The sequence below is a fragment of the Mycobacterium sp. NGS19 genome, from assembly GCF_059813155.1.
In genome coordinates this window covers 166,503-379,409 of the sequence record NZ_JCALEB010000006.1, presented here as the reverse complement: position 1 = coordinate 379,409, position 212,907 = coordinate 166,503, and the positions used below count along the sequence as shown (strand labels likewise).

The following is a 212,907-nucleotide window of genomic DNA, read 5'->3' as shown; positions in this document are numbered from 1 at the left end:
CATTAAGAAATGCCCCCCGACACATTCGGGGGGCATTTCTCTATCCGAACCGTTTCATTCCAACTATTAATAGGCTCATTGGCACTGCCGTGTGCAAAAACGCCCACCCGGTTGAGTGTTGGCTGTAACGCACTCCCGTCACTGCTCGCGCCGGACCGTATCCTGACACGGGTTACTGCGAAAGGTTTCAGTGGTCGACAACAGAGCAGGCGGCGAACGTCGTCACATCCGCGGCAACGGTCCCGACGTCAACGGCACCGGCGGAGGCGGTCCGCGGAGCACGCAGCGGCGGGACAAGCGTTCGCAACCGCCGATGCGCTCGGGGCCGAATCGAGCCCGCCGGGCGCAGCCGCAACCGGACGACGCCGGCACTCAGGACGCGCGGTCGGCGGCACCACCACTGCCCGCCGACGTCGACGCCAGGCAGCTGTCGCCCGAAATCCGGCGCGAATTAACCACTTTGGACCGCGTCAACGCGGACATGGTGGCCAAGCACCTCGTCGCCGCGGGGGAGCTTCTCGACGACGATCCCGAAGCGGCGCTGGCCCACGCCCGCGCCGCCCGGGCGCGTTCGGGACGGATCGCTGCGGTCCGCGAAGCGGTCGGTATCGCGGCCTACCGCTGCGGTGACTGGGCTCAGGCGCTCGCGGAACTGCGTGCGGCCCGACGCCTTGGCAGCAAGTCGACGCTGCTGCCGTTGATCGCCGACTGCGAGCGCGGTGTCGGCCGTCCCGAGCGCGCGATCGAGCTGGCCCGCAGCCCGGAGGCCGCCCAACTCACCGGTGACGACGCCGACGAGATGCGGATCGTCGCCGCCGGCGCCCGCGCTGATCTGGGTCAACTCGAGCAGGCGCTGGCCACGCTGTCGTCACCGCCGATCGACCCGGCCCGCCAGGGGCAGACCGCCGCCCGACTCTGCTACGCCTACGCGGACACGCTCCTCGCACTCGGCCGCGGGGAAGAGGCATTGCAGTGGTTTCTGCATGCGGCGGCCGCCGACGTCGACGGTGTCACCGACGCCGAGGATCGCGTTGCGGAGCTGGCCTGATACATGACATCCCTTGCGCGGCAACATGATTGCCTGCTTCTCGACCTCGACGGCACTCTGTTTCGGGGAGCGTCACCCACCGTCGGTGCCGTCGCAACTCTCGCAGCCGTCGATGCGCGGGTCTTGTTCGTCACGAACAACGCTTCGCGGTCAGCGGCCGAAGTCGCCGACCATCTCCGCGACATCGGGTTCACCGCAAAACCCGACGACGTCGTCACCAGCGCTCAGACAGCCGCGCGACTGCTCGCCGCAGAACTGGCGGCCGACGCGGCGGTGCTGATCGTCGGCACCGAGGCGCTCGCCGCAGAGGTCGCTGCGGTCGGTCTGCGGCCGGTCCGGCAGTGGGCCGACGCACCGGTCGCGGTTGTGCAGGGACACTCGCCGCACACCTGCTGGCCCAACCTCGCCGAAGCGGCGCTGGCAATTCGCGGTGGCGCACTATGGCTCGCGGCGAACGTCGATCTCACGCTTCCGACTGAATTTGGACTGCTGCCCGGCAACGGCGCAATGGTCGCCGCACTTCGCGCTGCCACCGAGCAGGAGCCCAGAGTTGCGGGCAAACCTCAGCCGACCCTGTTCCGAGATGCCTTGAGCCGCGGTAGTTTTCGTAGTCCCCTCGTGGTCGGCGACAGGCTGGACACCGACATCGCAGGCGCCAACGCAGCACAGTTACCCAGCATGATGGTGCTCACAGGGGTGAGCACGGCCGAGCAGGCAGTGTTTGCCGCGGAGCATGAGCGCCCGACGTACATCGCCAACGATCTTCGCGGACTGACGGATTCAGCCAAGCGGCTTCGCGTCGTCACCCAACCGGCGTGGCACGTCGAAAGCGGTTCTGACGGCATCACGGTCACCGCCCGGGACGACCCGGCCGACGACGACGGACTCTCGGTCATTCGTGCGGTCGCCGATGCGGTGTGGCGGGAAGCCGACTACCCCCGCGCGCGGCCGATCGTCGCCGGGGACCAACGAGCGCATCAGGCGCTGCGCCGCGCCGTCGCCGCCGGGGTCCTGGCATCGGATAGCGTGAAGGCGTCATGACTGCAGACCCAGACCGAATCCGCGCGGACATCGCTGCGCTACTTGCCGACCTGCCCGACGTTGCGGCCGAAAGCGCCGACCTGAGTGCTTTGGATATCGAGGGCATCGCGGCACGGCTCGAACAGGCGCACGACGTGCTGGTCCGCGCCTTGGAATCGGTGGAAAAGGGTTGACCACCGGTGGCCCGGCGTGCACGCGTTGACGTCGAACTGGTGAGGCGCGGGCTGGCGCGCTCGCGGCAGCAGGCGGCCGAACTCATCGGCGCCGGCCGAGTCACCATCGACGGAATGCCGGCCGCCAAGCCGGCTACCGCCGTCGCCACCACTGCTCGCCTGGCTGTCGCAGACGACGGCGCCCGAAGTTGGGTGTCACGTGGTGCGCACAAGCTGATCGGCGCCCTCGATGCGTTCTCGATATCGGTAACGGCTCGGCGCTGCCTCGATGCCGGCGCCTCCACGGGTGGGTTCACCGAAGTGTTGCTCGACCGCGGGGCACGCGAGGTGATTGCCGTCGACGTGGGGTATGGGCAGTTGGCCTGGTCGCTGCGGTCGGATCCTCGAGTGCGGGTGCTGGACCGCACGAATGTGCGCGAGCTTTCCGTGCAAGACATCGGCGGCCCAGCGGATCTGGTGGTCGCCGATCTGTCGTTCATTTCGCTGACCACGGTGCTCGCATCGCTGACGTCATGTGCGACCGCGGAGGCGGATATCGTTCCGATGGTGAAGCCTCAGTTCGAGGTGGGGAAGGACCATGTAAGCCGGGGCGGTGTGGTCAGCGACCCGGCTCTGCGCAGCCGCGCCGTGCTGGCCGTCGCGCGCCGCGCAGCGGAACTCGGCTGGAAGCCCGTCGACGTCGTCGCAAGCCCGCTGCCGGGACCGTCGGGCAACGTCGAGTACTTCTTGCATCTGCGGTCCCGCACCGACCATGGCCTTACAGGTGACGAGTTGGCGCAAGCGGTGGCGCGCGCGGTCGCGGAGGGTCCGCAGTGACCAGCGAACGCGCGGTACTTCTGGTGGTTCACACCGGCCGTGACGAAGCCACCGACACCGCCCGCCGTGTCCATAAAGTGTTGGGCGACAACGGAATCAGTCTGCGCGTCTTGTCCGCCGAGGCCGTCGACCGCGGCAGGCTGCACCTGTCACCGGACGACATACGTGCGCTGGGCGTCGACATCGAGGTCGTCGAGCCGACGCACGACGCGGCCGTCGGCTGCGAGCTCGTCCTCGTGCTGGGCGGCGACGGCACCTTCCTGCGTGCCGCTGAGCTGGCCCGAAACGCGGCCGTACCGGTGCTCGGCGTGAACCTCGGCCGCATCGGGTTCCTGGCCGAAGCCGAGGCAGAGGCGATCGACCGCGTGCTGCACCACATCATCGACCGGGACTACCGCGTCGAGGATCGCATGACGCTCGATGTTTCGGTGCGTGCCGACGGCGAAGTCGTCGGCCAGGGTTGGGCGATCAACGAGGCCAGCCTGGAGAAAGGAACGCACCTGGGCGTGCTGGGCGTGGTGCTGGAAGTCGACGGACGGCCGGTGTCGTCGTTCGGCTGCGACGGCGTGCTGGTCTCCACGCCGACCGGCTCCACGGCGTACGCGTTTTCGGCCGGCGGCCCGATCTTGTGGCCGGACCTCGAGGCCATTCTCGTGGTGCCCAACAACGCCCATGCGTTGTTCGCGCGTCCCATGGTCACCAGCCCGGCGGCGTGCATCGCGATCGAAGTGGAGAACGACGGCAATGACGCCGTCGTGGTGTGCGACGGCCGCCGTCAAATGCTGGTGCCCGCCGGCGCACGACTGGAAGTGACCAGGTGCGCCACGCCCGTGCGCTGGGTGCGCCTCGACAGCGCGCCGTTCACCGACCGGCTGGTGCGCAAGTTCCGGTTGCCGGTCACCGGGTGGCGCGGCCCGACGACGGCGGGGCACTGATGAGCGCTTGCGCGAAGAAGAGAATGAACTGATGAGCGCTTGCGCGAAGAAGAAAAGGCACTGATGAGCGCTTGCGCGAAGAAGAAAAGGCACTGATGAGCGCTTGCGCGAAGAACAGAAGGCACTGATGAGCGCTTGCGCGAAGAACAGAAGGAACTGAGTGCTCTGCGAAATCCGGATCGAATCGCTGGGCGCGATCGGCTCGGCGGTGGCCGAGTTCGACCGCGGGTTCACGGTGCTCACCGGCGAGACCGGCGCCGGCAAGACGATGGTGGTGACCGGCCTGCATCTGCTCGGTGGCGCCCGCGCCGACGCTACCCGCGTCCGCTCCGGAGCCGAACGCGCTGTGGTCGAAGGCCGTTTTACCACAAGCGATCTCGACGAAACCGCGGCGACTGACATCGTCGGGATACTCGACTCCTGCGGCGCCGAGCGTGACGACGACGGCAGCGTCATCGCCAGTCGGTCGGTCACCAGCGACGGCCGGTCCCGCGCCTATCTGGGCGGCCGCAGCGTGCCGGCGAAGTCGCTGAGCGCCTTCACCACCGAATTGCTGACGTTGCACGGCCAAAACGACCAACTGCGGCTGATGCGGCCCGACGAGCAACGCGCCGCCCTCGACCGGTACGCCGGAGTGGGGCCGAAGCTCGACCGCTACCGCAAGCTGCGCAATGACTGGCTGCAAGCGCGCCGCGATCTCGCCGAGCGGACCGAGCATGCGCGTGAATTGGTGCAGGAGGCCGATCGGCTCAAGTTCGCGATCGACGAGATCAACTCGATCGACCCGTTGCCCGGGGAAGACGAGTCGATTGTCGCCGACATCCGCCGTCTGTCCGAACTCGATGCGCTGCGAGAAGCCGCGCAGACCGCCCGCGCCGCGTTGGCGGGCACCCGCGACGAAATCGGTGATAACGACGGTTCGGCGACCGACCTCATCGGTCGAGCCATGTCAGCGTTGGAAACCGGCGACAGCGCGTTGGCAGCACTGTCCACTCAGCTAGGGGAGGCGCTGACACTGGTCACCGACGTGGCCAGTGAATTGGCGGCTTATCTCGACGAATTACCAACGGACGCAAGCGCTTTGGAAACCAAGCTGGCACGCCAGGCCCAGCTTCGCACGTTGACCAGAAAGTACGCGGCAGACATCGACGGCGTGCTGGCCTGGGCGGGGCAGGCGCGAGAGCGGCTGGCTCAGATCGACGTTTCGGAGGAGGCGCTGACGGCGCTGTCCCGTACCGTTGAGGACCTCGCGGGCCAGGTGGCCGCCGCGGCCGCCGACCTGACGAAGGCGCGGACCAAGGCGGCGAAGGGTCTGGCCAAGGCCGTCACCGCGGAGTTGTCGGGACTTGCGATGGGCGCCGCGGAGTTCACGGTCGAGGTGCAGCCGTTGCCGGCCCGTCCCGACGACTCCGCGCCGCTGATCGTGCCACCGGGGACCACCGTGCACGCGGGATCGTCGGGCACCGACCTCGTCGAGTTCGGCTTCAGCGCGCACAAGGGCGGCGCAGTGCTGCCGGTCCACAAGAGCGCGTCGGGAGGTGAGCTGTCCCGGCTGATGCTCGCCCTCGAGGTTGTGCTTGCGGCATCGGCCGAGGGCACGACGATGGTGTTCGACGAGGTCGACGCCGGCGTCGGCGGGCGGGCCGCGGTTCAGATCGGGCGACGGCTGGCACGGCTGGCGCGGACTCATCAGGTGATCGTCGTGACGCACCTGCCTCAGGTCGCGGCGTATGCGGATGTGCATCTGGTGGTCGACGCGGGGGGCCGCAACGGCACCAGCGTGGTACGTCGCCTCGACGACGACGGTCGCGTGGCCGAGCTGGCCCGCATGCTGGCGGGTCTGGGCGAGTCCGATACCGCCAGGGCGCACGCCCGCGAGCTGCTGGAAACGGCCGCTGCTGAGCGCGCGTCCATCTAGCCGTGAGCGTGCGCTGCCGTACACCAACACGCGGCGTGTCGTGTATGGACACGCTCGCTCGCGGGGCAACCGGGATGTGACAAAAGTTAACTTGTGTGGCTGTTGTTACGGCGCGCCTCCCGGGCCTCGGCGGCATCCGTGGCCAGAATCGCCGCATGAAGATGTCTTCGCTGCTGTCCCGAAATACGTCCTCGCGCCCCGGAATCGTCGGCACCGCTGTGGTGGACAAAGACATCGACCGGCTGTTGCGGCGCGTCGGGCCCGGAGACATCGTCGTGCTCGACGCCCGAGACTTGGACCGCGTGACCGCCGACGCGCTGGTGGACTCCGGAGTCGCAGCGGTGATCAATGCGTCGCCGTCGATCACCGGCCGCTATCCCAATCTTGGCCCCGAGGTGCTGGTGGCCAACGGCGTGACGCTGATCGACGACACCGGCCCGGACGTCTTCAAGAAGGTGAAAGACGGCGCCCGGGTGCGCGTGCACAACGGCGCGGTGTACTCCGGCGACCGTCGACTGGTTGTCGGATCGCAACGCAGCGACGAAGAAATCGCCGACCTGATGCACGAAGCCAAGAGTGGGCTCGTCGCACACCTGGAGGCGTTCGCCGGCAACACGATTGAATTCATCCGCAGCGAAAGCCCGTTGCTCATCGACGGAATCGGTATCCCGGACATCGACGTGGACCTCAACCGTCGCCACGTCGTGGTCGTCGGCGAAGAAGACTCTGCCGCAGACGATCTGAAGAGTCTCAAGCCGTTCATCAAGGAGTACCAGCCGGTGCTCGTCGGTGTCGGAGCCGGTGCGGATGTGCTACGCAAGGCCGGTTATCGGCCGCAGCTGATCGTCGGCGACCCGGAGAAGATGACCGCCGACGTGTTGCGCTGCGGTGCGCAGGTGGTCCTGCCGGCCGATGCCGACGGCCACGCGCCCGGCCTGGACCGAATCCAGGATCTTGGCGTGGGCGCCATGACGTTCCCGGCGGCCGGCTCGGCGATGGACCTTGCGCTGCTGCTGACCGACCACCACGGCGCGGCGCTGATCGTCACCGCCGGCCACAGCGCGACCATCGAGGAGTTCTTCGATCGCAGTCGCGCGCAAAGTAATCCGTCGACGTTCCTCACGCGGCTGAAGGTCGGGCAGAAGCTGGTCGACGCCAAGGCCGTCGCCACCCTGTACCGCAACCGGATTTCCGGCGGCGCGATCGCCATGCTGGTGTTGGCGATGCTCGTCGCGATCATTGTGGCGTTGTGGGTGTCGCGCAGCGAGCATGCGGTGCTGGATTGGGTTCTCGTGTATTGGAACCGATTCTCGTTGTGGGTCCAGGGACTGGTCGCCTAGGACGCTGCCCGTGATTTCGCTTCGTCAGCACGCGATTTCGCTTGCCGCCGTGTTCCTTGCACTGGCTGTCGGCGTGGTGTTGGGTTCCGGGCTGTTGTCGGACACGCTGGTGTCGGGATTGCGTGACGACAAGAAGCAGCTGCAGGACAAGATCAGCGAGCTCGAACGACACAACAATGCGCTCAACGAAAAGCTGAATGCGGCAGGCGAATTCGATGCAGCGATGGCCGGGCGGATGGTCAACGGTGCGTTGGGCGGCAAGTCGGTGGTCATCTTCCGCACCCCGGACGCCTCCGACGACACCGTCACCTCGCTGTCCAGACTCGTGGGGGATGCGGGCGGCACGCTGAGCGGGACCGTCACGCTCACCCAACAATTCGTCGGCGGCAACGCCGCGGACAAACTGCTCTCGGTGGTGAACTCGTCGATATTGCCGGCGGGGTCACAGTTGAACACCGCATCGGTGGACCAGGGTGCCCAAGCCGGAGACCTGCTGGGCATTGTGCTTCAACTCAACAAGAACCCAGCCACGCCGCCCGTCGACGACACCCAGCGCGAAACCGTCCTGGCGGCCTTGCGCCAGACCGGCTTCATCACCTATCAGGGCAAAGTCGGTGCGGCCAATACCGCGATCGTGGTAACCGGCGGCGCGCTCAAAGAGGACGCCGGCAACAGCGGCCCCACCGTTGCACGGTTTGCCGCGGCGCTGGCGCCGCACGGCGCGGGGACCGTGCTGGCAGGAGCTGACGGTTCGGCGTCGGGGACGGCCGCGGTGGCTGTGGTGCGGGCCGATTCGGGCATGGCGGGTGCCGTCACCACCGTCGACAACGTCGACATGGAATCGGGTCGTATCACGACCATCTTGGCCTTGCATGACCTGCTCAGCGGAGCCCGCGCCACGCAATACGGCAGCGGCGAAGGGGCCCAAGCACTCACCGTGCCGCAGTAGACGCTTCCTGCGGGCCGGGCGTGTTAGCGCCGCGTTGTCGGCGGCGGTGTTAAGGTGAAATTCCGTGGGTCGGCAGGCCCCAGCTAGGTGAAACTGCCTGGAAAAGACAAAGCCCTGCGCCGTCGTCACGGGAGTCGCTCTTGCCAGCGTTACGCAAGCACCCGCAAACCGCTACCAAGCATCTGTTCGTCAGCGGCGGGGTGGCGTCGTCGCTCGGCAAGGGCTTGACCGCTTCGAGCCTGGGTCAGCTCCTCACCGCGCGCGGGTTGCAGGTGACCATGCAAAAGCTGGACCCGTATCTCAACGTGGATCCGGGCACCATGAACCCGTTTCAGCACGGGGAGGTGTTCGTCACCGAGGACGGCGCCGAAACCGACCTCGACGTCGGCCACTACGAGCGGTTCCTGGACCGCAACTTGTCGGCGCAAGCGAATGTGACCACCGGCCAAGTGTATTCGTCGGTCATCGCCAAAGAGCGCCGCGGCGAATACCTGGGTGACACCGTGCAGGTGATTCCGCACATCACCGACGAGATCAAGAGCCGCATCCTCGCGATGGCCGAACCGGATGCCGACGGCAACCGGCCAGACGTGGTGATCACAGAGATCGGCGGTACCGTCGGCGACATCGAATCGCAGCCCTTCCTCGAGGCGGCCCGGCAGGTCCGTCACGACGTCGGGCGGGAAAACGTGTTCTTCCTGCACGTGTCGCTGGTGCCATACCTGGCGCCGTCAGGCGAGCTGAAAACCAAGCCCACCCAGCATTCGGTGGCCGCGTTGCGCAGCATCGGTATTCAGCCGGACGCATTGATCCTGCGCTGTGACCGCGATGTCCCCGAGCCGCTCAAGAACAAAATCGCGCTGATGTGCGACGTGGACATCGACGGCGTGATCTCCACACCCGATGCGCCGTCGATCTACGACATCCCCAAGGTGCTGCACCGCGAAGAACTCGACGCGTTCGTGGTCCGCCGGCTGAACCTGCCGTTCCGCGACGTCGACTGGACCGAATGGGACGACTTGCTGCGGCGGGTACATGAACCGCGCGAAACCGTGCGGATTGCGCTGGTAGGCAAGTACGTTGACCTGTCCGACGCGTATCTGTCGGTGGCCGAGGCACTGCGGGCGGGGGGATTCAAGCATCGCGCCCGGGTCGAAATGCGTTGGGTCGCTTCCGATGACTGTCAGACGACGAGCGGGGCGGCCGCTGCGCTTGGCGACGTGCACGGGGTGCTGATCCCGGGTGGCTTCGGCATCCGCGGCATCGAGGGCAAGATCGGCGCGATACGTTACGCGCGCACCCATGGTTTACCGGTGCTGGGGTTGTGCTTGGGGTTGCAGTGCATCGTGATAGAGGCAGCGCGCTCCGTCGGACTGACCCAGGCCAATTCGGCCGAGTTCGATCCGGATACCCCCGACCCGGTGATATCCACGATGGCCGATCAACAGCATGTGGTCGCCGGGCAAGCGGACATGGGCGGCACGATGCGGCTGGGCGCGTACCCCGCCGTGCTGGAGCCGGGATCCATTGTGGCAGAGGCTTATGAGGCCACCGAGGTGTCGGAGCGGCACCGGCACCGCTACGAGGTGAACAACGAGTACCGCGATCGCATCGCGGCCAGCGGTCTGCGGTTCTCCGGGACATCGCCCGACGGCCGGCTGGTCGAGTTCGTCGAGTATCCGCGGGACGTGCACCCGTTCATCGTCGGCACCCAAGCGCATCCGGAGTTGAAGAGCCGGCCCACCCGACCGCACCCGCTGTTCGTCTCGTTCGTCGGCGCGGCACTGGAATACAAAGCGGCAGAACGGCTTCCGGTGGAGATCCCGGAAGCGCCGCCGAACGGCAGCGAACACCCGACAGGAGTGACGGGGCTGCTGCACCAGCCAGTGGCGCGTCCATGACGGCTTGCGCGAAGAGCACCCGACATGGCTGAGCACGTCTTCGAGACCGTCTCGTCGGAAACGGTCTACCAGGGCAGCATTGTGGCGCTGCGCGTCGATCAGGTCAGCATGCCCGGCGGTGGCACCGCGAAGCGCGAGGTGGTCGAGCACTACGGTGCGGTGGCGATCGCCGCGGTGGACGACCGTCGACAAATCGCAATGGTCTACCAGTATCGGCACCCGCTGGGGCGCCGGCTGTGGGAACTGCCCGCGGGTCTACTGGACACCGCCCATGAAGAACCACTCGCGACCGCCAAACGCGAACTGCAGGAAGAAGCCGGGCTCGCCGCCGACCAGTGGCGGGTGCTGCTGGACACCGCATCCTCGCCCGGGTTCTCCGACGAATCGGTACGCACGTACCTGGCCACTGGTCTTTCCCACGTGGGGCGGCCGAAGGCAGAGGACGAGGAGGCGGACCTGAGCGTGCACTGGTTTCCGCTGGAGACCGCGGCCGACATGGTGCTCGCCGGCGAGATCGTCAACGCATCCGCGGCCGCGGGGGTATTGGCCGCTTACGCGGTCGTGGTCGACGGTAAGCCGAGCCGTCCGGTCGACGCCCCGTGGCCCGACCGGCCCACTGCGTTCGCCCGCCGGCTGGGTCGCGAATGACCGCGGTCGCGCCCGCGCTCACTGGCCAGCTGCAGGATTACCTCGATTACCTGACCATCGAACGCGGCGTCGCGGCCAACACGTTGAGCTCCTATCGGCGGGACCTGCGCCGCTACCTGGACCACTTGGTGCTGCGCGGCGTGCACGACCTCGCTGACGTCACCGAGAACGACGTCAGCGAATTCTTGGTGGCGTTGCGCCGAGGTGACCCGGACACCGGCGTCCCCGCATTGTCGGCCGTATCGGCCGCGCGGGCGTTGATCGCAGTGCGCGGTTGGCACCGATTCGCCACCGCGGAAGGGCTGACCGACATCGACGTCGCGAGGGCGGTCAAGCCGCCGACGCCGACTCGGCGATTGCCGAAGAGTCTTACAGTCGACGAGGTGTTGGCGCTACTCACGGGCGCCGGGGGCGACAGCCCGTCCGATGGCCCGCTGGCCTTGCGCAACCGAGCGCTGCTGGAACTGCTGTATTCGACCGGCGCGCGGATTTCCGAGGCAGTCGGGCTCGACGTCGACGACGTCGACACCCACGCCCGCTCGGTGCTGCTGCGGGGCAAGGGCGGCAAGCATCGGCTCGTGCCGGTAGGCCGACCGGCGATCGAAGCGCTCGACACCTACTTCGTGCGGGGTCGGCCGGATCTGGCACGGCGCGGACGCGGCACCCCGGCGATCTTTCTCAACGCGCGCGGCGGCCGGCTCTCGCGGCAGAGCGCATGGCAGGTGCTGCAGGACGCGGCCGAGCGCGCCGGGATCAGTTCCGGGGTGTCGCCGCACACGCTGCGGCACTCATTCGCCACCCATTTGCTCGACGGCGGCGCCGACGTGCGTGTCGTGCAGGAGCTGCTGGGGCACGCGTCGGTGACCACCACGCAGATCTACACGCTGGTGACGGTGAACGCGCTGCGCGAGGTCTGGGCAGGAGCACACCCGCGGGCGCACTAGCCCGCTATCCGACGTATTCGGATTCCAGCACGAGGTCCGGGACCAGGCTCTGGTATTCAGCGTGCGTCTTGTGCTCGACCGTGGCGAACCGCTTGCCCTGTTGCTCAGCCATGTACTTGCGGTATTTGGGCGCACCGGGGACCAGCACGTTGTCGGCCACTACGATCGACCCGGGATGCAACCAGCCGCGGGCCAGGATGCTCTGCAAGTCGTCGAGGTACACGCTTTTGTCGTGGTCGATGAACAGGAAATCCATCTTGCCGGCGTCAAATCCGTAGGCGGCAAGCGTATCGAGGGTGCGGCCGCCGTCACCGATCATGCCGACGACGCAGGTGATGCGGTCGGCGACGCCCGCATGCGCCCAGACTCGCCGCGCGATCGCAGCGTTTGCCGCCGATGCCTCGACCGAATAGACCTTCGCCTGCGGCGCCGCCCGGGCGATTCGCAACGAGCCGTATCCGACGTAGGTGCCGAGCTCCAGGCACAGACGGGGCTGCGCCCGCGTCACAGCCGCGTCGAGCAGCAGTCCTTTCTCGTCGCCGATGTTGATGAGGAATGACTGGTCGTAGGCGAACCTGTCGATGGTGTTCAGGACGTCGTCGATGTCGCCTCGTCGGGCGTGGCTTTCGACGTAGTCGGCGACGGCCGATTCACGTCCGTCACCCCACTGCCCAGTCCGCGAGAAATGGCGGGCACCGAGTCCCATGCGGATCACCGACCACCGCAACATTCCCAGCCGTCGCTTCACACTCATGCTTCACAGCCTATGGAGCGTGTTGCCGCAGCGGGGGCCTACGCAGACCGCGGGTCTGCCCGTTTCGGGGTCGCCACGTCGCTAAACTTGCCCGGATGTCCGCCACCCCTACAGTGAACGGCCCGGCGTGACCGACGAGCCGGAAGGCTCCGGCGTCGGCCTCACCGGCCGTCCGCCGCGGGCCATCCCAGAGCCCCAGCCCAAGACCGCTCACGGTCCGGCGAAGGTCATCGCGATGTGCAACCAGAAGGGCGGCGTCGGCAAGACCACGTCGACCATCAACCTCGGTGCAGCGCTGGCCGAGTACGGCCGGCGGGTGCTGCTGGTCGACCTCGACCCGCAGGGGGCGTTATCCGCCGGACTGGGCGTGCCGCACTACGAGCTGGACGCGACGATTCACAACGTGCTGATCGAGTCGCGGGTATCGATCGACGACGTGATGGTGCACACCAAGGTCAAGCATCTGGATCTGGTGCCCAGCAACATCGACCTGTCGGCCGCCGAGATCCAGCTCGTCAACGAAGTCGGCCGCGAGCAGACGCTAGGCCGCGCCCTGTACCCGGTGCTCGACCGCTACGACTATGTGCTCGTCGACTGTCAGCCGTCGCTGGGACTGCTGACAGTGAATGCGCTGGCATGCGCCGACGGTGTGGTGATTCCCACCGAATGCGAATACTTCTCGCTGCGCGGGCTCGCGTTGTTGACCGACACCGTGGACAAGGTGCACGACCGGTTGAATCCGAAGCTGCACATCACCGGAATTCTGATCACACGGTTCGACACCCGCACCATCAACGCCCGCGAAGTCATGGCGCGGGTGGTCGAGCGGTTCGGCGACCTGGTGTTCGACACCGTGATCACCCGCACGGTTCGATTCCCGGAGACCAGCGTGGCCGGTGAGCCGATAACCACGTGGGCACCGAAATCTGCTGGCGCAGAAGCATATCGGTCACTGGCCCGAGAGGTGATCGACCGGTTCGGCGGCGCGTGACGTCGACGGAGTCCGCGCCGGCCTTTCACGTTCGGCTCAGCAATTTCGAGGGGCCGTTCGACCTTCTCCTGCAACTGATCTTCGCGCATCGCCTCGACGTCACCGAGGTAGCGCTGCACCAAGTCACCGACGAATTCATCGCCTACACGAAAGCCATTGGCGCGCAACTCGAATTGGAGGAGACGACGGCGTTTCTGGTGGTGGCTGCGACACTGCTGGACCTGAAGGCAGCTCGGTTGTTGCCGGCCGGCGAGGTGGAAGACGCGGAGGATCTCGCGCTGCTGGAAGTGCGCGACCTGCTGTTCGCGCGGCTGCTGCAGTATCGGGCGTTCAAGCACGTCGCCGAGATGTTCGCCGAGCTGGAGGCCGCAGCGTTGCGCAGCTACCCGCGATCGGTATCGCTGGAGGACCGCTTCGCCGACCTCCTGCCCGAAGTGATGCTGGGCGTCGACGCAACCGCGTTCGCCCAGATCGCCGCGACCGCGTTGACGCCGCGGCCGGTGCCTACGGTGGCCACCGAGCATCTGCACCAGACGATCGTGTCGATACCCGAGCAGGCCGGCCGCGTCCTCGACGAGCTGGCGCGTCGCGGGGTGGGGCGGTGGACGACGTTCACCGAGCTGGTGGCGGACTGCGGCGAAGCGATCGAGATCGTGGGGCGGTTCCTGGCGCTGCTCGAGCTGTACCGGCTGCGAGCGGTAGCATTCGACCAGTCAGAACCACTTGGTGTGCTGCAGGTTTCATGGACCGGAGACCGGCCGACCGACGACGACTTGGTGAAAGCCACTGCGGACGCGAGGAGCGAAACGGCCTCTGATGAGTGAACAGGTCCCAGACCTCGATCTGGGGGTCGAGCTGCAGCCTCAAAGCGAGCTCGACGACGCCGAGCTGACGGCCGTGCTGGAGGCACTGCTGTTGGTAGTCGACACTCCCGTGCCGGTGGAGACGTTGGCGACGGTGACGCAGCAGACCACCGATCGGGTGGCGGGCGCGTTGGAGCGGATGGCCGCCGAGCTGGCCGACCGCGGCAGCGGGATCGACCTGCGAGAAGCCGGCGGCGGGTGGCGGATGTACACGCGGGCGCGGTTCGCGCCGTATGTGGAGAAGCTGCTGCTCGACGGAGCCCGCTCGAAGCTGACCCGCGCCGCGCTGGAGACGCTCGCGGTCGTGGCATACCGCCAGCCGGTCACCCGGGCGCGGGTGAGCGCGGTGCGTGGCGTGAACGTCGACGCCGTGATGCGAACGCTATTGGCCCGGGGGCTGATCACTGAGGCCGGCACAGATCCCGACACCGGCGCCGTGACATTCGCGACCACGGAATTGTTCCTGGAGCGGCTCGGGCTTTCGTCGCTAGCGGACCTGCCCGACATTGCACCGCTGCTACCGGACATCGACGTCATCGACGACATCACCGAAACCCTCGACAGCGAGCCGCGATTCGCCCGTTTGAATCGCGTTTCCGCTGACGATCCGGTGCCGGAGATCAACGTGGATCAGGACTGACGTGTCGTCTTCTGAAGGTGTCCGGCTGCAAAAAGTGTTGTCACAGGCCGGTATCGCGTCTAGGCGGGTCGCGGAGCGGATGATCCTCGACGGCCGTGTCGAGATCGACGGACACGTGGTCACCGAGTTGGGCACCAGGGTGGACCCGAGTGTGTCGGTGATTCGAGTGGACGGTGCACGGGTGATGCTGGACGACACATTGGTGCACCTGGCCTTGAACAAGCCGCGCGGAGTGCATTCGACGATGTCCGACGAGCGTGGGCGCCCGTGTATCGGCGACTTGATCGAGCACCGGGTTCGGGGCAACAAGAAGCTATTTCACGTCGGGCGCCTGGACGCGGACACCGAAGGCCTGATCCTGTTGACCAACGACGGCGAATTGGCGCACCGGCTGATGCACCCGTCGTATGAAGTGCCGAAAACCTATGTGGCCACGGTGAACGGGACGGTGCCTCGCGGCCTCGGCAAGACACTGCGCGACGGTGTGGAACTGGAGGACGGTCCGGTGGCTGTCGACGACTTCGCTGTGGTGGATTCAGTTCCGGGCAAGACGATGGTGCGGGTGACGCTGCACGAGGGCCGCAAACGGATTGTCCGCCGGTTGCTGGCGGCGGTCGGCTATCCGGTGCAGTCACTTGTGCGCACCGACATCGGCGCGGTGTCGCTGGGCAATCAGCGGCCGGGGAGTTTGCGACCACTCAGACGGGACGAGATCGGGCTACTGTACAAGGCGGTGGGGTTGTGAGCGGGTCGCTCGCAATCGCGATCGACGGTCCCGCTGGTACCGGAAAGTCCTCTGTATCAAAGGGAGTGGCCCGTGCTCTCGGCGCTCGGTATCTCGATACGGGCGCTATGTACCGAATCATGACACTGCACATGCTCCGCTCCGGCGTCGACGTGACTGACCCCGACGCCGTCGGCGCAGCGGCGGCCGACGTGCCCCTGTCGGTGGGATATGACCCAGACGAGGAGCGGTGTTTTCTTGCGGGTGAGGATGTCTCGCGGATGATCCGCACGGACGAGGTGACACGTGCGGTGTCGGCAGTCTCGGCGGTGCCCGCCGTGCGGCAACAGTTGGTGCGACTACAGCGCGAGCTTGCGACTGGAGAGGGCAGCGTGGTGGTGGAGGGCCGCGACATCGGCACAGTGGTGCTTCCCGACGCCGACGTCAAGTTCTTCCTGACGGCATCGCCAGAGACGCGGGCGCGTCGGCGCAACGATCAGAACATCGCCAACGGGCTGGGGGATGACTATGACAGCGTGCTCGCGGACGTGCGCCGCCGCGATCATCTGGATTCGACGCGGGCGGTGTCGCCGCTGCGGCCGGCCGACGACGCGATCGTCGTCGACACAAGCAACATGACCGAGGCCGAGGTGGTTGCGCATCTGGTCGACGTCGTCGAGCAACGGGCGCGGGCGCGGCGATGAGCGACGGTACCTGGGTCGACGAAAGTGACTGGAACATAGGCGAAGCCGGTGCCGAGGAGGCCTCGGTGCAGTCGGTTTCGCCGCCGGTCGTGGCGGTGGTCGGCCGGCCGAATGTCGGAAAGTCGACGCTGGTCAACAGGATCCTGGGTCGTCGCGAGGCGGTGGTGCAGGACGTGCCGGGCGTGACCCGCGATCGGGTGTCCTATGACGCGCTGTGGACCGGCCGCCGGTTCGTCGTTCAAGACACTGGCGGCTGGGAGCCGGACGCAAAAGGATTGCAGCAGTTGGTCGCCGAACAGGCATCGGTGGCCATGCGGACCGCGGATGCCGTCATTCTGGTGGTCGACGCCGTCGTCGGCGCCACCGCGGGTGACGAAGCAGCCGCCAAAACGCTGCGACGATCCGGGAAGCCAGTCTTTCTGGCGGCCAACAAAGTCGACACCGAACGCGGCGAGGCCGACACCGCCCAGCTGTGGTCACTAGGGCTCGGCCGGCCGTATCCAATCAGCGCGATGCACGGGCGAGGCGTGGCGGATCTGCTCGACGACGTGGTGGGCGCGCTTCCTGAAGTCTCGGAAACCGTTGCGGCAGTCGGAGGTCCGCGCCGCGTGGCGCTGGTGGGTAAGCCGAATGTGGGAAAGAGTTCGCTGCTGAACAAGCTGTCGGGGGACCAGCGCTCGGTGGTGCATGAGGTGGCCGGCACCACCGTCGACCCAGTGGATTCGCTGATCGAGCTCGGCGGAAAGGTGTGGCGGTTCGTCGACACGGCGGGCTTGCGGCGCAAGGTCGGCCAGGCCAGAGGTCACGAGTTCTATGCGTCGGTACGCACCCACGGCGCGATCGACGCCGCAGAGGTGGTGATCGTGCTCATCGACGCGTCACAGCCGCTGACCGAACAAGACCAACGTGTGCTGTCGATGGTGATCGAGGCTGGGCGTGCGTTGGTGCTGGCGTTCAACAAGTGGGATCTGGTGGACGAAGACCGCCGCGAGGTGTTGGAGCGCGAAATCGACCGCGAACTCGTGCAGGTGCAGTGGGCTCCGCGGGTGAACATTTCGGCGAGGACGGGCCGCGCGGTGCAGAGGCTGGTGCCCGCTCTGGAGACCGCGCTGGCGTCCTGGGACACGCGCATTTCGACCGGACGGCTGAACACGTGGCTCAAGGAGGTGGTGGCGGCGACGCCGCCGCCGGTGCGCGGCGGTAAACAGCCGAGAATTCTGTTCGCTACTCAGGCCACGGCTCGGCCGCCGACGTTCGTGTTGTTCACCACGGGTTTCCTCGAAGCCGGATACCGGCGGTTCCTGGAGCGGCGGTTGCGTGAGACGTTCGGCTTCGAGGGCAGCCCGATCCGGATCAACGTGCGCGTGCGCGAGAAACGCAAGGCGCGGTCGCGGTAAGCGGTGTCCGTTTTTCACATGAGCTTGATCGCGCTCGCGGGTGTCGCGGCGGGCGCGATCAACGCAATTGTGGGGTCGGGCACGTTGGTCACATTCCCCACGCTCGTCACGCTCGGAATTCCGCCGGTGACGTCGACGATGTCCAACGCCGTCGGATTGGTCGCCGGCAGCGTGTCGGGGACCTGGGGCTACCGACGCGAGCTGCATGGTCAGTGGCTGCGACTCCGGTGGCAGCTGCTCGCGTCCCTGACGGGGGCCGCACTGGGGTCGTGGCTGTTGCTGCATCTGCCTGCGAAGGTGTTCGAGCAGGTGGTGCCGGTGCTGTTGGTGGCCGCACTGGTGCTCGTTGTGGTGGGGCCGCGAATACAAAACTGGGCACGCCGGCGAGCGGAGGAGGCGGGCCGGGCGCCGGACCAACTGCCGACGGGACGCCTTGCAGCGTTGGTGACTCTCACGTTCGCCGTCGGCGTGTACGGCGGCTACTTCACCGCCGCGCAGGGGATCCTGCTGATGGGGGTGATGGGCGCGCTCCTGCCCGAGGACGTGCAGCGGATGAATGCCGCCAAGAACCTGCTGGCGTTGGTGGTCAATGTTGTTGCCGCCCTTGCTTATACGGTGGTCGCGTTCGACCGGATCAACTGGCTGGCGGCAGCGCTGATCGCGGTCGGCTCACTGGTGGGCGGTTTCGTCGGCGCGCACTTCGGGCGCCGGCTGCCGCCGAATGCGCTGCGGGCGGCGATCGTTGTCGTGGGCCTGATCGGGCTGTACCGGCTGGTGACCCTGTGACGCTGTGATTGGTAGGCTTTGCTGCTGCTGCCGAGCATTCTCGGCGACAACGGGCTGTGGCGCAGTTTGGTAGCGCACTACACTGGGGGTGTAGGGGTCGCAGGTTCAAATCCTGTCAGCCCGACTCTTCTTCTGCAGGTCAACAACCTGTTTTCGTCTCACCGGCCTAAGCCATGGAATCGTGCGCGGCAAACGCGACCATCGATAGCAATACGATCGCCACTGATTGCTTATACGAGTGCCAGAAGTCCCCCTCGATCGATCGTTTCCTGCGCTACTGAGCAACGGCAGAGTCGGCGCGCCATACCGGCGATGAATGGGGCATTTCGTCCCTTCAAACTCCCGACGCGGCATGTCAGAGTGGAGCGAAGCCATGTCGGCTAACCACACCAGCCATCAAGGAGGAGCCGGTCATGGACTCGACAGCAAATCCGTGTCAGGAGTCGCCGGCGGAGCGGTTCGACTACGGGTTGACGTTGCGGGCTCCGGTGCACCCGCAACGTCGCGACGACGGCAGGGCGCTTCGATCAGCCACGGCGCGCTCTCACGTGCGTCCCGCTGGGTCGGCACACCGTCCGCCACTGCAATACGCCCGCTACATCGCCCGTGTGGGCTTGCTGGCCGCTGCCCTGGGAATCGGCGCGGCCATCGCGTGCCCACCGGGCATCGCTTGGGCCAAGCCCACCGACACCGACTCTTCCACCTCGGGTTCCGACAAGACCTCGTCCAATGGCCAACCCGACTCGTCAAGCCAACGCGGCACAGCCACACCGCCGTCGACATCGGGCACCACCGGCGGCCCGTCGGTGTCGGGCAGCGACTCGGGACAATCAAAGACCTCGGACTCCGTCTCGGGTTCCAACAGCACCGGCCCGTCCGTGGTCGTGCGCAGCCCCGGCGGAATGCGCAACCCTGCTCCCGCCCGCGTGCCGAGCCTCAGCGACATCGCCGACCGACTGTCTGCCATCGGCCGCCCTCGTGCCCCAACCCCCGACGAATCGGCCGGCCGAGCCTCCGAGCCCGCTGACTCCAGTACGTCTGCCAGCTGGGACCAGAAGCCGGCAGTGACGACGCGACCGCACCGCAACAACAACTTCGAGCCGACGGGTCCGGCCCGCACGCTGGCGACCGCGGGAACCGACAAGCCGACCTCCCTCTCGGCCGATACCGCCCGCATCGCCGCCCGAAATGACGCAGTCGCCAGCGCGGGCACCCTTGCGTCCGCGGAGCGCCAGATCACCTTCGCAGCGACGTCGCCGATGCGCTCTTGGGTTGACGACGCCGCCGCGGCCTTGCGCCAGCCCGGCGAAGCTCTGGTGCGCAAGCCGCTGACCGTGACCGCGGTGCCGCCTGCGAACCCGATCGCCAAGGTGGTCTCGAGTCTGCTCGCCGCGGTCGGCATCACGTCGTCGGGCGTGGGCACCGGCGATGTTCCGGTCGCCCCTGCGCCCGTTGTTCTGGGCGCGCTGCAGCTGATTCGCCGTGAGATCGAACAGATCTCCCTCACTCAAGCTTCGACTGCGGCGCCGAGCACCGTGGCGCCGCGCAGTCTTGTCGCCGCCGCCGCGGAAACGGCGAACCCACAACCCGGCGATGTGGCCTCAACTCCATTCGGAAGCCTCGGTAAATGGATGCTGAAATCCGATGGGCAGGTGTCGAATTGGGGCGGGCAGGTCCCTGCAGAGCCGATCAACGTCGTCATCGTCGACCCGACGTCGACCAGCGAAGCGGAATCCGCCGCGAAACTGAACCGGGCCATGAAAGTGGCCGGCTTCCCGGCTCAGGGCTTGCACAGCACCGGCTATCAGGCCGAAATCAACGGCACCACCTACAGTCAACAGCCCATCGGCTTATTGCAGGCCTTCGCCGACGGGAGCGATCACGGCCGGATGTTCGGGCCCGCGTTCGTGGAAGGCCAAGGTTATGTGTGGACCGGCGCGTTCAGCACCGAAGGATCCGTGCACCAATACGTCTCCTTCAACACGGCGCGTAATGACCTGGCACAGCAGCTCGTCGAGAACCGCGTCGCCGAGCGGCTCGACGACGTTGATCTGGCCAACGGTGGCACCGGCGATCACAACGGTCAGGCTGTCGTCCTCCGGCTGAAACCGGGGATGCCCGACACGGCGCCCAAAATCACCAACGTCAGCCAGAGCAAGCCGAGCACGACGACCGGCAAGGTCGCGGGCAAGGTGACGGCGTCCGACGCCGAGGGCGACAAGCTCACCTACTCCGCCACGTACTCAGACAAGGGCACCGTCACGGTGACGCCGACGGGTTCGTACACATACACGCCGACCCCGGCCGCCCGCCACGCCGCCGCCGCGACCACCGCGACCGAGGCGGCGAAGAAAGACACCTTCACGATCGCGGTCTACGACGGCTTCCTGGGCACAGACACGCAGGAGATAACCGTCGACGTCGTACCGAAGAACGCCGCGCCCTCGGCCAAGGCAACGGTGAAAAAGCCGGACCCTGTCGGTGGAACGGTCACCGGCTCCGTCGCGGTCGCCGACGCCGACAACGACGCGGTCACTTACAGCAAGACAGATCCTGCCTCCGGGTCGGTGACGCTGAATTCGGACGGAACATTCACCTACACCCCGACGGACGAAGCGCGCCAAAAGGCCCGCGATACGTGGAGCACAGACACCGACAAGTTCACCGTCGCCGTCGACGACGGGCACGGCGGAGTAAAGACAGTGAGCGTGACAGCCACGATTGCACCGTCGGATCAGGCGCCCACCGCAGGGACGGCCATCAAAGGTGACCCCGCGGCGAGTGGGGCCATCAAGGGCTCGGTGCCCGCCTCTGATCCGGACCAGGACCCTTACTCATTCTCCGTGTCGAAGAAGCCGACGTCCGGCACCGTGTCCTTGTCGTCGAGCAAGGGCACGTTCACGTACACCCCGACTTCTGCCGCGCGCCGCGCCGCGGCCTCGGGTGGACCGACGACGGACACCTTCGACATCACGGTCACCGACAAGTACGGTGCCACCACAACACAATCGGTGGAAGTGGACATCCTTCCTCAGCCCTGAGGTCGCCGGGCGCAACGTGAAGCGCAGAAGTCAGCAGTGCGATCCGGCTCGACGGTCAGAAGAACGGATTGCTGTTGGCCTGCCACTTCGCGTCTTCCGGGCGCGGTCCAAAGCGCCGGATGTAGTCCTCGTGTTTTTGTGCTTCCCGTTCACGCTTGAGCACGTCGACCAAATTCGGATCCAACCCGTGCTGGGCCAGCCGGTGCCGTCTCCACACTTTGTTCAGGGCAAGTGAAATCAAAAGCGCCCAGATGTAGATCGGCAGCGTCATCTCGATGTGCACGTACAGCGAGGCAGGCAACAACCAGAACGGCGCGAGAACGACGAACGGCGGTATCGCCGCCAGAATCATGAACCGGCGCACGGCTCCCTTGCCGGCGAGATCACGCGCGACCCACTCCCGCATCGACTCGGGCAAGCGCATCAGCCCATACGAGTACGCGATGTACTGCAGAACATTAGGTCGTGCGGTTGCCATAGCGCTCCGTTGCTGTGTCGTTAGTGACGAATACCCGCCGCGGCGGCCGCCTACCCCATTGTCACCGAAATGGGAGGGACGTCGACACGTCACCGTTCGGTCACGGTCCGGAGACGATCTTCGTCCGAAAGCCGTTCGGCCAGAAGGCTGCTGGCACTATTGCGTTAAAGAAGTGGCTGCAGTGACTGCTGCGCAAATGCATGCAGCGCTCGATCAGAAAGGGTGTAGTTCCCATGAGGCGCATCTGGGCCGTTGCGGCCAGCCTGGCCATGCTGCTGGCGCTGCCCGGTACCGCGACCGCCGATACGTTGGCCGGACCCGTAACTCACCAACAACTGATCAACAATGTCATCGCGCGCGCCCTCTCACAGCGCGGCGTGCCCTTCGTCTACGGCGGCGGCAATGTCTCCGGTCCTAGCCGCGGTACCGACCCGGCCGTCCCGACAGTCGGATTCGACGCCTCCGGCCTGATCCAGTATGCCTTCGCCGGCGCGGGCCTGAAGATGCCGCGGTCGTCCGGTCAGCAGTACCTGGTCGGCCGTAAGATCCTGCCCACTCAGGCACTGCCCGGCGACCTCCTCTTCTACGGTCCGGAAGGCACCCAGAGTGTGGCGCTGTTCATCGGCAACGGCCAGATGATCGAGGCCACCGATCCCGTCGTCACGGTGTCTCCGGTACGTACGGCAGGCATGACGCCATACCTCGTCCGCGTGATCGAGTGGTGACTGTAGGCGCGAGTCACCCCCGCCAACAGCGCTTCAGTCCTCCTTGCGGATCAACCGCTGCAGCGCCTTCCGATCGGAAGCCAGCAGTTCTTCAATGCGAGGTTTGTTCACCTCGGCCACGATGATCTCGCCCACATCCTGATGGACGTCGCGGAAGATGCCGTGCGACTTCATCTTCTGCGTCTGATACTTGTTGTCCTCCGTAGGCGTCACGTAGTACACCGCCTCAGCCTTGAAGCGGTGCACCAGCCACAGGTGAACCAATGTCATCAACCGCTTCTGGCGTAGCTTCTCCGCGAACGTGTTCTGGTCGCGCACCGTCAGGATGCTGCGGCCGTAGCGGTCCTTGATCGGGTCGACGATCACGTTGGCCAGCTTTTCTTCCTCGCCGCCCTCGCGCTCGCCAAAGATGCCCAATTCCAACAGTTCTCCGCCTGCACGAAGAGGCCGCAGCTGCACCCGGAACTTCTCGCCGAGCTGATAATGCTCGCCCCAGATCGCGAGCCATTCCTCCAGCAGCTTCTTCGGCACCTCCGTCTGGACCAGGTGCTGGTGCTGCGTCGAGCCCTTACCCATCGCTTTGGTGGTCGCGGTGCGACCCGACGACGCCAGCAGCGCCGCATCACTGCGCGGGCCGCCGACGAGCGTTTGCGGTGTGCGATACGGGGATTCGATCAACCGCAGCTTCCGCTGCACCCGGGCCAGCGCCAGCATGCCGTCCTGGCGCAAGGCGGTGGCGAATTCCTCAGCCGCCACGCCGTCGATCTGATGCCCGCCGTAGGTGATGAAGTTGAAGACGAAGCCCATCTTGCCGAGTTCCTCAGGGAACGCCCGCATCTCGTCATCGGTCATGCCCGTGGTGTCCCAGTTGAACGACGGCGACAGGTTGTAAGCGAGCATCTTGTCCGGATACTGCTCGTGAATCGCCTCGGCGAACTGCCGCGCATCGGCCAGATCGGCGGTCTTGGTCTCCATCCACAACAGATCGGCGAACGGAGCAGCTGCCAATTGCTTGGCAATCGCATACGGAATGCCGCCCCGCAGTTGGTAATAACCTTCCGGGGTCTTGGCCAGTTCGCAGTCCCAGGCCACGCTGATGCCCAGTTCCTTTGCCTTCTGGCTCGCGGTATACAGCGAGGCCCGCTTGGCGAATTCCCGCCACTCGGCAGCGCTCATGCTCAGCGGTTCACCGTCGTTCTCGCCGAATGCGATGAGGTCTTCGACCGCCTCGCTGTAGGTCTTCAGGCCCGCGTCGTCCTCCCACGTCGCGACGAACTCCGACTCGACCTTGTCGTAAAGCGCGTCATTGGAGGGATCGCCGTCATGCCGCCACGCAGCGGCCGCCTCGGCGATGACATCCGAGATGCCATGGCTGTCAAGCCAAGCCTGCGCCGCGGCGTACTCGCCTTCGGGAAGCCAGTACAACAGGTGCCCGTTGAGCTCCCTGACTCCCAACTCGTAGAAATGCCGCATCATCGCGAGGAAACACGACTTGTACGAAGGGATTCGGAGGTTGGTGGCCCCGAGAATGAACGGCTGGTCACGCTCGTCGGCGCGGCTGTCGATCAGGTTGGCCGCCTCGGCGTCGGTTCGCGCGACGATGATGCCCGGCACGCGCATGATGTCAAGCTGGAAGCGGGCGGCGTTGAGCCGCTTGATCTGCTCGTCGGAGGGAACCAGCACCTTGCCGCCCTGATGGCCACACTTCTTCGTGCCGGGACGCTGGTCTTCGATGTGGTACCCGGGCACCCCGGCTTCCACGAAGCGGCGAATCAGGTTGCGCACGTGGGGATCTCCGCCGTGACCGGTGTCAGCGTCGGCGATGATGAACGGGCGATAGTCGTACGTCGTTGCCGCTGCACGTTGCTCCTCGCTCATGCGCAGCCTGAGGTACTCCTGGTTGCGATCGGCGGTCAGAAGCGCACGCACCAGTCCCGCGGCCTCGTCGGGCACCTGACTCAGCGGGTAGCTCGCGAGGTCTGGTCCGGGATCTTCGGTGGTGGAACCCTTGGCGGATGTCGCCCAGCCGCCGAGGTAAATGCCCTCGATGCCCATGCGTTTCATGGTCACGGCCTGCCCCGGCGAGTAGGGGCCGAAAGTGGTGATGCATTTGCGCTCGGCGAACAGTTCGCGGAGCCGGTCATAGAAGGCAGCCGCCGCCTCGCGGGCCACGGTGTAGTCGACGGGAATCGTGCCCCGCTGCTCGACCACTTGGCGCGCGGTGTAAAGCCGGGTGATGCCGTCGAAGCGAGGGCTCTCGAAGTACCGCTGCGTGGCGGCGACGTCCTGCTCGAACGGTGTGGGGGCCGACAGATCGGCCTCGATGATCGCCATAGTTCTACACACTCCTCGTTGAGCCCGGACTTCCCCCGACGACGCCATGCAGCGCGGCGGCCCCATGATTATCGCGAGCAAACGGCCGGCTGGGCCCCGGTTTGGACCCTTTCGGCGCCAACGCTACGCCGCGCTCGGGACGCCCGTGTGACCACGGTCACGGTGCGCCTGGGATTTATATAGGATACCAATGTAGTTACGTCCCCGAAACAAACGGAGGTAACGGCATGTGCGGCATCACCGGGTGGGTGGACATTTCCCGAGACCTCTCGCGCGAGCGCGCGACCATCGACGCGATGACGCAGACCATGGCCTGCCGCGGGCCGGACGCCTCCGGCGTGTGGTCGGACCACAACGCCGCCCTCGGGCACCGGCGCCTTGCCGTGATCGACATCCCTGGTGGCGCGCAACCCATGTCGGTGACCACCCCGCAGGGTGACGTCGTCATGGTCTATTCAGGGGAGGCCTACAACTTCACCGAACTGCGCGACGAGCTGATCGCCAAGGGGGAGACGTTCCACACCTCCAGTGATACCGAGGTTGTGCTGCGCGGCTACCTTCAGTGGGGCGAAGCCGTGGCCGACCGACTCAACGGCATGTACGCGTTCGCGATCTGGGACTCCCGCGACCGCAAGCTCGTGATGATCCGCGACCGGATGGGCATCAAGCCGTTCTACTTCTATCCCACGCCGCACGGCGTGCTGTTCGGCAGCGAGCCGAAGGCGATCTTGGCGAACCCCCTTGCCAAACGGGTCGTCGACATCGACGGTCTGCGTGAGATCCTCGTCCCGGTCAAGACCCCCAAACACGCAGTGTGGAAAGGGATGCAGGAGGTCGAGCCCGGCAGCATCGTCACTGTGGACGAGCGCGGCGTGCGCGAACGCACCTACTGGCGCCTCGAATCCAAGGTTCACACCGACGACCGCGACACCACCGTTGGCAAGGTGCGCGAGCTGCTCGACGACATCGTCCGTCGCCAGCTCGTCGCCGACGTTCCGGAATGCGTCCTGCTGTCCGGCGGCTTGGATTCCAGCGCCATCACGGCACTGTCGGCACGCGAGCTCAGCGAGCCGGTGCGTACCTTCGCCGTCGACTTCGTCAACCAGGCCGAGAACTTCACGCCCACCGCGATGCGGCAGACCATGGATACGCCGTACGTGCACGACGTGGCCAAGCATGTCGGCTCTGACCACACCGACATCGTCCTCGATCACAACCAGCTCGCCGACATGGATCTCCGCCGCAAAGTTGTCGGCGCTCGGGACATGCCGCTCGGACTCGGCGACATGGACGCGTCACTTTACTTGCTGTTCAAGGCAATTCGTCAGAAGTCGACGGTGGCGCTGTCGGGGGAGTCGGCAGACGAGATCTTCGGCGGCTACCGGCAGTTCCACGATCCGCAGGTCCAGCAGACGGATGCTTTCCCGTGGATCGCGATCGGCGACGGCCCGATCGACACCAGCGGCGAGATCCTCACGCCGGCAGTGCGATCCGCCGTCGATCTCGACACGTTCATGCGCGACCGCTACACCCAAGCTGTCGGCGAAGTCCAGCGCCTCGACGAGGAGGACGATTTCACGCACCGGATGCGGGTGATGAGCTACCTGCACCTCACCCGGTTCGTGCGAATCCTGTTGGACCGCAAGGACCGGATGAGCATGGCCGTCGGGCTGGAGGTGCGGGTGCCGTTCTGCGACCACCGCCTCGTCGAATACGTGTACAACACACCATGGTCGTTGAAGACCTATGACGGCCGGGAGAAGAGCCTGCTGCGGGGCGCAACACGCGACGTGCTGCCCGAGTCGGTGGTGAACCGCGTGAAGAGCCCGTACCCGTCGACCTCCGATCCGCAATATGGCGCCGCCATTCAGGCACACGCCAAGGACCTTCTGGGTTCCGGGGACGACGGGCTGTTCAACCTGATCGACCGCGAGGCACTGGAGAACATCACCCGGTTGGATCCCGCGACGCTGCAGCCGGTGGACCGGACACGCATCGAACGGGTCCTGGACCTGGCGGTGTGGCTGGACCTGTACCGCCCGGAGATCGTGTTCTGATGCGTCAGCCGAGGAAGTTAAGCGTCACGTTGAACAGGTAGACCGCGGTGTCGCTGGGCAGGATCTCCATCAGCGTGCTGTCGGGATAGTCGCCGGTGGCGATGATGTGCTCGGGATTGGTCGGCGAGCACGGCACTCCGCTGCATCGCAGCCAAAAGCCTGGAGCTTTGAAGATTCCCGGCGCCGGGTCGACGCGGTAATGCCCGGGCGGGATCGACGCGGTGAGGCCCTCGACCGTCCGCCCGCCGACAGCGTAGATTCCGCTGCTGCCGTAGCGCGGGGGATAGATGACCGGGTCAGCTGACGCCGGTGCTGCTGCGGCACACAGCAGCACCACGCCGGCCGCCATCAGCGCGAGCTTGCGCATGACTTGCCCTCCAACATTTCGCCGCGTCGAACCGAGCGTATCCGTCTGACCGGTGTGCCGCGGCGGAAAACTGGTCGAGACGAAGCGTGCACTCTCACGCAGAAGCGAAGGCGTTGCGCGGAAGTGTCAGCGGCAGATCGAGCGAGCTGAGCAATCCCGGGGGCGCCTCGACCACGTGTGGAATTGCATTCACGACGCGCATCGCGGTGGCGACCATTGCCCCCGCGCCGGCGGCCATGCCCGAAATACCGGCGCGTTCACGATCCCGGAGGCTCACTGCCATCGTGCAGTCGATGTCCGGCTGGCCCTGGATCACCACTCGGTAGGACATGTCGCCGATGCCCTGCGGCCATTCCGGTGCGACATCGTGCGCCAGCCGAGTCACGTGTTCGATCACGATCGCTTCGCGCCCGTCGACGACGCCGATCGCCTGCATGCGCAGCGCGGCGCAGGTTCCGGCTTCCACGGTGCCGAACGCTACGTCGAAAGTCCGATCTGTCGTCCTACGGTCGAAGTTCTCGCGGATTTCCTCGACCTCGACACCCAATGCCTCAGCCACGAGCCGGATCTGGCCCTGCCACTCTCCGGCAATGGCACCGGGGAAGCTGACCCACGGCGTGTAGTCGAGTGGCTGCCCGAAGCCCATGCCGTTGATCATGATGTCCGCGACCCCGTAGTCGTCGTACATTCCGATCTCGTATGCGTGAACCTTCTCGATCGAGGCCGACTGAGTCATCAGTACCAGCGGCAGATAGTCGGCTGCGAACCCCGGTTCGATTCCCGAGGCGTAGAGGGACGCCTGGCCCGTCTTCGCGGCGGCCGCCATCTGGTCTCGCCATTCCGCCGGCTCGTATGCCGACGGATTGACCAAGCGCGTCGTGCTCGTCGTGACGACATTGATGCCGGACTCGAGCAGCCGTACATAGTCCGGGATAGCGATGGCGTCGCGCTCCGGTCCGCTTGCGGCATACACGACGCAGTCGGGCTTGAGCGCAATCAACGCATCGGCGTCGTTGGTCGCGGCCACCCCGATAGATTCACCGCCGGCCAGTTCCCCGGCGTCCTTGCCGACCTTCTCGTCCGAGTGCACCCAGACCCCGATCAGCTCGAGATCAGGTCGGCGCGAAATGGCGCGGATCGCGATGGACCCGATGCCGCCCGTGGACCACACGACTACTCGCTTCGCGGCTGACGCCATAGCTCTCCTTCGATAGATCGCTGGACCGGTCCGGACTCGCCGACTGGTGGAGCGGCGCCGATCACTGGGTGCTCACACTAGACCAAACATCTGTTCCGGCGTAGAGTCGCGGCCCGGATGATCACGCTGCGGTTCGACATGCGCGCGCCGGCCATCGGCGCCTCGGCCCCCGAGCTCTACAGCGCCGCCATCGAGATGTGCGCGTGGGCCGAGACGAGGGGCGCAGTCGTGGCGGTGCTGTCCGAGCACCATGGCGCCGAGGACGGCCATCTACCCGCGCCGACGATCCTGGCATCCGCGATCGCCGCGCGCACCGAACGCTTGGCGATTCTGCTGGCCGCCGTGGTGATTCCGTTATGGGACCCGGTGCGCCTCGCCGAAGAGATCAGTGTGCTGGACAACATCAGCAAGGGGCGGGTCCTCTACGCGTTTGGCATCGGGCACCGCGCGCAGGAGTATGAACACTTCGGCGTCGACATGCCCCGACGCGGCATGCTCGCCGACGAGAAATTGGGACTGCTGCTGGCGCTGCTCAAAGGTCAGCCGGTCGACCACGATGGCCGCCGCATCCACGTAACCCCGCCGTGCGCGACCCCCGGTGGTCCGCTGATCATGATCGCAGGCGGCAGTGCTGCGGCTGCGAAACGGGCGGCCCGCTATGGGCTTGGGTTCATCTCCCAAGTGCATTCGCCTGCGCTCAAGGACTTTTACGAAGCGCAGTGCCGCGCCAACGGCCGCCAACCGGGTATGGTCCAGTTCCCCGATAGCAATGCCCCCACGGCGGTGTTCGTCGCCGACGACGTCGATCGCGCGTGGGACGAACTCGGCCAATATCTGCTCCACGACGCGGTGACCGCCGCCGCGTACCGGCACGGCGACGAGACAGTGGCCAGCATTTCGCGTGCCCGAAGCGTCGACGAACTTCGGGCGGGCCCGAGTCCGTACCGCATTTTCACGGTCGACGAAGCGAGCGCCTACGTGGCCGGCGGGCGGGGGTTGCAGCTGCTGCCACTGTGCGGCGGACTACCGCCACAGCTGGCATGGCCCTACCTCGAACGTGCTGCGAGCGCTGTCGAGCGCGCTCAGGTATCCAGAACCGGCTGAGGAGAACTGTTCGTGACCAAGCCAATTCGCGTCGTCGTCTGGTCGACCGGTGGTGTGGGTTCTATCGCTGTCGATGCGGTCCGGCACCGGCCGGACCTCGAATTGGTGGGCGTGTGGGTGCATTCACCGGACAAGGTCGGCCGCGATGCCGGCGAGCTCGCGGGTGGGGAACCCGTCGGGATCGCGGCGAGCAACGACGCCGAGGCGCTGATCGCGCTGCAGCCCGACTGCGTCGTGTATGCCGCGAGCGGCCCGGAGCGTGACGCCGCCGCGGTTCCCGACTATCTGCGGTTGCTCGAGGCCGGCATCAACGTGGTGTCGACGACGTCCACCAGCCTGGTCTACCCGCCCGCCTACTTCGCGAAGGAATGGCACGATCAACTCGAGGCCGCATCGAAGTCTGCCAACGTCTCGTTCTACGTCTCAGGCATCTTTCCGGGCTTTGCGTCAGATCACCTCGCGCTGCTGCTGTCGACACAGTCCAAGACCATCCGGACATTGACCGTCACCGAAGTCGCGCTCAACGACCACTATCCCGTCGCCGAGGTGATGATGGACGGGATGGGGTTCGGCCGGCCGCTGACTTTCGAGCCGATGCTCAAGACACCCGGATTCATGCAATTGGCTTGGGGCGCACCAATTTACCTTATTGCGGACGGTCTCGGCGTCGACATTTGCGAGGTCACGGGCTCGCTGGACCGTCGGGTCACAGACAGAGACATCGAAGTCGCATTCGGCACGATCAAAGCGGGCACATGCGGAGCAGTACGCACGCGAGTCGCCGGAGTCGTCGACGGAAAGGACGCGATCGTCGTCGAGCACATCATCCGGATGGCCCGCGATGTCGCCCCGGACTGGCCCAATTCGGAATACGACGCGACCTATCGCGTGGACATCGAGGGCGATCCCGACATCCACTGTTCGATGACCATGGGCGCCGCGGAGGGCCGCGCTGCGGGCCGGGCCGCAATGACCGGCACCGCCATGCGCGTCGTCAACGCCATCCCTTATGTCGTGAAAGCGCCTGCGGGACTTCTGAGTTCACTTGACCTGCCGATGACGCTGCCCCGGCACGCTTTCGGATGAATTAGCCCGCCGCGGTCAGCCGAGCGAGACCTTGCCCATGATCAAGTCGAGGATCGGCTTGCCGGGGGCGTAGGAGCCGGTGATCGACGCCATCGCGTGCCCGTTGTCCACGAGAAGATTGATGCCGCTGACGGCCCTGGCCGCGTCGCTGTTGAGGAAGATCATCGCGCTGGCCATCTCGTCGGGGGTGTGCACCTTGCATCCGGTGGCGTCACGGTAATCCTGAGCGAACGAAAGCCACAGATCTGCGTTGGCCTGCGCCAGCGGAGTATCGGTGGGACCCGGGCAGATCGCGTTGATCCGAACGCCCCGCTTGATGAACGGGTAGGACTGAATCGCCACGTACGCGTTGATCACCTGCTTGGAAAAGCCGTAGTGCAGGAAACCTTCGGATTCGTGCGCGGCCACCCACTGCTGCGCCGCCTCGTAATCGGGTGTCGCCAAGAACTCCTGGATGCGCGGAAGGTCGTTCTCCCAGCCCAGCCCCGCCAGCGACGAGATGAAACAGATGGCCGAGCCGCGGGGGAGTTGGTCATTGGCGAAGAGCTGGTCGATCAGGTGGCGATGGCCGATGAAGTTGATGCGCATGAGGTCCGGTCCGTCGGCCACACCGGCGGCAGAGAAGACCGCATGCACCGGGCCACCTACTTCCCTGAGCGCGGCGTCGATCGATGCCGGGTCGCGGAGGTCGACGGAAATCGCTTTGTCGACCGGATAGCTGATCGGGGCGTAATCCATCACGACCACTTCTGCGCCGAGCTCCTTGGCCTGCTTGGCGGCCGCGGCTCCCATACCGGTGGCACCACCCACCACGAGTGCCCGCTTGTTGTCGTAGCGGAATTGCTCGATTCCAGTCATGTCATCCTCTCCAAGAGCCCGCCGCTGCAGGGGAACATCGTTACCATACGAGGAACATATCTTTGGTTCCAGATGTGGTCGACCCGAGGATTCAGTGTGGCAGGTTCCAGCCGGCAACGCGGCGAAAGCGCACACCGCAAGCGTCCGAGGGTGGGCCCGGCTGCCCGTCAAACTGTCCTAACTGCGCTCGGCAACCCCGCGCACGACGGTGTCGCGCGCCAGGATGAGCGCCGCCCGCGTTCCCAGACCACGCACGATGTTCTCGGGCATCCACAAGACGTCCATCACGCAACGCGACAGCAGCTCTATGGATGGGCAGTCGACACGTATCTCCTTGGACTTGATCCCTTGTGACAGAAGCGATTTCAGTTGACGCATCCGCTCGGTGAACAACAGCCCCGGATTAGGAGTGTCGGGCGGCGACTGGCGCATCCACGCCAGTTGGATCTTCCACTCGTCGGGAAATTGGTCCAGCGCGTTGATGAAGACCCAGCTCAGCGCGTCGAGTTTCTCGATCGGAGACGAATCCGAACCCAGCACAGCCGCAAATCCGCCGCCGACTTTGGTGCCGAACGACAACATGATGCTGGCCAGAAGCTGGTCTTTGGAGCCGATCAACCGATAGACCGTGCCGGTGCCCAGTCCCGCCGCCGAAGCGATGTCGCGGATCGTCGTCACCTCGTAACCCTTGCGGCCGAACTCGGCGCGCGCCACCGCACGCACGTGGGCGCCTTTGTCGTCAGCCTCGGCAGCCGTCTCCTCGATCCAGGTCTTGATGGCCTCCTCGGCAGCGGTGAAGGCGTTGGAGCGGTCCAGTTCGGCATCGCTGGGCGGGCGAGCTGCCAGACCCTGCAACATAATTCGGCACAGAACGGTAGCAACCCGGTCGGGTGAGAAGTTGTGGCGAATGACGTCGAGGCCGGCGTGCATGGTGCTCTGACAAATGCGATCGGCAAGCGTGGGAAGGTCCATCTCGGGTCGGATGTAGCCGCTCCACCTGCCGGCTCGCAGCGTCTGCAGCATCGCCTGCTGCACAGCAGTGGGTGGCTCGTCAAGCAGTTTGACGAGCTCCTGGTTGGAGCTGGGAGCCTCATAAAACGACATCTGCAGCGCTGCCCGGTGCTTGACCGCGCAACGTGCGATCGCCGAGCCCAATTCCACGATCTTTTCCGACGCGGAGCGCGAGTCCGGTTCGTCCAGTTTGTCGAGGGCTTGTCTGCCGATGCGATCCAAGTCGGCGTGGTACCGCCGAATGAGCTCGACGAGGATGGCTTCCTTGGATTCGAAGTGGTGGTACAAACTGCCGGGCAGGATTCCCGCGGCGTCAGCGATTTCCTGGAGGGAGGTGCGCAGACCGGAGGACGCGATCAGCGACGCCGCCGTTTCGAGCACCTCGGTGCGCCGGCTACCCTGGGCGTCGTCAGCGCCAGACGGATGTTCAAGCGCCACAACACCTCCCGGGACTTCGTTGGCTCCATTCCCGCGAGGAACCAAGAGTTTGGTACAGATTACCAGGTGGATGGCCCTTTCGGCGCGGGCACGACCAGGGCTGTGGACTGCGATAGATACGCCGCACGTTCGCGGCGGTGTCCCGGGCTACGTGGCGATGCCCAGCCGCTCGGACACCGCGAACACCTCTTCGTAGATCGACTCGGGGACCGTGAACGGCTCCGTCGCCGAAACTTCCGCCAGATGTGCTTCGATGTCGTCAGCTGTCGGATCGCTGCCGGGTTCGCTGAGCCATCCCTCGGCGAGGCCGACGAATACGCGGGCAAAAAAAGCGGCCGCCGAAAGCAGAATAATTACGATGACTGCATTCACAGGCTCGACTAGCGAGATAGACGACGATCGGCGTGACGAGCTCGGGATTGATTGCCTTCAGGAATCCCGACTCCTCAAGGGCTTTCGGATCGCCGAGCGTTTCCGTCACCATTCTGGAGAAGCCGAACGGTAGCACCGTGTTGGCGAGAATCCCGTGTGGTGCGCCATCGAGGGCGATGACGTTGGCCAGCCCCACGAGACCTGCCTTGGCGGCGGCGTGGTGAGCCTCCAAGTGCTGACCGAACATTCCGGCCGACGACGAAATGAAGACGAAGCGGCCGTAGCCCTGCGACTTCATCACCCGGTACGCAGGCTGGCTCAGGTAGAACGCGCCGTCGAGATGAACGCCCAACATGCGCCACCAGTCATTGTGCGAAAGATCCTCGAATGCAACGCAGTTGAAAATCCCTGCGTTGCTCACCACTGCGTCTAACCGCCCGAAGCGGTCTACGGCGGTGTCGACGATCGCTTCTGCGCCGGCGGGGCCGTCCACCGAATCGTGCGATGCAACCGCGACGCCACCCGCACGTGCGATCTCGTCGACGACCTGCTCGGCGACACTGGGGTCTGACCCTTCGCCGTGCATGGTTGCACCGAGGTCGTTGACTACAACGCAAGCCCCGCGCCGCGCGAACTCGAGGGCATACAGTCGCCCGAGGCCGCGTCCCGCGCCGGTGACGATCGCAACCTGTCCGGTGAAGTCGATCATGTGTCCCTCGAATCACTGCGATTGACTGTGCCGTCATCGGACCCTACGGTGGAACAGATATTTGGTCAATGCGAGGAATGTCTTGACGAGCAACGACGCCGGCGACGACGGCTACGCGCGGTTGAACATGCTGGCGTCCGCGCTGTCCGGCCGTCCGCTGCAGGTTGCCTCCGCCGAGCACGGCGAACTGTCGTGGACGGACGGCACCACAGTGTTCATCGACCCGGGAATTGCGCCGCGCGATCAGCGCAATGCGCTCGCCGTGCAGGCCTCGTTGCTCGCGGCGGGCAGCCTCGAACCGGACATCGTCCGAAGGTTCAAGCGGCGGCCAGGTCTGGCACGACGGTATCTGGCCGTGGAAGGCCATCGGGCGCTGGCGGCCAACGACGATCTCTTGCCCCCTTTTGCCCGCTCGCTGGTTGCTCGGGACGCAGCGGCCCGCAGCGATTCACCTGCGGGGTCGCTCGCCGTGGCGCAAAGCCGAGAACCGATCGCCGACCCGCCCGAGATCTTCGGCGCGATCCAGACACGAAAGCTGTTGGCCAGCAAGGGACATACTGAGAATCTGCAGCCAGGCGGCGAGTATTCCCCGCACCGCCAGCGCGAGAATCCGCTACCCGAACTCGACGAAGAGGCCGACGACCGCCACGGCAAAGACACCATCGACCTCTTCTCGAGTCCGGTCGGCGGTGGCGGCGCGATCGGCCGGCTGCTGCAGAAGATGCTCGGCGTGGTCCGCCAACTCGGCGAGGGCGGTTCACCCGGCGCCGATGCGCCGACTCACCGCACCCGCTCCGGCACGCTCGGCAGCGTCACCGCGGTGCTCTCGACCGGTCAAACAGATGTCGCCGACGACGGGAACGACGATCACGAAGGCACGAAGTATCACGAATGGGACGTACATCGACGGCGTTACCGCCCGAGGTGGTGCACGGTCGAGGAGGTCGAACCCCACCCGAAGGCCGACGACACGTCGCTGGGATCAGCGGAGGCGTACGGATTACGCCGGCCGCTCGCGCGCCTGGGCATGGGCCTGGATCACTGTCACCGGCAGTCCCAGGGTGACGACATCGACATCGACGCGGCGGTGGAAGCACGCGTCGAGGTAATGGCCGGGTCGGCACCCGACGAAGCGGTCTACCTCGACAGCCTTCGGCTTCGGCGTGAGCTTTCCGTGATGATTCTGCTCGACATCTCCGGTTCGGTCGCCGAGCCCGGCGCCGTCGGTCAGACCGTCGACGAACAACAACGATCCGCGGCCGCCGCGCTGACCGTCGCACTCCACGACCTCGGAGACCGCGTGGCGCTGTATGCCTTTCACTCGCAGGGCCGCTCCGCCGTCCAAGTCATGCCGGTCAAACGCTTCGATGACGATGTCGACACGCTGATGATGCGGCGCCTGCGTGCCTTGACACCCGGGGCGTACTCACGGCTCGGCGCGGCGATCCGGCATGGCACGGCCGTGCTCGAGCAACAGGGCGGCACAGCGCGGCGGTTACTGGTCGTGCTGTCGGACGGGCTGGCATACGACCATGGCTACGAGCGCACATACGGCGCGGCTGATGCGCGCCGCGCCCTTGCCGAAGCCCGCCACAACGGCACGGGTTGTGTCTGCTTGACCATCGGAGCCGGCACAGACGCAGAGGAACTCAAGCGGGTTTTCGGCAGCGCCGCCCACGCGACCATCCATCGGCTCGACCAGCTCAACCGAATGGTCGGGCCGCTGTTCCGGATGGCATTGCAATCCGCCGACGTCCGACGACGAGTCTCCTAGCAGCAGAAGGGAAATGATGCCTGACAATGCCGTTCGCCCCTACTACGTGCCGGTAGGCAACGAGGAGCCTGTCTTCAAGGCGGCCTATCGGCAAGGACTGTCGATTCTTCTGAAAGGGCCGACGGGATGCGGTAAGACGCGTTTCGTCGAGGCCATGGCGCACGACCTCGGGCGTCCGCTGATCACCGTTGCCTGCCACGACGATCTCACCACGGCCGATCTGGTCGGCAGGTTTCTGTTGCGCGGCGGTGAGACCGATTGGGTGGACGGCCCGTTGACGCGAGCCGTCAGAGAAGGTGCGATCTGCTATCTCGACGAGGTGGTCGAGGCACGGCAGGACACCACGGTGGTGCTTCATCCCCTGGCCGACCATCGCCGCCAGCTGCCGATCGAGCGCCTGGGCGTCACGCTGGACGCTGCGCCGGAATTCTGCTTGGTGGTGTCGTACAACCCTGGCTATCAGAGTGTTCTGAAGGATCTCAAGGACTCGACCCGGCAACGGATGGTCGCCATCGAATTGGGATTCCCGGCATCGGACATCGAGGAGAAGATCGTCGCGTGTGAGGCCGGCGTCGACCACGAAAAGGCGGCACAACTCGTGCGATTCGGGCATGCAATTCGTCGGCTCGACACTGCCGGACTGCGGGAAGTGGCCTCTACCAGAGTCTTGATCGCGGCGGGTCGGCTCATTGCCGAAGGGGTGAGCCCTCGAGAAGCCGCCCGGGCGGCGATCATCGGCCCGTTGACGGACGACTCGCTGGTGACCCGCGGACTAGTGGAGATGATCGACGCATACCTTTCCGACGAGCCGGCGTGATGACCGTGGCGCCCGCGAAAGCAACGTTCTACAGGGAACGTTCGAGTGGGAACCTGCAAAACGTCGCTCTGGGCGACGCATCCGACGCGTGCCGACGATTGACGGTGCCGATCGCTGCCGCTAGGGTCTGAACAAATATTAGGTTTGCATCGCCGATCGGCGCTCGTGCGTCGCATACACGGAGGTTCCATGTCCTACGAGAGCACGGCCTTGCCGGTCAAGATCGGGTATCTCATGGACTTCAAACTGCCAGAAGGCTTTCCAGAGACCTACTTCCAAGACCTGACTCAACCGTTCGATCTGGTGTTCAAGCAGGGCGTCGAGCAAGGACTGATCGACCGGCCGATCGAGATCATCTACCGGGAGGTCGAGGGACTGCCGAAGGGTTCGGTCAAGGCCGTGATCGACGCCTACGGCGAACTGTGCGACGAGGGCTGCCTGGCCGTCTTCGGTCCGCACATCACCGACAACTGCGTCCCCACGGTCGAAGCAATCAACGAACGTTTCAAAGTGCCGTGCATCAGCGTCACGGGGTCCGACGAGGCGCTGGGCGAGTGGTTCTTCTCGTTCCCGCAAGGATCGATGACTGACGAACCGATTTTCTGGACAGACCTCCTGGCCAAAGGCGGCCACAGGGAAGTCGGCGTGCTCTACGAGCGATCCTTGGTCGGCGAGACTTATCTGGGCTACTTCCGGAAAGCCTGTAAGCACAAAGGCATTCGCATCGTCGCCGAAGCGTCGATTGCGCAGACAGGTCAAGACGTCACCGATGCGGTCCGCGCGCTCTACGAAGCCAAGGCGCCCGCGATCGTGCACTGCGGCTTCGGGTTCGGCATCGTCTTCGTCAACCCTGCACTCGAAGCGCTCGACTGGGATCCGCCGCGGTTCTGCGGCACCGCCTTCCAGAACGCCTGGCTGAACCCGATCATGTGGAATGCGTTCATGGGGTGGGTCGGCGTCGACCAGTACGACGAAGGCAACCAAGTAGGGCAGAAGTTCCTCGACGACTACAACGAGGCATACGGCCGGCGCCCCGAGTGGTGTGTGACGGTGGTGAACCGTGACGTCGCGATGACGCTGCTTCGAGCGCTCAGTGACGCACATCCGTTGAGCCCGCGCGGCGTGAAGGAAGCCCTCGAAAGGGTGAAGATGATGCCGGCCGCATCCGGTGCGCCGGGAACCCGAGTCACGTTCGGAAATTGGATCCGCAGGGCATGGATGGGAGCGGGCTACCTCGTCGCACGCAAGCTCGACGCCGACGGCGTGAACTCACATCTGGTCGACCGATTCGGTGAGGAATAAGCAGATGACGACGACCCAAGCCACACCACCGCCCGAAACTCCGCCGGCCGAATCGAAGAAGACATCATGGATCGGCGCCGTGTGGATCGCCGTTGCCCTGATCCTGCTCGCGCTCATTGCCGTCAACGCACGAAAAGGCGCGGTATCACCGCGGATTCGCAACCCGGAGGTAGCGGGCGCGCCGCGCCCGGTGGAACCGCTGTTCGGCTTCCACCATTGGCTGGATCTCTTCCAGATCTTCACGATCGTCTCGATGTCGATCATCGTGATCGTGTACGTGGTGGCGTGGCGCCGACACGGAGCTCACCCGGTGCTGCTGATGGGCATCGTGACCACGTTGATCGTCTGGCAAGACCCGATCATGAACTGGTCACCGTACGCGGTGTACAACCCGGAACTGTGGCACTGGCCCGAAGATTGGCCGCTGGTGTCTTTGTCGCCGACGGTGGAACCGTTCCTGGTGATCGGCTACATCATGTTCTATCTGGGTCCGTACTTCCCCGCGATCTGGATTCTGCGCAAGATCCAGGCGCGCCGGCCCGTCGACTCGTTCGTGTGGCGCCATCCGCTGATCAGCCTGGCATTGATCATCTTGCCGATCGGCATCCTGATCGACGCCATGCTCGAGATCACGCTGGTACGGACCGGCTTCTACATCTACTCGCAAGTCATTCCGTTCGGCTCCGTTTTCGCCGGAGAGACATACCAATTCCCGTTCATCTGGGAAACCGTGATGGTGACGTTCGTGATGATCCCGGCCGGCGTGCTGCTGTACCGCGACGACACCGGCCGTACCGTGGCGGAGAAGCTTGCCCGGCGGGCCCGCATATTCCCGAATCGCCCGACGCTCGGGATGTTCGTGGTCATGTTCGTGATCGTCAACATCGCCTACTTCGCGTATGGAACCGGTTTCGCAATCATCAAGTGGACCCGCACCGCGACGTCCGTTGCCTGCCCATGGCCGTATCCGGAAGCCAAAGTCTATGACCCTCAAGGCTTTTACGAGGAGAACGGTCAACCGGGCCCCTATTCGGTGGGCATCTGGTCCACCTGGATGAGCGCGCAGCCCAACGGGCGGCCGGACGTGGAGCTGGGCGCCAAGAGCAATAGGTGTGCGCCCACACCATGACCCAACCGCGCAGCGTCGTCATCACCGGTGCCTCACGAGGACTCGGGCTCGCGTCGGCAACCCGCCTGTACAGGAGCGGATGGCAAGTGGTGGCGGCGATGCGCTCGGCCGAGGCCGGCTGGCAGCGGCTTCGGGACGCCACGGGTGCCGCCTCTGACGATCCACGGTTGATCTGCGTACCGCTCGACCTGACCGACCCCACGTCAGTGACCGCAGCGGCCAAAATGATCGAAGAGGCGGTCGGTGCCCCGCATGCGCTTGTCCACAATGCCGGGATCTCTGCCGCCGGGATGGTCGAGGAAACCCCAATCGGCCTGTGGGAGAAGATGTTTCAGACCACGATCTTCGGTCCGGTGGCGTTGACAACCGCCCTGCTGCCTGCCATGCGCAGAGCAGGCCGGGGCCGAATCGTGCTGGTTTCCAGCCAGGGCGGTGTCCGCGGAATGCCGGCAATCGCGCCGTATTCGGCGGCGAAAGGTGCACTCGAGCGGTGGGGAGAGTCCCTGGCTGCTGAGATAGCACCATTCGGCCTCGGCGTGACCGTTCTGGTGACCGGCACCTACGACACCGACATCATCACCGATGCCGGCACCTCGGATTGCCGCGACTTCGACGGACCGTACGCGCGTCATCACGCCACCATGGACCGCCGCGGCCGATTCGCGATGAAGATCACCGCACGCTCGCCCGAGCGTTTCGCCGCCGGACTGGAGAAGGCCCTGGGCGCCACCGCACCATTCGTCCGGCGGCCGGTGGGACCGGATGCCCGAATGTTGTTGGCTGCCAATCGGTTACTGCCTCCGGCGGCGATGCACCACATGATTCGGCTGATGATGGGTCTTCCGAGAACCGGCGGATTGAGAACCGACGAAAGTGAGCTGAGATGACGGTGCGCTTCGAATCGCGGATGATGATCGACGGCAAGCTCGTCGACGGACAAGCGGGCGCGTTCCCCAACATCAACCCGGCCACCGAAGAAGTCATCGGAGAAGTGGCCGACGCGTCGAAAGCCGACATGCATCGCGCCATCGATGCCGCACGGCGCGCTTTCGACGAGACCGACTGGTCGACGAACCGCGAACTGCGTAAGCGCTGCCTGCTGCAACTGCACGACGCGCTGGAGAAGGAAAAAGAAGAGCTGCGCGAGGAGCTGATCCAAGAGGTCGGATGCCCACGCGCGATCACGTTCGGTCCTCAGCTCGACGCTCCGCTGGAAGACGCCCTCAAATATCCCGCCCAGCTGATCGACGAATACCACTGGGAGACCGACCTCGGTGACAGGTTCGTGGCCCTCACCGGGCAAAACACCCGGCGCAAGGTGTGGCGGGAGCCCGTGGGCGTGGTCGGCGCGATCGTGCCGTGGAACTTCCCGTTCGAAGTCACTATTCACAAGCTGGCTCAGGCGCTGGCCACCGGCAACACGGTGGTGCTCAAACCGGCACCGAATACGCCGTTCAACGCGACACGAATCGGCCGGCTGATCGCCGAATCCACCGACATCCCAGCAGGAGTCGTCAACGTCGTCACCGCCTCGGATCACTTCGTGGGGGAGGAGCTGACACTCTCGCGCAAGGTCGACCTGATTTCGTTTACCGGCTCCACGGTCGTCGGGAAGCGCATCATGGAAAAGGGCGCCGCCACCATGAAGCGGCTGTTCTTGGAGCTCGGCGGCAAGTCGGCGACCATCGTGCTGGAAGATGCCGACCTCGGCATGGGGTGCGCAATCGGCATCGCTCCGTGCATGCACGCCGGCCAGGGCTGCGCCAATCCGACCCGACTGCTCCTGCCTCGCTCCCGCTACGACGAGGGGGTGGCGATGCTCAAGGCGATGTACGAGGGCGTGATGCCCGGCGATCCGCAGGACCCCGGCACGTTGTGCGGGCCGGTCATCTCGGACAAGCAGCGCCAGCGCGTGCTCGGCTACATCCAGAAGGGCATCGAGGAAGGCGCGACGTGCCTGGTGGGCGGACCCGATGCGCCCACCGGCTTCGACAAGGGATTCTTCGTCAGACCAACGCTTTTCACCGACGTCGACAACAAGATGACCATCGCCCAGGAGGAGATCTTCGGGCCGGTGCTCTGTGTGATCCCGTTCGACGACGAGGACGATGCGGTCCGCATCGCCAACGACAGCATGTACGGGTTGGCCGGCAACGTCATGTCCGGCTCGGTCGAGCACTCGATCGCGGTCGCACGGCGGATCCGCGCGGGCTTCATCGGCTTGAACGGCACGGCGGCCTATGGCGCCGACTCACCATTCGGCGGCTACAAGGAAAGCGGCGTCGGCCGCCAGAACGGCGTCGCCGGGTTCGACCAGTACACCGAAATCAAGACGGTCGCCTACCCGGCCAGCTAAGGGAGTCACCATGCAGCTTTTCGACGATCTCGAGGATTTTGGATCATTCGACGACTTCGTGTCGGGCGCGGTTCGTGACCCGTACACCGAGCTCGCGCGGTTGCGTCGCGAAGAACCGGTGCAGCGCATCGAGATCCCGGGAATGCCAGGCCAAGAAGGCAAGCCGATCTTCATGGTGTATCGCTACGAAGACGCCCAGCAGATGTTGCGCGACAACGAGACGTTCTCGTCGTCGATCATCATCCAAGCCTTCGGCGACGTGTTCGGCAAGCACGTCATGCTCGGAATGGACGAACCGGAGCACGGTCGGCACCGTGCGCTCGTCGCAAAGGCGTTCTCGCAGAAGGCATTGGCGCACTGGGAAGACGAATTGATCGCCAAGGTCGCTAACGAGTTGATCGACCGATTCGTCGGCCGGGGCAGCGCAGACCTGGTGAAGGAGTTCAACTTTCCCTATCCGACGCGAATCATCGCGGCGCTACTCGGTCTTCCCCAGGAGGACTATCCGCAGTTTCAGCGCTGGTCGATCTCGTTGCTGGCGTTCACCGTCAACGCCGAGCGTGGACGTCAAGCCTCGCAGGCGCTGGCCGAGTATTTCAGGCCAATCCTGGCCGCCCGCCGCGAGAAGCCCCGCGAAGACCTCATCAGTCGGTTGGCCGCAGCGGAGATCGACGGCGAGCGTCTCTCTGACGACGAGATCTTCTCGTTCCTGCGGTTGCTGCTTCCCGCCGGGGTCGAAACCACTTATCGCGCACTGGGAAACCTGCTGTTCGGTTTGTTGTCCAATCCCGACCAGCTCGACGCGGTGCGCAACGACCGCTCCTTGTTGCCGCAGGCGATTGAGGAGGGCGTGCGGTGGGAGCCGCCACTGATCATGATCACGCGGGTGGCGAGTCGCGATACTGAACTCGGTGGTGTGAAGATCCCGGCCGGCTGCTCGGTGATGCCCGTGCTGGGCGCGGCGAATCGGCAGGAGGAGCGATTCCCGGATCCCGACCGCTTCGACATCTTCCGCGAACCCAAGCCGAACATCGGATGGGGGCACGGCGTCCACGTTTGTCTCGGCATGCATCTCGCCCGCCTGGAGATGCGCGTGGCGTTGAACCTGCTGCTCGACCGCCTGCCGAACCTGCGGCTCGACCCTGCGGCCGACGATCCGCATATCCGTGGCCAAGCGTTTCGATCGCCGACGTCTGTGCCGATCCTCTTCGACGTCCCGCATGGCTGAACTGCGGGTCGACGGTCGGGTCGTGGCCGCGCGGAAGGAGTTTAAGTGAGCGATTTCGACTCGGTCGACTTTTTCTCGGACCAATCGTTGGTACCCAACCCGTATCCGTACTTCGACTACCTGCGGTCCAAATGCCCCGTGTCGCGCGAATCCCGTTACGGCGTCATGGCTGTCACCGGTCACAAGGAAGCGTGCACGGTGTATAGGGAGGATGCGTTCTCGGCCTGCGTATCGGTCGCCGGTCCGTTCGCCGGAGTCTCGTTCGAATCCGACAGCGACGACATCGGCGAATTGATCGCCAAGTATCGCGACAAGATCCCGATGAGCGAGCACATCGTCACTCAAGACCCGCCGGAACACACCCGCACTCGGGCACTGCTGAGCCGACTGCTGACCCCCAAGCGGCTCAAGGAGAACGAAGACTTCATGTGGCGGCTGGCCGATCAGCAGCTCGACACATTCGTCGATCGCGGATCATGCGAGTTCCTCGAGGACTACGCCAGGCCGTTCTCCACCCTGGTCATCGCCGACCTGCTCGGTGTCCCGGAGAAGGACCACGAGGAATTCCGGGAAGCCATGATGGGCGAGATCGTCGGTGCGCTCGATGATGATTCGCCGGCGCACAACCCGCTGGTGTGGCTCGACGACACCTTCACCAAGCTGGTGGTCGACCGTCGGCGCGAACCGCGTGACGACGTGCTGACCGCTCTGGCGCTGGCCAAATACCCCGACGGATCGACACCCGAGGTGATCGATGTCGTTCACCTGGCCACGTTCGTCTTCTCCGCCGGCCAGGAAACCACGACGAAACTGCTGAGCGCGGCACTACGGATACTCGGCGAGCGGCGCGATCTCCAAGACCTGCTCCGCACAGACAGAAGCCTGATTCCTACGTTCCTCGAGGAGACGCTGCGGCTGGAAAGCCCCGTCAAGAGCCACTTCCGGCTGGCGCGTCATTCCACGACGGTCGGTGACGTACCGGTCGCCGCAGGCACCACGATGATGCTGTTGCCCGGCGCGTGCAACCGTGATCCGTCGAAATTCGAAGAGCCCCATGAGTTTCGGATCGACCGGCCGAACGTACGTGAGCACGTGGCGTTCGGTCGCGGCAGCCACTCGTGCCCAGGTGCACCGCTCGCCCGTGCCGAAGGCCGCATCTCGCTGAACCGCATCCTCGACCGAATGGCCGACATCACGATCGACGAGGCAGCGCATGGTCCGGCTGGAGCCCGCCGCTACGAATACGAGCCGACTTTCATTCTGCGCGGTATGACCGCACTGCACCTGGAGTTCACGCCTGTGCTGTGAAGTAGCCAAACTGCTCGTCGCCTCCGACTACCTTTTCGTTGCATGGTGCGTTTGAGGCGGGACCGCGGACTCGGCCGCACCGGCACGGTGCTGGCGGCGCAATACGCAGGCCGTCTCGCGCTGACGTACCTGATTTCCACGACGTTGGCCTTCCTGATCCTGGTACCGCTGCGAGGCTTGAACGTCAGCGCACCTGTCGCCTCGTGGACCGAGAAGAACTTGGTCACCATGGCGGTGAGCGTCGCTGTCGGAACCGCGGTGGTGTGCCTGGCCGGCGTGGCGAACATCGCGCCGGCACTGCGTTGGTTCGTGCCGGGCCAGACGCCCGATTCCGCACAACGCCGGACGGCGGTGCGGCTGATCAGCCGCCAGTCGGCGATTCTCGCGGCGACGTGGGGGGTCAGCGGAACCATCTTCTTCGTGGTCAATCTCGACGGCGGCGCCGCCGTCATGGTGCCCACAGTCTTGGGGGTGTTGTTCGGGGCGGCCGCGGCGGTAGCGACGGGTCTGTTGCTCACCCGGCCTGCCATTCAGCCGATCCTCATCGCCGCGACCCAAGGATCCGAAGGCGGTGTGACGGCACCGGGCGTACTGGCGCGGCTGATCAGCATGTGGGCGTTGTGCAGCGCACTTCCGTCCGGCGTGATCGTCGCAATCATCATGATCAGGGCCAACGGCTGGGTGATTTCGAAGAACGCGGCCATCGAGATACCGGTGGTGGTGGTGACCACTGCGGCGGTGCTCATCGGCCTGCCCGTGATGATTCTGACGTCGCGGTCGATCTCAGACCCGCTGCGCGAAGTGGTCGATGCGATGGCCGAGGTCGAACGTGGCCGGCTCGACACCTTCGTCGGGGTCTACGAGCGCTCCGAAATCGGCCAGCTGCAAAGGGGATTCAACCGAATGGTGACCGGCCTCGCTGAACGTGAACGGCTGCGCGACCTGTTCGGCCGGCACGTCGGGAGCAATGTGGCGCGCCGTGCGATGGATGAAGGCGTGTCCCTATCGGGAGACGTCCGGGAAGCGGCGATCCTGTTCATCGACCTCGTCGGGTCCACGCGGCTGGCGGCCACTCACCCGCCACAAGAGGTGGCCCACGTGCTCAACGAGTTCTTCCGGATCGTCGTCGACGCGGTCGACAAGCGCCAGGGGCTGATCAACAAGTTCGAAGGCGACGCAGCACTTGCCGTGTTCGGGGCACCGCTGAAGACGGACCTGCCGGCCTCGGCAGCCCTGGCTACCGCGCGTGAACTCAGGGCTGAATTACATGATCTGCCATTGGATTTCGGTATCGGCGTGTCGGCGGGCCAAGTCTTCGCTGGCAACATCGGTGCCGAGAACCGCTACGAGTACACCGTGATCGGCGACCCGGTCAACGAGGCCGCTCGGCTCGCCGATCTCGCCAAGACATCGGATCAGCGCATCCTGTGCTCGGCACGCGCACTCGACGGTGCCGACGACGACGAGCGCCACCACTGGGTCTCGCGGGGAAATGTCGTGCTGCGCGGACGCGCCGAACCGACCCACATCTTCGCCCCGGTGTCCCACAATGAGGTGCGGCCGCGCACCTGAACGGCGAGGGGGATCGAGGTGGCGAAGGGAAGACGCACTGCTGTTGCGATCTTGGCGTTCCTGGTCGCTGGTACCACCGGTTGTGCACAACATGAGATACGCAGCCAGACGAACGCCTCCGTGTCGATCGACGGCCGCGACCAAGGAAGAACCGACGACGTCAGATGCAACCAGTTCGAGTCGTCGTGGTTCATCGACATCCGCCAGGTAGCGGCCACGGCGAGCGCGATCGTCGACATCGAGGGCGACCGGGCGGCCGTCCAGAACGTCGACATCAAAGACTTCGGCGGTTTCACCGGGACGTATTGGAAAGGCGGCAACACCACCGCCGACGCCAGCTACATGAATCGGACCTTCACGATCACCGGAACAGCGTCGGGCGTCAGGACCGGCAGCACCAAGCCGGTGAACGCACCATTCAAGATTGTCGTTCGGTGCTGATCGTCGCGGCTCACGCGGTTGAATGCGCATCAAGCGGGGTAGTCCGTCCAAGATCTGACAGGCAGGAGTGAGTGGGCGAGATGACGGCAATCGACAGCTGCCCCGGTTGCGGCTACCCGAAGTTCGGTCCCGGCCTGTGCGCCTATTGCAGCCCCGCTGTAGCGCAAGACCAGCTGCCACCAGCCACCCTGGATGTCGGCCGGTTCCGGCGCGCGGAGTGGTCGGATTCCGCACCGGCCGCCACAGCGGGCTGAAAAGGCGCCTCCGCTGCCGGCATGCACCGCTGGCTGCTTTACATTAGTTGCGAAAAACGTCACGCTCGAGCCAGCGGGGCGCGGGCGGCGGAACGGAGCAGCGAGTGGATTTTTCCCGGGTCGAGTTGTCCGACGACGACCAGGCTTTCCTCGACGACGTTCGAGCTTTCCTGGATAAACATGTGACCGACGAGGTACGCCGACGCGACCGCGAGACCGGCGAGAACTTCGACGAAACCGTTCATGTGGCCGCGGGTGCGGCCGGATTCCTGGCAGGCGAGGTCAAACCGGCCTCCGACGGCGGATTCAGCGCCGTGCGTCGGCGCATTTGGGAACTCGAGCGGTGCCGGGCGCGGATGCCGTGGTGGCACACCGGCACCACCGCGATGATCGCGCGGACGATCGAGCCGTTCGCCTCGCCGCAGATCACGGAGGAGATCCTGTCCGGGGTGCTTTCCGGCGAGGTCCGCTTATGCCTGGGCTTCACGGAACCCGACGGCGGCTCCGACGTCGCGACCTGCAAAACCCGCTCGGTGCGCGACGGCGACGGCTGGGTGATCAACGGGTCGAAGATGTTCACGTCCAACGCGCAGAACAGCCAGTACGTCTTCCTGCTCACCAACTCTGATCCCGAGGCGCCCAAACACAAGAACCTCACGATGTTTCTGGTTCCGACGGACACTCCAGGCATCGAGATCCAGCCCATCCGCACCGTCGACGGCGACCGCACCAACATCACCTACTACAGCGACGTGCGCGTCGACGACAAGTATCGGGTAGGCGAGGTGAACGGCGGCTGGACCGTGCTGCGGGCCGCACTCAACGTCGAACACGGAATCGTCGACGCGGACGATGCGGGATTACAGAAGATCGCGGCCATGTCGGAGCACGGCTGCTTGATGGCCGAGGCCGTCGACCGCGTCGCAACGATCGCCGGGCAACCAGATGCCGGCGGGCACCGCCTGCTCGACGACCAGTCCGTCGCGTACCGGCTGGGCCGCAGTGTCGCGCGGATGGAAGCCGCGTTGAGCACACCGGAGATGTTCGGCCGCGTCGCGATCGCACAGACCATGCGCGACATCAGCCCGGATCTGATGGACATCCTCGGTACCGCATCGTGCTTGCCCCGCGACGCCGACGGCTCGCCTGACGACGGAGAAGTGGAATACCTTTTCCGACTGGCGTTGCCAACCGGAATCTACGGCGGCACGCTGGAGGTCTTCCGCAACATGATCGCCGAGCATGCGCTCGGTCTCGGCCGCCCGGCCTACGCTGCACCCAAGCGCTGAAGCCGTTGCGGCGCTAGGCTTCCGGACCGACCTGGTCCTTGACCGCGGGCTGTACCGGAGGAGCGGTCCGCCAGTTCAGTCCGTCCTCCTCCAAGCCGACCGGGAACCTGTTCTCATGGGCCCACGCCCAGTGCGCGTGGTTGAGCTCGTGCAGCGTGAAGCAGGCGTTGAGAGCGTTGTAGAAGCCCATGTTGTCGACGGTCTGGTTGACCGCCTCCTTCATCAGCAGCGCCGCCATTGTGGGCACCTGGGCGATCCGCCGTGCGAATTCCACTGTCTTGTCGGCTAATTCGCTCGCCGGGAAGATCTTCGACACCATGCCCATCTGGTAGGCATCCTCGACGGTCAGGGAATCGCCGGTCAGCATCAGTTCTTTGGTCTTTCGCGGCCCGAATTCCCATGGATGCGCGAAGTATTCGACGCCGCACATGCCCAACCGGGTCCCGACGACATCGGCGAACCTGGTGCCCTCCGCCGCGACGATGAGGTCGCAGGCCCACATCAACATCAGTGCGGCGGCATAGACTTCGCCGTGCACCTGCGCGATCGTGATCTTGCGCAGGTTGCGCCAACGACGCGTGTTGTCGAAGAAGTGGTGCCACTCCTGCAGCATCAGCATCTCGGCGGCCTTACGGGTGCCCCCGTTCACCCGGTAGCTGGGATGCTGATCGGGTCCGGGGGTGTATTCCGACTGCAGCACCTTCGATCCGAGGTCGTGACCGGACGAGAACATCGGGCCGTGCCCGCCGAGGATGACGACCCGCACCTCGTCGTCGGCTTCGGCGCGCAGAAACGCCTCGTGCAACTCGACGAGCATTCCGCGGTTCTGCGCGTTGCGGGCGTCCGGTCGGTTCAGCATGATGCGGGCGATGCGCCCGTCGTCGAGCAACTCATAGGTGATGAAGCGGTAGTCCTCTGCCATGCCCGCATCCTATGCGGGCGAGAATCACGTACTCGAAAAAGGAGCATCCCGTTCACCCGACCGAGCGCCGCGGCGCTACCGTCTAGCTGTGACTACTTCAGCGCTGGCAATCACCGATGAGCATCGCGACCTGGCCGATTCCGTCCACGGACAGCTGAACAGGGCAGGCAGTCGCGCGGCGGCCCGGGCGACACTTGACGGTGCCCCGGCGCAGTCAGCCGAGATCTGGGAGGCGGCGGGCCGGCTCGGCTGGCTCGGCTTGGCGCTGCCCGAAGAATACGGCGGATCGGGGTTCGGGCTCGCGGAGCTGGCGATCGTGCTCGAGGCCCAGGGCCGCGAGCTGAGTCCCGGCCCGTTCCTGCCCACGGCCGCGGCAGCGCTGGTCATCGACCGGTGCGGCCCGGACTCCCTTCGCGCACAACTGCTTTCAGGCCTAGCCAGCGGCCAGACGGTGGCCGCGCTGGGGTTGGCAGGCAACGTCACGCTGGATTCGGACACGACAGCGAGTGGCGAGAGCCCGGCCGTTCTCGGCGCCCCCGACGCGGCCGTGCTGGTCCTCGCCGCGGGCGACGACGTGGTCGTGGTCGACGCCGACGCCGACGGTGTCACCGTCACCGCGCTCGACGGGCTCGACACCACGCGGTCCATCGGCACCGTCGCATTACACGGCGTCGCGCTGGCTGATGGCCGCATCATTCGCGGCGCGGCGCAGCGGGCGCGCACGGTGCTGCGGCTTTTGGCGTCCGCCGAGGCCGTCGGCGTCAGTTGGGCCGCGCTGGAGATGGCACGCGATTACGCGAAAGTGCGCGAGCAGTTCGGCCGAACCATCGGCACCTTCCAGGCCGTCAAGCATCATCTGGCCGACATGCTGGTGAACGCCGAGGTGGCGACGGCCGCCGCATGGGATGCCGCCCGCGGCGACGACCTCGACAGCCTGTCGTTCGCCGCGGCGGTGGCCGCCGCTCAGGCAATCCGTGCACAAGTCTTCAACGCGGAGAAGAACATTCAGCTGCACGGCGGCATCGCGTTCACTTGGGAGCACGATGCGCACTTGTATCTGCGCCGGGCCCGGACGCTGGCCGCGGTGATGGCCGACGGCGCCGATCCGCTCTTCGACATCGTCGCCGCGCAGCGCAGCGGCCAGGCGCGCGGTGCGTCGTTCACCTTGCCGCCCGAGGCTGAGGAGTACCGCAAGCAAGCCCGCGAGGCCGCCGCGAAGATCCGCGCACTGCCGGCTGACCAGCAGCGCGACGCACTCGTCGACTCCGGTTATCTGGTTCCGCACTGGCCCAAGCCGTGGGGCAGAGGTGCCGACGTGGTGGAACAGCTGGTGATCGAGGAGGAGTTCCGCGGCATCGACATCCCTGACCTGGGCATCACCGGCTGGGTGACGCTGACGATCGCACAGGCCGGCACCGACGACCAACGCGAGCGCTGGGTAGAACCCGTACTGCGGGGCAAGGAGATGTGGTGCCAGCTGTTCTCCGAGCCGGGTGCCGGCTCGGACGCGGCAGCCGTGCGCACGTCCGCCAAGCGGGTCGAGGGCGGCTGGAAAGTAACCGGCCAGAAGGTGTGGACCAGCCTCGCGCGCCAATGTCAGTGGGGGCTGGCCACCGTGCGTACCGACCCTGATGCGCCCAAGCACGCCGGCGTCACCATGATGGCGATCGACATGACCGCGCCTGGCGTCGAGGTGAGGCCGCTACGTGAGATCACCGGCGAGTCGCATTTCAACGAGGTGTTCTTCGACGAGGTGTTCGTGCCGGACAGTGACGTGGTAGGCGACGTGAATCGCGGCTGGTTGGTGGCACGCGCGACGCTGGGCAACGAGCGCATCTCGATCGGCGGAGGCTCGTCGGGCACGCTGGCGTTCACAGTCGACGACTTGGTCAAGCTGCTCGACAGTGTGCCGAGGGACACCGCGACGGCCCATGTGCGACAGGCGGGTTCGGTGATCGCCGACTTCCACGCCCTCCGGCTGCTCAATCTGCGCCGGGCCAGCCGCGCCATCGCCGGCGCCGAGCCCGGGCCTGAGGGCAACGTGACCAAGCTGGTGCTGGCCGAGCAGTCGCAACGCCTCACCGAACTGGGCATGGAGCTGGCCGGGACCGCGGCCGTCGTCGGGCAAGCGCCCCTGCTGTTGCGGTCGTATCTGGGTGGTCGCGCGATCACGATCGCGGGCGGCACGTCGGAGATCTCCCGCAACACGATCGCCGAACGCATCCTCGGGCTGCCGCGAGACCCCTTGCTCAAGTAGGGATTTCGGACGCAGGCAACTCGGCGACGACCTCGACGCGGGCAGGGTCGAAGCTGAGAAAGCCCTTGATCGGCACGGTCTCCGGCGGCGGATCGTCGTAGCTCCAGGCCGCATCTTCGACGATCGTGTCGCCTACGACGGCTGAGTAGTAGGTCGCATACCCCTTGTAGTTGCAGTAGGTCGACGTGTCGGTGCGCCGAAGCAAGTCCGTGCGCACCAACGCGGGATCAACGTACAGCCTTGGCTCGAGAGCGGTTTCGAAGACGATCGTCGTGGCGCCGGTGTCCACCAGCGTCGTGCCGTTCACCGCGACGCGTAAGCGGCGTTGCGTCGGGCGGCAGTCCACCCGGTGGTACGGGTTGGGCGGATAGTGGACGAGCTTGCGACCCTCTTCGAGCCACGTGTCGACCGCGTCCCACGGAACCTGGACATACCCAGGTGCTTCGGGTTCGGGCTGATTGGGCAGCTCGCCGACGTCATCGAGCGGGAAGGCGTAGCTCAGTGGGTGACCCCGACGGTGCACCAGCAGTGCACGCTCGGTGTCGATAACGTTGTGCCCGTTGACGATTGCCTGGACGCGGCGGGGATGCGGCTCGACGTACACCACGCCCGCAGGGATCGGGGGAGCGAACCACCCCGCGGGATCGCTGCTCAGCGGTCCCCGTCCGGCGGCGAGGCTCATGTCGCGTTCGCCTCCACGCCGGCGCGGCGACGTGCCGGCGACGGCTCATGCAGCCACTGCAGCATGGGCGTCATGGTACGGCGGCCCACAAAGCTACTGCCAGTCGCAACGCTGAGAGCCACGCTTTACATCAATAGTGCTATCTGTAACGCTGGTTCCGGCCGAGCAGAGATTAGGAGAGAGTTGGCACGGACCCTGCCTTTCATGCGGCTGGCCGGACATGTCGGTCACGGCGTGCAGCGCCTCGTCACGGATGCGGCACTGGCCGGCGCACGACGGTTTCCCCGCAAGATCAGCGACCTCACCGCCGCGTCGTTGTCGACGATCATGAGGCGGCGCGTCTCGTCGGTGTCGCGTATCGACGGCGCGGCCGGCACGTCGTCAAGAGCCCGCTTGGCGCTCACTGGCGACGAGATACCCACATCGGTGTTCGTCAAGATGTCCGCAGCCAGCGCCGCGATCCGGATGCTGGGGGAACTGGCGCGGCTCGGTGAAACAGAGGTGCGGTTCTACAGTCAGCTGGCTGTCGAACTCGCAGACGACGTGCCGCAGTGCTACGGAACCGCTTTCGACGCGCTGACCGGACGCTACGTCGTCGTCCTGGAAGACATGGCCACAAGCCCGTGCGAGTTTCCCGACACGCTGCATCCGCTCGACAACGACAAGATGGCACTACTGGTCGAAGTCCTCGGCCACGTGCACGGCAGGTTTTGGGGACGGCTGTCCGAAAGCGATGGTGGCTCAGGGCGATTCGGGTGGCTGTGGCCGCCGTCCGGCGATCCGACCATTCCGTTGACGCCTCATCTCATGCGACTTTCGGCTCGACGGCTGGCCGAGCGCACGTCGATTCCCGTCGAGACAGCGCGGTTCCTTTGGGAGAACTTCGCTGCGGCGACGGCGGTCGTGGACGAGGGGCCGCACACCGTTCTGCACGGTGACCCCCATCCAGGCAACACGTTCTTCCGCGAGGGCCGCGCCGGCTTGCTGGACTGGCAGGTGGTACGCCGCGGCCATGGTGCCAGGGACCTGGCTTATATGTTGGTGCTGGGCATGGACACCGAAGACCGCCGGGCCAACGAGCGCCAACTGCTCGACGTGTACCGCCGAGTGGTGTCGGCTGCTGGCGGCCCCGGCCTCGGCCGTGACGAATTGTGGATGCGTTACCGGCAGGCCGTCACCTATGCGTTCGTGTCGCCGCTCATCACCGCGGGCCTCGGCGGCATGCAATCTGACGCTGTCGCGCTGGAGGGCTTCAAGCGTGCCGTCGCGGCCCTGGACGATCTCGAAACCGTTGCGGCTCTTCGGCGCTCACTCTTAGGTGTCACATCTCGTCGGCGGAGTGCTTGATGCCCACGGCGTGCCGGAGCTGTGCAAGGAACTGGTCGGCGTCGTCGCTGGGTACCAGGTAGTGCGACACGGCGACGCGGATCGCCGTGGCCGCGGCGACCGCGCTGTTAGGCCCGGTGATCAGCCGTTGCAGCCGCTCCCGCATCGCTGGAATGACGCCCGACAGCTGCCGAATGACGTGAGCCGGTTCGATGTCGGCCATCCGGTACCCCGAGTAGGAGTGCTGGTATTGCACGATGAACCTCAGCGCCGCGTCCAGCTTCTCCTTGCCCTTCAGTCCCGCGGTCGCTTTCGCGATGCCGCGATCGAACATCTGCCGCTCCCAGGCGCTGAAGGCGTCGAGCAGCTCCTCCTTCGAGGCGAACCAGCGGTAGAGAGTCGGCCGGGACACACCGGCCTGCAGCGCGACCTCCGAGAGGCTCAGCTTGGTCATGCCTTTGCGCGCGAGGACTTCAGCGGTGGCCATCAGCAGCCGCTGACTTGTGGAGGATTCGTCGACGACGTGATCCTCGTGCGGCTGGGCGGGTGCTGACGGTGTCATCCGTATAGCTTTACAAAGGGTGGGCACAGTGTCACCCTCATTCGATGTCCGACTGGCGTGGCGGTAGAAATCAGGCATGCCAGGACCGCTAGAGCGCATCCGCGTCGTCGAACTCGGGGTATGGGTCGCCGGTCCGGCCGCCGGCGGAATCCTCGCCGACTGGGGCGCGGACGTAGTCAAGATCGAACCGCCCAGCGGTGATCCGGCCAGGATGTTCGGCCGGATGCTGGGATGTGACCTCGGGGTCAATCCGCCGTTCGAGATGGACAACCGCTCCAAGCGCAGCGTTGTCATCGACCTGGCTACCGATGACGGCCGCTCGACGGCATACGAAATGCTCAGCGCTGCGGACGTTTTCATCACCAATGTGCGTCCGGCCGGACTGCGCCGCCTCGGCTTGGATTTCCCGACGCTCACCACACGCAATCCTCGGCTGATCTATGGCTTGATCACCGGCTACGGCGAAACCGGGCCCGACGCCGACCGGCCCGCCTACGACGTCGCGGCGTTCTGGTCGCGCGCAGGCATCGCGGCGTTATTGACCAGCCCCGGCGACACACCGCCGTTCCAGCGCGGCGGCATGGGCGACCACATGGCCGGTATGACGCTGGCCGGGGCCGTGTGTGCGGCGCTGGTGTCGCGGAACCGCACCGGGACCGGACAGCTGGTGAGTACGTCGCTGTACCGGCAGGGCGCGTACACAATCAGCTTCGACCTCAACACTTATCTGCTAACGGGCCAGCCCATCGCGATCGGACAGCGCGAAACCATGGGCAATCCATGCATGAACAATTACGCGGCCGCCGACGGACGACGGTTCTGGATCGTCGGGTTGGAGGCCGGCCGGCACTGGCCCGCGCTGTGCAGAGTCGTCGGCCGCCCAGACTGGCTCAGCGAGCCGCGGTACGCCGACGCGCGCAGCCGGGCGGCCAACGCGGTGGAGCTGATCGCCGAGCTGGACGCCATCTTCGCGACGAAGCCGCTGCACGAATGGGCGACGATCTTCGCGTCCGAGCCGGAGTTCTTCTGGTCGCCGGTCAACTCGATCGAGGATGTTGTGGCGGACGAACAGTTCCACGCTGCCGGCGGGATCGTCGACGTCCCTGACGGCGAGTCGAGCGTGCCTATGATCGCCACTCCGGCCGACTTCCACGGGACGCCCTGGGCGCCGCGCGCGCCTGCGCCAGCACTGGGCGAGCACACGAAAGAGATTCTGGCAGAACTTGATTCGCGCCGGAAGCGCTAACTCGCCCAAGCTTTGAGGCCGACCGCGTGCCGAAGCTGCGCCAAAAACTGGTCGGCGTCGTCGCTGCGTACCAGGTAGTGCGCCACCGCAACTCGCACCGCCGTCGCCGCAGCTTGGGCTCCGGCCTGGCCGGGTAGTAGCCGCTCGAGTCGCTCGCGCATCACCGGAATGATCTGCGACAGCCGGCGGATCACCAGGGCCGGCTCGACGTCGACCATGCGCAATCCGGGATACGACTGCTGATACTCGACGATGAACCTCAGTGCAGCATCGAGTCTTTCACGCGCCGGCAGGCCAGCCATGGCGTCGACGACGCCGCGCTCGTACATCTGTCTTTCCCAGACGGTGAACGCACTGATCAGCTCCTCCTTGGAGGCAAACCAGCGGTACAGCGTCGGACGGGATACGCCGGCCTGCAGCGCGACCTCCGACAGGCTGAGCTTGATCAGGCCGCGACGGCCCAGCACTTCCGCGGTGGCGGACAGGATCCGCTGGCGGGTGGCGCGGTCCGGGTCGGCAGATTGCTGCACACCGATAGCTTTACAAATTATCGACGTACTGTCACGCTGATCCCCGACGCCAGAACTGTCGCGAACCGTCGGAAGGGAGCCGGAGTGACCGTCGCCAGTTCGCCAACGGCGCGCGAATACAGTCCGTTCGACATCACGTCTGACGCCTTCTGGAGGCAGCCCTTCGAGGTTCGCGACCACACCTTCGCCGAACTCCGCGCTGCCGACGGACTCAGTTGGCACCCGCCGATGTCCTCGTTGTTTCCCATGGAAGAGGACGGATTTTGGGCGCTGACCCGCCGCGCCGACATCATGTTCGCCAGCCAGCACCCTGAGCTGTTCACCTCTGCCCAAGGCGTCGCGCTGGATCCGATGCCGGCAGAGGTTCAACGCATCGCGACGTTCTTTTTGACCATGGACCCCCCACAGCACACGCTCTATCGCCGACTGATCAGCGCGGCGTTTACCCCCCGCAACGTGCGCCGCATCGAGGAACAGATCCACCGCAACGCGGTCGCCGTGGTGGACAACCTGGTGGGCGCCGGCGAAGTGGACTTCGTCGAAGCATGCTCGGCTCGGCTGCCGATGATGACGATCTCCGAGATGCTCGGTGTGCCGCCCCAGGACCGGGAAGCCGTAGCCCATGCCGCCGAGAAACTGTTCAGCATGAGCGACGACGAGTACAGCTCGCTCGAGGATCGCGCGCAGAACACCATCAACGAGATCATGCTGTTGAGCAACACCGGGATCGAACTGGCCAGATTTCGGCGCCGCAACCCGGCCGACGACCTGATGACAAGCATCGTCAACGCCGAAGTCGACGGTCACCGGTTGACCGACGAGGAAATCGGTGCGTTTCTGATCCTGCTGGCGTCGGCGGGCAACGACACCACGAAACAGACGACATCGCACGTGATGTTGGCGCTGGCGAACCACCCGGCGCAGCGGCAGTGGTTGACCGACGACTTCGACGGTCGAATCGGCGTTGCGCTGGAGGAATTCGTGCGCTGGGCCACGCCGGTGCTGCAATTCGCTCGGTTCGCGGTGCGAGACACCGAAATCGCCGGGCAGCCCGTCAGCGCCGGCGACAAGGTGGCGCTGTTCTACTGCTCGGCCAACCGCGACGAAGCCGTGTTCACCGCACCGCACACGTTCGACCTCGTGCGCTCACCGAACCCGCATTTGGGCTTCGGCGGCGGTGGGCCGCATTTCTGCCTGGGCAACCAGCTGGCGAAGTGCGAGTTGCGAAACCTGTTCCGGGAGTTGCTGACTCGGCTTCGGCGCATCGAGTTCGGAGAACCGGATTTCCTGTTGAGCAGCTTCGTCCACGGCATCAAACGCCTTCCGGCGTACATCGAGTGACGGGGACGCTCAGCCCTGCGGACGCCGGCGCACCAGCACCGACTGTGCAATAGCGCCCACCGCACCCTGCTCGTCGAACAGGGTGCCGATTGTGGCGCCGACGCCATCGGGGCCGTACCTGGTTTCCGCGCGAATGCCGGTCCACTCGCCGTCAGGGATCCGAAACACGTGCACGGACAGATCCGTGTTCAGAAACGTCCACTTGGTGATGTCGAGTTTGGAGCCGATGCCGTTCGCGCAGTCGGCCACCGCGAAGAGCCGCTGCAGCGGAGTCATGGTTTCGCCGTTCAGCAGGTCCACAGTCGGTCTGATCCACGACTCACCCGGCCCGTCGTTCAGCGGTTTGGTCAGCCACAGCCACTCCAGGCTGTGGAGGTAGTTGCGGTCCCACTTCTCGGCCAGGTTCCGGTTGCGGCCCTGCGTGACGGGGCGCAGCTCGGGCGGACCCATTCGCACCGTCTCGCGAGTATCGAGGCACTGGAACCGCCAACCGCTGGCCTTTGCAACCGGTCGCAGTGTTCCTTGCGGGCCGGCTGCCAGCATCTCGGCGGTGACCAGTTCGATCTGCTTGCCCTGCCGGTCCAACGACGCATGCACTTCGAATTCGCCCTCGGTGGGTACGGGACCCAACAGGTCGACGACAACCCTGCTGAGTCGGGCGTCGTCGCGGCGAGCACAGCGCTCCAGTGCACGAACCAACAGTGACGACACCGGTCCCGCGTGCTGGATCGCGGCGGTCCAGGTGCTACGCACCAAGTCGGTGGCGACGAACCTTTCAGTGTCCGAGGCGGATTCGTCGACAAGCTGGTAATACGCGTCGCTCATGGCAGGCCTGCTCCTGGGATGTCGACGGTCACCGCGTCGAGGCGTGACGACCTGGTGCCGATCAGCCGCTCGGGATATGCGTCGGTGCTGGACAGCAGAAACAGCGTGCGTCGCTCCGGTCCGCCGAGCGTGCAGGCGATCGCGGTGCGCTCACCGATGTCGAGGCGGTCAGTGACCTTGCCGCCCTGCACAATTCGCTGAAACTGGTGGGCCAGCGTCATCGAGGTCCAGATGCCACCACCGGCGTCCAGCGTGATCCCGTCGGGCGGTCCGTCGAGGCCGTCTGCGAAGATCCGGCGATCCGACAGCCCGCCGTCTTCGTCGATGGTGTAGGCGCTCAACCGCCGAGCGACCGACTCGGCCACGATCAGTGTCGCCCCGTCGGGTGTGATCACCATGCCGTTGGGGAAGTCCAGGTCGTCGGCGACGATTGCCGCGCTGGCGTCGCTGTCGATCCGCACGATCACGCCACCGCGTCGGGCCTGTGACCCGACGTAGGCGCGGCCGGTGTCGTCGACCACCATGTCGCCGAGGTCGGCCGGCACCATCGCGCTGAGATCGGCTATGCAGTCCACGTTTTCGCCGTCGTAGCGAAGAATCTGCCGATGTTGCGTGGAGGCGATCAGCAGTGAACCGTCGGGCCGGAAGCCCAATCCGGAGGGAGCATGACCGGCCAGCGGCAGCGTGCTCATCTCACCGGCCAGGGTGACAGTGTGGACTGCCTCGCCGAGCATGTCGGAGAACCACAGCAGGCCCTCGAACCAGCGTGGAGCCTCGCCGAAACAGAAACCGTTGGCCAGCGGGGACAGCGTCATCCGGCAGGGGTCATTCGACGTCCCGTGCCGCCTTTACAAAACACGGCATAAGTGTCACGCTCGCTAGGTGCGACTGTCAACTTTCGGCGAGCGGTGATGCGCAAGTACTACAGCCACACGCTGCTCTATCTGCACGAGACCATCGCGTTGGGCTCCGCTGGAACCGACCGGTTCACGCAGCTGTTCGCCGACGTGTACCAGCCGATGATGGAGGAACTCGGCGCGCGGTTGTTTGCGATCTGGGAGACGACGCCTTACAACGGCCACTGGCCACAAGCCACTGTCATCTGGGAGATCGACGGGTTCTCCGACTATGCGCGAATCGGTAGTGCACAAGCCCGCGGGGGCAGCCACGAGGCGGCCGCGGCCAAGTGGACGGCGTTGTTGTCCGAAGCCGGCGCGTCGGGGGAGGGGCGGATCATGTACCCCGCTCCGAGCAACCGCACGCTCGCTCAACTCAAAGAAGCCGATGTCAAAGCCGGACTGGTGATCCAGGAGATCATGCAGACCAAGCCCGGCCGGCAAGACGACTACATCCGCGAGCTGGAGCGCCTCTACGTCCCGTGGTCTGAGCGGACAGGCAAGCGCTGGCTTGGTTCGTTCACCACCACCTTCCGCTTCAACGAAGTCATCCATTACTGGGCGCTAGAAGGCGACTGGGACTGCTTCGCCAACCACTACCCGTCCTGGAAGGACGACCCTCCCGCCGAGATCGTCACGTGGATGAGCGTCGCGCCCGCACTGCGCGACGGGTGGGAGGACTCCGTCCTCGCGGCCCTACCGCCGTCACCACTGCAATGAAAAGTGCGGTGATGCAGAAGTTTTCGTACGACCCGTTCGATCCTGCCGTCATGGCCGATCCGCTGTCGTTCTACCGCGTGCTACGGGACAAGTATCCGGTGTACTACATCGAGAAGTGGGACACCTTCGCGCTGTCGCGGTTCGACGACATCTGGCGGATGCTCGAGCTCATGGACGGCACCTTCGTGGCGTCCGAGGGAACCTTGCCCGCCGCAGCGGTTCTGGCACACCACAACGACGGACCCGTGCCCGATCCGCCGCTGCACCCCATGCCGTTTCACGCCAATTTCGACGCACCGATCTACGACGGTGTACGCAAGTGCACGTCGGCGCCGTTCCGGCCGAGATCGGTATCCGCTCTCGCCAATCGGATTCGCAGCTTGGCCAACGAGCGCCTCGACGAGTTGACTGCGCGCGGACAATTCGATCTGACACAGGAATACGGCGGCATCGTCGCCGCCACGGTGGTGTGCGATCTGGTGGGTCTGCCCGCCGAGCTGGCGCCGGAGGTGCTGGCGACGGTCAATGCCGGAAGCCTCGCGCAGCCCGGCAGCGGGGTTGAGGTGGCCGACGCGCGGCCCGGATACCTCGAGTACCTGATCCCGGTGGTGCAGCGCCGTCGCGCCGGCGTCGGCGAAAAGTTGCCGATCGTCGACAAGCTGTTGGCGTACCGGCTGCCCGACGGATCAGCGCTATCCGACGTGGAGGTCGCGACGCAGATGTTGGGCGTGTTCATCGGCGGCACCGAGACTGTGCCCAAGATCGTCGCGCACGGCTTGTGGGAACTGGCACGCCGGCCGCAGCAGATGGCGGAGGTGCGTTCCGACATCGAGGCCAACGTGCCCGTCGCGCGCGACGAGATCATCCGCTATTGCGCACCGGCGCAATGGTTTGCGCGCACGGTGCGCAAGCCGTTCACCCTCCACGACATCACGGTGAGGCCGGGCCAGCGCGTGATCACGCTGATCGCCTCGGCCAACCGCGACGAACGCCAGTATCCCGACCCCGACGAATTCATCTGGGACCGGCGCATCGAGCGGTCCCTGGCCTTCGGCCGCGGCCAGCACTTCTGCCTCGGCTATCACCTCGCGCGGCTGGAGATCGCGATCTTGGTGGCCGAGTGGCTCAAGCGCGTACCGGAGTTCAATGTCGTCAGCGAAGCAGCGTCGCGCCCGCCGTCGAGCTTTCAGTGGGGCTGGAACAGCATCCCGGTGCAGGTGTGAGGATGTGGTCGTACCGGCTCGTCGCGCCCTATGCCTTCGAACGGAACTCCCTGCCGGACAAGACATCTCATGATCTCGTCGACGGCCAGGTGTTGCTGCGCTTCCTGGCCGCCGGCATCTGCGGCAGTGACATTCCGCCGTTTCGCGGTGTGCGAGGCAAGATCGCGGGCGACCGTGGTCTGTTCGCCGCCGAGAAGGACGGTTTTCCCGTCCACGAGGTCGTGGGTGAGGTGATCGCGACGCGCCATCCCGACCACCGCGTCGGCGACCGCGTGGTGGGCTGGGCGTCGGGGTTCGACGGCCTGATGGAGCGAGTGGCCACCGACGGCAACGGCGTGGCGGGCTACGACCCGGGCCTCGATCCGGGGCACGCAATCGCACTGCAACCACTGGCGTGCGTGCTGTACGCGGTCGAGCAACTGCGCGAGCTGAACGGACGCCACGTCGCGGTCATCGGTCAGGGCTCGATCGGGTTGTTGTTCTCGTACGTGGCCAAGGTGAAAGGGGCCCGGCACGTCACCGGCGTCGACCCGGTCGATCGGGAAGTCGTCAGCAAGGAATTCGGTGTCGACACGGTGGTGCGCGCCACCAGCGACCGCTGGGTAAGCCATCTCTCACCGAATGACAAGCCCGACATAGTGATCGAAGCCGTCGGCCATCAAGTCGCGACGCTGGGCCACGCCATCGACGCAGCCGCCTTCGGCGGCACCGTGCTCTACTTCGGCGTGGCCGACGACGACTGCTACCCGATCAGCATGCGCACGATGCTGCGCAACAATCTGACGCTGCAATCCGGCGTGACACTCGAGCGCAGCCGGATGCTGCGGTGTGCCGACGCGTTCGCGCGCGAACACCCCGAACTCCTGCCGAAATACGTTACGCACGTGTTCGGCATCGGCGACGTCCAGCCGGCGTTCGAACTCGCCTGCCGTCCCGTACCAGAACGCGTAAAGATTGCGATCGTCGCGTGAGCAGACTGCAGCAAGCTCTCGACACGAAATCACCGCTGTGGGGCGGATGGGTGGTCGGCCCGACGATCATGGGCCCCGAGGAATTCGCCCGCGCCGGATACGACTACGTCGGTTTCGACGTTCAGCACAGTTATCTCAGCGACGCCGACGTCGCGTTACTGCTGCGCCGGCTCGAACACGTCCCGATCGCCACCGCAGTGCGGCTGCCTTCGGCGAATGCCGCCCCGATCGGGCGGGTGCTGGACGCGGGCGCCGACGCGGTGATCATCGCGGCGGTCGAGTCGGCCGAGCAGGCCGCCGCGGCGGTGTCCGCCACCCGGTACCCACCGTCAGGAGTGCGCAGCTTCGGCCCCCTGGCACCGTGCCTGGGCCGCGACACTGCCACGCTGGAGTCGCGGGCCAACGTCTTCGCGATGGTGGAGACCGCGCGCGGACTCGCTGCGATAGCCGAGATATGCGCTGTCCCAGGGCTTTTCGGGATCTATGTCGGTCCGGTTGATCTTTGGCTGTCGATGGGCCACGGCGTCGCTGACGCATTCACTGAGCCGGCTGTCTGTGACGCCATCAGGCGGATCCATTCCACCGCCGCGGCGGCCGGCCTGGTGACAGGTGTGCACGCTGGAGACGGCAAAGCCGGCAATGTCATGGCGAGGCTGGGCTTCCAGATGATCACACTGGCCTCCGAATCGCAGGCATTGCGTCGCGGAGTGGCAGCGCACCTGCGGGAAGCCACGGGCCAGTGACCGGCGTGGCCATTGTGACCGGCGCCGCCCGCGGGCAGGGCGCCGCGATCACGCGGCGGTTGCGTGCAAACGGATTCGGCGTCGCAGCATGCGATCTCATGGTCGACGAACTGACCGCCACAGTCGACGCGCTCGAGGATCCCGACGTCATCGCGATCGAGTTGGACGTGACAGCCGAACATCAATGGGACGCCGCGGTCAAGACGGTGGTCGAGCGGTTCGGAACCCTGACCGCACTGGTCAACAATGCAGGCGTGCTGCACCGAGCAGCGCTGGACGAAGAAACGCCAGCGGGTTTCGAGCGCAGCTGGCGGGTCAACTGCCTGGGTCCGTTCTTGGGCATCCGAGCCGCGCTGCAGCAGTTGCGGCGCGCGCAGGGTGCCGCGATCGTGAACACGTGCAGCACCGGTGCGCTTCGGCCGTTTACGCATCACGCCGCGTACGGCTCGGCCAAGTGGGCGCTGCGCGGCCTCACTCAGATCACAGCGGCCGAATTAGCGCCGTCCGGTATCCGTGTGAACGCGGTGTTTCCCGGACCGATCCAGACACCGATGCTCGACGACGTTACCCAGGCCCGTCTGACCGCGCGGGCCGTCATCGGGCGACTGGGCCGGCCCGCCGAGGTCGCTGATGCGGTCGCCTTCCTGCTCTCCGAGCAGGCGTCGTTCATCACCGGCGCTGAACTCGTCGTCGACGGCGGCCAATGCCTGCAGATCGGATGAGTACGACGAGCGGGCACACTTTGTCGGTGGGGATCATCGGTGCCGGCCCGGGTGGACTGGCGCTCGGGATTCTCCTGCAAGAGGCCGGTTTTCGCGATTTCACGCTATTCGACCGCGAGGACGGTGTCGGCGGCACCTGGCGGATCAACACGTATCCGGGCCTTGCGTGCGATGTGAAGTCGCACCTGTACTCGTACTCGTTTCAGCTCAACCCGCATTGGTCGCGACTGTGGTCGGCCCAGCCCGAAATCTTAAAGTACTTCGAGCAGTGTGCTCGGCGCTACCGACTGGAGTCGCACCTGCGGCTCAACACGGAAATCGTTTCAGCGCAATGGGATCCCGTCGCCAACCGCTGGCGGCTGACCACCTCCACCGGTGAGCGGCACGACTTCGACGTCGTGGTATCGGCTGTCGGGATCTTCACTCAACCGGTGATGCCCACGCTGGTCGAGGAAGAGCCGTTCACCGGCGTCGTGATGCATTCGGCACGCTGGGACCATTCGGTCGACCTGACAGATGCGCGAGTTGCGTTGCTGGGCACCGGTTCGACGGCGTCGCAACTGCTGCCGGAACTGGCGAAGGTGGCCAACAGGGTGTATTCAGTGCAGCGTTCGGCGACGTGGATCCTGCCGAAGCCGGACCGCCCGTACACCAAGCGCGAGCGATGGATCCTCGCGCACGTCCCATTCGCCAAGAGGCTGTACCGCACGCGGTTGTGGCTGCGCAGCGAGGCCAACATCTCGGTGATCGAGAACGGCAGCGACAAGACGCAGGAATTCAAGGCGCTCGCCGAGAAGATGCTCGACGAAGTCGTGGACGACGAGGAGCTGCGCCGCAAGCTGACTCCGGATCATCCGCTCGGGTGCAAGCGGTTGGTGTTCTCGTCCGATTTCATACCCGCGCTGACTCGACCGAACGTCGAGGTGGTGGCGAGCCCGGCTCGGGCGTTGCGCAGCCGCTCACTGGTCACGGAGGACGGCACCGAACTCGAGGTGGACGTCGTGGTGTGCGCGACCGGTTACGCCGCGGCCGACTACCTGGGCCAGATCGACGTGGTGGGCGAAGGCGCGACGTCGTTGCGTCAGACGTGGCGGGATGGCGCGTACGCCTATTTGGGCATGGCGGTTCCGGGTTACCCGAATTTCTTCATGCTGTACGGCCCGAACACCAACGTCGGGTCCAACAGCGTGATCTTCATGCTCGAAGCGCAGGCTCGCTACGTCGTGGCGGCGCTGAAATACCTTCGCCGCAAACGCAAATCGTACATCGCCGTGCGACCGGAAACCATGGCTGCGTTCGTCGCCAAAATCGACCGGTGGATGGCGGGCACCGTGTGGACCACCAGGTGCAGCAACTACTTTCGGGCGCCCAACGGCCGCGTGGTCACCCAGTGGCCGCGAAGCGCCCGCGCGTTCTGGGCGATGACGCGCAGATTCAAGCCGGGGGATTACGCATTCGAGCCTCCGCCCGACAGGCAGGAAAGCGCCTGTGCGTCAGATCAGCCTCCCGGCGCGTTGACAAACCACACGTTCTCTTCGCGCAGTTCGGCGCTGCGCCATCCGTCGGAGGTCCGCACCAACCGGTGGTGGTAGTAGCCACCGCAATAGCTCAGCTCGGTCATGTCGGGCAACTGCATCGGGTTGTAGAACATCGCCCGCACCGTCGCCGTGTCGCCGTCCAGCTCGGCTTCCACGTTGGTGATGTAGTGCATGCTCATCTGAATCGACGCGAATCCTCGGCTGAGCCACTCGGCGACCTCGTCACGGCCGCCGGCGACCGCGCCCGCCGACGAGTAGTCGATACGGGCGTCCGCGGTGAAGACCGACCGGTACAGAGTCCAGTCCTTGGTGTCGACCGCACGGGCATACCTGTTGAGTAGCGCAGTGATCTCGAGTTCGTCGCTGATTCTCTGGACATCCATGGGTTAGCCCCTTCGACGGTTGAATCCAAGCTTTACAGATGACATCGAAACTGTCACGCTGTTGGTGTGCGCCGAGACGACGCGACAATCCAGTTCGAGCTCCCTTACGCCGCCCCGCGACGGACGCCTCAACGCGGCCCCGAAACCGCAGGGACGTCGACCCGGTACCGGCTCGATGTGATCGCCGTCGACGTCAACGACGTCGTGCAGTCGGCCGGCGGCTGGCTATTCGATCGCGCGATGGCGGGGTGGGATGTCACCCTGCTTCTCGACGAACCCGCTGACGCGCGGGCGCTTCGCATTCTCGGAATTCGAACGGCTCCGGCTGCAGCGCTCGACGCGATCGGGGATTTGGCTGCGCCTCAAGCACTTGCGGTCGCCGCCGACGTCTTCAACCGCGACTCACGTATACGCAAGGCCGTGGTTGCGGCCCTGGATCGAGGTCTCACCGAGGTCATTTTGTGGGGCGATTTCTGGCCGACCGGAGTCCATCGCCGCGCCGAACCTGTCCAGCACCGGCTCAGTAGCGCGGCGTGTGTCTTCAAGGCTTGTGCGCTCGCAGCTGTACGACTTCCCGCCGGTCCGGACTTGGCTACCGAATCATTCCGTGGCGGCACCCGCTGTCGGCAGGCCTATGAGCCGGATCTGGTGCCGGTTGGGTAGCACCCGCAATCGGCCTTGCGCCAGCCCGCGCGGCTACGCCGGTCCGAGGCGATCGAGCGCGCAGGGAACACCGCGGCCGACCAAGGCCGACGTGGTGCCGCCCGGCCAACGTGTCGACCGCGACCGTCAGTTATGTGCTGAATAATGTTGGCCGCGTCATCAAGGCGCTCGTCGATCACGTCACGTTCAGCGGAAATTCTCAAGCGCTTCCCCGAGTGGGAGGTCGACATCGAAAACGCCCGTCTCTCAACGACGTCCACGATGCGTGGGTGGGAGCACGATGCCCGCGGTCCTGCGTGACCGCCGCGGAGCTTCTGGTACCCAGGGACTGAGATGAGAACCCCGGAGACGCTCAGAACTGAGAGCGGACGAATTCGAGCACTTCGTCGGCGCTGGCGAAGCCGCCGAGGTGGCTTTCTTCGGCGCGCAAAATCAGCTCGGCCTTGGGCAGTCGTTCGATGCACGCCTGAGCTCCCACCAGGTGCACTATTGGGTCGGCGTCACCATGCCACCACCGCACCGGCGCTCTCACATCGGCTAGTCGAAATCCCCAGTCGCGCCCGAATAATCGGGCATCGTCGACGATCGCCTGCAGCCGTCCCCGTGTCGACAAGATGAGGTCGTCGACGAACATGCCTTCCATGTCCGGATCGTGCAGTACCCGGCGGTCGCCCTCCGGCGTGATGCTCGCATAGGCGCGACATGCGTAGTGCGCGAACGGGATGATCGGCAGTACCAGTCCGGATACGGTCAGCGCCAACGGCTGACGCAGCACAGAGAGCGGCAGCGCGAAGCGACGAGCCAGCACAATGGCCCCGGTGGCAGCCGCGTCCGGACCCACCGAGGGCACCACGCCGCCCAAGATCCCTACCGCCACAACGCGACTGGCGACCGGCTCCACCGCAGCGCACGCCAACGCGTAAGGGCCGCCGCCGGAAAGCCCGACGACGGCCAGGCGGCCGGCGCCCACTGCGTCGGCAACGTGCGCCACGTCGGTGGCCCAGTCGGCCACCGTGTCGTATCGATACGGATCCGAAAGCCCCGCGCCGGGACGCTCTACGAGGATTACGCGGAGCCCGAGCTTTTCGGCAGCGCGCCGGCCCAGCAGCGGGAACTGCCGACGGCCGCCCGGTGTGCCGTGGAACCACAGCACGATGTCACCCGACGGATCCCCGAACTCCGCGAAACCCAGCCGGCGACCGTCGGGCAGGTGGACGCGACCTTCTGCCCGAGGCTTTTCGGTGGGCGGCACCCGCACCGGATGACGCCACAGGTTCTTTGGTCTCATGGGCACCGTGATTTTAGGTCGTGATCGCGCGCCGCCGGCCGATTTTCGAGGATCGCGCGGTGGGCGTCAACTGCGGCTGTATGTCCGGTCGTCTTCGATGTCGGCCCGCGACCGGTCGGGCAGGGCCACCACGCACCCAGCCGAAACGATCACTGCGACAAGGATGTACAGCGAGATCGAATACGGTGTGCCGGTCTGATGCAGCAGCCAGGTGGCCAGCAGGGGAGCGGGACCACCGGCGAAGACGGACGCCAGCTGGTAACCCAAACCTGCGCCGCCGTAGCGCAGATGCGTCGGGAAACTCTCGCCGATCATCGCCGCCTGCGGGCCGTACTGCATCGCATGCAGGATCAGCGACAGCACGATCGTGACGAAGATCAGCACGTGACCGCCATGGGTGAGCACTGCGAAGTACGGAAACGCGAACGCGCCGACCAGAATCACGCCGGCGAGGTACACCCGTTTGCGGCCGACACGATCCGACAGATGCGAGAAGAACGGGATCGCCGCGAGCGCGCAGACGGCGCCGACGAGCACCGAGTTGAGCACGAAGGTCCCGCTGAACCCGCCGCGGTCTTTGACGTACTTGAGGACATATGCCGTGAACAGATAGAACGGCAACTGCTCACTGAACCGAGCGCCGGCCGACAGTAGAATCTCGCGCCAATGGTGGCGGATCGCGTGCTCGACCGGTGTCTGCACCACCTTGCGCTCGATCACGGTTCTCGCAAACATTGGTGTCTCAAGGATTTTCAGCCGGATCGCAAGCCCGATAGCCACCAGCACGAGGCTGGCCAAGAACGGCACTCGCCACCCCCACGCATTGAACGCGTCGGGCGGCAGCGCCGCCGACAACAAAGTCATGCCTCCGGTCCCGAGCACCAGCCCGACCGGGACACCGACCTGGGCGGAACTCGCCAGCAGGCCGCGTCTTTCCTGCGCGCCCCATTCCATGGCGAGCAACACCGAACCGCTCCACTCGCCGCCGATCGCGATGCCCTGGACCAGCCGCATGACCACCAGCAGCAGCGGCGCGACGATACCGACCGACGCAGTCCCGGGCAGGATGCCGACGATCGCCGATGAAATGCCCATGACCAGAAGCGTGGTGATCAATGTGGCCTTGCGACCGATCCGGTCGCCCCAATGCCCGAAGATCGCCGCGCCGACGGGGCGTGCGGCGAAGCCGACGGCGTAAGTCGCGAACGACTGCATGGCGCCGGCGTACGCGCTGGACGCGGGGAAGAACAAGTGCGGGAAAACAAGTGCGGCCGCAGTGTTGTAGAGGAAGAAGTCGTACCACTCGATCGTGGTGCCCACCGTGCTGGCCAGTGCGGCCCGCCGGACCTGCGCGCGGTGGGACTGCTCGTCCAGTCGCGCCGCCTTGGTGACTTCGTCGTCGCCGATGACCATCGTGTCGTCCCTCCGCCGACCGCGTTCATCCACAGTGTGATGCCTCGGAAGCGGTTGTACGGTAACTCCGGCACCATTTGTGCGTTTATCCACGCGGTCGTCGTCAATACTTGCCAGGTCGGGGCGTGGCGACCAGGAAGGATTCTCCCGATGCGACAGCTCATGCGGTTCAGCGCCGTCGTGGCAACGGCGATCATGGTGACGACCTGCGCAGCGGTGCTGCCATCCGGTACGCCACGCGCAGCGGCCGACGACGGCACGCGGTACATGCCGTTGAGCTCGATTCTGCGGCGGTGTGATTGGACCAACGAGCCCTATGTGCCCTCAGACAGCAAGGGCTCGGCGTACGCGCTGCTGTCTCGAAGCGGCAACACGGTGTCAGCTGAGGTGCACCTGCTCGCGGTGAATCCTGACATCTGGTACGGCGTGCGTCTGGTCGAGGTGCCGCGTCCGGGCATCAGCTGCGGTGCCGGCGAACCCGGGGTCGGCGTGGGCCGCATCTACACCGACGGAGCCGGTAACGGCACCGCGACCGTCTCGGCACCGGTCATGGACGGCGCAACAGGCGCATGGGTGTCGGTGGAGGGACCGCTGGGCATCTCGACTCAGCTGAGCGGCGACTTCCGGACGTCGGACTACATCGCACCGATCTAACTCGGCCGAGCAAACCCGTTGCGGCGCAGGCTGTTCGAGCTCAGTGCGCCGCTACACCCATTGCTGCCAGCCGAACTGGGCGGTGCACACGAGCGCGATCCCGTCGGGTGACTGTGCCGCTGCGCCACGCGGGTTTTCGCACGGCTCGCCGATGTTGTGCACGCCGTACAGCGGGTAGGAGATCACCCAGAAGCCCGTGTCGACAGGCGGCCACTGGTTGGGAATCCAGTGGCACTGCATCGCCTCGCCGCCGCGGCCCCGCCCGAAGATGTAACGCTCCCAGCTGTAGCACGGGGCATTGAGAGCGGCGTCATACGACATGCCGGGCACGTCGCCGTCATAGCGTCCGGATGGGTCGTCGGCGGCGGCAGCGGGCGCCGTGGCGATGACGGCGGCCGTGACCGCGATGGCGGCAAGTAACTGACGATTCATTTCCCCACCCTCCCGTCGTTTCGGGGCAAAGCCTAACCGGTGGCGTCGGCGCCACAAGGGCTTCTTGCAAGACCGATGTGCGCTCAGCGGTAGAGGCCGTCGATCAGCTCCCGGTTGTGCTCGGCCACCACGGTGCGCTTGACCTTCAGCGACGGGGTGAGTTCACCGCGCTCCACCGACAGGTCGTGGTCCAGCAGCGCCCACTTCTTGATCGTCTCCCAGCGGTTGAGCTCGGCGTTGAGCTTCTTCACGTACTCGTCGACCAGCGCGTGCACTTCGGGCGTCTTCACCAGTTCGGCGTACGACTTGCCAGTCATCCCGCGGTCGGCCGCCCACCCGGAGAGGCTGTCCGGGTCCAAGGAGATCAGCGCGACACAGTAGTTGCGGGCTTCCCCGAAGACCAGGAACTGGCTGGCGTAGGGGCACATCGCGATGAACTTCGCTTCGATCGCCGGCGGCACGATGTACTTACCGCCGGAGGTCTTGAACATCTCCTTGATCCGACCCGTGATCCGCAGGAACCCGTCGGAGTCCAACTCACCCTTGTCTCCGCTGCGTAGCCAGCCGTCTTCGGTGAACGCGCCGGCGCTCGCGTCGGGCAGGTTGTGGTAGCCGGCCATCACTTCCGGACCGTTGATCTGCACTTCCCCCTCGTCGCTGATGCGCACCTGGGTGCCGTCGAACGGCAACCCGACGGTACCGAGCTTGTAGTTGTCGGGGCGGTTGATGAAACCGCCGCCGGCGGTCTCGGTGAGGCCGTAGCCCTCGAGGATCAGTAAGCCCGCGGCATGAAACCATTCGGCGATCTCACGGTTGAGCGGTGCGGAACCGGACACGAAGAACCGGATCCGGCCGCCGAATGCCTGCCGCACCTTGCTGAACACCAATCGGTCGAACAGCTTGTGCTGCAGAGCCATTGGCATCGGAACAGACGTGTTCTGGCGACGCCGGCGGTCGACCTCGACACCGACGGCGAAGGCCGTTTTGAACAGCTTCTCTTTCAGCCCGCCCTGGTCCTGCTGGGCGGTGACGATGCGAGCGTGCGCCTTCTCGAAAATCCTGGGCGCAGCAGCCATGAAGGTGGGCTTGACGGCGGCGGTGTTCTCCATGATCTTGTCGACGCGTCCGTCGACGGCGCTGACGAAGCCGCACGCCAATTGCGCGGACACCAGCACCTTGCCGAACGAGTGGGCCAGCGGTAGCCACAGCAGCTGTATGTCGTCTTCGCCCAGCAGGCCCATCTCCGCGACGGCCATCCCGTGGTACACCCACGCTTTGTGTTGCAGCCGAACACCTTTCGGCTTGCCCGTGGTTCCGGACGTGTAGATCAATGTCGCGAGCCGGTCGGGCGTGATCGCGTCGACGGAGTCGCGGACTGACTGGGGATGCTCGGCCAGATGCTTGGCGCCCACTTCGGCCAGCTCGTCGAGAGTGATCACCCAATCGTCGTCGCCTCGGTCCTGTTCCCCGGCTTCTGATGCGTCGAACAGCACCACCTTGGTGACGCCGGGCAGATCGGCACGACGTTCCGTCAGCTTGGCCAGTTGCTCGGCATTCTCTGCGAAGACCACCTTCGATTCGGAGTCGGACAAGATGTAGGCGGTGTCCGTGGCGTTGGTGTTCGCATACACGGTCGTGGTGGCTGCGCCTGTACACATGACCGCGAGATCGGCGAGTATCCATTCGTATCTGGTGCTGGAAGCGATGCCCACGCGCTGCTCGGGTTCCACCCCGAGTGCCAGCAGCCCCGCCGCCAGCGATTCCACCCGGTCGGCCGCCTGCCGCCAACTGATCGACACCCAATTGCCGGCCTCGAGGTAGCGGAACGCCTCCTTGTCGGGCGAACGTTCGACGCGCTGAAGAAACAGCGCCGCGAGACTGGATGCGGTCTGAACGGGGGATGTGGTGGTCGCCATCGTTTCCTCGCCTCGTTGCATACGGAGGGTGGGACGGACTCCACCCTCTCCGGTCATCATTGTGGTCGTATCTCGCCGGTCAGCGTCGGCGGTTGAGCATCCAAATCCGCGTGGACAGCAGCGTCGCAAAGGCACACCACAACGGATAGGCGGCCAGTGCCAGCCCACGGGGGCCAAGTGTTCCGACGGTGCGTCGCGTCAGATCCGCGCTGCTGGCGGTCAGCGCCGCGGCCGCCACAGCCGATGCGCCGAGCTGGCGGCGGTTGAAGAAGAGCCAGCTCCAGCTGCCGTTCAGCACGAGGTTGGCGGCCAACGCGGCGACATATCCGCGTGCCTCCTCGGAACGTCCCTGATCGCGCAGGCCGTCGATGGTCGACGCCGACGCCACTGCGATGTCGGCGTAGAGAACCGGCCACACCACGGGGAAGACCTGCCGCGGCGGCTGGAAGCCAGGCTTCTTCAACCGCCGGTACCAGAAGGACTCCGCGGGCCGGCTGGCCAAGCCGCCCAGTGTTGCGGTCGCGGCGACCGCCGCCGATGTCGCGGCCAGTGTCATCGCGCGCATAGTGCAACCTTCCCAGTCCCAGATCCGCCAGATGTTCTAGTTTGCGCGGGAGTTCCCTGCGCCCGCGGTTGCTAATCCAGGTGCGGCTGCGGCCGACGTCTGTCACCGAATCGCCCAGCGGCACAACGCGTCACGATGCGTGGGTCAATTACGCCAGCGCGGCGGGGCGAGCACGATCGAAATCCCGCCGTCGTCGCACAGCCAGTCCTCTTCGCAGGGATACGGGTAATACGGACCTGCCGAGGGCGCCGGCGCTCCCGACGGGCCGGTGACCGTGCCCTGCGCGCACACCGTGACGCCGCCGCTGGTGGTGCAGTCGGCTGCCGCCGGCGGCGCACACACCACCGCGGCCGCTGCGGCAGCGGCCAGCGTTCCGGTCGTGAGGTGGCGCCTCAGTGTGAACACAGCGGATCCAGCGTAGTCCTCGTGGGACTATGTGCGGGCGGCTTCCAGTAGTCGGCGAGAATGGACCACGATGGCAACACTGCGCTTTGGTACGGCGTGATGAGCAACCGACGCGACGTCGTGGTCGTGGGCTCGGGTCCAAATGGTCTGGCCGCAGCGGCGATCTGCGCCGCAGCCGGACTATCGGTCGAGGTCTTGGAGGCCCAGATGCAGCCCGGTGGCGGCTGCCGGACGGTCGAGCTCGATCTCGAGGTGCCGCTGCGTCACGACCTGTGCTCGGCAGTGCACCCGCTCGCCGCTGCATCGGAATTCTTCCAGCGGTTCGACCTTGCCGGCCGGGGCGTCACGTTGGCCCAGCCGGAGGCGGCGTATGCCCACCCGATGGACGGCGGTCGCGCGGCGATCGCATATCGCAGCATCGATCGCACCGTCGAGGAACTAGGCGGAGAAGACGGCCGATTGTTCAGGCGGGTGATGGCCCCGCTCGTCGATGCAGTGCAGGCGGTTCGGGACATCGCACTGTCGGACTTTCGAAGCGTGCCGGCTGCGGCCCTGACGCCGCGCGGATTGCTTGCGGCCGGTTCGCTGGCGGCGCGGGCGCTGCAACTCGGGACGCCGCTGTGGGAGCGGATGACCCACGCCGAACTCTGCGGCGCCCTGGTGACAGGGGTTGAGGCACACGCCAATACGTTGATCCCGTCAATCGCCGGCGGTGGCGCGGCGATGCTGCTGGGAGCGCTCGCCCACACCCACGGTTGGCCGATTCCGGTAGGCGGAAGCCAATCGATCGCCGACGCGCTGATCGCAGACATCTCGGCGCGAGGCGGTGTGGTCAGCTGCGGTCGTCGTATCCGGCGCGCCGATGATCTGCCGGACGCCAGGGTGTACCTGTTCGACACGTCGCCGTGGACCCTCGTCGACGTGTTCGGAGAGCGCCTGGGGTCGCGGTACCGGGCGGCCGTGCAGAAGTTCCGCCCGGGAAGCGGCGTGGCGAAGGTGGATTTCGTTGTGTCGGAAGAGATTCCATGGGCTGACCCGCGGGTGGGTTCGGCCGGGACGGTGCACATCGGCGGAAGCCGCGCGCAGATGGCGCAGGCCGAGTGCGATACCGCCGCGGGCCGGCACAGCGAAACTCCGATGGTGCTGCTGAGCCATCCGACGGTGGCCGACCCGACGCGGCGGGCGCAGGGCGGTCAGTCGCCGCTGTGGACCTACGCGCATGTGCCGAACGGCTCGACGCGTGACATGACCGAGACTGTGACCGCGCAGATCGAACGTTTCGCACCGGGGTTCCGCGACATCGTCGTGGCATCGCGCTGCATCCCGGCCAGCGACATGTCGCGGCACAACGAAAACTACGTCGGCGGCGACATCGCGGTCGGTCAGGTCTCGATGTACCGGATGATGGCCCGGCCGGTGTTGCGTTGGGACCCCTACCGAACCCCGATCGACAACGTCTATTTGTGCTCGGCGGCGACACCACCAGGTCCCGGAGTGCACGGGATGTGCGGCATGAACGCCGCCCGTCGAGTCCTGAGACGCCACTTCGGCATTCGGAACCTAAGGGATCTTCACCTCGGGCCAACGACACCGCGGCACCCCGGAAGCGGTTCGACGGCGCCATGAATTGGTGCGGCGCGCGGTGGGTACATGAGTCCCCATGGCAAATCACACGGGGACGACGCAGCTTGATTCCGTCCCGCAGATGAAGTCGGTCGTGGTCGTCGGCAGTGGATTCACGGGTTTCGAATGTGCCCGGCGACTCGCCCGCCAGATGCGCAGGCGAAATGCCCCCGTGACGGTGACGCTGATCTCGCCGATCGACTACATGCTGTACACCCCCCTGCTGCCTGACGTGGCGGGCGGCGTGGTGGACGCACGCTTCGTGACGATCCCGCTGGCCGGCATGCTCAAAGGGGCCCGGGCTGTGCGTGGCCGCGTCGACGAGGTGGACCTCAAGAACCACACGCTGACTTTCACCGATCCCGAGCAGCGGTCGCGCAGCATGTCGTGGGACCGCCTTGTGCTGGCACCCGGATCGGTGACTCGCCTGTTCGACATCCCCGGACTGGCCACCCACGCCAGAGGCCTGAAGTCCACCGCGGAGGCCCTGTACCTGCGCGACCATGTGCTCGAGCAATTCGAGCTGGCGTGCCTCGACGAGGACAAGGACCTGGCTCAGTCGCGCCGCACCATCGTGGTGGTCGGCGCCTCGTATTCGGGGACGGAACTTGTCGCGCAATTGCGGGCGCTCGCTGACGCCGCCGCCAAGCAGATGGGATTCGACCCTGCGTCGGTGAAGTTCCTGTTGCTCGACCTCGCCGAGCAGGTGATGCCCGAGGTGGGTGAACGGCTTGGCCAAGCCGCCATGGACGTGCTGCGCAGTCGCGGCATCGACATTCAACTGGGCAGGACATTGAAGGAAGTGCATGCCGATCACGTCGTGTTGAGCGACGGTTCGGTAGTGGGCACCCGCACGGTGGCCTGGCTGACCGGCGTGACGGCCGCGCCGCTGATCGAGCAGCTCGGCTTGCCCACCGAGAAGGGCAGGCTCAAAGTGCAGGCCGACCTGCAGGTCCCCGGCCATCCGGACGTCTTCGCCGGCGGCGACGCCGCTGCGGTGCCGGATCTCACGCAACCCGGAAAGATCACCCCGCCCACCGCGCAGCACGCCATTCGTCAGGGAAAGACGTTGGCGCGCAACGTCGCCGCCAGCCTCGGCTACGGAACGAAGAAGGATTACCGGCACCGCAACATGGGTCTGGTCGTCGACCTGGGCCCCCGCTACGCCGTCGCCAATCCGCTCAACGTCCACATCTCCGGATATCCGGCGAAGCTGGTCACCCGCGGCTATCACCTGTATGCCATGCCGCGGTTCGTCAATCGGTGGGCGGTGGCGCTGGCGTATCTCACCGACGCGATGTTCCCGCGAACGATCGTCTCGATCGGGCTCGCGTCGGAGGCGGATGCGGAATTCTCGGCCAGTCAAGGCATTCCGCTGCCCAAGGCCAACTGAGCGGAATGGAACCGTCCGGCGACGAGTTGCTTGCCGCCGTCGAAGCATCGCCGCGGGCAGCGCGCGCACATGATCGGGCTCAGTGGGTTGGGCTATTCACCGCCGACGGGCGCGTCGAGGACCCGGTCGGAACACAACCGCACGTCGGGCACCGCCAGATTGGCCGCTTCTACGACACGTTCATCGGACCACGGCAGATCACTTTCCACCCTGATGTCGACATCGTCTGCCGCACCACGGTGGTCCGTGATCTCACGCTCGAAGTGGTGATGGGTCACGGAGTGCGGCTGATGGTGCCCACGGTCATCCGCTACGACCTGCGGGCCGGTGAATTCGGTTGGCGGATTGCCAGTTTGCGGGCGTACTGGGAATTGTCGGCGATGCTCGGCCAGTTCCTGCGCCAAGGCGTGAACGCAGTGCCGATCGGCCTGCGGCTCGCTGGGGCGCTGCTGCGCAACCAAGGGGTGGCTGGCACGGCGCGTTACGCGGGGGGACTTCGCAGTGTGGGCGCTGAGGGCAAGCGACTCGTCGAACAAGCGCTGACCGACGGCAGGCTGCGACCAGATCTGCGTAAGTGCCACGTGCACAGGCTGATTGCCTCCGGTTCGACGGTCGTGGCGTCGGTGGACACCCCGGCCGGACGTGCCGTCGTGTTCGCCGACGTTGATCCGCGCACGGCCGCGATCGGCTCCGTCGAGTACTTCACGCCCCCTACAACTCGAGCGTGAGCAGTTCTCCTTTGGGCGCGCGAGACACGCAGACGAGCATCGCGCCGGCCTGCCGCTCAGGTTCGGTCAGCAGCGTGTCGCGGTGATCCACCCGACCGGCGAGGACCCGGGTGCGACAGGTTCCGCAGAATCCCTGCTGACACGAGTATGGCGCGGCCACCCCGGAGCGCTGCAGCGCCGACAACAGCGTCTCCTGCGCGCCGACGTCCACGACCGCGCCGGTGGATGGGATGCGCACCGAGAATTCCTCGCCGTCGGCTACGGGAGGCGCGGCGAATCGCTCGAAATGCAGTTCGACACCGTCGCGGCTGGCCAGCCGACTGCGAATCGCGGTGAGCAACGGGGCCGGCCCGCACGCGTAAACCGCTGTCCGGTCTGGACATTCGCCCAAGAGTTCGTCGGCGGCCGGCAGCCCGTGGACGTCGTCGGTGCGGATCCGCACCCGGTCGCCGTATTGCGACACCTCGTCGACGAAGGGCAGACTGTCAGCGCTTCGGCCCACGTAGATCATCGACCACTCGACGTCGAGGCGCTGCACTTGCCGCAACATCGACAGGATCGGCGTGATGCCGATACCGCCGGCAACGAACCGTAACCGGGTTGCGGGCGAGCCACGACCGGGAATGACCAGCGGGAAGGCGTTGCGGGGCCCGGCTGTGGTCACAGTGGATCCGATCACGAGTGCGTCGTGCACCTCGATGGAGCCGCCACCGCCGTCAGGGATGCGACGCACGGCGATGCGGTAGGTCTGACGGTCGCCTGGATCGCCGCACAGCGAGTACTGACGGACCCGGCCGCTCGGCAGGTGGATGTCGATGTGCGCGCCCGGGTACCACCGGGGCAGCGGCGCGTCGTCCGCCGCGGCCAGTGTCAGTGCCACCACGTTCTCGTCGTGGGCTACCACTTGCCGGTCCACTATTCGCAGGGTGCGCGTACGGTCGCGCTCCGGCGGCGCCGGAGGCCGGCGGAGCGCGCCGGTGAGCCCCCACACCCCGGACACGATCACGCTGGCCAATCCGAGCAGCGGATCGTGTCTGGTACGGCCGGAGGCGCTTGCCGGCACGTCGGCGACGCGAAAACCGAAGCGCGCCATCAGAGGTGGGCAGCCCGCGCGGCCGGCGAACTCGCCAGGTAGGCGACCGCTTGCGCGGTGGACCCCATCTTCTCGGGCGTGAAGCCCGGTCGCAGATAGTCAAAAGTGTTACTGCCGAAGAGCTTTCGGTAGCGAGGCAGCAGGCCGTGTTTGGAGTCGAGATAGCGCAGCTTCTGCATCCGCAGCCATCCGAAGTCCACCTGCGGGTCCGTCTTGACGAGATACCACGAGACCCGCTGGAACATCACGAACATGAATGTCGACGCCATGAGCATCGCGCCGACGCGGTCGAGGTAGCTGTCGCTGAAGTAGGTGGCGACGTCGTGGGCGACGTTGCGGTGCTCCACCTCCTCGGCGCCGTGCCAGCGGAACAAGTCGACGAACGTGGGGTGCGCGCCGAAGTCTTCCCACGCGTTGTTCAGGGCGAAGTCGCCGAGCACCGCGGTGTAGTGCTCGAGCGCCGCGATGAACCACAACCGGTCGCACAGCTGGTTGTGCCGGCGCTTCGGTGCGGTGGCGGTCGAGGCACCGAGCACTTTGGAGAACGCGTATTCGACTTGATCGAGCACTGGCTTGGGGTCGAAGCCGCGTGCCTCCATGAACTCGTGCAGGGCCTGCTCGTGGATGTCGGCGTGAATGGCCTCCTGGCCGATGAAGCCGCGCATGTCGTCGGCGAGCTTGGGGTCTTTGACCAGCGGGAGCGCCTCGTTGTACGTCGCGACGAACCATCGTTCCGCCGCCGGCAGCACCACGTTGAGGATGCCGATCATGTCCGATGCGACCGGATGTCCCGGTATCCAATGCAGCGGAATGTCGGAGAAGTCGAAGTGCACCTTTCGGGGCTGAATCTGCACCGGCCCCGGATCGACCTCGCGCTCGCATCGTTGCGGTCGCAGCATGACGGAATTCTACGGCCGTGCGCACATCGATGTTTCGTTTGCCCGGCCGATGTCAATATGTCGGGCATGCCCGGAGTTGGCGATGTCTTGGAGTGGGCGCGGCAGCAGGTCGCGTCACGCGTTCCGAAAGCTGACCTGGACCAGCGCGACCCCGACTACATCCGCGACCAATTGCCTGGCTTGTGGTTGTTGGCGTCGGTGTACTTCCGGGCCGACGTGCGGGGGCTGGACCGGATCCCGGCGGAGGGGCCGGTGCTGCTGGTGGGCAACCACAGCGGCGGCAACCTGCCACCTGACACGTTCGTCTTCACCCTTGCTTTTTCGTCGTACTTCGGCGTCGAGCGGCCGTTCTACCAGCTCGCGCACAACCTCGTCGTGTCCATGCCCGGACTGGGCGCGCTGCGTAAGTTCGGCACCGTCGCCGCAAACCACGACAATGCGCTGCTGGCCTTGCAGTCGGGCGCCGCGCTGCTGGTCTATCCCGGCGGTGACTACGAGGTGTTCAGACCGTCGTGGGAGCGCCATCGCGTCGACTTCGGCGGCCGCAAAGGCTATGTGCGCCTGGCCCGGGAGGCCGGCGTCCCGATCGTGCCGATCGCCAGTGTCGGCGGTCAGGAGGCGGCGCTGTTTCTCGACCGCGGGCAGTGGCTGGCCAAGTTGCTGATGGTCGACAAGATGGCGCGGCTGAAAAGCGTGCCGATCTTGCTGGCACCGCCATGGGGTCTGGTGGTCAGCGACATGATCCCGCGGCTGCCGCTGCCGACGAAGATCGTCATCGAGGTGCAGGACCCGATCGACGCCGCCGACATCCAGTCCGCCGACGACGACACGATCAACGACAAAGTCCTGGGCAGCCTGCAGGCCGGTGTGGATCGGTTGGCTGCCGAACGACGCTTCCCGCTGATCGGCTGACAGGTGAGAGTGCACGAATGAGGGTTCAACGCCGCTGCGTCATCGACGCGAACCGCGACGACGTCTGGAAGGTCGTCAGCGATCCGGACTGCTATCCGACGTTCATGGCGAATCTCGCCCGCTGGGAGACCGTCACCGACGGTCCGGTGCGGGTGGGCGCTCGCTACACCGTCCATTGGAAGATCGGTTCGGTACCGGTCGGTGGGCTGATCGAGGTGGTGGAGTTCGACGAGTCGCGCGATCTGGCGTTCATCGGCATCACCGGTATCAACCTGCGGGGCCGAATCCGGTTGCGCGACACCGCAGATGGCCGCACGAAGGTGATCTTCCGGCTGTCCTACCAGGCGCCCGGCGGACTTCTCGGCCTGATCGCGGACCACCTCGCCACCCGGCAAGTCGGCCGGACGCTGTCGGCCACACTGAAGAACCTGAAGGAGCTCGTCGAGTCCTAGGTGGTTTCAGCGGCTGGTTTTAGGGCTTTTGCAGGCTGGGTAAACGACGTCGAGGTGTACATCACCGAAGGAGTCTGACGATGCCCAAGACCAGCAAAAGCGGAAGCGCAAAGAAAAGCGAACTGCCGAGCACGCTGCAGAAGTCGCCGGCCAAGGCACAGCGGACGTTCGCCAAAGCGCACGACGCCGCGGTCAAGGAATATGGGGAAGGCGAGCGGGCACATCGCGTCGCGTACAGCGCCCTCAAGCACAGCTTCGAAAAGGTCGGCGACCACTGGGAGCCCAAGAGCAAGAAGGGGCCGTCGGATCAGCGCGCGAAGAGCGGCGGACCGAACGCGAAAGGCGAGACGGCCGAAGGCGTCAATGCGAATGCCAGCAAGAAGCATTTGATGGAGGTCGCCCGCCGGCTGGATGTCTCTGGGCGTTCGTCGATGAGCAAAGAAGAATTGGTTGCGGCGATCAAGAAGGCCAATCGGCGTGAGTCGGCGCGCAAGCGTTAACCGCGGGTTTCGACTGTCGGTTCGCCCTGCGGCGGCCCGGTCGGCGGCGGATCGGCGTGCGGCGGTTCGAATCCCTCGATCAGATAGCGCCACTGGTCCGGCGTAAGAGCGCGACGAGCCTTGCGCCGGGTGATCAAGATGCCGACGACCGCCAGCGTCCACACGCCGTACTGAACCGTCCAGGCCAGGCGGAACGACGCGAACGAGTAGCCACCCGCCGCACCGATGATGAGGCCCATGATCTGCATCACCACCAGCGATGCCAAGAAGCCGCCCATGTTGACCATCCCCTGAGCGGTGCCCAGCGTCGCCCGGGGATTGAACGTGCGCGCAAAGTCGAAGCCCACCATCGAACCTGGGCCACCAACCGAGATCACGACTACCAACAAAGTCAGCAGCCATAGTGGTGCGCGGTGTGGAAATGCAAGCACCACAGTCCATATCGCCACGTTGCTGGCAATGATCGTCAGCACCATCCATGACCTGCGCAGCGGGTAGCGCGCCGTCAACACCCCGAGCACAACACCGGCGACGATGGCGGTCACCACCGACAGCGACAACAGTGCACCCGCTGTCTCCGTCGAAACGCCCTGCGCCGCGGTCAAATACGGGACACCCCACATCAACGCGAACACGGTGACCGAAAACTGCGTACCCATGTGGGTGAAGAAGCCCAGTCGAGTGCCGGGCCGCAGCCACACCGTTTTGACGCTGGCAAGGGTGGCGCGGAAGTCGGTCTTGTCGTCCCGAACGATTGCGCCTTCGGGGGTGTCGCGCACCAGCGCGAGCGTCAGCGCAAGCGACAGCAGCCCGAACGCCGCGACGGCAACGTATGCAGCGGTCCAGCCGGAGTGCAGCATCAGCGCGAGGAACGGCAGCGCCGACAGCACCTGTCCCAGCTGCCCGCAGATGCCGGTCAATTGCGTGACGAGCGGAACCCGCCGCGGGGCGAACCAGTGGGGCACCAGTCGCAGCACCGAGATGAACGTCAACGCGTCGCCCAGACCGAGCACGGCGCGCGCAGCGATCGCCGCCGGCAGCGCGGTGGAGAAGGCGAGCGTGAGCTGTCCAGCCGCCATCAGCCCGGCGCCAGTGGCGATCAGCGTCTTGGAGCCGAGCTTGTCCAACAACACACCGGCGGGAACCTGCGCCGTCGCATAGACCACCACCTGAAGCACCACGAACGTCGACAGCACTCCCGGGGTGGCGCCGAACCGGTCGGCGGCTTGCAGCCCAGACACTCCCAACGTGGTGCGGTCGAGAACCGCGACGATGTAGCCCAGTAGTCCCACAGACCAGACAATCCAGGCGCGCATCGTCATGTCCCCTTCGGCCGCAACCGCCGGACCGGCCGCGTCTCGATTGCATCGATCGTCAGCGTGCGGCTGCGAAATCGCCATTCAGCGTCGGTTCGAACGTACTCGTCGTCGTACTGCAGATACCACACGGCGTCTGAGAGCTCGTCGCCGACTCTGGTGAAGTGGTGTGCGATGCATGCGATGCGACCGTGTGCGTTGTTCATTGCCGCCGTGTAGATTTCGCCGACGATCGCGTGCATGGTCCGCTCGACCTGCTCGACTGCTCTGACCGCTGTGTCGATCGCCGCATAGCCCCGATGGACGACCACCGGTTCCAGCACGTTCGGCGGATCGGGCACTGCGAACGTTGCGTCCTCAGCGAACAGTGCGGCGACGTCGTCGAACCGGCGGTCGTCGATGCCGGCGGCGTACCGGTGCACCAGCTGGGAGAGCGCGAGCCGGTCGGCTGGGTTCACGGCGCCAGCCCGAGGCGCTGCGCGCATGCCGACACTCGGTCTTTGGCGTCGTCGACTTCGCGAACCGGCGGCATCGCGAGCACAACGCGATCCGCGCCGAGTTCGGCCAGCTTGTCCGCTCGCTCGCGGTCGATTTTCTCAACGAGATGGCCGAGGGACAGCTCGAGCGCCGACCCGTCGCGTCCGGCATCCGCCGCCGCCTGATGCATGACGTCCATCAGTTCCTGCAGCGCCGGCCCGGTCACACCGAGCGGCTGCAAACCTTCGCCGAGCCGGCCCGCGCGCCTGGCCGCTGCACTGCTGTGACCGCCAACGTGGATAGGAAAGTGTTCGCCCCGCAGCGGTTTCGGGTAGCAGGCAATGTCGCGGAATCGGAAGAATTCGCCGCTGTGCGTGGCACCCGCAGGGCGATCGGCCCACAGCAACCGCATCACCTCGATCTGTTCGTCGGCGCGCCGGCCCCGATCACCGAACGGCGCACCGCACGCCTCGACCTCTTCGCGCAACCAACCCACCCCGACGCAGAGCCGCAGCCGGCCGCCAGAAAGCGCATCGACCGTCGCAACCCGTTTGGCCAGCACGACGGGATGGTGATTGGGCAGCACCAGCACACCGGTGGCCAAACCCAGCGTCGTGGTGTGACCGGCGATGAACCCAAGGAGTTCAAGGGGATCCGGGACCGGGCAGTCTGCAGCCAGTGCCACCCTTCCCGACGGATCGTAGGGGTAGCGGCTGTCGTAGCAGGTCGCGAGAACCGTGTGCTCGACGGCCACGATCTCGTCGAAACCGCATGCTTCGACATGACGGGCGAAGTCTGCGATCCATACCGGGTCGGCGGTCACCCCGGCGTCGACCGGAGCAATGACGGCGTATTTCATGTGCCGTCAGCCTCCACCGCGACGCGCATGGCAGCGGCCAGCGTCGCGGCACGCTGATCACGAAACACGTCCTCCAGCAACATCTTTCGGCCTTTCGGGCCGGCGAGCGGCACGCGCCAGTTCGGGTATTCGTCTGTGGTGCCGGGCTGGTTCTGGGTGCGCCGGTCCCCGACGGCGTCGCTGAGCGATAGCGCCAGCAGTTTCGACGGGGTGCGAGCTAGATAGCGGTGCAAGGCCAATACGGTGTCGTCGACATCGGCGTCGTCGTGGAGCAACCCCGTGCGGCGCAGCTCTTCCAACCAGGCCTGCTGTTCGGCGCGATCGCTTTGCAGCTCCTCCTCGAACGACCGGGTGAGCAGACCGAGCCGATCGCGCAGCCGGACATGTTCGCCGGCAAGATATCCAGCCGTTGGCGGCAGGTCGTGGGTGGTGACCGAGGACAGGCAGTATTCTCGCCACCGCTCGGCCGGAAGCGGACCGCCGTCGCCGTCATGGTCCATCTCGAACCACAAGATCGACGTGCCGAAGATTCCCCGCTCGCGCAGGTAGTCGCGCACCCACGGTTCCACTGTGCCAAGGTCCTCGCCAACCACCAGCGCTTCGGCGCGATGCGCCTCCAGCGCCAGCACGCCGACCATCGCTTCGTGGTCGTAGTAGACGTATGTGCCGTCAGTTGGCTTGGCGCCCTGGGGAATCCACCACATTCTGAACAGGCCGATGATGTGGTCGATGCGCACTCCGCCCGCGTGCCGCAGCACCGCATTGACCATGGATCGGAACGGCTGATACTCATGCGCGGCCAACGCGTCCGGTCGCCACGGCGGCTGAGACCAATCTTGGCCCTGCTGGTTGAACGCATCCGGCGGCGCCCCGGCGGTGACACCGAGCGCCAGCACATCCTGCAGCGCCCACGAGTCGGCCCCGCTCGGATGCACGCCGACCGCGAGGTCATGCATGATGCCCAGCGCCATCCCGGCTTGGCGAGTGTGGGCCTGGGCGATCATCAGCTGATCGTCGAGTTGCCATTGCAACCAACGGTGAAAGTCGACGTCGGCGGCGTGCTCCTCGGCGAAGACCGCAACACCTGACGCGCCGGGATGCTGCAGATCGTGAGGCCATTGTCGCCAGTCACTTCCGTACGTCTCGGCAAGTGCACACCAGGTGGCGAAGTCGTCCAGCGCGCGACCCTCCCGTTGGCGGTACGCGGCATAGGCGAGGTCGCGTCCCGCGGAGCGCGGCACTCGGTAGATCTCTTCGAGCGCTGCGCGCTTCGCGGCCCAGGCCGCGTCACGATCGATCGAGTCGATCCGTTTGGCGCCGCTTTGGACGTCGTCGTGCAGCTTGCGGATCCGACGCCGACGGCGGATGTACGCGAACTCCGGAATTGCTTCGACGCGCAGGTAGATGGGGTTGACGAAGCGACGCGACGTCGGCAGATACGGTGAAGGCTCCATAGGCGCGGTGGGTGCGGCGGCGTGCAAGGGATTGACCAGCACGTAGCCCGCATGGTGCTGCGAAGCTGCCCACACGGCGAGATCCGTCAGATCGGTCAGATCGCCTATGCCCCAGGATCTTTTGGAGCGGACGCTGTACAGCTGCGTGGCCAACCCCCAGGTGCGCCGTGAACCCAGCCGTTCCGGGACGGTCAGGCTGGCCGGCGTGACGATCACCGCGGAGCCGTCGGACGAACCGGCGTCGTCGAGGTGCAGCCGGTGGTATCCCAGCGGCAGGTCAGCAGGCAGCTCGAAGCTGGCCTCGCCGACAAGCCGGCCGTCCAGGTCGTACGGCGAGGTGAAGTTGTCGAGTTGGCGCAACCCGGCACGTACTGTGCCGTCCTCCAGACGAATCCACGGCCGGGCCGGTGCTCCGTGGCTGACGTGCACCCAGAACGGCGTCGGCGTTCCGGCCCGCATGACGATCACCGGCGGCAGTGGGCGCGACCAGTAGCGGCGGTCGTGGTCGCGAAGCGCGGCGCGGCGCTGCTCTTCGGTGTCGGCGACCACATCGAGTGCGGCGAGGACTGCCACGACCGTCTGATCCGGCACCACCACGCGGCGGCCGCTGGCGTCCTCGTACTCGGTGGCAACGCGGTAGCGTGCGGCCAGCTCGGCCAGTGATGACTGCTGCGAGGTCATGGTGGCCATCTTTGCCGACGCGCTGGCGGGTAGTCTCCGCAGATGCGGACCGGGCGGCTCGCAGCGTCGCAGGATCGGCGCGCGCGGGTCGCGGTCGCTGCACTGTTTCTGACCAACGGCGCGCTGTTCGCGAATCTGCTGCCGCGGTATCCCGAGATCAAGGCTGACCTTGGTTTGTCCAACGCGCTATACGGCGTCGCGGTCGCGGCCTTCTCGATTGGCGCGCTGATAACCGGGCCAGCAGCGGCCTCGCTCATCCGGCGGTTCCGCTCGGCGAGGGTGGCGGTGTGCGGGTCGGCGATGATCGCGTTGTTCGCCTGGCTGGCCGGAGTGGCGCCCACGGTGTGGACGTTCGCGGGCGCGCTGTTTGTCGCCGGCGGCGCCGACGCAGTGACTGACGTCGCTCAGAACGCGCATGGTTTGCGGGTGCAACGACGTTATGGCCGTTCCATCATCAATTCGTTCCACGCGGTGTGGTCGGCCGGCGCGATACTCGGGGGCGCGATGGGCGCGGCGGCGATCGCGTTGCACGTGCCGCGCGGCACCCATCTGGCGGTATCGGCGGTGGTGTTTTCCGGAATCTGTGTCATCGCCTACCGATATCTACTGCCGGGACCGGACGATGCCACTGCCGAACCTCGGTCGGGGCCGGGAGTGCGCGCGGGGACACGGGCGGCGACGTACGCCGCGCTGGCGGCATTGGTTCTGATCGCGATCGCGGCCGCGGCAGTGGAGGACGCCGGCAGTTCGTGGGCCACGCTGTTCATGCGGGAGTTGGGTGCGCCCGGTGCGCTGGCCGTGTCGGGCTACATCGCTGCGGTGGGATCGCAGCTTGTCGGCCGGTTGCTCGGTGATCGGCTGGTCGACCGGTTCGGGCAGCGCACGGTCGCCCGCGCCGGCGGAGCGATCGCGGCGTTGGGCATGGGGGCTGCGCTGGCATACCCGAGCCTGCCGGCCGTAATCGGGGGGTTCGCCGCTGCGGGGTTCGGTGTGGCGACATTGATCCCTGCGGCGATGCAGCGTGCCGACGAGCTTCCCGGCCTTCGGCATGGCACTGGCCTGACAGCAGTGACCTGGCTGATGCGGGTGGGATTTGTCTGCGCCCCGATGGTGGTCGGCGGTATTGCGGACGTCTTCAGCTTGCGCGCCGGCTTGCTGACTGTTCCGGTGGCCGGCATCGTCGTGATCGGGCTGGCCGGGGTACTTTCCGACGGCCGCCGGCGTTAGCCGGAATCGTTCGCTTCTCCGCACCCGCGGGCGGAAAGTTAGGCCTGCTTAATACCCGCGGGTAACATGGGGGCCAACCCCTCGTGAACAGGACTCATCAAGCATGACCACCAGCACAGTCGTCGAGACGACGTATGGCCCGGTGCGCGGCGTCGATCTAGGCGACGTCACAGCCTGGAAGGGCATCCGCTACGCGGCACCGCCAACTGGCGATCTGCGCTGGCAGGCGCCGCAGCCGCCGGCGAAATGGACTGACGTGGCCGACGCCAGCCGATTCGGGCCGGTATGCCCTCAGCCGCCCGTGCCGATCCTGCCATTCGATCTCGGCGCACCGGAGGGCGAAGATTGTTTGTCGCTGAATATCTGGGCTCCCAACCAGCCGGGTGACAACAAGCCGGTCATGGTGTGGGTGCACGGCGGGGCGTACATCCTCGGCTCCAGCAGCCAGCCGATGTACGACGGAAGCGTGCTCGCCTCGAGCGGCGACACGATCGTCGTCACCGCCAACTATCGCCTCGGCGCGTTCGGTTTCCTCGACCCGTCCACCTTCCGAAGCGCGCGCCGCCGGTACGACACCAATGTCGGTCTGCGCGACGTCATTTTCGCGTTGCAGTGGGTGCGCGACAACATCGCCGCATTCGGCGGCGACCCGAACCGAGTCACGCTCTTCGGCGAATCTGCCGGCGGGGGAGTGGTGACCACGCTGATGACCAGTCCCCGCACGGAGGGCTTGTTCGCCGGCGCGATCGCCCAAAGTTCGCCTGCCACAACGGTTTACGACACTGATCGGGCTGGGCGGGTAGCCGGCATGCTGTTGGATCGGCTCGGCATCGCGCACGCCGACATCGACCGCCTGGTCGACGTTCCGGCCCGTGCTCTGGTCAGAGCGTCCCAAGAGGTGTTCGACGCCGTTCCCGCGCAGACGCCAGGCACGGTGGCCTTCGCGCCGATCGTCGACGGCGACGTCGTCCCCGACTATCCGGTGAAGCTCGCCCGCGAGGGACGCTCCCACCCCGTACCGCTGATCATCGGCACCAACAAGCATGAGGCCGCGTTGTTCAAGTGGATGAAGTCGCCGTTGATGCCGATCACCCCTCCGGCAATCAAGGCCATGTTCGCCGAAATCGCCGCAGAACAGCCGGATGTGGTGCTGCCCACCGAAGAGCAGATCGGCACAACCTACGCCGGACTGCGCGTGAAAGCGCGCGGGATGGGACTCGCCAGCGACATCGGCTTCCGGATGCCGTCCGTCTGGTTCGCAGAAGGGCACAGCGCTGTTGCCCCGGCCTATCTGTATCGCTTCGACTTCGCCACGCCCATGATGCGGCTGCTGCGCATGGGCGCCGCGCACGCCACCGAATTGCCTTATGTCTGGGGCAATCTCGTGCAGGGCCCGACGGACCCCACCTTCAAGCTGGGCGGCCTGAAAGCCGGTAAGGCGGTGTCAGAACGCATGCGGACACGCTGGCTCAACTTCGCCGACCAGGGCAAGCCGGTTGGACTGCCCGGCGACCCGGCATGGGCTCCCTACCAGGAGCCTGACCGCGCCTGCTTGGTCATCGACCGCGTCGACACCGTCGTCCACGACATCGACCGCGACGTCCGCGAGATGTGGGGCGACAGAGTGCTCAACTTCCGGTAGCCCGGACCCGCATCCGGCGCGGGTGTGCACCGTTAAGCTGGCTGCGGAGGTGCCAGAAGTGGAGCGTATTGCGGCGATTCTCGACATGCTGCCGCCTCAGATGCGCGATCCTGTGCTGTTCGCGATCCCGTTCTTCTTGTTGCTGCTGATTCTCGAATGGACCGCGGCCCGCAAGCTCGAACACATCGAGGACCGGCCGGCTGTCGGTGCGTTTCACAGCCGTGACTCATGGGCCAGCATCTCGATGGGGCTGGTGTCCGTCGCCACCACAGCGGCTTGGAAGTCGGTCGCGCTGCTGGGCTACGCGGCGATCTACGCCTACCTCGCGCCGTGGCATCTCTCGCCGCGTCAGTGGTACACCTGGGTGATCGCTCTGGTGGGCGTGGACCTGCTGTATTACACCTATCACCGCATCGCCCACCGGGTCCGGCTGATCTGGGCCACCCATCAGGCGCACCACTCCAGCGAGTACTTCAACTTCGCCACCGCACTGCGGCAGAAGTGGAACAACAGCGGCGAGATTCTGATGTGGATTCCCTTGCCGCTGTTGGGGATTCCGCCGTGGATGGTGTTCGCCAGTTTCTCGGTGAGCCTGATCTACCAGTTCTGGATCCACACTGAGCGCATCGGCAAGCTCTGGCGGCCCATAGAATTCGTGTTCAACACCCCGTCGCATCACCGCGTGCACCACGGCATGGACCCGCAGTATCTGGACAAGAACTACGGCGGCATCTTGATCGTGTGGGATCGGCTGTTCGGTTCCTTTCAGCCTGAGTTGTTCCGCCCTCACTACGGACTGACCAAGCCCGTCAACACCTTCAACATCTGGACGCTGCAGACGCGCGAGTACGTAGCGATGGCCCGCGACGTGCGCTCGGCCGCCCGCTGGCGCGACCGACTCGGCTACATCTTCGGCCCGCCGGGATGGCAGCCGCGTACCGAGCGGCCGCGCAGCGTCGCCGCGTCCACCGTGGCGGCCTGAAGACCCGTGCGACACCGCGAACTCGTCAAGGATTGACCGCATGGACGTCAAAGAAGTGCTTCTGCCCGGCGTGGGCTTGCGATACGAGTTCGACATCCGCGACGGTGACCGCATCGGCGTGATCGCCCGGCGGTCCGGCGGCTTCGAGGTCGTGGTGTACGGCCGCGACGACCCCGACGAGGCCCGCCCGGTGTTCCGGCTCACCGAGGACGAAGCCGAGGCGCTGGCCCAGATCCTCGGCGCGCCTCGGATCACCGAACGGTTCGCCGACCTGACCCGCGAAGTGCCGGGCCTCAATGCGGGCCAGGTCGTGATCAGTGCCCACAGCCCGTTCGTCGACCACCCGCTCGGCGACACCAAGGCCCGCACCCGCACAGGCGCCTCGATCGTGGCCATCGTGCGTGACGACGAGGTGCTGGCTTCACCGGGACCCGCGGAGACGCTGCGCAGCGGTGACGTGCTCGTGGTGATCGGCACCGAGGAGGGCATCGCCGGCGTCGAGAACATCGTCGACCAAGGTCACGCGACCGGTGGCGACGCTGCGGCCCCACCGACCGGCCTTGGCCCAGCCGGCCCGCCGGCCGAAGGCTGACGCGTGCAGGTTTCGGCGACGCTGCTGCTCGAGCTCGGCGTCATCCTCGCCGTGCTCACGATTCTCGGCGCGGCCGCCCGGCGCTACGCGCTGTCGCCGATCCCGCTCTACCTGGTCGCCGGGCTCGCGCTGGGCAACGGCGGCATCGTGCCCCTCCCGGCGGCGGGTGAATTCGTCACCGCCAGCGCGTCGATCGGTGTGGTGCTGCTGCTGTTGACCCTGGGGCTGGAATTCTCGATCACCGAATTCGCCAGCAGCCTGCGCCGCCATCTGCCGTCGGCGTGGGTCGACGTGGTGCTCAACGCGGCGCCCGGCGCGGTAGCCGGCTGGCTGCTGGGGCTCAACGGTGTCGGCATCATCGCGATGGCCGGCATCACCTACATCTCGTCGTCGGGGGTGATCGCGCGGCTGCTCAACGATCTGCGCCGACTCGGTAACCGCGAGACGCCGGCGGTGCTGTCTGTGCTTGTCCTGGAGGACTTCGCGATGGCCGCGTACCTGCCGCTGTTGGCGGTGTTGGCGGCGGGCGGCTCGTGGTGGGCGGCGCTGCTGGGCATGGCGATCGCCATCGCCGTCGTGAGCGCGGCTTTCGCGGTGTCGTACTTCTGGGGCCACCATGTGGGTCGCCTGGTGGCCCACCCCGATTCTGAGCAGCTACTACTGCGAATCCTTGGCCTCACGTTGATAGTCGCCGGGTTGGCGGAGTTCGTTCATGCGTCGGCGCCGGTCGGTGCGTTCCTGGTGGGGCTGACGTTGACGGGCCATACGGCCGACCGCGCCCGCGAGGTACTCAGCCCGCTTCGCGATTTGTTCGCCGCGATCTTTTTTCTTGCCATCGGCATCTCGATCGATCCGCAGGACCTGCTGCCGATGCTGCCGGTGGCGCTGGCCCTCGGCCTTGTGAGCGCCGTCACCAAGGTGGCAACCGGGATCTATGCGGCGCGACGGGAGGGCGTCGCGCGTCGCGGCCAGTTGCGGGCGGGCACGGCCCTGATCGCCCGTGGCGAGTTCTCGCTGGTCATCATCGGCCTGGTCAGCCAGACCATCGAAGCGGTGGCTTATGTGGCCACGACGTACGTGTTCGTCCTGGCGATCGTGGGGCCGATGCTGGCGCGCTTCGCCGGGCCGCGGACCGTGCCGGCGACATGACGGGCTGCCGGGCATCTACGGAGTGTGAGAAGGCTAACGATGCAGCGGCCGACTGCGATATGCGGGGAGTACAGGCCGGAATCAGCGGGTAGCCGACCTCGTGCCCGGCGGTTCGCAAGAGCCGCCGGTAGTGTCCTCACGTGGCCGGACAGCTCGGCCGCCTCGATTGATCGGAGTTGGCGGGTGCAACAGATCATCGTGCGTGTTCTCAGTGTGCTCGCCACCGTGGCCGCCGCGATCGCGGCGCCCGTGGCGCCGGCGCATGCGAGTCCCGTTCCGGTGTATCCGGGCATGGAGATCCGGCAGGACACCAACCTGTGCACGCTCGGATATGTCGAACCGACCCTTCGGATTGCGGTGACCGCCGGCCACTGCCGCGGCAGCGGCACCGTCACCGACAAGAGCGGCAACGTGATCGGGTCCTTGTCGATGTACCGCGACAACACGCCCAACGGCGCGACGGTGTCCACCAACGATTCGATCAACGACTACGAAGGCATCATTCTGGCCGGCGATGTCTCGCCCAACAATGTGCTGCCGGGAGGACGCGCGCTGGTCACCGATCCCGGCTTCGCCATTCATCCCGGCCAGGCCGTCTGCCACTTCGGCGTCGCCACCGGCGAGAGCTGCGGCAGCGTCGAGGGGGTGTACAACGGCTGGTTCACGATGGGCCACGGCGTCGTCAGCCAGAAGGGCGACTCCGGGGGTCCTGTGTACGTTCTCGCCGACGACGGCCGCGCGGTGCTGGTCGGCCTGTTCAACAGCACGTGGGGCGACTATCCAGCGGCGGTGTTGTGGAACTCGATCCGCCAGCAGATCGCCGAGGACGTCAACGCGCCGTCGGCAACCGTCCAGCGGACGGCGTGGCAGCTGCAGCACTGACGAACTAGAACGTGTTCCACTTCGTCTCGCGGAGCACTATCCTGGCGAGACAATGAGTCTCGCTGTCCGAACACCTGTCCAGGTTGCGTGGGTCACCACCGACCTCGACGCCACTGAGAATGCGCTGAACAGCCTATTGGGCACCAAGAAATGGGCGCGGATACCCGGAGTGCGATTCGGCCCGGACACCGGCACGTACCGGGGCGAACCTGCGAATTTCGTCGCCGACATCTCGTTGAGCTACGCCGGCGACCTCCAACTAGAGCTCATCGCACCGGTCTCTGGCGAGAGCATCTACACCGAATTCCTCCGCGACAGCGGCGCGGGCCTGCACCACATCTGCATCGAAGCCGCCGACGAAGCTGCGTTCGCCGCGGCGATCGAGGACGCTGAGCGGGACGGCGCGCCGGTGGTGATGCGTGGCGAGATGCCCGGCGGCATGCGCTTCGCCTACGTGTCGGCGGTCGCGGCCGGCGTGCCATATCTGGAAATCGCATTGATCCCCGCGGCAATCCGCGCGTTCTTCGACCAACTCAAGCAGGAGCACCAGTGACCACAGAGATCCCGCCCACCGTTGCCGCCGCCGACGTAACGGAGTGGTCCGACGACGTCGACGTCGTGGTCGTCGGATTCGGTATCGCCGGGGGAAGCGCAGCGGTGAGCGCCGCGGCCGACGGCGCGCGGGTGCTGGTTCTCGAGAAGGCGTCGGCAGCCGGCGGAACGTCCGCCATGGCCGGCGGCCACTTCTATCTCGGTGGTGGGACCGCCGTGCAGAAAGCGACGGGCCACGACGATTCACCCGAGGAGATGTACAAGTATCTGGTCGCGGTATCGCGAGATCCTGAGCACGACAAGATCCGCGCGTACTGCGAGGGCAGTGTCGAGCACTTCAACTGGCTGGAAGACTTGGGCTTTCAGTTCGAACGCAGCTTCTATCCCGGCAAGATCATCGTCCCGCCGAACACCGAAGGGCTGTCGTACACCGGCAACGAAAAGGTGTGGCCGTTCATCGAGCAAGCGAAGCCGGCTCCGCGTGGGCACTCTGTGCCGGTTCCCGGCGAACTGGGCGGCGCCGCGATGGTCATCGACCTGCTGGTGAAACGCGCCGACGAACTGGGCGTCGAGATCCGCTACGAGACCGGGGCGACCAACCTGATCGTCGACGACGACGGTGCGGTGGTCGGGGTGCGATGGAAGCACTTCGGCGAAACCGGTGCGGTGAAGGCGAATTCAGTGATCATCGCCGCCGGCGGATTCGCGATGAACCATGACATGGTGGCGCAGTACACGCCCGCGCTGGGGCAGAAGCGACGCACCAAGCATCACGGGGAGGTCGAGCCCTACATTCTGGGCAACCCGAACGACGACGGGCTCGGCATCCGGCTGGGCGTGTCGGCCGGCGGAGTCGCCAAGAACATGGACCAGATGTTCATCACCGCGGCGGCCTACCCACCCGAGATCCTGCTGACCGGGATCATCGTCAACAAGCTCGGCCAGCGGTTCGTCGCCGAGGACTCATACCATTCGCGCACGTCGGCTTTCGTGATGGAGCAACCCGACGCCGAGGCGTACCTGATCGTCGACGAGGCCCATACCGAGATGCCGCCCATGCCGCTGATTCGGTTCATCGACGGTTGGGAGACCGTCGATGAGATGGAAAAGGCGCTGGGCATTCCGGAAGGCAATCTGGTGGCCACGCTGAACCGCTACAACGAGAACGCCGCCCGCGGCGAAGACCCCGATTTCCACAAACAGCCGGAATACGTTGCGCCGCAAGACAAAGGACCCTGGGCAGCGTTCGACCTGTCGCTCGGCCGGGCCATGTATTCGGGCTTCACCATGGGCGGGCTGGCGGTTTCGATCGACGGCGAGGTGCTGCGTGACGACGGCAGCGTCATCCGTGGGTTGTATGCGGCCGGCGCGTGCGCGTCGAACATCGCACAAGACGGCAAGGGCTATGCCAGCGGCACGCAGCTGGGTGAGGGGTCGTTCTTCGGGCGCCGCGCCGGTGCGCATGCTGCACAGCAGCGCAAGCGGTAGGCGCGATGCGGCACGGCGCACCGCGCGTTAGACCGGCTGCTTTTCCTTTTCCACCGGGCCGAGTCGCCATTCGCCTTCGCCGAGCAGGTGCAACTGCTGGTCGTGGTACTGGTTGACGGCAGGCCGGTGGCTGACGCTCACCACGATGCACTGCGGCAACTCGCGCCGAAGCAGTTGATACAGCGTCATTTCCAGGCCCTCGTCTAGCGCCGAGGTCGCCTCGTCGAGGAACACCGCCTTGGGCTTGTTCAGCAGAATGCGCGCGAAGGCCACCCGCTGCTGCTCGCCTGGCGACAGCACCTTGGCCCAGTCGTCGGATTCGTCGAGCCGCCCGACAAGGTGGGGAAGGGCCACTTTGACGAGCACTTCCTGCAGTTGCTTGTCCGTGAACTCACCCGGCTCGGCGGGATATGACACCACCGCGCGCAGGTCACCCAGGGGAACGTACGGCAGCTGCGACAGGAACATCGTCTCGTTGGTGCCGCCACCCGGGCAGCGCAGCACGCCGGACGTGTACGGCCACAATTCGCCCAGGCTGCGCAGAAGCGTGGTCTTGCCGGTGCCGGATTTGCCGACGATCACCAGCCCGTCGCCGGGAGCCAGCCGCAGTGTCAGCGGCTCGACCAGCTGAGTGCCGGTCGGCGTGCGCACCTCGACAGCACGCAATTCAACCGAGCCAGCGCTGTCTTCCGTTGTGAGACTGGGCAATTCGCGCCCCTCCTCGTTGGCCACCACGAGGCCGTGCAAGCGAAGGATGGCGGCGCGGTAGCCAGCGAAGTAGTCGTAGACGTTGCGGAAGAACGACAGCGAGTCGTGGATGTTGCCGAACGCCGTGGCCGTCTGCGTGACGTCGCCGAGCTTGATCTCACCGGAGAACAGACGCGGCGCCTGCAACAGGTAGGGCAGCGGGACGATCGTCTGGCTCAGCGACAGGTTCCACCCGTTGAACCCGACGCTGCGGTTCACATACTTCTTGTAATTGGAGACGATCGGGTCGAACTGGCGTCTCAGTTGCACGCGCTCTGCTCGCTCGCCGCGATAGAACGCCACTGCCTCGGCAGCGTCCCGTAGCCGTACGAGCCCATATCGGAAGGCGGCATTGAAGCTCTCATTGAGAAAGCTCAATCGGATGAGGGGACGGCCGATCCAGATCGCGACCACGGTCGCGAACAACACATAGACGAACACGGTCCAAAACATCGCCCGGGGGATGCTGATACCGAAGAGCGTCAGCGTGCCCGACAGGTTCCACAGGATCGGGATGAACGACACCACCGACGCGATCGACGACACCGAGCCGAACAACAGCGTGCTACCGGTCGAGTTGGTTGGGGTGTTGGGCAGCGGGCCGACGCCGGTGGTGAAGATGTCGATGTCGGATTGGATGCGCTGATCCGGGTTGTCGATGGTGTCGTCGATGAACCGGCTGCGGTAATAGGCCTTGCCGTCCAGCCAGTCGCCGGTGAGCTCCTCGGTCAGCCAGATCCGCCAGGCCAGGATGAAGCGCTGCATCAGGAACAGGTCGAGCATGGTGCGGGCCACATGCAGCGCCGCCATGATGCAAAAGATCCCGAGTGACACCCAAAAGCCATGTACCCCTGAGTCTTTGACTGCCGTGTTGTCGGCTGCGATGCCTTGGACCGCGGTCTGGATCGCGGTCATCATGTCCTTGCTCTGATAGCTGAACAGCACGTTGAGCCGCACGCCGAGGATCACCAGCAGCAGCAACACAGCAAGCCACAGCCATACCCGCACGCTTGGAGCGCCGGTGAAGTAGCCCTTGGTGACGCGCCAGAACTGTCTTCCCCAGGTGGTCAGCGTCAGCAGCAGAACCACTCCCAGCAGCGTGCAGACGGCACTGATCGCCCACGCCTTGCTGACCCACCACAACGAAGTCCAAATCTCCTGACCCCAGTTGATCGAGGTTTCGAACGGAGTCAACTCATCCAACGGCGTATCTCCTGTGCGGCTGTGTCCTGCGGACGCAGCGACGGCGACCTTGCGGCGAAGCTACCGCAGTGGCGACTCGTCAGCGCGGCAGCGGCATCTAGGCTCACCGTCATGAGCATCGACGCTCCCGCCACCGTGCACGCCGGCCGCTTGATTGCCCGCCGCCTGAAGGCCAGCGGTATCGACACCGTGTTCACGCTGTCGGGCGGCCACTTGTTCTCGTTATACGACGGCTGCCGCAGCGAGGGCATCCGCTTGGTGGACACCCGCCACGAGCAGACTGCGGCGTTCGCCGCCGAGGGCTGGTCGAAGGTGACGCGCATCCCCGGCGTCGCAGCGTTGACCGCCGGGCCTGGGGTGACCAACGGCATGAGTGCGATGGCGGCGGCGCAGCAGAACCAGTCGCCGCTGGTGGTGCTCGGCGGCCGCGCACCCGCGTTGCGGTGGGGGCAGGGCTCGCTGCAGGAAATCGACCACGTCCCGTTCGTCGCGCCGCTTGCCCGGTTCGCGGCCACGGCCACGTCGCCACAGGCGGCGTCGACGCTGGTCGACGAGGCTTTGCGGGCTGCGGTGACGGCGCCGTCCGGCGTGGCGTTCGTCGATTTCCCGATGGACCACGTGTTCTCGGAGGCGCCTGACGAGGGCCTGCGGGGCGCGCTTGCCGACGTGTCGCGCGGGCCTTCACCGGACGGCGACGCGCTGCAGCGGGCCGCGGACCTGCTGGCCACAGCCGAGCGGCCCGTGATCATGGCCGGCACCAACGTGTGGTGGGGACATGCCGAGGCGGCACTGCTGCGCCTGGCCGAGGTGGCTCGCGTCCCGGTGCTGATGAACGGCATGGCTCGCGGCGTGGTGCCCGCCGACCACGAGTTGGCGTTCTCGCGGGCACGCTCGCGGGCGTTGAAGGAGGCCGACGTCGCGCTCGTCGTCGGCGTTCCGATGGACTTCCGGCTTGGCTTCGGCGGGGTGTTCGGTGCCGACACCCAGCTGGTCGTCGTCGACCGCGCCGAACCGGGCCGACCGCATCCGAGGGCAGCGGCGGCCGAGCTCTACGGCGACCTGACCCAGGCTTTGTCGGCGCTGGCCGAAGCCCGTTCGCCCGGGCGCGAGGCGTGGATCGCCGACCTGCGCGCCGCTGAGACGGCTGCCCGGTCCGCTGAGCAGGCCGAACTGTCCGACGATCGGGCGCCGCTGCACCCGATGCGCGTCTACGCGGAACTGATTCCGATGCTCGACCGCGACGCGATCGTCGTCATCGACGCTGGCGACTTCGGCTCCTACGCCGGGCGGATGATCGACAGCTACGTACCCGGCGCATGGCTGGACAGCGGACCCTTCGGCTGCCTGGGCTCCGGCCCGGGATACGCGCTGGCAGCCAAGCTCGCGCGGCCGGACCGCCAAGTGGTGCTGGTTCAGGGCGACGGCGCGTTCGGGTTCTCCGGCATGGAGTGGGACACGTTGGTGCGCCACGACATTCAGGTTGTGTCGGTGATCGGCAACAACGGCATCTGGGCGCTGGAGAAACACCCGATGGAGATGCTCTACGGATATTCGGTGGTCGCCGAGTTGCGGCCCGGCACACGTTACGACGAGGTGGTGCGAGCGCTCGGCGGACACGGCGAGCTGGTGTCGACGCCGGCGGAGCTTCGACCGGCGCTTCAGCGGGCGTTCGAAGCTGGGCTGCCGGCCGTGGTCAACGTGCTGACCGACCCTGCGGTCGCCTATCCGCGGCGCTCAGTTCTGGCCTAGGCGCTACGCCACGGGGCGCGAGGGTGCGTGGTTGTACGGCTGGTACCGCGTGTCGCCGGGCAGACACGCACGCTCGGCAGAGAAACGTAGGGTTGGAGCGTGGCGAAATCGAGCAGCACCAAGCCGGGCCGCCTGAGCAGCAAATTCTGGAAGCTGCTGGGGGCCAGCACCGAGAAGAACCAGAACCGCTCACTAGCGCAGGTCGAGCAGTCGGCGGAGTTCGACAAGAAAGCAGCCGATCTCGACGACGATCAGCTGCGCAAGGCCGCAAGACTGCTGGACCTCGAAGACCTTGCCGAGTCGCGCGACATACCGCAGTTCCTGGCGATCGCCCGTGAGGCAGCTGAGCGCGCCACCAATCTGCGACCGTTCGACGTGCAGCTTCTGGGCGCGCTGCGGATGCTGGCCGGAGACGTCATCGAGATGGCCACCGGTGAAGGCAAGACGCTATCCGGGGCGATCGCTGCCGCGGGGTACGCCTTGGCGGGCCGCCACGTGCACGTCATCACCATCAACGACTACCTGGCCCGCCGCGATGCGGAATGGATGGGGCCGCTGCTGGAGGCGATGGGCCTGACCGTCGGCTGGGTGGCCGCCGAATCGACGCCCGCCGAACGGCGCGCCGCCTACAAATGCGACGTCACCTACGCCTCGGTGAACGAGATCGGCTTCGACGTGCTGCGCGACCAGTTGGTCACTGACGTCGAGGATTTGGTGTCTCCGAATCCGGACGTCGCTTTGATCGACGAGGCCGACTCTGTGCTCGTCGACGAGGCGCTGGTGCCGCTGGTGTTGGCCGGCACCACCCACCGCGAGACACCGAAGCTGGAGATCATCCGGCTCGTCGGCGAACTGATCCCAGGCAAGGATTACGACACCGACGCCGACAGCCGCAACGTGCACCTCACCGAGGCGGGCGCGCAGAAGGTCGAGGCGAAACTCGGTGGGATCGACCTGTATTCGGAGGAGCACGTCGGCACCACGCTCACCGAGGTGAACGTGGCCCTGCACGCGCATGTGCTGCTGCAGCGCGATGTGCACTACATCGTGCGCGACGACGCGGTGCACCTGATCAATGCGTCGCGGGGGCGGATCGCGCAGCTGCAACGCTGGCCGGACGGGCTGCAGGCGGCGGTCGAGGCCAAAGAGGGCATCGAGACCACGGAGACCGGTGAGGTGCTGGACACCATCACGGTGCAGGCGCTGATCAACCGGTATCCCACCGTGTGCGGGATGACCGGCACCGCGCTGGCCGCCGGCGAACAGCTGCGCCAGTTCTACCGGCTCGGGGTGTCGCCGATACCGCCGAACCGGCCCAACATCCGCGAGGACGAGGCGGACCGGGTGTACATCACGGCCGCCGCGAAGAACGACGCGATCGTCGAACACATCAAAGAGGTGCACGCGACCGGGCAGCCAGTGCTGATCGGTACCCGAGACGTCGCCGAATCAGAAGAGCTGCATGAAAAGTTGGTCAAGGCCGGCGTGCCGGCCGTGGTGCTCAATGCCAAGAACGACGCGGAGGAGGCGGCGATCATCGCCGAGGCGGGCAAGCTCGGCGCGGTGACGGTGTCGACCCAGATGGCCGGCCGGGGCACCGACATCCGGCTGGGCGGGTCCGATGAAGCCGACCATGATCAAGTCGCCGAGCTGGGTGGCCTGCACGTCATCGGCACTGGCCGCCACCACACCGAGCGGCTGGACAACCAATTGCGCGGGCGGGCCGGGCGTCAGGGCGATCCGGGGTCGTCGGTGTTCTTCTCGAGCTGGGAGGACGACGTCGTCACCGCGAACCTCGATCCGTCCAAGCTGCCCACCGAGACAGACGAGGACGGCCGCATCGTCAGCCCCAAGGCGGCGGGGCTGCTGGACCACGCCCAACGGGTAGCCGAAGGCAAGCTTCTCGACGTGCACGCCAACACCTGGCGCTACAACGAACTGATCGCCCAGCAGCGCGCGATCATCGTCGAGCGCCGTAACACGCTGCTGCGCACCCCGACCGCGCGCGAGGAGCTCGAGGAGCGCTCGCCGAAGCGCTACGGCGAACTCTCGCAGCAGCTTTCCGATGAGCAGTTGGAGCGGATCTGCCGGCTGATCATGCTGTATCACCTGGACCGCGGCTGGGCAGACCATCTGGCGTACCTGGCCGACATCCGAGAAAGCATCCACCTGCGCGCGCTGGGTCGGCAGAACCCGCTCGACGAATTCCACCGGATGGCCGTCGACGCATTCGCGTCGCTGGCGGCCGACGCGATCGAGGCGGCCCAGCAGACCTTCGAGACGGCCAACGTCACCGAAGACGAGCCGGGGCTGGACTTGTCGAAGCTCGCGCGACCGACGTCGACGTGGACGTACATGGTGCACGACAATCCGCTGGCCGACGAGACTCTGTCCGCGCTGAGCCTGCCTGGGATATTCCGTTAAAGTTCGCGGCATGGAGCCGCAAGGCCGGCGACGTTCGACCGGGGAGCCGCAAGGCCGGCGACATTCGACCGGGGAGCCGCACGGCCGGGTGCTGACGGTGCCCAACGCGCTGAGCGTGCTGCGGCTGGCGCTGGTGCCGGTGTTCTTGTGGCTGCTGCTGGCCGAGCACGCCGACGCATGGGCCACCGGCATCCTGATGTTCTCCGGCGCATCGGATTGGCTGGACGGCAAGATCGCGCGGCTGGCGAACCAATCCTCTCGGCTCGGCGAGCTGCTCGACCCGACGGTGGACCGGATCTACATGCTCGCGGTCCCAATTGCGTTCGCGCTCAGGCATTTTGCGCCATGGTGGTTTGTCATCGCCCTGATTGCCCGCGACGCGCTGCTGGCCGCAACGCTGCCCGCCCTGCGCAGCCGCGGCCTGACCGGGCTGCCGGTGACCTACATCGGCAAGGGTGCGACGTTCGCGCTCATGTCCGGCTTTCCGCTGATTCTGTTGGGCCAGTTCGACGGGTTGTGGAGCCATGTCGTGCTGGCCATCGGGTGGGGATTCGCGATCTGGGGTTTTGCGCTGTATCTGTGGAGCTTCGTGCTCTACGCCGTGCAGTTCGTTCTGGTGCTGCGCCGGATGCCGAAAGTGACCGCGACGGACCGACGCCCAGTGACCGGAGGACAGTCGGCACATGACTGACCGGGCTCTCGGCGGCTACGACCCGCACGCCGGGCTCAGCGCACACGAAGCCGGCCAGCCCCAGTTCAACCCCGTGCCGTCGCTGCTGCGGTCGCTGCTGTCCGAGCACCTCGACCCGGGTTACGCTGCCGCGGCCGCCGAACGCCAGAAGCGCGAGACATCTCGGCAGCGCTGGACGGTATGGGTATGGCAGGCCGCGGCCGCTCTGCTGGTGGCGCTGGTGTTCGCCGCGGCCGTCGCGCAAGCGCGCTCCACGGCACCCGGCGTCAAGGAAACCCAGCAGGTGCTGGTGAAGAGTGTGCGGTCGTCGGAAGCAGGTGCCAACGCGCTGAGCGCACAACGCGGCCAGCTGTCTCGCGAGGTCGACAGCTTGCGGCGAAGCCGGCTGGAGGGTGACGCGGAAGGCCGCGAACTGCTGCGCCGGCTCGACGAACTCGTCGTCCCGGCCGGGTCGACGGCGGTAACGGGCCCGGGCCTGACCGTGACGATGAGCGACCCCGGGGTGACTCCTGATTTGTCCGACGTGTCGAAGCAGCGCATCCCCGGCAGCCGGCAGGCGGTCCTCGACCGCGACCTGCAGCTGGTGGTCAACTCGCTGTGGGCGGCCGGCGCCGAGGCGGTCGCCGTCGGCGGGGTGCGCATCGGTCCCAACGTCACCATCCGACAGGCGGGCGGGGCGATTCTGGTCGACAATCAGCCGATCAGCAGTCCATACACAATCGTGGCGATCGGACCGGCGCATGCGATGCAGGACGGATTCGAGCGCAGTGCAGGCTTTCAGCGCGTGCGACTGCTGCAGGTGTCCTACGGCGTCGGCGTCACGATCAGCACAGTCGAGTCGCTGACTGTCCCGCCGGCCGGGAGCCGAGAAGTCAAGTACGCCAAGCCAATCGGATGAGCGGGAAGACCCGATGAAAGCTTGGGCGAGAAGGAGGCGGCAGCAGTGATCGGTATTGCGGCATTGGCCGTCGGAATCGTGTTGGGGCTGGTGTTTCACCCCAGCGTGCCTGACGCGGTGCAGCCCTATCTGCCGATCGCCGTGGTGGCGGCACTCGATGCGGTCTTCGGCGGCCTGCGCGCGTACCTGGACCGCATCTTCGATTCCAAGGTGTTCGTCGTCTCGTTCGTGTTCAACGTGTTGGTCGCAGCGCTGATCGTGTACCTGGGCGATCAACTGGGCGTCGGCACACAGCTGTCCACCGCAATCATCGTGGTGCTGGGCATCCGCATTTTCGGCAATGCCGCGGCACTGCGGCGCAAACTGTTCGGGGCATGAGGCATGAGCGAGCACGAGGCCGAGCCATCTCATCACGGGCGTCATGAGCTTCCCGCCGACGCGAAGCCGCCGCGGAGGCGGCGTTTGACGGTGTTCGGGACGCTGGCTGTGCTGCTGTGTCTGATCCTGGGCGCCGCCATCGCTACACAGGTCCGCCAGACGGAGTCCGGTGACGCATTGGAATCCGCCCGGCCAGCGGATTTGGTGGTGCTCTTGGATTCGCTGCAGCAGCGAGAGGCGACGCTGAACAAAGAGGTGTCCGACTTGCAGCGCACGCTGACCGCGTTGAGGGCGTCGGGCAACAGCGACCAAGCCGCCGTCGCGGACGCGCAAGACCGGCTCGCGGCGCTGTCGATCTTGGTGGGAACGGTGGCGGCGACGGGACCAGGGGTAACGCTGACGATCGATGACCCGGTGAGCGGCGTGTCTCCCGAGGCGATGATCGACGTCATCAACGAACTTCGGGCCGCCGGGGCGGAGGCCATCGAGATCCGCGGGGCGTCAGGCGGCACGGCGGTGCGCGTGGGCGTCGACACCTGGGTGGGCGGCCGCGCGGGTGCGTTGTCGGTGGACGGACAAACCCTGACAGCCCCGTATTCGGTTGTGGCCATAGGGGATCCACCGACGTTGGCGGCTGCGGTGAACATCCCGGGTGGCGCCGTCGACAGCGTGGAGCGGGTGGGCGGCACCATGACGATGCAGCAGTCCGACCGCGTCGACGTGACCGCCTTGCGGCAACCGAAACCGCGCCAATACGCTCAGCCCGTCAAATGACCGCCGCCAAGTCACGCCAACATAACCAGAGTTGAGGAGCCCCGTGAGCGAAGTCCCGCCTGACCTGCACTACACCGCCGAACACGAGTGGGTGCGCCGCACGGGCTCCGACACCGTACGGGTGGGAATCACCGACTTCGCGCAGTCGTCGCTGGGCGACGTGGTGTTTGTCCAGCTGCCTGAGGTCGGTGCCACGGTGACGGCCGGTGAGCCCTTCGGCGAAGTGGAATCCACCAAATCGGTGTCCGACCTTTATGCGCCGGTCTCGGCGAAAGTCGTTGCCGTGAACGGGGATCTGGACGCCAATCCGCAGCTGGTGAATTCCGAGCCGTACGGCGGCGGCTGGCTGGTGGAGTTGCAGGCCGAATCGTCCGCACTTGACGAAGGCGTCTCCGGGCTGCTGGACGCCGAAGGCTACCGCAACACGATCACCGAATGAGGCGACTTGTTAGGGTTCACGGACGGAATTGACCTCGCGGACACCCCCGCCCTGGTACGAACAGGGCGGGCACAATAACCGAGGCCTCGGGGTACGGTTTGAGGAGCAGGGCGCAGGTCGGCTTGACGAAATCGCTGGAAACCGCGGCCACGAAAGCAGCCGCCAGAACAGCCAGGAGGAGCAGCGGGTGACCGACAAGGACTCGAATTCTGGGGCAGACCAGACGTCTGACGAAGTCACCGTGGAAACGACCTCCGTTTTTCGCGCGGACTTCCTCAACGAGCTCGACGCGCCCGCCAGCCCCGGCGCCGATACCGCGGTGGGCGGCGTCGAGGGCCTGCCCAGTGGGTCGGCACTGCTCGTCGTCAAGCGCGGACCCAACGCGGGGTCGCGCTTTCTGCTCGACCAGCCGGTGACGTCGGCGGGCCGGCATCCAGACAGTGACATCTTCCTCGACGACGTGACCGTGTCGCGCCGCCATGCCGAGTTTCGGCTGGAGAACGGCGAATTCCAGGTCGTGGACGTCGGCAGCCTCAACGGCACCTACGTCAACCGCGAGCCGGTGGACTCAGCAGTGCTGGCCAACGGCGACGAAGTGCAGATCGGCAAGTTCCGCCTCGTGTTCCTGACGGGTCCGAAGGGCGACGACGGCGAAACCGGATCCGGGTAAACCCGTGAGCGCCCCCGAGACGCCCGCCCTGGCCGGCATGTCCATCGGAGCGGTGCTCGACCTGCTCCGGCCGGAGTTTCCTGACGTGACGATCTCGAAGATCCGGTTCCTGGAGGCGGAGGGGCTGGTCACCCCGCAGCGCAGCGCATCGGGATACCGCAGGTTCACTGCATACGACTGCGCGCGGCTGCGCTACATCTTGTCCGCTCAGCGCGACCACTATCTTCCGCTGAAGGTGATCAAGGCACATCTGGATGCCCAGCCGGACGGCGAGTTGCCGCAGTCGGCCGGGTTCGCCTTCGCCGCACCGCGATTGACGACGGTCGCCGGCACGCTCGACAGCGCGGTGGCCGACGCTGACGGCGCGGTGGAAGCGGCGCAGGTCCGGCTGAGCCGAGAAGACCTCCTCGATCGGGCCGGCGTCGACGACGCCCTGCTTACTGCGCTGACGAAAGCCGGGGTGGTGATCGCGGGTCCCGCCGGATTCTTCGACGAGGACGACGTGGTGATCCTGCGGTGCGCGGCTGCGCTGAGCGAGTTCGGTGTCGAGCCCAGGCACTTACGGGCGTTCCGCTCGGCTGCAGACCGGCAGTCCGACCTGATCGCGCAGATCGCCGGACCGGTGGGCAAGGGCGGCAAGACCGGCGCGCGCGACCGGGCCGACGACTTGGCTCGTGAGGTTGCCGCACTGGCGATCACGTTACACACGGCGTTGGTGAAGTCGGCGGTGCGCGACGTTCTCGACCGCTGAGGATTAGACTGGCGGCGAAGTCTTTCAACTGGCTTCGTCACATGCGGAGGGCAGGCGCATATGGGTGAGGTTCGGGTCGTCGGCATACGCGTTGAGCAGCCGCAGAACCAGCCGGTCTTGTTGCTGAGGGAGGCCAACGGCGATCGCTACCTGCCTATTTGGATCGGTCAGTCCGAGGCGGCGGCGATCGCGCTCGAACAGCAGGGCGTCGAGCCGGCGCGTCCGCTGACCCACGACTTGATCCGAGATGTCATTGCCGCGCTTGGCCATTCGCTCAAAGAGGTGCGCATCGTCGACTTGCAGGAGGGCACCTTCTACGCCGACCTGATCTTCGACCGCAACATCAAGGTGTCCGCGCGGCCGTCAGACTCGGTGGCGATCGCGCTGCGCGTGGGCGTGCCCATCTACGTGGAGGAGGCGGTGCTCGCGGAGGCGGGCCTGCTGATTCCCGATGAGAACGACGAGGAGTCCACGGGCGCCGTGCGGGAAGAAGAGGTCGAGAAGTTCAAGGAGTTCCTCGACAGCGTCTCACCGGACGACTTCAAGGCGACCTGAGCGCGGAGCTGATCACGGAAGCGTCTCAACTTGTCCGAGCCGCTCCGACACGCGGGTGGCGGTCACATTGACCGGTCCTTTCAGCCGCCATAATTTTGGCGGTAACGGCAGGCGCAGCGGCCCGCCCGACGCGTATGCTCGAGCAACTCGAGCCGTAACGCGAACGATGGCCAGTCGATAGCCAACGCGACAGGCGGGAGGTAGGACAGTGGATGACCATCCACGTCAAGAGCAGCTGGACCTGAAAGCAAGTGACAGCGCACCCAGCGAGCCGGTGCAGCCCGGCCTGTTCCCGGATGATTCGATTCCCGACGAGCTCGTCGGTTACCGCGGCCCCAGCGCATGCCAGATCGCCGGCATCACCTACCGCCAACTGGACTATTGGGCCCGGACCTCATTGGTGGTGCCGTCGATTCGCAGTGCTGCCGGTTCCGGCAGCCAGCGGCTGTACTCGTTCAAAGACATTCTCGTGCTGAAGATCGTCAAGCGGCTGCTGGACACCGGCATCTCGCTGCAGAACATCCGCGTCGCGGTCGACCATCTGCGTCGGCGCGGCGTACAGGACCTGGCCAACATCACGCTGTTCTCCGACGGCACCACGGTGTACGAATGCACGTCGGCCGAAGAGGTGGTGGACCTGTTGCAGGGCGGCCAAGGAGTGTTCGGCATCGCGGTCAGCGGTGCGATGCGTGAACTCACCGGCGCAATCGCCGACTTCCCGGGCGAGCGCGCCGACGGTGGCGAGTCGATCGCCGCACCCGAAGACGAATTGGCCACCCGGCGCAAGCACCGCGACCGCAAGATCGGCTGACAGTCCCGCGCGAGCGAGCGCGGTTGTCCGCATTTCGCGGCGTGTCGAGGTGCAGACGCGCGCGCTCGCGGTAGGTGGGTAGACTGGCACCCGCATCGCCCGGAAGCGGGAGAGTTTCGTGGCCGCCAGTCACGAACGCCGAAGGAGCAACACCTCTCCGTCAACCTCTCAGGCCCCCGGACCGCGACGGGACACGATGCCTCTGGAAAGCGGTGATGACGGGCGTCATCACCCGCCGATGGGGAAAGGCGCAGGCCGAATCTCTCAGGCGCCCGGTGACTGGGTCGAAGACAGAGGGAGAGGGCACCAGTCGTCTATCGTCAGGAGCCCGCCCGTGTCCACCAGTTTCGCCGACCGCCACATCGGCCCGAACCCCGACGACATCGCGACAATGCTGAACGTCATCGGCGTGAATTCCCTGGAGGAGCTGGCAGAAAAAGCCATTCCCACCACGATCTTCGATGGTCTCGACGGCGAAGCGGCGCCCGGCCTGGAGATCTTGCCGCCTCCGGCCACCGAGGAGGAGGCGCTCACGGAGCTGCGCCGTCTCGCCGACACCAACACCGTCGCGGTTTCGATGATCGGGCAGGGCTATTTCGACACGCTGACCCCAGCGGTGTTGCGCCGCAATCTCATTGAGAACCCGGCCTGGTACACGGCATATACGCCGTATCAGCCGGAGATCAGCCAAGGCCGGCTGGAGGCGCTGCTGAATTTCCAGACGATGATCGCCGACCTGACGGGCTTGGAGATCGCCAACGCGTCGATGCTCGACGAAGGTACGGCTGCCGCCGAGGCGATGACGCTGATGCACCGCGCGACCCGCGGTAGCTCGCATCGGCTGGCCGTGGACGTCGACATCTATCGCCAGACAGCCGCTGTGCTAGCTACCCGGGCAGCGCCGCTGGGCATCGAAATCGTCACGGCCGACTTGACGGACGGCCTGCCCGACGGCGAGTTCTTCGGCGTGATCGCGCAGCTTCCCGGCGCCAGCGGCGCGGTGGTCGACTGGAGTGACCTAGTGGCGCAGGCCCATGAGCGCGGCGCGATGGTGGCAATCGGTGCCGACCTGCTGGCGCTGACGCTCGTCACCCCGCCGGGGGAAATCGGCGCCGACGTCGCGTTCGGTAGCGCCCAAAGATTCGGCGTGCCAATGGGTTTCGGCGGCCCGCACGCCGGATACCTTGCCGTGCACAGCAAGCACGCGCGCCAGCTGCCGGGCCGGCTGGTCGGGGTGTCGTTAGACGCCGACGGTGCGCCTGCATACCGCCTGTCGCTGCAGACCCGCGAACAGCACATCCGCCGCGACAGGGCGACCAGCAACATCTGCACGGCTCAGGTGCTGCTGGCGGTGCTGGCCGCGATGTATGCCAGTTACCACGGCGCCGAGGGGCTCACGGCGATCGCCCGCCGCGTCCACGGGCACGCGCGCCGGCTGGCCGGTGGACTCGCAGCTGCGGGCGTGGAGGTCGTGCACCGGTCGTTCTTCGACACCGTGCTGGCCCGCGTCCCCGGCCGCGCCGCCCAGATCCGTGATGCGGCAAAAGCCAGGGGCATCAACATCTGGGTGGTCGACGACGACCACGTTTCCGTGTCGTGCGACGAGGCGACCACCGACAGCCACGTCGACCAGGTGCTCGATGCATTCGGCGCCGAGCCGGTCGACGAGCCGTTCGCTGGACCCGAAATCACTTCGCGCACAAGCGAATTCCTGACTCATCCGGCGTTCACCCGGTATCGCACCGAAACCGAGATGATGCGTTACCTGCGGATGCTGGCGGACAAAGACATTGCGTTGGACCGCAGCATGATCCCGCTGGGATCGTGCACGATGAAGCTCAATGCCGCGGCCGAGATGGAACCCATCACGTGGCCTGAGTTCGCCCGTCAGCACCCGTTCGCGCCGGCGTCGGATACCCCGGGCCTGCGGCGGCTGATCGCCGATCTGGAAACCTGGCTGGCCCGGATGACCGGCTACGACGCGGTGTCGCTGCAGCCCAACGCGGGCTCGCAGGGCGAGTACGCCGGGCTGCTCGCCATCCACGCCTACCACGCCGCGCGCGGCGAGCCGCACCGCGACGTGTGCCTGATCCCGTCCAGCGCGCACGGCACCAACGCCGCGTCGGCCGCGCTGGCGGGTATGCGGGTGGCGGTGGTCGCGTGCCGCCCGAACGGGGATGTGGACCTCGACGATCTGCGGGCCAAGGTGGCCGAGCGCGCGAATGACCTTGCGGCACTGATGATCACCTATCCATCGACGCACGGGGTCTACGAGCACGACATCGCGGAGATCTGCGCTGCGGTGCACGACGCGGGCGGCCAGGTCTACGTCGACGGTGCGAACCTCAACGCACTGGTGGGCCTGGCCCGCCCGGGCCGGTTCGGCGGCGACGTCAGCCATCTCAACCTGCACAAGACGTTCTGCATCCCGCACGGCGGCGGTGGCCCCGGTGTGGGCCCGGTCGCGGTGCGCGAGCACCTGCGGCCGTATCTGCCCGGGCACCCGCTCGCCGACGAGCTCTCCGACGCGCCGCCGGTGTCGTCGGCACCCTACGGCTCAGCGTCGATACTGCCGATCACGTGGGCCTACATCCGCATGATGGGCGCGCCCGGCCTGCGCGCGGCGTCGCTGACGGCGATTGCGTCGGCGAACTACATCGCACGCCGGCTCGACGAGTACTACCCGGTGCTGTACACCGGCGAGAACGGCATGGTGGCCCACGAGTGCATCCTCGATCTGCGTGGCATCACCAAGGCCACCGGCGTCACCGTGGACGATGTCGCAAAGCGGTTGGCAGACTACGGTTTTCACGCGCCAACCATGAGCTTCCCGGTAGCCGGCACGCTGATGGTGGAGCCCACGGAAAGTGAAAGCCTGGCTGAGGTCGACGCATTCTGCGACGCGATGATCGCGATCCGCGCAGAGATCGACAAGGTCGGCGCGGGGGAGTGGCCGGCAGAGGACAACCCGCTGCGCGCCGCACCGCACACCGCGGCCTGCTTGATGGTGGACAAGTGGGGGCATCCGTACACCCGCGAGCAGGCTGCGTATCCGCTGGGCAAGGGGTTCCGGCCGAAAGTGTGGCCGCCGGTGCGCCGCATCGACGGGGCGTATGGGGACCGCAATCTGGTGTGCTCCTGCCCGCCGGTGGAGGCGTTCGGCTGAAACATCGCCGAGTGTGGAGTTGATCCACGCGCTGCGGTGAAAAGCGTGGAATAAGCCAACGTTCGGGGGCTAGTGTCCCGAAGGTGCTTCCACCAAGCGTGGCCGAGTGGCGCGACGGCGGGCGCTTCATCCAAACGAGCGCAGGCCAGGTGTTCGTCCGCTTTAAGGAGGGCGCCGGCCCGACCATCCTGCTGTTGCACGGCTTTCCGTCCAGCTCCTATGACTTCCGCCAAGTCGTTCCGCACCTGGCCGGCCGGGCGTGGCTGACGCTGGACTTTCTGGGCTTCGGCCTGTCGGACAAGCCCAGGCCGCACCACTACAGTCTGCTCGAGCAAGCCGATCTGGTGCAGGCGGTTGTCGACGAGGTCACCGACGGGCCGGTCGTGGTGCTCGCCCACGACATGGGTACCTCGGTGACCACCGAGCTGCTCTCACGAGATCTTCGCGGCCGCTTGCCTTTTGAGTTGCAACGCGCGGTGCTTTCCAACGGCAGCGTGATTCTGGCGCGGGCCAGCCTGCGGCCGAGTCAGAAGATCCTGCGCAGCCGGCTGGGGCCGGTGTTCGCGCGACTGGTCAACCGCCGGGGCTTCACCCGTGGCTTCGGCAGGCTGTTCAGCAACGACCATCCGCTGTCGGCGCAAGAAGCCGCGGCGCAGTGGGCGCTGTTGTCGCACAACGACGGTCACCGCATCGCCCACCTGTTGATTTCCTACCTCGACGAGCGTGTGCGTTACGCGCAGCGCTGGCACGGCGCGGTCCGCGACTGGCCCAAACCGCTGGGGTTCCTCTGGGCATTGCGGGACCCGGTCGCCACGACGAACGTGCTCGACGGGCTTTGCGAGCTGCGGCCGACCGCCCCGGTGATCGAGCTGCCGCAGTTGGGCCACTATCCGCAGCTCGAAGGTCCCGATGCGTTCGCAGCCGGGGCGCTCACGCTGCTCACCGACGCGTGACGCTCAGCCGAACACGTCGTTGAGCGTCACCGTCTGAAGGTTGCGGCTGGCGATGATGTCGAGCAGTTGCGGATACGTGTGCGTGACCGGCGGCAGGTTGGCGTGTCCGAGCACGATCTGCTGGCCTGTGAACGCCTGCTTGGCGTAGTTGATCAGCTGCTGCTCGTTGACCACTCTGGAGTCGCCGATCGTCGCACTCCACAACGTGATCGTCGGGTAGCCCAGATCGGCCGCGATCTTGTCGGTCGCCGCGTTGTGTACACCGTAGGGCGGCCGGAAGTACGGGGTGCCATCGACGCCGTAGGTGTTCTGCAGGAAGTCCTTGTTCCGCTGGATCTGGTCGGTGAGCGCCCCCGGACTGACTCGCGTGACGTAGGGGTGCGACCAGGTGTGGTTGCCCAGCTGGATTTGGCCGGAGTCGACCATCGGCCGCAACTGAGGAGCGTTGACCGACCATGAGGCGTTGGCGCCGTTGACGAAGAACGTCATCCGGGTGCCGCTGTCGCGACAGAACTGGGCGAACGCCGAGACAACCGCGATGCTCGCGCCGTCGTCGAAGGTGAGCGCCAAGAGGTTTCCGTCACCCGGCAACCGGGTGAGCACCCCATCGGGCGGCGGTATGCGCCCAGCGGGTGCGGCGTGCGCTGGCGCCGGCCGGGTCGTCGCCGCCAACACTCCGACCGCAATGGCTTTCAGTAATGTGCGTCGATCGACGCTCGGCACATTGTCACGGTAACGATCCATTCGCGCCCGTGGGGGCCGCTTCACCTGTCAGTGCACTGTGAGTGCGGCCGATATCGGGGGTCGCCAAGCCCGCCCGGAAAATCTTCGCCTCGACGGGGTACAGGCATAGGATCGGCACACAGGACCGGATGACAAGGGATGTCCATGACCGCAGAAGCGACCGCCCTGCCACGACTGCAGCCACGTCGACCCTTCCCGGCCAGGCTGGGCCCCAAGGGCAACTTGGTGTACAAGCTGATCACCACCACCGATCACAAGCTGATCGGCATCATGTACATGGTCGCCTGCTTCGTGTTCTTCTTCGTCGGCGGGCTGATGGCGTTGTTGATCAGGGCAGAGCTGGCCGTACCCGGGCTGCAGTTCTTGTCCAACGAGCAGTACAACCAGCTGTTCACCATGCACGGCACGGCAATGCTGCTCTTCTACGCAACCCCGATCGTGTTCGGGTTCGCCAACATCGTGCTGCCGTTGCAGATCGGCGCGCCCGACGTCGCGTTCCCGCGCCTCAACGCATTGTCGTTCTGGCTCTTCGTCTTCGGGGCGCTGATAGCGCTCAGCGGCTTCATCACGCCAGGTGGTGCGGCGGACTTCGGCTGGACGGCCTACAGCCCGCTCACCGACGCCATTCACAGCCCCGGCGCCGGTGGCGATCTGTGGATCCTTGGTCTGGGCGTCGGCGGCCTCGGCACCATCTTGGGTGCGGTCAACATGATCACCACGATCGTCTGCATGCGCGCCCCGGGCATGACGATGTTCCGGATGCCGATCTTCACCTGGAACATCCTCGTGACGAGCATCCTTGTGCTGCTGGTCTTCCCGCTGCTGACGGCGGCGCTGTTCGGTCTGGCCGCCGACCGCCACCTCGGCGCGCACATCTACGACCCGTCCAACGGCGGCGCGATTCTGTGGCAGCACCTGTTCTGGTTCTTCGGGCATCCCGAGGTGTACATCATCGCGTTGCCGTTCTTCGGGATCATCACCGAAGTGATCCCGGTGTTCAGCCGCAAGCCGCTGTTCGGCTACACCACTTTGGTGTACGCCACGTTCAGCATCGCCGCGTTGTCGATGGCGGTGTGGGCGCACCACATGTTCGCCACCGGTGCGGTGCTGTTGCCGTTCTTCTCGTTCATGACGTTTTTGATCGCGGTGCCCACCGGCATCAAGTTCTTCAACTGGATCGGCACGATGTGGAAGGGGCAGCTGACCTTCGAGACGCCGATGCTGTTCGCCGTCGGCTTCGTCGTGACGTTCCTGCTGGGTGGGCTGTCAGGGGTGCTCTTGGCCAGCCCGCCGCTGGACTTCCATGTCACCGACAGCTACTTCGTCGTCGCGCACTTCCACTACGTGCTGTTCGGCACCATCGTGTTCGCGACGTTCGCGGGGGTGTACTTCTGGTTCCCGAAGATGACCGGCCGGCTGCTCGACGAGCGGCTGGGCAAGCTGCACTTCTGGACCACGTTCATCGGCTTCCACACCACGTTCCTGGTGCAGCACTGGGTCGGCAACCAGGGCATGCCCCGGCGCTACGCCGACTACCTGCCCAGCGACGGGTTCGAAGCGCTGAACATCGTGTCGACCATCGGGGCGTTCATCCTCGGCGTCTCGATGATCACGTTCACCTGGAACGTGTTCCGCAGCTGGCGCTACGGCGAGCCGGTGACCGTCGACGACCCGTGGGGTTACGGCAACTCGCTGGAGTGGGCCACCAGCTGCCCGCCGCCGCGGCACAACTTCTACGAGCTGCCCCGAATCCGTTCGGAGCGACCGGCTTTCGAGCTGCACTACCCGTGGATGGTCGAGCGCATGCGGGCCGAATCTCACATCGGCGGCCACCGCGAGAAGAAACTCGAGACCGACGCGCCGACACCGCTGCGCACCGCGCCGGACCGCGACTGACCTCAGCCCATCATCGCCGACACCGCGGCCGCGAGGTCCGGGCTGTCTGACGTGGGCAGGTTCCGGTAGCTGCCGCCCGTGGCCTGGGCAACGGATTCCCATGTGCTGCGGTCGGAGTCGGCACCGAAATCGATGACGTTGACGGCCACCGGTCGGGCGGGATCGAACGTCTTACGGATGTAGTCCTGCAGGCCGGCGCCGTCGAGAGACTGATCGGTGTGCGGACCGGCGGTGAGCACCAGCACGGAGTTCTTCGCGTTGGGCCGGAAGTTCGCCAGCGCGCCGTCGTAGATCATCCGCAGCGTGGTGAACGACACGGCACCGCCGTTCGACGAGTACTGCCGGTCCAGCGCGGCCGTCAGCGCTGCCGAGCGCGGCTGCCCGTTGAGGTCGTCGGACAGCGGTCCGGTCGGCACTTCACTGCGGCCCTCGACCCCGTCGAACGTCCACAACCCGACCGCCGCAGTGGGAGGCAGCGCCCCCAGCTTGTTCTTCAGCGCCGCAACCACATTCGCCAGTCGGCTCTGGCCACCCTCCTGCTCGGGCATCGACTGGTCGAGCATGATCGTGACCGCGCCTCCGGACGAGGGCGTGGTGACCGCGTCGGCCAATGTGACCCGCGCCGATTCATCGCCGACCGACAGCGTTGCCGACAGCGGCGAAAAGCTGGTGACGTCGCTCTTGGGCAGTGCCTGATCTCCGGCACGGAATCCGACTTTGGCCAATTCGGCTTGCTGCTCTGGCTTTTGGAGGAACTTCTTGAATTCGCTGGCCGCGGTGACCTGTTCCTCGGAGAGCCAGTTGCCGGCCAGCGACGCCATCGGGTAGTCGGCCACCGCGGCGGGTCCCGGCGGCAGCCAGGAGGTGACGACGTCCTTGGCCTCAGGTATCTTCGTCGACCGTTGATACAGCTGCTGTTCGGTCATCACCACCGCGTGCACCGGTGCGGCGGCCGGGTCGCCCTTGGCGGTCAGCGCGTCGAGTGCTGTCGAAAGCTTGGAGTCGGCCAGCTTGGGCTGTCCGGAAAGCAGCGCATTGATTGCGCCCACACCGGCGGTGGCCGGGGCGTTGGGCGGAGCGGATGCAGCCGCAACCGCTTCGGCGGCCAGGTAGGTGGCGTCGGCGTTGCCCGTGGTGGGCAGCGCCAGCCGCAGCGAGCCCCAGCCCGGCATGTTCAGCGCATCCAACGACACCGGGTTGGTCTGCAGGCCGGGCAGCGAGCCCCAATTCTGTTCGGCCAGAGCTGTTTTCAGCTGCGGTCTGATGGCCAGCACCACCGGCGTCTTGACAAGTGACCGGCTGTCGGTGACGACGTTCGATCCGCCCGCTGCTTGCAGTCTTGCGGTCGCAATCGAGCTCGCCGGAATCCACAGCGCCGGCCGCTGTCCCAGCTCGCCGGGCCAGGTGCCGGCGAAGCCGTCGACCACGGCGCTGGAGTCGGCCGCCTTCACGCCGAGCTTCACACAGCGGTCGCCGATCGGGTCGGCGGATTTGTTGTACCGGTCGGCCAGCGTGGTGATCTGCTCGGCGATCGACGGGTCGGCGATGACGGCGACGGGCACGTCGGCACCGTGGCAGCTGGTCGCCGCGGTGTTCGAGCGGTCGGAGAGCGTGTCACCCAAGAATCGCCACAGGATGATCGCGCCCACTACCACCACGACCGCAACCAACGCCACGATCACGCCGATGCTCACACCGCGACGTCTGCGGTCGGTGCTGCGGTGGCCGCCCTGCCAGGTGCCGCGGGCGAAGCGGCCGCTGGGTGTCTCATCTGAGGGACCGGGCGCCGCTTCCGCCGCCGCGTCGGGGCCGTCGAAGTCTTCGGTCAGGCCGTGGGCAGCGGGCGACGCCGACGACGGCTCGGGCGGCGGCGTGGCGCGGAACGGTTCTCTGGGCGTCTCGTCCGGGCCGGGAATGCTGTGCTTGCCCATGCCCTCAGGCTCCGTTCAGTCTGGCTTTCGCCTCGCGACGGCGCCGATGCAAGATCGGCTCGGTATAGCCGTTCGGTTGCTCCGTTCCGGACAGAATCAGATCCTGGGCGGCCAAAAACGCGATGCTGTCGTCGAAATTCGGCGCCATCGGCCGGTACGCCGAATCGCCCTCGTTCTGCCGGTCGACGATCGCGGCCATCCGCTCGAGGCTGGCGCGCACGTCTTCGGCGGTGATCACGCCGTGCCTGAGCCAGTTGGCCAGCAGCTGACTCGAAATGCGAAGCGTCGCACGGTCTTCCATCAATGCGACGTTGTGGATGTCGGGCACCTTGGACGAGCCGATGCCCTGGTCGATCCAGCGCACCACATAACCGAGAATCGACTGGCAGTTGTTGTCGACCTCTTCGCGGATCTCGTCGGGCTCCCAGGCCAGCTCTTTGGCCAGCGGGATGGTGAGCAGCTGTTGCAGCGATGTACGCCGGCCCTTTGCGGCGAGCTCCTTTTGCACCTCGCCAACGTCGACCTGGTGGTAGTGCATCGCGTGCAGCGTGGCCGCGGTGGGCGAAGGCACCCATGCGGTGGTGGCACCGGCCTTGGGTTGGCCGATCTTCTGCTCGACCATGTCGGCCATCAGCTCGGTCATGGTCCACATCCCCTTGCCGATCTGCGCGTGCCCGGGCAGTCCGCACTCGAGCCCGACGTCGACGTTGTTGTCCTCGTAGGCGAGGATCCACGGCTGGCTCTTCATGGTGCCCTTGCGCACCATCGGGCCGGCCTCCATCGACGTATGGATCTCGTCGCCGGTGCGGTCCAGGAAGCCGGTGTTGATGAACACCACGCGGTCCGCCGCGGCGCGGATACACGCCTTGAGGTTGACGCTCGTGCGGCGCTCCTCGTCCATGATCCCGACCTTGATCGTGTTCTGCGGCAGGCCGAGCACATCCTCCACTCGGCTGAACAGCTCGACCGTGAACGCCACCTCGTCGGGGCCGTGCATCTTGGGCTTGACGATGTAGATCGAGCCGGCGCGGCTGTTGACCATCGGGCCGTTGGCGTCGCTGGACTTCAGGCCATGAATCGCGATCAGGCTGGTGAACAACGCGTCTTGGATGCCTTCGTAGACCTCGTTGCCGTCTGCATCGAGGATGGCGTCGTTGGTCATCAGATGGCCGACGTTGCGCACGAACATCAGGCTGCGGCCGGGCAGCGTGAACTCGCTGCCGTCGGGGGCGGTGTAGCGGCGGTCTTCGTGCAGTACGCGGGTGAACGTGTTGCCGTCCTTGCTGACTTCGGCCGACAGGTCACCTTTGTTGAGCCCCAACCAGTTTCGGTAACCCCGCACCTTGTCGTCGGCGTCGACGGCCGCCACCGCGTCTTCGAAATCCATGATCGTGGTGACCGCGGACTCGAGCATCACGTCCTTGACGCCGGCCTTGTCGGTCTTGCCGACGGGGGAGTCGGGGTCGATGAGGATGTCGATGTGCAGCCCGTGGTTTTTCAGCAGCACGGACCACTGCGGTGAGCCGAGTTCGCCCGTGTAGCCGGCGAACTGCTGCGGCTGGGCGAGCGTGGTCTCCCGGCCGCCCTCCAGCGAGACGATCAGCCGGCCGTCCTCGATGCGGAAAGCTGTCGCGTCGGTGTACGAGCCGTTGGCCAGCGGAACCGAGTCGTCGAGAAACTTGCGCGCGTACGCGATGACCTTGTCGCCGCGCACCGGGTTGTAACTGTCGCCTTGTTCCGCGCCGTCGTCCTCGGGGATGACGTCCGTGCCGTAGAGCGCGTCGTACAGCGACCCCCACCGGGCGTTGGCCGCGTTCAGCGCGAACCGGGCATTGAGGATGGGCACCACCAGTTGAGGGCCGGCCGTGGAGGTGATCTCCGCGTCGACGTTGGCGGTGGTGACGGTGAAGTCCTCGGGTTCGGGCAGCAGGTAGCCGATGTCGACGAGGAACTGCTGGTAAGCCTCCTGGTCGATCGGCTCGATGACCCGCTGGCGGTGCCACTTGTCGATCTGGGCCTGCAGTTCGTCGCGACGGGCCAGCAGTTCGGCGTTGCGCGGACCGAGATCGGTGATCACCTTGTCCACGCCGGCCCAGAAGGTGTCGGGATCGATGTCGGTGCCAGGCAACGCCTCGTTGTTGATGAAGTCGTACAAAACCTTGGCCACTCGCAGGTTGCCGGTTGCCACCCGCTCCGTCATGCGTCCTCCCGTCGGTTGTGTCGGTACAGCTTACCCAGCGGTAACGTCGGCTTTTCCGGCGCGGCGGCGAGCAAGGCGCGACACCGCTTCAGCAGTGCGAGGCGCATAGTCGCTGCCCGCTGAGCGATCGCCAGCTGCTGACGCACGTACTCCGCGCGGCCGGCGGGTGTCTCGATGCACACCGGCTCGTACCCCAGGCTGCGAAGGTCGTAGGGGCTGGCTCGCATGTCGAGCTCGCGTGCCGTGAAGGCCAGCTCGAACGCATCCATGAGGATGTCGGAGTCGACCAGCGGCAGCAGCTTGGCCGCCCACTTGTAGAGGTCCATCGCGGCGTGCAGACACCCCGGCTGCTCGGTGTGCAGCTGCATTTCCCGCGTCAACTGGGCGCTGTTGCGCCCCCGCGCCGGGGCAGTGAAGAAGCGGAAGGCGTCAAAGTGCGTGCAGCGCAACGGCATTGACTCGACCACCGCATCGGTGCCGCGATGCCCCAACCGCAGCGGCAGTAGGTGGCGAGGCCGCTCGGTGCGATACACCATCGCCCATTCGTGCAGCCCGAAGCAGCCTAGCTGCGCGGGCCGCGCGGCTGTGGCGTCCAGCAGTCCGACGACGAATTCGACGGTGTCGCGACGCCGCTGCAGAAGGGCGGGGTCGACGGTGACCACGTCACCGGTCCGGCGATAGCCGGCCAGCCTGGTGTACGTCTCGGCCGCCTGGCCCGCCAGTCCCACGCCGAACCCGGGATGCCAGCGCGCGAGATGACCGGGCCGCAGCGTGTAGTAGGTGAACAGGAAGTCGACGACGGGATGCGACGCACCGTCGCCGCGCCGTTGCAGGTAGGGCCCGACGAGCGCGTCGACCCGCTTCCGGTGCAGGTCGCGGCGCCGCGTCCAGTCCGCTTCGGCCAGCACATCAGACACGGTGTGTGCCGTCACGGACAGTGCCGACGAGGTCCTCGACCAAATCCTCCAAGGCCACCATGCCGGTCACCGAACCGTCGGCGCCGACCACCAAAGCCAGGTGGCTGTTGTTGCGGCGCATCCGCGACAGCGCGTCGGGCAGCGACATGCTCTCCGACACTTCGGGCAGGGGCCGCACAGTCGAACGGTCGACCACAGCATCCGGGTCGTCGACAGCGGGCAGCACGTCCTTGATGTGCACGTATCCGACGAACCCGCCCGTGGCGTCGACGACGGGGAACCGCGAGTATCCGGTTTCGCCGAGCGCTCGCTGGATGGCTTCGACGGTCGGGCCGTCGCCGTCGGGGGCGATCTCGACGGTGTGGACCTCGCCGAGCGGGATCGCGATGTCGGACACGACCCGGTTGCGGATTTGAAGTGCGCGGGACAGCCGCATGTGCTCCTCGGGGTCGAGCAGCCCCTCCGACCGTGACTCCGCGATCATCTCGGAAAGTTCGACGGCAGACACCGTGTTCTCGAGTTCGGTCTTGGGTTCGATCCGCATCGCGCGCAGCGTCACGTGCGCACACCAGTCGTAGAACGCGATCACCGGCCGCGTGGCCTGCACCCACCACAGATACGGCGGCACCAACAGCATCGCAGCCGACTCCGGACCGGCGATCGCGATGTTCTTGGGCACCATCTCGCCGAGCAGCACATGCAGCACGACGACGATCGTGATCGCGACCACGAACGACACCGAGTGCAGTACCGCGTCGGGCACGCCGACCAAGTCGAAGGGCTTCTCCAGCAGATGAGCGACGGCCGGTTCGCCGATGCGGCCCAACAGGATCGAGCACACCGTGATGCCCAACTGGGCCCCGGCCAGCATCATCGACAGGTTCTGCCCGGCCTGGATGACCGTCACCGCCGTACGTTTGCCTTGCTCGGCGAGCGCCTCGAGTCGGTCGCGGCGCGCGGAGATCAGCGCGAACTCGGCCCCCACGAAGAACGCGTTGGCCAACAGCAGCAGCACGGTCAGCACGACCCCGAGCACGTCGGCCATCAGCGCTCGTCTCGTTCGTCGCTGCGCCGGCCCAGCTTCACCAGCTCCAGCTCGTCGATGCGACGGCCGTCCATCTTCGCCACAGTCGCGCGCCAGCGAATCGGGTCGTCCAGCGAGCCGTCGGGTTCGAACGCCTCGAGCTCCACCGACTCGCCGACCTCGGGGATGTGGCCGAGTTCGTGCATCACCAGGCCGCCGATGGTCTCGTATTCGCCCTCGTGCCCGCGGAAGCCCGTCGCCGCGGCGACTTCGTCGATGCGCAGCAGCCCCGACACCCGCCAGCCGCGGCCGGACTGCTGCACGTCCAGGGTCGGTTCGTCGTGCTCGTCGCGAATGTCGCCGACGATCTCTTCGATGAGGTCTTCGACGGTCACCATTCCGGCGATGCCGCCGTACTCGTCGGCGACCAGCGCCGTCTGCAGCCCGTTGGCCCGGACTTGCGCCATCAGCGCATCGCCGTCGAGCGTCGAGGGCACCACCGATACCGGAAGCGCGACATCGGCCAGCCGGGTGCGGGCGTGCTGGTCGTGCGGGACCTCGAACACCTGCTTGACGTGCACCAGGCCGATTGTTTCGTCGAGGTCGCCCTCGGTGACCGGGAAGCGCGAAAAGCCGGTTTGGCTGGCCTTGGCCACCAGATCGGCAATGGTGTCGGCGGCTTCCAGCGCCTCGATCTTGGACCGCGGCGTCATGAATTCCTCCGCGGTGCGCGCACCGAACTGCAGCGATCGGTCGACCAGGGTCGCCGTCGTCGGATCCAGCGAGCCACGCCGTGCGGAGTTGCGCACCAGGGACCCCAGTTCCTGGGGAGAACGTGCGGATCGCAGTTCTTCGGCGGGCTCGATACCCATGCGGCGCAGGATCCAGTTCGCGGTGCCGTTGGTGAGGTGGATCAGCGGGGTGAACACCATCGAGAACATCACCTGCGGTCCGGCCACCATGCGCGCGGTCGGCAGCGGCCGCGCCACCGCGAGGTACTGCGCCACCAACTCGCCGAACACCATCGACACCGAGGTCGCGATCAGCAACGACAGCGCCAGCGCGGTGCCGTCGGCCCAGGTGTCGGGCACCTTCACCGCGGTCAGCAGCGGCCGGAGCAGCCGAGCGATCAACGGCTCGGCCAGGTAGCCGGTGATCAGCGTGGTGATGGAGATGCCGAGCTGAGCACCGGAGAGCTGAAATGACAATGTGCGGTGAGCCCGCTGCACCATCCGGTCGCGTGGACCGCCGGTGCGCGCGTTCGCGTCCACTGTGCTGCGTTCCAGAGACGTCAACGAGAATTCCGCGCTGACGAATACCGCGGTGCCCAATGTCAGCACCAAAAAGCCCAGCAGACTGAGCAGAATCACGACGACGTTCATCGCAACCCTGAGATGAGCTGGCCGGACCGCATGCCCGGCTGGCTAGAGGACGGCTCGGCGTCGGACGGGTCCGTCGCCGGTCGCTCAGCCCGGAAGGTTCCCTCCATACCAAGGGCCGCGACGGGTGCCTGCGGCACGGAACCCCTTCCCCTCGGATCGCGAAGAAGCACCCATGGTATCGCGATGGCGCACGTGGACCGGAGCGTTCATTGCCGCGTCCAGGAGAGAGCGACTATCGCAGTCACCCGGACAGTTAGGTTAGCCTCTGCTATCTTACCTCCCGTGACGGAGTCCCTCGCGGCCACGGTTGCGCCGGCGGACGTCGTCGCCGGGCTGGCCAACGCAGTGCCTGAAGCCCGAGGCGACGACTACCTGGTATACGAGAACGCCGGCCGCTGGACGCTGGCGACGGGCACCCAGACGCTTGTCGAACTCGACAGCGACGAGCTTCGGGTGGTGCGCGACGGCGTGGTGCACCGCCAGGCGTGGTCCGGGCGGCCCGCAGCGAAACTCGGGGAAGTGGTCGACCAGCTGTTGCTGGAGTCCGACGCGGCGTACGGCTGGATTGCGTTCGAGTTCGGCGCGTATCGCTTTGGGCTGCAACGACATTTGCCGCCGAAGACGCCATTGGCGCGGCTGTTCGTACCGCGCACGCGCGTCGTCGTCACCGCTGACGGCACTGTCCTCGACGGGCCGGACGAGTACGACGCGGTGCTATCGCGGCTGCAGACCGTCGGCCCGCCGCCGATCGGTCCGACGCGCGCGGTCGATCTGCGCCCGGATCCCAGCCGCTACCGCGAACGCGTGGTGGCCGCCGTCGACGAGATCCGCGCCGGCCGCTACCACAAGGTGATCCTTTCGCGCAGTGTCGTCGTGCCGTTTGCTCTCGACTTCCCGGCGACGTACCGGCTGGGCCGTCGCTACAACACCCCGGCGCGGTCATTCCTGTTGCGGCTGGGCGGTATTCGTGCGCTGGGTTACAGCCCCGAATTGGTCACCGCGGTGCGCCCCGACGGCGTCGTGGTCACCGAACCGCTGGCGGGCACCCGGGCGTTCGGCCGCGGCTCCGCGAACGATATCGCCGCCCGCAACGACTTGGAGTACAACACCAAAGAGATTGTGGAGCATGCTATTTCGGTGCGCAGTTCGCTGCGCGAGATCGCCGAGGTCGCCGAGCCGGGAAGCACGGTGGTGAGCGACTTCATGTCCGTGCGCGAACGCGGCAGCGTCCAGCATCTGGGTTCCACGGTGCGCGCGCGGCTGCACCGGTCGTGTGACCGCATGGACGCGCTCGAGGCGCTCTTCCCGGCAGTGACCGCGTCAGGCATTCCGAAGGCCGAAGGCATCGAATCGATCCTGCGCTTGGACGAGTCGCCGCGAGGCCTGTACTCGGGCGCTGTCGTGGCGCTTTCTGCAGACGGCGGACTGGACGCCGCGTTGGTGTTGCGGGCCGCCTACGAACGCGACGGCCGCACCTGGCTGCGGGCGGGTGCCGGGATCATCGCCGAGTCGTCGCCGGAACGCGAGTTCGAGGAAACCTGCGAGAAATTGACCAGTCTCGCGCCGTATCTGGTCGCGCGATCCTAGGCCGAAGCGCCCAATTGCGCTGCGAGCGAACGCTTGTCGACCTTGCCGACCGCTGTCGTCGGCAGCGCTGCCATGGGCACCAGCATGTCCAGGCGCACGTGGGTGGCTACACCTCGCTCGTCCAGGTAGGAGTTGAGGTCGGCCAGTGTCGTCGGGGCTCCATCGAAAACCACTGCGGCACAGATTTTTTCGCCCAGGTGTTCGTCCGGTAACCCTACGGCGGCCACTGCCCAGACAGCCGGGTGCGTCAGCAGATGTGATTCGAGGTCGAGGGCAGAGATTGTTTCGCCAGCGCGCTGGATGACGTCTTTGACCCGGCCGGTCACCTCCACGTAGCCGTTGGCGAAGCGACGCACCCGGTCGCCGGTGCGGTAGAAGCCGTCCGGGCTGAACGCCCGCTCGTTGTCGCGTGGGGCACGGAAGTAGCCGTTGAACGTGTACGGTCCGCGCACCAGCAGTTCACCCTCCTCGCCGGGCCCGACGTCGTTGCCGGCGTCGTCGACCACGCGCAGCTCGTCGTGCGGGGACAACGGGCAGCCTTGTGTGTGGTACACCACGTCGGCCGGATCGTCGAGCCGCGTGTAGCAGACCATGCCCTCGGCCATCCCGAACACCTGCTGCAGTCCCGGTGTCAAGGCAGCCCGGACCGCACGGGCGTCGTCGGCACCCAGCTTGGCCCCCCCAACCTGAAGCAGCCGAAGGCTTTTCGGCCGAGTGGGCTCCCACTCGCATGCCTGTGCCCACAGTTTGGCCAGCGCCGGCACCAGCGCGGTGACGGTAACCCGGTGCCGTTCGATCGTCGCGAACGCCGACTCCGGGCTCGGGTCGGTGCTGAAAACCACTGTCGCGGCGGCGTTTATCGCGCCGAGGATGCCGGGGCACGCCAGCGGGAAGTTGTGTCCTGCCGGCAGTGACACGAGGTAGACGTCATCCCGGGTGAGCCGACACAATGCCGCGCTCGCGGTGGCGTTGTAGAGGTAATCGTCGTGGGTGCGGGGGATGAGCTTCGGTGGGCCGGTGGTGCCGCCCGACACGAGCAGCAACGCCGGCGACTCCGGGTCGACGGTGACGGCCGGAGGCTCGTCGTCGTGAGCGACGAGTTCGGCCCACGGGGTGAAGGCGCCGGCCTCGCCGTCGACGACGACATGGTGTATCGCAGGATGTGCTGCGATCAGCTGCTCGGCCATCGAGCGGTAGTCGAAGCCGTTCACCTCGTCGGCGATCACTGCCGCGACCGCGCCGCTCACCTCGGCGAAGTGGCTGAGTTCGGCGAGTCGGTGGCCGGGTAGGCACATGACTGGAATGGCGCCGGTGCGCAGCAGAGCGAACAGCGCGACAGCGAAGCGGCACGAATTGGGCAGTTGTAGCAGCACGCGCTGCTTCGGGGCGATCCCGAGCGACGCGAACCCGGCGGCTGCGCGGTCTGCCAGTGCGTCGAGTTCGGCATACGTGAAGCGCTCGACGGCATCCACGACAGCGGTCCGGTTTGGCCAACGCGTTGCGGCTACGCGCAGTACCGAGGCAACTGGTCGACCGGTCCAGTAGCCCGCTGCGCGGTAAGCCGCCGCACGCTCGGGCGGGAACGGGACGAAGCCGTCCATGACCTGTGGTCGTGCGCTTTCGGGCGGCTGGGCAGCGGTCACGGATGCTCGAAGTCTCCACGGTAGGCGTGTCCTGTTCGGTGAACGTACGGTAGCCTACGGCAAGTTAGGGCAGCCTCTACTAACTCCTGCTCGGAAGGTCGACCCCCGACTTGACTACGACTGGTGTCACGCCGGAAGTGCTGCGACACGTCGCACCAACCGCCGGCCAGCGGCGAATGTGGTTCGTTTCCTTCGCCGACGGAAGCGGTGCGGCGCTGAACGTCGCCGCGTCCTACCGGCTCACCGGCGATCTCGATGCGACGCGGCTGAAGGACGCAGTCGCGGCGGTGACGGCGCGTCACGAAATTCTGCGCACCACATATCGGGTCGACGATCTAGGCGGCCTGGCCCAGGTGGTCCACCCGATCGGCGCACTGTCGCCGGCGTGGACGCAACACGATCTGACGCACTTGACCGGACAGGGCCAGCAATTGCGGCTAAATGTGTTGGCGCAACGGCAGTGCGGGATGCCGTTTGACCTGACCGTCGATTCGCCGCTGCGCCTCACACTGATCCGGACGGATGAGGCCGAGCACATACTGCTGGTCGTCGCCCACCGCATCGCATGGGACGACGCGTCGTGGCGAGTATTCCTGACCGACTTGAGCGCGGCTTACGCCAACCCGCACGACTACTCGAACGCTTCGGCAGTGCCGTTGGCGCCGCCGCAACCCACAGCCGATTCCGGCGCCGATCTGACCTACTGGCGAGATGTGTTAGCGAACTTGCCTGAGCCCCTTGAACTTCCAGGCCCGAACGGCGCGGCAGTACCGCGCACCCGACGTTCCGGCGTCTGCACGCGACAGCTGTCCGGCGAAATCATGGTTGCGGTCGACCGCCTCGCGGCCAAGACAGGCACCACCCCCGACGCGGTCGCGTGCGCTGCGCTCTGCGCGCTCATAACCCGATACACCCACACTCACGATTTCCTGATGGCCTCGGCTGTCCCGGAGTGCACTCACCAAACGCGTCAGGCGATCGGCTACTTCGCCGGCCCCGTCTTGCTACGAGTAAAAACTCAGTCAGACAGTAGTTTTCGGGACCTTGTGACATATCTCCACGGCACCATGAGCGCGGCATATGCGCATCAGGGCGCCGCGCTGGATCGGGTGACCCGTGAGATCACCGGGAATCCCCGCGGCGCCGACAGCGTGGCGCGGTTGAGCTTCGCCTGGCGTGACCACACGCAGAGCACGCGCAGCGGTGCCTTCGCAGACGGTGTGCGGTGCACGCGCACAGCGTTGCACGGTGAACCGGGACGACTGCCACTCGAGATAACGGTCGAACGCGGACCCGGCGGCGCGCGGGCAACGGCCCGGTACTCGACGGAGGTGCTCGACCGCCCTCTGGTCAGCCAATTTTTGACACATTTGGAGCGGATCCTGAAAAATGCTGTGCGCCAACCTGATACGGCGCTCTGGGCGCTCGATTTCCTGGGCCGCGATGCCGCCTGGCTGTACGAGGTGTCCCGCGGCGCGAAGGCTGACGTGCCCGCTGTCACCCTCGCCGATGCCGTGCAGCGTCAAGTCCGAGCCACCCCGAACGCGGTCGCGCTGACCTACGACGGCCGGCACCTCACCTACCGCGACATCAATGAACAGGCAAACCGGCTGGCGCACTGGCTGATCGCACGTGGGATCGGTGCCGAAGATGTGGTGGCGGTGGTCATGGAGCGCTCGCCTCAACTCGTGGCCAGCGCGTTGGCGATCGCGAAAGCGGGCGCAGCGTACCTGCCGGTCGACCCAGCCTATCCGGCCGACCGGATCGACTTCATCCTCGCCGACGCGGCACCTGAACTCGTGCTGCGCGAACCTCTTCACGAAGTCGCCCGATCGCTCGACAGCTATCCGGCCAGCGATCCGACCGATGCCGACCGGGTGAGCCCGCTGCGGCCGGACAACCTCGCTTACGTGGTCTATACCTCAGGTTCCACCGGGGCACCGAAAGGGGTGGCCGTCACACACGCCTCGGTGGCGCAGTACTTCGCCTGGTTCAGCGGCGTGTGTCACGCCGACGGCGCCGAGACAGTGTTGCAGGTGACCTCGAGCAGCTTCGACTTTTCCATCGAGGAGATCTTTGGAACCTTGAGTCGCGGTGCGCGCCTGGTGATTCCGAGTCGGGACGGGTTGCGCGACGTCGGCTATCTGACCGACTTGCTGAAGCGCGAGCGGATCACGTCGATGCACCTGGTGCCGTCGATGCTGGCATTGTTCCTGTCGCTACCCGGCAGCTCGCAGTGGCGGACGCTGCGGCGTATCCCGATTGGTGGCGAACCGCTGCCGGGAGATCTTGCCGACAAGTTCCACGCCACGTTCGACGCGCCGCTGCACAACTTCTACGGCCCGACCGAGGCCACGATCGCGTCTACGACCTATCACGCGGTGGGCAAGCAGGGCAATCGCGTCGTGCCGATCGGCACGCCGAAGATCAACACCACCGTGCATTTGCTCGATTGCATGCTGCAGCCCGTACCGGTCGGCGCGATCGGCGAAATCTACATAGGCGGAGACTGTTTGGCTCGGGGTTACCTCGGTCGGCCGGTACTGACCGCAGAGCGGTTCGTCGCCGACCCCTACCGGGCGGGCGGCCGGTTGTACCGCACTGGCGACGTGGCCCGACGTAACGCCGACGGCGACCTCGATTTCATCGGGCGCGCAGACGAACAGGTCAAGGTGCGCGGATTGCGCGTCGAACTCGGTCAGGTGGCCTCCGCCGTCTCCGTCGATCCCAGCGTCGGCCAATGCGTCGTCGTCGTCCGCGAGTTGGCCGGCCTCGGCCGCGCACTGGTGGCCTATGTGACGCCGTCGGCCGGCTGCGACGCGGTCGAGGTGGACCGGGTGCGGGCCCGGGTCAGCGCGGTATTGCCGGACTACATGACGCCGTCGGCGTACGTGGTGCTCGACGAAATACCCATCACCACCCACGGCAAGATCGATCGGGCCGCGCTGCCCGAACCTCCGGCGCACAACCGATGACCGGCACGATCGCGATCGTGGGCGCCGGCGCTAAGGCCGTGGCGGTTGCGGCGAAGGCGGCAGTGCTGCGCGAGATGGGCCTACCGGCGCCCGACGTATTCGCGGTCGAACGCCGGGGCGTTGCGGCCAACTGGCAGGCCGCGGGCGGCTGGACAGACGGCAGGCAGCGATTGGGCACCAGCCCCGAAAAGGACGTCGGCTTTCCTTACCGGTCGACGCTCGCACCGGGCCTCAACGCCGAGCTCGACACGCGGATGCTGCGGCACAGTTGGCAGGCGTATCTGGTCAGCACGGGCGAATTCGCGGGTTGGGTCGACCGCGGTCGGCCGTCGCCGCCGCACGCGACATGGGCGAGATACCTGCGCTGGGTCGCCGAGGCAGCAGGCTTGAAAGTCGTTGACGGGGAAGTGGTCGAGGTCTCGGTCGACGGGTCGCAATGGGTAGTGCACACCCGCGATTCGCGCCTTCCCGCGGACGCCATCATGATGACCGGCCCGGGTCAGCCCGCCCGCTCGATCCTGCCGGGCCATCCGAAAGTGTGGTCGATAGCCCAGTTCTGGCAGCGCGTCGCGGGCACGGAACGCATCGGCGCCGCGCGGGTAGCTGTGATCGGCGGCGGCGAGTCCGCCGCATCGATCCTCAACGAGCTGTTCCACCACCGGTTTTCGGCCATCACCGTGATATCGCCCCAGGCAACGCTGTTCACCCGCGGCGAGGGCTTCTTCGAGAACTCTTTGTATTCCGATCCGACCGAGTGGCACAGTCTGTCGCTCGGCGAGCGGCGAGACGCCATAGCCCGCACCGACCGCGGAGTGTTCTCCGCCCGCGTGCAGGAGTCGCTGCTCGCCGACGAGAGGATTCGGCACTTGCGCGGACGCGTCGCACACGCCGTCGAGCGGGACGGGCAGATCCGGCTCACCCTGCACACCGACGGTCCACACGGCAGCGGCACCGTCGGTGACCGGCTGGAGACAGTGCACGGGTTCGATCTCGTGATCGACGGATCCGGCGCTGATCCGCTGTGGTTCATGTCCCTGCTGCGCCAAGACGCCCTGGACCTATTGGAGCTGGGTCTCTGCGGCCCCGTCACCCGCGAGCGGCTGGAGGAATCCATCGGCCACGATTTGGCCGTCACCGGTGTGACGCCGAAGCTGTTCCTGCCCAATCTGTCCGCCCTCAACCAGGGTCCCGGGTTTCCCAACCTGAGCTGTCTGGGGCGGATGTCGGATCGTGTGCTGGGCGCCGACCTCGGTGGGACCGCTCGAGCACCTACCGGCGCGGCGCAGTGTCAGCGCATCTGACGCGACAGGTCACGGCACACGCGCTGTCAGCGCAGCGAGCACGTCGGCGGTGGAGGCCCCGCCGAGCAAATCCGCGACCGGCAGCTCGTAGTCGAACTCGTTCTTGACACGGCGGTGAAACTCCAACGCCTGCAACGAGTCCAGGCCGATCGCCACCATCGGTACCGAGGTGTCGATCGCATCGGGGCCCTCGACACCGATGACGTCGGCAAGCAGTTCCACGAACCGGTGGGGAACGTCCGCTGCGGGCGCCGGCGGCGCGGACTCGACGACCGGCGACGCCAGCTGTGAGAGCAACGGCCCATAGCCGTAGGCGTCGAGCACCGGCCGCGCGGTGTCGAGGTCGAACGCCGCGACGAGCGCGTTGCCGCGCAGCCCGCACATACCCAGCGCCAGCGCGTCGGCGGGCGCCATCGGCAGCACGCCGGTAGCCGCCAGTCTCGCCTTACTCGTCGCGTCGAGGTCGAAATGCACGGTCCACGGGCCCCATTCCACCGACACGCAGTCGGCGCCGTCGGCGCGTAACCGACGTGCCAGCGCATCGAGCATCCGATTGGTTGCTGCGTACACCACCTGGCCCCGGCCGCCGACATTCGCCGCCATCGACGAGCACAACACGATCCGGCAGTCGTCGGTGCGGGGAAATGCTCCGAGGACACGCCAGATGCCGAGCACTTTGGCGCGCATCGACTTGTCCACATTCGCCGCGGTCACGTCAGCCAGTTCCAGGTGCGAATAGTCGAGCGCGGCATGGATTATCAGGTCTGCCGGTGTGTTGCGATACGCGTCGGACAGTTCGGCCACTGCTGTGTGATCGCCGACGTCGCACTTGACCACCTGGATGTCCGACGTGGTCGCGGAACGGATCTGCGCCAGCCGCGCCGCGACCTCGGCGTTGCCGCCCGATCTGCTCACCAGCGTGATCCGGTGTGCGCCCCCGTGTGCGAAGTGGTTGCAGAACTCCAGGCCAAGATTGCCGGTGCCGCCGAGGATCAGCACATGCTCCGGGGTGTAGGGCTGGCTGAATGAGGTGTCGCCCTCGACCAGCCGCTTGGCGTAGAGCCCGCCGCCGCGCAGTGCCAGCTCCGACTCGTCGCGGGTGTGCAGCGCCGTGAGGATGGCGTGGGCACGTTCCGGTTTCGCCGAAAGATCGAGATGGCGGAATCGGACGCGGGGATGTTCGGCGCCGATGCTGCGGAAACCTGCGCTGGCCGCGGCGTGCACCAGATCGGGTGGCGGGTCGTCGTCGACCACGGCCTCGCCCCCGACAGTGACCAGCCAGCATTCGGTGATGCTGTCGGTCAGGCGGGGCCACCACGGCCGGTCGGCGAAGAAGGCCGCGACTTCGGCGGCGGCCGCATCGACGTCGAGCGGCGGGGACGGTGGCAGCAGCACCACCACGGTGTCGAGATCGGCTGCTGCGCCGGCATTTTCGCCGAGCATGCGGGCTGTGGCGCCGGTGTCGGGCGCGGCGGTACAGAGCGCCGCCGCAAGGTCATTGCATGCTCCGGTGTGGTCGACGATTCCGATGGCGCGAGGGGGCGCCAGGGACCGGTGAGAAAGCCGCACCCAGGTCTCGACGAGCAGCCGCGGACGCGCGCCCACCTCATGAGAGTCTCGGGCCGGCTGTGCCGGGCGAGCCGGAGCAGCCTCGTAGGGAAGCCAGAGCCGTGTCTCGTTCATCGGGGAGTTCGGGAAGTCCCGCAGCGGCAGTCGCACGCCGCCGTGGCCCCCGGTGCGCAGGCTCTCCCACCGATAGTCGAGGTCCTGTATTGCCAGTGAGGCCAGAATGCGGCTGAACTCTCCTAGATCGGTGGCCGTGCGTTCGGACGTACCCACCACGACGGCCTTGTCCGCCTCGGGCGACGCCGCGACGTTCTCGCGGATCGCCACCTGCAGCGTGGGGTGTTCGGCCAGTTCGACGAATGTATCGACGCCGCGTGCGAGCGCGGCAGCGATTGCTTTGTCGAACCGAACGGTATTGCGCAGGTTCAAAAACCAGTACTGCTCGACCGGCAGACCGCCACCGATGGGGCCGCCGAGGGTGGCACCGAGGCATTCGATGCCGGTCGGGAGGAACGCCGCGTTTCGCAGCCGGCCCCGGGTGGCCGCGCGGACTTTGTCGCCGATCTCGTGGATCAGCGCCGTGTGCGCTGGATAGTTGACCGGAATGACCCGCGCGAACGTGCCCCGCTCGGCGAAGGCGTCGACGATCGCGGTGACGGTGCCGCGCTCGCCTGAAATAGCGTGCAGGCCAGGGGAGTTGACTACTGACAACTGCGCCCAGCCAGGTTCGCGGGCGAGAGCGTCTTCGCATGTGTCGCGATCCGCGGCCACCACCGCCATCGCGTACCCGGTGGAGACGAACTCGTCTGCGGCACGTGCGCGCGTACCGACGACGAGCACGGCGTCGGCCAACGTAATCGCGCCGGCGACATAGGCGCCCGCAATCTCTCCTTGGCTGTGTCCCACACTGACATCCGGGGTGATGCCGAAGGAGCGCCACATGGCCGCCAGCGCAGCCATCTGGGTGAACAGCGCGGGTTGGACGGCCGAGGCGGAGTCGCCCTCGGAAACCTGGTCTCCGAGTAGGTATTCCAGTGGTGACTCGCCGAACTGTCGGGCGAACTCTGCGGCGCAGCGGTCGGCTTCCGCACGGAACGCGGGCACGGTGTCGTAGAACAGCCGTCCCATTCCGGGCCGCTGCGCACCTTGTCCGGGATAGACGAAGGCGAACCGGCGCGCCGTTGCCGGCCGGTCGGCGCGTAGCACCGTGTGGTGTCTGTGTCCGTCGGCGATCGCCCGCAGGGCGGTGATCATGCCAGCGCGGTCGCGCACCATCGCCAGGGCCCGGTACCGGCGGCCCGTTCGGCTCCGAAAAACCATGCCGGCGACTGCTTCTGGCGAGACGTCGGGGTGGTCACTCACATAGGAGAGCAGTCCCGCGGCATCGGCGTGCACGAGAGCGGGACTGTCGCCTGAGACGAGGACGGGAACCGTGCCGTCGGGAAGCCGGTAGCTATGCACCCGCGCCACCTTGTGCGTCGGCAGGCATCGCGATGATCGCGTGGGCATTGGCACCGCCCGCGCCGAAGGACGAAACCGCGCCGTAGCGCACGCCATCTCTCGGTTCCCAGGGGTGAAGTTTGGCGGCGAGGCGCAGGCCGGTCAGGTCCCAGTCGACCTTTTGGGTCGGGTTGTCCGCGAACAGAGTCGGCGGAATGTAGCCGTGCTGTCCGGCGAGCAGAAGCTTGATCAGTCCGAGGATTCCCGATGCGGCCTGGGCATGTCCGGCGTTGGACTTGACCGAGCCGATCAACGCCTGCGACCCCGCTGCCCCGTACGTCTGGAACATCGCGATCAGCTCCACCGGATCACCGGCGAGCGTTGCGGTGCCGTGTCCTTCGATCATTGCGACGTCGGACGGATCGATGCCGGCCGCGTCGATCGTCTTGCGGATCAGCTGCGCCTGCGCGCCCACCCTGGGCACCAGGATCGGCTTGCCCTTGCCGTTGTGGTTGGTGCGCACAGCGAGGATTCGCCCGTAGACGCGGTGACCGAGTTGCCGCGCGCGCGATTCCCGTTCGACGAGCACCATGCCCGCACCTTCGCCCCACACGGTCCCGCTGGCGTCATCGGAGTACGCGCGGCAGTGCCCGTCGTCGGAAAGCGCATTGAGCCTGGCGAATTCGTAGAAGGCGGCGGGCGATCCCATGACGCAGGTGCCCCCGGCAAGGGCCCATTCGCATTCGCCGGCCCGCACCGCCGAGGCAGCCAGGTGCAGCGCCGTCAGCGACGACGCGCACGCGGTGTCGACCGCAATCGACGGGCCGTGCAAGCCAAGACAGTGTGAAATGCGGCCTGCTGCCCCGAGCTGTCCGAGACTGGCGATCCGGTGTCCGCTGTAGTCGTCAGGGGTGGTGGCGCGCGGACCGTATTCCATTGGCGACAGGCCGACGAAACACCCGCCGTCGGAACCCTCCAGGGCACCCGGGTTTTCGCCCGCATTCTCCAGGGCCTGCCACGCCACCCTGATCGCAACCCGTTGCTGCGGTTGCATGACGGTGGCTTCGCGATGGGTGATGCCGAAGAAGGCCGGATCGAAAGTGGTTGCGCGGTCCAGGAATCCGCCCGCGTCGCACACTGCGCCCCAACCTTCCCGTCGCGACAGCGACAACAGGTCGTCGATCGGCCAGCCGCGGTCGCGCGGGAAGGGTCCGATCAGTTCTTTCCCCTCGCTGAGCGCGGTCCACAATGCGGCCGGGGTGTCGATTCCGCCGGGTGCCTCGACGGCCATTCCCGAGATGACGATCGGATCGTCGTCGCCGGTCGACTTGGTCATGCCGTCTGTCCGCACGGTACACCCGTCGCCAGCAGCTCTGCGACTGCGTCGAGGTGGTGGTTCCAGTAGAAGTGGCCGCCGTCGAACATGGTGACCGCCAGGTTGTCGGTGTGCTTCGCCCATCCGTGGAGATCGCGCAGCGTCACGATCGGGTCCTGGTCACCGCCGAGTGCGTGGACAGGCGCGGCGACCTTGACGTCGTCGGCGCAGGAATACGCGTCGAACGCCTGGTAGTCGGCTTTGATCACGGGCAGCGCCAGCCGCATCACGTCGCGGTTGGCGAACACTCCTGCATCGGTGCCCTCCAGCGCGCCGAGATGGTTGAGGATCGCCTCGTCCTCGGTCGGGTGAGGCGGTTTTGCGGCGGCGTAGCACGGAGCGACTGCGGCGGACGCGACGAGCTGGCGCACCTCGATGCCGCGTGCCTCCGCGATCCGGACGAACTCGAACGCGACCAACGCACCCATGCTGTGGCCAAACGTAAGGAGCGGGACGTTGCGGTTGTGCGGCGACGTCTGGAACTCGTCGAAAGCGCCCGCAGCGAGCTCGGGCAGCGACACCAGCGGCGGCTCGGCTGCTCTGTCCTGCCGCCCCGGGTACTGGAAAACGAGGACGTCGAACGTCGCGCTGAGTGCTTTCGAGAACGTGCGGTAGGCCGATGCCCCGGCGCCGGCGTGTGGAAAGACAAGCAGCGGGGGCCATTCGGGTGTTGGGGGTCGGTGGAATTGGCGAATCCAACCCAATGCGCGCATGCAGCACCGCCTCTCTCGATCGCCGTGTCGAATTCAGCGCGAAGGGCCTAAACTTAGCGAAGGCTAACATAACCCGGACGCGATAGCGGGAGTCTCCGTCAGCCCCGACCGCGGTCACGAACCATGAGCACGGCCCGCTTGTTCGGCAGCTCCAGCACGCCTGAGCGGTGAAAGCCTGCGCGCTCGAACGCCCGCACTGACCGCTCGTTGTCGACGTCAGGCTCCGCAACTACGCGGGTGGCGTGCGGGTCGGCCTGCAGCTGCCAGCCGGAGACCGCGCGCAGCAGAGCCGCCGCCAGTCCGCGGCCCCGCCACTGCGCCGGACCCACCAGCAAGTGCACTCCGGCGTCGTGCGCACGGGCGGCATAGTGCTGGGCCAGCGTGTCCAGATCGGCGCGGTAAAGCTCCCAGTAGCTCATCGGAACGCCACCGAGCACACCGACATACGGGGTGGAATGTCTGCTGCGGCACTGGCGGCGCAGATAATCGGCGATCCGGTCGCGCGGCCACGCCATCTTCCAGAACCGGGCGACGTCCGGGTCGTTCATCCACCCGTGGACGAGGTCGAGGTCGCACTGTGGATCAAGTGGGTGCAACGCGAACACTTTGGGGAACGCTTCGTGCTCGAGAACGGTGCGCCACTTCGACACGTCCGCTGCACCCACCGATGCGCTTGCCTGCGGCCCGTTCGTCATCAGGTCTCCCTCGCCTTGGCTAGTTAGCCTAGCCTATGCTAAGAACCTAGGTGGTGACGGATCACGCACACAATCTCAGGAGACAGCGACGGGCCATGGCAGAGGACGCCCAGAGTGTGCACGACCGCCGCCGCGAGCTACTACGCCGGCGCATCGCCGAAAGTGGCCTAGCCGCTCCGAGATCGACTGAGCAGCAACACGTCCGGGTGGGCCAGCCCTACCGGCTTTCCGCCGGCCAGCGGCGGATGTGGTTTCTGCAGAGCATGGACCCGTCCGACGCCACGCTGAACATCGGGGTCGCGTTCCGGCTGACGGGCGCCCTCGACGAAGTCCGGCTGCGCCGCGCTTTCGACGAGGTGCTGTCCCGCCACACCGTTTTGCGCAGCACCTACGGTGTCGACGCCGACGGCGAGCCGTACCAAGTGGTGCGCAGTGACGTCGAAATACCATGGCAGACAGTCGATTTGGTCGGCGATGCCGACGATGCCGAGCCGGCGCCGCTCGAAGTCCTGGCCCACCAGGAGTGCGGCAGACCATTCGACCTGAGCAACGAGCTGCCCCTGCGGGTGACGCTGCTGCGCACCGGCGCTGACCAGTTCGTCCTGTTGTTCGTGGTGCATCACATCTGCTGGGACGACGAATGCTGGGCGGTCTTCTTCGGTGATCTGAGCGCCGCCTACAACGGCAGCCACGCGGGCGGCCATGGCCCGCAGTACATTGCGGCCGCTGTGCTGGCACCGCCCGCACCGCCCACCGAGGCCGACGTCGACTACTGGCGTAGCACGCTGCAGCCGCTGCCGGAACCGTTGATTCTTCCGGGCGGTGCCGCAACACCTTTCACCAAGCGCGCCGAACGCCGAAGCCGGCCGCTGCCCGCCGGCCTGTACCGCCGCGTGGAAACCTTCGGCCGTGACCGGCACGCCTCGCCGTTCATGGTGCTGCTCGCAGGTTTCGCGGCGTTGGTCCGCCGCTACACCGGCGCGCTCGAGTTCCTGGTGTCGGTTCCGGTCACCGAGCGGCCGGCGGCTGCTGAGCGCGCCCTGGGATATTTCGGCAACACGGTGCTGCTGCGGATCTCGATGCGCCCGGATGACACCTTCGGTTCGGTGGTCGAGGCCGTCCGCGAAACCTGTCTCGGTGCGTTCGCCCACCAGTCTGTCGGCATCGACCGCGTAATACGAGAAGTGAACCCGGCCAGGACAACGGGCCGCGACGGCATGGAGCAGCTCGTCCGGCTCGGATTCAGCACGCGCACAAGTGCTTACGACATGCACCTCGACGGTGTCGCGGTCCAGCACCTGGAGCTGGGCGCAGCAACCGCGCAGCTGCCGCTGGAGTTGGCGGTTGTGTCAAGCGCCAATGGTGTTGCGGTCGAGTTCGACTACCAGGTCGACGCCGTGGACGGCACAGTCGTGGAGCAGATGCTGTCGCACTACGCCCAGCTGCTCCACAACGCACTCGACGAACCGCGACGTCGCCTCGGCGGCGTGGCGATGTTGAGTGCCGACGAGTCGGCCCGCGTGCTCGAGCAGTCGCACGGGGAGCTGGTGCCCACCCCCGCCACCACGATGGTCGCTCTGCTGGAAGCGGCCGCGGCGGCGAGGCCTGATGCGCTAGCCGTGGTGTCGGAGCACGAGGAGCTGACCTATCGGCAGCTACACGAGCGCGCGAATCGGCTGGCGCGCTGGCTGATTCGCGGTGGAATCGGCGCCGAGGACATCGTCGGCTTGCGCATGACCACGTCGGTGGAGTTCGTCGTCGCAGTGCTCGCCGTCGTGAAGGCCGGCGCGGCGTATCTGCCGATCGATCCGGCCTACCCGCCCGACCGCGTCGCCTACCTACTCGCCGACGCGCAGCCGAGGCTTGTGCTGGGACCGCCGGAGTACCGGGACGCCGAGGCAGCCGCCACGCTTCTGCCCGATGATGCGGTGACCGACACCGAGCGTGTTCGCCCGTTGCTGCCGCAGCACCTGGCGTACGTCATCTACACATCCGGATCCACCGGCCTGCCCAAGGGTGTCGCAGTCGCACACGACGCGATCGCCGAACACGTGGACAGCTTCATCGCGGAGTGGAGCATGACCGCCGACGATCGGTTGCTGCAGTCGTCGTCGGTGAGTTTCGACGCGTCGCTGCTGGACATCTTCGTCACGTTGTCGCTTGGCGCTGCGCTGATCGTGCCGAAGCCCGACGCGTTCGGCGACGTCGGTTATGTCGCCGATCTGATCAGGCGCCGCGGCGTCACAGTGCTGCACATGGTGCCGTCGATGCTCGCCACGCTGCTGGAGATGCCGCAGGCCGACGAATGGCGACAGCTGCGACTGATCCCGGTGGGGGGAGAGGCCTTACCGGGTGAAGTCGCGGACAAGTTCCCAGACTTCTTCGACGCCCAGTTGCGTAACCACTACGGCCCCACCGAAGCCGTGGTCTGCTCGACGCACATGCCGGTGACGGCGTCGTACGGAACACGTGTGGTGCCCATCGGTGTACCCAACCGCAACGTCTACGCCTACGTGCTGGACGAGGACTTGGCGTTGGTGCCGGCGGGGGTGGTCGGCGAACTGTATCTGGGCGGCCACCAGCTCGCCCGCGGCTATCTCGGGCGGCCGGGGTTGACCGCACAGCGATTCGTCGCCGACCCGTTCAGCTCGGGCATGCGGTTATACCGATCCGGAGACCTGGTGCGACGCAACCTGTCTGGTGAACTCGAGTTCGTCGGCCGCGCCGACGAGCAGGTCAAGATCCGCGGGTTTCGCGTCGAGCTGGGGGAGGCCGAATCTGCGATCGCGGCCCATCCGGCGGTCAGACGCTGCGTCGTCGTCGCCCAGGACACCGAGATCGGACCGACGCTGGTCGCCTACGTCGTGCCCGTCGACGGCATTGCTCCCGATTTGGAAGAGCTTCGTGCCCACGCGGCCGAGTCGCTGCCGGACTACATGGTGCCCAGCGCTTTCGCAGTCATCCCGGAGGTACCGCTGACCGTGAGCGGCAAGGTGGACAAGCGGGCGCTGCCGACACCCACTCCCGTCGCGCGCGGCCGTTATCGCGAGCCGGCGACGGCGGCCGAGCGCCGATTGTGCGCGATCTTCGCCAAGCTGTTCGGCTGCGAGCGTGTCGGCGCCGACGACTCGTTCTTCGAACTCGGAGGGCATTCCCTGCTGGCCGCGCGGCTGGTCGCCCAGATCCGTGCCGAGTTCGAAGCGGAGTTGACGGTGCGCGCCGTGTTCGACACTCCGACACCCGCGGGGCTGGCGGCCGTGCTCGCCGGGCAGTCGAGCAGCTGCGAGCAGAAGACAGCACGGCCCACTATGGCGAAACGTGTTCGCCCGCAGCGACTTCCGTTGTCCCACTCCCAGCTGGCGATGTGGTTCCAGTACCGCATGGAGGGCCCCAGCGACGCGTTCAACATGGCGTTGACGCTTCGCTTCGACGGGCCGCTGGACACCGCCGCTCTGGCCGGCGCACTCAATGATGTGGTGGCGCGACATGAGGCGTTGCGCACGAACATCAACGAGCACGACGGTGTTCCCTACCAAATCGTGCATCCGGCACGTGAGGTGGATCTGGCGGTCCGGCACGTCGGCGCGGCGACAGTCGACCAAGCGATCGCACAGCTTCGTCGCCAGGTTCTCAGGCCCGAGTCCGGCCCGCTGATCCTGCCGACACTGTTGACGGTCGCGCCCGAAGACCATGTGCTGTACCTGCTCGTACACCACATCGTCGCCGACCACGTCTCACTCGGCATCGTCTTCGACGACCTCGTCGTCGCGTACCGCGCGCGCCGGAATGCCACGGCACCGCAGTGGAAACCACTTGCCATCCAGTACGCCGACTACTGCCTGTGGCAGCGCGATCAGTTCGATGGCCCGAGCGCGTGGGGACAGGCGCAGCTGGCGCACTGGCGTCAACAGCTGGCCGGGTTGCCCGAGGAAATCTCGGTGGCGCCTGACCGTTCCCGCCCGCGAATGCTGGGCACACGAGGCGAGGTGGTCCACTTCGCGCTGCCGGCGAGCCGCCGGGCGGCACTCACGGGGCTCGCCGAACGCGAAGGCGCCACGGAATTCATGGTCCACCAGGCGGCTCTGGCGGTGCTGCTGCACAAACTCGGCGGCGGACCGGACATCCCGGTCGGCACCCCGGTGGCCGCCCGGGTCGACCCAGAGACGGCGAACCTGGTCGGCCTCTTCGCGAACATGGTGGTGCTGCGCAACGACGTGTCCGGCGATCCGACCCTTCGCGCACTCGTCGGCCGCAGCCGCGAGGCTGTACTCGATGCGTTCGGCCACCAGGAAGTGCCCATCGAACGCGTGGTGGAGGCACTCAACCCGGCCCGGTCACGATCGCGAAACCCCTTGTTCCAGACCATGATCAACTATCGCGGAGACGACTGGGCGCTGCAGCCGCGCGACTTGACCGGCACCGGCGAAACCACCGTCGTCTCGCTTCCGATGCAGCTGGACGTCTCGTATCTGGACCTCAACGTGGGACTGAACGCGACAGCGGACGGCGGGCTGGACGTGTGGGTGGTCGGCAATGCCGATCTCTACGAACCGCACACCGTTGCACTGATCGGCGACGCCTTCCGCACCGTCCTCGACGCCTTCGCGATACGACCCGATCTGCCGGTATCCGCCGTGGAGGTACTGCCCGCGGCGGAGATGGAAAGGCTGCTGGCGCCGCCGGCACCGCCGGTCAGCGGCCCGCTGCAACCGCCGGCGCGGGGGTCGGCCGCAACGGAGCGAACGTTGACCCGGTTGCTGGAAGAGCTGCTCGACATCACCGACGTCGACCCCGACGACAATTTCTTCGCGCTCGGCGGCGACAGCGTCATCTGCGTCCAATGGGCGGCCCGGGCCAGCGCCGAGGGACTGAGCATGACTCCGGCCATGGTGTTCGAGCACATGACGGTAGCCGAGTTGGCCGCAGCAGTGGACGCCGCCAGCGACATACCGGTAGCACCGGCAGCGACCAAAGAAGCAGCGCCACAACGTGATTACGTTCCGATGAGCGCATCGGGGTTGAGCGCCGATGCACTGGCGGAGCTCACCGACGCGTGGCAGCGGCAATCGTGACCGTGGCGTCGCCGCAGATCGAGGACGTGCTGGCGCTCAGTCCTCTGCAGCAAGGGCTGTTTGCGCTGTACCGCCTGGCGCAGGACAGTCTCGACCTCTACACGATGCAGTTCGAGATCGACATCGACGGGCCGCTTGACGTTGACCTGCTTCGGCGAAGCGCCCAGGCCATGCTGGCGCGTCACCCGAATCTGCGTGCCGCGTTCTGGGACCGCGATGTGCCGAAACCGGTGCAGATCATCCCCAGCCGGGCGCAGCTACCATGGACCGAACGTAGCGCTCTGCCAACAGAATTCGACGCAATCGCCCGCTCCGAGCGGCGGCGCCCATTCGACCTGAGCCGCGGTCCGGCGCTGCGAGCCGTCCTGCTCAGCGCCCCGGGCGGCGCGCAGCGCCGGTTGATCTTCACCGCCCACCACATCCTCATGGACGGCTGGGCGCTGGCGGTGTTCTTCACCGAGCTGCTCGCGGTCTATCGAGCGGGCGGATCCGCAGACGGGCTACCGGAGCCGCGGCCCTACCGTGACTACATCGTCTGGCTCACCGAGCAGGACACGTCGGCGGCGATCCGCAAGTGGATCGACTATCTGAGCGGAGTGTCCGCACCACTGATGCTCGCCGACGGTGCGGTTCCCGCCGCAGGCCGCGTGCCGCAGAAGACCGAGTTTGTGCTGCCGCCCGACGACACGGCACTGCTGCGCGAGTGGGCAACGCGTCATGGGCTCACGCTCAACACCGCGGTACTTTTCGCGTGGGCTGTGGTGCTCGGCCGGCTTGCCGACCGCCGCGACGTCGTTTTCGGCACCGTGGTGTCCGGCCGTCCCGAGCAGCTGCCCGGGGTGGAATCGATGGTCGGGCTTTTCATCAACGCCGTGCCCGTCGTCCACCACGTCGACCGCAGCGGGTCGGTGGTGCAACAGTGTGCACGATTGCAACGCGAGCTGTCGGCGATGCGGGACATCGGCTACCTGAGCCTCGCCGAGATCCAGCGTGAGTTCGGCCAGGGCGCGTTGTTCGACACGCTGTTCGTCTTCGAGAACGCGCCGATCTCCGACGCGGTCCGCCCGGCGACCACACCAGACGGCGTGCGATTCCGACCGGTCCAGATGGAGAGCCTCACGCACTACCCGTTGACGGTGGTATCGCATATGAGCGGTGACGCACTGCTGGTGCTCGTCGAAGCGATTCCGGAGGCGCTGCCGCACCTTTCGGCGGCCGACATCGGTGCGCGGCTGCTCGGCGTGCTGCGCCAGCTTCCCGGCTCCGGCGACGGCAGCCCCGACGCGTTGGATGTTCTCACTGCGGCCGAGAAGGCCGAACTACGGCCACCGGCAACGCATCCCGCTCGCGACCGCACAGTGTGGGAGATGTTCGAGCGGCAAGTCCGCAACACTCCCGGCGCCCTGGCGCTGACGACGACCAGCGGTGAGCGCTACACCTATGCCCAGCTGTTCGATAGCGCGTGCCGGCTCGCCGCGGAGTTGGCCGAGCTCGGCGTCGGCTCGGAAAGCGTGGTGGCGGTGGCCCTTCCGCGCTCCGCGCGATCGATCGTCACGATTTTTGCGGTACTCGCCGCCGGCGCGGCGTATGTGCCGGTGGACGTGACCCTGCCGGCTCCCCGGGTCGAGACGATTCTGCGCCAGTCCGCCGCGGTGCTGGCAGTGACGGAGTCGCAGTGCGCGGACCTGACGGGAGGCCTCGTACCGACATTGGTGCTGGATGACACCGATGTGGCCGAACGTATTTCGGGGCGCGCTGCCGCAGCGCCCGAAGTTCGTCGTCATCCCGGGCAGTGCGCGTACGTGATCTTCACGTCGGGCTCAACCGGTGAACCCAAAGGTGTGGCCGGTACTCACGCCGCGCTGCTGAGCTACTTCGCCGATCACCGCGACCGCGTCTACCGGCCCGCGCGCGCCCGCCTGGGCCGAACGCTGCGCATAGCGCACGCATGGTCGCTGAGCTTCGACGCGTCCTGGCAGCCGATGGTGGGCCTGCTCGACGGACATGAACTTGTCCTCTTCGACGCCGACGAGATGCGCGACGCCCACCGGCTGGTCGCGAAAATCAGCACCCACGCAGTCGACATGATCGACACCACCCCGTCGATGTATGCGCAGCTCAGCGCCGCTGGCCTGACACGGCGGACGCTCGCGGTGCTGGCGTTGGGCGGCGAAGCGATCGACACGGCCATGTGGGAGCGGTTGTGCGCCCTGCCCGATACCGCGGTCTACAACTGCTACGGGCCTACCGAGGTGACCGTCGAAGCGGTGGTCGCGGCGGTCAAGCAGTACCCGGCACCGACCATCGGCACGCCCAACGCCTCAACGGCGGCGTACGTGCTGGACTCGATGCTGCGAGCAGTGCCCCATGGCGCCGTCGGCGAACTGTATCTGTCCGGCGCCCAGGTGACCCGCGGCTACGTCGGCAACGCGGCGGCAACCGCCGCACACTTCGTCGCCGACCCGCTGCGCCCGGGCCACCGCATGTATCGCACGGGGGATCTGGTTCGTCGGCTGCCGCACGGCGGATACGCCTACGTCGGGCGCCGGGATACGCAGGTCAAGATCCGCGGCTACCGGGTGGAGCTCGACGAGGTCGTGACCGCGCTGCGCAGCCAGCCGGGAGTCGACGATGCTGCGGTTGCCGTGGTGCGCCGGGCAGGCGGTGCAGGTCTGGTCGCTTTCGTTGTCTGGCAAGGCAATACAGCAGCGGAGCCGGCACGGGTGCGCACCGCGCTCGCGCAGCGGCTGCCCTCCTACATGGTGCCCGGCCGGATCGTGACGGTGCCCCGCCTGCCGGTGAACGCCAACGGCAAACTCGACGGCCACGAGCTGGACCGGCTGGCGCACGAGGCGTTGTCGCGGCATGAGGATGTGAACGCAGCGTCGGCGAGCACCGAGACGGAGCGGTCATTGGCTCAGGTGTTCGCCGAACTGTTCAACGGCGTGGTCCCACACATCGACGACGACTTCTTCACGCTCGGCGTCGACAGCATCGTGGCGATCTCACTGGTGAACCAGGCCCGCCGGCACGGCCACGCTGTCACGCCGCGAATGGTATTGACGCATCCCACGATTCGCCAGCTGGCTGCCGCAATCGACGACGGAGCCGGCGCCGCCACCGCCGACCCACACGCCGAATACGGGGAAGTGCCGCCGCTGCCGATGGTGTCGTGGCTCTTCGAGTACGGCAATTACCGCCGCTTCACCCACGCTGTGTTGATCCGACTGCCGAACGACATCGACCGTCCCACGATCGAGTCGATACTGCAGACGCTCATCGACGGACACGACACCCTGCGGTCGATTCTCGTCGACACCGAAAAAGGGCCGCGCCTGGTGACGCGCGAACCCGGCGTCGTTCGCGCCGCCGGTTTGCTGACCGAGGTGCAGCTGACCGGCGCCGACAACGGGCAATGGTCTTCGGCGATCGGGCAATGCGCCCGCAATGTCATGGACGAGATCGACCCGCGGACCGGAGAAATGGTGCGCGCGCTGTGGTGCAAAGGCGCGGGCACCGAGCCGATGTTACTGCTGACCGCACACCACCTCACGGTCGACGTCGTCTCCTGGCACATCATCTTGAGCGATCTGAGCCAGGCGTGGCGCGCCGTGGTGTCCGGTGAGACGCCGAAGATGCTGCCAGAGTTCACTTCGTATCGCAGGTGGTCGCAGCTCATGTGGCAGCGAGCCACCGACCCCGACGTGGCCGCTCAGCGCGATTTCTGGGCGGCACAGGTCCACGGCCCCGATCCGGCGCTCGGCGCGCGCCACCCCGACCCCACCCGCGACACCTGGTCCACGCTGCGCGTGACCCCGGTGGTCACGTCGGCAGTTCTGACCGAACGCATCCTGGCGGCCAAAGCCGACGGCATGCGCGAATTCCTGTTGACGGCAACGGCAATGACGGTTGCGGGTTGGCGGCGCCAACGCGGCCAGGACCCGGCGGCGGGCGCACTCGTCGCGCTGGAAAGCCACGGCCGCGCCGACGCTGTCGTGGACGCCGACACCACCAACACCGTCGGTTGGTTCACGACCGTGTTTCCTGTGCGGCTGGGCGCCGGTGCTGCAGCGGCGGATGCGCTGGAGGCGCAAGCGAATCCGCACACCGCCCGTCGGCTGCTCGCCACGGTGACCGGCCAGCTCGACGCCCTCCCGAACGACGGGCTCGACTACGGGCTGCTTCGCTATGTCGACTGCATCCCCGACCTGCAAGGCGCAGCGGAACCGCAGATCCAATTCAGCTACTTGGGACGGCTCGACTTCGCCGGGTCCTCAGATCAGCCCTGGTCGCTGGTCACCGGGCCGTACGTCGACGCTCTGCCGATCGACCCGGAGCCCGATTTGCCGCTGCGCTTCGCGCTGCACCTCAGCGCATTCATCGGTGCGACTGCCCAAGGCCCGCAACTGATCACGAACTGGCGCTACAGCGATGCACTGTTCACACGCTACGACGTCGACCGCCTCACCGAGTTGTGGCAATGCAGCGTCGCCGCCCTGGCCGCCGGCGTCGCGCAATAGGAAGGAGCGGAATGCCGCTGCAGGACGAACGTGACGGGCGCCCCGTCAGCAAGGACCAGATCCGTGCTGTGGTGGCCGCTCATCTGGACTTCTCCGGCGACATCGCCGATGACGACGATCTGATCCAGTTGGGGCTGAACTCCATCCGGATGATGGCGCTGGCGGGCCGATGGCGCAAACAGGGAGCCGACGTCACCTTCGCCCAACTTGCGGCGAACCCCACCATCGCAGCGTGGCACGAGATGCTGCGTGGGCACGAACTCGCAAGCGACACAAGATTTTTGCCTTCACCGACGACGGACCCCGACGAGGCGCCGTTCCCGTTGGCCACCATGCAGCACGCGTACTGGATCGGCCGCCAGGCCGAACAGGAGCTCGGCGGCGTCGCGGCCCACCTGTACGTCGAATTCGACGGTGCCGGGGTGGATCCCGCGCGTCTGGAGCGTGCGGTGGCCGAGCTCGTCGCCGTACATCCGATGCTGCGCACCCGATTCCTGGCCGACGGCACCCAGCAGACAATGCCGGCGCCGGGGCGGCCGGTGTTCAGTGTCGTCGATCTGCGCGGCCGGCCGGCGGACGTGGTCGACGCGACGCTGATGCAAATGCGCGACGCCAGAACGCACCAGCGCTTGGCCATCGTGCAGGGCCAAGTCATCGACGTCACGGTGACGCGCTACGGCCAGGACCGCACCCGACTGCACCTCGACGTCGACATGCTGGCGGGCGACGCGATGAGCTACCGCGTCTTGGTGTCCGACCTCGCCGCGGCGTATCGCGGCACCGCACTGCGCGCGCCCGGCTACAGCTTTCGCCGCTACCGCACGGAACGCCCGGACGACAGCGCTGCACGGGAGCGCGACAAGCGCTGGTGGCAGCAGCGGCTGGCCGACATGCCCACCGCGCCGCAGCTTCCCACGGTTCCGGCCGGCCAGCGCACGGCGCCGCATCGCACCGTCCGCTACCACCACTGGCTGGCACCGCACGCCAAGGACAGCCTGGTGACCGGCGCCCACGCGCGTGGAATCACGCCGGCGATGGCCTTGGCCGCGGTGTTCGCCGACACCATCGGCGGCTGGTCGGCCCAGGACAGGTTCCTGCTGAATGTGCCGCTGTTTCAGCGGGAAGCGGTGCACCCGGACATCGACCGGGTGATCGGCGACTTCACGTCGTCGGTCATGCTCGAAGTCGACGTCGCCGACGACGTATCGGTGGCCGAGCGGGCCCGCGCCATCCAGCGCCAGATGTACGAAAACGGTTCTCACGCAGCATATTCCGGCCTCGAAGTACTGCGTGACCTCGGGCGGCACCGCGGCGAGCCGGTGCTCGCGCCGGTGGTGTTCACCAGCGCCCTGGATCTGGGCGAGCTTTTCGCCGACGACGTCGTCGAGACGTTCGGCGAGCCGGTGTGGATCATCTCGCAAGGGCCGCAGGTGCTGCTGGACGCCCAGGTAACCGAGCTGCGCGGCGGTCTGCTGGTCAACTGGGACGTCCGCGAGTCGGCGTTTCCGGCTCGCGTGATCGACACCATGTTCGCCAGCTTCACCGAGGCCGTCCAGCGGCTGTGCGCGGGCGACGCCGGATGGGACGCCGAAGCGGCGGTGCGGCTGCCCAGCGCACAGGCCAGAAGGCGCGCCGCAGTCAACGCGACGGAGGGTCCGGTCAGCGGCCGGTGCCTGCATCAGGGCTTCTTCGAGCATGCTGCGTCCACACCCGAAGCACCGGCGGTGGTCTGGGGGTTGGGGGACGCGACTGGGGGATGGAACTACCGCGAACTGGCACAGCGCGCGCTGGCGGTCGCGGGGGCTCTGCGACACCAAGGTGTGCGGCCGGGCGATGCGGTCGCGGTGTACCTGCCCAAAGGCAAGGAGCAGATGCTGGCCGTGCTCGGGGTGCTCGCCGCCGGAGCCACCTACGTGCCCATCGGTTTCGACCAACCCGCTGGGCGGCGTGCCGCGATCTTGCAGACCGCCGACGTCGTGGCCGCGGTGACCGTCGACGGCGCACAGCTGGGCGGCTCCGTGCCGTGCCTGTCGATCGACACGGCTCGTGACTATCCGCAGCCGCTGGCGACGCCGGTGTTCGGTGACACCGCCGACATCGCGTACGTGATCTTCACGTCCGGCTCGACTGGACTACCCAAGGGCGTCGACGTGCCACACCGGGCGGCGATGAACACCATCGACGCCGTGAACCACTGGTTCACGGTGGGCAGCACCGACCGCGTCCTTGCGTTGTCAGCTCTCGAATTCGACGCGTCGGTCTACGACATCTTCGGCATGTTCTCAGTAGGCGGCTCGGTGGTCGCGGTCGACGCCGACCAGCGCGCGGCCGCGACCACGTGGGTGGATCTGCTTCGGCGGCACAAGGTTTCGATCCTCAACTGCGTACCTAGCATGCTGGACATGATCTTGGAGCTCGGCGGTGATCGCCTCGGGGATTCGCTGCGGGCGGTGACGCTCGGCGGCGACTGGGTGAGCGCCGATCTGGCCCGCCGACTGGCCAAGCAAGTGCCCGGATGCCGGTTCGCCGGGTTGGGCGGAGCTACCGAGACGGCGATCCATCACACCATCTGTGAAGTAGGGGGAAACCCGCCCGCACACTGGACCACGGTGCCGTTCGGTGTTCCGCTGCGCAACGTGCGGTGCCGGGTGGTGTCGCCGTCAGGCCGCGACTGCCCGGACTGGGTGCCCGGCGAACTATGGGTCGGCGGCGCGAATGTCGCAGCCGGGTACCGCAATGACCCCGAACGGACTGCCGCTCGCTTCGTGGAATACGACGGCGTTCGCTGGTACCGGACCGGTGACACGGCCCGTTACTGGCCCGACGGCACCATCGAGTTCTTGGGCCGCTCCGACAACCAGGTGCAGATCCGCGGGTACCGGGTGGAGCTCGGCGAAGTGGAGAACGCGCTTCGTACCGTGCCGGGCGTGCGCCATGCCGTCGCGGCAGTAATCGGGCGTACTGCGCCCAAGCTCGTCGCCGCGGTAACCGGTGACCCGGACCAGGCGGGCGACGTCGCAGCGGCCGTCGCCGACCTGCTGCCGACGTACATGATTCCGGCCCGCACGGTATTCCTCGAGCGAATGCCGTTGACTGCCAACGGCAAACTGGATCGCCGCGCGGTGGCAGCGCTGCTGGAGAACGGCGACCCGGAGCCCGAAGACAGCGGACCGCGCAACGATGTGGAGGCCGCGCTCGCGACGATTGTCGCCGAGGCGCTGGGCACCGAATCCGTCGGCGTCCACGCCGATTTCTTCGCCGCAGGAGGCGACTCGGTGTTGGCCACCGCCGTCATCGCCCGAGTGCGTGACTGGCTCGACGTTGAGCATGCTGTGGTCGCCGACGTGTTCGCCACCCGCACCGTCGCGGGCTTGGCGGAACGGCTGTCCGCCCGCGAAGCGCAGCGCGGCACGCCCGAGCGCCTTGGCGCGATCGCGCGCCACTACCTCGACGTGGCCTCGCTGACCGACGAAGAGGTGCTCGCCGAGCGATGAAACCCGTTGTTCCCTAATCCATTCGACGCGAGGCGCGACTAACGACTACCAGAGGACCAACATGAGCAGAGGCTTGCAAGGAGCGCTGGTTCGCGGCTTCGGCGGGAAAGACCACGTCGCGACCCTGCTGAAGACCGAACGGGTCGCACCGCACTGTCTGCGGTTGACCATGTCGTCGCCGACACTGTTCGACGACGTCACGGTGGCGCCCACCGCGTGGCTGCGGTTCTGGTTCCCCGATCCCGCCGGTGGCACCACCGAACATCAGCGCGCCTACACGATCGTCTGGGCCGATCCGCACGCCGGCCGGTTCGCGGTGGACGTCGTTCTGCACGAGCCGGCCGGACCGGCGTGCATATGGGCGTCGAACGCGCGGCCGGAAATGACCGTGCCGGTGGTGTCGCTGGGCTCGTCGCGGTTCGAGGTTCCCGACGAACTGCCCGCCGGTTTTCTGCTGATCGGCGATGCGGCGTCGCTGCCCGCGATCAACTCGATTCTCGACGTGCTACCGCCCGAGGTCGACGTCGAGGTGTATCTCGAAAAACATTGCGCCGAAGACGAACTCATCCCGATCGCTGACCATCCGCGGTGCCGACTGCACTGGGTGTCTCGAGTCGACGAGACGTCTCTTGCGGCCGCGATCGAAGACCGAGATTGGTCGGACTGGTACGCATGGGCCGGAACCGAAGCCGGCTCGCTGAAACATCTGCGCAAGCGGCTACGCGACACGTTCGGTTTCCCCAAGAGCGATTTGCACGCCCAGGCCTACTGGACGCACGGCCGTGCGATGGGCAGCAGGCGCGGCGAGGCCGATACCGCAGCAGTGACTACGCCACCCAGGACAGCGGAGAAGGGGACAGCGGAGAAGGGGGAGCCGAGCCGGCCGCCCGCCCGCAGGGGCCGATGGCGTTCGCAAGCGGCCAAGGAACTGCTGGCCCCGCTCAAGCCGCAGTTGATCGCCAGCGGCGTTCTGCAGGCATTGATCACGCTGCTCGAACTGGCGCCGTTCGTCGTGCTCGTCGAGCTGGCTCGGCTACTGCTAGCCGGTGCCGACGAGGCGCGGGTGTGGAACACTGTCACGGCGTTCGTGGTGCTGCTCGGCGTCAGCGCGGTGCTCGGCGCGGCCCTCATCCTGTGGCTGCATCTGGTCGACCTGCGGTTCAGCGCGGCGGTGCGGCGGCGGCTGGTGGACAAGCTGGCCCGGCTGCCGCTGGGGTGGTTCACGCAGCGCGGCTCCGGTGCGGTCAAGAAACTCATCCAAGACGACACCCTGGCGCTGCATTACCTTGTCACTCATGCGGTTTCGGATGCGGTAGCCGCGATGGTGGCACCGGTGGCCGTGCTGGTGTACCTGTTCGTTGTCGACTGGCGCCTGGCACTCGTGCTGCTGGTGCCGATCTTGGTGTACATCGTCACCACCGCGACCATGGTGTACCAGAGCGGCCCGAAGATGGCGCAGGCGACGCGCTGGGCCGAACGGATGAACGACGAGGCAGCGGCGTTTCTCGAGGGCCAGCCGGTGATCCGGGTGTTCGGCGGAGCCGCAGCGTCACCGTTCCGGCGAAGCCTCGACGAGTACATCGCTTTCCTGAACGCCTGGCAGCGCCCGTTCATCGGGAAGAAGACGTTCATGGACATCGTCACCCGCCCCGCGACGTTCCTCTGGCTGATCGCCGCCGCCGGCACGCTGTTCGTCGCCGGTGGTGTCATGCAGCCCGCGACCCTGCTGCCGTTCCTGGTACTGGGCACCACGTTCGGCAGCCGCCTGCTGGGTATCGCATACGGGCTGGGCGGCCTGCGTGACGGGCTCGACGCTGCCCGGCGCATCGCCAACACGCTCGACGAGACGGAACTGACCACCTACGGCGAGACAAAACCCGCTCCGCCACCCGAAACCCGCTCCGGCAGTGTGCAATTCGACGCCGTCAGCTTCGGCTACCGCCCGGGCGTACCGGTAATTCACGACGTGTCACTGACCCTGCGGCCTGCAACGGTGACAGCGCTGGTGGGTCCGTCGGGATCAGGGAAGTCGACGCTGGCGTCACTGCTCGCGCGTTTCCACGACGTCGACGCCGGCGCGATCCGCATCGACGGCCGCGACATCCGGTCGCTGAGCGCCGACGAGCTCTACAGGCTCGTCGGGTTCGTCTTCCAGGACGTGCAGCTGGTGGCCGGCACCGTCCGCGACAACATCGCGTTGGCCGTGCCGGACGCGAGTGCCGCCGACATCGAAGCGGCTGCTGTGGAGGCGCAGATCCATGAGCGGATCCTGCGTCTTCCGCACGGATATGACACCGTGCTGGGTGCCGGCACTGCGCTTTCGGGAGGGGAGCGCCAGCGGTTGACCATTGCGCGTGCCCTGCTCGCCGACACCCCGATCTTGGTGCTGGACGAGGCGACAGCGTTCGCCGACCCGCAATCGGAATATCTTGTGCAGAAAGCACTCGGCCGACTGATCCGCAATCGGACCGTACTGGTGATCGCGCACCGCCTGCACACGATCACCCAGGCCGACCAGATCGTCGTCCTCGACCACGGCCGGGTGGTCGAGACGGGCACCCACCGTGAACTTCTCGAGGCGCACGGCCGGTACCGGCGTCTCTGGGAGAGCCGACTCGAAACCGTCGCCGCAACGTCCGGCGTCCTGACCGGAGAGGCCGCCCGATGATCGCCAACCTGATCCGGTTGATTCCCCCTCAGTACCGTGCCCATCTCGGCGGCTATGTGGTGCTGTCGGTGATCTCGGTCGTGCTGCGGGCGGCAAGTGCACTGTTACTGGTGCCGCTTGTGGTGAGCCTTTTCGGGTCGGCGCCGGCCGACGCGCTGCCCTGGCTCGCGGCGTTGACCGCGACCACCGCGGCTGGATGGGTCGTCGATACGGTATTGGCGCGCATCGGTTTCCGGATCGGCTTTGCGTTGGTGGACACCACCCAGCATGCAATGGCGGACCGGCTCACCGAGACTCCGCTGTGGTGGTTCACGGCCGACAACACCGCGCTGACCCGGCAGGCCATCGCCGCCAGCGGTCCAGACCTTGTCGGGTTGGTCGCCTATCTGCTCACCCCGTTCCTCGGCGCGCTGTTGCTGCCGGTGGCGATCACCGCGGGATTGTTCTTGTTCTCGTGGCAGCTGGGTGTCGCGGCGGCGATCGCCCTGCCGGTGCTTTTCGGTGCGCTTGTGGGCAGTCAACGGATCGTGCGTGCCGCAGACGCCGCGGATGCGCGCGCCCACAGTGCGCTGACCGAACGCATTCTGGAGTTCGCCCGCACCCAGCAGGCGTTGCGCGCCAGCCGGCGGGTGACCGCCGCGCGCAGCGAAACGGGCCAAGCCATCACTGCGGCGCAGGGAACCACGTTGCGGCTGCTGCTTTTTCAGATCCCCGGGCAGCTGCTGTTCAGCATCGCCAGCCAAGTAGGTCTGATCCTGCTTGCCGGCACGATCACGACGCTGGCGTTGCGCGGTGAGATCGGAGCACCCGAAGCCGTGGCGCTGGCGATCGTCATGGTGCGGTTCCTCGAGCCGTTCACCGTGCTGGCCGAGCTGTCCACTGCCATCGAATCCTCGCGTGGTCTCCTCGCGCGGCTGCGCGCCGTCGTCTCCGCGCCGCGTGCGCCATCCGCAGAAGGGTCTACGCCCCGGATTGGCCAATCGCGTCCTCCGCGAATCGAATTCCGGGATGTCAGCTTCGGCTACCGCGGATCCGGGGGACAGGTCCTCCGCGAGGTGAACTTCACCCTCGAACCCGGCACCACCACCGCGATTGTCGGCCCCTCCGGGTCGGGAAAGACCACGGTGCTGTTCCTCATCGCCGGGCTGCTCACCCCGGACTCCGGGCAGATTCTGGTCGACGGGGTGGACGTGACGGAGCTGGATGCCGAGTCGCGCCGGGCATTGGTCAGCATGGTGTTTCAGCATCCGTACCTCTTCGACGGGCCGATCTGGGACAACGTGCAAGTGGGGAATCCAGACGCCACCGACGAGCAGATTCGCGCCGCGATGGCCCTGGCCCGGGTCGACCAGATCGTCGAGCGGCTGCCCGACGGCGTGCACACCCGCGTCGGCGAGGCCGGCGCAGCGCTGTCCGGTGGCGAACGTCAACGCGTGAGCATCGCCCGGGCACTGGTGAAACCGTCAGGTTTGTTGCTGGTCGACGAGGGTACCAGCGCGTTGGACACCGAAAACGAGAAGCTGATCGTCGACGCGATCAAAGACGACCCCCAGAACCGCACCCGGGTGATGATCGCGCATCGCCTCGCCGCGATCCGGCACGCCGACCACGTGCTGTTCGTCGACGACGGCGTGATCGTCGAGCAAGGCACCATCGAGGAACTCACCGCACTCGGTGGGCGGTTCGCCGAGTTCTGGCGCCACCAGCAGGACAGCGCCGGCTGGCGGATCGCCGCACAATAGCCGAGCGCCGGGCCGCTAACCGGATGCGGCGGGCTGGCGCGCCGAGGATGCAACGGCCGGCAAGCGAAGGTCCGGCAGCAGCCCGGCGGCCGGATCTGCCGCTCTGCCAACGAGTTCCGTCGATGCGGGATGCAGTCTTTCCAGCGCGGCCCGATGGTCGCCGACGCGAGGGACGATGCCCGCGACGGGCGCCTTTCGGGCGGGCTTGTCGGCCGACAACAACGCAGCGCTCACCGACATCGCCGGGCGCCGCGGGTTGCCGGTCAGCTCCACCACGGTCCACGCCTGCAGCGCCGGCGCCGCCCAGATGTCCGACAGTGTGTCCGCCACCGCGGTGTCGACGTTCACGTCGTAGGCGGCGACAAAGCCGCGGTCCACCCGCACGCCACGCCAGTGCTCGCTCACCGGGGCGGGCCACGCAATATCCGACGCGCGCACCGCCTGCACCTGCCAACCGAGTTCGCGGAGATGATCGGCGAGACGACGCTGCACCACGTGCGCGGTCTCGTGCAGCGGCAGGTGCGCGCCGCGGGCCAGCAATGCGGTCAGGTTGTCCGCGGCCCCGACGGTCAGGCTGACCCACGACAGACGTTCGGGGACAACGGTTGTCACCCGCACTGCGGCACACTTGATGCCATAGCGGTCCAGATAGCCGGCGAGGGTCTGCAGCGGAAACAGCTCGCCCGGACCCGAGCCGACCTGCAGCACCACGGTGCTCTTCACGTCAGTGGCCTTCACGTCGGTGGCCAAAGCGTCGCCGTGGGCCCGCGTCGACGCCCGGGTACGGCGCAGTTTGCGGCCGATCAGCGCGATCCAGCGGCGTACGAGCGTGGACAGCGGCACCTTGTGCCACGCGCCGAGAAGCGCAACGAGCACCACGGCCAACGCACCGACCCACCACCAGTCGGACGGCTGCCAACGCCACACCGCGGCGACCAGAAGAGTTATTGCCAAGGCAGATAATGCGATCCGCCATGTGCCCGCCCGCGCCGGGTCCCGGAATCTCACTTCGTATCCACCTTCCGTCGGGCGGCCAGCGCCGCCGCCACCATCACGACCGCCAACACACCGACTCCCGAGAACGCGAGAATGCGCGGCATCGGGTCGGCCGGCTGCGGCTCGACCGGCGGCGGGATATGCCCCACGGGGGGCTGCGCCGGCGCCGGCGGCGGCAGCTTCCACGTCAACGCCGCCACCGGATCGACCACTCCGGCGCCCACCAGATTCGACGGCGAGCGCGACGCGTTGTTCGCGGTCCGCACCAAGCGGTCCACCACCTGGGCGGCGCTCAGTTCCGGGTAGCGGCTGCGCACCAAAGCGGCCACGCCCGAAACATATGCGGCCGCATAGCTCGTGCCGTCGATCGGCACCATCCGGTCATTCGGGGCGGGGAACCCGTTGGCCAGCCCGCCGGACGGGTCGTTGCTCACCGACACGATGCCCTCGCCGGGACCGGCCAAACCCACCCACGGCCCGGCCATCGTGAAGCGCGACGGAAGCCCGGACGGCGCTACCGAACCCACCGACAGCACGTACGGCTGCCACCACGACGGTACCGACACCGACGTCACGCCGGCCCAGTTGCGCGGATCGTCGGGGCGGCTGACGTCGGTGAGCGGGTTCGGTTCGCAACCCCCAACCCCGACCGCGTTTCCCGCCGCTGCGACGATCACGGCATCCTTTTCGACCGCCGCGTAACGCAGGGCCGCGCCCAGTGAGCTCTGCTCGATGTTCTTGTTCACCGGAAGGCATGTCACCACCGACACGTTGATCACGCGGGCACCGCGGTCGGCGGCGAACACCACCGCGCGCGCCAGCGTGTCGATGTCGACGGCCGCCCTCGCCACCGCCGGATCCTGTCCGGGTGCCTGCGGTGCGTACTGCGCCGACGTCTGCCGGATCGACAGCAGCCTTGCGGCGGGCGCAACACCGGTGAACCCGTCAACTCCGGGCTGGCCGGCGATGATCCCGGCCACCGCGGTGCCGTGGCCGTCGCAGTCGGTCAGACCGTCGGTCGCCGCGACATAGTCACCACCGGGCTCGACGTTCGGCAGTCGCGGGCCGGGTTTCACACCGGTGTCGATCACCGCCACCGTCTGCCCCTCACCCCGCGAAAACTGCCATGCCGCAGACAGATTCAGCACCGACTGGCTGCGCGTGGCAGCGGCCGGATCGGTCCCCGGCATGACTCCGCTGACCATGCACTCAGCGCGCTGCACCATGCCCGACGGCGACGGATTCGGGTTGGGCGGAAGCGCCGCGCCGTCGGCAACCGGGGGAGTGATCGCTGCGGCCGACGGACACGCAACGAGCAGCGCGCAGGCGGTGGCCGCGCCCGCCCGCGTTGCGGGCCAGAAGGCGAAGCTCACCGGTTCAAGACCCAGTCGAAGATGCCGACCACGTACGCCATGACGGGGAGCAGAGACGCGTCGATCGCCGCGGCCAGGAACCCGACCGCCCGCCGCATCGGCAGCGAGTAGCTGTCCGGTTCACCCATCCTGGGGTTGAGCGCCACGACGATCCAAGCCAGGGCCAGCGCGGCGAGCACCCCCAGTGCAACCCCGGCCGCCATGAAGCGCTCGGCCACGGTGAATCCGACCGCCAACGCGGACGTGAGCAGAAACGGGTGGGCCAGCAGCCACGCCTTGCATGGCGCCGAATCCCACACTCGGGCCCGCAGCACGGCGCCGGCGGCAGCTGCCCCGATCACGTACCAGCCCCACGGGCCGGGCGAATCCGCGGCAATGCCAAGCGATCCGACGACAGCAAGAAGCACCGCACCGGCGATGAACCCAGTCTGGTGGGCGTCGCTGACACGTACCCGCCGAGGCAGGTCACGCAGCACCCGCAACGACGGCGGCGCCGGCGTCGGGTCGCCCGGCGCGGGGATGACGGGCAGCGGCAGCCGAGCCCAGGCGGCCGACAACTGTGCAGCCCGGACCGTCACCAGCAACGCGAACACGATCAAGCCGCAGCCGAGACTGACCGCCGACAGCTGCCACAGTGTCGCGGCCGCAGCGGCCAGCAGCACGCCGACACCGATCACGGCGGTTCCGGTGAAGAAGGCAATTGCACTGTCGCGCAGACTCATCCACACCATCGACCAAGCCGCGACGCCCGCGGCGGCAAGCATGGCGCGCGGCGCCCACTGGTCACCCGGCAGCGCCACGGCGAACGCCGCGGCGATCGGCACCAGTGCCACCGCGGCCAGATCGGCGCCCACCCGCGGTGACTTGGCCGCGGCCACCAGCGCGGCGGCCACCACGGTCGCCGCGACGGCGCCGAGTCCCGCTACCGCGACCATCTGTCCACTGGCCGTGTGCTGATAGGCGAGCAGGAAGCCGGTGGTGGCCAGGACGACTGCGAGCGCCGCGATCCGCGCCGTGTGCCTGATGTGGGGCAGTCCCCATGGCCTGCGTCGTGACTCGGAGAAGATCACGGCGGCGTCGGCCACGTCTTCGACGATGCCCGGCGCGGAAGGACCTGACGGAACGGGTTGCAGCACAAGAAGATCCCCGTCGGCCACGCCGACCGTGTCGAGTGTGGCGTCGAGGCTGTACGGTGCACCGCCGACCGGGGCGAGGCTCATGGGCTGCGCCGCACCGGTGGTGGCGCCCGGCGTGGTCAACCGATGTACCGCCGGGATGACTTCGCGCAGCGGCAGATCCGTGGGGAGCACGACGTCGACGAGTCTGGTGTCGGCCAGCACCGCCACCCGGGCGACGGACATGGCAGGCGACTCGAAGGCTTCTTGGGTTTGTGACATCAGGTTTCCTTAGCTCGTCTGGGTGCTGAATTTCCGTGTCAGCGCCACGTCGGGGAACCAGCGGCCCTCCGGCAGGGTGGCGGTCAACCGGTCGATGGCCAGCGCGATGGCCATGGTGGTGCCCGGCGCGAACGTCGACACCCACTGGCCGTCGGCCGCACGCTCGGGGCTGACCAGGATGCGCCCTACGGTGCTGTCCACGATGCCGACACCCACCTCCGATGTGGCGTGCCTGCCGTCACGGCGCGCCCCGGCGACGATCTCGACATAGCTGCGCGGTCCGCTGTACACCGCTTGCACCGCCGGCCGCGCTGCGGCCGGGACGCCGAGAAAGTCCAACAGCTCAGCGACTTTCGCGCCTGACCTCAGTTGCTCGTCGGCGCGAGCGCCCACCCGCGCCGGCAGCGCGAACTCGGGAAAGCTAGCCGGCCGTCGTCCGCTCAGGCCGGCGGCCACGATCGGCACCAGCGCCAGCGGATGGTCGACGGCCATCGCGGTGAACGTGACGAGCTGCGCGTTGCGCAGCGCGACCACGGTGTCGTCGCCCCGGCGCCCGACGAAGCCGCGCAAGACGTCGGCACGAAAAGGCCCGACGTAGCGCAGCTCCAGCCACTGTTCGCAGTAACAGACCGTCCGGATCCATTGCGCTACTTGAGGATTGACCGCTCCGGCCGCTGACATCACACCCAGCTTGGTGAGCGCTTCGCGTTGCGTCTGCTCGAAACTCGCGCGTTCGCTGCGGTCGGCATACGGCGGCGTGATCCCCAGCACCCACGGAAGGCTCCCGGCCCCGGTCGCGTCAGCGATGAACCAGGCCTGGTCGACGGTGAGTTCGACAGCGTTAGGCGACGGCGGCACCTAACCACCCCATTTGGCGCCTTCGGCGTTGTCCCGGGCGTTCATCGACATCGTGTTCATCTCGTGGGTGGAGGCCATCGCGTGGTAGGCGCGGACCAACTCTTCGGCCGCCTGGTTCCACTGCGTTTGCCAGGCCTGATAGCTCATGCCGGTGTCGCCCTGCCAGGCGCCGGCCAGCGCGGCCTGCTCGCTGGCGATGTCGGCCGCGACTGCTCCTAATGCGCCTGCGTAGGTGTTCATTTCGCCCGCGTGGGCCAGCATCGCGGGGTAGTTGTACATGATCTGTGACATCAGAGTTCCTTCCTCGGATCGGTGTCGGCTCAGAAGCCGGTGTAGCGGCTGGCGGCGGCGGCGTCCTCGGCGACGTAGGTGCTGCTGGCGTCGGCGAGATTGGCCTGGGCGATGTCAAGCAGGGTGTTCACCTTGGCGGCGGCTTCGACGAATCGTGCGTGCGCGGCCTGAAACGCCGCCGACGACTCACCGACGTGGAAGGCCTGCGCCGACATCGCGGCCTGTTCGGCCTGCGAGATGGTGCTGCGCATCAGCGCGGCCTTGGCCCCGAACACGGATTCGGAAGCCACCAGTTGGGGGATGTGAGCATCCAAGAGGCTCATTCGGTTTCCTTTCTGTCGATTTCTTCGGTGGGTTTTTCGGTGTCGTACTCCCAGGTGCTGGGCATCATCGGCATCGTCGGACCATTGCCGAACATGTCACCGGCCAGCGTGGTCAAACCGGTTGCGGCGGCGCCGGCCTTGCCCGCGGTTCCGGCGAAGCCGATGGGGCCGGCGCCGCGCTGTGACGCCGCGGCGACCGGCTGCGGGGGCGCGGGTTCGTCGCTGCCGCCATCCATGTCCATGTATTCGTCGCGGTGTCCGCGTTCCCTCAGCGCGGCGCCGCGACGCCGTCTGGCGCGCCGTTTCTCGGCCACCGACGCCGAAGCGGCCGCGGACGCCGCGGCGGGAATGTCTGCGGCCGGCGCCTTCGCGCCCGTCCTGTCGATCAGTGTCGGTCCGACACCTTCTTCCGGGTTGTCACCCCGGACGGCGTAGCCCAGGCCGTCGGCGGCTGCCGGAGCCGGCGACGACGGTGCGGCCGGCGCCGATCCGGGCGCAGGCGCGGTCGCAGGTGCTGCCCCGGGGCTCGCGACGCTGGTCGGAAGGCCGGCGGCGGCGAAGCTCGACGGCTGGTCGGCGCGCGGCGCCGACACTTGCACCGGCGGGGCGGGCGCTGCGGCCGCGGGTTCTGGTTGCGGCTGCTGCGGCAGGAGTGTGTTGGCGCCCATGGCGGCCACGGCAATCAATATCGGGAGCCAGGCCGGGGAACTCAAGATCAGCGTCCACGTCGTCCACCCGACCGGTTGGAAGAAGGCTTGGTAGCCGATCGCGAACAGCAGCGGGAACCAGTTGACGAACGCTGCCGCGGGATTGGTGAGAAAGTCGCTGAGCATTCGCCGCAGCGTTCCGATCGGGTCCTGCAGGAACTTCAGGATCTCGTCCCAGCCGGGTATCGAGTTCAGATACCGGTTCAGCCAATCGGTGATGAGGTCGCTGTTGTCCAGCGACTCGCCCGCCTCGGCTGCCCGCGCGTCGGCGGCACCCTGGCCGGCGTTGGCCGCGGCGCGACCCGCCTCGCCGACGCCTGGCGCAAGCACGGCCGGGGCGGGGGTCTCAGCCGGCAGCGACATCAACGCCGTGGTGGCCAGCGCCTGGTAGGTGGTCATCGACGTCGCCGCCTGAATCCACATCCGGACGTAGTCGGCCTCGTTCAGCGCGATCGGAATCGTGTTGATGCCAAGAAAATTGGTGGCTACCAGCACGGCATGCGTGGCATGGTTGAGCGCCAGCTCGGCCAGGGTCGGCATGGTCGCCAAGGCGGTGGTGTAGGCGGCCGCAACCGTTTCGTGTTGCGCCGCGGTGGCCGCGTGGGCCGCGCTCTGCTCGGTCAGCCATGCAAGGAATGGCGCGTGCGCCGCCACGTACTGCTCTGCGGACGGTCCCTCCCAGGCGCCGCCCTGCACGTCTGCCAGGATGGCGGTCAATTCGGCTGCCGCCGCGGCGTATTCGCCACTCAACGCTTGCCACGCCGCTGCCGCTGCCAGCAGCGGCCCAGGACCCGGCCCACTGCTCAGCAGCGCCGAGTGCACCTCGGGAGGCGACGCCATCCAGATCGGAGCGGTCATCGTCCGCCGCGGGAGAGCAGGTATGAGCCCGCGGCGTGTGCGTCACCCTCGGCATAGCTCGTGCCGGAGTCCGCGACGCCCACACCCGACCGGCCGAGTTCTTCGATGCCCTGTGCGGCGACGACGCCGTGCTGGGCGCTGTGCGCCGACAAGCCCACCGCGGCTTGCAGCGAGACCGGGTCCGCGGCCGGCGGGATGACGGCGGTGGTCACCGTCGCGGCGGCGTTGTTCGCCGCCAGCAGCCGCGCGGTCAGCGCCTCGACCGCCGCCCCGGCGGCGGCGAGCCCTTCAGGGACGACTCGCAAGGTCATGACGGGTACTCCTCTCCATGAGCGTGTCCGTGAGCGTTGCCGACAGCAGGTTCGGCGACGAGCGGATTGACCAGCTGGACGTACGTCGCAATATCGCTGTAGTCCAACAACATCGCGCGTCCGGCAGGCAGCCGCGCGAACCGGTGACCGCGGATCTTTCCCCCGTCTTGGGGGTTGCCGGACAGCATGATCGTGGTGGCCTGCAGGTCGTTGAGTCGCCGCAGCAGCGGGTTGGTCATCAGCGTGTGACCCGAGCCGGTCGCGCGGGCGGTCACGATAACCCGAAGGCCCAGATCGGCGGCCTCTGCCAGCAACCCGATCAGGCTGGTCCAGGGCCGCTGCCCGACGTACGGGCCCGCCATCGCCGGCCCGTCGGGGATCTGGTCGACGTCGTCGATGATCAGGTAATGCTTCTGCGCCGCCTGGGCTCCCGCCGACCACTCGGCGAGTTCGCGCGGGCTCAGCCCGGCAGGAGGGCGGCGCTCGGCGATCAGTGCCGACAGACCCAGCATGGCGGGCAGCACCCGGTCGATGTTGGTGGTGTACTCGTTGTCCGGGAACAGCGGCTCGTCGACGAGGTGCAGCCTGCGGTCGACGACCGTGAACGCCAGCTGGTCGGGATCGGTGTGCTCGCGCAGGGTGCGGATCACGTGCCGCAGCAACGTCGTCTTCCCCGACCTGTTGTCCCCGAACACCATCAACAGCGGGTTGGCGGCGAAGTCGAGTGCGACCGGCGACAAGTCCTGCTCTCGTTGCCCGATGACGATGCGTTCGCGTCCCGGGTACAGAGTGCCGCCGTGTGCGATCAGCTCGGCGGGCGACAGGTTGGTCGGCAGCAGCCGCACCGGCGGTGCCGACACGCCGGGATAGCGGGCGTTGATGGTGCCGATCTGGTCGAGATCCGGTGTGGCGAACAGGAAGTGCTCTGCGGCCATGGTCAAGCCGCGGCCCGGCTGGTCGTGCGGGACGCTTTCAGCGGGCCGGCGCAACGCGCCGACGACGCGCACGTTGCTGTCCTGGACGTCTTGCAGCCGCAGCTCGAGCCGCAGGCCGAGCCCGTCGCGCATGGCCAGCGGCACCTCGAGCCAGTTGGGCGTGGTGATCACCACGTGAATGCCGTACGCCAGCCCGGTGTTCACGAGCTCAGTCAGCCTGCCCAGCAAGGGGTTTCGTGTGTTGAACTGGTCGGTGTTGTCCCGGCTGAACGCATAGAGGTTGTCGACGACCAGGAAGACTTCGCCATAGCCGTCGTCGTAGCGGCGGCCGCGCGCCGCCCGGCCGCGCTGCCGGATGCGCAGCAGCTGTTCCAACTCGCCGAAGGTGCGCCGGATGCGCTCGTCGTCCCAGGCGGCTGCGACGCTGCCGACGTGCGCGAGGCCTTCGACGGACTCCAACAGGCCGCCGCCGTAGTCGATGCAGTAGAACGTGACGTCGCGCGGCGAATGCAGCGCGGCCGCCGACAGAATGAACGTGAGCAACGCGGTCGACTTACCCGATTTCGGTCCGCCGTGGATCACCACGTTGCCGGCGGCAGAAGCGGCGTCGAACACAAGGGGGTCGCGGCGCATGTGGAAGGGCCGGTCGATTTCGCCCAGGGGCCAACGCAATTGCTGCGGTTGCACGCCGCTGCGTGCCAGCACCGAGTCCAGCGGTATCGGCTCGTCGAGCGGCGGCAACCACAGCTGCGGCGCGTGCGGGCCGTAACGCGCAAGTTGATCGCCGATAACCGCGATCAGCTTGCGTGGCGGCTCAGCGACGACGTCATCGTCCTTGACGATCACGGTGTCCGGCTCACGGTCGACGGGACTGGCGGTGAACGCCTTGGGCTCGGATGCGGCGTGCACGACCACCGATCGTTGGGCGCGCGGCGGCTCGTAAATGCCGTCGACGTAGGTGCTGCGGAACTTGATCGGTGCCGCACCCGGGGCGGGGACCAGGAAGCCGACGCCCTTGTGGTCTTTGCCGGACTCGATGTGGTAGGCATCCTCGACACCGATGATCTGCCGAGAAATGCTGGGGCTGGCCACTTTCAGGCCGATCCGGTACGAGGTGTTCTTGTCGATGTCCTTGATCCTGCCGATGTCCAAGGTCTGCGAGGCGAACAGGATGTGGATGCGAAACGACCGGCCTTTGCGGGCGACGAAGTCGAACAGATCGGCGTACTCCGGATGGTCGGCCAGCATCAGGCTGAACTCGTCGGCCACCACGAACAGTGTCGGGATCGGCGGCAGTTCGTGGCCGGCGGCGATCGCGTTCTCGTACTCTGTCACCGAGCTGAATGCGCTGCCCTGAATCCGGCGCCCGGCGTCCATCAAGAGTTGTTCCCGGCGGGCGACTTCACCGCGCAGCGTGTCGGCAAAGCGATCCGCCAGAGCCTTCTTGTCGGCCATGTTGGAGATCACGGCGACAACCTGCGGGAAGTTGCGGAAGATGTCCGCGCCCGCCTCGCCCTTGAAGTCGGCGTAAATGACGATTAGCCGATCTGCGGGATGGGTTGTCAACAGCGACAACAGAATCGACATCAACGTCTGCGACTTGCCCGATCCGGTCATGCCGATCATCAGCCCGTGCGGGCCCATCCCGCCCTCGGCCTCGTCCTTGAGGTCGAAGTACAGCGGTTCACCGGATGCGGTGACACCGATCGGCACGCGCAGCTCGTCGTCGCGGCTGCGTGGCGCCCACAGCGCGGGGACGTCGAGGCGTGACGCGTCGGGAATACCGAGCAGCGTGGTGAACGTCGCGCCGCGCGTCGCCGCGGATCTGGTGTGGACGGGATTGGAGTCCCACCGTGACAGTCGGCGCGCGAGGTGGCGGGCCTCGTCGACCGACAGGCTGTCGGCCGCGTCGACGTAGGGTTGCCAGCCGTCGCTTCCCCAGCGCTCGATGGCGCCGTCGCGTACGCGCAGCACCGGTCGTTCAGGGTCGGGGTATTGGCCCTCGTACGGCGGGGTGTCGGCCAGTTCCACCACGGTGACGCCGGCCAGGCCGCTGAGCGGCACGACCGCGTCGGCTCCGTTCGGATCGTCGACGACGATCAGCAGGTGCTTGGCGGCGTCGCCCGTGGTGGTGCCGAACGGCGGGCGATCCGCCAACGCCTCTGACAGCGCGGCGGCGAGGTCTTGCGGGCGGGTGCGCAGATAGCGCGCCGGTCCGGCGCCGTCCACCTCTCCGGGTATGTCGGTGTGTGGCAACCACTTCAGCCACGACCACATTTCGTCGTCCACTCCTGGGCCGGCCATCGCGACGCCGAGCACCGAGGGGTCGTGCCAGGTGACGGCCTGGGCAATCCATGCCCGCAGCGCGGCCCGAGCGTCGTCGCCGCCGTGCAGCGTGATGCGGGCGACCTTGCGGACGTCGATGCCGACCGGGGCGTCGCGCACCGTGCGTTGAATCTCGAGCAGTCCACGCAACGTGCTGTGCGAAACCGGCTCCAGGTCCACCTCGTCGGCGGTGTCCTTGACTCGAAGCGCGGTGTCCAGCGGCACGTCGTGGCGCCCGGCGCGCACCACGAGGAAGTCAGAGTCGTACGGGTCGCGCTCCCATTGCCGACGTGTGCCTGGAACCGCTTGCAGCGCAACAGGATCCGGGTGTGACCACTCGAGGGCCGCCCGCTGCTGGGCGGCATGCGCGCGCACGTTGTCGCGCACTACCGACAGATAGCGCAAGTAGTCGGCCCGCTCGGCGTCGATCTCCTCGGTGCGGGTCTTGTTGTCGGTGCCGCGGTACAGCGCGGTCGCGGCGAGCAGCAGCACGAACGGGAAGAACAACGTCTGCGGCGTGATCAGCCGCATGCCGGTGGCCACCAGCGCGATGATCATCCCGACGATGAGCAGCACGATGAGGTACGGCAGGACCCGCCTCAGCAGCGACGGGGGGACCTGACGCGGGAGTTCAGGCGGCGGCTCGATGGTGATGGTGCCGGTCCGTGCGGTCGGCCGCGGCAGCCGCTGCTGCGCCTCGAATATCAATCTGCTCAACGGGTCTCCTGGATCCGGCGTCCGGCCTGCGCAGCGGGCGCCAAGCCGTCGTAGGCAACCAGCGCGTCGGCACGGGACAGTGTGGGACCGACGGCGAACAGCGCCAGCACCGCCGACGGAATGGGCAGCGGCGGCGGTGTCAGCCCCAGTGCTTCGACGGTTTTCGCACCGGCTTCGGTATCCAGGCCGTAGCGCACACCGGTGTCGGACACCCAGAACTGCGCGCCCGCACCCGCGATCTGGACGAAGTATCCGGTGCCGCGCGGTAACACCACCTGGTTCGCCGTTCCGCCGGCACCAGCGCTGACCAGTTCGACAGGGCGCACCGATTGGGGCAGCGGCAGCCGGGATCCGGCGAGCAGCGTCGCCACTGGCGCAGGGGTTCCGGCCGGCTGCGACCATCGCACGCACGCCACCGCGGCATCGTCGGCCTGCACCAGAGCGATCGGAGTGTCCGGATAGCGTTTGGTGTCGATCATCGTCGAGACCGGAAGCCGGGCGATTTGATCGGCATTGAGTCGCGGTGGCTGATCGAGTCCGTGAGAATCGTTGTTGCGCAACATCGCAGCCAGCACCCCGCTGACTTGTTGCAACCCGTCCGGCAACACGGCGTAGTACAGCGCTGAGCCATCCGGCGCATAGGCGCTGACCACCGCACCGATCGGTGCGGGCACCGGCATCGCGAAGGCCGGCGCTTGGCCTGAGTCCGGGATCGGAGGCACCGTCAGTGCCGGTGCCTCCGGGATCGCATTGAACAAACCTTCGCTGATCGGCCGCGCTGGGCGCACGCCGGCGCCGAAGCCCAGCGCGCTGGTCACCGCGGTGTCGGTCAAGTCGACCCGGCTGCGCCGCCCGTTCCACAGCAGCCAGGTGCCGTTTTCGGCGCCCACCAGGACGCCGTGCGCCGGCGGCAGGTCGCCGGCGCGGCCGTTACCGGGCTGGGGTGCTCCGGCGATCACGGTCACGCCGTCGCCGTCGCACACCGTCCAGTCGGCGTCGTGGCTGCGGTTCTGCACCATGCGTTCCGGCGCGCCCGGGATTCCGACCAGGTTCCCGCGCGGAAACCGGTCCAGCTCTTGGCTTTTCACCGGCTTGGGGTCGACCGGCTTTCCGGCGATCAGCCGCGCCGAGGCGAGATTGAGGACCGGATGCAGATTTTCGCCCACCCGCACGTATAGCGCCGACGTCGCGCGGTCGGCAAGCACGACGTCGTTGCCGGCGACACCGCCGGGCCGGATCCACGAGAAGATCAGGCAGCCGATCAACCCGGTGACCACCAGTAGCGCACCGGCGCCGAGAGCCCGCGACTGGCTGCGCAACGGGTCGACCAACATCCGCGCGTCGTGCAGCGCCACCCCCGAGGCGATTCGGCGCATCACGAAGCGCCATCCGGAAACCTGATGGCGAGTAACGAATCCCCGGCGATAGGAGACGTGGTCGGGGTTCTCGTTGGCCGGGGTGCGCGACGAGAACGTGCGCCGCTGCGCGTCGCTCATGCCGCCTCGGCAAGGCCAAGACCGCGTAACAACGCCGCAATCGTCGTGCGCACGTCGTCCGCAGTGATTGTCATCAGGTCGTCGTCGGTGAACTCGTCGAGGCCCGAATTGTCGAGCCGGTGCTCGCGCTCCTCTTCGGAGCGTTCGACGACGTTGCGGACGAACCGGCCGTTGCCGGCGATGTCGATCCTTCGCCGCGGCACTCCGCGGGCGTCGGGACTTTCGGTGTTGCACAGCGTGGTGAAGACGGCCAGCATCTCGTCGACGGCGGCCGGCTCGAAGACGCTGTCGCGGTTCTTCGCCATCCTCGTTGCGATTTCGACCAATTCGGCGGGGGAGTAGGACGGGAAGTCGATCGAGCGGGTGAAGCGCGACCGCAGACCCTCGTTGGTGTCGAGGAACTGGTCGAGTTCGGCGCGGTACCCCGCGACGATGACGACCAGCCGGTCGCGGTCGTTTTCCATCCGGGCCAGCAGCGTGTCGATGGCGACCAATCCGAAGTCGTTCTTGGCGCCGGTGGCCACCAGTGCGTAGGCCTCGTCGAGGAACAGCACGCCGTCGAGCGCGCTGTCGATCACTGCGTTGGTCTTGGCCTCGGTTTCACCGATGTGCTGGCCGATGAGGTCGGCGCGGTGCACTTCGCGGATGTTCTCCCGCTTCAAAAGCCCTAGGCCGCAATAGATTTTGGCCACCACGCGCGCGATGGTGGTCTTGCCCGTGCCCGGCGGCCCGGCGAACACCAAGTGGTGGGTGCGCTGCGCGACCGCCAGCCCGCGCTGTTGGCGCAGCAAGCCCATCGCGACGGAGCTTTTCAGCCGCGACACCTGGGTCTTGACCTCGTCGAGCCCGATGAACTCCCCGAGTTCGCGTTCGGCTTCGGCGAGAAGTTCAGCCTTGCGGTCGTGCGCACCTGGGTCGATGAAGTCGGCCTCGCTCGGTTCGGTCGCCGGATCCCAGGGATCGGTGCGGGCCTCGATGCGTGCGGCGGTGGTGGTGACCACGCCGTAGGTCGGGTCCGACAGCGCCTGCTCGACGTCGTGCCGCTGCGGGTGCGCGGCGTAGAGCTCGTGCAGCACGTCGTCGGCGTCCTCCGCCTGGCCGTGTCCGCGCAATGCGAGCGCCTTGGCCAGCGCGCCGTCCACGGCGGCCACCTCGACGGGTCCGGCAGGGTCTTCGAGGTAGGACAACGCGGGGGCGAACATGCCCAGCATCGCCAGCGAGGTGCCCAGCGCCACACGCACCGCGTGAGCGATCGTCGGGTCCAGATCGGCGTCGGTGACGACTGGGGTGAGCAGCGTGACGACGTCGGACCACCGGGCGGCGCGGTGGTTCACCGTGGCCGCCATCCACCGGGCTTCGATCGACTGCGGTCGGCGCTGCCGCACCTCGTCGATCAGACCCGCGGCCCGGGCGAATTCACCGCGTCCAATCAACGCCGCGGCATACGCGAGCGTGAAGTCGTCGGGCGTGCTGGCGCGCAGGTGCAGGTAGAGCCCGGTGTCGTAGCGAAACCCGAGCGTGCCTGGCGCCATGTTCACCGCGCGCTGGAGGCGACCGGCAGTGTCGCTGGTGCGCCAGATCGCCTCGAGCACACGCTCGGACGTATCGCCCGCGGCGGCCAGGCCCACCCACGCGTCGCACTGCTCGTGTGCCATCCGCGCCAGCGCGGCGAATCCTGACCGCGCTGTCGCTGGGTCGGCGGGCCGGCGCCGATCGCGGACCGGTAGGCCCAGGGCCAGGCAGCAGGTGGCGAATCGGCTGACCACCTCATCGTCGAGCCGATGGACGGCGACGTCGGACGCAGTGGTGTCCCCGCGCAACGAATCTCCTCGAATGAGCCGAATTTCGCCCAAAGTTAGCATTGCCAAACCTAACTGTCGACAGCTTCGTGAGGTTAGGCTGACTTCAGCTCAGGGTGGAGCAGGCGCACCGAGGTGCCGACGAATTCGGCGGGGGCTGCTACCAGCCCATCGGCAGCGGGTGACCTTCGGCGAAGCCGGCCGCCGACTGCACGCCGACTACGGCCAGCTCGTGCAGTTCGGCGATGGTCGACGCACCGACGTAGGTACAGGTGCTACGCACCCCGGAGGTGATGTGGTCGAGCAGGTCCTCCACGCCGCCGCGGTCGGGATCGAGGCCCATCTTCGACGTCGAGATACCCTCCTCGAACAGCGCCTTGCGGGCTCGCTCGTAGGCGCTGTCCGCAGTGGTGCGGGCGGCCACCGCACGCTTGGACGCCATGCCGTAGCTCTCCTTGTACGGCCGGTTGTCGCGGTCGTGCAGCAGATCGCCCGGGGATTCGTAGGTGCCGGCGAACCATGATCCGATCATCACGTTCGACGCGCCCGCTGCCAGGGCCAGCGCGACGTCGCGAGGATGACGCACTCCGCCGTCGGCCCACACGTACCCGCCCATTTGGGTTGCGGCAGTGGCACATTCGAGCACTGCGGAGAACTGCGGCCGGCCCACCCCGGTCATCATGCGGGTGGTGCACATCGCGCCGGGCCCCACCCCGACCTTGACGATCGTCGCTCCCGCGCCCAGCAGCTCGCGGGTGCCCTCGGCCGACACGACGTTGCCGGCCGCCACCGGCACGCCCAGGTCCAGCGACGCCACCGCCTTGACCGCGTCGATCATCCGGGTCTGGTGGCCGTGAGCGGTGTCGATCACGAGCAGGTCCACACCGGCCTCCACGAGCGCGGTGGCCTTCGCGCCGACGTCACCGTTGATCCCGATCGCCGCACCGACCCGCAGCCGGCCGGCGGCGTCGACCGCTGGGGTGTAAATGCCCGCGCGCAGCGCGCCTCGTCGCGTGAGCACCCCCGCGAGCGTGCCGTCCGGCTCAGTGAGCACCGCCACGTCGATCTGGGCGTGCTCGAGCATGTCGAACACCTGGCGCGGGTCAGTGTGCGCGGGCGCGGTGACGAAGTCGGCGACCAGCACGTCGCGCACCCGGGTGAACCGGTCGACCCCGGCGCAGACGGCGTCGGTGACCAACCCTATTGGGCGGCCTTCGAATACGACGACGGCCGCGCCGTGCGCGCGCTTGTGGATCAGCGCGCATGCGTCGGACACCGAGTCGTCCGGCTCGAGGGTGACGGGGGTGTCGGCAACGAGATCGCGGCTCTTGACGAATTCGACGGTGTGGCTAACCGCGGTGATCGGCAGATCCTGCGGGAGCACCACGATGCCGCCGCGACGGGCCACGGTCTCGGCCATTCGGCGGCCGGCCACCGCGGTCATGTTCGCCACCACGACCGGGATCGTGGTGCCCGACCCGTCGACCGTCGACAGGTCGACGTCGAACCTCGACGCGACGTCCGAGCGGTTAGGAACGATGAAGACGTCGTCGTAGGTCAGGTCGTACGAGGGCGGGTGGCCCTCCACAAAGCGCATGTGCCGAGTCTAGTGACGCCCCGTCACTCGCCGAGCAGACGCGGAATCGCACGGCAAGCCCGCGGGTGATGCGATTGCGCGTCTGCTCGCGGGGCGTCAGGCGTCGACCTCGCTGCGGTCGCCGCTCCACAGGGTGTGGAACTTGCGGCCGCGTTCGGCGTCGATGCGCTCGTAGGTGTGCGCGCCGAAGAAGTCACGCTGGGCTTGGGTGAGCGCGGCGGGCAGGCGCTCGGTGCGCAGCGCGTCGTAGTACGACAGCGCCGACGCGAAGCCCGGCACCGGGATGCCCAACTGTGTGGCGGTGCCGACGACGCGGCGCCAGCTGTCGATGCCCGCCTCGACCGCGCTGCGGAAGTACGGTGCGGCGATCAGCGTGGGAAGATCGGGGTCCTCGTCGAACGCCTCTTTGATCCGATTGAGGAATTTGGCGCGGATGATGCAGCCGCCGCGCCAGATGGTGGCCAGATCGCCTGGGGCGATGTTCCAGTCGTATTCCGCACTACCGGCCTGGATCTGGTTGAAGCCCTGGGCGTAGGCCACGATCTTCGACGCGTAAAGCGCCTGGCGCACGTCTTCGGTGAATTTGCTTGCGTCACTTGGCTTTTCACCTAGTTCGCCGGAGGCCAGTCCGACCGTCGCGGTGCGCTGGGCAACCGAGCCGGACAGCGCGCGGGCGAACACGGCTTCGGCGATGCCGGTGACCGGCACACCCAGGTCGAGCGCGGACTTGACCGTCCAGCGCCCGGTGCCCTTCTGCTCGGCCTCGTCGCGGATGACGTCCACCAGTGGGCCGCCGGTCTTGGCGTCGGTCTGGCGCAGCACCTCGGCGGTGATCTCGATCAGATAGCTGTCGAGGTCGCCGGTGTTCCATTCGGCGAATACGTCGGCGATCTGCGGCGCGGAGTAGCCCAGTCCGTCGCGCAGCAGCTGGTAGGCCTCGCCGATCAGCTGCATGTCGGAGTATTCGATGCCGTTGTGCACCATCTTCACGAAGTGACCGGAGCCGTCGGGCCCGATGTGGGTGCAGCACGGCACCCCGTCGACGTGCGCGGAGATCTCCTCCAGCAGGGGGCCCAGCGACTTGTACGACTCGGCAGGGCCGCCCGGCATGATCGCCGGTCCGTTCAGCGCGCCCTCTTCGCCGCCCGAGATGCCCGCACCGACGAAATGCAGACCTCGCTGCCGCAGCGCCTTCTCGCGGCGGATGGTGTCGGTGTAGAGCGCGTTGCCGCCGTCGATGATGATGTCGCCTTCCTCCATCACCTCGGCGAGCTCGTTGATCACCGCGTCCGTGGGGTCGCCGGCCTTGACCATGATCAGCACCCGCCGCGGCTTTTCAAGGGCTGCAACGAATTCCGCCATCGTCTCGGTGCGGACGAAGCTTCCTTCCGAGCCGTGCTGGGCCAGCAGCGCGTCGGTCTTTGCGATCGACCGGTTGTGCAGCGCAACGGTGTAACCGTGGCGGGCGAAGTTGCGAGCGATGTTGGAACCCATGACAGCCAGCCCGGTGACGCCGATCTGAGCGGTGGGGTCTGCTTGCGGCATAGGTAGCCCTTTCGTGTGTTCGGTTGTGGCGCAGGGGTTTCGCTATGCGACGAAGAGCCGGTGCAACTCGGTCAGCCATGGCACGGCCAGCGCGACGGTCGGCACGACCAGGATCGCCGCGGCGGCCAGGTAGGCAGCTGCGGACAGCAGCACGCTGTTGCCGCGGCCGCAGAGCCGGCGCACCCGCACGACGGTGCTCGGACCGCCGGCGGCCAGCGCGCCCGACGGCGTCGGACCGGCCGCGCAGGCCACCAGCGCGCGGGCCAGCGGTGTGGGCCCAGCCGCGCGCACCGCGGCGTCGTCGGCAAGCATCTCGACCAGCAGCCGTACCGCGTCCAGCGCCCGGGCGCTGCGAACGAACCGGGGAAACGCCGCGTGGACCGCAGTGAACATCTCCAGCACCAGGTCGTGGCGGGCCCGCAGATGCGCCCGCTCGTGGCGCAGGATCGCGGTGATCTCCTTGTCGCTCAACGTGTTCAAGGCACCCTTGCTGAGCACGACGCGGCTGCGCACACCGGGCAGGCAGTAGGCCATCGGCGCCGACACGTCGAGGATGCGCAGGTGACCCGCGCGCGTGGCGCCCAGCAGGTCGACCAGCATGCGGTGGTGCGCGCGCCTGCGCCGCGTGGCGATGGCGACCTGCAGCACCGCGATGACGAGCCGCGCACCGATCAGCAGCGTGACCGCGAACACCGCGAGGTAGGTCAGGCCCAGCGGCAGGCCGAGCGCGCTGATCTCACTGGAAAGTGTGGCGGTGGGCCGGCCGTCCATACCGGGAACGAACAGCCGGCTGGCGATCGCGATGCCCGCGCTGAACGCGGACAGCACCGCGGCCACCGCGATCGACTGCCACAACACGACCGCGGCCCGTGGTGCACGCATCGGCCAGGAGGCCCTGGCCAGCATCTCCGGTAGGGGGCCGGCGAGGGTCAGCGCAAGAAGGACGAAAGCCAGCGCGGACACCCGCTAAGTCTCTCTCAGCCGGAGTCCGGGCTGTCACCGGGTGCCGCATGCTTGGCCTCGAGTTCGGCCAGCGCACGACGCAGCGCGGCGGCTTCGTCGGCGCCGACGCGTTCCACGAAGTGCACCAGCGCGGCCTCGCGGCTTCCCGAGTCGGCGGCCTGGTCGAGCGCGTCGACCATCAGGCCGGCCACCAACTCGTCGCGGCCCCTGGTCGGGGCGTAGCGGTGCGCGCGGTCGTCGCGGTGCTGGACGACGAGGTTCTTCTTCGCCAGCCGCTGCAGCACGGTCATGATCGTGGTGTAGGCGAGGTCGCGCTCAGCGGACAGTGCCTCGTGCACTTGGCGGACGGTCTGGGGTCCGGGCGACGCCCACAGATAATCCATGACCGCGCGTTCGAGATCACCCAACCGAGTCAACTTGGCCATGGTTGTTTGCTCCTCGCATCCGCAGACGGCACATCTCCTGCGGCAATAACGCAAGCCTACTACTGGCTTACTACTGAGTGTCGTATGTGACCGATCACAGTCTGCATTGACGGGGACCGGTCCAATGTGGTTAGGCTAGCCTAACTCAAGGAGGGACGCATGACGGTCCTGGTCGACGATCCGTTGATCGCCGCGATGACGACGGTCCGCACGTTGCCGCTGCACGAATCGAGCCGGCGGCTGCGCGAACTGAACCCGATGTGCCCGCGAATGTACGGGGTGGCCGCGATGGCTGATGTCGGCCGGCGGCGGTGGTGGCCATTGGCCGCGGCGTTGAGCAGCGATCGGCTGTACACGATGTTCGCCGCCGCAGCCCGCGAGATGGACAGTCGGGCCGCCGCGTCGCAATTGGCCTCCGCGCTGGCCTACACCGTGGTGGGCCGCGTGGTGGCGCTGGTGATCCTGGAGGCGCGGGCGTGGGACCCGGGCCTGGAGAACCTGTGGGTGCATTTCGACTCAGAAGGCGAGATCGACTGGGCGGGTGTCGTCGATCCGACCTTGCGCGTCGTCGCCGACGATCCCGTGGATGAAGACGGCGTGGTGCGCCTGCCGAGCCAGGCGGCACTGACGACCTGGACCGCGCATCGCTGCCACCGCGCGCTTTCGCCGCTCTTTCGTCACGTGCATGCGGTCAGCTGCGGTGCGCTGTCCGTGGCCACGATGTGGGGCATGGTCGGTTCAGCCGTGGTGACGGCAGGGGCGCAGATTCCACAACTGGCCGGCACCTGCGGCGAGATCGGAATGTGGCGCGCACAGTTGGTGCTCGACGCGTTCACCAGCTTCGGCCTCCCCGTGCGCAACGCACCACGCATCAGCTAATGGACCGCGTGGAGTGCTGAGGGCTGCAGCGACTCCCGGTCCATCCTGAACGGGGCCCCGCCGTCACTTGACGCGGGGCCCCGTCTCATCTTCAGCGCCGAGGCCGTGTAGACACTTTTGTGTGTCCACCACGCAATCACTGGAGTTCGGTAAGGGATTCGACAGCGAAATCGGCTTGACGTATCTGGACGTCACTGCCGACGAAGGCCGCGCGCGCCTCGACATCACCGACAAACTGCTACAGCCGCGGGGCATTGTTCACGGCGGCGTCTACTGTGCGGTCGTCGAAAGCCTATCGAGCGTGTGTGGTCACGTGTGGCTGTCCGAGAACGGCGGCGGCACGGTCGTCGGCGTCAACAACAACACCGACTTCCTCCGGGCGATCGGCGGCGGCTCGGTGGAGGCGGTGGCCACCCCGATCCACCGGGGCCGCCGTCAGCAACTGTGGCAGGTGACGATCACCGACGAGAACGACCGCGTGGTGGCGCGAGGCCAGGTGCGGCTGCAGAACCTCACCGACGTCCAGCGCTAGCTGGCCGCCTCGCTCTGCACCGTCGCAGCGATCTCCTCGAGCTGCTCGATCCGGGTGCGCGCGAACGCCTGCTGCTCGGTGATGGTCAGCTGGCCGCGGTTGCGGCCGATGAACGTGACGGTCCACGACAGCAGCGTGGTGATCTTCGTCTTGAACCCGACCAGATACACCAAGTGCAACACCAGCCAGGCCAGCCACGCGATGACGCCGCCGAACTCGAGCGGGCCGATCTTGGCTACCGCGCTGTAGCGCGACACCGTCGCCATCGAGCCCTTGTCGAAGTACTGGAACGGTTCGCGCTGCGTGGGATCGGCGCCCTTGAGTTCTGACTTGATGCAGTTGGCCGCGTACTTGGCGCCCTGAATCGCACCCTGAGCCATGCCCGGGACGCCCTCGACGGCGGCCATGTCGCCGATCACGAACACGTTCGGATGACCCGGAATGGTCAAGTCGGGCAACACCTTGACGCGTCCGGCGCGGTCGAGTTCGACGGGCGTCTGGTCCGCCAGCTGCTTTCCCAGCGGGCTGGCCGAGACGCCGGCCGACCACACCTTGCACGCCGACTCGATACGACGAGTGGTGCCGTCGGAATCCTTGACGGTCAAGCCGTTTCGGTCGACGTTGGTGACCATCGCGTTCAGCTGGATTTCGACGCCCATCTTCTCCAGCCGCTCGGCGGCCTTGCGCCCCAGCTTCTCACCCATCGGCGGCAGCACGGCAGGCGCGGCGTCGAGAAGGATGACCCGGGCTTTCGTCGAGTCGATGTTGCGGAACGTGCCCTTGAGCGTGTGGTCGGCCAATTCGGCGATCTGCCCGGCCATTTCGACACCGGTCGGGCCGGCGCCGACGACGGTGAACGTCAGCAGCTTGTCGCGCCGCGCCGGATCACTCGAGCGCTCGGCTTGCTCGAACGCCGACAGGATCCGCGCTCGCAGCTCCAGCGCGTCGTCGATGGTCTTCATACCGGGTGCGAACTCCGCGAAATGGTCGTTGCCGAAATACGATTGGCCCGCTCCGGCGGCGATCACCAGCGTGTCGTACGGCGTGACGTAGGTGTGGCCGAGCAGCTCGGAGGTCACCTTGCGGTTGGCCACGTCGATCGCAGTGACATCACCGAGAAGCACCTGAGCATTCTTCTGCCGCCGCAGGATCACCCGAGTGGCCGGAGCGATCTCACCTTCCGAGATGATGCCGGTGGCAACCTGATACAGCAGCGGCTGGAACAGGTGGTGGGTGGTGCGGGCGATCATCTTGATGTCGACGTCGGCGCGCTTGAGCGCTTTGGTCACGGTGAGCCCACCGAAGCCGGACCCGATCACGACGACCTGATGCCGACGTCTCGGTTCGGCCGTGGCCGGGGACTGCGCGCTCATGGTGGCTCCTCGACAGCGGGGATCTGCGGACTAGCTCCACGGTAGTCGGCCGACACCGCACAGCTGCGGGGTGTACCCAGTGGGATTCGCCACCCGCCGCGCTTTGCTGCCGTCAGCTCACCAGCGGCTTGAGCGCCTCCCCGAGCTTCGCGACCACGCCGGGGGAGTAGACCCCCAGGTTGACGATCACGCCGGTCAGACCGGCGTCGAGCACCTTGGTCTTGATCTGCTCCGCGATCGAGTCGGCGCTGCCGACCACCATGCGCTGATTCATCTCCGGTGGGACTTGCTCGGCCGACGCGTTGTCGTCGACCAGCGCGGTCACCAGCATGCTGGTCTCCAGCGTCGCCGGGTCACGGCCGACTTCGTCGCAGCGCTGCTCGAGCGCGGCCAGCTTGCCCGGCAGCTCGTCGAACCCACCGATGATGTTGAGGTGGTCGAAATGCTGCGCGGCCAACCGGAACGTCTTCTTCTCGCCCCGCCCGCCGATCAACAGCGGAATACGCTCGCGCAGACGGGGATTCGCGAAGGCGTCCTTGGTGTGGTACCACGCGCCGTCGAACGTCGACCGCTCGCCTTTGATCATCGGCACAATGATCTGCAGGGCCTCTTCGAGACGGTTGAACCGATCGGTGAAGGTGCCGAACTCGAACCCCAGGCTGTCGTGCTCGAGCTCGAACCAGCCGGTGCCGATGCCCAGCACGGCGCGGCCGGCGCTGACGACGTCCAGCGTGGTGATGATCTTGGCGAGCAGCGCGGGGTTGCGGTACGTGTTGCCGGTGACAAGCGTGCCGAGTTGGACGTGGTCGGTCGCAGTCGCCAGGGCCCCGAGGGCGGTGTACGCCTCCAGCATCGGCTGGTCGGGACTGCCGAGCATCGGCAGTTGGTAGAAGTGGTCCATGAGCATCACCGCGTCGAAACCGCTTTGGTCCGCTTCTTGCGCCTGACGGATCACCGTCGGGAACAACTCCGAGACCGGTGTGCCGTACGAGAAGTTGGGAATCTGGTAGCCGAGTCGAATCGTCACGGATTCGACAGTAACCCCCGCGCGCGGGATCAGCCCCAGTGCGCGAACGCCCCGTGGCTGGCGTGCAGCGTCTGGCCGGTGATGTGCCGCGCGGCAGGCGTCGTCAAAAACAAAGCGACACGGGCAATTTCGCTGTCCGCACTGGCCGGCACCCCGGTCGACAGACCGTCATAACCGGCCTGGGCGCCCCGACCGGACGCCACGGTGTTGATCGTGATGCCGCGGGTTCCGAAGAATTCGGCCTGGCCAGCCGTCCAGTCGGACAGCGCCGCCTTGACGGCCGCCTCTGGGGTGCCCTCGCGGGGACTGCCGGCGACCACGTTGACGATCGACCCGCCCGAACGCAGATGGTCGCCGATCGCGCTGACCATGAGCACAGCCGCGAGGACGGTGGCGTCGAGGTTGTGGCGCCATGCGGCTGCGCGCTCGGTCAGTGAGTAGGTGCGAGGGTCACCCGGGTCGAACGGAAGCGCGGGCACGTTGACGATCGTGTCGAGATGGTGGGGCAGCAGCGGCACGGCCTCGGCGAGGTTGGCCGGGTCGGTGCAGTCGCACACCACGGCGTCGACGTCGAGCTCCTTGGCGGCCACTTCGAGCTCATCGCGGCGAGCGCCGGTGATGACCACCCGGTGCCCGGCGTCGCGGAAACCTTCGGCGACCGTGCGGCCGAGGTCGGTGTCGCCGCCGGTGACAAGCACCTCCATCGCAAGCCTCCTGTCGGCGGAATGTTGTCCGGACCGATGTTACTGGACGGTAGCTACCGGCTGTAATCAGGCGCGCCGGGTTGCAACTGTCTAGGGTCTGATTCGTGACCCGGCCGGTCGGGCTGCCGCGATGGCTCTACATTCCCGCAGTCGCAGGCGTGGTATTCGTCGGCCTCCCGCTGGTCGCGATGGCCGTCAAGGTGGATTGGCCCCACTTCGCCGGGCTGGTCGGCAGCCCGCCGTCGCGTACTGCGCTGCTGCTGAGCTTGCGCACGGCCGCCGCCAGCACGGCGTTATGCCTGGTGCTGGGCGTGCCGATGGCGCTGGTGCTGGCCCGCAGCGAAGGCCGCCTGGTGCGGTTGGTGCGGCCGCTGGTTCTGTTGCCGCTGGTGCTTCCGCCGGTGGTGGGCGGCATCGCGCTGCTGTATGCGTTCGGCCGGCTCGGACTACTCGGGCGCTATCTCGATGCGGCCGGTGTCCATGTTGCGTTCACTACGACCGCGGTGGTGCTGGCCCAGACGTTCGTGTCGCTGCCGTTTCTGGTGATCGCGCTGGAAGGTGCTGCGCGCAGCGCGGGCGGGCGGTACGAGGACGTGGCCGCGACACTCGGGGCGCGGCCCACGACGGTGTGGTGGCGGGTGACGCTGCCGCTCCTGGCGCCCGGGCTGGTTTCCGGGGCGGTGCTCGCGTTTGCGCGGTCGCTGGGCGAGTTCGGCGCGACGCTGACGTTCGCCGGTTCGCGTCCTGGAGTGACGCGAACCCTTCCGCTCGAGATCTATCTGGAACGCGAGGCCGACGCCGACGCGGCTGTGGCGCTGTCGATGCTGCTCGTCGGGGTGGCGGCCGTGGTGGTGGTCGCGGTCGGCGCCCGCCGGCTGCGCGCGGGGGAGCCGTACCGATGACCGGGGTAACGGTGCACGCTCGGGTCGCGCGGCGGGCCGTGGATGTGTCGTTCGAGGTGGCGGCCGGTGAAGTGGTCGCACTGATCGGCCCGAACGGCGCCGGCAAGTCGACCGTGCTGCATGTGATCGCCGGGCTGCTGCGCCCGGACACCGGCCATGTGCGATCGGGCGGACGCGTGCTCGCCGACACCCCATCCCGTGCGTTCGTGCCCGCCCACGCCCGCCGCATCAGCCTGCTGTTGCAGGATGCGCTTCTGTTTCCGCACCTGTCTGTCCTCGACAACGTCGCGTTCGGACCGCGCACGCGGCGACGCGGACGTGCCGCGGCGCGCCGGGTGGCACGGCAATGGCTTTCTCAGGTCGACGCCGCCACGCTTGCCGAGCGCGCGCCACGCGAACTGTCCGGCGGGCAGGCGCAGCGAGTGGCTCTGGCACGGGCGCTGGCCGCGGAGCCCGACGTGCTGCTGCTCGACGAGCCGCTCGCCGGCCTGGACGTGGCTGCGGCCGCCGACGTCCGGGCGGTGCTGCGGTCGGTGCTGGCCCGCGACGGCCGGGCCGCGATCCTGGTCACCCACGACCTCGTCGACATCCTGACCCTTGCCGACCGGGTGCTGGTGATGGACGCGGGCCGCATCGTGGAGTCCGCCGACACTGCGCACGTACTGGCCGCCCCGCGAAGCGGCTTCGCCGCGCGGATCGCCGGGGTGAACCTGGTCAACGGCACGGTAGGCGACGACGGTGCCCTGCGGGCCCCGAACGGCAGCCGCTGGTTCGCCGCCGCCCACCGGCTGCCTCCGGGCACCCGTGCCGTGGCGGTCTTTCGCCCGTCGTCGGTCGCGGTGTTCCGCGACACCCCGCGCGGCAGCCCACGCAACGCGGTGACCGTGACGGTTGCGCAGCTGGAGGCGATCGGCGCCGGCGTCAGAGTGCGCGCCGCAGAGCAGACAGACGGGGCACCCGGCCTAGCGGCCGACGTGACGGCCGAAGCCGCAGCCGAGATGCGCCTGGTCGCCGGTGAGCGGGTCCAGTTCGCGGTCAAGGCTCACGAAGTGGCGATTCATCCCGCCTGAGAACTGTTTAATACTCTCACCACACACTTGCGTCACGGCGGTAACACGGTAATTTCGTCGTCATGAAAAAGCCGGAGGGGAAATCTCAACGTACGGGGCTTCGCAGGGTGCTGACTACGACGGCGATCGCCGGTTCGATGGCCTTGACGCTGCCGATGGCGGCGGCCTACGCCGATCCGCCGCCACCGTCTCCTGACAATCCGTCACCGAGCGCGCAGGCCCCCGCTCCGGCACAGGGCGACCCGGGCGCGCAGGCTCCCGCGCCGGCGGAGCCGAATCCGGGTGCCCCGGCGCCTGCGGAACCGAACCCAGGCGCTCCCGCGCCGGCTCCTGGCGACCAGAATGCTCCGTCGCCGGGAGGGAACATGCCGCCCGCGCCGGCTCCCGAGGCCAACCGCGTCGACGTGGCGGCCGGCGGCTTCAGCTACGTGCCGCCAGCAGGCTGGACCCCCGGAGACGCGTCGCGGATCAGCTACGGCCAGGCCGTGCTGCTGAAGACTCCGGCGCAGGGCCAGCCCGCTCCCACCGACACGAGCATCCTTCTCGGCAAGCTCGACCTGCGGCTCTTCGCGGGCGCCGAACAGGACAACCAGAAGGCCGCGATCCGGTTGGCCTCCGATATGGGCGAGTTCTACATGCCGTTCCCCGGCCAGCGAATCCACCAGGAGCAGATTCCGCTCGACGCCGCCGGTGTGCCCGGCTACGCCGCCTACTACGAGGTTGACTTCACCGATCCGAACAAGCCGAACGGCCAGATCTGGGCCGCGGCGCTCGGCAACACCGCGCCGCGCCAAGGCACTCAATCAGCCCAGAACAACCGTTGGTTTGTGGTGTGGCTCGGCTCGGCCAACAACCCGATCGACAAGGCGGCCGCCAAGGCGCTCGCCGAGTCGATCCGGCCGTACACTCCGCCGCCGGCAGCGCCGGCGCCCGCTGAGCCGGGCTCTCCGGCCACGCCGGGAACACCGCCCGGCCCCAACGGCGCACAGCCCGGCGCCAACACGGCCCCCCCTGCCGGAAACCAAGCTCCGCCTGCCGGAAACCAAGCACCGCCGGCGGGTCCGCAGGTCGGGGTGCCCGTGCCGGTGAACCCGGACCAGGCGCCGGGAATGCTGCCGCCGAGCTAGGTCGCGGTCCACGGGCTGGATTCCGACGTGCGCATAGCCGCCGTCTCACCGTGACCGGGCGGCGTCGGTGAGCAGCTAGCTACGTCGCGATTACCTCGCCGGAAACATTGGAAAACAGTGGCTCGCCACCATGGCGGCCATGGGCAGTCCCGCTCCTCGCGTCTGCGGCGAGGCCGATTCATCGCCGACGGTCACGCGTACTGCTTGTTCGTATTGCGGCGTCGGATGTGGGATGGAGGTGCACACCAGCCTCGACGCGGCCTCGAATCGGCGTGTGATTGCTCGGGTTTGCGGCGACAAGCTGCATCCGGCGAATTTCGGCAGGCTCTGTACGAAGGGTGCCACGCATGCCGAGGTGATGCGCGCCACCGAGACTCGGCTGACCACCGCGATGACGCGCAGCCGCCGCGACGCGGAGCCCGCTGCCATACCGCTGGACCAAGCGATCGCCGACGCCGCCATGCGGTTGCGCACGATCATCGACGAGCATGGACCCGACGCGGTCGCGTTCTACGTCTCGGGTCAGATGTCGCTGGAGGCGCAATATCTCGCGACCAAGCTGGCCAAGGGCTTCATCCGGACCGCGTACATGGAGTCGAACTCTCGGCTGTGCATGGCCAGCGCCGGCACCGGCTACAAGCAGTCCCTGGGTGCCGACGGACCGCCCGGCTCCTACGACGATTTCGACAACGCCGACCTGTTCTTCGTCATCGGCTCCAACATGGCCGACTGCCATCCGATTCTGTTCCTGCGCATGGCCGAACGGCTCAACGCCGGCGCGAAACTCATCGTCGTCGATCCGCGCCGCACGGCCACAGCCGAACGCGCCGATCTCTTCCTTCACATCAAGCCGGGCACAGATCTGGCGCTGCTCAACGGGATTCTGCACCTTCTTGTCGAAAACGGCGCCGTCGACGCGGATTTCATCGCCGAGCACACCGAAGGCTGGGACGCGATGCCGGAGTTCCTCGCCGACTATCCGCCCGAGCGGGTGGCCGCCGTCACCGGCGTTGCCGTCGACGATATCCGCCGCGCGGCAGAGATGATCGCCGCCGCAGGCGACTGGATGAGCTGCTGGACGGTCGGGCTGAACCAGAGTACCCATGGCACCTGGAGCACCAATGCGATTTGCAACTTGCATCTGGCCACCGGAGCGATCTGCCGGCCCGGCAGCGGGCCGTTCTCGCTTACCGGCCAGCCGAATGCGATGGGTGGCCGCGAGATGGGCTACATGGGCCCGGGGTTACCGGGTCAGCGCTCGGTGTTGTCCGCAGCCGACCGCGCATTCGTCGAACAGCGCTGGGGTCTGCCCGCTGACACGATCCGCGCCGAGAGCGGTTGCGGAACGATCGACATGTTCGCGCGGATGGCGGCAGGGCAGATCAAGGCCTGCTGGATCATCGCCACCAATCCGGTCGCGTCGATCGCCAACCGCGACACCGTCATCGCGGGCCTGCAGGCTGCCGAACTGGTGATCACCCAGGACGCCTACCGCGACACCGCCACCAACCGCTACGCCGACGTCATGCTGCCGGCGGCGCTGTGGGCGGAAGCCGATGCGGTGATGGTGAATTCGGAACGAACGATGACGCTGCTGCGCCGGTCGGTGCCGCCCTGCGGTGATGCGCGGCCCGACTGGCAGCTGATCTGCCTCATGGCTCAGGCGCTCGGGTACGGGCACGCGTTCGACTACGTGAGCAGCGAGCAGATTTTCGACGAGATCAAGCAGTTTTCCAATCCCGGCACGGGTTACGACCTCCGCGGCGCCAGCTACCGTCGGCTCGAAAGCGGCCCGCTGCAATGGCCATGCCCGCCCGATGACGACAATCCGCGCCACCCGATTCGGTACCTCAACGACGGCATCAGCCAACCGCTACACGTCACCGAGGATGGCCGGCGTCCGCGGTTGGCGTTCCCCACCGCCAGCAGACGGGCAAGGTTCTTGCCGCGGCCGCACCTGCAGCCGGCTGAAATGCCCGACGACTCTTTCCCTTTTGTGCTCAACACCGGCCGTGTGCAACACCAGTGGCACACGATGACCAAGACCGGCACGGTGGCGAAGCTGAACAAGCTGAATGGCGCGCCGTTCGTCGAAGTGCATCCTGAGGACGCCGAGGCGCTCGGGATAGTCGACGGTGCGCCGACGGAGATTCGTTCCCGTCGCGGAAGGGCGGTGCTGCCCGCGGTCGTGACCGACCGGGTCAGGCGCGGCACGTGTTTCGCACCGTTCCACTGGAACGACGAGCAAGGTGAGAACCTCACCGTCAACGCCGTCACCAACGACGCCGTGGACCCCGATTCGCTGCAGCCCGAATTCAAAGCATGCGCCGTCGCATTGACGCCGGTGGACGCGCCCGCCGCCGACATGCATCCGGTCGGCGTCACACTGGGACTCGACCGAGAGCCCCCGCCGGCGCTTACTGAGCTCGAATTACAGTATCTGGCAGGCTTTTTCAGCACACTGCCGCATTCACTGCCTGAGGCGCCGGTACTGCCGGAGTCAGCACCGGTGCGCCAGGTGGTGCGGGCACGTGTCGACGGCATGCTCGCCGGGGCGTACCACACGCGCGGGCATGATGCGACTGCTCGTGGGCCGCTGGTGCTGTGGGCGTCGCAAACCGGCACCGCCGAGGAGGTCGCCGCGCAACTGGCCCGGAGACTCGACAGCGCGGGACGGCCCGCCCGGCTGGTGAACATGGACGACTGCCATCTCTCCGATTTGGCCGATACAACTGAGTTACTCGTCGTGACAAGCACTTTCGGCGATGGCGGACCACCCGACAACGGGGCTGACTTCTGGCACCGGCTCGGCGCCGCCGACGCGCCGTCCCTGGCGGGTCTGAAGTACGCCGTGCTGGGCATCGGCGACCGCGCATACGCGGACTTCTGCGGCCACGCCCGCTCCATCGACGCGCGGCTGGCCGACCTGGGCGCCACCCCGGTGCTCGAACGCGCGGAGCTCGAGGCCCACGACGAGGAGCCGATGGCTCAGTGGGCCGAGCAGGTGACCACGCTGCTCGGGGCGCCGGTAGCCGAACCGAGCGCTCCGCCACGCCCCGAAAGACGCCCGGCCGGCCCCTTTTCGCGGACCAGCCCGATTGCGGCACCCCTCAGCCGCAACGTCACTTTGACCTCGGTGGCTGCCGGAAAGGAGGTCCGCCAGCTCGGATTCGACATCTCCGAGCATGACGTCACCTACGCGGTGGGGGATTCGCTCGGCGTATATGCGTCGAACAGCGAGCAGACGGTAACGAGGTGGTTGGCCGTCACCGGACTCAGCGGCGATGAGCCCGTCGTCGTCGACGGCGCGGAATGCGCGCTGCGCGACGCCCTGACGTCGCACTACGACATCTGCCGGGTCACGCCCGGTCTGCTCGCCTTCCTGGCCGAGCGTTCCATTGAGTCCAAGGCACTGAAGCGCTTGCGTACTAACCCTTCTCAGTTCGAACGTTGGCTGGTGGGGCGCAATGCAATCGATCTGGTCGAGCAATTCCCGGTAGTCGCCGACGCCGAGCAGTGGCAGAGCGCGCTGGTCCGCTTGACCCCGCGGTCGTATTCGATCTGCAGCAGCCCGCTGGTCGATCCGCACGAGGTGCAACTCACCGTGTCCGTGGTGCGCTACCGCGGGCCCGACGGCGTCGAACGCGGGGGAGTGTGCTCGACGTACCTTGCGGACCGCGTGAATGCGCCGGTCCCGATTTTCCTTCAGCACTCTCCGCACTTCCGGCCTCCCGAGGAGCCGGGCACGCCGATCATCATGATCGGCCCCGGCACGGGGATCGCGCCGTTCCGCGCGTTTCTGCACGAGCGGCGTGCGCTCGGAGATCGCGGCCGCAACTGGTTGTTCTTCGGTGACCGGCACGCCGCGCACAACTTCTACTACCGCGATGAACTTCTCGACATGTTCAGCGACGGCTTTCTGAGCCGGCTCGACCTGGCTTTCTCACGCGACCAAGCCGAGCGGGTGTACGTCCAGCACCGCATGATCGAGAAAGGTGCCGAACTGTGGGCGTGGCTGCAGGACGGTGCGCATGTGTACGTCTGCGGAGACGCCACCCGAATGGCCAGAGACGTCGACGCCGCGCTCACCAAGATCGTCAAGGTTCACGGCCGTCTGACCGACGAGCAAGCCCACGATTACAAACGCGAGCTGGTCGCCGCGAAGCGCTATCTGCGCGACGTGTACTGACGGCGCACGCCGCCGAACCGCGCCACGATAGGACCATGGCGAGCAACGGCACGATGACGGCTTGGCGGGTGCAGCGACCCGGCCCGATCACCTCCCGGCCACTGGACCGGGTCAGCACCGAGGTCCCACGTCCGGGTGACGACGAGCTGCTGGTGGCGGTCCGCGCGTGTGGGGTGTGCCGCACCGACCTGCACGTGGCCGAAGGGGACCTGCCGGTCCATCGACCCGGAGTCACGCCGGGTCACGAGGTGGTGGGCGAGGTGCTCGAGGTGGGACAGCAGGCCGGGTCGGAGTTCGCGGTCGGCGACCGGGTCGGCATTGCCTGGCTTCGACACACATGCGGGGTCTGCCGCTATTGCGTGCGCGGACACGAGAACCTCTGCCCGCAATCCCGCTACACCGGCTGGGACGCCGATGGCGGATACGCTGAATTCGCCACTGTCCCAGCGGCTTTCGCACACCATCTCCCGACCGGCTACGACGATGCCGAGCTGGCGCCGCTGTTGTGCGCGGGCATCATCGGCTACCGCTCGCTGCTGCGCGCGGAGGTACCGCCCGGCGGCCGGCTGGGACTGTACGGCTTCGGCGGCAGCGCCCACATCACCGCCCAGGTGGCCTTGGCTCAAGGCATCGAAGTCCACGTGATGACACGCGGCGCCGCCGCCCAGCAGTTGGCTCGTGCTCTGGGTGCGGCGTCCGTGCAGGGCGCGGCAGACCCGCCGCCGGTTGCGCTGGACTCGGCGATCCTGTTCGCGCCGGTCGGCGATCTCGTGCTGCCGGCGCTGGAGGCGCTGGACCGCGGCGGCACGCTGGCGGTGGCCGGCATCCACCTCAGCGACATCCCGAAGCTGTCCTATCAGCGCCACCTCTTCCAGGAGCGCCAGCTGCGCTCGGTGACGTCGAACACCCGAGCCGACGCCCGTGAGTTCCTGGCCTTCGCCCAACAGCACCGCATCGAGGTCAGCCACCCCACCTATCCACTCGATCAGGCCGACCGTGCGCTGACCGACCTGGCCGACGGCCGCATCGCGGGTGCGGCGGTGTTGTTGCCATGACGTTTGCCCACGATCTGCGTGTAGTACGCGTTAAAGTGGGGAACCCGTGCCTGATCGGGAAGGTGGCGGGAACATGAGCGAAACGAAAGATCGCGCGGCAGATGCCCGGGTGGAGATGGAGTTCGCCGACTACGACTGCGGATTAGTGTCAGTCCGAACAACGTCCACCGACCTTCACCGGGAGGTCGCAGCACTGGCCAGGCGCGTGCACGGGGAAACCAGACCGCACTATGAGCCCGTCGTCGAAGAGTTCGCCGCCCTGGCCCCCCTGCACATCGACGGCGTTGCCGGTGCCGCTGCACTGCTGGCCCTCGGCAGAACGGGCTTGCGGACGGTTTCTCCCCCGGGCACCACCGCGAACGTGCTAGAGCAACTGCACAAGGATTTCGGCGGCCCCGCCGTCGACGCCAGCAACGCCCAACGCCCAGTCCACGTCACCGACCTCACCGACGAGCCGCGTTGGCCCGAATTCACTCGCGCAGCGCTCACGCAGACCGAGGTGCAGTCGCTTCTGTGCCTGCCGCTGTACACCCACATCCACAGCTGGGGTGCGCTGATTCTTTTTGCCGACGAGCCCAACCGGTTCCATGCCGACGTCGAAGAGGCCGGCCAGATCCTGGGCACTCATGTGGCGCTGACTCTCGACGCCGTCCACCACGACCGCCACTACCGGTCGGCGCTGGGCAGCCGCGACATCATCGGCCAGGCCAAGGGCTTGTTGATGGAGCGGTTCGACATCGACGCCGTGCAGGCGTTCGCTCTGCTGACCCGGTTGTCGGAAGAGTCGCGCAGGCCTGTGGTGGTGGTGGCCAAGGAGTTGCTCGAGACCAAGGTCGGCCGCAAAACGTAGGCGGGGCGTACGTCAGGTCGCCAGGTGCCACACCAGCGCCGCGGCGAGTGCACCGAGTCCGTTGAGTGACCAGTGCAATGCGATGGGCGCCAGCAGGCTGCCGCTGCGTCGGCGCAGCCAGGTGAACAGGAACCCGGCGACCGCGGTCGCGGCCACCGCCAGCACCACACCGACGAGTTCGCCGACGATGCCGCCGCCGAAGAGCCGGCTGAAGCCGACATTGCCGCTGGTCAGTCCCAGCGACGTGGCGATGTGCCACAGCCCGAACAGCAGCGATCCGGCCGCCGCGACACCGCGAAAGCCCCATGCTCGGGCCAGCGCGCCGTGCAGCACCCCCCGAAACGCCAGTTCCTCCGGGATCACGGTTTGCAGGGGGATGACCACCATCGAGGCGATCAGCGCTCCTGACACGGTCGCGTAGCGGTCGTTCATGAACATCGGCCGGGTCCACGGCAGCATCGCACCGACCGCGATGACCGTGACCACCAGCGCCACCGCGGCGACTGCGTAAGCCAGGCCGGTCTTCCAGTGCTCGCGCCCCAGTCCCAGCTCAGTCCAGCCCAAGCCACGAGACCGCAGCAGCACAAGCAGGCCCACCGCAGCGGCGGGTACCGTCGCCACGCTCGCCCACGGCGTCGTGAAGTGTGCGATGAGATTGCTCGCCGTCAGCACCACCACGACGACCGCGATGTCGGAGTAGACATGCAAGCGGTTCAGGGCGGCCAGTTGCGCGGCGATCGGGTGCGGATGAGCTGGCGCGCCGACGGACATAGCGGTGTCGAGTCTAGCGATTCGGCCCGCTCGAGGTCGCTGAGCGGCCGTGCGCGCGCCGAACTCATGCCCCCCACGTCCAGTTCGCAATCGAGGGCGGGTCCTCGCCGTGTTCGCGGGTGTAGCGACGCGCCGCCAGCCGTGCGTCAGCCATCGTCTGCCGCAGCAACGCAGCGCGACTACCGAGACCGTCGACCCGGTCGATCACATCCATCACGAGGTGGTAGCGATCGATGTCGTTGAGCATGACCATGTCGAACGGCGTCGTAGTGGTGCCACGCTCCTTGAACCCCCGCACATGGATCGACCGATGGTTGCTGCGGCGATAGGTCAGCCGATGGATCAGCCAGGCATAGCCGTGGTAGGCGAAGATCACCGGCTCGTCGGTGGTGAACAGACCGTCGAACTCGCGGTCGGACAAGCCATGTGGATGTTCGGATTCCGGTTGCAGCCGCATCATGTCGACGACGTTGACCACCCGCACCTTCAGCTCGGGCAGCTCACGGCGCAGGATGTCGGCCGCGGCCAGGGTCTCCAGCGTCGGGACGTCACCGGCGCAGGCCAGCACCACGTCCGGCTCACCGGTTTCGCCGGTGCTGGCCCAGTCCCAGATGCCCAGGCCGCGGGCGCAGTGCGCGATCGCGGAGTCCATGTCGAGGTAGGCCAGCGCGGGCTGCTTGCCGGCGACCACCACGTTGACGTAGTCACGGCTGCGCAGGCAATGGTCGACCGTCGACAGCAGGCAGTTGCCGTCTGGTGGCAAGTAGACCCGCACCACCTCGGGCCTCTTGTTCATCACGTGGTCGATGAAGCCGGGGTCCTGGTGCGACGCGCCGTTGTGGTCTTGGCGCCACACGTGCGACGTCAGCAGGTAGTTCAGCGACGCAATCGGCTGGCGCCACGGCAGTTCGCGGTTGCGGGTCAGCCACTTGATGTGCTGGTTGACCATCGAGTCGACGATGTGCACGAACGCCTCGTAGCAGTTGAAGAGCCCGTGCCGGCCGGTCAGCAGGTAACCCTCCAGCCAGCCCTGGCAGAGGTGTTCGGACAGCACCTCCATCACCCGCCCGTCGGGGGACAGGTGATCGTCGCCCGGTTCGGTGTCGGCCATCCAGGCGCGCTCGGTCGCCTCGAACACCGCCGACAGCCGGTTCGACGCCGTTTCGTCAGGACCCATCAGCCGGAACCGGTCCGGGTTGCGCACGATCACGTCGCGCAGGAAGGTGCCGAGCACCCTGGTGGCCTCGTGGGTGGCGGTACCGGGCTTGTCGACGTCCACCGCGTAGTCGGTGAAGTCGGGCAGGTCCAGGTCGCGTAGCAGCAGGCCACCATTGGCATGCGGGTTGGCGCTCATCCGCCGGGTGCCTTCTGGCGCCAGCGCCCGCAGTTGCGGGCGCAGCGCACCGTGGTCGTCGAACAACTCTTCGGGCCGATAGCTGAGCAACCACTCCGCAAGCTGCTTGCGGTGCTTCGGATTCGTATGGGTCTCGGCCAGCGGGACCTGATGCGACCGCCAGGTGCCCTCGACCTGCTTGCCGTCCACCTCCGCCGGTCCCGTCCAGCCTTTGGGGGTGCGCAGCACAATCATCGGCCAGAGCGGTCGGCCCGCCTCGTTGTCCAGCCGCGCCGCGCGCTGGATCGCCGCTATCTGGTCGAACGCCTCGTCGAATGCGGTCGCCAGCTGCTGGTGCACGACCGCCGGGTCGTCGCCGGCGACGACGATCGGCCGGTAGCCGTAGCCGCGCATCAGCGCGTCGAGCTCGTCGGCTGAAATGCGGGCCAGCAGTGTGGGATTGGCGATCTTGTATCCGTTGAGATGCAGGATCGGCAGTACTGCGCCGTCGGTGACCGGGTTGAGGAACTTGTTCGAATGCCAGCTGGCTGCCAGCGGCCCGGTTTCGGCTTCGCCGTCGCCGACGACGCACGCCACCACCAGGTCCGGGTTGTCGAAAGCGGCACCGTAGGCATGCACCAGCGCGTAACCGAGCTCGCCCCCCTCGTGGATGGAGCCCGGTGTCTCGGCCGCCACGTGACTCGGGATGCCGCCGGGAAAAGAGAACTGCCGGAACAGCTTTCGCAGTCCGTCGGTGTTCTCTGCGATGCCGGAGTACACCTCGCTGTAGGTGCCTTCCAGGTAAGCGTTCGCCACCAGTCCGGGTCCGCCGTGCCCGGGGCCCGCGATGTAAATGACGTCTAGGTCGCGGGACCTGATGACGCGGTTGAGGTGCGCGTAGATCAGGTTCAACCCCGGGGTGGTGCCCCAATGGCCCAGCAACCGCGGTTTGACGTGCGCTTCGGACAGCGGCTCCGCCAGCAGGGGATTGTCCAGCAGGTAGATCTGACCCACCGACAGATAGTTTGCGGCGCGCCAGTAGGCGTTGATCAGATCGAGGTCGACGAGAGACAGCGGCGGGCTCGGTGAGGTCACGACCTCAGAGGTACCCGAATCGGGTTACATTACGCTGACCCCGTGCCGGGATCCGCGTTACCACTTGTCGTGAACCCGGCATGAGCGCTGCAGATCTGCCGCTCGCCGGGGTTCGGGTGCTCGACGTCGCGGCTGGTGACGCGGAGGCGGTCACACGCCTGTTCGCCGATTTGGGCGCCGACGTGCTCAAGATCGAACCGCCGGGCGGTAGCCCCTCGCGCCGCGCGCGGCCCACGGTGGCCGGTGTGTCGATCCCGTTTGCGATGCGCAATGCGAACAAGCGCAGCGCGGTGCTCGATCCCGCCGTCGTCGCGAACCGGCGGCGGTTCGCCGAGCTCGTCGCGGACGCCGACATCCTCGTCGACGACGGGATCCCGGGACAGTCCGCGGCATTCGGTGCCGGCTGCGAAGAACTGACCCAGCGGTTCCCGCATCTGGTCGGGCTGTCGGTGACCGATTTCGGCACGTCCGGGCCGTATGCGTCGTGGCGCGCCACCGATGCGGTGCTCTACGCGATGTCCACGGCGTTGTCGCGCTCAGGTCCGCCGGCCGGGATGCCGGTGTTGCCGCCCGACGGCATCGCGTCGGCTACCGCGGCGGCGCAGGCGGCATGGGCCGCACTGGCTGCTTACTATCACAGGCTGCGTTGCGGCAGAGGGGATTACATCGACTTCTCGCGCTTCGAGGCAGTGGTGCAGGCGCTTGACCCGCCGTTCGGCACGATGGGCCAGGGTGCGCTGGCGCAGCGCACGGCTGGCTGGCGCGGCCGCCCGCGCAACCAGGACGTGTATCCCACTTTCGCGTGCGCCGACGGGTTCGTCCGGATCTGCGTGATGTCGCCGCGCCAGTGGCGCGCCATGTGGTCGTGGCTCGGTGAGCCTCCGCAGTTCGCCGACCCCAAGTACGACACCCTCGGGGCACGGTTCGCGGCCACCCGCGAAATCAACGCGCTGATCGCGCAGTTGTTCGCCGATCAGACGATGGACAATCTCGTCACAGCCGGTCAGCGATTCGGTGTCCCGATTGCGCCAGTGCTGACACCCGCGCAAGCCTTGTGCTCTAAGCACTTTCGAGCCGTCCGCGCGCTGACGACACTAGAAGTCGCCGACGGTGTGCGCGTTGCTGCGCTGGTCGGACCGTTTGTCGTCGACGGCCAGCGCGCGGGGCTGCGGCACGCCGCTCGCGTGGCCGGTGCGGACGATCCCGCATGGCACACGCCGCGTGTCGCATTTGCGACAACCGGCCCCGGCGTGCGTCCATTCGACGGATTGCGCATCCTCGATCTCGGCATCATTGTCGCCGGGGGAGAACTGGGCCGGCTGTTCGCCGACCTCGGCGCCGAGGTGCTGAAGGTGGAAAGCGCCGCTTACCCGGATGGACTGCGCCAGACCAGAGCCGGTCAGCCGATGAGCGAGGCGTTCGCATGGGCGCATCGCAACGAGTATGGGCTCGGGCTGGACCTGCGCACCCCCGACGGTAAGGAGCTGTTCGGGCGCTTGGTGGCCGGCGCCGATGCGGTGTTCGCCAATTTCAAGCCGGGAACTCTTGGTTCTCTTGGCTTTTCGTACGACAAGCTGCTGGAGATCAATCCGCGGATCGTCCTGGCCGAGAGCAGCGCGTTCGGTGACACCGGGCCGTGGAGCACCCACATGGGTTACGGCCCGTTGGTGCGGGCGGCCACCGGAGTCAGCTGGCTGTGGGCCACGCACGGCGATGTGCCATCGTTCTTCGACGCGGTCACCGTGTTTCCCGATCACGTGGTCGCGCGGATCGTTGCGGTGGCCGCGCTCGCCGCGCTGATCCGCCGCGACCGCACTGAAGCCCCAGCGCACGTGCATATTTCGCAAGCCGAGGCTGCGGTCAACCAACTCGACGTCACCTACGTCGCCGACGAGGCCCGCACTGCCGGACAGCCGGTGTGCGACAACCAGACGGCGCACGGCGTGTATCCCTGCGCCGGGGACGACGAGTGGTGTGTGATATCGATTCGCAACGACGCCGACCGACATAAGCTCGCCAGCGCGATAGGCTGCGCCGGCTCTGCCTCCCTGGACAGTGAAATCCCCAGGTGGACAAGCACTCTCGACAAGAGAGAAGTCGCCGGGATATTGCAGCAGGCCGGCGTGCCCGCCGCGCCGATGAACCGTCCCGGTGACGTCCTCGCCGACCCCGCGATCCGGCAGAGGAAATTGTTGACCGACATGGTCCATCCGCTGTTCGGCGCTGCGCTGCCGGCCGAAGCGTGGCCCGCGCCGTACCGGCACATCCCGCCCGCCGAGCTGCGACCGGCGCCGTTGCCCGGCGAGCACACGCGTGAGGTGTGCCAGAAGTTGCTCGGCCTCGAGGCCACCCAGATAGACAAGCTGATTGCCGACAGTGTGCTCTTCACGCCACATGGAAAGGTGCCCTGATGCCAGTCGATCCGCGAACTCCGGTGCTGATCGGGTCCGGACAGATCAACCACTACGACGAGGGCGAGGCGCCCGACCCCGTCGGCCTGATCGCGCGCGCCGCCCGCAAGGCGGCCGACGCCCGCGTGCTGGAGGCCGTCGACGCCATCCGCCTTGTCAGGATGCTGTCCTGGCGCTATCGCGACCCGGCACTGTTGCTTGGCGAGCAGATCGGTGCCACCGGATTCGCATCGCAATACAGTGGCGTCGGCGGCAATGTGCCGCAGTCACTGGTCAACCAGGCATGTCTGGACATCCAGCGCGGAGCGGCCGACGTCGTCCTGATCGGTGGCGCCGAACGATGGCGTACCAGAACCCGACTGCGCAACGCCGGCCAGAAGCCCGACTGGCCGCACCAGGACGAGACGGTGCCGCCCGCACCCGGCGGTGAGGACGACGTTGCACTGGCCGGCCCGGCGGAGATCCGCATCGAGCTGGTCCAGCCCGCCAACGTGTACCCGCTGTTCGAGCAGGCGTTGCGCATCGCCGCGGGAGAGCCGTCGGACGAACATCGGCGCCGCATCGGCGAGTTGTGGGCGCAGTTCAGCGCTGTCGCGCAACACAATCCCGACGCCTGGAACCGCAGAAGATTCGACGCTGACGAGATCTGGCAGCCGGGACCGGACAACCGGATGATCAGCTGGCCGTACACGAAACTGATGAACTCCAACAACATGGTCGACCAGGCGGCGGTCATCCTGCTGACTTCCGCCGAAGCCGCGTCTCGGCTCAAGATCCCGTCGGAGCGCTGGGTGTTTCCGTACGCGGGAACCGATTCTCACGACACCTACGCACTCGGCGAAAGGGCCGACCTGCACCGCTGCCCGGCCATCAGGATCGCGGGGCGTCGCGTTTTGGAACTCGCCGGATGCGGCATCGGCGACCTCCAATTCGTCGACGTCTATTCGTGTTTCCCGTCCGCCGTGCAGGTCGCGGCAACAGAGTTGGGCCTGCCCCTGGCCGACCCGCAGCGGCCGCTGACCGTCACAGGGGGCCTCACCTTCGCCGGGGGTCCGTGGAACAACTACGTGACCCACTCGATCGGCACGATGGCCGAGCGGCTCGTCGAAACGCCCGGCAGCCTGGGGTTGATCACCGCCAACGGCGGCTATCTGACCAAGCACAGCATCGGGATCTACGGCAGCAATCCGCCTGCGACTGAATTCCGTTGGGAGGACGTGCAATCCGAGGTCGACCGGGAGCCCACCCGCACAGCGCTGGAGGAGTACGACGGCGTGGGCACGGTGGAGTCGTGGACGGCTCCGTTCGACCGTGACGGCAAGCCGCAGAAGACGTTCCTGGCCGTGCGGACCCCCGGTGACGCGCGCACGCTGGCGGTGATGACCTCACCATCGGATGTGGCGGCCTCGATCAGCGAGGACATCGCGGGCGCCAAGGTGCAGGTTCACACCGACGGCAGCGCAACGCTGATCTGATCAGCCCGGCACCGGGGTGTAGTGCGGCGAGTAATCAGTCGAGGAGAACGTGAAACCCTTCCTCGTGCTCTCGCTCTGACATGACACCCCGGCCTCCTGCACGTTGCAGCGAAAACCGGCCGCGGCCAACGTCTTTCCGAAATCCAACACCGGCGTCTTACCGGATTTCACGGCGAACCCCGGACGCTCGAGCCAGGTGAATCCCGGTTCACCGTCGTCGCCGACCGCAATTGCATTGGGCGCGATGGCTTCGCCGTCGCTGGTGGTGACCGTGGCCGGCGCACCGGCGACGCCGAGAGCTTGGCCGCCGGACGCCTGACAACCGGCTCGCGAATGCGGCATGATCGCGCACGTCCACTTCCCGCTCGGAGTCGTGAAGTAGTAACCATTGGCGCCGTCTGTCGTCACGTAGTAGTCAGACGCGTCAACCAGATTCGGGTCGCCCGGGGGCAGCGGCGGCGTGGTGCTGGTCGGCGTGCGCTGCGGTGGCTCACCCGTGTCTACAACCGTGGCGTCGGCGCAGCCTGCGAGCAGCAGGCCCGTGATGGCCATCAGACCCCAGCGAGGCAAGCCCACGTTATGACGCCGCCAAGCCGCTCAGCGGCAGCTGCGCATCGGCCAGGTGGTCAGGGGAGACTTCGGCGCGGGACCGGATCAGCGCCTTGACGTCGTCGACGACCTCCCACACGTTGACGTTCATCCCGGCGAGTACGTGGTTGCGGCCGTCGAGCCAGAACGCGATGAACTCGCGGCGCGCCACATCGCCCCGAAACACCACTCGCTCGTAGCCTTCCGAGTGACCGACATACTCCATACCCACGTCGTACTGGTCGGTGAAAAAGTAGGGCAGCTCGTCGTACTGGCGGTCGCCGCCCGCCATGTTGGCCGCCGCGACCGCGGGCTGCTTGAGCGCGTTGGCCCAGTGCTCGGTGCGGATGCGGGTGCCGAAGAACGGATGCTGCGCCGCGGCGATGTCACCGACCGCGAAGACGTCCGGGTCGCTAGTGCGCAAAGTGGCGTCGACGGCCACACCGCCGTCGGCGAGTTCGAGCCCGGCCTGCTGAGCCAACTCGATGTTGGGCGCTGCACCGATCGCTATCAGCACGGCGTCGGCTTCGACCGTGGACCCGTCGCCGAGCGCCAGACCCGTCGCCGCCCCGGATGCGGTGGTGATCTCGGCGACGCTCGACTCGAGCATCAGGGTGACCTCGTGCGCCCGGTGCAGATCGGCGAACACCTCGGCCGCTTCGGGACCCAGGGCGCCCAGCAAGGGCAGGCGCGCAGTTTCGACGACGGTTACGTCGACCCCGCGGGCGCGAGCACCGGCAGCGACTTCCAGCCCGATCCACCCCGCGCCGACGATCGCCAGCGAAGAGCCCTCGCGCAGAGCTGAATTGAGTTCGTTGGCGTCGTCGATGGTGCGCAGATAGTGAACTCCAGAGGCATCCGCGCCGGGGATCGAGAGGCGTCGCGAGCGCGACCCCGTCGCGAGCAGCAACCTGCCGTAGCCGATCGTGCTGCCGTCGGGCAGGGCCACGGTGTGCGTGGACCGGTCGATCGCGGTGACGGCGGTGCCAAGGCGCAGGTCCACGTTTGCGTCGCGGTACCAGTCCGCGTCGTGCACGGTGAAATCCTCGAGCGCCTTGTCGCCGGCCAGGAAGTCCTTGGACAGTGGCGGCCGCTCGTAAGGTAGGTGCCGCTCCTCTGCTATCAATACGGTCTGGCCGTCAAATCCGTTGTCGCGCAATGCTTCCACTGCTTTGGCTCCGGCCAGGCCGCCGCCCACGATGACGAAGGTCGAGGTCTTTGTCATCTGACCGAGGTTACTCGACCCGCGGCGGCCGGAGCCTCCCGCCTCACACGCCCAGCATCGTCTTCAGCGTCCGCGCATTCTGCACCGCGTAGCCGTGGCCGTCATTGTTGAAGTATACGAGCACGTCGCGGCCCTGGTCGTGCCACTCACTGATGCGGTCGGCCCACCATCGCAGGTCGTCGTCGGAATACGAACCGGCATAGAGCGATTGAGCGTCGGGGCCGTGCATGCGCACGTACACCACGTCCGTCGTCGCACGCAGGATGCACTTCAGTCCAGCGCCGCTCATCACGACGTATGCCGCACGGTGACGCTCCAACAACGCGTACACCGCCGGGTCGTCCCACGAGGAATGGCGCAGCTCCACAGCCACCCGGATCCAGTCGGGCAGGCAGCTCAGGAAGTGGTCGAGCCGCTGGTCGTCACGCTGCTGCTCTGGATGCAGTTGGACCAGCAGCATCTCTCGCCGATTGCCCAGTTCGCGCCAGCACCGCTCGAACCGCTCGACCCAGGGTTCGGGCGACTTCAGCCGGCGGAAGTGCGTCAACCCGCGGTGTGCCTTCACCGACATCGTGAACCCCTCGGGTAGGCGCTCGCGCCAGCCGGCGAACGTCGAGTCCTTGGGCCAGCGGTAGAAGCTGGCGTTGAGTTCCACCGTCGTGAACTCCTGCACGTAGCGGGACAGCCGTTTCGCCACGGGCATACCTTCGGGATACAGGACGCCGGCCCAATGGTCATACGACCAGCCGGACGTGCCGATGCGGATCACTTGGCAGGCAGCGCTTGCGCGTAGTCGGTGCCACGCGAAACCCAGTCTTGCAGTTGCTGTTTCGTACGCACTCCCTCAGGACTCACCCGTATCCAACCCCGGGTTTCCCGGCCGGCCATCACCATCGGGCTCACGTGCTTGCCGGCGAGCAACCGGTCTGTTTCGTCGGGGGACACCCGCACCAGCAGACCGCCCTGGCCGCTGACCGCCACGGCCATGTTGCCGTGGATCAGAAACGCCAAGCCGCCGAACATCCGCTTCTCCTCGACGCCGCGTTGGGCGCCGATCAGTTCGCGGACGCGGTCGGCGAGTGCCTCGTCGTATGGCACGCTCAGTCCAGATCGACCCGAATGGTGAGCAGGTCGCTGCCCGTGAAGCGGACGATCGCGCTGTTGAGACCCGGAAGCTGCGTCAACCGTGCCACCGGGTCGTCGTCAGGAAGCAGATGTGCAGTTCCCGTCCGCCATTGGCCGCCCACCCGCACGCGAACGCGGGGATTGGCTTTCATGTTGCGTACGTAATCGGCGTGCTCGCCGTGTTCGGAGACCATCCAGAACTGGTTGTCCACCACCTTGCCGCCGACCGGGGTGCGCCTCGGCTGTCCGCTCTTGCGGCCGATGGTTTCGATCATCGTGACCGGCAGCTGCCGCCCGATCGGGTTGACGACCAGTCGTTGCATGCGGTGGACAACACTTCGCTTGAGCGCATTGCTGTCGGGCACCCGACCATCTTGGCGCGACCGTGCAGGTTTGTACGCCTGTTAGCGGCGTGTCGGCGCGCAGACCCGCACGCTCGCCGCACATCAGGCAGCGAGTGTCGCCGCTTGGCCGGTTTCCAGCGCTTGCGCGACGATCTCTGCCACGTCGGTCATCGGCTTGACTTCCAGCGCGTCGAGCACCTCGGCCGGCACGTCGTCCAGATCCGGCTCGTTGCGCGCCGGAATGAACACCGTCGACAGCCCGGCCCGTTGCGCGGCCAGCAGTTTCTGCTTGACACCGCCGACCGGCAGCACCCGGCCGTTCAGCGTGACCTCACCGGTCATGCCGACGTCAGCACGCACCTGCCGCCCGGTGGCCATCGACACCAGCGCGGTGACCATCGTGACGCCCGCTGACGGGCCGTCTTTGGGAACCGCGCCCGCCGGCACGTGCAGGTGGATGCGCCGGTCCAGCGCCTTGGGATCGACACCCAACTGCTCGGCGTGCGCGCGGACGTAGGACAGCGCGATCTGCGCCGACTCCTTCATCACGTCACCCAGCTGCCCGGTGAGCTGCAAGCCCGGCTCGCCGTCGGTGGCGTTGGCCTCGATGTAGAGCACGTCGCCACCGAGGCCGGTGACCGCCAGTCCGGTCGCCACCCCGGGCACCGCGGTGCGTTCGGCCGATTCGGGCGTGAACCGCGGGCGGCCGAGGTAGGCAACCAGATCCGGTTCGTCGATCACCAGAGGCGACGGATCCTCGGCCAGTTTCGTGGCCGCCTTCCGCAGGGCCTTGGCCAGCAGCCGCTCAAACTGCCGCACACCCGGCTCGCGGGTGTAGTCGGCGGCGATCTTGCGCAACGCGGCGTCGGTGACCGTCACTTCGTCCTCGCTCAGCGCCGCCTTCTCGCGCTGCCGCGGCAGCAGGAAGTCGCGGGCGATGGCGATCTTGTCGTCCTCGGTGTAGCCGTCGATCTGCACCAGCTCCATCCGGTCCAGTAGCGCCGATGGGATGTTCTCGACGACGTTGGCCGTCGCCAGGAAGACGACGTCGGACAGGTCCAGATCCAAGTCGAGGTAGTGGTCGCGGAACGTGTGATTCTGCGCCGGGTCCAGCACTTCGAGCAGCGCCGCCGACGGGTCGCCCCGGTAGTCGGAGCCCACCTTGTCGATTTCGTCCAGCAGCACAACGGGATTCATCGACCCGGCCTCACCGATCGCACGCACGATCCGGCCCGGCAGGGCGCCGACGTAGGTGCGCCGGTGACCACGGATCTCGGCCTCGTCGCGCACACCGCCCAGCGCCACCCGCACGAACTTGCGCCCCAGCGCGCGGGCGACGCTCTCACCCAGCGACGTCTTGCCCACACCCGGAGGTCCGGCCAGCACCATCACGGCGCCCGAGCCACGACCGCCGACCACGGCCATGCCGCGAGAGGCGCGACGTGCCCGCACTGCCAGGTATTCGACGATGCGGTCCTTGACGTCGTCGAGCCCGTGATGGTCGGCATCGAGGATCGCGCGCGCGGCCGCCAGGTCCGTCGAATCTTGCGTGCGCACGTTCCACGGCAGGTCCAGCACGGTGTCCAGCCAGGTGCGGATCCAGCCGCCTTCCGGGCTCTGCTCGCTGGTCCGTTCCAGCTTGCCGACTTCACGCAGCGCGGCCTCGCGTACCTTCTCGGGCAGATCGGCCGCCTCGATGCGCGAGCGATAGTCGTCTGAGGATCCGGCGTCGTCGTCCTCACCGAGCTCCTTGCGGATCGCGGCCAATTGCTGGCGCAGCAGAAACTCCTTCTGTTGCTTTTCCATACCGGAACGCACGTCCTCGGCGATCTTGTCGTTGACCTCCACCTCGGCCAGGTGCTCGGTGAGCCAGTCGATCAGCGCGCGCAGCCGCTCCGCCACGTCGGGGGTCTCCAGCAGTTGGCGCTTCTGCACTTCGCTCAGGTACGACGCGTACCCGGACATGTCGGCCAGCGCCGACGGGTCGGTCATCTGGTTGACCACGTCGACGATTTGCCACGCCTCACGCCGTTGCAGCATCGCGAGCAGCAGCTTCTTGTACTCGGCCGCCAGCGCCCTGGCTTCGTCGGTGGGCGTCGGCTCGGAAACCTCGGTGACCTCGACCCACAGGGCAGAGCCGGGGCCATTGGCACCGCTGCCGATATGCGCGCGACGCTCGCCGCGCAGGACGGCGGCCATACCGCCGGCGATGCGGCCCACCTGCAGAATCGACGCGATCACCCCGTAGGACGGATAGCGGTCGTCGAATCGTGGGGCGACCAGCAGCTTGCCGGACTCGGTTGCGCGGGCTGCCTCGACGGCAGCGCGGGCGGCGTCATCCAGCGCGATCGGCACGACCATCCCGGGCAGCACCACCTGATCGACGACGAACAGCACCGGCACGTTGATGGGTTCAGGCATTCATCCTCCAAAGTTAAGCCTGACGGGCTCAACCCTGGGGCTGCTCCATTTGTTCCCGCACCAAGTCAACCCATCGACCCGAAACTGCGAACATCTACGGTCGCTTCGCGTGTCGCGAACAAATCTGCCGTGTCGTCAGAAGACGTTCACCCAGTCGTTTTCGATGCTGACGACGATCCAGCCCGGCCCGCCGGCCAGCTCCAGCGCGCACTCGGCACCCTCGGTGTAGGCGAACTCACGCTCGGCGTCATCGTGGAGGACCAGCAGTCTCAGGCCGTCGGTGTACTGCAGCATCTCGATGTCGCCGTTGGAGTTGCCGGCAGCCAGAATCGGCCGGCGGCCGGTGCGCCCCCATATCCGAACCGGCTTGATCGGCCCGTCGTCAAGGAATTCCGGCTGCGCGGTGGTGAACAAGTGGCCGTCGCGGTAGATCAGTCCGACGGAGCTGCCCACGACGCGTTCGGGCGGGATGCCGTACATGCCGAAGGTGATCGGCCGCATGAAATCCCGGCCGCCTCCGGACACGATGTAGGTGGCGAACCCGTTGGCTTCCAGATAACGCAGCAGCTCGACCATGGGCCGGTAGCCGCACGCCAGATACGGCCGCCCCAGCGTCGGATGCTTGGCCGAGGCGAAGAAGTCGAGCACCCGCCGCGCGTGTTCGTCGACAGTTATCGCCTCATTCGCCGAAAGTACCGCAGCGCCAAGGGTTTTCACGTCACTGTCGTCGCCCCGATAGTGCTTGGTGACGGCCTCGCCGAACCATGCCAGGTCACCGTCGGCGGCCGCCTTGTATGGCTGTCGTTCTCGCAGCGACGGGTCCGCAGCCGCCTGATCGACAAGGCGCCGGATCAAAAAGTCCAGCTGAATGTACGTCGGCTTTTCGCACCACAGCGTGCCGTCGTTGTCGAAAACCGCCACCCGAGAAGCAGGTTCGACGTCAGCAATCACCTGCTCGACGAAATCGACGATCGCCGACTTCGCGGGCCCGTCGTTCCACGACTCGAGCATCAATCTTTGGCGAGGAACTGGTGCAACTTCTCGACGGCCTGGTCCACGCTGAAGCTGGCCGGTGGATGACGGGGCGGAAATTCGCGGAACGTGTCGAGGAACTTCGTTGCCATCGCGGTCATGTAAAAGGCCAGGTACGCCCGCCGGATGAACCAGTCGTAATAGGTGTTCGAGGTGATGTCGGCATACTCGAACGGATCGGTGCGCAGGTTGAACAGCTTGGGCACCCGCAGGACGGTGAACGGTTCGGCCCAGATGCGCAGCGTGCCCGGGCAGCGCTGCTCCATGAACACGGCCTTCCAGTTCTCGAACCGCATCGCAACCAAGTCGCCGTCGTCGGAGAAGTAGAAGAATCCCCGACGCGGGCTGTGCTCGACCTCACCCGTCAGGTACGGCAGCAGGTTGAAGCCGTCGATGTGCACCTTGAATTCTTTGTCGCCGACGGTGGAGCCCGTCTTCAGCTTGTCGATGATGCCCGGATCGCCCGCAGCTGCAACCAAAGTGGGCAGCCAATCGTGGTGCTGAATGATGTCGTTGGACACCGCGCCTGCCGCAATCTTGCCGGGCCAGCGGATCATCTCCGGCACCCGGAACGCACCTTCCCAGTTGGTGTCCTTTTCGCTGCGGAACGGCGTGGTGCCGCCGTCGGGCCAGCTGTTGCGGTGCGGGCCATTGTCTGTCGAGTAGATGACGATCGTGTCTTCGGCGATGCCGAGCTTGTCGAGCAGGTCGAGCACCTGACCGACGTTGCGGTCATGGTCGATCATCGTGTCGTGATAAGCCGATTGCCATAGCCCGGCCTGCCCGACGCTTTCCGGCTTGGTATGGGTGAACAAGTGCATGTGCGTGAAGTTGCACCACACGAAAAACGGGTTGGCGGCCTCGTGCTGGCGTCTGATGTAGTCGAGGGTGGCGCCCACGATCTCGTCGTCGATGGTTTCCATTCGCTTCTTGTTCAGCGGCCCGGTGTCCTCGATGGTCTGCTTACCGACCGGTCCGAACTTCGGGTCGTCGGGCTCCTGCGACACCTTGTCGATGGCCTTACACCTCAGCACCCCGCGGGGTAGCGAGAACTCGTACAGCCGCGGGAATTGATCCTTGTGCGGGTAGTCGACGTTCTCTGGCTCCTCTTCGGCGTTGAGGTGGTACAGATTGCCGAAGAACTCGTCGAAGCCGTGCACAGTTGGCAGGTACTTGTTCATGTCACCGAAGTGGTTCTTGCCGAACTGGCCGGTCGCATATCCGAGCGGCTTCAGGAGTTCGGCTATCGTCGGATCTTCTGCGGCCCAACCGATATCGGCTCCCGGCACGCCGACCTTGCTCATCCCGGTGCGGTAGACGCTCTGTCCGCTGATGAATGCCGCCCGCCCCGCGGTGCAGCTTTGCTCGCCGTAGGAGTCGGTGAACCGCATGCCCTCGTTGGCTATGCGGTCGATGTTGGGTGTGCGGTAACCCATCAAGCCATCGCTGTAGCAGGACAGGTTGGTGATACCGATGTCGTCTCCCCAAATCACCAGGATGTTCGGCTTACCGTCGGGCATGACGACTCCTTCCGCGGGGTGACCGCTGTGTCCAACCTAGGAGTCGGCCGTGTCCGCCACAACGCTTTCGCGGAGGTCGTCGTGCATGTCGGCGCGTTTCGCGTCGCGAACCGCCTGCCGGCCGCGTGCGTAGGTGTGCCGGCGACTTGCATCAGCCCCCGAACCAGCTCCTTGTCGTTTCGGTCATGTCGCGCGCCGACCGAAGGCGATCACCCGCATGGCCGAAACTGATACCTGTGGCGTTGGCCGGCCTGCCCGACGGTTCGCCGGTGGAGTTCGCCTTTGACGGCGTCGGACTGTTCCGCCGCGGCAGGCTGTGGCTTCTCGCGGGGATCGGCGCCTTCGACGTGCTGCCACTGCAGGCGAGAGCAGACCGCGCCGCTCTGGTCAACAGCGCGACCGGCGAGCTACATCAGCTGCCGACGCTCCCGTGAGGCGTCAATCGGTGCAGCTGCGTCACATGCCGCGGCGCCAGCTCCTCCAGGCAGGTCACGCCGAGCAGCCTCATCGTCCGCTGGACTTGGCCTGCGAGGATCTCGATCGCCCGGTCGACGCCCGCCCGTCCGCCGGCCATCAGCCCGTACAGGTAGGCGCGCCCGACCAGCACGCACCGCGCGCCGAGGGCCACCGCGGCGACGACGTCGGCCCCGGACAAGACCCCGGTGTCCACCAAAATCTCGACGTGCGAACCGAATTCGGCGACAACCCGGGGCAGCAGATGAAACGGCACCGGTGCGCGGTCGAGTTGGCGGCCACCGTGGTTGGACAGCACGATCCCGTCGACGCCCAGCTCCACCACGCGCCGCGCGTCCTCGACGGTTTGCACCCCTTTGACCACAAACTTGCCCGGCCATTGCTCCTTGATCCAGGCCAGGTCGTCGAACGTGATCGTCGGGTCGAACAGGGTGTCCAGCAGATCGGCGACTGTGCCGGGCCACCGGTCGAAGCTGGCGAAGCTCAGCGGCTCGGTGGTCAGCAGATCGATCCACCACCGGGGATGCCGCAGCGCCTCGGCAATGGTGCGGGCGGTCAGTTGCGGCGGGATCGTCAGGCCGTTGCGGGTGTCACGCAGGCGTGCCCCTGCCACAGGCACATCGACGGTGACCAGTAGTGTGTCGAAGCCGGCTCGAGCCGCGCGTTCCACCAGCGCCATCGAGGCACTGCGATCCCGCCACATGTACAACTGAAACCAGTTGCGGCCGTTGGGGTTTGCGGCACGGACTTCTTCGATCGACCTGGTGCCCAGGGTGGACAGCGTAAACGGGATACCGGCCTGTCCGGCGGCGGTCGCGCCGGCAAGCTCACCCTCGGTGTGCATCATCCGGGTGAACCCGGTGGGAGCGACGGCCAACGGCAGCGCAGCCGGGGCCCCGAGCACGTCCCAGCCGGTACGCACGTGCGAGACGTCTCGCAATATCTCGGGATGAAACTCGATGTCGCGAAATGCCTGGCGCGCCCGCGCCAATGAAATCTCTTCCTCCGCAGCGCCTTCGGTGTAGTCGAACGCCGCTCTGGGCGTGCGCCGGCGCGCGAGCGTCCGTAGATCCTCGATGGTCAGCGCGGCTGCCAACCGCCGCCTGATGGGATTCAACAGCGGCTTCTTGAAACTAATGAGCGGCGCGAACTCACGGGGCCTGGGCAACCGCCGCTTCATCTGGCCGCTCCTTATCGCCGGTCAGCCAGCAGACTAGCCTGCAGAACCATGAATGGCGCGCGGGCACTGCTCGGCACACTTGTCGACGGCGGCGTCGACGTCTGCTTCGCCAATCCCGGCACGTCGGAGATGCATTTCGTCGCCGCCCTGGACGCCGTGCCGGCGATGCGTGGCGTGCTGACACTGTTCGAAGGGGTGGCGACCGGAGCGGCGGACGGCTACGCACGCGTCACCGGACGGCCCGCCGCCGTGCTTCTGCATCTGGGTCCGGGTCTGGGCAACGGGCTGGCCAACTTGCACAACGCCAAACGGGCCCGCGTGCCCATGGTCGTGGTGGTCGGTGACCACGCGACGTACCACAAGCGCTTCGACGCACCGCTGGAGTCCGACATCGACGCTGTGGCGCACAGTGTTTCGGGGTGGGTGCGCCGTTCGATGTCCGCCGCGCAGGTGGGCGCCGACGCCGCCGAAGCCATCGCCGTGGCCACCGCGGCGCCCGGCCGGATCGCGACGTTGATCCTTCCCGCCGACGTGTCGTGGACCGGCGGCGCCGCGATTGCTGCGCGCAAAACCACGCTCAGCGTCGACGAGCGCGCCGAAATCACATCGCGATCCGACGAGGCGGTCGAGGGTGCCGCGAAGATGCTGCGCAGCGGCGAGCCGACGGTGGTGTTCCTGGGCGGCGACGCGACCGGGGAAGAGGGATTGTTGGCGGCGTCGCGCATCGCGGCGGCAACCGGGGCACGAATGCTGTGTGAGACGTTCCCGGCCAAACTCAGCAGAGGTGCGGGATTGCCGGCCGTCGAACGGCTTGGCTATTTCGCCGAAGCCGCGGCCGCCCAACTCGACGGCGCGGCGCGGTTGATTCTGGCCGGCGCTCGGGCACCGGTGTCTTTCTTCGCCTACCCCGGCAAGCCCAGTGAGCTCACCCCGCCGGGGTGTGAGGTCCACGTGCTCGCCGAGCCGGGTCAGGCCACGGCCGCGCTGCGTGCGTTGGCTGACGAGGTCGCCAGCGACGCGCAAGCGACGGTGGCGCAGCTCAGCCGGCCGGCACTGCCCACCGGCGCGCTGACCGGCGTGAGCATCGCCGCGGCGGTCGGGTCGCTGCTGCCCGAGAACGCGATCGTGGTCGACGAGTCCAACACCGCGGGGGTCACACTGCCGAGCGCGACCGCGGGCGCGCCGCGGCACGACTGGCTGACGCTGACCGGCGGCGCTATCGGGTACGGCTTGCCGGCCGCGGTGGGCGCAGCGGTCGCCGCGCCGGGACGCCACGTGCTGTGTTTGCAGGCCGACGGCTCGGCGATGTACACCCCGTCGGCACTGTGGACCATGGCCCGCGAGCAACTCGACGTCACCACCGTGATCTACAACAACGGCGCCTACGACATCTTGCGGCTGGAATTGCAGAGAGTCGGCGCACAAGCCGCCGGAGCGCCCGGGCCGCGCGCGCAGGCACTGCTCGACCTCGACCCGCCGCGGCTGGATTTCGTCGCGCTGGCCACCGCCATGGGAGTGCCGGCCCGGCGCGCCACCACGGCCGAAGAATTCACCGCCGCGCTCGCCGATGCGCTCACCAGCCCTGGCCCGCATCTGATCGACGCCGTGATCCCGAGCATGACGGACTGACCATGAGCGACCCGTTCGATCTGCAGCGGTTCGTCGACGCGCAGGCCCCGGTTTACGACAGGGTGGTCGCCGAGCTGCGGGCCGGCGCCAAGCGCAGCCACTGGATCTGGTTCATCTTCCCGCAGCTGGCGGGGCTGGGCCGCAGTCCGACCGCGGCCAAGTTCGCGATCTCGTCGCTCGACGAGGCGCGGGCGTACCTTGAGCACCCCATCCTGGGCCCGCGGCTGCGGGAATGCACCACGCTCGTCAACGCCATCGAGGGTGCCTCGGTGGACGAGATCTTCGGCTGGCCGGACAAATTGAAGGTGCGCTCGTCGATGACGTTGTTCGCGCAGGCAACCGACGACAATCGTGAATTCGTCGAGCTTCTCGAGAAGTTCTACGGCGGCGAGGAAGACCCCGCCACCCTGGCGCTGCTAGGCCTGCGGCCGCAACACTAGCCAGCCGTGCGGCGCGACCACGGCCTCATCGACGACGGCCAGCTCGGAAGCCCCGGTGCCGCCCAGCACCTGGGCGCGCCCAATTCCTATGTCGTGCAAGCGAACCGGCAGGGCAGTGTCGTCGATGTTCAGCGCCACCAGTAGTGCATCGTCACCGTGGCGGCTGGTGTAGACGTAGCTGCGGTTGTCCAGCTGCACGGCCGTGGTCGTGGCGCGATACAGCCACGGGTGGCGGCGCCGCAGCCCGATCACGAACTGGTGCAGGCGCAACAGCTCCTCGGCCTCGCCGGCGAGCGACTCAGGGGCCGAGGGGAATTCAGGCCGGATCGCGTCGTCGCCGCCGAAGCGTTCTTCCTTGATGCCGCGGTAACCGAACTCGTCGCCGGCGTAGACGCTCGGCACCCCGCCGACGGTCATCTGAATCACCAAAGCATGTGCCAGGTGCCGCGCGTCGTCCAGCCGGCTCGCGATCCGCGTGACGTCGTGGTTTCCGATGAAGGTCAGCGGCGCGAACGCGGTCAGAAAGTCGTTGTGCCGCTGTATCGCCCAGTCGAGCTCGTGGAAGTTGCCGTCATTCAGAGAACTCCAGATCGCCTTCCACAGCTCGTATTGCGTGACGGAATCGAAGCCGGCTGCCTCGACGCGTGCGGTGTAGTCGCCGTGGATCACCTCGGCGACGAACCAGGCCTGCGGATGGGCTTTGCGCACGCGTGCAAGGACCGCTTCCCAGAACTCATCCGGCATCGCGTACGCCGCGTCGAGCCGCCAACCGTCGGCACCGCGGTCCAGCCAGTGGCTCATCACAGCGGCGACGTAGTCGACGACTTCCGGATTCGAGTGATCGAGCGTGATCAGTTCACCGTGGCCTTCGAAAGTGTCAAAGCCGTTGTGGGCCAGGCGAAACCAATCCGGACGGCCGAAGTCGCCACTGACGTGGTTGAACACTCCGTCGAGCAGAACGCGCAGCCCCCTGCGGTGCGCCTCGCCGACCAGAAAGTCGAAGTCCGCGTCGTCACCCAGGCGCGGATCGATACGGTAGTGGTCGACGGTGTCGTATCCGTGTGTGCGCGAGGCGAAGATCGGCCCGAGCGCGACACCGGAGGCGCCGAGCTCGACGGTGTGGTCAAACCATCCAGCGATGCGCCGCAACCGGTGCTCGTCCGGGCCGGGCGGAGGGTCGGCGGGAAAGGCGCCGACGAAACCGAGCGGATAGAGCTGCCACCAGATCGCGTGTTCTACCCAGGCGAGCGCCACGGGTGGGCAGTCTACGTCCTACTTCCGTTCGCGCCCCGAGCACTGTGGCAGCATCAGCGACCATGTTGGAGTTCACGCACCACGACCTCACCGCCGAGGAGATCGCGCGGCTGCGGCAGGTCTACGAGCCGCTGACGCAGTCGGTGCGTGAACTGATCGACGCCACGATCCGGACAGAGGTGGATGCCGAGACGGTGGCCGAGGTGACAGCCCAGATCGACGCCGCAACGGCCAGGTTGCGGACAAAGCAGCTGCCCGGTCCGTTCGGGGTGCGCTACACCGGCGAGGGAAACGGGATGGCGTGGGGCAATCCGGCGATCGGCGTGCGCAACCCGATCGCGCCGCCGCTGGTGCTGCACCGCGACCCCGACAGCGACAAGGTATGGACGGACTTCCACCTGGGTGCGCCCTACGAAGGACCGCCCGGACATGTCCACGGCGGGGTCTGCGCTCTGGTGCTCGACCATGTTCTCGGCGAAGCGGCGAGCAACCCGCCCCGGCCCGCGCTGACGGGCACGATCACGCTGCGATACCTGCGGGCGACCCGGCTCGGCGCGCTGCACGCCGAGGCCACGATCGACCGGGTGGAGGGTGTCAAGACGTTCGCGGTCGGCCATCTCGCCGACGACGAGGGGGTCACGGTCCAGGCCGAAGGTGTGTTCATCGTCCCCAAGTGGGCTCGCTGAGCCCAACGGGATCCTGACGTCGAATGACCTTGGCGCTCAAACCCTTTCGAGCAACCGGACGGCTCCGCTGCGCTCGCAGGCGCCGCAATTGCCGGGCGCCGCGGAGGCGATGATCGCCCGCACCGTGCGCCGGCAGCGGCCACAGTCCGATCCTGCACCACACGCCTTGGCGACCTCGTTGCAGGTCGACGCTCCCCGCGAGACCGCGTCGGCGACCTCGTGGCTGGTCGCTCCGGTACACAAGCAGACGTACATGGCGACTCGTCACCGCCCCCGCTTCGAACGCATTTCCCTAGCCAACAGGTTAGGCTTACCTACTGTCAAGTGACACGTCTCGCTGCCACCCCGAATGACGGCGTGGCCTTTTGGCATGGACTAGATTCATGAGCCATGCAAGGTGACCCCGAAGTCCTCAAGCTGCTCAACGAACAATTGACCAGTGAGCTAACGGCGATCAATCAGTACTTCCTGCACTCCAAGATGCAGGAGAACTGGGGATTCACCGAGCTTGCGAAGCGCACGCGCGAAGAGTCGTTCGAGGAGATGCACCACGCCGAGTGGGTGACCGACCGCATCCTGCTGCTGGATGGCCTGCCGAACTACCAGCGGCTGTTCTCACTGCGCGTGGGGCAGTCGTTGCGCGAGCAGTTCGAAAGCGACCTGGCGATCGAGTACGAAGTTAAGGCGCGCCTCGGCCCGGGGATCATTCTGTGCCGCGAGAAGCAGGACTCGACCACAGCGACGCTGTTCGAGCGGATATTGGCAGACGAAGAGAAGCACATCGACTGGCTGGAGACGCAGCTGGAGCTGATGGACAAGCTCGGCGAGCAACTCTATGCCGCGCAGTGCGTATCGCGACCGCCCAGCAATTGAGTTCGAGGCGGTCGGCGATGGGGGCCAGCCGCTAGCTTCTTAACGTTGGGTTGCGACCCCTTCATCGCCTAACAGCGAGCGCAGGCGCAACCAGCCCCAGCCCGCCGCTCTCTGCCGAGTCCCCGTCGCTTCGGCAAGCCAAACCTGGTGGCCGCGGATTGCCTTGCACGCGCTCGTGTGGCCGTCGGTCAGCATGGGGGCAGATTCGTCGTACCGTTCTCACTGCCTCTGAATGCCGGTGAACGGTCGTGCTATTCAGCCAGCGCCGCGCTCGTCATCGGCGTTGTCATGGCCCTTCGCTGCTGCGCCACCCTGCCACGCCCACGACGATCATGCGCAGTTGCTTGATCGCGGCACGCTTGATTTCCTCCTGGGCGGCAGCGTCCGGTGCATCCTCGATGGCCTCGGCGATCACGATCATCGAGTTCACGAACAAACTGGCAAGGATGTTGAGATCCTCTGTGCTCCAGCCATTGAGAGCAGGGAAGCGAGCGAGGTCGGTGGCCAGTTCGGACGTGATGAGCCGGATCTCGGTGCGAATCGCATACCGCAGCACCGAAACCCCGCTGTTGCGCTCCCGGCCGATGAACCGCCAGTGCTCGCGCTGAGCCGCGACACTTCCGACGACGATCTCGACGGACGACTCGATCACTCGATTCGGGTCGAGTTTGCCGGCCCGCGCCGAGCGCAGCATGTCACGTAACACCCGAAACGACTCGTCGATGAGCACCAGCCCGAGCGCTTCCATCGACTCGAAATGCCGATAGAACGCGGCCGGCACGATACCCGCCTCCCGCGTCACCTCGCGCAAACTCAACGCGCTGAAGCTGCGATCGTCGAGGAGTTTGAGCGCGGCTGCGACGATCGCGCGCCGGGTGGCTTCTTTTCGTTCGCCGCGAGAAACCTTCTCCTGCGTGTCGGAAGCGCGCGAGCGCCGCGACCGTGAGCTGGGCGTACGACTGTTCACTGATGTGAAGCCTACCACAACCAGCACTTTCCCGTTGACATTGGCCCGCTTGCCCCGCAACGGTATACATATGTTCACTCAAACACTCGCCAGGCGGGTGCTGGGTTCCGGCCTGGTCGACCTCCTCACCGGCCCCCACGGCGTGGATCGCTACACCGAGCTGGTGGCGCCCACATGGTCACTGGCCGACGCCCGGGCGAAGGTGGTCGCCGTCGAACACCGGACCCCGCGCAGCGTGACGCTCACCCTGGCGCCCAACGCCGCCTTCCCCGGGTTCACCGCGGGCCAGCACGTCAACCTCACCGTCGAGATCGACGGGCGCCGCCACACGCGGTGCTACTCGCCGGCCAGCGCCCAGCACACGGATCTGATCGAGATCACCGTCGGACTCCATGAGGGCGGACTGGTCTCGACGTTCCTTCATCACCATGCGCAGGCCGGCATGGTGGTGAGCCTCGACGGCGTGGGCGGTGACTTCGTGCTGCCGAACCCGCGGCCGCGCCGGATCCTGTTCGTGGCCGGGGGCAGCGGCATCACGCCGGTGATGTCGATGCTGCGGACGCTGAGGGCCGAGAAGTACGACGGGCACGTCGCGGTGGTGCACTACGCCCGCTCGGCGCAGGAGGCCTGCTACCGCGACGAGCTCGACGCCATGCCGGGCGTGCGGGTACTGCATGGCTTCACCCGCTCCGGCGAGGGCGACCTGCGCGGCCACTTCGACGCCACCCACCTCGCCGCCGCAATGCCGTCGCCGCAGGCCGTGTACGTCTGCGGGCCGCCGTCGCTGGCCGACGCCGTCCGCGACCACTGCGACAACGTCCGGGCCGAAAGCTTCGTGCCCCCGGTCTTCGACGTGCCGACGGAGCGGGTGGAAGGCCGAATCCTGTTCAGCGACAGCGGGATCGACAGGCAAAGCGATGGGCGTTCACTTCTCGAGCAGGCCGAGGACGCGGGGTTGACACCCGCCAGCGGATGCCGCATGGGCATCTGCCACACCTGCACACGCCGCAAGACCCGCGGCGCCGTCCGCAACCTGATCACCGGCGCGGTCTCGACCACCGACGAGCAGGACGTGCAGATCTGCGTGTCAGTGCCCGTCGGTGACGTCGAACTTGCCTTGTAGAAGAAAGATTCACGATGACCACACATGTGACCCTCACCTCGGAGCAGACAGAAGCCTTCGGCCGCGAACTCGACGCGCTGCGCCAGCGCGTGGTGGCCGACCTCGGCGAGCGCGACGCGACCTACATCCGTCGCGTCGTCAAGACCCAGCGGGCACTCGAGGTCGGCGGCCGCGCGCTGCTGACCGCCGGCGTGCTGCCGCCGGCGTGGCTGGCCGGCACCACCATGCTCGCGCTGTCGAAGATCTTGGACAACATGGAGATCGGCCACAACGTCATGCACGGACAGTACGACTGGATGGGCGATCCGGCCCTCTCGAGCCGCCGGTTCGAGTGGGACACCGCCTGCCCGGCTGACCAGTGGCGGCACTCGCACAACTACATGCACCACACGTTCACCAACATCGTGGGCATGGACCGCGACATCGGTTACGGGATCCTGCGGATGAGCGACAAGCAACGCTGGCACCCGTATTACTTGGGCAATCCGCTGTACGCGTTGCTGCTGATGGTGCTGTTCCAATATGGCGTCGCCGCACATGAACTGGAAGCCGAACGCATCCGGTCCGGTGAGCTGCGCTGGTCGGACAAGCGTGACGTCGCCGCCGGAATGTGGCGCAAGACGCGCCGGCAGCTGCTCAAGGACTACGTCGCCTTTCCGCTGCTGGCCGGTCCCTTCGCGCCCGTCGTGGCGGCGGGCAATCTGACCGCCAACCTGGCCCGCAACATCTGGGCCTTCATGATCATCTTCTGCGGTCATTTCCCCGACGACGTCGCCGAGTTCTCGGTCGAGGAAACGGCGGAGGAGACGCGGGGACAGTGGTACTTCCGGCAGCTCCTGGGTTCGGCGAACTTGAGTGGCGGCAAGCTCTTTCACATCTTGACCGGAAACCTGTCGTTCCAGATCGAGCACCATCTGTTCCCCGACATCCCGGCGCACCGCCACGCCGAGATCTCCGTCGAGGTGCGCGAGATCTGCGAGCGCTATGGGATCCCGTACCACACCGGGCCGCTGCACCGTCAGTTCGGCACCGTCGTCCGCAAGATCGTGCGGTTGGCGCTGCCGCCCAAGCCCCCGCTCATCGCCTTCAAGCGGCGGCAAGAAGCGCCGGCGGCGGCGGCCGCGTAGCCGGTTTCCACCTGCTGGGCGTGGGGTAGCCCGCTGGCACCGTCGCAACGGCGCGGCGGTGATAGAGGAGAGATCATGAGCAGCCCTAGCGAACACCTCGGTGAAGAACCACAAGAGGAACGCGGCGCTCCCGGCTCGCGGGACACCGGATCAGACCAGCCGTCTGGTGGTCCGACAGACCGACCGTCGGACAGCTATCAGGGCGATGAGACAGTGCCGACTCACGGCGGCGGCGGCAAAGCGGCGCCGAAGGACGCCACCGGTGAGCTGCCACCGCAGGATGTGAAACCGGCCGTGCCGCCGTACGAAGGGCGGCAGACCAGCACCGCGACCGGCACCACCGCCGACCAGGCAGCCGACGCCAGAACGGGCGGAGCGAGCGGACCGCAGGCCGACGCGGACTACAAGGCGCCGGCGCCCGGATCCACACCCGGCGGCGCCACCGGCTCGCCGGCCAGCGAGCAGCCGGCATCGCAGGCGCCGGAAACCGACCGCGGCCAGGACATGACCGGGCCGGCCCACGTCGGCGGCACCGGACGCGCCGAAGACAAGCGCTGATCGCCGTCGAACTAGAACGTGTTACAGGACGGGGTGACACGGCGTAGCATCGCGTGCCATGAGCCGGATCGGAAATTTCGCCGACGACGACCTCGTCGGCTGGTTCGCCGCGTCACCCGAATTGGGCGGCGCACTGGCGAATTTCAGCGACGCCGTCTACCACCGCAGCCGGCTGCCGCTGCGGCTCCGCGAGATCGCGCGCATGGTCATCGCACTGGACAACGAGTGCGCGGTGTGCGAGAACACCCGCTTCGGCGACGGTCCCGCCGCCGGTGTCGACGAGGAGTTCTACGCGCACGTGGCCCAGTGGCGGACCTGGGCCGGCTACAGCGAGCAGGAACGGCTGGCAGCCGAGTTCGCTACGCGATTCGCGGCGGATCACACCGGCCTTCGTGACGACGAGAACTTCTGGGAGCGCTGTCGGCAGCACTTCTCCGACGAGATCCTCGCCGACCTGGCGTTGTCGTGTGCCCTGTGGCTGGGCATGGGCCGGGTGCTGCGCACGCTCGACATCGGCCAGGCCTGCAAGCTCACGGTGTGAGCTGACCTGGATGAGTTACCAAACCATCCTCTACGACACCGACGGCCCGATCGCGCGGATCACGCTGAACCGGCCCGAGGCGCTGAACACCATCGTCGCGCCGATGCCCGACGAAGTCGAAGACGCCGTCGACACCGCCGTACGCGACCAGGCGGTGAAGGTGATCGTGCTGCGCGGCGCAGGCCGCGCATTCTGTGCGGGCTACGACTTCGGCGGCGGATTCCGTTACGGCGCAGAGGTTTTCAGCACCGACGGGCGCTGGGATCCCGGCAAGGACATGATCCACACCACGGCCGCTGCGACGTCGCCGCACCAGAAGTTCATGAGCATCTGGCGCTCACCCAAACCGGTGATCGCCCAGGTGCACGGCTGGTGCGTCGGCGGCGGCAGCGACTACGCCCTCTGCGCTGATGTGGTGATCGCCAGCGAGGACGCACAGATCGGCACCCCGTACTCGCGGGTCTGGGGCGCATACCTGTCCGGGATGTGGATCTACCGCCTCGGGCTGACCCGCGCGAAATATCATGCGCTGACCGGCCGGCCGCTGTCAGGCCGCGAAGCAGCGGACGTAGGGCTGATCAACCAGGCGGTGCCGTTCGCCGAACTGGAAGCGGTGGTCGCAGCGCAGGCCTCAGAGCTGGCGTCGTTGCCAATGGGCCAACTCGCCGCCCAGAAACTGATGGTCAACCAGGCCTACGACAACATGGGGCTGGCGTCCACGCAGACATTGGGCGCCATTCTCGATGGCATCATGCGAAACATCCCCGAGGCACATGCGTTCATCGAACAGGCTGCGACGCAAGGTGTTTCGTCAGCGGTGGCCGAACGCGACGGCCGGTTCGGCGATTACAGTCAAGCGCCGCCGTCACGCAAACCCGACCCGAACCACGTCATCCACCCGTAGATGCGCTAGTGGTGGCTGCGGGCGTACCGGAGCACCGCCGCGACGCCGTCGGCTGGCGAGATCCGCTCGTCCGTGCGTACCAGGTTCGCGTCGATCGCCACCGCCGCCAGCGGCAGGGCCTCGTCGGCGCGCACCACCCGCGGCGCCTCGCCCAGTTCAGACAGCACGTTCTCGTTGGGGGCGACACTGGTCACCGCGTCGCCGATCACCACGGTCACGTCGCCGAGGTCGCCGATGATCAGCGTCTCCACGGCGCCGTCGCGCAACGCCGCACACACGCCGTCCAGACCTTCCACAGCCAGATCGTGGGACAGGCCGGCCTGAAATCGTTGCGCCGCATCGTCGATCACTGCGGCGCGGCGCAGCAGGAATTCCGAGTCGATCGCGTGACGCACCTCGTCGTCGTCGATTCCGCTGTGCCGGGCGCCGACTTTGAGCTCGACCACCTTGTCGGCGACGCGCTCCGGCAGATCGGCGACCAGATCCGACCGCGACTGCACTTCCCCGAGCACGAACACGACCTCGGCCTTGGTGACGTCCACCAGCGATGCCAGCCGCTCGCTGACCGCGCGGATGTTCTTGGCTTGCGCATTCTCGGCGGCGCGCTGGGGGTCGCCGCGGCCCGGCGTTTCAGCGCTCTGCGCGTGATGCACCGGATACCCGCCGCCGTCGACTGTTTCGCTGCGGTCGTGGTCGTTTCGGTGCACGGTGATGTCCGCGCCCGCGTGGTCCACGGCCACCAGGAGATAGGTGTGCTGTTCGGCGGCGTGCTCGATCAACGGCACCAAATACGGCAACGGCGATACCCGAGCAACGGTCGCGGCGGGCGGGCGGATCAAGTGCTCGTTGAGAAGGACGGTGTCACCGGCCGCGACGATGCCTCGGCCGCTGCGGCCCACCGGCGGCCGCGCCCCGAGTACCGCCGGCTCGATCACATCGGCCAACGCTGCGCCGCCCTGCTGCTCGAGCTGTTCGCGCAGCCCGCGCCATTTCAGCTCCAGCTGCGCCTCGGCGTCCTGTGTGTCGTGGGAATCGTCGAAGTAGACGGAAGCGAACGGTCCCTCCGCATTCAGCAGGTGTCGGAAGCGTTCGGCGTGCATGAGCCCTCCTGTGTCAGCCGGTTACCGGTAAGGAGTGCCCCCGCTCGTGTCCGGCAAACCCGCGTCACGCCTCGTGGCCTGGTTCGAGGTCGCGTACGTCCGCGAAGGTGACGAGGTCGCCCAGCCGTTCGGGCGCATGTCCGGCGATCGGGTCCAGCAGAAATCCGACGTGGTCGCCGACGTCGAACCGGTTCAAGATGCGTCCGGCGAACCAGCCGACCGCGTCGGTGAGAATCGGCAGCCCCTCGGGTCCCGGCTGCCACGCGCAGCGGGAGAACTTGTCCACGCGATCGCCGGTTTCGCTGCCGAAAAGCCGAGCTACGTCACGGCGTTGGTGAGGCAGCAGGTGAACCGCCAGGTGGGTGGCTCGGCTGGCGACCCGAAACGTGTAGTTCTTCTTCGACAGCCCGGCCAAGAATCGCGACGGATCGATGCTGACCTGGCTCGTGAACCCGACGAGGCAACCGGCTCGCTGGTCACCGGAACGCGTGGTGACCACGAACATGGGGTAGTCGAGGAGGCCGACGAGGGCGTCGAACGCGCAGTGGTCTGTCGTCATCGCACTTCGCAGCGTACGTAATTCGTGGGCCGAATTGGTGTGATGCGGTAACACCTCGTCGCGGGTGTGCGCCCGGCACAATGTCTGAGATGACAGACCAAGCGCCGGCCGCACCATCCCTCGCTCAGCTCGACGCCGGCGGCATCGAAACCGTGATCGGCACCGTGGTGAACCCTGCCGGCCTCACGCACGCGAAAATGGTGCCACCGCGCCGGTTGTCGGCATTCGCCGATCCCGGCTTGGGTGCCAGCCCGGTGTGGCACGTCTTCACGATCGACCAGACCGGCATCGCCTTCACCAAAGACATCGGCGTGGTCGGCGACGAGCGCATTCGGCTGGACCTCGGCGCGCTTCGCACGTTGGGAGACGGGCTGGCCTGGGCGCCGGGCTCCTTCTTCGACCAGCACGGTGACCCGATACCGGCGTGCAGCCGCGGCACCCTGCGCCGCGTCGAGGAGCGCGCTCGCCGCGCCGGCTTCGAGGCGTCGTTCGGCCACGAGATCGAGTTCCTGCTCGTCGGTCCTGACGGCAGCCGGTTGCCTTCGGCGCTATGGGCGCAATACGGCCTCGCCGGTGTGCTCGAACACGAGCACTTCGTGCGCGACGTCACCACAGCGGCCGCCTCTGCCGGAATCGGCGTCGAGCAGTTCCACCCCGAGTACGGCGCCAACCAGTTCGAGATTTCCTTGTCACCGTTGGCGCCGGTCGCCGCTGCCGATCAGCTGGTGCTGATGCGGCTGATTCTGGGCCGGGTGGCGCGCCGCTACGGCACACGCGTCACCTATTCGCCGGTACCATTCGCCGGCAGCGTGGGATCCGGTGCACATCAACACTTTTCGCTGACAAAGGACGGCGAACCGGTGTTCTCCGGCGGGTCGGGCGTGGAGGGAGTGACGCCGGACGGCGAGCACGCGATCGGAGGAATTCTCGCCGGCCTGCCCGAAGCGCAGGGCGTGCTGAGCGGCTCCGTCGTCTCCGGATTGCGAATGCAGCCGGGCTCCTGGGCGGGCGCCAACGTCTGCTGGGGGACCGAGAACCGTGAAGCGGCGGTGCGGTTTCTTCTCGGCGGCCCGGCCAACCCGCACGGCGCCAATGTCGAGGTCAAGGTCGTCGACGCTTCGGCCAATCCGTATTTCGCATCTGCCGCGATCCTGGGCTTGGCCCTCGACGGGATCGAGAACCGCACGCCGCTGCCACCGCAAGTCGCGGTGGACCCCGCGTCGTTGCCCGACGAACAACGCCGCCACGCAGGCGTATTCGCGCTGCCGACGGATCAAGCCACGGTGCTCGACGCGCTTGACGGGTCGCGGCGGATACGCGCCATCCTCGGTGACGCTGCCGTCGACGTCACCGTCGCGGTGCGCCGCTACGAGCACGACACGTACGGCACGTTGAAACCGGCCGAACTGGCCGACACGTTCCGCATGGCGTGGAGTCTGTGACCGCCTCGGCTCTCGCCGAAAACGTCGCCCGGCTGACGCTGGTCGACC

At 66.9% G+C, this 212,907-nt stretch carries 175 protein-coding genes, 1 tRNA gene, 4 pseudogenes and 2 riboswitches (1 of these 182 cut by a window edge); of the genes and pseudogenes, 106 read left to right on the top strand and 74 right to left on the bottom strand.

The genetic code is table 11. The annotated features are described in order from the left end of the window. The first annotated feature begins 313 nt into the window (after nt 1-313). From AC5Y4N_RS19005 to xerD, 11 genes are all read left to right on the top strand, one after another. Nucleotides 314-1,048 carry a tetratricopeptide repeat protein gene (locus AC5Y4N_RS19005; RefSeq protein ID WP_499908724.1) on the top strand — a complete coding sequence of 245 codons (735 nt, stop codon included), beginning with the start codon at nt 314-316 and terminating at the stop codon, nt 1,046-1,048. Between the two features lie 3 nt (nt 1,049-1,051). Then, the gene (locus tag AC5Y4N_RS19000) at nt 1,052-2,089 is read left to right on the top strand and encodes an HAD-IIA family hydrolase (RefSeq protein ID WP_499908679.1); all 1,038 of its coding nucleotides are present in this window, start codon (nt 1,052-1,054) and stop codon (nt 2,087-2,089) included. Continuing rightward, a complete protein-coding gene (locus AC5Y4N_RS18995) occupies nt 2,086-2,262 on the top strand; it encodes a hypothetical protein (protein WP_499908677.1) in 177 nt (58 codons plus the stop codon). The genes AC5Y4N_RS19000 and AC5Y4N_RS18995 overlap by 4 nt, the downstream gene beginning before the upstream one ends. 6 nt (nt 2,263-2,268) lie before the next feature. Next, nucleotides 2,269-3,078: a TlyA family RNA methyltransferase gene (locus tag AC5Y4N_RS18990; protein WP_499908675.1), complete on the top strand. Its 810-nt coding sequence runs from the start codon at nt 2,269-2,271 to the stop codon at nt 3,076-3,078. Then, nucleotides 3,075-4,013 carry an NAD kinase gene (locus AC5Y4N_RS18985; protein WP_499908673.1) on the top strand — a complete coding sequence of 313 codons (939 nt, stop codon included), beginning with the start codon at nt 3,075-3,077 and terminating at the stop codon, nt 4,011-4,013. The genes AC5Y4N_RS18990 and AC5Y4N_RS18985 overlap by 4 nt, the downstream gene beginning before the upstream one ends. A 160-nt stretch (nt 4,014-4,173) precedes the next feature. Continuing rightward, the gene (gene recN / locus AC5Y4N_RS18980) at nt 4,174-5,931 is read left to right on the top strand and encodes a DNA repair protein RecN (RefSeq protein WP_499908671.1); all 1,758 of its coding nucleotides are present in this window, start codon (nt 4,174-4,176) and stop codon (nt 5,929-5,931) included. 155 nt (nt 5,932-6,086) lie between these two features. Beyond that, nucleotides 6,087-7,271, top strand: a complete 1,185-nt coding sequence (gene steA, locus AC5Y4N_RS18975) for a putative cytokinetic ring protein SteA (RefSeq protein WP_499908669.1) — start codon at nt 6,087-6,089, stop codon at nt 7,269-7,271. Nucleotides 7,272-7,281: 10 nt separating this feature from the next. Next, nucleotides 7,282-8,220: a copper transporter gene (locus AC5Y4N_RS18970; protein ID WP_499908667.1), complete on the top strand. Its 939-nt coding sequence runs from the start codon at nt 7,282-7,284 to the stop codon at nt 8,218-8,220. A gap of 140 nt (nt 8,221-8,360) precedes the next feature. Next, nucleotides 8,361-10,121, top strand: a complete 1,761-nt coding sequence (gene pyrG, locus AC5Y4N_RS18965; RefSeq protein ID WP_499908665.1) for a CTP synthase — start codon at nt 8,361-8,363, stop codon at nt 10,119-10,121. A gap of 24 nt (nt 10,122-10,145) precedes the next feature. Then, the gene (locus tag AC5Y4N_RS18960; RefSeq protein WP_499908663.1) at nt 10,146-10,769 is read left to right on the top strand and encodes an NUDIX domain-containing protein; all 624 of its coding nucleotides are present in this window, start codon (nt 10,146-10,148) and stop codon (nt 10,767-10,769) included. Continuing rightward, complete coding sequence (xerD, locus tag AC5Y4N_RS18955) at nt 10,766-11,713, top strand: site-specific tyrosine recombinase XerD (RefSeq protein WP_499908661.1); 948 nt, start codon at nt 10,766-10,768, stop codon at nt 11,711-11,713. The genes AC5Y4N_RS18960 and xerD overlap by 4 nt, the downstream gene beginning before the upstream one ends. Nucleotides 11,714-11,717: 4 nt before the next feature. On the opposite strand, the gene AC5Y4N_RS18950 is transcribed toward xerD, so the two are convergent. Continuing rightward, the gene (locus AC5Y4N_RS18950; protein ID WP_499908659.1) at nt 11,718-12,467 is read right to left on the bottom strand and encodes an O-methyltransferase; all 750 of its coding nucleotides are present in this window, start codon (nt 12,465-12,467) and stop codon (nt 11,718-11,720) included. A 127-nt stretch (nt 12,468-12,594) separates the two neighbouring features. Here AC5Y4N_RS18950 and AC5Y4N_RS18945 point away from each other — a divergent pair, with 127 nt between their 5' ends. The 8 genes from AC5Y4N_RS18945 (at nt 12,595) to AC5Y4N_RS18910 (ending at nt 18,696) form a co-directional block, all read left to right on the top strand. After that, nucleotides 12,595-13,458 carry a ParA family protein gene (locus AC5Y4N_RS18945; protein WP_499908657.1) on the top strand — a complete coding sequence of 288 codons (864 nt, stop codon included), beginning with the start codon at nt 12,595-12,597 and terminating at the stop codon, nt 13,456-13,458. After that, nucleotides 13,455-14,282: a segregation/condensation protein A gene (locus tag AC5Y4N_RS18940; RefSeq protein WP_499908655.1), complete on the top strand. Its 828-nt coding sequence runs from the start codon at nt 13,455-13,457 to the stop codon at nt 14,280-14,282. The genes AC5Y4N_RS18945 and AC5Y4N_RS18940 overlap by 4 nt, the downstream gene beginning before the upstream one ends. Then, on the top strand, nt 14,275-14,961 hold the full coding sequence (gene scpB / locus AC5Y4N_RS18935; RefSeq protein ID WP_499908653.1) for an SMC-Scp complex subunit ScpB: 687 nt from the start codon (nt 14,275-14,277) through the stop codon (nt 14,959-14,961). The genes AC5Y4N_RS18940 and scpB overlap by 8 nt, the downstream gene beginning before the upstream one ends. Nucleotide 14,962: 1 nt before the next feature. Next, on the top strand, nt 14,963-15,706 hold the full coding sequence (locus AC5Y4N_RS18930) for a pseudouridine synthase (RefSeq protein ID WP_499908651.1): 744 nt from the start codon (nt 14,963-14,965) through the stop codon (nt 15,704-15,706). Then, a complete protein-coding gene (gene cmk / locus AC5Y4N_RS18925) occupies nt 15,703-16,389 on the top strand; it encodes a (d)CMP kinase (RefSeq protein ID WP_499908649.1) in 687 nt (228 codons plus the stop codon). The genes AC5Y4N_RS18930 and cmk overlap by 4 nt, the downstream gene beginning before the upstream one ends. Beyond that, a complete protein-coding gene (der, locus tag AC5Y4N_RS18920; protein ID WP_499908647.1) occupies nt 16,386-17,786 on the top strand; it encodes a ribosome biogenesis GTPase Der in 1,401 nt (466 codons plus the stop codon). The genes cmk and der overlap by 4 nt, the downstream gene beginning before the upstream one ends. Nucleotides 17,787-17,804: 18 nt before the next feature. Next, nucleotides 17,805-18,572: a sulfite exporter TauE/SafE family protein gene (locus AC5Y4N_RS18915; RefSeq protein ID WP_499908645.1), complete on the top strand. Its 768-nt coding sequence runs from the start codon at nt 17,805-17,807 to the stop codon at nt 18,570-18,572. Between the two features lie 50 nt (nt 18,573-18,622). Beyond that, a tRNA-Pro gene (locus AC5Y4N_RS18910) sits at nt 18,623-18,696 on the top strand. A 471-nt stretch (nt 18,697-19,167) separates the two neighbouring features. Here the strand turns inward: AC5Y4N_RS18910 and AC5Y4N_RS18905 are convergent. Then, nucleotides 19,168-19,539: a hypothetical protein gene (locus AC5Y4N_RS18905; protein ID WP_499908643.1), complete on the bottom strand. Its 372-nt coding sequence runs from the start codon at nt 19,537-19,539 to the stop codon at nt 19,168-19,170. 97 nt (nt 19,540-19,636) lie between these two features. Between AC5Y4N_RS18905 and AC5Y4N_RS18900 the strand changes: the two genes are divergently transcribed. Further along, on the top strand, nt 19,637-21,613 hold the full coding sequence (locus AC5Y4N_RS18900; protein ID WP_499908641.1) for a cadherin-like domain-containing protein: 1,977 nt from the start codon (nt 19,637-19,639) through the stop codon (nt 21,611-21,613). Nucleotides 21,614-21,668: 55 nt separating this feature from the next. Here the strand turns inward: AC5Y4N_RS18900 and AC5Y4N_RS18895 are convergent, their stop codons facing one another. Next, nucleotides 21,669-22,091, bottom strand: a complete 423-nt coding sequence (locus tag AC5Y4N_RS18895; protein ID WP_499908639.1) for a DUF5313 domain-containing protein — start codon at nt 22,089-22,091, stop codon at nt 21,669-21,671. Nucleotides 22,092-22,324: 233 nt separating this feature from the next. Between AC5Y4N_RS18895 and ripD the strand changes: the two genes are divergently transcribed. Next, nucleotides 22,325-22,816 carry an NlpC/P60 family peptidoglycan-binding protein RipD gene (ripD, locus tag AC5Y4N_RS18890; protein ID WP_499908637.1) on the top strand — a complete coding sequence of 164 codons (492 nt, stop codon included), beginning with the start codon at nt 22,325-22,327 and terminating at the stop codon, nt 22,814-22,816. A 33-nt stretch (nt 22,817-22,849) separates the two neighbouring features. On the opposite strand, the gene aceA is transcribed toward ripD, so the two are convergent. Continuing rightward, entirely contained in the window at nt 22,850-25,150 is a 2,301-nt protein-coding gene (gene aceA / locus AC5Y4N_RS18885) for an isocitrate lyase ICL2 (protein WP_499908635.1), read from the bottom strand. A 227-nt stretch (nt 25,151-25,377) separates the two neighbouring features. On the opposite strand from aceA, the gene asnB reads away from it, so the two are divergent. Then, nucleotides 25,378-27,207 (top strand): asparagine synthase (glutamine-hydrolyzing), encoded by a 1,830-nt coding sequence (asnB, locus tag AC5Y4N_RS18880; protein WP_499908633.1) that lies wholly within the window; start codon nt 25,378-25,380, stop codon nt 27,205-27,207. A gap of 4 nt (nt 27,208-27,211) precedes the next feature. On the opposite strand, the gene AC5Y4N_RS18875 is transcribed toward asnB, so the two are convergent. After that, nucleotides 27,212-27,574: a hypothetical protein gene (locus AC5Y4N_RS18875; RefSeq protein WP_499908631.1), complete on the bottom strand. Its 363-nt coding sequence runs from the start codon at nt 27,572-27,574 to the stop codon at nt 27,212-27,214. 94 nt (nt 27,575-27,668) lie between these two features. Continuing rightward, complete coding sequence (locus tag AC5Y4N_RS18870; RefSeq protein WP_499908629.1) at nt 27,669-28,772, bottom strand: NAD(P)H-dependent amine dehydrogenase family protein; 1,104 nt, start codon at nt 28,770-28,772, stop codon at nt 27,669-27,671. Between the two features lie 117 nt (nt 28,773-28,889). On the opposite strand from AC5Y4N_RS18870, the gene AC5Y4N_RS18865 reads away from it, so the two are divergent. After that, a complete protein-coding gene (locus AC5Y4N_RS18865) occupies nt 28,890-29,876 on the top strand; it encodes an LLM class flavin-dependent oxidoreductase (RefSeq protein ID WP_499908627.1) in 987 nt (328 codons plus the stop codon). A 12-nt stretch (nt 29,877-29,888) separates the two neighbouring features. After that, the gene (locus tag AC5Y4N_RS18860; protein WP_499908625.1) at nt 29,889-30,962 is read left to right on the top strand and encodes an NAD(P)H-dependent amine dehydrogenase family protein; all 1,074 of its coding nucleotides are present in this window, start codon (nt 29,889-29,891) and stop codon (nt 30,960-30,962) included. A 15-nt stretch (nt 30,963-30,977) separates the two neighbouring features. Here the strand turns inward: AC5Y4N_RS18860 and AC5Y4N_RS18855 are convergent, their stop codons facing one another. From AC5Y4N_RS18855 to AC5Y4N_RS18845, 3 genes and pseudogenes are all read right to left on the bottom strand, one after another. Beyond that, nucleotides 30,978-31,820: an SDR family oxidoreductase gene (locus tag AC5Y4N_RS18855; protein ID WP_499908623.1), complete on the bottom strand. Its 843-nt coding sequence runs from the start codon at nt 31,818-31,820 to the stop codon at nt 30,978-30,980. Between the two features lie 177 nt (nt 31,821-31,997). After that, entirely contained in the window at nt 31,998-33,269 is a 1,272-nt protein-coding gene (locus AC5Y4N_RS18850) for a TetR/AcrR family transcriptional regulator (RefSeq protein WP_499908621.1), read from the bottom strand. 147 nt (nt 33,270-33,416) lie between these two features. Next, nucleotides 33,417-34,350: pseudogene (locus AC5Y4N_RS18845) on the bottom strand (SDR family NAD(P)-dependent oxidoreductase). A gap of 127 nt (nt 34,351-34,477) precedes the next feature. On the opposite strand from AC5Y4N_RS18845, the gene AC5Y4N_RS18840 reads away from it, so the two are divergent. The 11 genes from AC5Y4N_RS18840 to AC5Y4N_RS18790 all read left to right on the top strand — a co-directional run bounded on the left by AC5Y4N_RS18840 (nt 34,478) and on the right by AC5Y4N_RS18790 (nt 47,820). Further along, a complete protein-coding gene (locus tag AC5Y4N_RS18840) occupies nt 34,478-36,124 on the top strand; it encodes a nitric oxide reductase activation protein NorD (protein ID WP_499908722.1) in 1,647 nt (548 codons plus the stop codon). Between the two features lie 16 nt (nt 36,125-36,140). Then, on the top strand, nt 36,141-36,941 hold the full coding sequence (locus tag AC5Y4N_RS18835) for a CbbQ/NirQ/NorQ/GpvN family protein (RefSeq protein ID WP_499908619.1): 801 nt from the start codon (nt 36,141-36,143) through the stop codon (nt 36,939-36,941). Nucleotides 36,942-37,130: 189 nt separating this feature from the next. Then, complete coding sequence (locus AC5Y4N_RS18830) at nt 37,131-38,243, top strand: ABC transporter substrate-binding protein (RefSeq protein WP_499908617.1); 1,113 nt, start codon at nt 37,131-37,133, stop codon at nt 38,241-38,243. A 4-nt stretch (nt 38,244-38,247) separates the two neighbouring features. Next, nucleotides 38,248-39,372 (top strand): spirocyclase AveC family protein, encoded by a 1,125-nt coding sequence (locus AC5Y4N_RS18825; RefSeq protein WP_499908615.1) that lies wholly within the window; start codon nt 38,248-38,250, stop codon nt 39,370-39,372. Continuing rightward, nucleotides 39,369-40,259, top strand: a complete 891-nt coding sequence (locus AC5Y4N_RS18820; RefSeq protein WP_499908613.1) for an SDR family oxidoreductase — start codon at nt 39,369-39,371, stop codon at nt 40,257-40,259. Before AC5Y4N_RS18825 ends, AC5Y4N_RS18820 begins: the two co-directional genes overlap by 4 nt. Before the next feature lie 20 nt (nt 40,260-40,279). Further along, nucleotides 40,280-41,728, top strand: a complete 1,449-nt coding sequence (locus AC5Y4N_RS18815; protein WP_499908720.1) for an aldehyde dehydrogenase family protein — start codon at nt 40,280-40,282, stop codon at nt 41,726-41,728. Between the two features lie 10 nt (nt 41,729-41,738). Next, nucleotides 41,739-42,956, top strand: a complete 1,218-nt coding sequence (locus AC5Y4N_RS18810; protein ID WP_499908611.1) for a cytochrome P450 — start codon at nt 41,739-41,741, stop codon at nt 42,954-42,956. Nucleotides 42,957-43,001: 45 nt separating this feature from the next. Beyond that, on the top strand, nt 43,002-44,264 hold the full coding sequence (locus AC5Y4N_RS18805; RefSeq protein ID WP_499908609.1) for a cytochrome P450: 1,263 nt from the start codon (nt 43,002-43,004) through the stop codon (nt 44,262-44,264). Between the two features lie 42 nt (nt 44,265-44,306). After that, on the top strand, nt 44,307-45,836 hold the full coding sequence (locus AC5Y4N_RS18800; RefSeq protein ID WP_499908607.1) for an adenylate/guanylate cyclase domain-containing protein: 1,530 nt from the start codon (nt 44,307-44,309) through the stop codon (nt 45,834-45,836). A gap of 18 nt (nt 45,837-45,854) precedes the next feature. Then, entirely contained in the window at nt 45,855-46,277 is a 423-nt protein-coding gene (locus AC5Y4N_RS18795; RefSeq protein ID WP_499908605.1) for a lipoprotein LpqH, read from the top strand. 358 nt (nt 46,278-46,635) lie between these two features. Further along, nucleotides 46,636-47,820: an acyl-CoA dehydrogenase family protein gene (locus tag AC5Y4N_RS18790; protein WP_499908603.1), complete on the top strand. Its 1,185-nt coding sequence runs from the start codon at nt 46,636-46,638 to the stop codon at nt 47,818-47,820. Nucleotides 47,821-47,833: 13 nt separating this feature from the next. Here the strand turns inward: AC5Y4N_RS18790 and AC5Y4N_RS18785 are convergent, their stop codons facing one another. Next, on the bottom strand, nt 47,834-48,742 hold the full coding sequence (locus AC5Y4N_RS18785; protein ID WP_499908601.1) for an enoyl-CoA hydratase: 909 nt from the start codon (nt 48,740-48,742) through the stop codon (nt 47,834-47,836). Here AC5Y4N_RS18785 and AC5Y4N_RS18780 point away from each other — a divergent pair. Both AC5Y4N_RS18780 and AC5Y4N_RS18775 read left to right on the top strand, forming a co-directional pair. Continuing rightward, nucleotides 48,741-50,486, top strand: a pseudogene (locus tag AC5Y4N_RS18780) (acyl-CoA dehydrogenase family protein); the annotation flags it as partial. The gene AC5Y4N_RS18785 and the pseudogene AC5Y4N_RS18780 sit on opposite strands and share 2 nt — an antisense overlap. Next, nucleotides 50,481-50,987: pseudogene (locus AC5Y4N_RS18775) on the top strand (acyl-CoA dehydrogenase family protein); the annotation flags it as partial. The pseudogenes AC5Y4N_RS18780 and AC5Y4N_RS18775, both read left to right, overlap by 6 nt. 4 nt (nt 50,988-50,991) lie before the next feature. Here the strand turns inward: AC5Y4N_RS18775 and AC5Y4N_RS18770 are convergent. After that, nucleotides 50,992-51,681 carry a DUF427 domain-containing protein gene (locus tag AC5Y4N_RS18770; protein ID WP_499908599.1) on the bottom strand — a complete coding sequence of 230 codons (690 nt, stop codon included), beginning with the start codon at nt 51,679-51,681 and terminating at the stop codon, nt 50,992-50,994. A 204-nt stretch (nt 51,682-51,885) separates the two neighbouring features. Between AC5Y4N_RS18770 and AC5Y4N_RS18765 the strand changes: the two genes are divergently transcribed. Next, the gene (locus AC5Y4N_RS18765; RefSeq protein ID WP_499908597.1) at nt 51,886-53,028 is read left to right on the top strand and encodes an aminoglycoside phosphotransferase family protein; all 1,143 of its coding nucleotides are present in this window, start codon (nt 51,886-51,888) and stop codon (nt 53,026-53,028) included. Here the strand turns inward: AC5Y4N_RS18765 and AC5Y4N_RS18760 are convergent. Next, nucleotides 53,003-53,569 (bottom strand): TetR/AcrR family transcriptional regulator, encoded by a 567-nt coding sequence (locus AC5Y4N_RS18760; RefSeq protein ID WP_499908594.1) that lies wholly within the window; start codon nt 53,567-53,569, stop codon nt 53,003-53,005. The genes AC5Y4N_RS18765 and AC5Y4N_RS18760 overlap by 26 nt on opposite strands. A gap of 76 nt (nt 53,570-53,645) precedes the next feature. Here AC5Y4N_RS18760 and AC5Y4N_RS18755 point away from each other — a divergent pair, with 76 nt between their 5' ends. Then, nucleotides 53,646-54,815 carry a CaiB/BaiF CoA transferase family protein gene (locus AC5Y4N_RS18755; RefSeq protein ID WP_499908592.1) on the top strand — a complete coding sequence of 390 codons (1,170 nt, stop codon included), beginning with the start codon at nt 53,646-53,648 and terminating at the stop codon, nt 54,813-54,815. On the opposite strand, the gene AC5Y4N_RS18750 is transcribed toward AC5Y4N_RS18755, so the two are convergent. Then, a complete protein-coding gene (locus AC5Y4N_RS18750; protein WP_499908590.1) occupies nt 54,812-55,345 on the bottom strand; it encodes a TetR/AcrR family transcriptional regulator in 534 nt (177 codons plus the stop codon). The two genes, AC5Y4N_RS18755 and AC5Y4N_RS18750, sit on opposite strands and share 4 nt — an antisense overlap. Nucleotides 55,346-55,429: 84 nt before the next feature. Here AC5Y4N_RS18750 and AC5Y4N_RS18745 point away from each other — a divergent pair, with 84 nt between their 5' ends. Beyond that, nucleotides 55,430-56,686 (top strand): cytochrome P450, encoded by a 1,257-nt coding sequence (locus tag AC5Y4N_RS18745; RefSeq protein ID WP_499908588.1) that lies wholly within the window; start codon nt 55,430-55,432, stop codon nt 56,684-56,686. Nucleotides 56,687-56,695: 9 nt separating this feature from the next. On the opposite strand, the gene AC5Y4N_RS18740 is transcribed toward AC5Y4N_RS18745, so the two are convergent. Together AC5Y4N_RS18740 and AC5Y4N_RS18735 are read right to left on the bottom strand one after the other, a co-directional pair. Continuing rightward, nucleotides 56,696-57,511: a thioesterase family protein gene (locus AC5Y4N_RS18740; RefSeq protein ID WP_499908586.1), complete on the bottom strand. Its 816-nt coding sequence runs from the start codon at nt 57,509-57,511 to the stop codon at nt 56,696-56,698. Continuing rightward, entirely contained in the window at nt 57,508-58,326 is an 819-nt protein-coding gene (locus AC5Y4N_RS18735; protein WP_499908584.1) for an SMP-30/gluconolactonase/LRE family protein, read from the bottom strand. The genes AC5Y4N_RS18740 and AC5Y4N_RS18735 overlap by 4 nt, the downstream gene beginning before the upstream one ends. A 96-nt stretch (nt 58,327-58,422) precedes the next feature. Between AC5Y4N_RS18735 and AC5Y4N_RS18730 the strand changes: the two genes are divergently transcribed. The 6 genes and pseudogenes from AC5Y4N_RS18730 to AC5Y4N_RS18705 form a co-directional block, all read left to right on the top strand. Then, entirely contained in the window at nt 58,423-59,127 is a 705-nt protein-coding gene (locus AC5Y4N_RS18730) for an NIPSNAP family protein (RefSeq protein ID WP_499908582.1), read from the top strand. Between the two features lie 11 nt (nt 59,128-59,138). Continuing rightward, the gene (locus tag AC5Y4N_RS18725; protein ID WP_499908580.1) at nt 59,139-60,350 is read left to right on the top strand and encodes a cytochrome P450; all 1,212 of its coding nucleotides are present in this window, start codon (nt 59,139-59,141) and stop codon (nt 60,348-60,350) included. A gap of 2 nt (nt 60,351-60,352) precedes the next feature. Further along, nucleotides 60,353-61,321, top strand: coding sequence for a zinc-binding dehydrogenase (locus AC5Y4N_RS18720; RefSeq protein WP_499908578.1), 969 nt, complete (start codon nt 60,353-60,355; stop codon nt 61,319-61,321). Continuing rightward, on the top strand, nt 61,318-62,064 hold the full coding sequence (locus tag AC5Y4N_RS18715; RefSeq protein WP_499908576.1) for an HpcH/HpaI aldolase family protein: 747 nt from the start codon (nt 61,318-61,320) through the stop codon (nt 62,062-62,064). Before AC5Y4N_RS18720 ends, AC5Y4N_RS18715 begins: the two co-directional genes overlap by 4 nt. Next, entirely contained in the window at nt 62,061-62,786 is a 726-nt protein-coding gene (locus AC5Y4N_RS18710) for an SDR family NAD(P)-dependent oxidoreductase (protein WP_499908574.1), read from the top strand. Before AC5Y4N_RS18715 ends, AC5Y4N_RS18710 begins: the two co-directional genes overlap by 4 nt. Continuing rightward, nucleotides 62,768-64,261, top strand: a pseudogene (locus tag AC5Y4N_RS18705) (flavin-containing monooxygenase); the annotation flags it as partial. The gene AC5Y4N_RS18710 and the pseudogene AC5Y4N_RS18705, both read left to right, overlap by 19 nt. A 23-nt stretch (nt 64,262-64,284) precedes the next feature. On the opposite strand, the gene AC5Y4N_RS18700 reads toward AC5Y4N_RS18705, so the two are convergent. Then, nucleotides 64,285-64,707, bottom strand: coding sequence for a nuclear transport factor 2 family protein (locus tag AC5Y4N_RS18700; RefSeq protein WP_499908572.1), 423 nt, complete (start codon nt 64,705-64,707; stop codon nt 64,285-64,287). A 177-nt stretch (nt 64,708-64,884) separates the two neighbouring features. Between AC5Y4N_RS18700 and AC5Y4N_RS18695 the strand changes: the two genes are divergently transcribed. Next, nucleotides 64,885-65,370 (top strand): hypothetical protein, encoded by a 486-nt coding sequence (locus tag AC5Y4N_RS18695; RefSeq protein ID WP_499908717.1) that lies wholly within the window; start codon nt 64,885-64,887, stop codon nt 65,368-65,370. A gap of 352 nt (nt 65,371-65,722) precedes the next feature. On the opposite strand, the gene AC5Y4N_RS18690 is transcribed toward AC5Y4N_RS18695, so the two are convergent. Next, the gene (locus tag AC5Y4N_RS18690; protein WP_499908570.1) at nt 65,723-66,658 is read right to left on the bottom strand and encodes an alpha/beta fold hydrolase; all 936 of its coding nucleotides are present in this window, start codon (nt 66,656-66,658) and stop codon (nt 65,723-65,725) included. 66 nt (nt 66,659-66,724) lie between these two features. Then, entirely contained in the window at nt 66,725-68,071 is a 1,347-nt protein-coding gene (locus AC5Y4N_RS18685; protein ID WP_499908568.1) for an MFS transporter, read from the bottom strand. Nucleotides 68,072-68,221: 150 nt separating this feature from the next. Here AC5Y4N_RS18685 and AC5Y4N_RS18680 point away from each other — a divergent pair, with 150 nt between their 5' ends. Next, nucleotides 68,222-68,725, top strand: coding sequence for a hypothetical protein (locus tag AC5Y4N_RS18680; RefSeq protein ID WP_499908566.1), 504 nt, complete (start codon nt 68,222-68,224; stop codon nt 68,723-68,725). Nucleotides 68,726-68,776: 51 nt separating this feature from the next. On the opposite strand, the gene AC5Y4N_RS18675 is transcribed toward AC5Y4N_RS18680, so the two are convergent. From AC5Y4N_RS18675 to AC5Y4N_RS18660, 4 genes are all read right to left on the bottom strand, one after another. Further along, nucleotides 68,777-69,157, bottom strand: a complete 381-nt coding sequence (locus AC5Y4N_RS18675; RefSeq protein WP_499908564.1) for a hypothetical protein — start codon at nt 69,155-69,157, stop codon at nt 68,777-68,779. An 83-nt stretch (nt 69,158-69,240) separates the two neighbouring features. Further along, nucleotides 69,241-71,073, bottom strand: a complete 1,833-nt coding sequence (locus AC5Y4N_RS18670) for an AMP-dependent synthetase/ligase (protein ID WP_499908562.1) — start codon at nt 71,071-71,073, stop codon at nt 69,241-69,243. Nucleotides 71,074-71,152: 79 nt separating this feature from the next. Continuing rightward, nucleotides 71,153-71,638, bottom strand: coding sequence for a TspO/MBR family protein (locus tag AC5Y4N_RS18665; protein ID WP_499908560.1), 486 nt, complete (start codon nt 71,636-71,638; stop codon nt 71,153-71,155). Nucleotides 71,639-71,782: 144 nt separating this feature from the next. After that, nucleotides 71,783-72,043, bottom strand: coding sequence for a hypothetical protein (locus AC5Y4N_RS18660; protein WP_499908558.1), 261 nt, complete (start codon nt 72,041-72,043; stop codon nt 71,783-71,785). Between the two features lie 99 nt (nt 72,044-72,142). On the opposite strand from AC5Y4N_RS18660, the gene AC5Y4N_RS18655 reads away from it, so the two are divergent. The 3 genes from AC5Y4N_RS18655 to AC5Y4N_RS18645 all read left to right on the top strand — a co-directional run bounded on the left by AC5Y4N_RS18655 (nt 72,143) and on the right by AC5Y4N_RS18645 (nt 75,787). Continuing rightward, nucleotides 72,143-73,669, top strand: a complete 1,527-nt coding sequence (locus tag AC5Y4N_RS18655) for a phytoene desaturase family protein (protein ID WP_499908556.1) — start codon at nt 72,143-72,145, stop codon at nt 73,667-73,669. A gap of 79 nt (nt 73,670-73,748) precedes the next feature. Next, on the top strand, nt 73,749-75,059 hold the full coding sequence (locus AC5Y4N_RS18650; protein WP_499908715.1) for an NAD(P)/FAD-dependent oxidoreductase: 1,311 nt from the start codon (nt 73,749-73,751) through the stop codon (nt 75,057-75,059). 5 nt (nt 75,060-75,064) lie between these two features. Next, nucleotides 75,065-75,787: a nuclear transport factor 2 family protein gene (locus tag AC5Y4N_RS18645; RefSeq protein WP_499908554.1), complete on the top strand. Its 723-nt coding sequence runs from the start codon at nt 75,065-75,067 to the stop codon at nt 75,785-75,787. Here AC5Y4N_RS18645 and AC5Y4N_RS18640 read toward each other — a convergent pair. Both AC5Y4N_RS18640 and AC5Y4N_RS18635 read right to left on the bottom strand, forming a co-directional pair. Then, the gene (locus AC5Y4N_RS18640) at nt 75,771-76,880 is read right to left on the bottom strand and encodes a PDR/VanB family oxidoreductase (RefSeq protein ID WP_499908552.1); all 1,110 of its coding nucleotides are present in this window, start codon (nt 76,878-76,880) and stop codon (nt 75,771-75,773) included. The genes AC5Y4N_RS18645 and AC5Y4N_RS18640 overlap by 17 nt on opposite strands. Further along, complete coding sequence (locus AC5Y4N_RS18635; protein ID WP_499908550.1) at nt 76,880-77,779, bottom strand: metal-dependent hydrolase; 900 nt, start codon at nt 77,777-77,779, stop codon at nt 76,880-76,882. The genes AC5Y4N_RS18640 and AC5Y4N_RS18635 overlap by 1 nt, the downstream gene beginning before the upstream one ends. Nucleotides 77,780-77,845: 66 nt before the next feature. Between AC5Y4N_RS18635 and AC5Y4N_RS18630 the strand changes: the two genes are divergently transcribed. From AC5Y4N_RS18630 to AC5Y4N_RS18620, 3 genes are all read left to right on the top strand, one after another. Beyond that, entirely contained in the window at nt 77,846-78,691 is an 846-nt protein-coding gene (locus AC5Y4N_RS18630) for a lysophospholipid acyltransferase family protein (protein WP_499908548.1), read from the top strand. Between the two features lie 17 nt (nt 78,692-78,708). Next, a complete protein-coding gene (locus tag AC5Y4N_RS18625; RefSeq protein WP_499908546.1) occupies nt 78,709-79,143 on the top strand; it encodes an SRPBCC family protein in 435 nt (144 codons plus the stop codon). 80 nt (nt 79,144-79,223) lie between these two features. Beyond that, complete coding sequence (locus tag AC5Y4N_RS18620; protein WP_499908544.1) at nt 79,224-79,643, top strand: ChaB family protein; 420 nt, start codon at nt 79,224-79,226, stop codon at nt 79,641-79,643. Here AC5Y4N_RS18620 and AC5Y4N_RS18615 read toward each other — a convergent pair. From AC5Y4N_RS18615 to malQ, 4 genes are read right to left on the bottom strand one after another with little or no spacing between them, the layout of a single operon-like run. Continuing rightward, a complete protein-coding gene (locus AC5Y4N_RS18615) occupies nt 79,640-80,959 on the bottom strand; it encodes an MFS transporter (RefSeq protein ID WP_499908713.1) in 1,320 nt (439 codons plus the stop codon). The two genes, AC5Y4N_RS18620 and AC5Y4N_RS18615, sit on opposite strands and share 4 nt — an antisense overlap. A gap of 2 nt (nt 80,960-80,961) precedes the next feature. Then, complete coding sequence (locus tag AC5Y4N_RS18610; RefSeq protein WP_499908542.1) at nt 80,962-81,444, bottom strand: nuclear transport factor 2 family protein; 483 nt, start codon at nt 81,442-81,444, stop codon at nt 80,962-80,964. Further along, complete coding sequence (locus AC5Y4N_RS18605; protein ID WP_499908540.1) at nt 81,414-82,295, bottom strand: LLM class F420-dependent oxidoreductase; 882 nt, start codon at nt 82,293-82,295, stop codon at nt 81,414-81,416. The genes AC5Y4N_RS18610 and AC5Y4N_RS18605 overlap by 31 nt, the downstream gene beginning before the upstream one ends. Then, a complete protein-coding gene (gene malQ, locus AC5Y4N_RS18600) occupies nt 82,292-84,430 on the bottom strand; it encodes a 4-alpha-glucanotransferase (protein ID WP_499908538.1) in 2,139 nt (712 codons plus the stop codon). The genes AC5Y4N_RS18605 and malQ overlap by 4 nt, the downstream gene beginning before the upstream one ends. Nucleotides 84,431-84,472: 42 nt before the next feature. On the opposite strand from malQ, the gene AC5Y4N_RS18595 reads away from it, so the two are divergent. From AC5Y4N_RS18595 to AC5Y4N_RS18560, 8 genes are all read left to right on the top strand, one after another. Then, the gene (locus AC5Y4N_RS18595; protein ID WP_499908536.1) at nt 84,473-85,657 is read left to right on the top strand and encodes an MFS transporter; all 1,185 of its coding nucleotides are present in this window, start codon (nt 84,473-84,475) and stop codon (nt 85,655-85,657) included. Nucleotides 85,658-85,760: 103 nt separating this feature from the next. Further along, nucleotides 85,761-87,299, top strand: a complete 1,539-nt coding sequence (locus tag AC5Y4N_RS18590; RefSeq protein WP_499908534.1) for a carboxylesterase/lipase family protein — start codon at nt 85,761-85,763, stop codon at nt 87,297-87,299. Between the two features lie 85 nt (nt 87,300-87,384). Next, entirely contained in the window at nt 87,385-88,281 is an 897-nt protein-coding gene (locus AC5Y4N_RS18585; protein WP_499908711.1) for a sterol desaturase family protein, read from the top strand. Between the two features lie 40 nt (nt 88,282-88,321). Then, complete coding sequence (locus tag AC5Y4N_RS18580; protein ID WP_499908532.1) at nt 88,322-88,873, top strand: cation:proton antiporter regulatory subunit; 552 nt, start codon at nt 88,322-88,324, stop codon at nt 88,871-88,873. Between the two features lie 3 nt (nt 88,874-88,876). Continuing rightward, nucleotides 88,877-90,022: a cation:proton antiporter gene (locus AC5Y4N_RS18575; RefSeq protein ID WP_499908530.1), complete on the top strand. Its 1,146-nt coding sequence runs from the start codon at nt 88,877-88,879 to the stop codon at nt 90,020-90,022. A 195-nt stretch (nt 90,023-90,217) separates the two neighbouring features. Then, nucleotides 90,218-90,904, top strand: coding sequence for an Rv1815 family serine proteinase (locus tag AC5Y4N_RS18570; RefSeq protein WP_499908709.1), 687 nt, complete (start codon nt 90,218-90,220; stop codon nt 90,902-90,904). Nucleotides 90,905-90,956: 52 nt separating this feature from the next. Further along, a complete protein-coding gene (locus AC5Y4N_RS18565; RefSeq protein ID WP_499908527.1) occupies nt 90,957-91,457 on the top strand; it encodes a VOC family protein in 501 nt (166 codons plus the stop codon). Next, entirely contained in the window at nt 91,454-92,944 is a 1,491-nt protein-coding gene (locus AC5Y4N_RS18560) for an FAD-binding protein (RefSeq protein WP_499908524.1), read from the top strand. Before AC5Y4N_RS18565 ends, AC5Y4N_RS18560 begins: the two co-directional genes overlap by 4 nt. A gap of 27 nt (nt 92,945-92,971) precedes the next feature. Here the strand turns inward: AC5Y4N_RS18560 and AC5Y4N_RS18555 are convergent, their stop codons facing one another. After that, nucleotides 92,972-94,885, bottom strand: a complete 1,914-nt coding sequence (locus tag AC5Y4N_RS18555) for an ABC transporter ATP-binding protein/permease (protein WP_499908707.1) — start codon at nt 94,883-94,885, stop codon at nt 92,972-92,974. A gap of 120 nt (nt 94,886-95,005) precedes the next feature. On the opposite strand from AC5Y4N_RS18555, the gene AC5Y4N_RS18550 reads away from it, so the two are divergent. The 13 genes from AC5Y4N_RS18550 to AC5Y4N_RS18490 all read left to right on the top strand — a co-directional run bounded on the left by AC5Y4N_RS18550 (nt 95,006) and on the right by AC5Y4N_RS18490 (nt 109,153). Beyond that, nucleotides 95,006-96,643, top strand: a complete 1,638-nt coding sequence (locus AC5Y4N_RS18550; protein ID WP_499908522.1) for an acetolactate synthase — start codon at nt 95,006-95,008, stop codon at nt 96,641-96,643. 99 nt (nt 96,644-96,742) lie between these two features. Next, nucleotides 96,743-99,067, top strand: coding sequence for an accessory Sec system translocase SecA2 (gene secA2 / locus AC5Y4N_RS18545; RefSeq protein WP_499908519.1), 2,325 nt, complete (start codon nt 96,743-96,745; stop codon nt 99,065-99,067). Between the two features lie 10 nt (nt 99,068-99,077). Further along, nucleotides 99,078-99,758: a CDP-alcohol phosphatidyltransferase family protein gene (locus AC5Y4N_RS18540; protein WP_499908517.1), complete on the top strand. Its 681-nt coding sequence runs from the start codon at nt 99,078-99,080 to the stop codon at nt 99,756-99,758. Beyond that, complete coding sequence (locus AC5Y4N_RS18535) at nt 99,751-100,656, top strand: DUF881 domain-containing protein (protein ID WP_499908515.1); 906 nt, start codon at nt 99,751-99,753, stop codon at nt 100,654-100,656. The genes AC5Y4N_RS18540 and AC5Y4N_RS18535 overlap by 8 nt, the downstream gene beginning before the upstream one ends. A 45-nt stretch (nt 100,657-100,701) precedes the next feature. Continuing rightward, entirely contained in the window at nt 100,702-101,034 is a 333-nt protein-coding gene (locus AC5Y4N_RS18530; protein ID WP_499908513.1) for a small basic family protein, read from the top strand. A 3-nt stretch (nt 101,035-101,037) separates the two neighbouring features. Beyond that, on the top strand, nt 101,038-101,808 hold the full coding sequence (locus AC5Y4N_RS18525) for a DUF881 domain-containing protein (RefSeq protein WP_499908511.1): 771 nt from the start codon (nt 101,038-101,040) through the stop codon (nt 101,806-101,808). A 43-nt stretch (nt 101,809-101,851) separates the two neighbouring features. Beyond that, nucleotides 101,852-102,247 carry a glycine cleavage system protein GcvH gene (gcvH, locus tag AC5Y4N_RS18520; protein ID WP_499908509.1) on the top strand — a complete coding sequence of 132 codons (396 nt, stop codon included), beginning with the start codon at nt 101,852-101,854 and terminating at the stop codon, nt 102,245-102,247. A 187-nt stretch (nt 102,248-102,434) separates the two neighbouring features. Next, nucleotides 102,435-102,917, top strand: coding sequence for a glycogen accumulation regulator GarA (garA, locus tag AC5Y4N_RS18515; protein ID WP_499908507.1), 483 nt, complete (start codon nt 102,435-102,437; stop codon nt 102,915-102,917). 4 nt (nt 102,918-102,921) lie between these two features. Then, nucleotides 102,922-103,668, top strand: coding sequence for a transcriptional regulator FtsR (gene ftsR, locus AC5Y4N_RS18510; protein ID WP_499908505.1), 747 nt, complete (start codon nt 102,922-102,924; stop codon nt 103,666-103,668). Nucleotides 103,669-103,728: 60 nt separating this feature from the next. Continuing rightward, on the top strand, nt 103,729-104,223 hold the full coding sequence (locus AC5Y4N_RS18505) for a bifunctional nuclease family protein (RefSeq protein ID WP_499908503.1): 495 nt from the start codon (nt 103,729-103,731) through the stop codon (nt 104,221-104,223). Nucleotides 104,224-104,431: 208 nt separating this feature from the next. Beyond that, a complete protein-coding gene (locus AC5Y4N_RS18500; protein ID WP_499908501.1) occupies nt 104,432-105,034 on the top strand; it encodes a MerR family transcriptional regulator in 603 nt (200 codons plus the stop codon). A 96-nt stretch (nt 105,035-105,130) separates the two neighbouring features. Then, a riboswitch (glycine riboswitch) is annotated at nt 105,131-105,228 on the top strand. Continuing rightward, nucleotides 105,229-105,338, top strand: a riboswitch (glycine riboswitch). A gap of 30 nt (nt 105,339-105,368) precedes the next feature. After that, nucleotides 105,369-108,200, top strand: coding sequence for an aminomethyl-transferring glycine dehydrogenase (gcvP, locus tag AC5Y4N_RS18495; RefSeq protein ID WP_499908499.1), 2,832 nt, complete (start codon nt 105,369-105,371; stop codon nt 108,198-108,200). An 83-nt stretch (nt 108,201-108,283) separates the two neighbouring features. Beyond that, nucleotides 108,284-109,153 carry an alpha/beta fold hydrolase gene (locus AC5Y4N_RS18490; protein ID WP_499908497.1) on the top strand — a complete coding sequence of 290 codons (870 nt, stop codon included), beginning with the start codon at nt 108,284-108,286 and terminating at the stop codon, nt 109,151-109,153. Nucleotides 109,154-109,156: 3 nt separating this feature from the next. Here the strand turns inward: AC5Y4N_RS18490 and AC5Y4N_RS18485 are convergent, their stop codons facing one another. Continuing rightward, the gene (locus AC5Y4N_RS18485) at nt 109,157-109,876 is read right to left on the bottom strand and encodes a polysaccharide deacetylase family protein (RefSeq protein ID WP_499908495.1); all 720 of its coding nucleotides are present in this window, start codon (nt 109,874-109,876) and stop codon (nt 109,157-109,159) included. A 165-nt stretch (nt 109,877-110,041) separates the two neighbouring features. Between AC5Y4N_RS18485 and ctaD the strand changes: the two genes are divergently transcribed. Next, nucleotides 110,042-111,793 carry an aa3-type cytochrome oxidase subunit I gene (gene ctaD / locus AC5Y4N_RS18480; protein ID WP_499908493.1) on the top strand — a complete coding sequence of 584 codons (1,752 nt, stop codon included), beginning with the start codon at nt 110,042-110,044 and terminating at the stop codon, nt 111,791-111,793. A gap of 2 nt (nt 111,794-111,795) precedes the next feature. Here the strand turns inward: ctaD and AC5Y4N_RS18475 are convergent, their stop codons facing one another. From AC5Y4N_RS18475 to AC5Y4N_RS18455, 5 genes are read right to left on the bottom strand one after another with little or no spacing between them, the layout of a single operon-like run. Then, nucleotides 111,796-113,724 carry a substrate-binding domain-containing protein gene (locus tag AC5Y4N_RS18475; protein WP_499908491.1) on the bottom strand — a complete coding sequence of 643 codons (1,929 nt, stop codon included), beginning with the start codon at nt 113,722-113,724 and terminating at the stop codon, nt 111,796-111,798. Between the two features lie 4 nt (nt 113,725-113,728). After that, on the bottom strand, nt 113,729-115,924 hold the full coding sequence (locus AC5Y4N_RS18470) for a malate synthase G (protein WP_499908488.1): 2,196 nt from the start codon (nt 115,922-115,924) through the stop codon (nt 113,729-113,731). After that, nucleotides 115,921-116,856: a 3-methyladenine DNA glycosylase gene (locus AC5Y4N_RS18465; protein WP_499908486.1), complete on the bottom strand. Its 936-nt coding sequence runs from the start codon at nt 116,854-116,856 to the stop codon at nt 115,921-115,923. The genes AC5Y4N_RS18470 and AC5Y4N_RS18465 overlap by 4 nt, the downstream gene beginning before the upstream one ends. Next, entirely contained in the window at nt 116,834-117,886 is a 1,053-nt protein-coding gene (locus tag AC5Y4N_RS18460) for a hemolysin family protein (protein WP_499908484.1), read from the bottom strand. Before AC5Y4N_RS18460 ends, AC5Y4N_RS18465 begins: the two co-directional genes overlap by 23 nt. Further along, nucleotides 117,886-119,247 carry a hemolysin family protein gene (locus AC5Y4N_RS18455; RefSeq protein WP_499908482.1) on the bottom strand — a complete coding sequence of 454 codons (1,362 nt, stop codon included), beginning with the start codon at nt 119,245-119,247 and terminating at the stop codon, nt 117,886-117,888. Before AC5Y4N_RS18455 ends, AC5Y4N_RS18460 begins: the two co-directional genes overlap by 1 nt. Before the next feature lie 183 nt (nt 119,248-119,430). On the opposite strand from AC5Y4N_RS18455, the gene AC5Y4N_RS18450 reads away from it, so the two are divergent. Continuing rightward, nucleotides 119,431-120,834, top strand: a complete 1,404-nt coding sequence (locus tag AC5Y4N_RS18450) for a salicylate synthase (RefSeq protein WP_499908480.1) — start codon at nt 119,431-119,433, stop codon at nt 120,832-120,834. Here the strand turns inward: AC5Y4N_RS18450 and AC5Y4N_RS18445 are convergent. Beyond that, the gene (locus AC5Y4N_RS18445; RefSeq protein ID WP_499908705.1) at nt 120,831-122,435 is read right to left on the bottom strand and encodes a (2,3-dihydroxybenzoyl)adenylate synthase; all 1,605 of its coding nucleotides are present in this window, start codon (nt 122,433-122,435) and stop codon (nt 120,831-120,833) included. The two genes, AC5Y4N_RS18450 and AC5Y4N_RS18445, sit on opposite strands and share 4 nt — an antisense overlap. Nucleotides 122,436-122,587: 152 nt before the next feature. Here AC5Y4N_RS18445 and AC5Y4N_RS18440 point away from each other — a divergent pair, with 152 nt between their 5' ends. Both AC5Y4N_RS18440 and mbtG read left to right on the top strand, forming a co-directional pair. Then, nucleotides 122,588-125,452 (top strand): non-ribosomal peptide synthetase, encoded by a 2,865-nt coding sequence (locus AC5Y4N_RS18440; RefSeq protein WP_499908478.1) that lies wholly within the window; start codon nt 122,588-122,590, stop codon nt 125,450-125,452. Continuing rightward, nucleotides 125,449-126,753: an NADPH-dependent L-lysine N(6)-monooxygenase MbtG gene (mbtG, locus tag AC5Y4N_RS18435; RefSeq protein ID WP_499908476.1), complete on the top strand. Its 1,305-nt coding sequence runs from the start codon at nt 125,449-125,451 to the stop codon at nt 126,751-126,753. The genes AC5Y4N_RS18440 and mbtG overlap by 4 nt, the downstream gene beginning before the upstream one ends. Nucleotides 126,754-126,762: 9 nt before the next feature. Here mbtG and nbtC read toward each other — a convergent pair whose 3' ends face one another. From nbtC to AC5Y4N_RS18415, 4 genes are all read right to left on the bottom strand, one after another. Beyond that, nucleotides 126,763-129,828: a nocobactin polyketide synthase NbtC gene (gene nbtC, locus AC5Y4N_RS18430; RefSeq protein ID WP_499908474.1), complete on the bottom strand. Its 3,066-nt coding sequence runs from the start codon at nt 129,826-129,828 to the stop codon at nt 126,763-126,765. Further along, a complete protein-coding gene (locus AC5Y4N_RS18425) occupies nt 129,773-131,095 on the bottom strand; it encodes a beta-ketoacyl [acyl carrier protein] synthase domain-containing protein (RefSeq protein WP_499908472.1) in 1,323 nt (440 codons plus the stop codon). The genes nbtC and AC5Y4N_RS18425 overlap by 56 nt, the downstream gene beginning before the upstream one ends. Then, nucleotides 131,092-131,847 (bottom strand): thioesterase II family protein, encoded by a 756-nt coding sequence (locus AC5Y4N_RS18420; RefSeq protein ID WP_499908470.1) that lies wholly within the window; start codon nt 131,845-131,847, stop codon nt 131,092-131,094. The genes AC5Y4N_RS18425 and AC5Y4N_RS18420 overlap by 4 nt, the downstream gene beginning before the upstream one ends. Before the next feature lie 98 nt (nt 131,848-131,945). Then, on the bottom strand, nt 131,946-132,542 hold the full coding sequence (locus AC5Y4N_RS18415; protein WP_499908468.1) for a GNAT family N-acetyltransferase: 597 nt from the start codon (nt 132,540-132,542) through the stop codon (nt 131,946-131,948). Between the two features lie 95 nt (nt 132,543-132,637). Here AC5Y4N_RS18415 and AC5Y4N_RS18410 point away from each other — a divergent pair, with 95 nt between their 5' ends. The 5 genes from AC5Y4N_RS18410 (at nt 132,638) to AC5Y4N_RS18390 (ending at nt 150,038) form a co-directional block, all read left to right on the top strand. Then, on the top strand, nt 132,638-137,614 hold the full coding sequence (locus AC5Y4N_RS18410; protein ID WP_499908466.1) for an amino acid adenylation domain-containing protein: 4,977 nt from the start codon (nt 132,638-132,640) through the stop codon (nt 137,612-137,614). Continuing rightward, nucleotides 137,611-142,134, top strand: coding sequence for an amino acid adenylation domain-containing protein (locus AC5Y4N_RS18405; RefSeq protein WP_499908703.1), 4,524 nt, complete (start codon nt 137,611-137,613; stop codon nt 142,132-142,134). Before AC5Y4N_RS18410 ends, AC5Y4N_RS18405 begins: the two co-directional genes overlap by 4 nt. Nucleotides 142,135-142,145: 11 nt before the next feature. Continuing rightward, nucleotides 142,146-145,628, top strand: a complete 3,483-nt coding sequence (locus tag AC5Y4N_RS18400) for a non-ribosomal peptide synthetase (protein ID WP_499908464.1) — start codon at nt 142,146-142,148, stop codon at nt 145,626-145,628. A 61-nt stretch (nt 145,629-145,689) separates the two neighbouring features. After that, a complete protein-coding gene (locus AC5Y4N_RS18395) occupies nt 145,690-148,296 on the top strand; it encodes an ABC transporter ATP-binding protein/permease (RefSeq protein WP_499908462.1) in 2,607 nt (868 codons plus the stop codon). Further along, complete coding sequence (locus tag AC5Y4N_RS18390) at nt 148,293-150,038, top strand: ABC transporter ATP-binding protein (protein ID WP_499908460.1); 1,746 nt, start codon at nt 148,293-148,295, stop codon at nt 150,036-150,038. Before AC5Y4N_RS18395 ends, AC5Y4N_RS18390 begins: the two co-directional genes overlap by 4 nt. A 15-nt stretch (nt 150,039-150,053) precedes the next feature. Here the strand turns inward: AC5Y4N_RS18390 and eccE are convergent, their stop codons facing one another. The 15 genes from eccE to AC5Y4N_RS18315 form a co-directional block, all read right to left on the bottom strand. Continuing rightward, nucleotides 150,054-151,046 (bottom strand): type VII secretion protein EccE, encoded by a 993-nt coding sequence (gene eccE / locus AC5Y4N_RS18385; RefSeq protein ID WP_499908458.1) that lies wholly within the window; start codon nt 151,044-151,046, stop codon nt 150,054-150,056. Then, a complete protein-coding gene (gene mycP / locus AC5Y4N_RS18380; protein WP_499908455.1) occupies nt 151,043-152,407 on the bottom strand; it encodes a type VII secretion-associated serine protease mycosin in 1,365 nt (454 codons plus the stop codon). The genes eccE and mycP overlap by 4 nt, the downstream gene beginning before the upstream one ends. Next, on the bottom strand, nt 152,404-153,804 hold the full coding sequence (gene eccD / locus AC5Y4N_RS18375; protein WP_499908452.1) for a type VII secretion integral membrane protein EccD: 1,401 nt from the start codon (nt 153,802-153,804) through the stop codon (nt 152,404-152,406). The genes mycP and eccD overlap by 4 nt, the downstream gene beginning before the upstream one ends. Nucleotides 153,805-153,813: 9 nt before the next feature. Beyond that, the gene (locus AC5Y4N_RS18370) at nt 153,814-154,662 is read right to left on the bottom strand and encodes an ESX secretion-associated protein EspG (protein ID WP_499908450.1); all 849 of its coding nucleotides are present in this window, start codon (nt 154,660-154,662) and stop codon (nt 153,814-153,816) included. Continuing rightward, nucleotides 154,663-154,953, bottom strand: coding sequence for a WXG100 family type VII secretion target (locus AC5Y4N_RS18365; RefSeq protein WP_499908448.1), 291 nt, complete (start codon nt 154,951-154,953; stop codon nt 154,663-154,665). It abuts the gene before it with no gap. Nucleotides 154,954-154,982: 29 nt separating this feature from the next. Continuing rightward, a complete protein-coding gene (locus tag AC5Y4N_RS18360; protein ID WP_499908446.1) occupies nt 154,983-155,276 on the bottom strand; it encodes a type VII secretion protein EsxS in 294 nt (97 codons plus the stop codon). Beyond that, nucleotides 155,273-156,841 (bottom strand): PPE domain-containing protein, encoded by a 1,569-nt coding sequence (locus AC5Y4N_RS18355; protein ID WP_499908444.1) that lies wholly within the window; start codon nt 156,839-156,841, stop codon nt 155,273-155,275. The genes AC5Y4N_RS18360 and AC5Y4N_RS18355 overlap by 4 nt, the downstream gene beginning before the upstream one ends. Next, complete coding sequence (locus AC5Y4N_RS18350) at nt 156,838-157,152, bottom strand: PE family protein (RefSeq protein WP_499908442.1); 315 nt, start codon at nt 157,150-157,152, stop codon at nt 156,838-156,840. The genes AC5Y4N_RS18355 and AC5Y4N_RS18350 overlap by 4 nt, the downstream gene beginning before the upstream one ends. Further along, nucleotides 157,149-161,129: a type VII secretion protein EccCa gene (gene eccCa / locus AC5Y4N_RS18345; protein WP_499908439.1), complete on the bottom strand. Its 3,981-nt coding sequence runs from the start codon at nt 161,127-161,129 to the stop codon at nt 157,149-157,151. Before eccCa ends, AC5Y4N_RS18350 begins: the two co-directional genes overlap by 4 nt. Beyond that, nucleotides 161,126-162,625 (bottom strand): type VII secretion protein EccB, encoded by a 1,500-nt coding sequence (gene eccB, locus AC5Y4N_RS18340; RefSeq protein WP_499908436.1) that lies wholly within the window; start codon nt 162,623-162,625, stop codon nt 161,126-161,128. The genes eccCa and eccB overlap by 4 nt, the downstream gene beginning before the upstream one ends. Then, entirely contained in the window at nt 162,622-164,445 is a 1,824-nt protein-coding gene (eccA, locus tag AC5Y4N_RS18335; RefSeq protein WP_499908433.1) for a type VII secretion AAA-ATPase EccA, read from the bottom strand. The genes eccB and eccA overlap by 4 nt, the downstream gene beginning before the upstream one ends. A 139-nt stretch (nt 164,446-164,584) precedes the next feature. After that, nucleotides 164,585-166,021: a GuaB1 family IMP dehydrogenase-related protein gene (locus tag AC5Y4N_RS18330; RefSeq protein ID WP_499908431.1), complete on the bottom strand. Its 1,437-nt coding sequence runs from the start codon at nt 166,019-166,021 to the stop codon at nt 164,585-164,587. A gap of 96 nt (nt 166,022-166,117) precedes the next feature. Then, nucleotides 166,118-167,566, bottom strand: a complete 1,449-nt coding sequence (gnd, locus tag AC5Y4N_RS18325) for an NADP-dependent phosphogluconate dehydrogenase (RefSeq protein ID WP_499908429.1) — start codon at nt 167,564-167,566, stop codon at nt 166,118-166,120. Between the two features lie 42 nt (nt 167,567-167,608). Further along, nucleotides 167,609-168,529, bottom strand: coding sequence for a M48 family metalloprotease (locus tag AC5Y4N_RS18320; protein ID WP_499908426.1), 921 nt, complete (start codon nt 168,527-168,529; stop codon nt 167,609-167,611). A 14-nt stretch (nt 168,530-168,543) separates the two neighbouring features. Beyond that, complete coding sequence (locus AC5Y4N_RS18315; protein ID WP_499908424.1) at nt 168,544-168,954, bottom strand: BlaI/MecI/CopY family transcriptional regulator; 411 nt, start codon at nt 168,952-168,954, stop codon at nt 168,544-168,546. A 159-nt stretch (nt 168,955-169,113) separates the two neighbouring features. Here AC5Y4N_RS18315 and AC5Y4N_RS18310 point away from each other — a divergent pair, with 159 nt between their 5' ends. Both AC5Y4N_RS18310 and AC5Y4N_RS18305 read left to right on the top strand, forming a co-directional pair. Further along, nucleotides 169,114-169,833 carry an iron reductase gene (locus AC5Y4N_RS18310; protein WP_499908422.1) on the top strand — a complete coding sequence of 240 codons (720 nt, stop codon included), beginning with the start codon at nt 169,114-169,116 and terminating at the stop codon, nt 169,831-169,833. A gap of 121 nt (nt 169,834-169,954) precedes the next feature. Next, the gene (locus AC5Y4N_RS18305) at nt 169,955-170,365 is read left to right on the top strand and encodes a PaaI family thioesterase (RefSeq protein WP_499908420.1); all 411 of its coding nucleotides are present in this window, start codon (nt 169,955-169,957) and stop codon (nt 170,363-170,365) included. On the opposite strand, the gene AC5Y4N_RS18300 is transcribed toward AC5Y4N_RS18305, so the two are convergent. From AC5Y4N_RS18300 to AC5Y4N_RS18290, 3 genes are all read right to left on the bottom strand, one after another. Beyond that, entirely contained in the window at nt 170,362-171,738 is a 1,377-nt protein-coding gene (locus tag AC5Y4N_RS18300) for an NAD(P)/FAD-dependent oxidoreductase (RefSeq protein WP_499908418.1), read from the bottom strand. The two genes, AC5Y4N_RS18305 and AC5Y4N_RS18300, sit on opposite strands and share 4 nt — an antisense overlap. Before the next feature lie 112 nt (nt 171,739-171,850). Next, on the bottom strand, nt 171,851-172,765 hold the full coding sequence (locus AC5Y4N_RS18295) for an LLM class F420-dependent oxidoreductase (RefSeq protein ID WP_499908416.1): 915 nt from the start codon (nt 172,763-172,765) through the stop codon (nt 171,851-171,853). A 29-nt stretch (nt 172,766-172,794) separates the two neighbouring features. Further along, on the bottom strand, nt 172,795-173,469 hold the full coding sequence (locus tag AC5Y4N_RS18290) for an SDR family oxidoreductase (protein ID WP_499908414.1): 675 nt from the start codon (nt 173,467-173,469) through the stop codon (nt 172,795-172,797). A 104-nt stretch (nt 173,470-173,573) separates the two neighbouring features. Between AC5Y4N_RS18290 and AC5Y4N_RS18285 the strand changes: the two genes are divergently transcribed. The 6 genes from AC5Y4N_RS18285 (at nt 173,574) to AC5Y4N_RS18260 (ending at nt 182,662) form a co-directional block, all read left to right on the top strand. Continuing rightward, nucleotides 173,574-174,371 carry an ABC transporter permease gene (locus AC5Y4N_RS18285; protein WP_499908412.1) on the top strand — a complete coding sequence of 266 codons (798 nt, stop codon included), beginning with the start codon at nt 173,574-173,576 and terminating at the stop codon, nt 174,369-174,371. Continuing rightward, nucleotides 174,368-175,441, top strand: coding sequence for a sulfate/molybdate ABC transporter ATP-binding protein (locus tag AC5Y4N_RS18280; protein ID WP_499908410.1), 1,074 nt, complete (start codon nt 174,368-174,370; stop codon nt 175,439-175,441). Before AC5Y4N_RS18285 ends, AC5Y4N_RS18280 begins: the two co-directional genes overlap by 4 nt. Before the next feature lie 62 nt (nt 175,442-175,503). Further along, nucleotides 175,504-176,568 (top strand): APA family fibronectin-binding glycoprotein, encoded by a 1,065-nt coding sequence (locus AC5Y4N_RS18275; RefSeq protein WP_499908408.1) that lies wholly within the window; start codon nt 175,504-175,506, stop codon nt 176,566-176,568. 139 nt (nt 176,569-176,707) lie between these two features. Next, nucleotides 176,708-180,757 carry a bifunctional nitrate reductase/sulfite reductase flavoprotein subunit alpha gene (locus AC5Y4N_RS18270; protein ID WP_499908406.1) on the top strand — a complete coding sequence of 1,350 codons (4,050 nt, stop codon included), beginning with the start codon at nt 176,708-176,710 and terminating at the stop codon, nt 180,755-180,757. Between the two features lie 35 nt (nt 180,758-180,792). Beyond that, complete coding sequence (locus AC5Y4N_RS18265) at nt 180,793-181,812, top strand: zinc-binding alcohol dehydrogenase family protein (RefSeq protein WP_499908404.1); 1,020 nt, start codon at nt 180,793-180,795, stop codon at nt 181,810-181,812. A gap of 73 nt (nt 181,813-181,885) precedes the next feature. Next, nucleotides 181,886-182,662, top strand: a complete 777-nt coding sequence (locus tag AC5Y4N_RS18260) for a GAF and ANTAR domain-containing protein (RefSeq protein ID WP_499908402.1) — start codon at nt 181,886-181,888, stop codon at nt 182,660-182,662. Nucleotides 182,663-182,674: 12 nt separating this feature from the next. On the opposite strand, the gene AC5Y4N_RS18255 is transcribed toward AC5Y4N_RS18260, so the two are convergent. After that, complete coding sequence (locus AC5Y4N_RS18255) at nt 182,675-183,433, bottom strand: CPBP family intramembrane glutamic endopeptidase (RefSeq protein ID WP_499908400.1); 759 nt, start codon at nt 183,431-183,433, stop codon at nt 182,675-182,677. Nucleotides 183,434-183,497: 64 nt separating this feature from the next. Further along, a complete protein-coding gene (locus AC5Y4N_RS18250; protein WP_499908398.1) occupies nt 183,498-185,861 on the bottom strand; it encodes a phosphoketolase family protein in 2,364 nt (787 codons plus the stop codon). Between the two features lie 80 nt (nt 185,862-185,941). Between AC5Y4N_RS18250 and AC5Y4N_RS18245 the strand changes: the two genes are divergently transcribed. Further along, entirely contained in the window at nt 185,942-188,272 is a 2,331-nt protein-coding gene (locus AC5Y4N_RS18245; RefSeq protein ID WP_499908396.1) for a CaiB/BaiF CoA-transferase family protein, read from the top strand. Then, entirely contained in the window at nt 188,272-189,747 is a 1,476-nt protein-coding gene (locus AC5Y4N_RS18240) for an acetyl-CoA acetyltransferase (RefSeq protein ID WP_499908393.1), read from the top strand. The genes AC5Y4N_RS18245 and AC5Y4N_RS18240 overlap by 1 nt, the downstream gene beginning before the upstream one ends. On the opposite strand, the gene AC5Y4N_RS18235 is transcribed toward AC5Y4N_RS18240, so the two are convergent. The 8 genes from AC5Y4N_RS18235 to AC5Y4N_RS18200 form a co-directional block, all read right to left on the bottom strand. Beyond that, the gene (locus tag AC5Y4N_RS18235) at nt 189,748-190,299 is read right to left on the bottom strand and encodes a hypothetical protein (protein WP_499913905.1); all 552 of its coding nucleotides are present in this window, start codon (nt 190,297-190,299) and stop codon (nt 189,748-189,750) included. A 25-nt stretch (nt 190,300-190,324) separates the two neighbouring features. Then, nucleotides 190,325-191,560, bottom strand: coding sequence for an NAD(P)/FAD-dependent oxidoreductase (locus AC5Y4N_RS18230; RefSeq protein ID WP_499908389.1), 1,236 nt, complete (start codon nt 191,558-191,560; stop codon nt 190,325-190,327). Between the two features lie 43 nt (nt 191,561-191,603). Beyond that, nucleotides 191,604-192,329 carry a DUF72 domain-containing protein gene (locus AC5Y4N_RS18225; protein WP_499908387.1) on the bottom strand — a complete coding sequence of 242 codons (726 nt, stop codon included), beginning with the start codon at nt 192,327-192,329 and terminating at the stop codon, nt 191,604-191,606. After that, nucleotides 192,326-192,658: a TfoX/Sxy family protein gene (locus tag AC5Y4N_RS18220; RefSeq protein ID WP_499908385.1), complete on the bottom strand. Its 333-nt coding sequence runs from the start codon at nt 192,656-192,658 to the stop codon at nt 192,326-192,328. The genes AC5Y4N_RS18225 and AC5Y4N_RS18220 overlap by 4 nt, the downstream gene beginning before the upstream one ends. A gap of 2 nt (nt 192,659-192,660) precedes the next feature. After that, complete coding sequence (locus AC5Y4N_RS18215; RefSeq protein WP_499908701.1) at nt 192,661-193,008, bottom strand: nitroreductase/quinone reductase family protein; 348 nt, start codon at nt 193,006-193,008, stop codon at nt 192,661-192,663. 123 nt (nt 193,009-193,131) lie between these two features. After that, the gene (lon, locus tag AC5Y4N_RS18210; protein WP_499908383.1) at nt 193,132-195,450 is read right to left on the bottom strand and encodes an endopeptidase La; all 2,319 of its coding nucleotides are present in this window, start codon (nt 195,448-195,450) and stop codon (nt 193,132-193,134) included. A 135-nt stretch (nt 195,451-195,585) separates the two neighbouring features. Further along, nucleotides 195,586-196,461 carry an HAD family hydrolase gene (locus AC5Y4N_RS18205; RefSeq protein WP_499908381.1) on the bottom strand — a complete coding sequence of 292 codons (876 nt, stop codon included), beginning with the start codon at nt 196,459-196,461 and terminating at the stop codon, nt 195,586-195,588. Further along, complete coding sequence (locus tag AC5Y4N_RS18200; protein WP_499908379.1) at nt 196,461-198,002, bottom strand: arylsulfatase; 1,542 nt, start codon at nt 198,000-198,002, stop codon at nt 196,461-196,463. Before AC5Y4N_RS18200 ends, AC5Y4N_RS18205 begins: the two co-directional genes overlap by 1 nt. A 236-nt stretch (nt 198,003-198,238) precedes the next feature. Here AC5Y4N_RS18200 and AC5Y4N_RS18195 point away from each other — a divergent pair, with 236 nt between their 5' ends. Next, on the top strand, nt 198,239-198,436 hold the full coding sequence (locus AC5Y4N_RS18195) for a hypothetical protein (RefSeq protein WP_499908377.1): 198 nt from the start codon (nt 198,239-198,241) through the stop codon (nt 198,434-198,436). Here AC5Y4N_RS18195 and AC5Y4N_RS18190 read toward each other — a convergent pair. Next, nucleotides 198,415-199,656, bottom strand: coding sequence for an alpha-hydroxy acid oxidase (locus AC5Y4N_RS18190; protein WP_499908375.1), 1,242 nt, complete (start codon nt 199,654-199,656; stop codon nt 198,415-198,417). The two genes, AC5Y4N_RS18195 and AC5Y4N_RS18190, sit on opposite strands and share 22 nt — an antisense overlap. A 48-nt stretch (nt 199,657-199,704) precedes the next feature. Between AC5Y4N_RS18190 and AC5Y4N_RS18185 the strand changes: the two genes are divergently transcribed. Beyond that, nucleotides 199,705-201,285: an acetolactate synthase large subunit gene (locus AC5Y4N_RS18185; protein ID WP_499908373.1), complete on the top strand. Its 1,581-nt coding sequence runs from the start codon at nt 199,705-199,707 to the stop codon at nt 201,283-201,285. Between the two features lie 2 nt (nt 201,286-201,287). Then, nucleotides 201,288-201,725, top strand: a complete 438-nt coding sequence (locus AC5Y4N_RS18180; protein WP_499908371.1) for a DUF1810 domain-containing protein — start codon at nt 201,288-201,290, stop codon at nt 201,723-201,725. Here AC5Y4N_RS18180 and AC5Y4N_RS18175 read toward each other — a convergent pair. Then, complete coding sequence (locus AC5Y4N_RS18175; protein WP_499908369.1) at nt 201,702-202,979, bottom strand: alpha-amylase family protein; 1,278 nt, start codon at nt 202,977-202,979, stop codon at nt 201,702-201,704. The genes AC5Y4N_RS18180 and AC5Y4N_RS18175 overlap by 24 nt on opposite strands. 62 nt (nt 202,980-203,041) lie before the next feature. Here AC5Y4N_RS18175 and AC5Y4N_RS18170 point away from each other — a divergent pair, with 62 nt between their 5' ends. After that, complete coding sequence (locus AC5Y4N_RS18170) at nt 203,042-203,665, top strand: PaaI family thioesterase (RefSeq protein ID WP_499908367.1); 624 nt, start codon at nt 203,042-203,044, stop codon at nt 203,663-203,665. Between the two features lie 36 nt (nt 203,666-203,701). Here the strand turns inward: AC5Y4N_RS18170 and AC5Y4N_RS18165 are convergent, their stop codons facing one another. Beyond that, on the bottom strand, nt 203,702-203,920 hold the full coding sequence (locus AC5Y4N_RS18165; RefSeq protein ID WP_499908365.1) for a (2Fe-2S)-binding protein: 219 nt from the start codon (nt 203,918-203,920) through the stop codon (nt 203,702-203,704). A 135-nt stretch (nt 203,921-204,055) separates the two neighbouring features. Between AC5Y4N_RS18165 and bfr the strand changes: the two genes are divergently transcribed. Then, on the top strand, nt 204,056-204,538 hold the full coding sequence (gene bfr, locus AC5Y4N_RS18160; RefSeq protein ID WP_499908363.1) for a bacterioferritin: 483 nt from the start codon (nt 204,056-204,058) through the stop codon (nt 204,536-204,538). Between the two features lie 286 nt (nt 204,539-204,824). Here bfr and AC5Y4N_RS18155 read toward each other — a convergent pair whose 3' ends face one another. Beyond that, complete coding sequence (locus AC5Y4N_RS18155) at nt 204,825-205,505, bottom strand: TetR family transcriptional regulator (RefSeq protein ID WP_499908361.1); 681 nt, start codon at nt 205,503-205,505, stop codon at nt 204,825-204,827. A 70-nt stretch (nt 205,506-205,575) separates the two neighbouring features. Here AC5Y4N_RS18155 and AC5Y4N_RS18150 point away from each other — a divergent pair, with 70 nt between their 5' ends. The 5 genes from AC5Y4N_RS18150 to AC5Y4N_RS18130 all read left to right on the top strand — a co-directional run bounded on the left by AC5Y4N_RS18150 (nt 205,576) and on the right by AC5Y4N_RS18130 (nt 209,758). Continuing rightward, the gene (locus AC5Y4N_RS18150) at nt 205,576-206,628 is read left to right on the top strand and encodes a ferredoxin reductase (RefSeq protein ID WP_499908359.1); all 1,053 of its coding nucleotides are present in this window, start codon (nt 205,576-205,578) and stop codon (nt 206,626-206,628) included. A 14-nt stretch (nt 206,629-206,642) separates the two neighbouring features. After that, nucleotides 206,643-207,755 carry a fatty acid desaturase family protein gene (locus AC5Y4N_RS18145; RefSeq protein ID WP_499908356.1) on the top strand — a complete coding sequence of 371 codons (1,113 nt, stop codon included), beginning with the start codon at nt 206,643-206,645 and terminating at the stop codon, nt 207,753-207,755. A gap of 75 nt (nt 207,756-207,830) precedes the next feature. Further along, nucleotides 207,831-208,313: a hypothetical protein gene (locus AC5Y4N_RS18140; protein ID WP_499908354.1), complete on the top strand. Its 483-nt coding sequence runs from the start codon at nt 207,831-207,833 to the stop codon at nt 208,311-208,313. A gap of 58 nt (nt 208,314-208,371) precedes the next feature. Continuing rightward, a complete protein-coding gene (locus AC5Y4N_RS18135) occupies nt 208,372-208,854 on the top strand; it encodes a carboxymuconolactone decarboxylase family protein (protein WP_499908352.1) in 483 nt (160 codons plus the stop codon). 10 nt (nt 208,855-208,864) lie between these two features. After that, nucleotides 208,865-209,758: a crotonase/enoyl-CoA hydratase family protein gene (locus AC5Y4N_RS18130; protein WP_499908350.1), complete on the top strand. Its 894-nt coding sequence runs from the start codon at nt 208,865-208,867 to the stop codon at nt 209,756-209,758. A 5-nt stretch (nt 209,759-209,763) separates the two neighbouring features. Here AC5Y4N_RS18130 and AC5Y4N_RS18125 read toward each other — a convergent pair whose 3' ends face one another. Together AC5Y4N_RS18125 and AC5Y4N_RS18120 are read right to left on the bottom strand one after the other, a co-directional pair. Then, nucleotides 209,764-210,858 (bottom strand): Rv2629 family ribosome hibernation factor, encoded by a 1,095-nt coding sequence (locus AC5Y4N_RS18125; RefSeq protein ID WP_499908348.1) that lies wholly within the window; start codon nt 210,856-210,858, stop codon nt 209,764-209,766. A gap of 64 nt (nt 210,859-210,922) precedes the next feature. Beyond that, complete coding sequence (locus tag AC5Y4N_RS18120) at nt 210,923-211,417, bottom strand: flavin reductase family protein (RefSeq protein WP_499908346.1); 495 nt, start codon at nt 211,415-211,417, stop codon at nt 210,923-210,925. A gap of 89 nt (nt 211,418-211,506) precedes the next feature. On the opposite strand from AC5Y4N_RS18120, the gene AC5Y4N_RS18115 reads away from it, so the two are divergent. Further along, nucleotides 211,507-212,859: a type I glutamate--ammonia ligase gene (locus AC5Y4N_RS18115; RefSeq protein ID WP_499908344.1), complete on the top strand. Its 1,353-nt coding sequence runs from the start codon at nt 211,507-211,509 to the stop codon at nt 212,857-212,859. Beyond that, a protein-coding gene (locus AC5Y4N_RS18110; protein ID WP_499908342.1) for an amidohydrolase family protein crosses the window boundary here: on the top strand, nt 212,856-212,907 show its 5' end (the start). 1,088 nt of this gene lie beyond the right edge of the window; 52 of the gene's 1,140 nt are visible here — the first part of the coding sequence; the start codon lies at nt 212,856-212,858; the stop codon falls past the right edge of the window. Before AC5Y4N_RS18115 ends, AC5Y4N_RS18110 begins: the two co-directional genes overlap by 4 nt.

Bases quoted from the DNA above. Each gene is read 5' to 3' on its own strand.
- AC5Y4N_RS18640 (WP_499908552.1), bottom strand. From the start codon at position 76,880: ATGGCGCGCTTCGGTTTTCGCGTCGCCGACGTGCCGGCAAGCGCCTCC.
- AC5Y4N_RS18400 (WP_499908464.1), top strand. From the start codon at position 142,146: ATGCCGCTGCAGGACGAACGTGACGGGCGCCCCGTCAGCAAGGACCAG.
- AC5Y4N_RS18825 (WP_499908615.1), top strand. From the start codon at position 38,248: ATGACGACGACCCAAGCCACACCACCGCCCGAAACTCCGCCGGCCGAA.
- ctaD (WP_499908493.1), top strand. From the start codon at position 110,042: ATGACCGCAGAAGCGACCGCCCTGCCACGACTGCAGCCACGTCGACCC.
- AC5Y4N_RS18180 (WP_499908371.1), top strand. From the start codon at position 201,288: ATGAGCGACCCGTTCGATCTGCAGCGGTTCGTCGACGCGCAGGCCCCG.
- bfr (WP_499908363.1), top strand. From the start codon at position 204,056: ATGCAAGGTGACCCCGAAGTCCTCAAGCTGCTCAACGAACAATTGACC.
- AC5Y4N_RS18840 (WP_499908722.1), top strand. From the start codon at position 34,478: ATGCTGGCGTCCGCGCTGTCCGGCCGTCCGCTGCAGGTTGCCTCCGCC.
- AC5Y4N_RS18450 (WP_499908480.1), top strand. From the start codon at position 119,431: ATGGCGCACGTGGACCGGAGCGTTCATTGCCGCGTCCAGGAGAGAGCG.
- AC5Y4N_RS18275 (WP_499908408.1), top strand. From the start codon at position 175,504: ATGAAAAAGCCGGAGGGGAAATCTCAACGTACGGGGCTTCGCAGGGTG.
- AC5Y4N_RS18665 (WP_499908560.1), bottom strand. From the start codon at position 71,638: ATGCGCGCGATGACACTGGCCGCGACATCGGCGGCGGTCGCCGCGACC.
- AC5Y4N_RS18265 (WP_499908404.1), top strand. From the start codon at position 180,793: ATGGCGAGCAACGGCACGATGACGGCTTGGCGGGTGCAGCGACCCGGC.
- AC5Y4N_RS18565 (WP_499908527.1), top strand. From the start codon at position 90,957: ATGAGTCTCGCTGTCCGAACACCTGTCCAGGTTGCGTGGGTCACCACC.
- AC5Y4N_RS18820 (WP_499908613.1), top strand. From the start codon at position 39,369: ATGACCCAACCGCGCAGCGTCGTCATCACCGGTGCCTCACGAGGACTC.
- steA (WP_499908669.1), top strand. From the start codon at position 6,087: ATGAAGATGTCTTCGCTGCTGTCCCGAAATACGTCCTCGCGCCCCGGA.
- AC5Y4N_RS18445 (WP_499908705.1), bottom strand. From the start codon at position 122,435: ATGGACGGCTTCGTCCCGTTCCCGCCCGAGCGTGCGGCGGCTTACCGC.
- AC5Y4N_RS18165 (WP_499908365.1), bottom strand. From the start codon at position 203,920: ATGTACGTCTGCTTGTGTACCGGAGCGACCAGCCACGAGGTCGCCGAC.
- AC5Y4N_RS18835 (WP_499908619.1), top strand. From the start codon at position 36,141: ATGCCTGACAATGCCGTTCGCCCCTACTACGTGCCGGTAGGCAACGAG.
- AC5Y4N_RS18115 (WP_499908344.1), top strand. From the start codon at position 211,507: ATGACAGACCAAGCGCCGGCCGCACCATCCCTCGCTCAGCTCGACGCC.
- aceA (WP_499908635.1), bottom strand. From the start codon at position 25,150: ATGGCGATCATCGAGGCCGATCTGTCGGCCCCCACACCGTTCGAGCAG.
- nbtC (WP_499908474.1), bottom strand. From the start codon at position 129,828: ATGCCCACGCGATCATCGCGATGCCTGCCGACGCACAAGGTGGCGCGG.
- AC5Y4N_RS18595 (WP_499908536.1), top strand. From the start codon at position 84,473: ATGCGGACCGGGCGGCTCGCAGCGTCGCAGGATCGGCGCGCGCGGGTC.
- AC5Y4N_RS18315 (WP_499908424.1), bottom strand. From the start codon at position 168,954: ATGGCCAAGTTGACTCGGTTGGGTGATCTCGAACGCGCGGTCATGGAT.
- gnd (WP_499908429.1), bottom strand. From the start codon at position 167,566: ATGCCGCAAGCAGACCCCACCGCTCAGATCGGCGTCACCGGGCTGGCT.
- AC5Y4N_RS18730 (WP_499908582.1), top strand. From the start codon at position 58,423: ATGCGCAAGTACTACAGCCACACGCTGCTCTATCTGCACGAGACCATC.
- AC5Y4N_RS18525 (WP_499908511.1), top strand. From the start codon at position 101,038: ATGAGCGAGCACGAGGCCGAGCCATCTCATCACGGGCGTCATGAGCTT.
- AC5Y4N_RS19000 (WP_499908679.1), top strand. From the start codon at position 1,052: ATGACATCCCTTGCGCGGCAACATGATTGCCTGCTTCTCGACCTCGAC.
- AC5Y4N_RS18610 (WP_499908542.1), bottom strand. From the start codon at position 81,444: ATGCGCGCAGCGCCTCGGGCTGGCGCCGTGAACCCAGCCGACCGGCTC.
- AC5Y4N_RS18870 (WP_499908629.1), bottom strand. From the start codon at position 28,772: ATGGCGTCAGCCGCGAAGCGAGTAGTCGTGTGGTCCACGGGCGGCATC.
- AC5Y4N_RS18360 (WP_499908446.1), bottom strand. From the start codon at position 155,276: ATGAGCCTCTTGGATGCTCACATCCCCCAACTGGTGGCTTCCGAATCC.
- AC5Y4N_RS18625 (WP_499908546.1), top strand. From the start codon at position 78,709: ATGAGGGTTCAACGCCGCTGCGTCATCGACGCGAACCGCGACGACGTC.
- AC5Y4N_RS18410 (WP_499908466.1), top strand. From the start codon at position 132,638: ATGGCAGAGGACGCCCAGAGTGTGCACGACCGCCGCCGCGAGCTACTA.
- AC5Y4N_RS18150 (WP_499908359.1), top strand. From the start codon at position 205,576: ATGTTCACTCAAACACTCGCCAGGCGGGTGCTGGGTTCCGGCCTGGTC.
- AC5Y4N_RS18995 (WP_499908677.1), top strand. From the start codon at position 2,086: ATGACTGCAGACCCAGACCGAATCCGCGCGGACATCGCTGCGCTACTT.
- AC5Y4N_RS18190 (WP_499908375.1), bottom strand. From the start codon at position 199,656: ATGAAGCGGCGGTTGCCCAGGCCCCGTGAGTTCGCGCCGCTCATTAGT.
- AC5Y4N_RS18735 (WP_499908584.1), bottom strand. From the start codon at position 58,326: ATGACGCTGTCCCCGCTGGCCAACGGTTTCTGTTTCGGCGAGGCTCCA.
- AC5Y4N_RS18950 (WP_499908659.1), bottom strand. From the start codon at position 12,467: ATGAGTGTGAAGCGACGGCTGGGAATGTTGCGGTGGTCGGTGATCCGC.
- AC5Y4N_RS18680 (WP_499908566.1), top strand. From the start codon at position 68,222: ATGCGACAGCTCATGCGGTTCAGCGCCGTCGTGGCAACGGCGATCATG.
- AC5Y4N_RS18670 (WP_499908562.1), bottom strand. From the start codon at position 71,073: ATGGCGACCACCACATCCCCCGTTCAGACCGCATCCAGTCTCGCGGCG.
- AC5Y4N_RS18875 (WP_499908631.1), bottom strand. From the start codon at position 27,574: ATGCGCAAGCTCGCGCTGATGGCGGCCGGCGTGGTGCTGCTGTGTGCC.
- AC5Y4N_RS18240 (WP_499908393.1), top strand. From the start codon at position 188,272: ATGCCAGTCGATCCGCGAACTCCGGTGCTGATCGGGTCCGGACAGATC.
- AC5Y4N_RS18365 (WP_499908448.1), bottom strand. From the start codon at position 154,953: ATGTCACAGATCATGTACAACTACCCCGCGATGCTGGCCCACGCGGGC.
- AC5Y4N_RS18270 (WP_499908406.1), top strand. From the start codon at position 176,708: ATGGGCAGTCCCGCTCCTCGCGTCTGCGGCGAGGCCGATTCATCGCCG.
- asnB (WP_499908633.1), top strand. From the start codon at position 25,378: ATGTGCGGCATCACCGGGTGGGTGGACATTTCCCGAGACCTCTCGCGC.
- scpB (WP_499908653.1), top strand. From the start codon at position 14,275: ATGAGTGAACAGGTCCCAGACCTCGATCTGGGGGTCGAGCTGCAGCCT.
- AC5Y4N_RS18355 (WP_499908444.1), bottom strand. From the start codon at position 156,841: ATGACCGCTCCGATCTGGATGGCGTCGCCTCCCGAGGTGCACTCGGCG.
- AC5Y4N_RS18905 (WP_499908643.1), bottom strand. From the start codon at position 19,539: ATGGCAGACAGTCGGTCGGCGATGTCGCTGAGGCTCGGCACGCGGGCG.
- AC5Y4N_RS18760 (WP_499908594.1), bottom strand. From the start codon at position 53,569: ATGACACCGTCAGCACCCGCCCAGCCGCACGAGGATCACGTCGTCGAC.
- AC5Y4N_RS18630 (WP_499908548.1), top strand. From the start codon at position 77,846: ATGCCCGGAGTTGGCGATGTCTTGGAGTGGGCGCGGCAGCAGGTCGCG.
- AC5Y4N_RS18125 (WP_499908348.1), bottom strand. From the start codon at position 210,858: ATGCACGCCGAACGCTTCCGACACCTGCTGAATGCGGAGGGACCGTTC.
- AC5Y4N_RS18650 (WP_499908715.1), top strand. From the start codon at position 73,749: ATGAAGTCGGTCGTGGTCGTCGGCAGTGGATTCACGGGTTTCGAATGT.
- AC5Y4N_RS18960 (WP_499908663.1), top strand. From the start codon at position 10,146: ATGGCTGAGCACGTCTTCGAGACCGTCTCGTCGGAAACGGTCTACCAG.
- AC5Y4N_RS18800 (WP_499908607.1), top strand. From the start codon at position 44,307: ATGGTGCGTTTGAGGCGGGACCGCGGACTCGGCCGCACCGGCACGGTG.
- AC5Y4N_RS18765 (WP_499908597.1), top strand. From the start codon at position 51,886: ATGCGGCTGGCCGGACATGTCGGTCACGGCGTGCAGCGCCTCGTCACG.
- AC5Y4N_RS18685 (WP_499908568.1), bottom strand. From the start codon at position 68,071: ATGGTCATCGGCGACGACGAAGTCACCAAGGCGGCGCGACTGGACGAG.
- AC5Y4N_RS18390 (WP_499908460.1), top strand. From the start codon at position 148,293: ATGATCGCCAACCTGATCCGGTTGATTCCCCCTCAGTACCGTGCCCAT.
- AC5Y4N_RS18205 (WP_499908381.1), bottom strand. From the start codon at position 196,461: ATGCTCGAGTCGTGGAACGACGGGCCCGCGAAGTCGGCGATCGTCGAT.
- AC5Y4N_RS18540 (WP_499908517.1), top strand. From the start codon at position 99,078: ATGGAGCCGCAAGGCCGGCGACGTTCGACCGGGGAGCCGCAAGGCCGG.
- AC5Y4N_RS18245 (WP_499908396.1), top strand. From the start codon at position 185,942: ATGAGCGCTGCAGATCTGCCGCTCGCCGGGGTTCGGGTGCTCGACGTC.
- AC5Y4N_RS18460 (WP_499908484.1), bottom strand. From the start codon at position 117,886: ATGGCCGACGTGCTCGGGGTCGTGCTGACCGTGCTGCTGCTGTTGGCC.
- AC5Y4N_RS18420 (WP_499908470.1), bottom strand. From the start codon at position 131,847: ATGCGCGCATTGGGTTGGATTCGCCAATTCCACCGACCCCCAACACCC.
- AC5Y4N_RS18550 (WP_499908522.1), top strand. From the start codon at position 95,006: ATGAGCATCGACGCTCCCGCCACCGTGCACGCCGGCCGCTTGATTGCC.
- AC5Y4N_RS18725 (WP_499908580.1), top strand. From the start codon at position 59,139: ATGCAGAAGTTTTCGTACGACCCGTTCGATCCTGCCGTCATGGCCGAT.
- AC5Y4N_RS18585 (WP_499908711.1), top strand. From the start codon at position 87,385: ATGCTGCCGCCTCAGATGCGCGATCCTGTGCTGTTCGCGATCCCGTTC.
- AC5Y4N_RS18785 (WP_499908601.1), bottom strand. From the start codon at position 48,742: ATGGCAGAGGACTACCGCTTCATCACCTATGAGTTGCTCGACGACGGG.
- AC5Y4N_RS18635 (WP_499908550.1), bottom strand. From the start codon at position 77,779: ATGCTGCGACCGCAACGATGCGAGCGCGAGGTCGATCCGGGGCCGGTG.
- AC5Y4N_RS18200 (WP_499908379.1), bottom strand. From the start codon at position 198,002: ATGCCCGACGGTAAGCCGAACATCCTGGTGATTTGGGGAGACGACATC.
- AC5Y4N_RS18865 (WP_499908627.1), top strand. From the start codon at position 28,890: ATGATCACGCTGCGGTTCGACATGCGCGCGCCGGCCATCGGCGCCTCG.
- AC5Y4N_RS18170 (WP_499908367.1), top strand. From the start codon at position 203,042: ATGTTGGAGTTCACGCACCACGACCTCACCGCCGAGGAGATCGCGCGG.
- AC5Y4N_RS18770 (WP_499908599.1), bottom strand. From the start codon at position 51,681: ATGAGCCTCGCCGCCGGACGGGGACCGCTGAGCAGCGATCCCGCGGGG.
- malQ (WP_499908538.1), bottom strand. From the start codon at position 84,430: ATGACCTCGCAGCAGTCATCACTGGCCGAGCTGGCCGCACGCTACCGC.
- AC5Y4N_RS18605 (WP_499908540.1), bottom strand. From the start codon at position 82,295: ATGAAATACGCCGTCATTGCTCCGGTCGACGCCGGGGTGACCGCCGAC.
- AC5Y4N_RS18675 (WP_499908564.1), bottom strand. From the start codon at position 69,157: ATGAATCGTCAGTTACTTGCCGCCATCGCGGTCACGGCCGCCGTCATC.
- AC5Y4N_RS18645 (WP_499908554.1), top strand. From the start codon at position 75,065: ATGGAACCGTCCGGCGACGAGTTGCTTGCCGCCGTCGAAGCATCGCCG.
- AC5Y4N_RS18425 (WP_499908472.1), bottom strand. From the start codon at position 131,095: ATGACCAAGTCGACCGGCGACGACGATCCGATCGTCATCTCGGGAATG.
- eccB (WP_499908436.1), bottom strand. From the start codon at position 162,625: ATGAGCGACGCGCAGCGGCGCACGTTCTCGTCGCGCACCCCGGCCAAC.
- AC5Y4N_RS18260 (WP_499908402.1), top strand. From the start codon at position 181,886: ATGAGCGAAACGAAAGATCGCGCGGCAGATGCCCGGGTGGAGATGGAG.
- AC5Y4N_RS18580 (WP_499908532.1), top strand. From the start codon at position 88,322: ATGGACGTCAAAGAAGTGCTTCTGCCCGGCGTGGGCTTGCGATACGAG.
- AC5Y4N_RS18130 (WP_499908350.1), top strand. From the start codon at position 208,865: ATGAGTTACCAAACCATCCTCTACGACACCGACGGCCCGATCGCGCGG.
- lon (WP_499908383.1), bottom strand. From the start codon at position 195,450: ATGCCTGAACCCATCAACGTGCCGGTGCTGTTCGTCGTCGATCAGGTG.
- ripD (WP_499908637.1), top strand. From the start codon at position 22,325: ATGAGGCGCATCTGGGCCGTTGCGGCCAGCCTGGCCATGCTGCTGGCG.
- AC5Y4N_RS18290 (WP_499908414.1), bottom strand. From the start codon at position 173,469: ATGGAGGTGCTTGTCACCGGCGGCGACACCGACCTCGGCCGCACGGTC.
- AC5Y4N_RS18185 (WP_499908373.1), top strand. From the start codon at position 199,705: ATGAATGGCGCGCGGGCACTGCTCGGCACACTTGTCGACGGCGGCGTC.
- AC5Y4N_RS18740 (WP_499908586.1), bottom strand. From the start codon at position 57,511: ATGAGCGACGCGTATTACCAGCTTGTCGACGAATCCGCCTCGGACACT.
- AC5Y4N_RS18350 (WP_499908442.1), bottom strand. From the start codon at position 157,152: ATGACCTTGCGAGTCGTCCCTGAAGGGCTCGCCGCCGCCGGGGCGGCG.
- AC5Y4N_RS18135 (WP_499908352.1), top strand. From the start codon at position 208,372: ATGAGCCGGATCGGAAATTTCGCCGACGACGACCTCGTCGGCTGGTTC.
- AC5Y4N_RS18810 (WP_499908611.1), top strand. From the start codon at position 41,739: ATGCAGCTTTTCGACGATCTCGAGGATTTTGGATCATTCGACGACTTC.
- AC5Y4N_RS18140 (WP_499908354.1), top strand. From the start codon at position 207,831: ATGAGCAGCCCTAGCGAACACCTCGGTGAAGAACCACAAGAGGAACGC.
- AC5Y4N_RS18815 (WP_499908720.1), top strand. From the start codon at position 40,280: ATGATGATCGACGGCAAGCTCGTCGACGGACAAGCGGGCGCGTTCCCC.
- AC5Y4N_RS18475 (WP_499908491.1), bottom strand. From the start codon at position 113,724: ATGGGCAAGCACAGCATTCCCGGCCCGGACGAGACGCCCAGAGAACCG.
- AC5Y4N_RS18505 (WP_499908503.1), top strand. From the start codon at position 103,729: ATGGGTGAGGTTCGGGTCGTCGGCATACGCGTTGAGCAGCCGCAGAAC.
- AC5Y4N_RS18230 (WP_499908389.1), bottom strand. From the start codon at position 191,560: ATGACAAAGACCTCGACCTTCGTCATCGTGGGCGGCGGCCTGGCCGGA.
- AC5Y4N_RS18330 (WP_499908431.1), bottom strand. From the start codon at position 166,021: ATGCGCTTTGTGGAGGGCCACCCGCCCTCGTACGACCTGACCTACGAC.
- AC5Y4N_RS18415 (WP_499908468.1), bottom strand. From the start codon at position 132,542: ATGACGAACGGGCCGCAGGCAAGCGCATCGGTGGGTGCAGCGGACGTG.
- AC5Y4N_RS18280 (WP_499908410.1), top strand. From the start codon at position 174,368: ATGACCGGGGTAACGGTGCACGCTCGGGTCGCGCGGCGGGCCGTGGAT.
- mbtG (WP_499908476.1), top strand. From the start codon at position 125,449: ATGACCGGCACGATCGCGATCGTGGGCGCCGGCGCTAAGGCCGTGGCG.
- AC5Y4N_RS18235 (WP_499913905.1), bottom strand. From the start codon at position 190,299: ATGGCCATCACGGGCCTGCTGCTCGCAGGCTGCGCCGACGCCACGGTT.
- AC5Y4N_RS18395 (WP_499908462.1), top strand. From the start codon at position 145,690: ATGAGCAGAGGCTTGCAAGGAGCGCTGGTTCGCGGCTTCGGCGGGAAA.
- AC5Y4N_RS18590 (WP_499908534.1), top strand. From the start codon at position 85,761: ATGACCACCAGCACAGTCGTCGAGACGACGTATGGCCCGGTGCGCGGC.
- xerD (WP_499908661.1), top strand. From the start codon at position 10,766: ATGACCGCGGTCGCGCCCGCGCTCACTGGCCAGCTGCAGGATTACCTC.
- AC5Y4N_RS18615 (WP_499908713.1), bottom strand. From the start codon at position 80,959: ATGCGCGCCTGGATTGTCTGGTCTGTGGGACTACTGGGCTACATCGTC.
- AC5Y4N_RS18470 (WP_499908488.1), bottom strand. From the start codon at position 115,924: ATGACGGAGCGGGTGGCAACCGGCAACCTGCGAGTGGCCAAGGTTTTG.
- AC5Y4N_RS18145 (WP_499908356.1), top strand. From the start codon at position 206,643: ATGACCACACATGTGACCCTCACCTCGGAGCAGACAGAAGCCTTCGGC.
- der (WP_499908647.1), top strand. From the start codon at position 16,386: ATGAGCGACGGTACCTGGGTCGACGAAAGTGACTGGAACATAGGCGAA.
- AC5Y4N_RS18215 (WP_499908701.1), bottom strand. From the start codon at position 193,008: ATGCAACGACTGGTCGTCAACCCGATCGGGCGGCAGCTGCCGGTCACG.
- AC5Y4N_RS18690 (WP_499908570.1), bottom strand. From the start codon at position 66,658: ATGAGACCAAAGAACCTGTGGCGTCATCCGGTGCGGGTGCCGCCCACC.
- AC5Y4N_RS18655 (WP_499908556.1), top strand. From the start codon at position 72,143: ATGAGCAACCGACGCGACGTCGTGGTCGTGGGCTCGGGTCCAAATGGT.
- AC5Y4N_RS18855 (WP_499908623.1), bottom strand. From the start codon at position 31,820: ATGACTGGAATCGAGCAATTCCGCTACGACAACAAGCGGGCACTCGTG.
- eccD (WP_499908452.1), bottom strand. From the start codon at position 153,804: ATGTCACAAACCCAAGAAGCCTTCGAGTCGCCTGCCATGTCCGTCGCC.
- AC5Y4N_RS18455 (WP_499908482.1), bottom strand. From the start codon at position 119,247: ATGAACGTCGTCGTGATTCTGCTCAGTCTGCTGGGCTTTTTGGTGCTG.
- AC5Y4N_RS18255 (WP_499908400.1), bottom strand. From the start codon at position 183,433: ATGTCCGTCGGCGCGCCAGCTCATCCGCACCCGATCGCCGCGCAACTG.
- AC5Y4N_RS18830 (WP_499908617.1), top strand. From the start codon at position 37,131: ATGTCCTACGAGAGCACGGCCTTGCCGGTCAAGATCGGGTATCTCATG.
- AC5Y4N_RS18620 (WP_499908544.1), top strand. From the start codon at position 79,224: ATGCCCAAGACCAGCAAAAGCGGAAGCGCAAAGAAAAGCGAACTGCCG.
- AC5Y4N_RS18720 (WP_499908578.1), top strand. From the start codon at position 60,353: ATGTGGTCGTACCGGCTCGTCGCGCCCTATGCCTTCGAACGGAACTCC.
- AC5Y4N_RS18700 (WP_499908572.1), bottom strand. From the start codon at position 64,707: ATGGATGTCCAGAGAATCAGCGACGAACTCGAGATCACTGCGCTACTC.
- AC5Y4N_RS19005 (WP_499908724.1), top strand. From the start codon at position 314: ATGCGCTCGGGGCCGAATCGAGCCCGCCGGGCGCAGCCGCAACCGGAC.
- AC5Y4N_RS18895 (WP_499908639.1), bottom strand. From the start codon at position 22,091: ATGGCAACCGCACGACCTAATGTTCTGCAGTACATCGCGTACTCGTAT.
- AC5Y4N_RS18300 (WP_499908418.1), bottom strand. From the start codon at position 171,738: ATGAGCGCGCAGTCCCCGGCCACGGCCGAACCGAGACGTCGGCATCAG.
- AC5Y4N_RS18915 (WP_499908645.1), top strand. From the start codon at position 17,805: ATGAGCTTGATCGCGCTCGCGGGTGTCGCGGCGGGCGCGATCAACGCA.
- AC5Y4N_RS18310 (WP_499908422.1), top strand. From the start codon at position 169,114: ATGACGGTCCTGGTCGACGATCCGTTGATCGCCGCGATGACGACGGTC.
- AC5Y4N_RS18120 (WP_499908346.1), bottom strand. From the start codon at position 211,417: ATGACGACAGACCACTGCGCGTTCGACGCCCTCGTCGGCCTCCTCGAC.
- AC5Y4N_RS18755 (WP_499908592.1), top strand. From the start codon at position 53,646: ATGCCAGGACCGCTAGAGCGCATCCGCGTCGTCGAACTCGGGGTATGG.
- AC5Y4N_RS18535 (WP_499908515.1), top strand. From the start codon at position 99,751: ATGACTGACCGGGCTCTCGGCGGCTACGACCCGCACGCCGGGCTCAGC.